Here is a 186,499-nt window from a genome sequence, read left to right on the forward strand (position 1 = left end):
CCTTCCCATCGCCTTGGGACTTTAATTCGCGATCGGAGCGTTCGTCGAGGCAAAGTGCAAGCAACCGAAAAAACACCGCAGGCGGAACGTCGGGCACTGGCTCGGCGCCTCCGAAAGTCCTGATGCACTCTCAATTGCGGAAGACCGCATTCGCATCAGGCCCAAGGGTGCAACGGGCACCCGGCGTTCCGCACGCCCTCTCACAAGGGGGCGGGAATGCAAAGGACGACGGCGCCCCCGCGCCGCAAACAATGGGGGCGATGACGCATGTCTGAAGGGGAGTGGCTGTTTGACAGTTGAATCAGCGATGACGCACAGGCGCCGGAGGAATCCCTCCCTCAAGCATTGCGCAGCAATGCGCAGTGGGGAGGGTCGGCCGAGCGAAGCGGAGGCCGGGGTGGGGTCTCTCCGCGAACTCAACGCGTGCGGCACCACCCCCACCCGACCGGCCAAGCGGCCGGCCACCCATGGCGGACGAACCGTCCGCCAGACCCCACGCAAGCGCGGGGGAGGGATAAGAAAGCCAGCTACTCGAACTTCATATCGATGCAGCGCGACACGTCCGAGCCGAGTCCTGACGGAATCGTGACGCAGCCACGAATTTTCTGCTGGGTGTTGTCGCTGACCCACATGGCAAAACCACCATTGCCGAAGAACGAATTGGTGTTCGGCGGCTCGGTCTCCGTGGCATCGAAGGAATAGCTGGAGTCGGTGTCGAACACGCGCGGCTTCTTCACGCAAGCGCCATCGCTCTGGACGTTGATGACTTCCTTGGCATCACGCGTCATCGATAGCGACACCGAGCAACGGAAATATTCCGAGGTCTTCGCATTGAACAGATAGGCATAAGAGCGGCAGGTCGCCGTACTCAGCTTGCCTGCGGCAAGCCCACGCCCGCAGGAGATGCGCTGGTTGTTGCTGAGCTTGAAATCATCCGCCGCAGCAAGACCGGGCGCCAATACCACCGCGCCAACAACCAAAAGACTTTTCACGATCGCTCGCATTGTCGAATCATCCCCATCGCCGCATTCATCGTGGACCGGCTTAGCCCGAAAGCGAAAGATAGTCGCCAGACCGCGCTTGCGAAATAACAAACTCTGTCGCGACTGCATGTCGTATTGACGGGCTGTCACCGTTCGTGATTTGTTCAAGACAACCGCGCAGCCGCGATGTACTTTCAAAAACACGTTTCGGAGAATTTGGGATGACCGCTCGAGCCTTTACGATGCTGTGCGCCGCCGCACTGATGACATCGGCCCTTGCCGACCCTGCTCTGGCTCAGGCGCCGACGCCCTGGGTGCTCTCGCCCGACATGGGCTATGGCTACGACGCGTCAGGCAAGACCTTCGCGTACAAGATGGGCACCAACAATGCCAAATTCCTGCTGAAGGGCGCCAAGAAAGTGCCGAAGAACACGCTCTTCTTTATCGGCGAGAACGGCCAGCTCTATATGCGCAGCGGCCCGTTCCTCGAAGACGACGGCAAGTTCAAATTCGGCCCCGGCTAGTCCTGGTTTTCGGACAGGATCATGCGCGACCGGACGGGTGCGCATGACGGAGCCATGACATTGCTCCCTTCTCCATGAAGCCCTCTCCCACCACGGTGGCAGAGGTGATACAGAGCGCTTCATCTTTTTACGAAAGCTGAAAGCACTCATGGCCAAGCCGTCCCCCGTCTCCCCCCTCGCCCCGACCGACGTTCCCGAGATGCCCGCCATTGCAGGCGTGCGCCTCGCCACCGCCGCCGCCGGCATCCGCTACAAGGGCCGCACCGACGTGCTGCTCGCGGTGATGGACAAGGGCACGACGGCAGCCGGCGTGTTCACCAAGTCGAAGTGCCCGTCGGCTCCCGTGGAGTGGTGCCGCGCGGTGCTGAAAAACGGCAAAGCGCAGGCGCTGGTGGTCAATTCCGGCAATGCCAATGCCTTCACCGGCAAGACCGGCAAGGCCTCGACCAAACTCACCGGCGACATCGCATCCAAGGCCGTCGGCTGCAAGCCGAACGAGATCTTCCTGGCCTCGACCGGCGTGATCGGCGAGCCGCTCGACGCCACAAAGTTCAACGGTGTGCTCGCCACACTCGCTGAAAGCGCCGGACCGGACGGCTGGATGGATGCAGCCAAGGCGATCATGACCACCGACACCTTCCCGAAGGTCGCGACGGCCACGGTGAAACTCGGCAAGGCCAAGGTCACCATCAACGGCATGGCCAAGGGCGCGGGCATGATCGCACCGGACATGGCGACGATGCTGTCCTTCATCTTCACGGATGCACCGATCAGCGCGCCCGCATTGCAGGCACTCCTGAAGGCCGGCGTGGAAGATTCGTTCAATGCCGTGACCATCGACGGCGACACCTCGACCTCGGACACGCTGCTGATGTTCGCCACCGGCGCAGCAGCCGCACAGGGCGCGCCGAAGATCACCAAGGCCAGCGACATCAGGCTGAAGCCTTTCGTGAAGGCCCTGAACGTCATTCTCAATGACCTCGCCGAACAGGTCGCACGCGATGGCGAAGGCGCGCGCAAGCTGGTGGAAGTCGTCGTCGAAGGCGCGACGACCAAGGCCTCGGCGCGCAAGATCGCCATGTCGATCGCCAATTCGCCGCTGGTGAAAACGGCGATTGCCGGCGAAGACGCCAATTGGGGCCGCGTGGTGATGGCTGTCGGCAAGGCCGGCGAGCCCGCCAACCGCGACAAGCTCTCGATTGCGTTCAATGGCATCCGTGTCGCCAAACTGGGCGCACGCGACCCGTCCTATGACGAGACCGAAGTGTCCAACGCGATGAAGAACCCCAAAGTGCAGATCAAGGTCACCCTCGGCCTCGGCAAGGGCCGCGACCGCGTGCTGACCTGCGACCTCACCAAGGAATATGTCGCCATCAACGGCGACTATCGGTCTTAGCTTGCTACTGCGCCTGCGGACGACGTCGATGAAGATATGTGCGATGGCCGGCACGACAGGGGGTCTGATCCTTGCCTGTGCCGTCGCAATGCCAATCGGCACCGCCGAAGCGCAGGATCAGTCATCGAGCAGGACACGCACGCTCACCCGCAGCGTCAAGGCCGGTCAGGAGGTCGGCCTTGGCTTCGCGGTGCGATGGAACGCGAAATGTGAGCCGGTGCTGCCCAAGCTCACTATCGCCAAACCTCCGTCGCATGGCAGTCTGTGCGGACGGACGATCATGGTCACCCCACAAAAGAATGTGACCGGGGACGACCAGACCTGTGTCGGGAAACGCATGCGCGCACTGCAACTGGTTTACATGCCCAGCAGCGACTATTCGGGAGCGGACACGGTCGACTACATCATCGAACTGCCGCGCGTGCAGCTCACGACCCATGTCGACATTCAGGTAATCCCGAACGATGCTGCAACCAAAACTCTCATACCGAACAATGAGAGCGCGCCCGGAAAAGCTGGCGATGCGATCGTTCCCTGTGCCCCACACATGTCCTAGACAACCAACAACCGCGTAATAACCCTATGAAACTCGTCCTCGTCGTCGCCTGCGCATTGATTGATCCCGACGGCCGCGTGCTGATCGCACAGCGGCCGGAAGGCAAGGCGCTGGCCGGCCTGTGGGAATTTCCCGGCGGCAAGCTGGAGCCCGGCGAACGGCCGGAAGCGGCGCTGATCCGCGAGCTCGACGAGGAGCTCGGGATCACGGTGAAGGAAGCCTGCCTCGCGCCACTGACCTTCGCCAGCCACGCCTATGAGGACTTCCACCTGTTGATGCCGCTCTATATCTGCCGGCGCTGGGAAGGCCTCGCTATCTCCAGGGAAGGCCAGAATCTTGCCTGGGTGCGGCCGAACAAGCTGCGCGACTATCCGATGCCGGCTGCGGATATCCCGCTGATCCCGCATCTGATCGATCTGCTTTAGCGCTTCAGCCCCCTCACAGCATCCGCGAGGCTCGCTTTTGCCGAGCCCGGCTTCAGCGGCTTCTGCTGGCTCTCATGCGGCGCCCAGCCGGACAACCAGATGACGTCGAAGGTCGCGCGGATGCGGCCGTCGGGGTCGGCGAAACGCTCGCTGTAGATCTGCGCCATGCGCAGCAGCGTCGCGCGGCGCAGCGGTGCGCGACGGCGCTCGACCAGCACATTGGTCGCGCCCATCCTGCGCAGATCCTGCATCAGACCGAAGGCACTGTCGTAGCGCACCACGACGCGATCCACATCGGTCACCGGCAGCGCAAATCCCGCGCGCTGCAGCAAGGCGCCGACATCGCGCAGATCGGCCATTGGTGCGACGCGCGGCGAGATGCCGCCTTCGCGTTCGGCTTCCGCCGCGGCGAAGGACTGCCGCAGCTCGGTCAGCGTGTCGCCGCCGAGCATTGCGGCCAGCAGCAGACCGTCAGGCTTCAGCGCGCGGCGGATCTGCGCCATGACGCCTGGCAGATCGTTAACGAAGTGCAGCCCGAGCGCGGAAATGACGAGATCGAGCGACGCCGGCGCGAGATTGAGACCATTGCTTTCGACATCGGGCACGTCGGCATGTGTGAGATGGCCGACACGCCCGGCCACGACGTCATGCAGACGGTTACCCGGCGTCGCGACGTCAGCCGCATTGTCGAACTGGCGCAGCACCGCCTGCAATCGCTCATCCATGTCGGCGATGACACGGTCCAGCAGGAAATTCTCGGCGCCCAGCCGCGACGCACGAGCCTGCCGTGCCCGCAGCAGAGCGCGGTCGAACAGAATAGGTGCGGCATTCGGGGTCTGAGCCATGCGGCTTGGTACGCCGAAGACCGGGGATCTGGCAATCGCGCTTGAGATCAACTCAGGAGAGCTCTAGCCTTCAACCTATGGACGCAGAGGCGACAGTGTCACGGTCCCTCCCCGCGCAATTGCGCGGCGCGCTGAAGCTTTGCCGGTCTGCATGGACGCAAACCGCCCGCCTTGCGCTCGACATCGCGCTGCCGACGCTCTGCGTCGCCTGCCGGGAACCCGTCGCCGGCGAAGGCGTCTGCGCAGCCTGCTGGGGCCAGCTCTCCTTCATCGCGCCGCCCTTCTGCAGCCGGCTCGGCATCCCCTTCGTCTACGATCCCGGCCCGGGCATCCTGTCGATGCAGGCGATTGCTGATCCGCCGGCCTATCAGCGCGCCCGCGCAGCTGTGCGCTACGATGATGTCGCCCGCGCGCTGGTGCATCAGTTGAAATATCATGACCGGACAGACCTCGCGCCAACCATGGGTCGCTGGATGGCGCGAGCGGGGAAGGAATTGCTCGCGGATGCCGATATTCTGGTGCCGGTGCCGCTGCATTGGCGGCGCGGCTTCAGCCGGCGCTTCAACCAGTCCGGCGCGCTGGCCCGGGCAATCGGCCGGCAGAGCGGCGTTGCGATATCCCGCGACGCCTTGCGGCGAATACGCCCGACCGAACACCAGATCGGCCTGTCGCGCAGCGAGCGCGCCAGCAATGTCCAGGGCGCCTTCAAGGTCCCACCTGAACGCCGGGCTGAAATCCAGGGCCGCCGCGTCATTTTGGTCGACGACGTGCTGACCTCGGGTGCCACGACGGACGCATGCGCACGGGCGCTGCTGCGCGCCAAAGCCGCCCAGGTCGATGTGCTGGTCTTTGCGCGGGTTGTGGAGGCCCACAAGGTCCCCATATAATCAGGCACTTCCCTGCAACTGGAGCGCCCGATGGCCGCCGCGATTGAAATCTACACCCGCCCCGGCTGCGGCTATTGCAGCGCCGCGATCTCGCTGCTCCAGCGCAAGAAAGCTGCATTCACCCATTTCGACACCGCGACCGATCCGAAGCTGCGCCAGGAAATGTTCGACCGTACCTATCCCGGCGCCACCTTCCCGCAGATCTTCATCGATGGCACCCTGATCGGCGGCTGTGACGATCTCTATGCATTGGACCGCGAAGGCAAATTTGACGCCATGATCGCAGGCGAGAAGGCCACCTCATGAGCCAGACATCCCCAACGTCCGAGCCCCAGACCTTCACCGCCGCCATGGTGCAGATGCGCACCGGCCTGCTGCCGGAGCCGAGCCTCGAACAGGGCCGTCATCTGATCCGCGAAGCCGTGCTCGCCGGCGCTGACTATGTGCTCACGCCGGAAGTGAGCAACATGATGCAGCTCAATCGCACGGCGCTGTTCGAACATCTGCGCCCGGAGGAAGACGACCTCTCGCTGAAGGCCTATCGCGCGCTCGCCGCGGAGCTGAAGATCTACCTGCATATCGGATCGCTGGCCGTGCTGGCCAACCCCGAACGCGCCGCCAATCGCTCGTTCCTGATCGGACCGGACGGCAATGTCCTGGCGAGCTATGACAAGATCCATATGTTCGACATCGATCTGCCGAACGGCGAGAGCTATCGCGAATCCGCGAATTATCAGCCGGGCGAGACCGCCGTCATCTCGGATCTCCCCTGGGGCCGCATCGGTCTGACCATCTGCTACGACGTCCGCTTCCCGGCGCTTTATCGCGCATTGGCCGAAAGCGGTGCGTCTTTCCTCACCGTGCCCTCGGCGTTCACCCAGAAGACCGGCGAAGCTCATTGGCACACGCTGCTGCGCGCCCGCGCCATCGAGACTGGCTGCTTCGTCTTTGCGGCAGCCCAGGGCGGCGTGCATGAGAACAAGCGTGCGACATATGGACACTCGCTGATTATCGACCCGTGGGGCGTGGTTCTGGCCGAAGCGACGGGCGTCGAGCCGGGCTTCATTCTGGCCAAGATCGATCCTGCGAAGGTGACGGAAGCGCGCAAGACCGTACCGTCCCTGCAGCACGGCCGCCGTTTCAGCGTCAGCGATCCCAAATCGGGCCCAGACTATCTGCACCTTGTCCGGCAAGCGACATGATCCGTTACGACCTACGCTGCGAGAAGGGCCATGCTTTCGAAAGCTGGTTCCAGAGTTCCGGCGCCTATGACTCCCAAGTGAAGCGCAAGCTGGTGAATTGCCCGAATTGCGGATCGGTGAAGGTCGAAAAGGCCATTATGGCCCCGCGTATCGTGGGCAAGAGCAAGAATCGCCCGGCACCCGCCCCTGACGCCGGTTCCGAGACCACAGCCCCGCTGATGATGGCGCCGCAGGAAGCCGAACTGCGCGCCAAGCTGAAAGAACTGCGCGATCACGTTACCAAAAACGCGGACAATGTCGGTGAAAGCTTCCCGACCGAAGCTCGCAAGATGCATTATGGCGACATCGAACATCGTCCGATCTACGGCGAAGCGACGCCGGATGAAGCACGGTCGCTGATCGATGAAGGTATCGAGGTGACTCCGCTGCCTGTCCTGCCCAGCGATCGGAACTGAGCGCAACCTCCGCTCACCAGCATTCTTGTGCGCGTTTCGACTCATCCAAACTGCGCCGTCGGTACATGATTCCGAAAGCTTCCCACATACGGCAACTTTGTGGCGTTCGAGTCACAGGCGTGCACAATCGCTTTGTTAGCCCTTGAGACATGGCAAAACTCGCCTAACTTATAAGCAAGTGCCTGAATATGAGTCGCGCGATGCACTCAGATCGCATTGCGCGATTTCGGACCTGGATGTGTCCTGAAGGCTATAGTGCTGATGTTGAGTCGCGATCGGAAAGACGCGTTCCGTTACCACCTTAGGAGCATCGCGACCAACAGGACGGCCGACCAGCAAGGAGAGAGGGATCATGTACAACGATTCTCTGTTCAATGCGTTCGCTAGAAGTTACGAAGCCCGAAGTGAGACGGACATGTCGATGTCCGAGTATCTGGAATCCTGCAGAGGGGACCCGATGCGATATGCGAACGCGGCGGAACGCCTACTGGCGGCGATCGGCGAGCCTCAAATGATAGACACGGCCAAGGATCCACGCCTTGGCCGTATTTTTTTGAATCGTACCATCCGTAGCTATCCAGCCTTTGCCGGCTTTCACGGCATGGAAGATACGATCGAACGCATCGTCGCCTTCTTCCGCCATGCGGCGCAGGGCCTCGAAGAGCGCAAGCAGATTCTCTATCTGCTCGGCCCGGTCGGTGGCGGCAAATCATCGCTTGCCGAGCGCCTCAAGGCCTTGATGGAAGTCCATCCCATTTATGTATTGAAAGCCGGCGACGAACTCTCTCCGGTTTATGAAAGCCCGCTCAGCCTGTTCGATCCCGACACGCTCGGCCCGATGATCGAAGAGAAATACGGCATTCCGCGCCGGCGGCTTACGGGTCTCATGAGTCCGTGGTGTTACAAGCGGCTCGAAGCTTTCGGCGGCGACATCTCGCAATTCCGCGTCGCCCGCATCCAGCCGTCGCGATTGCGCCAGATCGCCATCGCCAAGACCGAACCCGGTGACGAGAACAACCAGGACATCTCCTCGCTGGTCGGCAAGGTGGATATCCGCAAGCTCGAAATCTTCGCCCAGAACGATCCCGACGCCTACAGCTATTCCGGTGGCCTCAACCGCGCCAATCAGGGCGTGCTTGAATTCGTCGAAATGTTCAAGGCGCCGATCAAGATGCTGCATCCGCTTCTGACGGCGACGCAGGAAGGCAACTATATCGGCACCGAAAATATCGGCGCAATTCCGTTCACTGGCGTGATTCTCGCCCACTCCAACGAGTCCGAGTGGCAGAGTTTCAAGGCCAACAAGAATAATGAAGCCTTCATCGATCGTATCTGCGTCATCAAGGTGCCGTACTGCCTGCGCGTCACCGAAGAACAGAAGATCTATGAGAAGCTCATTCAGGGTTCCGAACTCGCCACCGCACCTTGCGCACCGGCGACGTTGGAAACTCTGGCGCGCTTCTCCGTGATGTCGCGGCTGCGCAAGCACGAGAACTCGACGACCTTCGCCAAGATGCGGGTCTATGACGGCGAAAGCCTGAAAGAGTCGGATCCGAAGGCCCGCAGCGTTCAGGAATACAAGGACGCCGCCGGTGTTGATGAAGGCATGGACGGTGCCTCGACGCGCTTCGCGTTCAAAGTTCTGGCCGCGACCTACAATCACGACACGTCGGAGATTGGGGCGGATCCCGTGCACCTGATGTATACGCTGGAGCAGGCGATCCGCAGGGAGCAGATGCCTGATGAAGTTGAAAAACGTTATCTCGAATTCATCAAGGCCGAGCTGGTGCCGCGTTATGCGGAGTTCATCGGTCACGAAATCCAGAAAGCCTATCTGGAATCCTATTCGGACTACGGCCAGAACCTGTTCGATCGCTACGTCGACTATGCCGATGCCTGGATCGAGGATCAGGACTTCAAGGATCCTGACACCGGACAATTGCTCGATCGCGAATTGCTCAATCAGGAACTGAGCAAGATCGAAAAACCGGCCGGAATCGCCAACCCCAAGGACTTCCGCAACGAAGTCGTGAAGTTCTCGCTTCGCTCGCGAGCACAGAACGGTGGAAAGAATCCGACCTGGACGAGTTATGAGAAGATCAGGGAAGTCATCGAAAAGCGCATCTTCTCTCAAGTTGAAGATCTGCTTCCGGTGATCTCCTTCGGATCTAAGAAGGACGGCGAGACCGAGAAAAAGCATGACGACTTCGTCGCGCGGATGATCGTTCGCGGTTACACCGAGCGCCAGGTTCGCCGTCTCGTCGAATGGTATATGCGCGTGAAACAGGCCGGCTGACGCAAGGAGCCAACATAACGTGGCCATGCATATCGTCGATAGACGCCTGAACCCGAGCAGCAAGAGTCTTGAGAACCGCCAGCGGTTCTTGCGACGCGCGAAAGCTCTGGTTCAGGGAGCCGTCAAGAAAGCCTCCCAGGACCGCGACATCAAAGACGTCCTGGAAGGCGGCGAGGTGTCCATCCCGCTCGACGGGATGAACGAGCCCCGCTTCTATCGCGAAGGCGGCATTCGCGACCGGGTGTTGCCCGGCAACGTAAAATTTGTGGAAGGTGATTACCTTCAACGGCCGCAATCGAAGAGCGGCAGATCGAACGATGCCGGCGAAGGCGACGGCGAGGATGCATTCCGGTTTGTGCTCAGCCGGGAGGAGTTCGTCGACATTTTCCTCGACGACCTGGAACTGCCGGATCTTTCCAAGCGCAAGCTGGCCGAAGTCGAAAACGAAGGCCTGCGCCGCGCTGGATATACGACGTCCGGTTCGCCTGCCAATATCTCGGTCAGCCGCACCGTACGCTTGGCCATGGCACGACGGGTTGCACTGCAGCGACCGCGACCCGAGGCCATTGCACAGCTGGAAGCTGAACTGGAGCATTGCAGTGACGAGCGCCGCCCCGAATTGCTGGCAGAGATCACGCGGCTGAAATCCAAGATGCGGCGGATTCCGTTCATCGATCCCATCGACATCCGCTATCGCCGCTTCGAGAACGTGCCGAAGCCGGTGGCGCAGGCGGTGATGTTCTGCCTGATGGACGTCTCCGGCTCGATGTCCGAGCACATGAAGGATCTCGCCAAGCGGTTCTACATGCTGCTCTACGTCTTCCTGACGCGTCGCTATCGCAAGGTCGAGATCGTCTTCATCCGTCACACCGACCGTGCCGAGGAAGTCGACGAGCAAACCTTCTTCCACGGCCCCGCGTCGGGCGGCACGCTGGTTTCCAGCGCACTGCAGACCATGCATGAGATCGTGCAGTCACGCTATCGCCCCGCCGACTGGAATATCTATGCCGCACAGGCCTCGGACGGCGACAACTCTTATGCCGACGGCGATCTCTCCGGCCGCCTGCTCAAGGACATGATCCTGCCGGTGACGCAGTTCTTCGCCTATCTGGAAGTGGGCGAATCCGGCAGCCATCCGTTCGAAATGTCGGAATCCTCACTGTGGACGCTGTATCAGCGGCTGCGCGCGGAAGGTGCACCGCTGTCGATGCGCAAGGTCAACGACCGCAGCGAGATCTTTCCGGTGTTCCACGACCTGTTTCAACGTCGCCAGGCCAAGGAGAGGGTGGCTCCATGACAGACCGTCTCTACGAAGGCGCGGACTGGGACTTCACCACATTGCAGCGCATCCACGATGCCTGCGAGGAGATTGCCGAAAAGGAGCTCGGACTCAACGTCTACCCGAACCAGATCGAGGTCATCACCGCCGAGCAGATGCTGGACGCTTACTCGTCCGTAGGCATGCCGCTGTATTACAAGCACTGGTCGTTCGGCAAACAATTCGCCCATCAGGAAGCGTCCTATCGCAAGGGCCTGATGGGTTTGGCCTATGAGATCGTTATTAACTCGTCGCCATGCATTTCCTACCTGATGGAGGAAAACACGGCGACGATGCAGACGCTGGTAATTGCCCACGCCGCTTTCGGCCATAATCACTTCTTCAAGAACAATTATTTGTTCAAGCAGTGGACCGACGCCGACGGCATTCTCGACTATCTCGATTTTGCCAAGGGCTATGTGGCGCAGTGCGAGGAAAAGCATGGCCGCGCAGCGGTGGAGCAGACACTCGACGCCGCGCACGCGCTGATGTCGCACGGCGTCGATCGCTATCCCGGTAAAAAATCGCTGGATTTGCGGGCCGAGGAAAAACGCGCCAAAGAGCGCCGCAATCACGAAGAAACTTCGTTCAACGATCTATGGCGCACGGTGCCGACGGGGCGGACAAAGAGTGCCTCACTGCTCAGCGCGGAGCGTCGCCGTGCACTGCTCGGCCTGCCGCAGGAGAACCTGCTATATTTTCTGGAGAAATCCGCACCGCGCCTGAAGACCTGGCAGCGCGAACTCATCCGCATCGTTCGGCACATCTCGCAATACTTCTACCCGCAAGGTCAGACCAAGGTGATGAACGAAGGCACGGCCACTTACGTGCACTATCGCATCATGAGCCGACTGCATCAGACCGGACAGATCTCGGACGGCAACTTCCTGGAATTCCTGCAGTCGCACACCAATGTCGTGTTCCAGCCGAATTACGACGACCGGCGCTTCTCGGGCTTCAACCCCTATGCGCTCGGCTTCGCAATGATGCAGGACATCGAAAAAATCGTCACCGATCCGACCGACGAAGACCGCGCGTGGTTTCCCGATATCGCCGGCAAAGGCGATGCAATGGCGGTGCTGCGCGATATCTGGGCCAACTACCGCGACGAGAGCTTCGTCAGCCAGTTCCTGAGCCCACGACTGATGCGCCACATGCGGATGTTCCACCTGCATGACGACCCGGCCGTGTCGGAAGGCATCCGCGTCGACGCCATCCATGACGAGCGTGGCTATCGCCGCGTCCGACGTGTGCTGGCGCGTCAGTACGACGTCGGCCTGATCGATGCGAATATCGAAGTGGTGGACGTCGACCTCGCCGGCGATCGCCGGTTGATGCTGAAGCATTCGGTGCTCAATGGCGCCCTGCTTAATGAGCCCGATGCGAAGCGGGTGCTGCAGCATCTCGCCGATCTCTGGAGCTACGACGTCTCGCTTGCCGAGGTCGATGCCTCCGGCCTGGTGCTCAAGGAACATGTCGCCCATCCTCGCGTGATGGCTGCGGCCGCCTGATCGATCCCTCTCCGTTTCCTCCCGCAAACTCCCCTGCCCGGCTTGTCGCCGGGCGGGGACTTTCGCTCGGACGAAGTATAGGGTAGGGGACTATCCTATGTCGCATCTCGCCGCTAACAAGACCAAGCTGCTCGCCCGGGTCCGTCGGCTCGCCGGCCAAATGGCCGCCATCGAGAAGGCCATCACCAAAGACGCCGGCTGCGCCACGATTCTGCATCAGGTCGCAGGCGTGCGCGGCGCCGTGAGCGGGCTGATGGATGAACTGATCGAGGACCATGTCCGCGAGCATGTCGCCCATCCCGGTCTCAGCACCGACGACCGTGCGGCCGGCGCCGAAGAACTCATCGCCGCCATCCGGCGCTACGCGAAATAAGGACGGGCAGCATGCGCACCCACTCCGACATCGACCACCTGTCCCACGAGCACATGTTTCTGGGCGACAATCATGACGAGAACACCCGCCGCACGCTGTGGGTGGTCGTCCTTACGGCGCTGATGATGGTCGGCGAGATCATTGCCGGCACAGTCTTCAACTCGATGGCGCTGCTGGCTGACGGCTTCCACATGGCGACACATGCCGTGGCGCTCGCCATTGCTGCGGGCGCCTATGCCTACGCACGCCGCAACGCGCATAACCGCCGCTTCACTTTCGGCACGGGCAAGGTCGGCGATCTCGCTGGCTTTGCCTCCGCATTGGTGCTGGCGATCATCGCCATCGGCATCGCCGTCGAATCCGTGCAGCGGCTATTCAATCCGTCCACAGTCGCCTTCGGCGAAGCCACGGTGATCGCCGTCATCGGCTTGATCGTGAATATCGCCAGTGCGTTTCTGCTGAGCGGCGGGCATCATCACGACGGTCATGACCACGACCATCACCACGACGCACATCATCGCGACAACAACATGCGCTCCGCCTTCATGCATGTGCTGGCCGATGCGCTGACCTCGGTGCTCGCCATCGCCGCGCTGCTAGCCGGCCGCTATCTGAACTGGGTTTGGCTCGATCCTGTGATGGGCATCGTCGGCGGCATTCTCATTGCCGCCTGGGCGTGGAATCTGCTGCGCGACACGGCGGCCGTGTTGCTCGACACGTCAGATCCGCATCTGGAACAGGAAATCCGCGATGAGGTCGAGCGCCCCGGCGACGCCCGCATCTTCGACCTCCACGTCTGGCGCGTCGGCCCCGGTGCGCACGCTGCGATCGTCGGCTTTGCCGGCGGAGCGAGCACAGAGACGGTGCGGCAGCGCCTCACAGCCGTACATGAATTGCAGCACGTGACTGTGGAAGCGCGCTAGCCCCGGACGCGCATCTCCCACGTTACGAGCCATGCGGCGAAGCGGGTTGGCATTCTCCGCATGGCTGATTAACCTGACGTCATCATCGCCAGCCAAATGGCGGGACGTGCCGATTGCGGCGCGCAAAAAACGTCTGGGACGGACATGCAAGGACAGATCCCGCCGGGAACCTCAACGCCGGCCACCCGCCATGAAGTTCTCTACAGCGACCGCGTCGTCACCTGTTTCTCCGATCGTCCGCCGACCCTCGACGCCATGCTGCGCGCTGCTGTCGCGCGGAAGCCGGAGGGCGTCGCGCTGGTGCTCGGCGAGGAACGAGTCGCCTATGCGGAGCTCGACCGCGTCGCGGAGAATGTCGCCCGCAATCTGATCGCCTGCGGCTTCAAGAGGGGCGAGCGCATCGCGATGCTGCTCGGCAACTGCCTGGAATTCATCTTCTGCGCGCTCGGCGCCGTCCGCGCCGGCATGATTATCGTCCCGCTCAATACGCGGCAACGCGCACCCGAGATCGACTATGTGTTGCAGCAGTGTGGGGCTTCAGCGCTCGTCTATGACGCCGACTGCGAGGCCAACCTGCCCGCACCACATGCGGGCTTGCGTAATCAGTGGGTGGTCGGCAGCGGCCGTGCGCCATCGTTTGCGGAGCTGACGAAAGATGCGCCTGCCGCTGCGCTTCCCGAACTCCATCAGGAAGACACCGCTTTTCTGCTCTATACGTCAGGCACCACTGGCAACCCGAAAGGCGCGATGCTCACCCACGCGAGCATCATCCATTCGCTGCTCAACTTCCAGCACGGCTATGGCCTGCACGACGGTGACGTCACCATGCTGGCGGTGCCAGCATCACATGTCACCGGGCTTGTGGCATTGATCCTTGCGACCATCAATGTCGCCGGAACGACGGTCATCCTGCCGACTTTCAAGGCACCGGAGTTTCTCGCTGTCGCGGCACGCGAGCGCATGACCTACACACTAATGGTGCCCGCGATGTACAATCTCTGCCTGCTGCAGCCGGACTTCGAGACCCACGACCTCACGGCTTGGCGCATCGCCGGCTTCGGCGGGGCGCCGATGCCGGAAGCGACCATCACGCGCCTCGCGCAGGTGCTGCCTAAGCTTAATCTCTGCAATGCCTATGGCTCGACCGAAACCACCTCACCCGCGACGATGTTTCCGCCCGGCTCGCCCGTCAGCAAGATCAATTCGGTCGGACGCCCGGTAACCGGCGCGCATATCGTGGTTGCTGATGATGACGGCCGCGAGGTGCCGGTCGGTCAGGACGGCGAATTGCTGATTGCCGGCGCGATGATCGTGCCGGGCTATTGGGACAACCCGGATGCGACGCGCACCGGCTTCGTCGGTGGCTATTGGCGCTCCGGCGATATCGGCCGCATGGATGCGGACGGCTATGTCTATGTGGTCGACCGCAAGAAGGACATGATCAATCGCGCCGGCTTCAAGATCTACTGCACCGAGGTCGAAAACGTGATGTCACATCATCCCGCCATCGTCGAAAGCGCAGTGGTGGGCAAGCCCGATCCGGTGCTCGGCGAACGCGTACACGCCTTCGTCTATAGCCCCGATGGCGGCAACGAGGCCGACATCCGCAAATACTGTGCGGAGCGGCTGTCCGATTACAAGGTGCCGGACACCATCACCTTCCTGAAGGAGCCGCTGCCGCGCAACGCTAACGGCAAGATCCTCAAGACCGAACTACGCAAAATGATGGCGAACTGATCACCAAGCGGCGACAGCACCATCCGAGCGCGGGTCCGTCGCGCCTTCGAGCACACCATTGGCGTGCAGCACGATGGCGCCGGCATGGCCCATGGTACCGGTATAGCTACCGAGCACCTCGACCACGTGACCGGCATCCCGAAGCTGCAGGATCAACGCGGGATCGAAGCGATCCTCGACCTTCAGCGTGATGCTCTCGTCGCCCCAGGTCTTGCCGAGCAGCCAGCGCGGCGCCGTCACCGCCTGCTGCAGCGGCATGCCGAACATGCCGTAGCGCGAGAACACCGCCGACTGCGTCTGCGGCTGACCTTCGCCGCCCATATTGCCATAAACCATACGACGGCCGTCATCGAAGATCGCCATCGCCGGATTGAGCGTGTGGAATGGCTTGCGGTTCGGCTTCAGCGCATTCCAGCCGCTCTCCTGCAGACGGAACGAGGCGCCGCGATTTTGCCAGCAGATGCCGGTTTCCGGCAGCACGACGCCGGAGCCGAACTCGAAATAGACCGACTGGATGAAGGACACCGATCGGCCCTGTCCGTCGATGACGCCGAGCCAGATGGTGTCGCCGGGCTTGCGGATATGCGGCCAAGGCAGCGCGATCTTGCGATCGATGTGGCGCGCCAACTCGTCCAGCTTGGCGTCGTCGAGGAAAGCCGCAGGATCCACCGTCATGTGATCGGGATCGCCGACATGCTCGTCGCGGACGATGAAGGCCTGCTTGGTGGCCTCGATCAAGCCGTGAATGTGATCGAAACCTTCGGCCTGGGTGACACCAAGGCGATCGAACATCGCGAGGATCATCAGCGACGACAGACCCTGCGTCGGCGGCGCCATGTTGAACAGCTGCGCGCCGCGCACGGTGGTCGATAGCGGCGGGCGCTCGGTGGCTTGATGGTTCTGCAGATCGGCCGCGGTGACGGGCGATGCGACCCTGGCGAGGTCAGCGGCGATCGTATCGGCAAGCTTGCCGTTGTAGAAGCTCTCGAAGCCCTCGGCGGCCAGACGCTTCAGCGTCGCACCGAGCGCCGGCAGTTTCATGATATCGCCTTCGGCCGGCGCCTGCCCGTTCGGCATAAAAGTCCCGGCAAAATTCGGCTGGTCCTTCAGCTCCGCGAATTTCTCAGACGTCAGTTCGGATTGGCTGCGCGTGACGACGATGCCATTTTCGGCATAATAGATCGCACTTTCCAGCAGCCGCTCGCGCGCCATCGGCTTCTGCCAATGCTGCGAGATATCCAGTGCTTTCTGCCAGCCGGACACGGTCCCGGCGACGGTGTTGGCAGCGAGCGGTCCGCGGAACGGAATCGCCGATGCGCCCTTCGCCGCATAGTAAGCGAGATCGACGGCAGCGCCGGCGCGGCCGCAGGCATCCACCGTGACGGGCGCGTTGCCGGGCTCGGCGATCAGCCAGAAGCCGTCGCCGCCGATGCCGGTCATATGCGGATAGACCACTGCCAGCGCCGCGGCTACGGCGATCGCCGCTTCCACGGCGGTCCCGCCGTCCTTGAGCACATCGAGGCCGGCCTGCGACGCCAAATGATGCGGCGAGGTCACCATGCCCCGTCGCGCGCGCGGTGTTTCAAGCATTCGTCGTCTCCAGAACTCGTGGCATGCCAGCTTTGTTTGGCGCAGTCGTAACGCGTCCAGCCGATGATTCAAGCCTTTCGGGCGACGATCTCGCCGTCCCGCGCAACCAGCCGGCCGTTCTTGTAGACCGCGCGGCGCTTTGGCAGATCGACCACGGCCTGCGGCACGTGCGGTGCATCGATGGCGACGAAGTCGGCCTTGGCGCCGACGCGGAGGCCGTGATCTTCCAGCCGCAGCGCTTTCGCACCACCGGCCGTGACGATGTCGAAGGCCAGCATCAGATCTTCGTCGGTGTTGAAGCCGGAGCGATAGCCGATCATCATGGCGCGGCCGAGCATGTCACCGTCGCCATAGGGCCACCAGGAGTCCCGGATGTTATCGCAGCCACCGAACACGGTGACGCCGGCCGCGCGCAGCAGCTTCACCGGTGGAAACGGCCGCGCACCCGGCGCATTGGTCATGATGGCGACGCCGCTCGCTGCCAGCAACTCGGCTGTTCGCTGCACGACATCAGGAGCGACATCGCCGAGCGAATAAGCGTGGCTGACGGCAACGTGGCCCCGCATGCCCAGCGCCTGCGTGCGCGAGCAAATCTGTTCTATCTCGAAAATGCCGAGCATCGAGGGATCGTGCAGATGGACGTCGACATCGACCCCGCGGCGCTCGGCGATGCCGAACACCACGTCGAGATGCTTCTCGACATCGCGATCGAATCCGCCGGGATCGAGACCGCCGATCACGTTCGCGCCGAGATCGAAAGCAGCATCGAGCAGATCCGGCGTGCCCGGGCTGCGCAGGATGCCGCTTTGCGGGAAGGCGACAAGCTGGATATCGATGAGGTCGTGATGCGCCTCGCGCACGGCGAGGATGGTCTCCAGCGATGTCAGGCCGACCGAGCCATCGACCATCACATGGCTGCGCATGCGCGTGCTGCCGTGACCGAGGCAAAGCTCAAGCTGGCTCCGCGCTCGCTCAGCCATCGGCGCGGCATTAGCCATGTTGTCGGCCTGGATGGCGACGCGTTCTTGCACGTTGAAGCCGTTCGAATAGGGCACATGCGGCCGCCAGACGTCGCCGTAGAAACTGGTGTCGAGATGGATGTGACCTTCGACGAAGGACGGGATCACAAGCGTGCCGCCGAGATCGACGGTCTCTGCGGTTGTCGGTGCGGGATTACTACCGGATGTGACCGAGGTGATATGGCCGCCGCTGACGGCAATCGTGTTGAAGCTACCGTCGGCGAATTTCGCCTGCGTAAAAATCGTGTCGATGTCGCTCACGCCAACCTCTCGGACTGATCTGCTGCCGCGAGGTTACAGGAGGACGACACAGCATGCACCCGCACGCCGGCTACTGCATGGCCGATACGCGGGTCAGCTCTCGCGCGCAGCCTTGATCAGGTTATCGCGCAGCGTGGCAACGCCCTGCTGCATTTTCTTGAATTCGTCGGGCTCAAGACCGGATGCCTTCACGAGATTCATGGTCAGCCCCTTCTCGCGCAGCCGCCGGCCTTCGTCGGTCAGGCTGATCACCACCTGCCGCTCATCCCCGGGATCGCGTTGCCGGCGCAGATAGCCCATGACCTCCAGCTTCTTCAGGATCGGCGTTAGCGTGTTCGACTCCAGAAACAGCTTTTCGCCGAGGCTGCCCACGGTCTGCCCGTCCTCCTCCCACAGCGCCACGATGGCGATGTACTGGGTGTAAGTCAGACCGAGCTTTTCGAGGATCGGCTTGTAGGCCCGGCCATAGGCCAGATTCGCCGAGTAGATCGAAAAGCAAAGGAAATCCGACAGTTTCGGCCCGGCTTGCGCGGAATCGGCGGAGGTTTGTTCAATCGATTTGGGCTTGGTGGATGGCATGTTTGCACTCCGTCAGGGACACGAGAACGTGACCTGTCGGATCCATATATATCGGATGCGATTAAATCGGAAGAGTTGACAAGGGCGTCTACGTCGCTATTTATAGCGCACTCGATTACATCGTATACGATATAAAAGGAGAGACGATCGTGACCTCGACCACCATCGAAAAGGTTCTCTACACCGCCCAGACCCACACCACCGGTGGCCGCGATGGCGCCTCGCGCAGCTCTGACGGCCGGCTCGAGGTCAAGCTGTCGCCTCCCGGCTCGGCCGGCGCCGGCACCAATCCCGAGCAAATGTTCGCGGCCGGCTGGTCCGCCTGCTTCATCGGCGCCATGGGGCGCGCCGCCGGCAATCTGAAGGTCAAGATGCCGGCCGACGTTGCCGTCGACACCGAAGTCGACCTTGGCACCACCGGCGGCGACTTCTTCCTGCAGGCTCGCCTCAATGTCAGCCTGCCCGGCCTCGCGCCGGACATCGCGCGCCAGGTGGTCGATGCCGCGCATCAGATCTGCCCTTACTCGAAGGCAACGCGCGGCAACATCAATGTCGCGATCAATCTGATCTGACCCTCACCTTCTTCCGCGGACCGTCAACCGGTCCGCGGATCGCGGCGCTCCCCCGAACGGTCGCCGGCTTCACTCGTGTATTTTTGGAGATCACCGTGACGCTCTTCATCCTCGCTTATGCGGCCGGCCTGCTCACCATCGCATCGCCCTGCATCTTCCCGATCCTGCCGATCATTCTCGCCCGCGCGGACCAGCCGTTTCGCCGCAGCGGATTGCCCTTGCTGATTGGCCTCACACTGACTTTCGCGGTGGCCGCCAGCCTCGCCTCTGTCGCCGGCAACTGGGCGATCGAGGCAAATCGTTATGGCAGAACCATCGCCCTCATCGCGATGACGCTGTTCGGCCTAGCACTGCTGTTGCCGACTCTCGCCACGCGACTGATGGCGCCGCTGGTGCTACTCGGCGTGAAGCTGTCCGGCTGGGCCGGCCAGAATGATGCAAACGCCAACCGCACACCGGTCGGTTCGCTGCTGCTCGGCATCGCGACGGGCCTCGTCTGGGCACCCTGTGCCGGACCGGTGCTGGGCCTGATCCTCACCGGCGCGGCACTGCACGGGCCGGGAATCGACACCGTGCTGCTGTTGCTCGCCTATGGTCTTGGTGCGGCCACATCACTTGCCGCCGGCATGCTGCTGGGCCGACGTTTGCTCGTCAAGGCGCGCGAGCTGATGCCATGGAGCGATGGCGTGCGTCGCGCGCTGGGTGGCGCGGTAGTGCTCGGCGCCATCGCGATCTGGGCCGGGCTGGATACGCGCCTGCTGACGCAACTATCACTGCCGTCAACGACGGCGTTTGAAAGCAAGCTGATCGACACGCTCCAGCCCGCACCATCCGCACAGGCCGGAACGTCCATCGGCAATGCCACACCCCATGCATCACTGTCTGGTCCGCTCGCATCGATCGTGGGCAGCAGGCAATGGCTCAACACGTCGCCGCTGAAGGCTGAAGACCTGCAGGGCAAGGTCGTGCTGGTGAATTTCTGGACCTATTCCTGCATCAACTGCCTACGCGTGCTGCCGCATGTCCGCGCCTGGGCCGACAAGTATCGCGATCAGGGCCTCGTCGTGATCGGCGTACACACACCGGAATTCGCCTTCGAGAAGAACGTCGGCAATGTCAGCACCGCAACAGCGAAGCTTGGTGTGAGCTATCCGGTGGCGATCGACAACGACTTCCGGATCTGGCGCGCCTTCAGCAACAATGCATGGCCCGCCCTCTATTTCGTCGGTGCCGATGGTCGCATCCGTCATCAAGCGATCGGCGAAGGCAACTACGCGACGTCCGAAAAGGTGATCCAGCAACTGCTCGCAGAAGCCGGCCGCAAGCCGACTGTTGAGGCTGCGACGGTCCGTGCGGAAGGCTCGCAAGTCGCCGCGGATGAGGAGCAACTTCGTTCTTCGGAGACCTATCTCGGCTATGCGCAGGCCACCGGCTTCACCTCGCCCGGCGGCGCACGGGAAGACGTGCCGAGTCTCTATCGCGGCATCGACATGCTACCGCTGAACCGCTGGACGCTGGGCGGCACATGGACCATCGGCCGCGAATATGCACAGCTCGACGATGCGTCAGGACGCATCGCCTATCGTTTCCACGCCCGCGACCTGCATCTGGTTCTTGGCCCAACACGGGACGGCAAGCCGGTGCGTTTCCGCGTGATCATCGACGGCGTGCCGCCCGGCGCCAGCCACGGCACCGATACCGATGCCGAGGGATATGGCACCGTGACGGATGCGAAGCTGTATCAATTGGTGCGGCAAGTTGGCGGCATCACCGACCGCACATTCGGAATCGAATTCCTCGATCCCGGCGTACGGGCCTATGCCTTCACCTTCGGTTGATGGCGACGACTATTGATAGGTCGCCACGATATCGGCGACGGCGCGCTCGAGTTGCTGCGCCGTCGCGCATTGGCGCACGACATTACAGAAGGTCGCGTAGCGCGGCATTTCGGAATCGCCGAAGCCCCAGCCCATCCGTCCTTCCGGATTGAGCCAGACCAGCCGCTTCGAACGCTCGCCGATGCGGCGCAAGATGTCGGCGCGCGGATCGAGATTGTTGCTGCGGGCATCGCCGAGCACAATGACCGTGGTCTGCGCCGTGATCGCGCTCATGAAACCCCTCTCGAAATCGACGAAGGAGCGACCATAGTCGGACGAGCCGTAGCCAACCGACGACATGATCTGCTTCATCGCCTCTTCAGGTTTGTTTTTCTCCAGGACTTCACTGACTTCGATCAGGTTGCCGGAAAAAGCGAAGGAGCGCACATCGGACACCACTTCATGCAGGCTGTGGATCAGCAACAGGAAGAAGTCGGAGACCTGCGCAACCGAGCCCGAGACATCGCAAATAGCGACGATCTTCGGTTTGTCACGATGACGGCGCTTCCATGCCGTCATGAACGGCACGCCGCCCCATGCAGCATTGCGACGAATGGTGCGGCGGACATCGAGATGGCCACGGCGCTGGCGTTTGCGCGGCTTGCTGAAGCGCTCGCGCAGCCGCCGCGCGATCTGCCGGATCAGAACACGCATCTGCGCGATCTGGCGCTGCTCCAGCCGCGCCATCGGCGCATTGCGCAGGATCTCATTGCGCAGCGCCTCTTTCTCCTCGCGGCCATAGAGCAGCAGCGCCTGCGCGACCATTTCGCTGACGGTCTCGCGCAGGCTGCGGAGCGCCGTTGCAAGCCGTTCTGCATCTGCTGGATTGCGGGTCGTGAGCGCATCGATGTCGTCGCGCAGTTGCGCGATCCCGAGCTGCTCGAGCACCCGGCTGGCAAACAGCCCCCGCTGGGTGAAGACACGGATGTCGGTCAGGCCGGCGGCATTCGATGCGTTTGAAAGCGCCGCGGCAATGGCGGCGCGGTCCTGCGCCAGCAGCATCTGCGCGAGCGAACCGAGTTCGGTCGAAGCCTGTACCGACGCGGTGCCTGCCGCGGCGTCGGTCCCGCTCTCGCTTGCCCCCTCGCCAGTCTCGTCGTCGTCATTTGCCGCGGACGGCGCGTCGAAATCAGGATGGGTGAAGAACGTATCGAAACAGGCAGCAAGCGCCGCTTTCTCTTCGCCGGACTTCGCCATGGTCAGCAGCAGCGCATCGCGCAGGATCGCGCGATCGGCGGGGCCCACTTCAGCGGCGGCACGCATCGCATCGATACTTTCGGCAGGCGAAATCCTGACACCGGCGCCCCGCGCCGCCCGAAAGAAGCGATGCAGCGTGTCGCGCATGGCTAACCGAACACGCCCTGCCGGTCGGCCTTGGCAACGAAGCCCGAGACCTGCGGCAGTGTCGCTTCGATATCGCCTTCGTATTTCAGCAGCACATTGAGCGTGTCTTTCACCATCTCGTGGCCGAGTTCGGACGCCCCGAGCAGCACCAGCACCTTGGCCCAGTCGATAGTCTCGCTGACCGACGGCAGCTTCTTCAGGTCCAGCGTGCGGACCTGATTGACGAAACCGACAAGCTGCTTGCGCAGCGTCGCGGACACGCCGGGCACGCGGGTTTCGACGATGCGCTCTTCGAGCTTGGGCTCGGGAAAGCCGATATGCAGATGCAGACAGCGGCGCTTCAGCGCGTCGCCAAGATCGCGCTCGCCGTTCGAGGTCAGGATCACGGTCGGTGGTACGATGGCTACGACAGTGCCAAGCTCGGGGATCGTGACCTGGAAGTCGGACAGGATTTCGAGCAATAGCGATTCGAATTCGGCGTCGGACTTGTCGATCTCGTCGATCAGAAGCACGCAGCCCATCGGCTGTTCCAGAGCGCGCAGCAACGGACGCGGCTCGACGAACTCCTTGGAGAAGAACACGTCGCCGAAATCGTGCAACTGGTCGAGCGCCTTGGCGAGCGTATCGGCCCCGCCCAGCACTTCGCCGAGCTTGTCCTTCAGGATCTGGGTGTAGAGTAGCTGTTTGGCATATTTCCACTCGTACAGCGCCTTGGCCTCGTCGAGGCCCTCATAGCACTGCATGCGGATCATCTCGAGGCCGCGCGACGCAGCGATCGCCTTGGCGAGTTCGGTCTTGCCGACGCCGGCCGGACCTTCGACGAGGATCGGCTTCTCGATCTTCTCGGCGAGATAGACGGCGGTGGCGATCTGCCGGCTGGCGATATAGCCGGCGGAGGCCAGGCTGCGCTCAACGGCTTCGATCGATGCTGACGAACTGGTGTTCTCGGCCACGCGCTTCACTCCGGATTTCGCATACTGGAATAAGCCCCTTAAACAGGTTTTGGGCGCGCGCGCCCGGCTCATTCCCGCGTCCTGATTTGCTACGTGGTTCAGCCGGCGGCGTCCAGCGCCTCCGGCTCATCGCTCAGTTGCGGCGGCTGGGGGCCTGACAGTTGAGCGCCTTGCGGTACCCCGCGGCGCGGGCGTCGTCCTCGCTGCAAAACCAGCGATCCGGCTTCGGCTGGGTCGCGTAATTCTGGCATTGGGGAATGAGATAGACGCCAACATGGCCGGTAAACTTGGCCCGCCGGACCTGTTTCGCCCGGATATTGCAGCCCACCGGCATCGCGAGATCGGTGGGAAACAGCGCCGCGCGCAGCTCCTTGTCCTTGTCGCTCCGACAGGCCGAGCCGAGCAATGGGCTGTCGCTCGCCTTGCGGCGGAACTCCGCGGGCGTCACGAAGCACCCGCGCCACAGCCCTCGGCGCTTGTCCTTGGCAGCCGTCTCATCGGGTTTGAAGCTGGTCTTGGCGCTTGCCTTGTCCGACGGTTCGATACTCACCGCATAGCCCGATTGGATCACCGCCTGATTGAGGCTACCCGTCTCGCCAACGACACTGCAGATACCGGCGCGACGGTTCTTGTAGATCTTGTCCTCGCCAAGGTCCTCACAGCGAACCTCGCGCTTGCCGATCAGCTTCACCAGTTGGTCCCTTGCTTCGACGCCGCAGCCCCAGTTGTCGGCATGTTCGTCGACACAGGGCTGATCCACCTCCGGCGCGTCCAGGCCGGCAAGCTTGTAGGCGACATTGCCGATCTGGATGGTGTCGCCGTCCTTGACGATGGCTTCGACCGCCGAGGCCGGGTTGGCGACAAGCAGCAGGAAGAACAGGGACAGGATGCGCATCAATCTGGTCTCGGGATCGGCACGGGGAGGGCTGCGATCAGTCCTATCGCAGCAGACGCGCCCACGAAAGAGACATCACGCGCAATGCGCCGTCACACCGCAACCAGCATCGCCACGCCGACGACAATCAGCGCGATCCCCGACAATTCGCGTGCCGAAAGGGGCTGCTTGAACGAATAATAGGCGACAGCCTGCGCGAACAGCACCTCGACCAGCGCCAGCGTCCGCACGTTGGCGGCGGCTGTAAGTGCAAAGGCCAGGAACCAGAATTGCGAGGCTACCGCACCCATGAAGCCGGCCAGCATCGATGGCTTCCACAAGCCGAGGATGTCGCTCAGAACCTTGGGTGCACGGGCCAGCAGATAGATGGTCAGGATCAAGGTCTGCACGAATAGTGCCCAGACCAGCGCATAGGACGCCGCCGTGACGAAACTGACACCGGGCACCGTGATGATGGCGCCGCGAAAGCCGACGGCCGACAGCGCAAAAGCCGCCGCCGCGACCAGCCCGAGGACGGTCGGCCGGATGCTGGCGATGTTGCGCGTAGCACCGGGCTGCAGCGCCGTGACGACGACTCCGATGGTCGCAATCAGGATCGCCGCGACCTTCAGCACCGTCAGATGATCGCCGAGAAAGACGAAACCGAAAATCGCGGTCTGGATCGCCTCGGTCTTGAGATAGGCCGTGGTCACCACAAAGGAGCGATCATTCATCGCTGCCAGCATGAGCCCTGTGGCAAAGATCTGGCTCAGCGCGCCGAGTAGCAGCCATGGCCAGAATTCGGCTGATGGCCACGGCACCTTGTCGCCCGTCGCCAGGATGATCACCACGAAAAAGACGATCGAAAACGGGAAGCCGAACAGGAAACGGATGTTGGTCGCGCCCCAGGTCCCGAGCGGCCCGGTGAGCGAGCGCTGCATGGCATTGCGCGCCACCTGCCCCAGCGAGGCGATGATAGTGAAGGGGATCCAGAGCGAGGCGATGGTGAACATGAGGCAGGATGGGTCCGCGAGCGATGGCGCGGAACCTGACTGCGTCACGCCGCAGGGTCAAGCGGCCTGCGCCCATGCCTGCGATGCGATCGCGACCGCCTCGGACGTGGCTTACCAGACGAAGCGCACGACGCCCTTGCCAGCATGGCTGCGGGTGAGGTTGGAAAACTCGCCCTCATACGTCGCTGCGACCGACAGCCCGCTGCCGAGCATCACCTCCGCACTCGCGCTGGTCAGTGCCGCATCGGGCGCCATCGCCGCGCCGTTGACGACGAAGCTCGCGCCAGGCAGCGACTGGAACGAGGCCTGCGCGATGCGGTCGCGGTTGAAATCATGCGCCCATGCGGCGCGCCCGCGCAACGTGAGCAACGCGGCGTCGAGAGCGAAGGATTTGTCGGTGCGCAAGCCGAGCTCGCTACGCGTGGCAGTGACGTTGCGTCCGGTGTAACTAAGCGCGAAATCATTGCCGCCGGAGACAAGCGTCTCAGCATAGGCTGGCAGGTCGATATTCGTGACCTGGCCCGCGGCATAAGGCGTCAAACCCACGCCGCCAAGCCACGGCAGCACGCTCCGATGGCCAGCTTCGGCGCGCGCCGAGAAAGCGTGCGCGGTGAAGTTCGCGCGCAGCCGGTCGGCATCGACGATGGTCACCAGCCGCTCGGTGGTGATGTTCTGCCACCCGTAAGCGAGCGCAGCTGTGATATAAGCGGGGCCTTGGTGATGGCGGATGAAGCCACCGATCTGGAACAGGTCCGAATGACCTGAACCGAGATTATCCGACAAGCCGAAGCTGGTGCCACCGCCAGCCACGGCGAAGCCGGCAAGCATCTGCGGCGACAGCCAGGTATCGGCACCGACGGCAATGCCCCCGATCCGGCTGCTGCTATTATGCGAACCGACGACCGTATTGCCGTCGGTCGCCTGACCACCACCGAAGCCCGCGGCCCAGACGTTCCAGCGCGCTTCGAAGCTCACCGCCACAGGTGGCGCTTTGGTGATCGCACCGTAGGCGTCGCGCCAGTGCGTCGGTGAACGATCGGCCGTCGCGAAGGCATTCGAAGCTGTGTTCACGGTTGCGAGGCCGCGATTGGCAGCGAAGGGATCGGTCAGCACGCCCACGAACTGCGTCATGGCCTGCACGGTGTTCTGTTGCACGCCGGTCGAGAGTTCGCCCGACGATTGCGTCAGATCTTCCGGCGCCATCGCGCCGAGCGCATAGGGGATGCCGCCATGGCTGCCAAAATAGGCATTCAGCGACGAGGCGATGTTGTTCTGATTGATGTTGAGACCAGTCAGCTTCAGATCGACATTGAGATAGGCGTTTTGAGCATCGTAGCTCAGCGTCGTGATGAACGAGGGTGGTTCGTCGCTGACGATATTCGGGCTGAACGTGCCCGTCATGCCGCCTGCGGCGTTCAAAATGGTATAGCGTTCACGCACATAGGCCGCGGGATCGAAGCTGACGCGAACGCCTGCATTGTTGAGCGACGCGGTGCCTGTGACATTGGTCCGATCCGCCGCCGAGCCAGATACTTCGACCATATAGCTCGAAGCCGCGGCAAATGTCAGATTGCCTTGTACTGACAGCGGCCCGACCGAATTGCCCGGCGACAGCATGCCGCCATCCTGGATCTGCGTGGTGCTGACGATGCCGTTGCCGCCGAGCGTCGCGCCGCGTTCGACACTCACCATCGACGACGCGGCGATCGAGCCGTTGACGCTGAGCGTTCCGGCCTTGACGTCGGTGGCGCCCGTATAGCTATTGAGTCCGTCGAGGCGCGTAATGCCCAAGCCGCTCTGCGTGAATGAACCGCTGCCGGAGATGGCACCCGCCAATGTCAGCAGACCGTCGCGCTTCGCGACAAGTTCGCCATTGTTTATGACATTGCCGATGATCGATCCTGTGAAACCACCATCACCGATCTGCAGAATGCCCTGCGTGATCTCCGTACCACCGCTGTAAGTATTGTCTGCCGTCAGGACCGTCGTGCCGGTGCCGACATGCCGGAACATGCCGATTCCCGTGATCGTGCCACCGAATGTGTAGACATCGGAACGGAAAATCTGGAACGTGCCATTATTGATGACATCGCCAATGATAGAGCCCGCTGTGCTGCCAGTGCCGAGCTGCAGCATACCGGCAGAGATCAACGTGCCACCGCGGTAGGTGTTATCATTGCTAAACACTGTAAGGCCCGCCCCGACCTGGATGAAAGCGCCGGGACCGGAGATGACGTCATTATAGGAGAAATTATCGGATCGGTTGAATGCCAGAATACCATTGTTCGTGACGTTGCCGGACAGTGTGCCGGTGGTGCCGCCATTGCCGATCTGCAGCGTGCCGGCATTGATCGTCGTGCCGCCGCTGAAAGAGCTGATGCCTGCCAGAACCAACGTGCCCCAGCCATCCTTGGTCAAGGCGCCGGCGCCCGAGACGCTTCCTGTAGTCGTGAATGTCGTACCGAACAGCGTCTCGATTGTGCCGCTGCCGGAAAGCACAATACTTCGCACGGACGTGATATCGGCCAGCGTCAGCAGCGTGCCACCCGAGAGCGTCAGCGTGCCCGTGCCGAGATTGGCGTCCGCGAGAACTGCAACGGCGCCGCCGGAAACTGTCGTGCCGCCCGTGTAAGTATTCGCTCCAGACAACAGCAGCGTGCCGCTGCCGGATTTCACGAGGCTGCCGCCCACGCCCGTGATTGTACTTGCGATGACCGTATCGCTCGCCTGATCGAGCGTCAGTTGCGCACTGGCGAGCGCAATCTCGCCACCGAAGCCGATCAGCGAATGCGTCGTGGTGTTGTAACCGTTGAGATCGAGCTTGCCGCTATAGACGATCACGTCACTGCCGTTGGGCAGTGCACCGGAAGCGCCAAGCTGCAGCGTGCCAGCTTCGAGTAGCATGCCGCCAGTCCAGCTGTTGGTATTGGCCAACAACAGAGTGCCGTCGCCGGCCTTGATCAAGCTGCCGGTGCCGGACACCGTACCGGTGAGCACCAGCGCCGTTGCGGCGTCGGCATCGATCTCGCCGATCCCGAGCAGCGAGACGTTCCGCGCTGAGGCAATGTTTGCAGTCGTATGCAAGATGCCGTTGTCGAAGGTGAGACCGCCGGTTGCAGCGCCGAGATTCGCATTCGACGAAATCTGCAGCGTGCCTCCGCTGATGATCGTGCCGCCAGTATAGGTGCCGGTGCCGGCGAGCACGAGCGTGCCGCCACCCGTCTTGTTCACACCACCGGCGCCTACAATCGGAGCCGAAATCGTCGCCGTCTCGCCCGACAGAACACGCAGTTCACCAATGCCGTCCGAACCGGACAACGCGGTTGGCCGCAGTTCGCCAGTGCCTTGAACAAGGTTGTAGAGACCGCCGACGAATTGCAGTCCATAGAATTTCTGCGATCCATCTATCGTGACCGTGCCGCCCGGGCCGTTGAAGACGCCATAAATGGATCCCCACTGGGTATTGGCAACACCGCCCAAATCAAACCAGTTGTTATTAAGCGCATTCCAGGTTCCGCTGCCACCCGCAGTACCGCTCGACGCATCGTCCCAACGTTGGAGGATGTCGGTGCCGTTGGGCGAAGCAATGAGATCGACCACATGGAGCCGCGAGCTGTCGATCGAATAGGTGACGGGGAACAGCCCCGAGATCGGGGGCGTCGTGCCGATGGTCAATCCGGAGATTGACGAACCGCCGGTGTAGTTGATCATACGATAGTAACCGACCGCAGGTTCGCCCGTACCACTGATATTAAAGGTTACATCGTGGAGCGAAACATCGCCATTGACGAAGACACTCGCTGATGTTGTCGAGGCTGCTCCGTTCGAGAAATGACCCAGATTGAAATCAAAGGCGCTGCCGGCAAGCATTGACAGGTTGCCGTTCACCGTCAGACGACCCGTGCCATCAGGCGCGAGGGTGCCACCATTGAGCACCGTGGCGGCTCCGACGGAGCCATTGCCGGTGAGGCGTCCACCCGCATCGATATTGACCGTGCCACCGAGTTGTCCGGTCACGCCAAGTGTTGCGCTCAGGATTTCCGTGGTGCCCGTAAAAGCAGCACTGCGACCGGATAGGATCGTGGTGCCTGACAGCACATTGATCGCGCCATTGCCGGTGATCAGACTGTTGAAGAAATAGTCGCCGCTCGTATGGTTGAAATTGAGCGTGCCGCTTTGTGCAAGTTCAACCGGGCCTGTCACAACACCAGGCGCCAGAGCCGCTGCCCCCGGCTCGGATCCGATATTCAACGCACCGCTGACACCGGAGGCACCTACTTGAATCGTACGCGCTTTCGCAACGCCCCCATTACTCACCGTCAGCGCGCCGACGGACGCTGCGCCGATCTTCAGGGTCTGGGCATCGAGCGTCGACCGGATGCCATCGACCTTCACCGTGCCATGCGCGACATAAGACGCATCGTTGCCAATTGAAGCGGTAGCTGCAGTCACATGCATGCCGTCGGCAATCAGGAGCGAGCCGTTGCCGCGATAGCCGACGAACAGATTGGTATTGAGCCACGATGCGCTTGGGCCAGAGACGGTGACATTGGCATCGGTGCTGCTGTCATAGCCGACATAGCCATTGGCCGTCGTCAGTCTGGCGCCGCCAGCAAAGGCCAGGCTGCCGGCATTGGCGTGCAAATCGCCGGCGAAGGATGCCGATATCCCCGAAAGCGTCCAGACGGCGTCGCCATTTTTTTCCAGCACCGAGAAACCCCGATACTTCGTGCCCAATCCGGAGAGATCGAAAGTCGCGTCCTGATTGCCACCCAACGCAAAGACATTGGGATTGCTCGCATCCGAGCCGGCGACGACATCGCCTGTAATGTTCGCGCCGGACCATAACTCCAGCCTGTTGCCGCCGCCGGAGAACAGAATCGCCGCAGCGCGCGATCCGTCGACGTTTCGCCCACCCTCGATCGTCCCGGCCGCAACGACCGTTATGCCGGCGCTTTGCCCAAGGATGGCGACTCCCGCCGCTCCATTCGCACCGGCGTGACCGTTGCTTCCATTGCCGAGCTCCCAGCCGCCGCCGCCCGGGCCGGCTGTCCCGCCCGCTCCGGCATCGCCGCCCTGCACCAGTCCACCATTGTCGACGCGCACAGTGCCCGGGCTCGCCAACACGACGCCGGTGCCGCCGGCACCGCCGTTGCCGCCATTGCCTCCATTGCCGCCGGAAACGCCTTGGCCACCCGATCCACCCGCCCCGCCGGTCCCGCCGGTCCCGCCGAACACCGAGGCGCCGCTTCTAATGACGGTCATACGAGCGCTTTCGACGACGATGCCGGCGCCGCCATTGCCACCATTGCCTCCACTGCCGCCATCGCCGCCGACGCCGCCGTCGGTCGCGGTGGTGATGCAGGGCGGCTGTCCGCCCGGGCAATAGTTACCGATACTATCCGGCGCGCCCGTGCCTCCATTGCCGCCGGCGCCACCCCAACCGCCCGAACCACCTTTGATAGCGGGAGCGAGCGTTTCCAGGGTTTGTCCGGATGCGTAGAGGCCTATTCCGCCGCCGCCGCCCCCACCCCCACCTCCACCGCCGCCGCCGTAGCCGGGGGCCATGAAGGTTCCGTAATACGCCACAACACCATCGCCACCATCGGCGGCGGCTCCGCCACTGCCACCTGCGCCGCCCGCAATGAACTGGTTGCCCGGAACGAACGACCCGCTGAATATCGCGCCGGTGCCGCCACCGCCGCCACCGCCGCCACTGCCGCCGTCATGGCCCATTCCGTGAAACCAGTTGCTGCCATCTCCACCCTTGAGCCGCTGGGGACGCTTCCCGGGCGATCCCGCGCCTCCCTGGATTTGACCGCCTGGGAGTTGCGAGCCGTTGAAGCCCAGATTTCCACCCTGGCCGCCGTCTCCCCCTCCACTGGCATGTGCACCACTGCCACCCTTGCCGCCATTGCCGATATAAGCGTTCTTCAGCGACTCGTTCTTGGCATTCCTGCCGCCACCGCCGCCGCCGCCGCCTCCATTGGCGGGGTCGATCACACCGCCTATTCCGCCCGCTTTCGGATTGCTGGATGCATGCGCTCCGCCATTTCCGCCGACGCCCGAAGCCTGCGCATGAACCGCTTGCGACGAGGCAATCGCCGCGACCATCAGCACCGGACCCGCAAGCGACAACAGCGACAGCATCATGGCTGTCGACGACATCAATGTGTTAGCACGGCGCGCGCCGGTGCCACTGCTCGTACTCGAGCCGCTGCGGCACGCTGCGCTGACGACTGAAAATACCGGGAGCTTCACGATCCAACTCCAGCTCGCAGATCCACGCGAGCGAAGTTCCATGAGACACGCGATCGCATGACGAGTCGCAATCAAAGATCGACGAATCGACCTATAGGTTCGACGAACGCCCTGCAGGTTTTTCGCGTGTTGAAACGTAGCAACACACAACGCGAAAAATACTCAACACACTGACGTCGCTAACGATTTGTTAAGTCGTGATCAGCACGCGATTGATAGCAATCGGCACGTGGAATGTGAGTCGCTAACGTGCTCGCATTCATCTCGCTTGGTGTCGTTCAAACGCCAAGATGCGCACGTAGCTCAGCTCGGCCGGCGCGCGACACCGGCCAATGGTCTTCATAATCATGCAAGCGCAATTGCCATGCCCCGCTCGACCGGCGCACGACCTCGCGCACGAACTGATGATTGACGACGGCCGTGCGATGAATACGAACGAACCAGCCCGGCGGGATCAGGCCCAGCCACTGTGTCAGCGGCCTTGGATCGAGCACCATCGCGCCATCTACCAGCCACACCTCGGTATAGTCTTTGGACGAGCGCAGGCCGACGATTTCGGTCAATGGCGTGCCGAGAATGCCATGCGCGCGGCGTAGGTAGATCAGTGCGGGATACGCAGCCTGCGAATCTTCCCCACCAGAGGTGATCGGCGACCGGCCATAGCGCGCCGCCGCGATGAGGTCGGCACAACGAAACAGATCAGCGATTTCATCCGACCACCGGCGCGACGCTGCGACCGCATCGAAACCGATACAGGCGGCGAGCCTGCCGTCATGAAACACCGGCACACTGAGTACACTCTTGTTGTTCTGCCGAATAAACTCAGCGCGCAACGCACCGGCGCTGCGCGGCAGTGCCTCGATGTCATTGACCATCACAGCCTGCCCCAGGATTAGCCGTTGATGCAGCCAGCCGATCATTGTGACCGGCACATGCTGTAAATCCTGCACAAAGGATCCGACTCCGCCGCGACTCCACTCATGGGTGTTGCGAAAGCGCAGATGGTCGGCATCGTATTCGAACATCCATGCGCGATCTGCTTCGGCCTCCACGCCTATGACTTGGAGTATCTCGGCAATCGCCGCATCAAGTGGCCGCGTCAGCAGCAGCATCGCAGTGTCAAACACCCAGCCCGATTGCGACGCCGCAACACGATCATCGCGGCTGACGAATTCCCAGGGCTGGGCTGAATTGAATGACAACTGCAATGCTCACGGTAGTGATCACAAGATCTACCCAACCATATTACCTTAGACAACGTGTCAATCCCTGCAGCGTGGCGACTATTCCATCGCGGCACCCGGGCATCCACATCGTGCGATGCGCCGCGATCTTGGGCAGTCTCCGGCGCCACAACCAGCATTGCAGCGTCCGCTTTTGGCGATACATTGAAGCAAAGCGCATTCGGAGACTGCCGGATCATGCTGCGATTTCTGCCTGTTGTCCTCGGCACCCTGACTTGTTGGGCAATGAGTTGGGTTGTTACCCCAGCACTCGCGCAAAATGCCCCGCGTGGCAGTGAGTGTCTGGCAATGGCCACACGGCCACCACTCGCAATTCCGGTCAGCTTGCAACGGACTGCGGCGAAGGCCGATGAAGTCTCCATCACCTATGCCGGGCACTCCACCTATTACATCGACACACCCGGCGGCGTGACTATCGCCACCGACTATAACGGCATCTACAAGCTCGATCGCATCCCGGACGTGGTGACGATGAACCGGGCGCACAGCACCCACTACACGCTGTACCCCGACCCGCGCATCAAGACGGTATTGCATGGGTGGGGCGAGATTGGACAGCCGGCGCAGATCCATGAACGCATCGGCGACGTGCTGATCCGCAACGTCACGACGGACATCCGCCGTTACTATGGCGATGACGCAGGCGGCGAGATGGTGAAGGACGGCAATTCGATCTTCATCTTCGAAGTTGCCGGCCTGTGCATCGGCCATCTCGGCCATCTGCATCACAAGCTCGACGAAAGCCACTTCGCCGCGATCGGCCGCCTCGACATCGTGATGGTACCGATCGATGGCAGCTACACAATGTCCCTCGACGGCGTATCCGAGATCACCAAGCGGCTGCGCGCCTCGGTGGTGCTGCCCATGCATCGCTTCATGACACCGCTCAGCGACTTCATGACAAAGATCGGAAAAGATTTCGAAATCGACCAGCGCAGCGCCCAAACGCTGACAATATCACTCAATGCGCTGCCCAAGGCACCGACGGTGATTATTCTCAACGGGGTTTGACGCGCCGGCGAGGCTGAAGCAGGCAGAAGCTGAAACGCTACACCTCTTCCGCGACCACCATATAGTTCACGTCCATATCGGACGACAGCGTCCAGCGGTCACCGAGTGGGTTGTAGACCACGCCTGACTGTTCGGTGATTTCCAGCTTGTTGCGCGACAGGTGATGCGCGAGTTCGTCCGGGGTGACGAACTTGTCCCACTGATGGGTGCCACGGGGCAGCCAGCGCAGCACGTATTCGGCGGCGACGATGCCGAGCGCAAAGCTCTTCCAGTTTCGATTTAGCGTCGAGACCACCATCAGGCCACCGGGCTTCAGCATCGACGCGCAGCGATCGAGGAAAGCACCAACATCGACTACATGCTCGATCACTTCCATCGCCAGCACGATGTCGAAGCGCTCACGCACGTCCATCTCCTCGACGGTGGTGCAACGATAATCGATCGACAGATGCCCTTTGTCGGCGTGCAACTTGGCCGCGGCGATATTGGTGGCAGAGGGATCGATGCCGATCACCTGTGCGCCGAGCCGCGTGAACGGCTCACACAGCAGACCAGCCCCGCATCCGATATCGAGCATGCGCAAGCCACTCAGGCAATTGAGACTGCGAACATTGCGATCGAACTTGCGGCAGGCGGCGTCGCGAATATAAGTCAGGCGCAGCGGGTTGATCTTGTGCAGCGGCGCCATCTTGCCGCGCGGATCCCACCATTCCTCCGACAACTTCGAGAATTTCGCGACTTCGCTGGCATCGACGGAGGATGCAGAAGCATCGGAATAGCTGGATTGCATGGCCATTGTGGAGCCGTTGTCCTATCGCGCTGTGATGTGGCTGCGAAATGCGAGTGGCGACGCGATCATCTTGATGACCTCTTCATCATCACCCATGTTCTCAATGGCGATGTCACCATAATTCAAGATGCGTCCCAGAATGCTCTGATTGACGCTGACGCTCGCAACCTTGTCGATACTGATCTCGAAAGTCTTGCGCGTAATGAAACCTTCCTTGTGCACGACCCGCAGCGTGGTGACATCCGTCTCGGTCGTCCAGCGCTGGAACCAGCCCTTCATCGACCAGTACAGCGCCGCGAAGGCCACTACGGCCGAGGATGCCAGGCAGAGCAGAACAAGGGTTTCGTTGATCGCGTAACGCGTCAGGACCAGCAAAGCCGCGGAGACAATCCAGGCTGCGATGGCCGGGGCATAGACCACCCAGTGCAAGTTGCTGGAATACAGCACCTTCTCGCCCGGCTGCAGGATATCGTCGATATAGCGCCCCATAAACCGTCCAAAATGCCCTGTCTCGGTGCGTTCTAAGGGAACAGGAACCCGGGTTGCTTGCCCCCACCCTCGCCGCTATGTATACGCGCGTTTTCGCCCGCGTGCGTAGTGCGCGGTATCTTTACCCACTGTCGTCAGGGAATGCACCACTCGTCATGGGCCGGCTCGTAATGAAATTCGGCGGTACGTCCGTCGCCAACATCGACCGCATCCGCAACGTCGCGCAGCACGTCAAACGCGAGGTCGATGCCGGTCATGAGGTCGCGGTCGTGGTGTCGGCGATGTCGGGCAAAACCAACGAACTGGTGGCCTGGTGCACCGAAGTGTCGCCGATGCATGACGCCCGGGAATACGACGCCATCGTCGCGTCCGGTGAGCTCGTGACCGCCGGCCTGCTGGCGATCGCGCTGCAGACCATCGGCATCCAGGCGCGCTCCTGGCAGGGCTGGCAGATCCCGATCAAGACGTCGGACGCTCATGCCTCGGCCCGAATCGACGAGATCGACGGTGACAAGCTCATCAAGCGCTTCAAGGAGCGCAAGGAAGTGGCCGTCATCGCCGGATTCCAGGGCATCCATGCCGAGACCGGCCGCGTCACCACGCTCGGCCGCGGTGGGTCCGATACCTCGGCAGTGGCAATTGCCGCCGCCGTCAAGGCCGACCGCTGCGACATCTATACCGACGTGGACGGCGTCTACACCACCGATCCGCGCGTCGTGCCAAAGGCACAACGCATGAACAAGGTGGCGTTTGAGGAAATGCTGGAACTGGCGTCGCAGGGCGCCAAGGTCCTGCAGGTCCGCTCCGTGGAACTCGGCATGACCCACAATATGCCGATTTTCGTGCGCTCAAGTTTCGACAAACCCGAAGACATCGACCCGCACGGCACCCCGCCGGGCACGCTGATCTGCAGCGAGGAGGAAATCATGGAAAGCCACGTCGTTACCGGAATCGCCTTTTCCAAGGACGAGGCCCAGATTTCCGTCCGCCAGATCGAGGACAAGCCGGGCGTCGCCGCCTCGATCTTCGTGCCGCTGGCCGAAGCCAACATCAATGTGGACATGATCGTCCAGAACGTCTCCGAAGACGGCAAGACCACGGACCTGACCTTTACCGTTCCGGCCACCGACTATGCCCGTGCCAAAGAGACTATCACGGCGGCCAAGGCCAAAATCGGCTATGCCCGCATCGACAGCGCGACCGATGTCGCCAAGGTCTCGGTGATCGGATCTGGCATGCGCAGCCATGCCGGCGTCGCCGCGCAAGCCTTTGCCGCCCTTTCCGAGCGCCAGATCAATATCCGGGCAATCACCACGTCCGAGATCAAGTTCTCGGTCCTGATCGATACAGCCTATACGGAACTGGCGGTTCGCACCCTGCACACGCTGTATGGTCTCGACAAAGCGTAGAAAATTTTTCCTGAAACATCCGTTATTTTGATGTGAACGGTGTGTTTCTTGTCTGGCAGGTGTTTTGCTTGGCAAAACAAGCCTCAATTCGCTATACGGCCTGCATGGGCAGCCGTTGCGGCTGAGGGCGCCGTTTCGGACAATCTGATACGGTTCTGTCACTGCGCCTCTTGTTGCGCGGCGGTGCAAATTCTATTGTTTTCTGAGGCTTAGCGTCGGCGCACGGCTTTTGTCAGGTGTCGGCCTCGTGGGGAGGATGTCGGCACATGCGGAGCGCGTCGGGTGGCCCCCGAGTCTTGCTGAGACGGCTCCGCGAAGTGATGGCGGAGCAGGTCAGCGCTCAGGAACGCCTCGACAAGATCGTGGTGCTGATCGCCGCCAATATGGTGGCGGAAGTTTGCTCGACATACGTGCTGCGCGTCGACAATACACTCGAGCTCTACGCCACCGAAGGCCTCAACCGCGACGCCGTCCACCAGACCGTGCTGAGCTCCCATGAGGGCCTGGTCGGCCTGGTCGCCTCCGAAGCCACACCGCTGAATCTCAACGACGCCCAGAGCCACCCGGCGTTCTCGTTCCGCCCGGAGACCGGCGAAGAAATCTATCACTCGTTCCTCGGCGTGCCGATCCTGCGCGCCGGCAATACGCTCGGCGTGCTGGTAGTGCAGAACCGCGCCAAGCGCACTTATGTCGAGGAGGAAGTCGAGGCGCTGCAGACAACGGCGATGGTGCTCGCCGAGATGATCGCCTCCGGCGAGCTATCGGCGCTGGCGCAGCCGGGCGCCGAGCCCGCTGCGCGGCATTCCCTGCACAAGACCGGTGCCATCCTCTCCGATGGCATTGCGCTCGGACATGTAGTGCTGCACGAGCCGCGCGTCGTCATCACCAATTACATCGCCGAAGACCTGCCGAAGGAAATCAAACGGCTGGACACCGCGCTGACCAAGCTGCGGTCGGACCTCGACCGCATGCTGGAACGCGGCGACGTCGCCGACGGCGGCGAGCATCGCGATGTCCTCGAAGCCTATCGCATGTTCGCCAATGACCACGGCTGGTCGCACAAGCTGCACGAAGCCGTCGCCACCGGCCTCACCGCCGAAGCCGCCGTCGAACGCGTGCAGTCGGATACCCGTGCGCGCATGCTGCGTTCCACCGATCCCTATCTGCGCGACCGCCTGCACGATCTTGAAGATCTCGGCCACCGCCTGATGCGGCAGCTGGTCGGCCAGGATCACGCGCCGTCGCGCGAACAGATGCCGGACAATGCGATCCTGATCGCACGCGCGATGGGCCCGGCCGCCCTCCTCGACTACGATCGCAAGAAGCTGCGTGGCCTGGTGCTGGAGGAAGGCACGGCTAATTCGCATGTCTCGATCGTGGCGCGCGCGCTCGGCATTCCCGCGATCGGCGAAGTCGCAAATGCGCCGGGCATTGCTGATCCAGGCGACGCCGTCATCGTCGATGGCACCTCGGGCTCGATCTATATTCGGCCCTCCGCCGAGATCGAATCCGCTTATGCCGAACGCGTGCGTTTCCGCGCGCGGAGACAGGCGCAGTATTCAGCGTTGCGCGACCTTCCCTGCGTAACCAAGGACGGCCAGAAGGTTGACCTGCTGATCAATGCCGGCCTGATCATCGACCTGCCGCATATCGACGATACCGGCTCCGCCGGCATCGGCCTGTTCCGCACCGAACTGCAATTCATGGTCGGGGAAAGCCTGCCCCGCTCCAGCGATCAGCTGGCGCTGTATCGTGCGGTGCTCGATGCTGCCGGCCCCAAGCCGGTGACGTTCCGCACCCTCGATATCGGCGGCGACAAGGCGCTCCCCTACATGGAGACCATCGTCGAGGAGAACCCGGCGCTGGGCTGGCGCGCGATCCGTCTTGGCCTCGATCGGCCGGGCCTGCTGCGCGGCCAGATCCGCGCATTGCTGCGCGCCGGCGGCGGGCGGGCGCTGCGCATCATGTTCCCGATGATTTCGGAAGTGGCCGAATTCGATCAGGCCAAGGCGATCATCGAACGCGAGCTGACTTATTTGCGCCAGCATGGTCATGCGCTGCCCGAGCGAATCGATGTTGGCACCATGATCGAGGTGCCTGCGCTGGTCTATCAGCTCGACGAACTCCTGAAGAAGGTCGACTTCGTCTCGGTCGGCTCCAACGACCTGTTCCAGTTCCTGTTCGCTGTCGACCGCGGCAATGCCAAGGTGTCGGAACGCTTCGATACGCTGTCGGCGCCGATTCTGCGCGTACTGCGTGAGATCGTGCAAAAGGGCGACGCCGCCAAACGTCACGTCTCGCTGTGCGGCGAGATGGCCTCGCAGCCGATCGGCGCGCTGGCGCTGATTGGCATGGGCTATCGCTCGCTGTCGCTGTCGGCCACCGCACACGGTCCCGTAAAGGCAATGATTCTCGACCTCGATGCCAAAAAGGCCGAGGCGCTGATGACACAACTGCTCGACGCTCCCTCGGGCAGCGTTTCGATCCGGCAGAAGCTCACCGAATTCGCTGAGGCCGAGGGACTGTCGTTGTAGCGAGGCTCTGCCCGTACGACGCGCTTCCCCTTTCCGCGATCTCCGAGATTCCACGATGTCCCTGCTGCCCGAAACCAAACTCGACGTACTCCTCGCACATCACGCCTCGCTCGAGGCACAACTGATGGGTCAGGTCAGCGCCGAGAATTATGTGAAGATGACGCGCGAGCTGTCCGAGCTCAATCCGCTGATCGACGCGGTGAAGACCTATCGCGGTGCGCTTGCAGAGATCAAAGACATCGATGCGATGATCGCCGATACTTCGACCGATGCGGAGATGCGCGAGATGGCGCAGGCCGAGCGCCCGGCGCTGGAAGAACGCATCGAGGCGCTGGCGCAGGAAATCCGCGTGGCGCTGTTGCCGAAGGATGCGATGGACGAGCGCAACGTGGTGCTGGAAATCCGTGCCGGCACCGGCGGCGACGAGGCTTCACTCTTCGCCGGCGACCTGTACCGGATGTATGAGCGTTTTGCGGCACTGGCCGGCTGGAAGGTCGAGGTGATTTCGGCGTCCGAAGGCACCATGGGTGGCTACAAGGAAATCATCGCCGAGGTGAAGGGCCGCGGTGCTTTCGCCAAGTTGAAATTCGAATCCGGTGTACACCGCGTACAGCGCGTGCCCGATACGGAAACTCAGGGGCGCATTCACACGTCGGCGGCAACGGTCGCTGTCATGCCCGAAGTCGAAGAAGTGGATATCGACATCAAGCAGGACGACCTGCGCATCGACACGATGCGCGCCCAGGGCGCCGGCGGCCAGCACGTCAACAAGACCGAATCAGCGATCCGCATCACGCATATCCCGACCGGCATCGTGGTGATGATGCAGGACAGCCGCTCGCAACATAAGAACCGCGCTTCGGCGATGAACATCCTGCGCTCGCGCATCTATGACGCCGAGCAGCAGCGTATCGATTCCGCCCGCTCGGCCGAGCGCAAGGAGAAGGTCGGCTCCGGTGACCGCTCGGAGCGCATCCGCACCTATAATTTCCCGCAGGGCCGCGTCACCGACCACCGCATCAATCTCACGCTCTACAAGCTGCCGCAGGTGATTGCCGGCGAAGCGTTGGGCGAACTGGTCGATGCGCTGACGACAGAGCATCAGGCTGCACAACTCGCTGCCCAGGGCGACGCGGCGTGAGCGCCGGCGACATGTTCGCCGGACAGAGCGTCGAGAACGCACGACGCTCATTGACCAATCTGCTCCGCACCCACAGCATCGATTCCGCTGAACTCGACGCACGCTTGCTGACAGGCGACGCGCTCGGACTCGATCTGACCGGGTTGATCTCGGCTGCGAATCGCATTTTGACGTCTAATGAAGCGGCCCAACTTGCCCGCTTCGCACAGCGCCGCATCGATGGCGAACCCGTGGCCCGTGTCCTAGGCATGAAAGAATTCTGGGGTCTGCCGCTGCAGCTATCGCCCGACACGCTGGTGCCCCGTCCCGATACCGAAACCCTCGTCGAGGCGGCGCTCGAACTTCTCGATGCGACAGGTCCGCGTGACCGTCCGCTTGTGATCGCCGATCTCGGCACAGGCTCCGGCGCAATCCTGCTGGCGCTGCTTTCGGAGTTAACCAACGCCACCGGCATTGCGACCGATATCAATCTCGACGCCCTGCGAACGGCTCGCTCCAACGCTGCGCAACTTGGCTTGATCGAGCGCGCCCATTTCGCTGTCTGCGACTATGCCTCAGCCCTGGCCGGCGGCTTCGACCTGATCGTCTCCAATCCGCCCTATATTCCCTCGGCCGACATTGCCGACCTCGACATCGAGGTGCGCGACCACGACCCGCTCCGCGCCTTGGATGGTGGAAAAGACGGACTAAATGCCTATCGAACCATCGCCCCCGAAGCCGCCCGGTTGCTGGTGCCCGGCGGCCTCCTGGTGGTCGAGGTGGGCCACGACCAAAGCGACGATGTCGCCGGTCTGATGACGGTGTCCGGGTTAACCCTGCCGGGGCCGGCCAAAGCCGATCTGGGTGGCATTCGCAGGGCGGTATCGGGACAAAAAAAGCCCCGATAAAGCCTTCTTGCGACAGAAAAAACCACTTGGAATATCCCCGGGGAGCGACTACCTTCCTGTCACAACATCGGTTCAGGGTTGGCTCGCCCCGTAGATTTACGGCAGGAAGCCAGAATTCTCGCTAGAGAGCCCGTCCGGGTGAAAGGTTCCAACAGGCAGGTTTGGTTGAGCGCGATGGCTGAGAGAGCTGCGCTGCTCGCGACCGCAAAGCGAACGAAAGCCTGATATTGCGCTTTAAACTTCACGCACAGAAGCCTGACCTTGTTTCGGCAGGTGGGTGATTTGGTCCGGCTGGCATGGTCAGCGGGCGGTTGGGGAACGCGTCTTTGTTGAACGCGAATGACGGCAAGATCAATGCAGCAAAGGTCTGCACGACGATTCGGGCGCTTCACGCGTCCGCATCCCGCAATGTGCTGCGGCAATCATCTCTTTGAAACATAGCTCTGTGACACTCTGGATCGATAACTGAAGGCGACACATGCGAAACGGTCAGAACAACAACAACAAGCGGATGCGGAACAACAACCGCAACAACAATAATAATAACAACAATAACAATCGGCGCGGCCAGAACCCGATGACCCGGGTCTTCGAATCGAATGGCCCCGACATCAAGATCCGCGGTACCGCCTCCCACGTCGCAGAGAAATACGTCCAGCTCGCCCGCGATGCACGCAGCTCCGGCGATCCCGTTGCTGCCGAGAACTACTATCAGCACGCCGAGCACTATTTCCGCCTGATCGCCGCCGCGCAGGAGCAGTTCCGGCAGAATCAGCCGCAACCGCGCACCGAAAACGAGATGCCGCCTGAGGACAACGATGACGAGAGCGAGAGCTACTCGAACTTCGGTGCCGAGCCCGGTTTCGTGCCGGTACAACAGCAGCCCTTTGCGCAGCGCGAGCAGCCTCCGCAGCGTGAGGGTGGTCAGCCCTATCAGCAGCGCGGCGAACAGCCCTATCAGCCCCGCGAGAACAATAATCGCGAACACCGTCAGCAGAATCAGCCGCAGGGCCAGCCGCAATATCAGCCGCAACCGCAGCCGATGATGCCGGTCGGCGATGGTGTCGATCGTCTGCCTTCTTTCATCACGGGTGGTGCGCAGCCTCAGCCGGGTGCTGCTCCAGGCGGCTTCGAACAGAATGCTGGTGGAGAGCGCTTCCCGCCGCGTCGTCGCCGCCGTCCGCACGGTCCTCGCCCCGACGTTGCCGCAGCTGGCGCGCCGGCAGAAGCACCAAGCGACGATTTCAATCCGGGCAACTCATAAGCCCAGCCGTTCTCCGGCGAGAGAGCGCACATTACGAGGCTTAGATTGGCCGTGGCTCAAAAAGCCGCGGCCAATTCTTTTGCGCCTGGCAGATTGCTGTTGCTGTCCATTCGCGCATTGGTAACTGCGAGTAGCTTGGCCACGGTATTGTGGCGGATCGCCACCGGATTGCGCTCATACCCGCCACGCTGGAAGAAGTTCGCCGTCGGCACCTGTTCACGCATCGCCAGCGGCATGGTCACCATATCGAAGCCGTTGCCATCGCCAGTGAGATTCATCATCTCAAGCTCGGCTGCGCTGAGCGGGCGATCAAACCCGCGGGCGCGGGCAAAATTCACTGACGTCAGTAGTTTGTGGACCTGCAATTGCGGGCCAATATCCATGTCCAGCACCAGCGCATGCATGGCCCAGCCCTGCGGCGTCGTGCCGAGCTTCTCAAGCGCGCTCCAGTTTTGCGGGACAGTGCGCACAGTCGCCTGCATGCGCTTGAAGACCGCAATCTTGTGATCCATCGCCTTGCGCTGCGAGCCCGAGAGCGTAGATGCCTTCTCCGTCAGCACCTTCAGAATCTGAGGCCCCTGTTCCGCAACGAGCGTCGTCGTATTGGCTGTGAGCAGCTGATTGTAGCCGATAGCGGTGGAGATCGCGCGCGACCCTGGACGTGACGGATTCAGGCCCGACTGCATGTCATGGCCGCCATTGCCACCGGTCTCGAAGGAATAGACGCGTACCGCAATGTCGCGTGTCAGCCCGGCCTGCAGGGCGGCACGAGCATAAGCGCGCTTGAACTCCATCTCATTGGCAGGCCGCTGCGGCACGAACTGAAATTGCTCCCTCGCCGCCGCGAGGAAATCCGCCACCACCGGAAGATCCTTGCGGACGCGCGGATCGCTATCCTCGGGCTCCGGATTCACCGGACGTTTTGGTCCTTCATAAAGCGGCGCCTGTTCCAGCACGTAGTCATTCAGCGTGATCTGCTGGCGGTCGCGGCGCTTGGCATTGCGGATTTTTCGCTTCTCAGAGATTGCATCCCAATAGGCACCGGCCTCCTGATCGAAGGCCGCGCGCGCTTCCTGATATTCCGCAAGCTTGTGTCGGTATTCTGCAACGGCCTGCGGCGAGGCGCCCTGCGCCATCGCATTGGCAACGCCTGCCGGTAATTGGGCGGAATCCAGCGCATAACCGACCGGCATGAACAAAAATACCGCGAGCGGGACAGTGGCAGTAAAGGTGCGAATCAAATGAGACATGGGACCTGTCGAGATGTCAGCCGGCATAGCCGGCCATGCAGAGGAATGAGGCGGGACGCCGCCCCGCGCCCGTCCCAGGCGGGTCAAGCATACCCCGCTTAAAATGACGTTGGATGAGTTTGGTGAACAATGTCTTTCCAAGGCCGGACGCTGCCTGCGCTGACACGTCGCGCCGGGGAGCAGAATCACTTCCAGGCGAAGACCGGCTGCTCCAGCTCAGCCACACGGGTGATGCGACCCGCAAGAACTTCGCTGAACTGATAGATCAGCGCGGCGGTCGGCGCGTGAATAAAGTGGCCGAAATGGCTGTAGCGGATCAGGCGCCGGTCGCTCTCGGGAATGGCAACGAAATCGAACGCCTGCGGCCGCGCGATCTGCGACAGCGCAATGCGATGAACCGAGGCGACCTCATCGGGGTTCGGCATCAATTGAACGCTGTCGTGCGCCCACATGACGACAGGCGTGATCAGATAGCCGGAGCGGGTCGGGTAATCGTCGAGGACACCGACGACATCGTCCGGCGTAAGCTGCAGACCGAGCTCCTCATGCAACTCGCGGATTGCCGCCTGCACGGGCGTCTCGCCGGGATCGCAGCGACCGCCAGGAGGTGCCCATTGATTACTGTGAGCGCGCAGACCGGACGCGCGTAACGTCAGCAACAGCGAGGTCTCCAATTCGGTCGCCGCTTCAACCATCACCAGGGCCACCGCCGCACGCTTCAGCCCCGAAGCGTACTGGCCCTCGTCGATCCGCGTGAATGCGGCTAGGCGATTCTCGATCATTGTTCGGGTGGCGGCATTGAACGGCAGGATCATCCGCGATTGATAGCACAGTCACGGACGATCCAACAAAGCCGATAAATTCAGCGCATCAGGCCAGTTCAGATGCCGCGCGCTGCATGTTGTCAGACATATCACTGGTCACAGTGCTCTGCTCTTCGACGGCCGCTGCCGTCGAGGTCACGAACTCGTTAACATGTTCGATCGCCTGCTTGATCGAGACCAGTGCGCCAACCACGTCACCGGAGATACCGTTCAGGGCCTCGATTTCGCTGCTTATCTTGTCGGTCGCCTGCTTGGCCTGGTTGGCCAAATTCTTGACCTCCGCGGCCACCACCGCAAAGCCCCGCCCCGCCTCACCGGCGCGAGCCGATTCGATGGTCGCATTGAGGGCGAGCAGATTGATCTGGCCGGTGATGTCGCCGATGAGCCCAACGATGCCTCCCATGGCATGTGCAGCCGAGGTGAGCCGCTGCGCCTGGATGTCCGCCGTCTCCACCTGTTGCACCGCGGATTCTGCCGTCTGCCGGGACTTCACCATCGTCTCGGAGATCTCGCGGATCGATGCATTCATCTCTTCGCTGCCGGCTGCGACCGACTCGATCAAGGAACGAGCGCGCTCCGCTTTCAAGCGGGCCTTGGCCTGCGCCGTAATATCGGCAGCGTATTTGACCACCTTAAACGGCTTGCCATTCAGATCGAAAATCGGATTGTAGGATGCCTGGATCCAAATCTCCCGCCCCCCCTTTCCGAGGCGTCTGTATTCCGCGGCCTGATAGGTCCCGCGATTAAGGCTCGCCCAGAATTCCACATAGGCCGCGCCAGATCGCTCTATCGGATCGACAAACATGCTGTGATGCCGGTCCCGGATTTCGTCGATCGTGTAACCGACCGTATCAAGGAAATTCTGGTTTGCCGTCAGGATGGTGCCATCCATGCGAAACTCGATGACCGCCTGCGACTTGCGAATAGCCGCCATCTGGCCGTTGCTATCAGCGGCAAGCAACTTTTGTTGGGTCACGTCAGTCGCGAATTTCACAACCTTGAACGGCTTGCCGGCATCATTGAGAATCGGATTATAGGTCGCGAGAATCCAGATTTCCTTGCCACCCTTGCCGACGCGCTTGTATTCGGCCGCCTGATACTCACCCCGGCCGAGCCGCGCCCAGAAGTCCCGGTAGGCTGCGCCATCGCGTTCACCGGCTTCCACGAACATGCTGTGATGCCGCCCCTGTATTTCGGACAGCGCGTAACCAAGCGTGTTCAGGAAATTCTCGTTTGCGGTAATGATAGTTCCGTCAAGATTGAATTCGATGACCGCCTGCGCACGGCTGATCGCGATCACTTTTCCGGAGGCTTCGAGGCTTTCGAGTTTCTGCGCCGTGATATCTGTAGCGAATTTGATGACTTTGAACGGCTTACCACTCTTGTCCATGATCGGGTTATAGGAGGCCTCGATCCAGATCTCCCTGCCGCCTTTGGCGACCCGCTTGAACTGCCCTGCCTGAAATTCACCCCTGTTAAGGTTACCCCAGAACTCCCGATAAGCGACACTCTCGTGTACGGCAGGCTCCACAAATATACTGTGGTGCTTGCCCTTGATCTCATCGAGCGTGTAGCCGAGCGCCTTGAGAAAATTCTCATTCGCTTTGATGATCGTGCCATCGAGATTGAATTCTATGATGGCCTGGGAGCGACTGATGGCGGTCGCTTGCGCCAACGCATTCTGCAAATCGGTCTTGCTCTGTCGGTTAAACATCTGTCGCTCCGTGGCCAAAACGGCCGTTGTCGTAAAATAGTCGACGAACGACGTCGCGCGGCACTGCGCGTCGTTTCCTCAAATCAAATAAACTGAAAGGTTCGAGCAGCTGACCTAGTCGACCAGCTGCTGATTCTGTGATCCCTCACGCCCCCAATAGGCCGCTACCTTTTCAGCCAGCTGGTTGTGGTTGTCATGCAGCTTGGCATTGCTGCTCGCCGCCGGTTGATCGGCCGTACCGGCTGTCAAGCTGCGTGCAGCAATCTGCTGAAAATACTCGAGCACAGCGATACGCAGGTTAGATGATAAATTTGGTGTTTCGCGCTTGCGCTCAATCTTCTCGATATAGTGCTCGATAGTGGTATTCTCCATGCGAACGATCGCTTGCAGGCTGGCCCAGAAGCTATCTTCCAGGCTGACGCTAGTGCGTTTTTTCGAGACGACAACCGAGCGCTTGCGGTTAACGTTGGGGCGGTTCATTGCGGCTTCGTATCCCATTTTATCAGTCCTCTTCTGTTAAAGCTGGCATTGAAGTTCACGCGTTACTGATTCAGTTCACCAACACTGCACCGTCACAGCGAATGCCGGATACCCACACATCGGCCTGTCCAATTCCGACGCCGAGACTTGCCAACGTTGCCGCCAGCAATTGATCGATTGAACTGGTTGCCCCGCTGATGATGCTGGTGACGAGTCCACCAAGACCCGGGATCGCCAAACCCAGTCCAAGAACACTGATGTTGAGGTCGCCAAGCAGACTGCCCGTCAGGGACGACGTGAAGTTTGTCGTGTTTACGGTCTTCTTCGTCTGCGACGTGATATCCGAATAGCTGAAATTGACGCTGACCGGCGTGGTGTTGCCCATGCCCGCATGGGCCTTTGCCGTCACAATTGGAATACCCAGGAGATTCACAAGCGGTGCCGGCCCTGGATTCGGCTTGGTCGCAACATTGTTGAGGTCGGCTACAGTGACGTTACCTATCCATGCATCGACAATGCCCGGCGTAACGCCAAGCGTGACGCTCGATGTATTGACGTTGGGATAGCCGCAACTGACCTTGTTCAGCGTCGCTGTGCCCGACGCGACCTCTACATAAACCGGTAGATTGACCAACGACGCCGAACCACTTCCGATCAACTGGATGGATAGCAGCACACGTGTCTGAGCTGTATGAACACTGACGCCCTGCGTGCCCACGGCAATCCAGCCGGATCCCTGTGGCCGTGCGCCAATAGTCGCCGTCAGTGACGCGCTGGCAATGCCCGGCAGACCTAAATTGACGGATGTGGCGATCTGGTTGGTGCCGTTAGCGATTCCAGCTGTTGCCTGTAGCAAATCGTAAAGCGAGATGCTCACACCGTCTTTCGGCTTGACGCCCACAATCAGGTTCGCGTAGGGGCCCGCATCGATCAGCTTGCCAGGCGCAATCTTGGTCGTCACGGATGCCGAAGCCTGCGATATCGTCGAGAGTGCGGTGGTCGCGGTGCCGCTGCCATTGGTAGCCTGCTGCGCGCTCAGCGCTGCGGCAAGAACGTCCCCGATCTTGATGTTCGAATTCAGCAGCGTGTCATAAGTCACACCGGTCAGACCGACGCGCGTCGCCAGCGCTGAGAGGAAGGTGAAAGCATCGATGCGCGCGCCAAGAAGCGCATTGTAGTCCATGACTGACAGCGACAGGGTCGTTCCCAGCATTGATCCGAGAACACTATTCAACAAGCCGCCATTTAACGATGCCAATCGCGAACCGATCGAGAACGACGCGATGGCCGTCGTTGTTGCGGTCGCCGTTGTCTTGATGGTGAAATTGTTGCTGCCGGTAAAGAAATGGCTGAAGTAGAGCGGCGTCGCCGTCTGAAGACTGACCCGCGCCGCATTGGCTGTTCCAGTCGCTGGCGTGACAAAGCGGCTTTGCGCAGCGACGGCGGAATTGGTTGTGTAAGTTCCGAGTTCTACACCGACCAGAGCGCTTGCTGGATAGTTATTGCTGGTGACCGCCGCCTTTGCTGCGTTTGTCGCATTGCTTAAGTTGCTGGCCGCAACGATCGCGGCGAGATCCGTGGCAGCCTGCGTCTTGCGACGATCGGCGGCAATGGTCCCGATATCGACACCCAGTGCAGCACAACAAACGGCCAGGATCATGCCGCCCGCAGACATGATGGCAATATTTCCGCGCTGGTCGGTGCGAAACCTCTTGAGAAGTGCGCGCATCGGTTCCATCGCTCAAAACCCTCCGTAGGGAATGGCGGCAGATCGCGAGACTTGCGATGGAGGCATCGGCACGAAAGGAAGTGAATAGATGAACATGGTCGACGCGTCGTAGTTGACCGTGACCACGAAGACGTTCGCGTTCGACGACGATGTCGCCGCATTGACGCTCAGCTTTGACGCATTGATCAGCGGATAAGTCGCGGCATTCGACGTGACATAGGTCGATGCGATCGAGCCACGTTCGGTCTCGGTCAGCCCGGCGACAGAGGAACGTGCTGCCTCGGCAGCAAGCTGCTGAACACCGTGAACGACTGCAAAATATGACCCGAAGACGACGATGCCGAAAACGATCGACAGAAAGACGGGAAGCAGCATCGCGAATTCGACTGCGGAAGAACCGCGTCGACACGATAGGAGTTTTTTCATGCTGGCATCGAATCTCAACATGCGCTGAGCTTCGCAAGACCGCGTGAAAACTACCTATACAACTTCTGCTACCACTTGGTGGGATCGATCATCTCCAATGCCTGCATTGTGTTGGATGATGGCATTGGATTTGATGAGGTGATCATGTTTTCTGATACGCGCTGATGAGAGAACTATATACCGAAGAATTTAACGTGTAGTTCCTCTATTAGAATGCTGTGTTTCTTGCGAATACCCTCGCGCGCGCATAGCACGAGTTTGGGTATCGCCAGCTTTGGAAGATAATACTCATTGGCCGCCAAGAGCGACGCCGGGATCAGAGCCGTTGGCAGCAGGGTCAAACCGATGCCCGCCTTCGCAGCCTCGATCCGTGCATGATAGTCCGGGCTGGAAAATGCGATACGATAGATCATTCCCTTGCGCTCAAGCGCCTGAATCATGACGTTATGCACGATCTGCCCCGGCCAGGTCAGCAACGGAATGGGCGCGCCAGGGCTTAACGTAAAATCCCTGGATCGAACCCAAGTCAATTCATCGTCGCGCTGCGCGATGACATCGATGGCCGCATCCCCGGGCATTTCGGAGATACTGAGGAACACGCCGACATCGACGTAGCCGTCGAGCATGCTTTTCGCGATCTCGGCCGAATTATCTGAATAGATGCAGACATTGCTCATCGCCGCCTTGCTCATCCCTTCCATTGCGCGTTGCGAATAGAAATTGGTCAGACCAAGCCGGATGGTCTGATCTTCGGGCGAAGCGCCACGCAGCAAGAGCAACTGGTCGTTCGCCTCCAAAATCTTCCTGGCCTGGATCAGAACGAGCTTTCCGAGTTCTGTCGTCGATGAGCCGTTGGCAGACTTCTGGAAGATACTGCCGCCGACCGCGTGCTCAATGCGCTTGATCTGCGAGCTGATGGCCGGCTGGCTCAGGCCGAGCAGCTTCGCGGCCTTGGTGATGCTGCCGGCTTCGGAGATACCGACAACCGATCGCATGATTTCGGTCGGGATGCTCGAATGCTGGTACCGCCGATGCATAATACGTTGTCCTTTGAGATCGACGTCTTCTCCACGCAACGGAATTGTCCGCTTCGAGACGTCACACCAAAGTCATCGGCCATACATCAATCTGGCCGAAACGTTTCTTAGGCTCGTCCAAATTGTAGACGCCACGGCATACACCTTCCTTCAAGTTGTACCGGTGTCTTTTTACACATGCCAAGTACTTTCATGTGGAGACATGTGTGATTTCTGCCATTAGCAGTCTCAAAGAGGGGGCGCGGGTAGAGCGCTACCGTGATTTTTTTTAAAGCGGGCGAGATGTAAAGCATCGGGATATCGCTTCACAGGCTGGAACTCACCAAACGCGATTCGCGGAAAAAACTGACGTACCTCAGTGAGGTAGTTCAGCTGATTCTCAACCTAAGGTGATAAATCGCTTTAAGGTCTGATGGAGCGCGAGCGATATCCCGATGCCGGTGACGCCACCTGCAAGTTTGACCAGCGCATCCCGCACCTCGCCGTGCCGGTCCGGCGTCAGATGTTGCAGCACCTCCAGCCCGACTGCCGCCCCCCCAACGAGCGTCAGAACAAGCCAGAGATGGCGGGGATAGGCGAGACCGAACAAAAGGCCCACGAGTGCGAATGCGCCGAAGCGCTCAAGGCTGACGCCGCCAAAATGCGGCCGCAGCCCGATCGGTGATAGAGTCGCAAAAGCAATCAATGCAAGTGTAGTCCACGCGACAACAATGACGGTTTTCCGATACATCCAGCAGTCATATCCCATGCAACCGCAGGAGCGGCAATTTCTCACCTCTGACGGTTAATCGAACGCGCAGAGAACTACCACCGGCATTCCGACGCACTCCGCGGACAAAACCTCCCTCAGCGGGGGTTGCGGAGTTGCCAAGTGTCTAAACTGTCAGGTTTGATCTCGAACCGATCTTGCATCCGTGCATACATGGTTCCCGCGATGCGTGCGACCGGAAGATAGTGATCATAGTCCGTACGCAAGGTGACGGGGTCGACAACACCATCGCGAACCTGAATGCCCAGGACCTCTCCGACCAGTAGGTCGCGTTCTGCGCCAAAGTTCATCATTGTCACTTTTCGGCATTCCAGTGCCGCAGGCGCCTTCGCCAAATGCGGGACCGGCACATTGATGCCAGCCGTCATTGGGAGCTGCAGGGCATCCAGTTCACCGATGTCAGATGGAAAGCTGATCGAACAATCGACCATATCGTTGGCGAGGGCCTCATCCACCATATTGATAACAAACAACCCATTGGCGCGCACATTGCGGGTCGTGTCCTTGACCGACAGGTCGGGCCTGGCCTGCAGGCCGACCACCACCAGCGGCGGCTTCTCGGAGAACACATTGAAGAACGAAAACGGCGCGGCATTGACCACACCAGCCTCGGAAATGGTTGTGATCAACGCAATCGGTCGTGGGACAACGAGACCACAAAGCAACTTGTAGCGCTCCGGCGCGCTAAGCTTGGCGAAATCAAAGTGGATCGTCATCGCAGGTTTTGCCTCTTGTGCCGCACCTTGCCGCAACGAGGCAGGAGCTTATCCGATCTTGAGCAGCCGGCTCGCATTGCCGAACAGGACTTTCTGACGATCAGTGTCCGATAGCTTGGCCTTGTTGACCAGCCCCACCGGGTCGGGGTCCCCCATGTCAAACGGGTAGTCCGAGCCCATCATGACGCGATCCACGCCCACCGTCTTGACGAGATTGTCGATCAGCTCCGCAGAGAACACGCAGGTGTCAAACCAGAGCCGCTTGAGATAGGTCGACGGCGCATCTGCCGTGAGCCGGCGTACTTCCGGACGCACCTTCCAGGCGTGATCCAGTCGGGCTGCGTAGAATGGGTAGAAACCACCGCCATGAGCGATAACCACGTCGAGATCCGGATGCCGGTCTAAAATGCCACCCATGATGAAGTGGGCGATCGCAATCGTCTCTTCGATGGGCTGGCCGACGCTGTTGACCATGAAGAAATCGCCGAGCCGCTGGCCATGGGAGAAGCCCAGGGGATGCACGAACAGCGGTACGCGCAGATTGGTAAGCCGCGCATAGAGTGGATCGAAGGCGGCATGGGACAGTTCGAGGTTTTCGACGCGGGTATCGATCTGGAATCCGCGCAGGCCGAGCTGCTCGACTGCATGAACCGCCTCCTCCACCGCACGCCCGGGAAACCGCATCGGCAGTGTACCCATCCCGGCGAAATGTGCAGGATCCTGCGCCACAAGCGCGGCAATGTCTTCGTTCTGCACGCGCGACAGCGCACATTGCAAATCTTCGTCGGCCCAGTAGTTCTGTTGCGCCGGTGCCGGCGCGATCACCTGAAAGTCGACGCCCATCTTCGCCATCATCTCGCGGCGCTTGGCGATGTCGAGCATCAAGCCCGGCAGCAGCTTGCCCTGCTCTGCATCAGTTTCGCGGCTCGCGGGCGACATGTCGCGGCGATAGGGATTGTCCATCGGATCGTAGTGCCCGGCCACCAGCGGCTCGACGCGCTTGCTGAGGGCATGGGTGTGCATATCGATGATGGGCATTCGGAATCTCTTTTTCCTAGTTCAGTTCGGCAGCGTCGGGGACGCGATGATGCCAGTCGGTCGCGCCCTGATAGGCGTGAGCGGCGCGCAGGATATCGGCCTCGGCATAGGGGCGGCCGACCAGCTGGAACGCGATCGGCAGACCTGCCGCATCGAAGCCGCACGGCACTGACGCTCCGGGTAGGCCGAGATAATTGATGCCGCGGGTGCAATGTGTGAGCTGGCCGATCACAGCAGCGACGTCGGCGGGGTTGCCTTCCGTGGTCGCCGCGATGGTCGGTACCGGAATCGAGATCGCCGGCAGAAGCGCGAGATCGGTGGATCCGATGCAGGATGCGATCCATTGCTGGGTGATCTGCGCTCGCAGCGACAGCGCTTCCACATAACGTGTCGCCGGATAGAACAGGCCGGGCTCGATGCGCGAGCGCACCTGATCGGCATAATCCTGCGGTCGCTCGATCAGCCAGCGGCGATGGATCGTCGCAGCCTCAACGCTCATGACGATCTGCATCAGCGCGTTGATCAAGGCCATGTCCGGCGGCGAGGTCTCGACGACGGTGGCGCCGAGCAACCGCAACACCTTCACAGCTTCGTCCAGCGCAGTCGCCACATCCGAATGCATGAGCTCGCGGTAGTATCCACCGGGAATTGCGATGCGCATCCCGGTCACACCCGTATCGAGCGTCGTTTCATAGTCGCGATCCGCGATCACCGACAGCAGTCGCGCGGCATCTCGTGCGGTGCGGGCCAGAGGTCCCGTGCAATCTAGTGAGGCAGATAGCGGCATCACACCATCAGTCGGAACCAGTCCCCAGGTCGGCTTCAACCCGATCAGGCCGCACATCGCGCCGGGATGGCGTAGTGAACCGCCAGTATCCGTCCCGAGCGAGCCGGTCACGAGGCGCGCGGCGACGGCAACGCCGGAACCGGAGGACGAGCCGCCCGGCACATGCGCCGGATTCCACGGGTTGCTCGCATGCCCCAACGATTCGTTATAGCCCGTCGGACTCATGGCGAATTCAGCCAGTTGCAGCCGGCCGAGATCGAGCGCGCCGGCGGCATCGAGCCGGGCAATCACCGTGGCTGTCACGTCAGCGCGAAAGTCAGCCCGGATTTTCGAGCCGCCACCGGACAGATCACCGACACGGTAGAAGAGGTCTTTATGTGCAAGGGGCACGCCATGCAGTACCGGCAATGCCCCCCCCGATGCGCGCAACTTGTCGGCGGCTTCGGCCGCATCCAGCGCCCGTTCGTCGTCAAGCCGCACCACCGCATTCAATTTGCGGCCGATCAGATCGAGCCGTTCCAGCGCCACCGTTGTCGCCTTCACGGACGTGACTTCGCCTTTAGCAACAGCATCCGCGAGAGCGCAGAGATCAAGGGCTGCGATTGCGCTCTGCATCAGCGCTTGTCCATGCCAGCGAGCCACGCCTGATAGGCGTAGGGCGTCGAATCGAACGCCATGTCTTGTACAGCCGCAGTTGCGACGCGCGTGTTGTTTTCCACGACCAGCCCCGTCATGCGCGGTGTGCGTTCAGCGGCGCCGGGCGCCTTGTTCAATTCGGCGGCTACTTGGCGCAGCAAATTTTCGCTCATGATCACCTCAATGCACGCCGAGGCGCTGGAACAGCACATCAGTCTGCTGGTTCATTTCCTGCGACGTGCCGTGATGCACGATCTGCCCGGTTTCCATAATGTAGACGCGATCGGCGACGGCCAGCGCGCTATAGAGATTCTGCTCGACCAGCAGGATCGACAACCCTTCCTTTTTAAGATCGAGAATGATGCTTTCGAGGTGCTGCACCATCACCGGCGCGAGGCCTTCGGACGGCTCGTCCATTAGAATCAGTTCGGGGTCGATCATCAGCGCACGGCCCACAGCCAGCATGCCGCGCTCACCACCAGACAATTGGCCACCGCGGTGATAGCGGCGCTCAGCAAGCCGCGGGAAAATGCCGAATACGCGATCGAGCGTCCAGCCGTCCTTGGCGCGCGCGCTCTTCAGCATGGTCAGATGCTCGGTCACCGTCAGCGACGGAAACAGCCGCCGCCCCTGCGGCACGATCGCAATCTTGCGATTGGCGATATCATGGGGACGCAGACCAATAAGGCTATCGCTGCGCCAGGTAATCGTGCCCGAGCGCACCTGCGGCGGCGTCAGGCCCATGATCGAGCGAATGAAGGTGGTCTTGCCCATGCCATTGCGGCCGAGCAGCGCCACGATCTCGCCAGGGCGCACCTCAAGCGACGCACCGCGCACCACGACCGCGTCGCCGTAACCGCTGTGCAGATCCTTGACCTCAAGCATGACGCGGCTTCCCGAGATAGACTTCCTGAACCTGCTTGTTGCGGCGGATGCCTTCCGGCGGCTCCTCCACCAGCACGCGGCCTTCGAACATGCAGGTGACGTAGTCGACCAGACCGAGTGCCAGATCCATGTCGTGTTCGATCAGGATCACGGTGATCGCCGGATCGAGCGAACGGATCACCTCGGCAATCATCGAGCGCTCCGACGGCGACAGGCCGGCCGCGGGCTCATCCAGTAGCAACATGGTCGGCGTCGTCACCAGCGCAATCGCGATTTCGAGCTGACGCTGCTCGCCATAGGACATTTCCTTGACGATGATGTCCGCGCGTTCGGCAATCCGTGCGGCATTCAGCGCGGCCGCGATACGTGTAACCTCGCTATCGTCCGGATCGGGCGAACCGAACAGCGAAAACTTCTTCGGCTTCAATCCACGCAGCGCCAGCATCATGTTGTCCTGTACGCTCAGCGTTGGGAACAGGTTGGTGATCTGGAAGGTACGCGAGATGCCGAGCTGCGCACGCCGGTGTGGCGGCAGCCTGGACACGTCGTGCCCATTGAACCTGATCTTGCCCAATGTCGGCGGATGCGCGCCGGCGATGGCATTGAATAATGTGGTCTTGCCGGCGCCATTGGGGCCTATGATGGCGCGGCGCTGGCCCCGTGGCACAATCAGGCTGACGCCATCGACGGCCCGCAAGGCATCGAAGGCCACCACCACATCTGTCAGCGTCAGGATCGGTTCGGACACGAATAATTCCCAGTGAACGAGAGACGCGGCGACACGGCCGCGCCTCGATGTCAGCAATATTGAATCAGGTCTTCTTGATGCCCTGGAAGGTCCGCGAGTAAGGCGGCTGCTTCAGATAGGTCGCCGGATCGTACTTCCAGAATTGCGAGACATTCGGATAGGTCTCGATCGGCACGTTCCAGTATTTGCCATCGGCGCGCTTGACGACCTTGCGAATGTAGACGTCGTAGATCGGGTTGCCGTAGTCGTCGAACTTCACGGTCTTGCCGAGCGGCGAATTGTCGAGCTCGGTCTTCAGTACCGTATCGATAAAGGTTTCGCGGTCCTCGACCTTGCCGCCCATCTTCTTCAGTGCGGCATCGATCCACATCATGCCGGAATACATCGAGAAACCGTAGAGCGACGGGATCTTGCCGTACTTCGCCTCATAATCCTTCTCGAACTTTGCCGTGGTCGGGACGTCCGAACCTTCGGCGAAATGTGCCGCTGCGATGATGCCTTCGCATTCGGGGCCCATGGTGCGGATCACCGACTGGTCGGTGCCATTCATCGCCATCAACAGCGGCGTCTTTTCCTTCAGGCCGAAGGACGCGTATTGCTGGATCAGACGCGTCGAATCAGCACCGGTTTCCATCGCGAAGATGGCATCGACCTTGAGATCGGCGAGCTGGCCGAGATAGGGGCTGAAGTCGGCGGTGTTCAGCGGATGCCAGAACTGCTGCACGATCTGCCCGCCCCCTTCGGTGAACACCTGGGCGAGACCGCCGCACTGTTCGTGGCCGAAGGTGTAATCCTGGCTGATGGTGGCGATCTTCTTGTAGCCCTGCTTCAGGGCCCAATCACCGAACGGATGGGTGAAGGCGCTGGCAGAATAGCCGGCGACGCGGATTACGTTCTTGATGCGGGCGCGCTGGGTGAGATCGTCAGCCGCGATAATCGGAATGAAGTAGGGCGTGCCGGTGCCCTTAACGTAGTTGGCGACAGCAAGGCCGGTATTGGCGAGCAGATTGCCGATCAACATGTGGCAATTGCCCTGCTCGACCAGGCGGCGCGCTTTCTGCAGAGCGGTGTCGGGATTCGACGCATCGTCCTCAATCACCAGCTCGACCTTACGGCCGCCCATCTCGTTCTTCACCTGATCGAGATAGAACTGCACGCCCTCGACCATTTCCTTGCCGCCCGACGCGACAACGCCGGTCAGCGGCGCCAGCAGACCGATCTTGATCGGGCTTGCCTGAGCCTGAGCCGAGCGCCACGGAGCGGCGCCAACGCCCGCGGCAGCGACGGCCGCCGTAGTGTTCTTGAGAAATTGCCTGCGATCCATCTCGAAGTCCTTTCGTGAGCAACCCGATTGAAACGTGAAACCGACTTATCGCACCTTGCGCGAGGTGATCGCGCGCAGCTTGCCTATGATGCCCTCGGGGGCGAAGATCATGATGAGAACGAATGTGATGCCGAGAACCATCAGCCAGCGTTCGGTGTAGGAACTGACGATGTTCTCCAGCACGATGATCGCAGCTGCGCCGACAAAGGCGCCGAACAGTGTGCCGACACCGCCCGCGATCATCATCAACACACCCTCCACCGATTGCGCGAGCGCGACGGTCGAAGGGCTGACGAAATTGTTGAACATCGCGTAGAGGCCCCCGGCGATACCGGCGAAGATGCCGGACACCGTAAAACCGATGAACAGATGCAGCGGCACATTGTAACCGAGGCTGCGCATGCGACTTTCGCTATCGCGGATACCGCGCAGCGTCAGGCCGAACGGCGATCGCACGAACCGCCACATGGCAAAAGATACAATGACGGCGCCAGCGAGCACCGCCCAATAGAACGCGCTGTGGCTCATCAGGGCCGCCGGCCGCACATCGGCGCGCATGCCATTCTCGCCGCCGGTGACCTGCGTCCAGCGCAGGCAGACGCCCCACACGATCATGCCGAGCGCAAGCGTCAGCAGCAGGAAATAGACGCCGGAGGTGCGCACGGCGAGCAGCGCAAATATCGAGGCCACCGCGGTCGCCGCCAGCACACCGAGCGCGAAGCCCGCCCAGGGCGACAGACCGGCCTGGCCGGTCGCATAAACGACGACATAGGTCGAGACACCGAAGATGGCACCATGCCCGAGGGAAGTCCGGCCGGCAAAGCCGGCGAGAATGTCGATCGACATGGCAAGGACTCCGAAGATCAACACTTCGGTGGCGAGGCCGACCTGATAGCTCGACAGCACCATCGGCAGGCAGGCAGCGACGATCACCACCAGCCCGGTAATGACGAGCGCACGGCTGGTCATGCCGGCGAGAACTGACGTTTTGGACACGGGCTGCGTCATGTGGCACGTCCGAACAGGCCGAGCGGACGGAATGCGAGCAACACCGCCATCGGGCCGAAGATCACGAAATAAGCGAGTTCGGGGAACATCACCTGGCCGAGCGTATTCAGAAGCCCGACCAGCAGGCTACCGACACCGACGCCGACGAGGCTGCCACGCCCACCGATGATGACGACGGCGAGACTGAAGGTGAGGATTTCCGCGTCCGCCGACGGATAGAGCGACAGGAACGCACCTCCCATCAGGCCGCCAAGGCCGGCCAATGCCGAGCCGAACAGGAAGGTGAAGAGGAAGACGCGGCGGATATTGACGCCGGACGCTTCGACCATCTCTGCATCGTCCACGCCAGCGCGGATCAGCGCGCCGAGCCTTGTATGATTGAGCAGCACCCACAGGCCGATGAAGACGAAGATGCCCATCCCCAGCACAAACAACCGGTAGATCGGATAGAAGGTGCCGAACACCCGCGTGCCGCCGCGCAACATCTCCGGAATCGGCACCGTGAAACTGTCGCCGCCCCAGATCACCAGCGCGAGATCGTTGAGGAAAAAGGCAACGCCGAGCGTCAGCAGCACCTGCCGCAGCTCATTGCCGCGTACGAAGCGGAGCAATCCCTGATCAAGCACGAAGCCGATGGCCGCGATCGCCGCCATGGCGCCGATACCACCGACGACAAAGCTGCCGGTCTTCACCGCAACGCTATAGCCGATATAGCCGCCGAACAGATACAGCGCGCCATGCGCGAGATTGACGATACGCAGCAGACCGAAGATCAGCGTGAAGCCGCTCGCCACCACGAACAGCAGCGCGGCGAAGGTCAGGCCGTTGAGGAGTTGAAAGAGACTCATGCCCTTCTGCTTGCCTGATCTATGCTGCTGGCGCTTTCGGTCCGACCGAAAGATACCAATCGAGAATCTGTTCGCCGGTCATGAAGGCCACGTCGGATTTCTTCTGGATGGTCTCGAAGATTCGGCGGAAATACTTCAGGCGATGCGGCGCGCCCATGATGTAGGGATGCACAACCAATGCCATGACCCGGGCCGAATTCTCGGAATCCTCGTAAATCTGCTCGAACTGGTCGATGGCCCGGTCGTAATATTCCGACGCCTTGTGATGCTGGATCAGCATCATCGCGACGTCATTGCATTCCTGCGTATAGGGCACGTTGACGATCGGTGTCGTCGTGGTCTTGAGCCACACCGGCTGATCGTCGAGTACCCAGTCGGCGACGTAGTCATAGCCTTCCTGTTTCAGCAGGTCCGGCGTTTCCCAGGTCTCGGTCAGACCCGGCCCGAGCCAACCGCGCGGCCGCTTGCCAGTGGCCTTCTCGATTACGTCGGCAGTCTTGCGGATATCCTCGCGTTCGTTCTCAACCTTCTGCATATTGCGCTGGGTGAAACCGTGACCCATGAATTCCCAGTTGCGCGCCTTGGCTGCCTCGACGATGGGCGGGTAAGCGGCGATTGCCGAGCCATTGATCGCCAGCGCGGCGGGGAGCTTGTAGTCGTCGAACACTTTCAGCATGCGCCAGAAGCCGACACGATTGCCGTATTCGTGCCAGGCCCAGTTCGGAACGTCCGGCGACGGCGAGCCGCCGGCCGGCGGTGTCAGCACCGTGCGCGGCATCGGCTGCTTGGCGTCCCATTCCTCGACATTGACGATGATCCACACTGCCATGCGCTTGCCATTCGGCAGCTTCAGTGGTGGACGAGCGTCAATCGGCGAGTAGGAAATGCGTTCGGTCGGCAACATGATCAGGTCTCCGGCTCAACGATGGTAATGCCGAGCGACGGCAGGCCTTCGATCCGCGCGTCGATAACGTCGCCCGGAACGACGGGACCCACGCCGGCAGGCGTGCCCGTATAGATGAGATCGCCCGGCTCGAGCTTCATCTGCTTCGACAGCTGCGCCACGATCTCCGGCACGCTCCAGATCATCTGGCCGATATCGCCGCGCTGCTTCTCGACGCCGTTCACCGACAGCGTGATCGCGCAATTGTTGAAATGCCGGGCATCGCGTGCCGGCGCAATTTCGCCACAAGGCGCGGACGCGTCGAAGCTTTTGCCCATTTCCCAAGGCAGTCGCATATCGCGGGCATCGCGCTGGCGGTCGCGACGGGTGAGATCGATGCCGACGGCATAACCCCAGATATAATCGAGCGCATCCTCCACCGCGATATCGCGGCCGCCGCGTCCGATCGCCAGCACCAGCTCAACCTCGAACTGGAAGTCCTCGGTGAAAGCCGGATAAGGCACGCGCGCGCCGTCCGGCACCACGCTGTCGCGCGGCTTCTGGAAGAAGAACGGCGGATCGCGCTCGTCGGCTTCCTTCATCTCGCGGATGTGGTCGAGATAGTTGCGCCCCACGCAATAGACGCGGCGTACAGGGAAAAAACCGCCCCCCACGACCGGCACGCCGGTGACGGGAATTGCTGGCAGCATCTGCTGGGACGTCACACTCACTTCGCCACCTGGGTATTGTGCCAATCGAGGATCTGGGCGCCATTCCAATGCACCACGCCTTCGAACTGGTTCACGTAGTCATAGATCGCTTCGAGATATTTGATGCGGAACGGCTGACCCGAAATATAAGGGTGGATCGCAATCGACATGATCTTCGGCCGCTCGGCGCTTTCAGCATAGAGGCGATCAAACTGATCCTTGGCACGGTTCAGGAGCTGCGTGCTCTCATGATGTTGCACCATCATCATCGGGATGTCGTTCATCTCCACCGTGTAAGGCAGCGTTGTGAGCGGCCCCTTCTCGGTACGGATCACGGTTGGTTCGTCGTCATAGACCCAGTCACCGATATATTTCACGCCGGCTTCGGCGAGGAATTCCGGGGTCTCCAGCGTCTGCGTAAGACCCGGCCCGAGCCAGCCCACCGGGCGCTTGCCGGTGAAGTTCTCGATCACATCCATCGAGCGGTTGATCATCGCTTTCTGGTCGGCCTCCTTGTGGATGGGCCCCTGCTCATAGGCATGGCCCATGAACTCCCAGCCGGCGTCCTTCGCCTGCTGAGCCACGCGTGGATAATCCTCGCAGACGCGCGCATTGATCGACAGCGTCGGCTTGATGCCGAGCTTCTTGTAGAGATCGAAGAAACGCCAGACACCGACACGCATGCCGTATTCGTGCCAGCCCCAATTGGCGACATCGGGCAGCAGCGGAATGCCGGTCGGCGCCGGCAGCACCTGACGCGCCATCGGCTTGGCAATGTCCCAGACCTCTAGATTGACGATGGTCCAGATGATCATGCGGGCATTGCCCGGCAGCTTCAGCTTGGGACGATCGACGATGGCGGAATAGTCGCAACGCTCGCGCGGCTGCATGGGACCGGTCATGGCTGGATGCCCTTCGAAAGTGGGAAGTTGTATGGGATCATGCGGCGCGTCCTGCACCCTTGAGGCCATCGAGCTGCATCACGGCATCGGTATCCATCACGAAACCGAAGGCGGTGCGGATGCAGGCGAGGCCGGCGGCATGCAACTCCGGCCCGTCCATGCTGTCGACGCAATCCTCGACGACGATCACCGAGTAGTCCCGCACATTGGCAGCCGTCGTCGTCGCCAGCACACAGGAATTGGTGTTTACGCCGGTGACGAGCAGCGTGTTGATGCCGTGCGAACGCAACACGAAATCGAGATCGGTGCCCAAGAAGCAATCGTAGCGCTTCTTGGTGTTGACGATGAAGTCGCTGGGGTCCAGCAGCTCCGGCATCACGGTGCAGCCGGGGCCGCCCATGATATTGTGCCGCATCACATTCTTGCGCGTTGCTTTTGGATCCTCGGCGCGGGTCCGCCAGAACGGATTGGCGCGGATCTCGGCCTCGTCGCGATAGGACGTGACCTGGTGGATCACGGGAATGCCGACACTACGGCACCAGTCGAACAGCCGCTTATTGGCAGCGATCACCGTCTTCGCGACATCCGGCGTGGTCGGCATGGTCGCCACCGACATGTCCAGATGACCGCGATGCAGGTCGATCGCGACAACGGCAGCCTTGATCTGATCGACACCAAAATTCATGATCACACCAGCGGGTTGAACGAAGTTTTCAGCAGAGTGCGCTGATCGATCTTGAATTTGTCGGCGAGCCAGTCGGCCAACACTTCCTGTCCAATGGTGGGATTGTCGTGCTGGCAATGTTCGGCGCCGGTCTCGTCCGGCTCAAGCACGCGCAATGTCGCATCAACACCATTGGCAATCGCATGGTCATAGGTCGAGCGCGCCGCGGTCACCGTGAGCACGTCGTGGCCGCCATGCAGCACGAGATACGGACACTTCATGTGTTCGAGATGGCCCTTCAGCGTAAAGGGCTTCATCAGCTCATGAGCTTCCTTCATGGTCTTGGCGCCAAATACCCAGCGGATATGCATCGCCAGACCGAAGTCGTCGCCCTTCTGGCCCCACATGTCATGCACCGACCAGACAGCCCCGTGCGAGATCACCGCCGCGAGGCGATGCTCGTAACAGCCGGCGCGCGCGGCGTAGTAACCGCCCATGCTGGAGCCGCAGACCGCGATGCGCGAGCTATCGACATCGGCGCGCTTTTCGAGCCAGTCGACACATTTGCCGACCGGCACTTCCGTATCGGCGCGGGTTGCAAGTCCGTGGCGGCGCAAGGTACCGCCCTGCCCGGGCAGATCGACCATCAGCACCGAGATGCCGCGCTGCAGGCAACCATGGGCCTGCATGAACCACATCTCGTCCTTGATGGAGTCGAGACCGCCCATGCAGATCAGCACCGGCAGCTTGTCTCCAGGAAATGGCGCACGGATGAAGTAGCCGCAGATCGGCTTGCCCGGCTCATAAGGGATTTCGACCACTTCGCCGGGCGGATTGAGATAGGAAATGAACTTATGCGAGCAGGCTTCCATCTTCTCGAAGGTCGGCAGCCGTCGCGGATCGGTCGGCTCGAGATGAAATTCGGCTTGGCGGTAATAATCGGCAGCCCGCAGGAAACAGTTCATCGCCGTGCGGATGTGGCCGAGCTTTTCTTCGGAAAGGCCGCGCTGCCAGTTGGCATCCGCGATCACCATCCACTCTTTATGCCAGCTTTCGAGGTCGCCCGGGATCATCCGCGAACCGGCCAGCATCACCTCGGACACGCTGCCGCCGCCCTCCTGGGTCTCACCGAGACCGCGGCGGAATTGATAGGCAAGCCAGGGATGCTCCGGCCAGTGATGCCAGCCAAACGGCTCATAGTGCGGGGTGCGATCCGCCGTGATCTCCTCGATGGCGTTTTCGCCGATCGACTTCCCTGCCGCCATGAGACGCGTACCGCCTGCTTCTTGTGAACGTGACCGCATCATTGCGGGTTCGGGTCACGAGTCAATCGGAATTACATACACTTTTTCAGATGCTCATCATTTCCGCGAATTGCCTCCCCTTTATGCGCGATATTTATGCAGTAAAATTGCGCTTTCCTGTATGCTGAGTAGCAAAGACGGATCACACTCGGATTGAATTGTATTCACTTTGCTGCGGAGCACCACCGATGCCCGACCCATCCCCCTTGCCGCCGCCTGAAGCTGGCGGCCCCGGCCGCGCCGCTAACCGGTCGCTATCGGTGACGGATCAGATCCGCGACGCCATTCTGGATGGCACGGTCAGCGCAGGCGAACGGATCAACGAAGTTCGTTTCAGCAAGACGCTGGAGGTCTCGCGGACCCCCGTCCGGGCCGCCTTGCAGGCACTGGCCGGCGAAGGGCTGCTCGACTACGCCCCCAATCGCGGCTTCACCGTCCGTGAATTCCCGCTCTCGGCCATCGTCGATGCTTATGAAATTCGCGCATCGCTGGAAGGCGTGGCCGCACGCTTCGCCGCCGAACGTGGACTGAGCGCCGAGGAGCGCGCCATCATCGAGGAAAGCCTTGTCGCCGGCGATAAACTGCTGGCGCGCGGTGAGTTTGCGGAAGGCGATCTCACCATCTATCGCGGCATCAATGGCGACTTCCACGACACCCTGCTGGGCGCCGCCCGTAACCGCATGCTGGCGGAGATGATCCGGATTTGCCACCACGTGCCGATGTCATCGAGCCGCAATATCGTCGCCTTCGAGCATCGCGACGTACGCCGGCGTCATGATGATCATCACCGGATCTACGACGCCATTTTGGCCCGCGAGCCCTGGCGCGCGGAGGTACTGATGCGCGAACACGTCTCCGGCGTGAAATCCTCGCTGGTCAAATCGCTGATCGAGCGCGGCGAGCAGGCCGATATCGTCCATGGTTCGGCGGCGGGATAGGCCGCCGGCGTCGTGTCGACATCGTCGTGATGGCGCAGCGTCTTAACCTATCATTCACCGAAGTTCGTAACGGCGTGTTGGCGGTCCCCCGGTACAAAACTACGCATGGGGCAAAACGACGCAAAGTCGGGGAAACGGTCTGATGGCGCTGGCGGCCTTGCTGGCTTCGCCGCGCTGCGCCGTTTCCGATTTCAAGGCGGGCCGATCCAAGGCCTCATCCTGTGCGGCTGCCTGCTGATTACCGCCATCGCCATCGGCACGGCCTACATCACCGTCCATTTCAGAGACCGCGCCATCGAGAGCAAGAAGCGCGAACTGGACAACACGGTTCTGCTGGTCGCACGACACTTCGACCAGCAGTTCGGAGACCTGCAGGGCATCCAGAACGACGTCATCACCTATATGAAGTCGGCCAACATCCAGAACAGCGCCGCCTATCAACATCTGATGTCGGGGATCGACGTCCACCGCATGCTACGCACCAAGCTCAGCAGCCTGCCCTATGTCGGCGGCATCAACCTGTTCGATTCCGAAGGCAAGCTGCTCAACTCGTCGGAAACCTGGCCGGTGCCTGCCATCGACATTGCCGACCGTCAGCATTTCCAGACGCTGCAGGCCGACAACGGGCCTGCGGTCGTATTGGCCGAACCCGTCATCAGCAGGGTGACTGGTGCATGGACCGCCGTGTTTTCGCGCAAGCTGATCGGACGTCATGGCGAATTCATGGGCATCATCAGCCGCGGCGTCGAGCCGGTTCACTTCGAGAGCTTCTTCGCATCCCTCGCGCTCGAAAAAGACGCCAAGATCTTGATGATCCACCGCAACGGCACCGTGCTTGCTCGCTATCCGCAGAACGAGACCGTTATCGGCCAGAACCTCAGCAACAGCTCAGTCTTCAAGGACCTCTGGTCGACGGGCGGAACCTCGACGGGGCACTATATCAGCCCCATCGACGGGGAAGACGAATTGGGCTCCGCAAGGCGCCTCGCGGCGGCTCCCGTGATGATCGTCGCGACCACCAGCATGCCCGCGGCCCTGCATGACTGGCGCGAGCAGACCAAATATCAAATCATCGGTGCGACACTTGCCGCATTGGTGATCCTGGCGACGCTGTTCCTGATCGTCCGGCAGTTGAACCGCCAGCACCGCTCGGCCGAACGGATGCTGGCGCAAAAATCGACACATCTCGATACTGCAATCAACAATATGACGCAGGGCTTGCTGTTGTTCGATGCCTATGGCCGGCTGGTCGTCTGCAATCAGCGCTTCATCGACATGTTCGGACTATCCGACAAGATCGTGAAGCCAGGCTGCTATTTCCGCGACCTCATCCAGCATCGCAAGGACAACGGAACCTTCATCGGCGATGTCGACGAATACTGCACGTCGTTCTTGCGAAGCGTTGCTGAAGGCCCTGTCCACGATACGCTACTGACCACGCCGGATGGTCGTTCGATCCAGATCCTCGTTCAGAGATCGGGGGACGGCGGCTGGGCCTCGACGCTCGAGGACATCACCGATCGCAAACGTTCGGAAGAGCGCATCGCCCATCTTGCGCATTACGATGCTCTGACAGATCTCCCCAATCGGGTGATGTTCCGTGAGCGCCTCGAAGCTGAAATCGCAACGCTGCATGACGGCGCGCGATTTGCGATTCTCTATATCGATATCGATGAGTTCAAGAGCGTCAATGACACGCTCGGTCATGCGATCGGCGACGAGCTGCTGAAAATCGTGGCCACGCGGCTGCGCAGCTGTGTCGGTAATGCGGGCTTTGTCGCGCGACTTGGCGGCGACGAATTCGCCATCGTGCATACGGGAATTGCCCGCCGCAGCGATGTCACCCATCTGGTGGTGCCGCTCTATGACGCCATCCGGCAGCCCTATGAATGCCTTGGTCACCAAATCACGACCGATGCCAGCATCGGAATCGCTGTAGCCCCCGATGACGGCTCCGATCTCGACGAATTGCTGAGACATGCCGACCTCGCAATGTATAGCGCCAAGGCCGCTGGACGGCGCACCTTTCGCTTCTTCGAGCCTGCCATGGATGAAGGCGCAAGGGCGCGGCGCGCGCTGGAGCAGGATCTGCGGAAGGCGCTCGCGGAAGACGGACTTGAGGTTCACTATCAACCCGTCGTCGATATCGCCAGCAACGAGATTACTGGTTGCGAAGCGTTGCTCCGCTGGCGGCATCCGGTTCGCGGCATGGTTTCACCGGCAGAGTTCATTCCGATCGCCGAAGAAACCGGCCTGATTACCGAACTCGGCAATTGGGTATTGCGAACGGCATGCGCTGAGGCGGCCTCCTGGCCGGCGCCGATCAAGCTCGCTGTCAATGTATCGCCGATTCAATTCACGACGCAGACCCTGGCCTTGAATGTCACTCGAGCCCTCGTGGCAGCCAACTTGCCGGCTCACCGACTCGAACTTGAGGTCACCGAAACAGTGCTGATCCGCGATGATGAGATGGCGCTCGCGATCCTCCATCAGCTCCGCGGCATCGGTGTCGGGATTGCGCTGGACGATTTCGGGACCGGCTATTCGTCGCTCAGCTATCTGCAGCGATTCCCGTTCGACAAGGTCAAGATCGACCGCAGTTTCATCCGGGACATCGTGGCGCCCGGCGGATCGTCGTCGATCGTACAGGCGGTTGTAACCATCGCGGCCGCCCGCAACATGATCACCACGGCGGAGGGCGTTGAGACAGCCGATCAACTCGACGCACTGCGTATGCTCGGTTGTACCCAGATGCAGGGTTTTCTTTTCAGTGCCGCCAAGCCGTCACGAGAGATTCGCGCCATGCTCCAGAAGCGCGAGATCGCCGTCGCCTGACACTAGCAGGCCCGAAATCGTCGCGAAAATGGCCTGTTTTGGATTAAACAGAAGGAAAGCTGGCGATCCCGGCATGACTCGAACATGCGACCTACGGTTTAGGAAACCGTCGCTCTATCCGGCTGAGCTACGGGACCGCGATCCCGGTCAGGAACACCGGGCATGGACAGTTCCATACCAGAGCCGTTCGATCATCGCTACCCGTTGGCAATTCAAATAGGACGGGGCCGGAACCGGCGTCACATGCCCTTAAAAGATCGGGACATCTATCGCGGAACGTCTCGGACCGCCCATCGTTGGCTGGTTGTCATAATAACGATGGAGAATCCCGCATGACAAAGATGAAACTTCTTGCTGCTGCTGCCGTGGTCTCTGGCTTGATCGCTACGCCAGTGATGGCAAAGGACCCGATGAATCGCCGGGCGCAGGCCACGCAGGACTATCGCGCCAGTACAGTCGATAGCGGCTATCGTGATTCGGGCTTCTGGCCGGGTGACGTTGCGGCAGGCGTGGTTGGCGGCGCGGTCGGTGTAGCGGGTGCTGTGGGCACCGCCGGGGCCATCGCAACTGCGCCGTTCCGGAACAGCTACAATTCCTATGATGGCTACAATGGCGTCCCTCGCGATTCCTACGCACAGCGCATGGGCTTCGTGTGTCAGCCGGGAACTTGGTTCCGCGGCGAGGACGGCCGACGACATATCTGCCAGTAAGACAACTGACATCTGAGAAAAAGGGCGGCCCAAAGGACCGCCCTTTTTCGTGTCTGTCATCGGATAGAGTCCCAGGCACACGAAACGAAACGACAACACCGCTCCATCGGACGTGAGCCCGTCGCTTCGCAAACTACGTGTGGTCCCGTGTAGGTGATTGCGCGTCGAGTAGCAGCGCGATCCGAAAACTACTGTCAAGAATGACTCAAAACTCTGAAGTCATCAATTTCCGTGATATGAGAGCAGCCACAGATCTCTGCCTGAAAACACTTCCACATCAGCGTTGTATCGCGAAATAACGCCGGTCTGCGTACCACATGACCGCACTGATGCAGTCATGCTGCACTTGCTCCAAAAGCGGGGAGAAGTAACACATCCGAGGTTGAAAAATGGCCCACAAATGGCGAGAATTGGGTTTGTTATCTACATCGGAACCCACGTGGCTCATTTGTCCGCATACAAGTCACTCATATTTGCGCTACTGACGACCGCATCACTCTCCGGTCTCGCGTTGATGTCTTCGCCTGCTCGTGCGCAATGGTGGACTGCCGCGCCTGCGGATTATGAAGATTGCGCCGAGCGCATCGAAAAATCGACGGCTTCGAAAGACGCCAAGGCTGTGGCGCTGTCGGATTGCGAAAGCAAATTCGCGGGACGGCGCAAGCGCGGTGGCGGCTATACGTATCACGACTTCATGCAGAACCGCAGCTTTGATATCGCTGGCCCGAACCCAACCACGGCTGAACAGAAGGCGATCGACGAGCAGTACAAGATCTATCTGGACAATCAGCGTCGCAGCGTCATCGTCGCGGCCTTCGCTGAAAAGCAGCGCGAAGCGCAAACCCAGGCTGCGCTCGAAACGGACTTTCGGCAGACCGCGGAAACCCCAAGCGATGCGAAGCCTGTCGTGCTACCTAGGCCTCGGCCCAAAGTGCGCGCCAAGGAGCCGGATTGCGCGATCGAGCCCCTTACCTGTGGGTGGTCCAAATTGTCATCGGGGCTGAAAGACATCAAGGACGCGCTGTTCGGCACGCCCGCGCCGGCCAAGACCAAGCGCACTTGAGCCATAGCAACCCGTCAAGTATCAATCCGTGATCACCATCGCCCAGAACATCCGGTAGGGCGACTTGGGATTGGCGACGTAAGCGACGCCGACCTTGCGTGCGCCGGACATGAGCAGGTTCTCGCGATGACCTGGGCTCTCTTCCCATTGCTTCAACGTTTCGGGAAATGTCAGGAAGCCCGCCGCGATGTTCTCTGCTGCTTTGGATTTGCGGAGCTTCCCCACACGCGCGGAGAAAACACCGCCGACCTCGTGACTGACCTTGCCACTGGATGACATCGCCTGCGCCTGAGCAAGCGCGACCGCGTTCAGTTTACTGTCCAGCGTGACAGAGGAAAGCTTGTGCGCTCGGCGAAAGGCACTGATCTGGCTCGCATAATCCGCCGCTCTGGTCTCGACAATGGTTGCCGCGATCAACGCACCACAGAGCACAAACAACCTCAGGGGGCGGTAGGTCATGACAATCGCTTCACGGATCAGATTCAATGACTATACCGATGACGTTGCGCAGAAGGTCGCGGCAGCGGCTTGCGGGCATGGGCAGGCGCCTGCACTTCAGCCGCGCGTCGTTGCTCGGCGAGCCGGGCATCATACCCCGGCGACGGGGTGACCGTTGGAGGGACCGCAAATGCAGGTGCGATGGCACCGATGCTTAATATAGCCATGGCTACAGCAATAGCGGCGAAGGATTTCCGCTCCAAGACCTTCAAAAGCAGGGTTCGCATCGATCGCTCCATCCAAGAAAACGGCCTGAAGTGCTAACGCGCTTCAGGCCGGCTTCGTTCAGAACGGAGGCTTACTTCTTGGCCTTCTTGGCCTTTGCGGTCTTGCTCACCTTGGCGGCCTTCGTGGCAACCTTCTTCGCCTTGCGGCGGCGATGACCGAGCGGAATGCCGAGCTTGATGGCTTTCTGACGCAGCGAACCACCGGTGCGCTTCATCTCCTTGGAAATCTTCTCGAGCGGGGTCTGGGCCTTCGAATGCGCCTTCAGGATCTTCACGTCTTCCTTGGTGTACTCGCGACGGACGAGTTTCTTTTTCGCTTTCTTGGCCATTGTAGCTCCGATTGTTAGTTGAATAATTCGACCGGCACACGCTTTGCCGATGATATGAAAGGATCAAACGCCCAGCCCGGCGCGCGAAGCGCGAACCACCGTCAAATCACGCGGCCTTCTATACTAAAGATGTCGCGAATGACATAGCCCCTGATGTCACATCATGATGTTCAGTATTGAACCAGCTGTACTCCTGCGAGCCTTCTTCACGACGCGAACTGCTACTCGTCTGCGAATAACGGGCTAAAAGACTCTTTACATCTCATTTACTGAGAATTCACCGACGCGTATCCGCAATTGATATTTAACGGATAATCATCGGCTTGATGCGAATGCAACGGATAATGGTACCATCGCATTGACCGGCAGACGCAATTGGAGCATTCGGATAGTTGAGTCCGCCGATAGTAGCCGAAACGAATAGTAACATTCTCGTAATGATAGCGCCGAAGCCGGTCCAACAGTCCCTTCGGCTCAATCAATGTCACGTTCACTGCGAATCTGATCTGGCGTGAGTGCGGGCGATCCCCTGCCTGACGTCTCTGCGTGCTTGATCAGTGTCATCACGCGCAGCGATAGCGGAGCCGTGATCTGATATTTCGCCGCCAGCTCAACGACGACACCCTGCAAATAGTCAATCTCGGTGCGTCGATCGCGCTGCAGATCCTCCCACATGGACGAGCGCGCATTTGCGTCGATCTTCATCGTCCGCCCGAGCAGCATATTGAACAGGCCGTCAGGTAGCCGCAGCAAATGCGGCGTTAGTCGCGCAGGGATCGGCGTCGCCGAGATGGGCTTGATACCGGCGACTTTCAGAACGGCCAGGCCTTCCGCCATTTGATCGGCGAATAACGAGCGCCACGCGCGCTGTGCAAGCTGCGACCGCAGCGGTATATCCGACAGCGCATTGAGCGCGTTGTTCAAATTGACCAGCAGCTTACCCCACTGGACACCGACGATATCGTCGCTCGCAAGGACGGCAAGATGCGGCACGGATAGCTTCGAAGCGGTATCGGCCCCATCGCGTTCGACGACGATGTTTCCGGACGTTGCGCGGTGAACATGACCATCGTCCTTTGCGATGACATTAAATGGCACCATTCCGCCGAGGATGCGGCGCCCGGGCAGAGCTGCGCGGAGGACCGCAACATTGCCGACGCCGTTCTGCAGGCTGACGACGATCGCGTCTTGCGCTGCATGATCCGCGATCAGCCCCGCCATCTCCGCCGTATCGCCGCTCTTGACCGCGACCAGAATGATCTTCGCCTCGCTCATGATGGCGGGGTCATCGGACAGCCGCAGCTGGCCGGGGGCGAGACGTTGATCAAGTCCCTCGAAGCTCGTCAGCCTCAGACCGTGCCCCTCGATGCTGTCCACGATGCGCCGCCGCGCCAGTATGGCGACGTCGCGGCCGGCTGCCGCCAGGATGCCACCCACGAAACAGCCGATACTGCCGGCACCGGCGATACAAATGGGCCGCGTTTCGATCACGTCATCTCCCGTTCATCCAGCATCCGTTACTAGCAAAATGCCGCAGCGCTGCCTATCGGCGGAACCGACACGCCTTGTAGGCGTCATACCGCGCAGCTATGCTTTCGCCGGGCTGGCAGAACAGGAGATGATCATGGGTTTGCTCGACATTCTGAATGGCATGGCCAACGGGCCGCGTGGCCCCAGCGATCCCGACGACAAGAGCGGCGGCATGTCGCCGATGACGATGGCGATCCTCGCGCTGCTCGCCTACAAAGGATACAAGCACTTCACTGGTAGCCAACCGGCGGCACAGGGGCACTCGCAAGAAATCCCGCCGCCGAATACGACGCAGGCCAGCGCGCAAGATAGCGGCCTTGGTGGTATGCTTGGCGGCCTCCTCGGCGGAAATTCTGGCACTGCAGCAGGCGGTGGCGGCCTCGGCGACCTTCTGAAGGGCCCGCTCGGAGGTCTGTTGGCGGGCGGAGCCGCCGGCAGCGTGCTCAGCGGTGGCCTCGGCGACCTGCTTAAGCAGTTCCAGCAGAACGGCCATGGCGACGCCGCGGATTCCTGGGTCAGCTCCGGCCCGAACAAGCAGATCTCGCCTAATGATCTCGGCGCCGCACTTGGCGCGGATCAGATCGCGCAACTGACGTCGCGCACCGGCATGTCCCGCGAGCGGCTTCTCGCGGAGCTGAGCAACGAACTACCCGATGCCGTTAATCAGTTCACACCGCATGGCCGGCTACCCACGGAAGACGAAGTTAAGTCCAGCTGGGTTTAACGCGCACTTAGAAGAGGGGATATTGCTATGATCTGGATTCTCGTTGTGGGCTTTGTCGCAGGCATTATCGCCCGCCTTCTGTCACCGGGGCCAAACAACCCCAGCGGCTTCATTCTGACCACTATCCTGGGTATTGCCGGCGCATTCCTGGCGACGTTCATCGGCCAGCAGATCGGCCATTACGGCCCGAACCAGGGTGCCGGTTTCATCACCGCCACGATCGGCGCGCTGGTGGTGCTGTTCATCTGGAACAGACTGGTTGCCCGCCGGATGATTTCCGATCCGGGCAATCGCTGACGTGCCTGCAGTCGAGAATGAAAAAAGCCTCGGGCATCACCCGAGGCTTTTTGCTGTTTGACGCAGGTTTCCGATCAGGCCAGCAGATGCATGCCGGCATCCATCCGCACCAACTCGCCGGTCATATTGCTCGATGGCGACGTGGCGAGGAAGCAGATCAAGGCGGCGACGTCCTCCGCGGTCGAGGCCACCTTCAGCGGAACCCGCGCGATCACGGCATCGCGAACTTTGGCAGCGCCGTCCGCACCGCGTCCCTTGGTGAACCATGGCGTATCGATATAGCCAGGGCAGACCGTATTGACGCGGATCAGCGGAGCCAATGCACGGCCGAGCGACAGCGTCATCGAATTCAGCGCGCCCTTGCTGGCGGCATAGGCGACTGACGAACCGCCGCCTGTGATACCGGCCATCGACGAGACATTGACGACGGCCGAAGCACGACCCGACGCCTTGGCGCCGGCTTCGAGCAAGGCACGCGCCGCACGCACCATCTGATAGGGCCCGATCGTGTTGACCGCATAGATGCGCTGGAAATCTTCCGCGGACAGGCCATCGAGATCGTGATGCGGCACATGCTTGGTCATGCCGGCATTGTTGATCAGCGCATCGATCCGCCCCCAGTGCTGGGCGGCCGCGACGATGTTCCTGCAATCATCGTCCTTCGATACATCGCCTTGAACCACGATGACTTCGGTTGCACCAGCATCGCGGCACAGCTCGGCAGTGGCTTCGGCTTCCTTCTGACTCGACGAATAGTTGATGACAATACGGGCGCCGTCCTTGGCGAGAATTGCGGCGGTCGCAGCACCAAGCCCCGATGCCGACCCTGTAATCACGACGCACAAACCGTCACTTGCCATCTGCATTTCCTCTGCTTGTTCTGACGCTGATGCGATCTACCATAATGCGGTCGCGCTGGTATACAACGCGGCACAAATTCGCTTTGCGGAATTAAATTGCGCTGCACCAACACATCATGCCGCCACCGCAGGCCCCTCTGCGGCCAGCCCGCTTGTCTTCCTTCCGCCTTTTCCGCATCATGAATGCAAGAAAAGTGGCAGCGTCCATGCCCGGCATTCCCTGCCGAATGAGATGCGCTAGCACACGAGGAACGCCTTGACGGACGCAGACAATATCGTTGCGGAAACCGCGGAACGTATTTTCGCCGATCTCGCTGACGCACAGACCATCAATCACGACAAGAACGGCAGCTGGAAAGCGCCGCTCTGGCAGGCACTAACAGATGCTGGCCTGCCGCTCTCATGGGTGCCTGAGGAGTGCGACGGCTCCGGCATCAGCATGGCCGAAGGTTTCAGCGTCCTCAGCGTCGCCGGTCGCGCCGGCGTTGCGGTGCCGCTCGCCGAGACCATGCTGGCGGGCTGGCTGCTCGCGCAGGCCCAGATCAAATCGCCCGAAGGCATGATGACCGTCGCGCCGGCAAGCCCGCGCGATCACCTCATGCGCAACGCGGATGGTACAATCACCGGCCGCGCACGTGGCGTGCCGTTCGCGAAGGATGCGAAATACATCGCCGTCGTCGCCTCCGGCATCGGCGGCGCCTCCATTGCGCTGGTGGACGCCAGCACCTGCCGCATCGAAACCGGGCTCGGTCTGGCCGATGACCCATCCGACACGGTGCATTTCGACACTGTGAAACCGGTCACCCTTCAATCTGCGCCATCGGGCTTCGATCAGAATGCGCTGTTGCTGATGGGCGCGCTCGTGCGCAGCCAGCAGATTGCCGGTGCACTGGAAACCATGCTTGGCATCGGCGTGAACTATTCCGGCGAGCGCGTGGCGTTCGAGAAGAAGATCTCGAAATTCCAGGCAGTGCAGCACAATCTGGCGAAACTCGCAGGCGAAACCTCAGCAGCCCTCGCCGCTGCCAGCTCCGCGGCTGACGCCTTCTCCAGCGGCGCGCCGCTCGATGACGCACTCTTCCTCGAGGCCGCCGCCGCAAAGATCCGTTGCTCCGAGGCCGCCGAAAAGGGCGCCGCCATCGCGCATCAGGTTCTTGGCGCCATCGGCTTCACGCAGGAACACATCCTGCATCGCTACACGCTGCGCGCATTGGCATGGCGCGATGATTTCGGCAGCGAGAGCTACTGGGCGGTCGAGCTCGGCAAACTGGTCGCTGCGCGCGGCGCCGACGAGCTATGGCCACTGGTTGCGTCGCGCTGATCGAACACAAGAAACGAGATCCTTTCACATGACTGCAGCCCTTCGTTTCGATCCGATCCGCCTGCCGCCCGAATGCGAGCAGTTGCGCAAGGAAGTCCGCGCGTTCCTCGCCGAGGAAATCGCCGCTGGCACTTTCGATCCGCACAAGCCCCAGCGCGAGGACTCGGACAATCCTGAATTCAGCAAGCGCGTCGGCGAGCGCGGCTGGCTCGGCATGACCTGGCCCAAGAAGTATGGCGGCCACGAGCGCTCGTTCCTTGAACGCTACGTTGTTACCGAAGAGATGCGCGTGGCCAACGCGCCGGTGCGCCGCTTTTTCGTCGCCGACCGCCAGAGCGGCCCGGTGCTGCTGAAATACGCGCCCGAGCATATCAAGATGGACATCCTGCCGCGCATCTGCCGCGGCGAGGTCTGTTTCTCCATCGGCATGAGCGAACCGAATTCCGGCTCCGACCTGTTCGCCGCCAAGACCAAGGCCACCAAGACCGACGGCGGCTGGCTGATCAATGGCAGCAAGATCTGGACGACCTCGGCGCATATGGCCGACTACATGATCGCGATCTTCCGCACATCGGCCCCGACCAAGGAAAATCGCCGCCACGGATTGACGCAGTTTCTGGTCAATATGAAGACGCCGGGCATCACGGTGAACCCGATCGCGCAGATCACCGGCCAGTATGAATTCAACGAAGTGGTGTTCACCGATCACTTCGTGCCCGACGACCACATGCTGGGCGAGATCGACAGCGCCTGGAAACAAGCCACCAGCGAGCTCGCTTATGAGCGATCCGGCCCCGAACGTTTCCTTGAAACCTATTACGTGCTGACCGAACTGGTCCGTGCTGTCGGACCGAAGCCGGACACTCGCAGCGCCGAAGGCATCGGCCGCCTCGTCGCACAGCTGCACACGATGCGCCGCATGTCGGTGTCGGTGGCCGGCATGCTGCAGGCCGGCAAGGAGCCGGTGGTGGAAGCGTCCATCGTCAAGGATATCGGTACGATCTGGGAGCAGCAGCTGCCGCATCGCGTGCGCGAACTCGCAGCCTTCGTCGACGACAACGCCTCGAACCACGCCACGCTGGACGAAATGCTCGGCTTCGCCATCAAGACAGCACCGAAACTCACCATTCAGGGCGGCACCACCGAAGTCCTGCGCGGCATCATCGCGCGCGGACTTGGTCTGCGCTGATCCATCCATTCAACAGAGAGCCATCATGACCATCTACAAAGACATCGGCGTCGAGACCCGCGGCCACATTGCGATTATCGAGATTCGCAAGCCGCCTCTGAACTTCTTCGACATCCTGCTGATCCAGCAGATCGCCAACGCGCTGGACGAGATCGATGCCAATCCCGAAATCCGGGCGACGGTTCTGTGCGCGCAAGGCAAGGCGTTCTGCGCCGGCGCCGATTTCAGCGATCCCAACCGCAAGGAAACCGAAGCGGCCGCCAAAAGCGGCGACCCCGCCGACAATCTCGGTTCCATCGGCCATCTCTATATGGAAGCCGTGCGTATCTTCCGCGCCAAGAAGCCAATCGTTGCGGCCGTCCAGGGCGCAGCCATCGGCGGTGGCCTCGGCCTCGCGGTGTCGGCCGATTTCCGCGTAGCTTGCCCGGAAACCCGCTTCGCCGCCAACTTCACCAAGCTCGGCTTCCATCCCGGCTTCGGCCTGACGGTCGCGCTCACCGAAGTGGTCGGCAAGAACAATGCGGAGTTGATGTTCTACACCAGCCGCCGTGTGGGCGGAGAGGAAGCCCTGAAGATGGGCCTCGCCAATGTGCTGGTGCCGCAGGCCGAGGTCCGCAACGCCGCCATCAAGCTCGCCGAGGAGATCGCCGAATGCTCGCCGCTCGGCCTGCTCTCGACCCGCGCCACCATGCGCAACGGCCTCGCCGACCGCGTCGCCAAGGCGACGGAGCACGAACTCGCCGAACAGACGCGCCTGCGTAAGACAGAAGATTTCAAGGAAGGCGTTGCGGCGACTGCCGAACGCCGGGTGCCGAACTTCAAGGGGCGCTAAGTCCCCGTCGGGTTTGTTTTTCAAACCTCACTTGGAAATGGCCGGGCAGCGCGAAGCGAGCTTCGCTAGACGCCCCGGCCATTTTTATGTCATGGGCATTCTAGTCTTTCCGCACCACCAACGCATCGACGATGGTGGTGCCCTCGCCCGCCGGATGCACCAGTACCGGATTGAGTTCGATCTCGGCAATCTCGCCCTTGAACTGAGCTGCGAGCTGCGAGAGCTGCGCAATCAGCTCCGCCGCCGCCGACACGTCGGCCTTCAGCGCGCCGCGAAAGCCGTTCAGCAACGGCGCGGCCTTGAGTGCGCCTAGCATGGAAGCAGCCTCAGCGGCACTCACGGGCGCCGGGCGATAGACCACGTCCTTGAACAATTCCGCCGTCACTCCACCAAGACCGACCATCACCATTGGCCCAAAGGTCTCGTCCAGTAGTGTGCCCACGATGATCTCGACACCCTTCCTGGCCATCGGCGAAACGAGCACGCCCTGCAACGCGGCCTGCGGTCGGTGCTGCCGGGCGCTGGCGGTCAGAGCATCATAGGCAGCTGCGGCTTCATTCTTCGTGGTGATACTGACCCTGACGCCGCCAACCTCGCTCTTGTGCGGAATGTCGCGCGACTGGATTTTCATCACCAGCGGGAAGCCTATCTTGGCAATCGCTGCATCCAGCGCCGATCTGTCGGCAACAAGAACCTCGCCTGGCAGCGCGACACCGGCAATCTGCAGCAGCGTCTTGCTGTCATACTCGGAGAGCGTCGGCGCGGTCAGACGCTCAACTAAATCGTTCGGCGCAACGATGGCTGTTGCGACCGGATCTGCCAGCCTGAACCTAGCGTGATCGACCAGCCGCCGCAGTGCGACACTCACGTGAGTCAGCCCGGATAACACGACCACGCCGGATTCGGCGAGACCGGTGCGCGCGAAGTTCGACGGTAGCGTGTAGGACCAGAACACGATCGGTTTGTTCTGCGCAGCAATGACGGGCTTCAGCTCCGGCGTCTTAAACGGCATCCGCGTCTCGCTCGACAGCGAGATGACCACCAAGATTGCATCGACCTCGTCAGACCTGTCGAGCAGTTCAATGGTCTTTTGCAGCCCGCCGCTGTGCACTGCCTGGGCCGTGATATCGATCGGATTGCACGGCGATCCGTAGGACGGGATCAGCCCGCGAATCGTCGCCTGAACGCCGTCCGACAATTCGGGCACCTGCAGCCCCTGCACCGACACGGCATCAGCGCCCCAGATGCCTGCGCCGCCCGAGACGGTGACGACAGCGACGCGATCGCCCTTCGGCAGCGGCGACGTGGTCAGCACGGCGGCGATGGTCACCGCTTCGTCGAGATCGTTGGAGACGATGAAGCCATAACGCGCGAACACCGCATCATAGGCAGCCGTCCAGCCCGCCATGCTGGCTGTATGCGAGGCTGCTGCGCGCCCGCCAGCACCGGAGCGGCCGACCTTTACGACGATGACCGGCTTGTCGAGCTCCGCTGCCTTGCGAGCCGCGGCGAGAAATTTGTCGACGTCGCGAATGCCCTCGATGAACAGCAGGATCACGTCGGTTGCCGTATCCTGCACCATGTAGTCGAAGAATTCGCCGGCGCCGAGATCGGACTCGTTGCCGGTCGAGATCACGGTGCTCAGAGCAATGCCGAGCGACTTGGCGCGGTTATAGATCGCAAAGCCGATGCCGCCGGATTGTGCGACGATGCCGATCCGCTTCATGGTTGCGGCCAGCGGTAGCTGATCCGGCCTTACATCAACGGTTGGGCTGAAGGTCGCGGCAATGCCGGCGATCTGGTTGTAGTACCCCTCGGCGTTCGGTCCGGAGATCCGCATCCCCGTGCGCTTCGCCAGCGTCGCAATAGCATCCTGCATGGCGATGGAATCGCCGCCTTCCTCGGCAAAGCCGGAGGAGATGATGATCGCGTGCCTGACGCCGAGCGTCGCGCAGTCCTCAAGCGCGCCAAGCACGACGCGCGCAGGAATGATCACGATGGCGAGATCGATCGGCTGCCCGATGGCTGCGATGGTCGGATGGCACGTCAGCCCATCGATATCCGGATAGTTCGGATTGACCGGATAGATCGCGCCGGAGAACTGGTTTTTGCGCAGAAAGGAGAGGAGCAGGCCCGGGATCTTCGTGACATCGCGGGAGGCGCCAATAATGGCGATGCTGGATGGATTGAAGAACGAGTCCAGCGGATGCGGGCGTGTCACAGTCATGGCGTTTCCCGTTTATCGTTATAGCCATAGCGTTTTCGAGCGAGTGGATACCGGTTCGCATGAAGAAAACGCGTCAAACAGGGACTGATCGTGCGGCGATTGTCCCGATCACGCAACGACGCGAAACGTGACCCCGGCCAGCAGAAATGCATCCCCGGCGCAAGGACAGCCGCGCGCCCGTGCACTGCCGAGCACTTGTGCGACGTCGTTGACGCGAAAAGTGATCCCGGTCATCGCTTCGCTCTTACCCTTGGCGAAGCGCAAACAGCCGTTCGTGAACGCGATCTGCGGATCGTCGTTGCGGGCGGAGGTCAGCGGCACGCCGATGATATTGCTCCAGTGCTGCGCCAGATCGTAATGGTCCGGACTCTGCAGCTCGACCTCGGTCAGCGCGCGCGTGATGTCGTGGCGGATCGCCTCCTGCCAGTCCGGACCGGCCGGCGGATACGGCCCGAAATCGTCGTCGCTGTCTTTGGTGTGATTGAACTCGATGAAGGCGGCCCGGCAATCGCGTGGATGCAATTGCACGCCGTGATAGGGAGGATGATTGATCACGTTGGCGGTGCGCACGCCAATGCTGGCGGCGAAGCGACCGCGCTCATCGGGATCCTCGCAGGAAAGGATCACCATATAACCGCCGCGGCCACCGGACTTCTCCAGGAAGCGCCCCGCCGCCGTGCCCGGCTGCGTCGGCGCTACCACTTCAAGCAGCGTCACATCGACCGGCATCAGCGCATTTTCGAGACCGTATTTGCCGACATGAGGATCGCGGTAACAGACATTGAGGCCAAGAATGGCAGCGATATCAGTCACCACCGGCTCCAGATGCGGAGCGACCAGACAAACTTGCCGCAACCGCATCTGGCTCATGGTCATTGCCCCTTGAAGACCGGCTTGCGCTTCTCGACGAAGGCCTTCGCGGCCTCCTTGTGATCGTCGGTGTCGCTGCAGCGGGTGTGATGGATCGATTCGCCATCGAAGCAGGCTTCCAGCGTCATCGTCTCGGCATTGTTGATGTTGGTCTTGATGTAGCCATAGGTGATACTCGGACCTTGCGCGAGCGACATCGCTAGGTCACGCGCCGCTTTCTCCACCTCGGCGTCATCGACAACCTTGGTCACCACGCCGAGCGCCAGCGCTTCCTGCGCAGAGAGCACCGGCGACATCAGGTAAAGCTCGCGCGCCTTGGCGCTGCCGAGCATCTTGGTCAGGAAATAGGTGCCGCCATAATCGCCGGAAAAACCGACCTTGGCGAAAGCCGTGGTGATCTTCACCGAGCTTGCGGCGACCCGCAGATCGCAGGACAGCGCGATGGAGAGGCCAGCACCTGCGGCAGCGCCGTCGAGCTGCGCCACCACCGGCTTCGCCATCTGGTGCAAGATCCGCGACACTTCCATGCCGCGGCGCAAGTTGGTGCGCTTGGCCTCGAACGGCAGCGGCGCGCGGCCAGCCGCCATCGACTTGACGTCACCGCCGACGCAAAAGGTGCCGCCCGCGCCCTTGATGAGTACGGCGCGGACGTCGTGATCTTCCTGCGCGCGGCGGGCCGCTGCGACCAGGCCCTGTGTCATCTCCGGATTGAGCGCATTGCGCCGATCCGGACGATTCATGGTGATGGTCAGAAGACCGTTATCGAGGTCCTGCAGGACGATGTCGCTCATGATTGCGCTCCTTGTTGTTCTTGATCATCCGGCAAGCTTCAGGCCCTGACGATTACTTCTTCACCAGCGGGCAGCGCGAGGCTTCCAGCGGTTGGAATGCCTGCTCTGCGGGAACGGTCGCGAGCAGCTTATAGTCGTCCCAGCGGCCCTTGGATTCCGACGGCTTCTTCACCTCGAACAGGTACATGTCATGCACCATGCGGCCATCCTCGCGAATCCGGCCATTCTTGGCAAACATGTCATTGATCGGCGTCTCCTTCATGAGCTTCATGACCGGTGCCGAGTCCGTGCTGCCGGCCGCCTTCACAGCCTTGAGATAATGCAGAACCGATGAATAGACACCGGCCTGGGCCGAGGTCGGTACGCGCTTGGTGCGCTCCTGAAAGCGCTTGGTGAAAGCGCGCGTCTCGTCATTGAGGTCCCAGTAGAACGCTTCCGCCAGGATCAGGCCCTGCGCGGTATCGAGACCGACACTGTCGATGTCGGAGATAAAGGCCAGCAGCGGCGACAGCTTCTGGCCACCGCTACGCGTCAGGCCGAATTCAGCCGCCTGCTTGATCGCCGTGATGGTGTCACCGCCGGCATTGGCGAGGCCGACGACCTTGGCCTTGGAGCTCTGCGCCTGCAGCAGGAAAGACGAGAAGTCGGACGTATTCAGCGGATGCTTGACCGAGCCCACCACCTTGCCGCCAGCCTTGGTGACGACAGCCGTGGTGTCCTTTTCGAGATCCTGACCGAATGCATAGTCCGCCGACAGGAAGAACCAGGTATCGAGGCCGTTCTTCACGGTGGCGAGGCCGGTCACATTCGCCTGCGCATAGGTGTCGAACACGTAATGCACCGTATAGGGGCCGCAGGCCTCGTTGCTGAGGCGGATTGAGCCCGGGCCGTTGAAGATGATGATCTTGTTGCGCGCGCGCGCGATTTCGCTCGCGGCCAGTGCGGTCGCCGATGCCGCAACGTCGATGATCGCCTCGACGCCCTGATTGTCGAGCATATCGCGCGCGATGTTGGCGGACAGATCAGCCTTGTTGAGATGGTCGGCGGCAATAATCTCGATCTTGCGGCCCAGCACTTCACCGCCAAAATCTTCTGCAGCCATCTTCGCAGCGGTCTCGCTGCCCGGGCCGGTGATATCGGCATACAGGCCCGACATATCGAGAATGGCGCCGAGCTTTAGTGGCTTGGTCTGCGCCATGGCACTTGTGGCCGCGAATGCCATTGCTGACACCAGCAGACCTGAAATGATGTTCTTCAAAAGTCCCTCCCTCAGACGCGCCGTTATTGTTCGTGCGCGGTGTTTGTTGTTCTCGCGATCATGCCGCAATGAAACAACAGCGGCAAGCGGCGGTGCTGCCAAGAATAGCTGCAAAGACATCAAGGTTTTCCGCAAAACGGAATGGATTGCTTGCTATGATCGACGAGAGGTTGACTGAAGCTCGCAAGGTGGCGTGATGCGTGCCGCATCTGCAAAATGTGACGTGTCGCATGCTACAACGCTGTTGCTGGCAGTGATCGGCATTTCAACATCCATGCAGTCTGCGTCCGCCGCCTGCATGTTCGCCGCGCAGGGCGAAGGTCGTGTCGCCGACGTGATCGATGTCAGGACATTGCGTTTGAGCGACGGCAACGTGATCCGTCTGGCGGGGATCGAGCCGATAGCCGGCTCATCGAAGTCGACGAGCGAACTTGTCGCATTGGTCTCCGGCCGCGATGTCACCTTGTACGGCGAAAGCGACATGCCGGATCGCTATGGCCGGCAGCCGGCTTTTGTCTTCGTCGATCCCGCTGCACCGTCGCTGCAGGCGCAGCTTCTGGCGCAGGGCGCTGCCCTCGCCTCCGGTGCGATTTCGGATAAAACCTGCGCGGCGGAACTCGCCGCTGCAGAAGGCTCGGCCCGCCGGCTGAAGCGCGGAATCTGGGCTCAAACCAACGTCATAAAAAACGCGGAAAGTCCCGGCGATATCTTGGCCGATGTGGGGCGTTTCGGGGTGGTCGAGGGGCGGGTTTTGTCGGTTCGCCAGGCCGGAATGATGACCTACGTCAATTTCGGACGTCGCTGGACTGAGGACTTTGCGGTGACTGTTTCAAGGCGCATGATGGCCGCCTTCGAGACGGCAGGAGTTACGCTTAAGTCCCTAGAAAGACGACATATTCGCGTTCGGGGATGGATCGAGAGGCGCGGCGGGCCGCGGATCGAGGCGCTCGGGGTGCAGCAGATCGAAGTGGTCGGGGACAATTAGGCCACTTGGGCAGCAAGATCGCTTGAGCGAAGATGATTTGGGCGAATGGGCTGTTTGGGCAGAAAGTGGACGACGTGACGGGTGTGGGACGGCAAACCAGCTTGAGCCGCTGCCTTTGGGCTGCGCCGGCCCTGCTGTGCGCTGCGCTCGCTCTATCGGCCTGCGGCGATGCCAGCCGGTTCGAGGCCGCCTCGTCGGTCAAGCCAACGGTAGCGGCCAAGCCGCCGAAGCCAGCCGTGGTGCAGACCCCGGCCGCCGAGAAAGAACACGAGCGCATCCTCGCATCCTATGGCGGCGCCTATGACGACCCGCGGCTGGAAGCACTGATCACCAAGACCGTCGATCGGCTGGTCGCAGCCTCCGAACGACCGGACCTAGCCTATAAGGTCACGATCCTCAATTCGGGCGCCGTCAACGCCTTTGCCCTGCCGACTGGACAACTCTATGTCACGCGCGGCCTGATCGCGTTGGCCAGCGATACATCCGAGATTTCGTCGGTGCTGTCGCACGAGATGGCGCATGTGCTCGCCAAGCACGCGTCCATCCGCGAGGAGCAGGCACGGCAGGCATCGATCGTCACCCGCGTCGTTACTGATATGGGCAGCGATCCCGATCTCACTGCGCTCGCGCTCGCCAAATCCAAACTGACGATGGCGAGCTTCTCGCGCGCGCAGGAATTCGAAGCCGACGGCATCGGCGTAGGCATCTCGGCCCGTGCAAAGTTCGATCCCTATGGGGCGTCGCGCTTTCTCGCGGCGATGGAGCGTAACGCGGCGCTGAAGGCCAGCCGCACGCCGCTCGATCCCCGCGCGCAGGACTTCCTGTCGTCCCATCCGGCGACGCCCGAGCGCGTGCAGAATGCGCAAGCCAATGCGCGGCAATATTCCTCGCCCGACGGCGGCGAGCGCGATCGCGAGACCTATCTCTCGGCCATCGACGGCATCGTCTATGGCGAGGACCCGAGCGAGGGTTTCGTGCGCGGCCGCCGCTTCCTGCATCCCAAGCTCGGCTTCACCTTCCAGGCGCCAGAGGCGTTCACCCTCGACAATACGGCGCAGGCGGTGATCGGCGTGCGCGAAGGCGGCAATCAGGCCATGCGCTTCGATGTGGTCCGCGTACCATCCGAACAGACGCTGAGCGACTACCTCAATTCCGGATGGATGGAGAATGTCGACAAAGCCACCACGGAAGAGCTGACCATCAACGGCTTCCCGGCAGCGTCCGCCATCGCGCGCGGCGACCAGTGGCAATTCCGCGTTTACGCGTTGCGCTTCGGCAGCGACGTCTACCGCTTCATCTTCGCTGCCAAGCAGAAGAGCACCGAGAGCGAACGCAACGCCCGCGACACCGTTAACTCGTTCCGCCGCCTGACCCTGGCCGAGATTCAGGCCGCCCGTCCGCTGCGCATCAAGGTGATCACCGTGCAGCCCGGAGACACCGTGGAGTCACTGTCGCATCGCATGAGCGGCGTCGATCGTCCACTGGAGCGCTTCCGCGTATTGAACGGGCTCGAGAACAATGCCAGCGTGAAAGCCCGCGACCGCGTCAAGGTCGTGGTGGATTGAGATCCACCCAAGTACTTGCTCATGGACAACAAAAAAGCCCGGCCTCTCGGCCGGGCTTTTCGTATTCAACTTGCGAGACGCTGCTTATGCAGCCTCGTCCGCGGCGGCGACATCATCGTCACCATCGCTGTCGGCCTCGTCAGCACCGGCTTCGGCGCCTGCCTCGGCCTTGGCGCCACGGCGCGGGCTCTTGGCGAGCTGGCCTTCGATCTCCTTGACCGCTTCGGTCTCGGTGACGTGCTGAACCACAGCGATTTCGCGCGACAGACGATCGAGAGCTGCTTCATACAGCTGACGTTCGCTGTAGGACTGCTCGGGCTGCGAGTCGGAGCGGAACAGATCGCGGACCACTTCGGCGATGGCAACGATATCGCCCGAGTTGATCTTCGCTTCGTATTCCTGTGCGCGGCGCGACCACATGGTGCGCTTGATGCGGGCACGGCCCTTCAGTGTCTCCAGCGCGCGCTTGACCAGCGCCGGCTCGGACAGCTTGCGCATGCCGACATTCGCGACCTTCGCGGTCGGAACGCGCAGGGTCATCTTGTCCTTCATGAAATTGATCACGAAGAGTTCAAGCCTGGCGCCTGCAATTTCCTGCTCTTCGATGGCGAGGATCTGGCCAACACCATGCGCTGGATAGACAACGAATTCGTTGGTCTTGAAGCCCTGACGCTGGGTCAGTGGCTTCTTCGGCTCTTCGACGCGCGGAGCCGCAGCGGGCGCCGGCTTGGCGGCCACGGGCTTTGCAGCAACCTTGGCAGCTTCCTTCGGCGCAGCAGCCTTCACAGCGGGCGCAGCAACCGGAGCCTTGGCCACAGGAGCCTTCGCAGCCGTCTTCGGCGCAGCAGGCTTAGCGGCAGTGGTCTTCGAAGCAGCAGCCTTCGGGGCAGGTTTGGCAGTCTTGTTGGGCATTGCACTTCTTTTATTTTTGGAGGACTTTTCAGCCGCAGCCTTCGCGGCGGTCCGGGTGTCCTTGACAGGAGCCCGGGCACGGCCTTTGGTGACAGAATTCTTCGCAGCAGGACCCTTCACAACGCGGCTCGCCGCAGTTGTTTTCTTGGAAGCCTTCGGATCCAAAACCTTCGAAGCAGTAGCCTTCTTCGAAACAGCAGCCTTGGAAACACTCTTTTTACGCGTTTTCTGTGACACAGCCTGCGCGTGGAAACCGCCACGCCCCTGTTTGATGTTTAAACGGGAACCCGGCAGGGCCAAATCGAGCGGCACCACATGGTCCAGCTTCTTGAATTGTGCCTATTATAGCACATTTCCCGCAAAAATCAATGATTTATGCCCTGTCGCGGCCGCTTGGCGGCCGCTTCCGGGGCATAATCGGGGCTAGGGTAAATTTCGTGTGGCTTGGGGTATCGGGGTCACCCAATCAATTGCTTGATCGCTGTGACCGGGGAACTCAGTCGCCCTTGCCAGGCGCCGCCGAGAAATACTTCTCGTACTTGCCTTCCTGACCATCGAATTCCTTGGCTTCGGGCAGTTCGTCGATTTTCTGGGTGATGTTCGGCCACGTCTTGGCGTGTTCCAGATTGATCTGCAGCCACTTCTCGATATTGCCTTCGGTATCAGGCTTGATCGCGTCCGCCGGGCATTCGGGCTCGCAGACACCGCAATCGATGCATTCGTCCGGATGGATGACCAGCATGTTTTCACCCTCGTAGAAGCAGTCCACGGGACACACTTCGACGCAGTCGGTGTATTTACATTTGATGCAATTGTCGGTGACGACGTAAGTCATCCAGAACTCCGGAAACGATCGATATTCAATGTTTGCGTAGCGCACCAACCCCGCTGCCGCAAGGGACGCGGCCGGCATGGGTCAGGGCATTTCGACCAAGGAAAAAGCCTGCCACGAAACCATCATTGGACGCGGCATCTAGCCTAGATAGTTACTCCGGAAGGTGTTGCAAATCGGTATAGAGCACGCGCGCCGCAGTGGCATCGCCACGTCGTTCCGAGAAGCCCTCGACCTTCATCACCCGCACGGTGCGATCCAGCGCCACCGTGAGCACGTCGCCGATCTTCACACCATGGCCCGGCGATTTCTCGCGCTCGCCATTGATGCGGACCTTGCCGCCTTCCACCAACGCAACGGCACTGGTGCGGGCTTTGACGACCCGCGCGTGCCACAGCCATTTATCAAGACGCTGGCGCTCCAATCAGCACACCACCAAATGGCGGCTCGGTGCCGCCTTACATGACCTGCATCAATCCTTGCGGCCGCTGAGCTGTTCCTTGAGCGCGGCGAGTTTCGCGAAGGGGGAGTTCGGATCGATCGGACGGTCCCGTTCGCGCGGTGCGGCCGATGTGGCGAATGGACGGGTCGCCCCGCCGCGATCGTTGCCACGGCCCTCACGGCCCTTGTCGCCGCCCTTGAAGGGCCCTTTGCCCTTGCCCTGGAAGCGCTCGCGCTCACGCGGCGGACGGCCACCCTCGCCCGGCTTACTGTCGCGGGGCCCGCGATTGCCACGGTTGTCGCGATTCGGCGCACCTTCGGCAGAGACCGCGGCGGCGGGCGCATCGCTGCGCGGACGGCGGAACTCGTTGTTATTGTTGCGATCGCGGCGGCCCTGGCCACCCCGATCGTTACCGTTGCGATCATGCCGCTCGCGCTGCGCGCCATCGGCCACGGCGCCTTCGGCGGGAGCCGACTGCGCAGCGCCCTGCGGGGCGTTGGTATTGCGATGGTGGCGGTTGCGGTCATGGCGCGGCGGACGGCGTTCTTCCGAACGGCCACCCGGGCGCCAGACTTCGACCAGTTCGGGCTCGGCAGCGACGGCAGGAACCGCAGTGGCGTCGCCCTCGGCAGGCGCAGCAGCATCGGCCACGGCAGCAGGTGCGGTCTCAGCAGCAGTCCCGGTTTCGGCAACGGCCGCAGCGGGCTCTGGTTGCGCTTCGACGGAAGCCGTCTCTTCAACAGGCGCCGCTTCGGGCGCGGCGCTGGGCACCAGCGCGACTTCGGGCAACAGCGATGCCGACGGTACAGCCGCGGCTTCTTCAACCGGAGCTGCATCAGCAGTTGCATCGGCGGCTGCCTCGGCCGTCGCGATCTCAACCGTCTCGGCTGCCTCAGCGGCAGCCTCGACCGCAATGACATTGTCCTCACCGGGCTTGTCAGCCTCGGCAAGTCCCACCAGGGCGTCGGGCTGATCGCCGGTGTTGTCGTCTGCCTTGACCTCGATCGGCGTCGTCGCAGCGACCGGCTTCGGCGGTGCCGGCGGCAGCGGCGCCTTCTTCTCCATGCGATAGCCGAGGGCACGCAGGATCGAGGCGAAATCTTCGCCGGCCGAACCGGTGAGCGAGGTCATCGCCTGCGTCACCACGAAGTGGCGGCCATCGAAGGCGCCGGCGGGCTTCTCGCCCGGTGACGCTTCGCGCCAAGCGAGAGCTGGACGGATCAGATCGGCAAGACGTTCGAGAATATCGACGCGCACGGCGCGCTCGCCGCACTGGCGATAGCCGAGCACGCGATAGGCATCGCGATCGAGCAGCTTGTCGACCGGGAAGGATGTACGGCCCGACCCTGCGAGATGCTGCGCGCTCGACAGCGCCGACATGTCGACATTGTCCTGCTTCAGCGCCCAGAGCAGCGCCGCGAGCGAACGCCCCGCAGGCTTCAGCAGACCGGGAATATAGATGTGATAGGCGCCGAACCGCACGCCGTATTTGCGCAAGGTCGCGCGCGACGGCTGATCGAGATCCTTCATCTCGGTCGCGATCTTCTGCCGCTCCAGCACGCCCAGCGCTTCAGTGAGCTGGAACGCAATGCCGCGCGCGATACCGGTGATGTCTTCGGCCTTGGTGAGATCGAACAGCGGTCCGAGCAGCTTCTCGATATGCGTCTTCAGCCAGAGATCGAGGCGGGCCTGCACCGCATCGCGCGGCGCGCCGGAAAGGCGCTCATCGGCGATGATGCGGAGACGGGGATGCAGCACATCGTCGGCTGCGACCAGACGGGCTACAGCATCGCCGGTCCAGCGCATGGTGCCGTCGGAGGCGAGCACAAACTGATCGTCCGGTGCATTGCCGAGTTTCTCGGCGCGCGCGTCGATCTCGCCGGCCAGCGCCTTCAGCGCCGTGGCCTGCAAGGCCTTCGCATCCGAGCCAGCCTCGGCCGCATCGGGCAAAAATGTAAATCCGTCGAGACGGCCAATTACATGGCCCTCTACGATCACTTCGCCCGTCTTACCAATTTCAGTATTCAGCATCGTGTTTTCCCGCAAGCGGCGCATCAATACACTGGTACGACGATCAACGAAACGCTCAGTGAGCCTCTCATGAAGGGCATCTGACAGTTTATTTTCCAATTCGCGCGAAATTCCCTGCCAATGATCAGGATCTGAGAGCCAATCGGGACGATTTGCCACGAATGTCCAGGTCCGGATTTGCGCGATTCGGCCCGATAACGTGTCGATATCGCCATCGGTTCGGTCCGCTTGCGCGATTTGAGCGCCAAACCAGGCATCGGGGATGCGCCCACGCTGCATCAGGAAGTTGAAGATAGTGACTACCAGCTCTGCGTGTGCAGCGGGCGCGATGCGACGGTAATCTGGAATCTGGCAGGCGTCCCACAGTTTCTCGACGGCGACCTTGCCCTGCGTCATTTCGCGCACGTCGACGTCACGGACGGCATGATCGAGCACGCGCAGGTCCTCGGCGATCGGCGCACGGGTCAGCGCCTCATGGCGCGGCACCTCCGCCAGCGACACCTGCAGCGACGCGATCGATGAGAAATCCAGCTTCGAATTGCGCCATTGCAGCACCTTCACCGGCTCGAAGATGTGGTTCTGCAACTGATTGACGAGTTCGGGCTCGAACGGCTCGCAGCGGCCTGTGGTGCCGAAGGTACCGTTGCGCGTGGCGCGGCCGGCGCGGCCGGCGATCTGCGCGAATTCCGACGGCGTGAGGCGGCGGAATTGGTAGCCGTCATATTTGCGATCGCTGGCGAAGGCGACGTGATCGACGTCGAGATTGAGGCCCATTCCGACCGCGTCGGTTGCCACTAGGTAGTCAACGTCACCGTTCTGGAACATCGCGACCTGCGCGTTGCGGGTGCGCGGCGACAGCGAGCCCAGCACCACTGCAGCGCCGCCGTGCTGGCGCTTGATGAGTTCGGCGATGGCGTAAACTTCGTCCGCGGAAAACGCGACAATCGCTGTCCTGCGCGGCTGCCGCGTGATCTTACGATCGCCGGCGAATTCCAGATGCGACAGGCGCGGCCGCGTCACGATGCTGGCGCCGGGCAGCAAACGCTCGATGATCGGGCGCATGGTGGCGGCGCCCAAAAGCAGCGTTTCGTCGCGGCCGCGGCGATGCAGGATGCGATCCGTAAAGACGTGGCCGCGTTCGAGATCTGCCGCGATCTGGATTTCATCGACGGCCAGAAACGACACGTCGAGATCCCGCGGCATGGCCTCGACAGTCGACACCCAGTAGCGCGGCTTGGCGGGCTTGATCTTCTCCTCGCCGGTGATCAGCGCCACGGCTTCGGGGCCGACGCGGTCCAAAATTTTATTATAGACCTCGCGCGCCAGCAGCCGCAGCGGCAGGCCGATGATGCCCGACGAATGCGCGAGCATGCGCTCGATGGCGAGGTGGGTCTTGCCGGTATTGGTGGGGCCGAGCACTGCGGTGACGCCGGCGCCGGGGGCCCTGCCGTTGGACAGCGTGGGCGGAGAAGACAAAAAGGCCATGTTTTTCAGATATTTCCGCGTCGCCGACTGTCAAGACCGAGACAGGTTACGACGCTTCAGAGCCGCGCTTTTTGATGGTTTGGAACGAGTCCGGAACGAAAGCGGCCCGAATCGGTGACTCGGCACCTCCCTGGCCGCATCACCCCAACATCTCGCGCTGACATTCTCCGAGACTGACTAGATCAAGTTTGTGACAGCGCAACAAGGGCCGACAAATCCCCGAAGTTATGAACAGCGCACGGACTCCGAACCGGCTTTGAGTCAAGCCGGGATCCTGCGCAAATCCTGCGGCGCGTTTGCGACGATGCTGCGATGGCGCACTTTGTCTTGCGGCATCATTGCGGCAGCGTCCCGTCTCGGTCCCTCATGGTGAGGAGCGCGGCTTCGCGCGTCTCGAACCATGAGCTGGCGGGGCCAAGACCTGTCACCATCCTTCGAGACGCCGCGCAAGGGCGCGGCTCCTCAGGATGAGGCCGGTGTGTGGAGCCGCCTCCTTTAGAACTTGCCTCGTTCTCTCAGTTCGTCTTCGCCACGGCCTTAGCCGGCGCGGGGGTGGTGACGAATTCGGTGGCTTCCAGCATGGCGACGCCAAGCGGGGTCGGCACCACCATGCGATACGGCACCAGCACGCGGGTGCCGGCGATCGGCACCAGGGTCACTTCGATATTGCGCTGGGCGGCAAGATATTTGATGGCGGCGCGGTCGGGCACATAGCCGGCGATCGGCGTGAAATAGACGGCGCAGACGATGGCAGGCCCGCGATAGCCCTTCTCGGCCTTCACGCTTTCCATGCGCTTGTAGTCGAGCTTGAGATCGTAGCGCATGCGGCCGTCGAAGATCGACGCGCCGGTGCGGCACGAATCCGGCGTCAGCAACTCGCCGGTGCCGCCGACGCGCATCAGCGAGCCGGTCATCGGATCGATCACGTTGCGGCGATGCGCATCGGTGATCGGAATCTTCTCGGGATCGAGCGGCGGCTCCGGCTCGATGGAGAACTCCTTCACATAGCCCGGCGTGATCAGCATCTTGATCGTCTCGGACTTCTTCGCGGAGGTGGTGACGGCCTGATAATTCGACGGCACCAGCGCGCCCGCGACCACGCGGCCGGTGGACTGGCCGGAGCCCGAGCCGCCGGCAAATGCCTTCAGCAGACCGGCGGTGCCGCCACTGGCGGTCGCGGAATACTGGTCTTCATTGATGTCGATGGCCCACTGGCCCTTGCCCACCGCGATGCCGGCGAGGCTGGCTTCGTATTTGGCCTCGAGCTTGCCGCCGGCCAACACCGCCGGCGCAGGGGCCTGAACCGGCACGGCGGCCGGGGCCTGGCCTTGAGTTTGGCTTTGGATCTGGCCTTGTGCCTGCGCCGAGGCGTCCACCGGCAAAACCGGCAGCATCAGGCCCGCGGCGACGGCGAAACGCGCGCCAAAGCCCGCAAATCGCACTCTTGCAAGCGCGGCGCTCCGCGGGGTGGTCACCGGTCGGGTCACAAAGCGGGGCGTGCGAGGGCTCACTTGCTGATATCACCTGGTCGGCGATCCCCGGCCAAAGGCCCAGGGCCGCATCGCTCAATTGGGCTGGAGCGACCTGTTTCCGGCCCGAATACGTCGTTTATATGATGGGAACCGCGCCAGATTCCATGTGGTTTCCGCTCGTAGGACGGGATATACAGCCCCCGAAAGCGCAGGCTTTTGCCGGTTTTGCCGCGACTTTCGCGGGCCGGATATCTTGACGATCGCGGCCAAGCCCCCTATACGTCCGCCACTCCTGAAATGGACGTGATTTTTGACCCCCTGCCCGGCTTTGGGCTCTTCGCCTTTTAGCTGCGGGGATGACAGAGGATTTTCGCCATGTCTCGGCGCTGTGAACTGACACTGAAGGGCCCCCAGGTGGGCCACAAGGTGAGCCACTCGAACATCAAGACCAAGCGCCGGTTTCTGCCGAACCTGGTCAACGTGACCTTCCTGTCCGACGTGCTCGGCCGCGGCGTGCGCCTGCGCGTGTCGGCCAATGCCGTGAAGTCGGTCGACCACCGCGGCGGCTTCGATGCCTATCTGATCAAGGCCCGCGAGAGCGAGCTGTCGCAGAAGGCCGTGCTGCTCAAGCGCGCCATCGAAAAGAAGAAGGCCGAGACCGCAGCGGTTGCAGCCTGAGGCTGACCCGCCGCTCAGCTAGAGCGGACTGAAATTTGAAGACGGCCGGATCGCAAGATCCGGCCGTTTTGCGTTATGGAAAACCCCTGACAGCACAACCTCTTATATGCTACCCAAGGATGCATAGGGAGTAACTAATTAATGGGTACGCTTTCCGATCACGGGATACAGGACGTCCGGCATTACGCCCCCTTACATTACCTTCCATTTATCGGTCGTTCGAACTCATTGATGCGCAAGCCCTCGCTTGCCGCCGCAGGCTTCAAGAAAAGCCACTACCGATCAATGTCGAACGAACAGGACGTAGTCCGAGGTTTCGGTGACTACGCTCATCTTACGCTAGATCATGAACCTCGAATATTAAAAGCCAAGTTGGCTGCTGGCTTCCCTCACGTAGCAATCAGCGTGCCCGTTGCTGCGGTCGATGCGGTCGATAGCAGTCTATGCCGCTTTAACGTCGCCATGACCCGTAAGCTTCGTCGAGGCGAAAAGACCGGCCATGCCGAGAGCAGTAGAAACGGAAAGTATTACGCCAAGCACGAAATTCCCATTGCGAGGACCGCTGACGAAAAGCAAACGATGCTGAGCCACCCGCTAAATGCTCAGACCATGATCGAAGTGCTGATCCATGGTGACTTGCTATTACCTCCTGACACAAAAGTCCTTTGCTACTCCGAAGAAGACGCCATAGCCGCCAAGAATGTGCTGGCTTCGCTCAAAAGACCGTGGGCCATTGAGAGAATACAGCCACCGAGCCATTATCCAAGAAGCGCACTGCATAGCCAGTCTGTCACCGATTTTATCGCCAAAGCCCTGAACGATCCGTCCTGGCGGGGCAATGGGCTAGAGTTTGATAAGCTCAAATGAAGCGCTTGTTGCTACTCAGCGGCCCTATCGCGGCTGGAAAATCCACCGTCGCAACTGCGCTAGTCGAACACCATCAGTTCGAGAGAATCCGATCAGGGGACTACCTCAGAGAGATATCTAGAACAAAGGGGCTCGGCTCGAGCCGAGCGGACCTTCAATCCTTAGGCGACTCACTAGACGCCGCGACCAACTATCGTTGGATTATTGACGATGTGGCGGCAAAGATAATCGAAACTAGGCCTGAGCAAGATTCGTGGCTTTTCGACAGTGTCAGAAAGAATCAGCAAGTTACTCACTTCAAGAAGACATTCCCCAATGAGACGCTTCACATTCATTTCACTGCGTCAGATTCGATTCTCAGAGAACGTTACGAAAGCCGCATCACCCTAGGTGACGAGTACTTCGGCAACACGCCCTACGACATAGCCAGACTTCACCCCAATGAAGTTCATGCTCAGAAACTTATTGAAGTTGCCGATATCATTTTTGATCTCAGCCAAACGTCTCCCGAGAAGACGGCCGCTGAAATTCTAAAAAACTGGAATACGGGGGAAAGAAATGCGTCAAGTCGTCTTGATTAGTGGGCATATCTGCACAGGAAAATCAGATCTGGCTCGCCGCCTTAAAGAGGAATTCGGATTCCATCGAGTCCGGACTAGCGACATTCTTAGGGAAATCGCTGATCAACGCCGCCTGCCAAATGATCGCGCTTCTCTACAGGAGCTAGGCGATACTCTCGACATTGAAACAAACCACAGATGGCTCTTCGAAGCCGTCACTACTCAAGCCAGCACACTAATAAATGGGCAACCGATAATCGTAGATAGCATACGAACGAGCAGTCAGCTGGAATGCTTTCGGCACCAACATGACCTTGCTGTAGTTCACGCTCACCTTTACGCCCCAAAGGAAGAGCTTGAGAAAAGATTCGAGCTCAAGAACCAGAGGCGCCCGCAAGGTTCCCCAGAGAACTACTCAAGCGCGGACTTAATCAAGAATGAGACAGACATTTCGCAATTCAAGAGAGACGCTGACGTCAGAATAAATACTTCAAGAACTGACGGGAAAGATACGCTAGTACGCGTGGCGGCGAGGCTAGGACTCTACGCTCCATCAGACACACGATGCGTGGACGTAATCGTAGGCGGAATGTACGGAAGCGAGGGAAAAGGCCATGTAGCGGCCTATCTCGCCCGCAATTACGACTACCTTGTTCGGGTCGGCGGCCCCAACGCTGGCCACACAGTTTCAAGCGAATCTGGAATTTACACATATCATCAACTGCCGTCTGGCAGCCGTGATACCAACGCGATTCTTTTGCTCGGACCAGGAATGACCCTTCGCGTTCCAGACCTCCTCGAAGAAATAAGAGACTGCAACATCACTCCAGATCGACTGTTCATCGACCCACAGGCAATGATCATCGAAGATGAGGACATTAAAACCGAGGCTGCACTTATACAAAAGATTGCTTCAACCGGACGGGGTAGCGGCGCCGCAATGGCAAGAAGAATTTTAGGGCGCAAGCCTGGTGCTATTCGACTCGCAAAAGATGTTCCCGAGCTAGAACAATACGTTGGTGCTACAGAGCCTTATAGAGGCGCAATTGTCGCAAACCTTGAGCGAGCGTACCAAGCCGGAAGTTCTATTTTGCTTGAGGGAACACAAGGAAGCGGACTAAGTATTTATCATGGCGAACACCCGTACGTCACATCACGCGATACCAATGTTGCAGGCTGCTTAGCGGAGGCAGGCATTTCGCCTGCACGCGTCCGTCGCATCTTAATGGTGGTCAGACCGCAGCCCATCCGGGTTGGAAATCCAGATACACCAGGTGAGACATCCGGGGGCCTGAAGCACGAGATAACATTCACAGAGGTCGCCCAGCAAGCAGGGCTCGACCCGGAAACAGTAACGAAGCAAGAGCTCACATCGACAACAAAACGACCGCGTCGAGTGGGTTGGTTTGAGTGGGATCAATTTCGTAAGGCGTGCGTCCTGAACGCACCAACAGATATCATCCTAACTTTCGCTGACTACATCGACGTTGATAATCAACAAGCAAGACGCTTTGAGCAACTCAGCGAAGATACGATAAAGTTCATCGAGGAATTAGAGCGTATCTCGCAATCGCCCGTTTCGTTAATAAACACACGCTTTTCACGGGACGACGATCGAATGGTCGATTTGCGAAGTATAATTGATCGACGAAACTGGAAAACTTCGAAAAGTCTTCGTCAAATCTAGTAACGCTTATGAAAAGGAAAAATGGATCAGCTAAGGACCTCTGGTCGCAACTATATGCAAATCTTGCAAGGAGCGAGAATGCAGCGCTAGTTGATCCGGACCACAACGACTCCGATGAAATAGCAAAATTACAGAAGGCACTGAACGACGCCGGTTGGCCGGACAGCTTTGTTCAAGAAGTCATCAGCAAACAAAGGCCAATACTGGCTCATGTATCTGAGACAAACCCCGGCATAAATCCAACGATCGAACCAATTTTTGACCGCCTTTGCGACGACGTCGAAGCGGCTATGGATAGATTGAAACTCGAATCTCATGCGAGAGTTGCGCGGGGTATAGAGCCTAGAGCATGGGCATACGCCTCTAAGACCAATGTGATATTGACGGACGAAAGCATCATTACCGTCAGCGCATTCCTATTTCGGTTTTGCGGTTTAGTTGCCCGCGCATTTACTCGGACATTATTACTTGAGCCTGACTGCTGGGATGGAAAAGCATTCGACGATCGACAGATCAAAATGCACCTATCCGAGCGGGTCGATCTAATTCAGTACTGGATGAGTATATATACTTCATTCAGTCTGACCGGTACGCATGTGTTTACTGCGTTCAAACCATCACGCCCACATGAGCTAATTCTGTTTGAACAAATTGCGCGCTCCATGGAAATTTTCGTGATCGCACATGAATATGGGCACCACCACTATGCCCATGGAAAATCACTCGGTGACGATCCTCACACAGAAGAGTTTCAAGCAGATCAGTTTGCTCTTCGCATCTGCTACGAGGTAGAAAGAAACTCAACTGAATATCCCAATCCATATTTGTCATCCGGTGCGGGCGGCATCATTATGTTGATGGCGCTGGAGACTTTACGAGAGGTGGAGATTATTTTTGGAGCTGTACAATCGGGCAATATTGACACCCATCCACCGATCAACTCACGTCTCACAAAATTTAATACTGTTGCCGTACTGAAGCCTCAAGAATTTCGGTGGCTTATGAGCTACAGGATGGCGGCAAGTCGCGTGATGCGAACAGTTCATTCCGTCATAATGCCGCTTTTCAAGCAGATGCCCGAGCAGTTTGTAAAACAAGTGTCTGAATTGCGGGTACATCGCGAGTAATCTGCAAGCTTCAGAACTTACTGTTTTAGTGTTGCCCTACTCCCACAACATAGCCTCATTTCCTCCGGGAACGCAGCGCACGTGCATCGTTCTTAACCCGGTTGCGCCGCATGCGGCGCTGGCAACTCACGGCTCTTATCGCAATCTAAAGAATCGCCTCAAAGCCCTTGCGGCGGATGACATCGAGCAGGACGAGCGTCGGTCCTTTCGGGCTTTCCGTGCTGCGCTCGAACCTGGAGACATAGCCGACAGTCAGCTTCAGTTCACCCGATCTGCAGGAGTGGCGGCACCACCGAGGTGACGCATCGTGATCTTGTCGCGGGCAACGTCTGTCAGAGCACCGCCGGCGTGCATGTCGCGCGCCGTTTCCAGCAGCTCCAGGGCAGGCGGGTGTTGCGCTTTGTCGCACGTGTTGTCCCGGCTTTTTTGCCGGCCGTCATCGCACGCTTTTTCGCGCCCTTTGTTAGTCGGGTTTTTTAGCTGTCGAGGTCATCGCGAACCTCTCGTCTGATAGAGATATCACGGGATTGGTAACATTGAGCAGATGGATCGCCCGTCTGTCATGAGCCCCCTCACCGCCGCGAAGACGCGGCGACCTCTCCCCGGCGGGGAGAGGTGCGGCACCGCCCTGATGTGCACGCGAAGCCCTTTCGAAAATGAAAGACGCGGCGATATCGGTACGAGGTGGCGGTCAACGAAGTGAGCGAGCGGTTTCGGTTCGGGTTGGTGCCGTCGCGGTCGTCATTTCCGTCCGCGGTGCCAGAACTCTCAGCTGATGCAGAGACGCCGTGGAGGTTGGCGCCGCCGACTGTTCCTGGACGTTCGCAGCTCCCAGCACGCGAACCTGCACCGCCGATATCGGCAAACCCGCCGATCCATAGGTCGGCAACTCCGCAGCGAAGCCGGCGCAGCCACCCGCAATCGTGATCACGGCCGCGACGGCGATCGATAAGGTCATCTTCACTATTAATCTCCTCGTAGGATTGAACGAGGGAGCCTAGACTTCTTTTGCTGCATTGCAACAGTTCAATACCGCAATGCAACATTGCAGTTTCCGCACATCGCGCCAGCCAGCCCCGGCCTCCCGAGGCTGCCCCGGCGCGACCTGAGGTGCTTTACGAATAACGAATATTCCGATCACAGACTGCGACGAAACGCTCATCATCGATCTGGTGGTCTCGGCACTCCCCTACGCCAAACGGACCATCGGTTCCTCATGTCGTGGATCGCGCCGTTACCGAACGCCTTCGGCAGTTCGACGACATGGCATTCTGGGATCGGTTTCTGGCGCAGTTTCTCATCGCGGTGTGTGCTTTCGAGCGAATGTCATGTGTGCGACCCCGCCCGGAGAGGATGTCGTCTCGATCTCGTAGTCCTTCTCAAGACCCTCCACGCCATCCCACAGGCGCACGCCTCGGCCGAGCAGGATCGGAACCACCACGATGTGCATGTGATCGACGAGCCCGGCGGCAAGGAAGTCGCGGATCGTGGTGGGACCGCCGCCGATGCGCACGTCCTTGCCGGCCGCAGCCTCGCGGGCCGTCTCAAGGGCCTCGGCAGGCGAAGCGTCGATGAAGTGGAACACCGTGCCGCCCTCCATTTCAATCGATGCGCGCGGATGATGGGTGAGGACGAAGACCGGCGTATGGAACGGCGGGTTGGGACCCCACCAGCCTTTCCAGTCCGGATCCTCATGCCATGTGGGCGGACCGAACTTCCTGGCGCCCATGATCTCGGCGCCGATCCCGGGCGCGAACAACCGCAGGAACGCGTCGTCGATGCCCGCCGTGCCGCCGGGCTGGCCGAGCATCTGGCGACCCCATCGGGTCGCGAACATCCATTGGTGCAGCCGCTCGCCGGCGTGGCCGAACGGCGCGTCAAGGCTCTGGCCTTCGCCGGTGGCAAAACCGTCGAGCGAGACGGAGACATGTTGGACACGGGCGAGTGCCATGGCTGGCGCTCCTTCCTGCTGTTGATTGAATTTCCCCAAGCCGTTCCGGAAGCGACGGCGCTACTGGTTGATCTCGGGCTCGACGAGTTTCGTGAGCTTGCGCAGGGATTCCTGCCAGCCGAGATAGCAGGCCTCGGCCGGGATCACGTCGGGCACGCCCTGCTGCTCGATGTTCACCTCCGTGCCGACAGACACGGCCTTCAACGTCACCGTGACCTTCATCTCGCCCGGCAGGTTGGGATCATCGAAGCGGTCGGTGTAGACGAGACGCTCACCGGGAACGAGCTCCAGATAGGTCCCGCCAAAGGCGTGACTGCCGCCCGTGGTGAAGTTCCGGAATGACATCCTGTGATGGCCACCGACCTTCGCATCCAGCTCATGGACGGTGCATGTGAATCCGTAGGGTGGGAGCCAGCTCGCAATCGCGTCAGGTTCGAGGAACGCGCGATAGAGCTTCTGCGGCCTGGCGGCAATGACGCGATGCAAACGGATCGTGCTGGGCATGGGCTTCTTCCTGTGGCTCGGTTACTTCGGTTGTCGTCCGGCGGGCAGCTTCCGCCGCCCGATACATCCATGACGAACGGGCCCGCCAGGCCCCGACATCTCAGCGGAATAAAAATCCTGACAGTCTCTATATCGCGCTGAAGGATGCGCCGGGCGCCGGGAGCGGGGAAATCGTCGCAGGGCTGGTGGTCGATCTCGACGCCAACGGCGATGTGGTGGGCTTCGATATCGATCAGGCATCCGGCAAGCTCGACCTCACGCGAATCGAGACGTTCGCGCTGCCAGCGGTGAGCGCAGCAGAGTAAGCGCAAGGCCCCTCACCCGCGCGCGCGAGCGCGCGACCTCTCCCCGGCGGGGAGAGGTGAAGGAAGCCAGACCTAGAGGATCGCCTCAAAGCCCTTGCGGCGGATGACGTCGAGCAGGACGAGCGTCGGTCCTTTCGGACTTTCCGTGCCGCGCTCAAGCTTGGAGACATAGCCGACTGTCAGCTTCAGGTAGCTTGCAAACACCGCCTGGCTGAGATTGGCCTGCTCACGAAGTGCCTTGATGTTCTCGCCCGTCAATTCAGCCGGATCTGCAGGAGTGGCGGCACCACCGAGGTGACGCATCGTGATCTTGTCGCGGACAACATCCGTCAGAAGACCGCTGGTGTGCATGTCACGCGCCGTTTCCAGCAGCTCCAGGGTCAGGCGGGTGTTGCCCTTTGTCACGCGTGTTGTCCCGGCCTTTTTGCCGGCCGTCATCGCCCGCTTTTTCGCTCCCTTTGGTACTCTGTTTGTTATTTGGGTTTTCCTAGCTGTCTTTGTCATCATGCACCTCGATCAGAATTCCATCCTTGAGCGCTTGAGCGATTTTCGCATCGTCGGCGGCCAACCAGATTGCGACGATCTCGCGCAAGGTCCTGAGCTGATCGGCATCGATATTTTCCCGCTCGTTCTTGGCGAAGCCGAACAGAAAGACCGCGCGATCGGAACGGAAGCCGATCAGCATGCGAAAGCCGCTCCGTTTGCCCTGACCCGGCCTCGCGACACGCTGCTTGATGACCTGACCGCCAAGGTCAGCGTCGATCAGGCCCCGAGCTGCGCGTGCGATTGCTTCGACCAGACTGGCATCGCCGATGTTGTTTTGCCTGGTGAACTTCGCGAGCGTCTTCGTCTTGAAGATCCGCACTGTCCTGGCTCCATAAACTATAGTTTATATGACCATATTTCAAGACAAAGATTCATGACGCGCCTGAACGCCACGCATGCTACCAGAGCGTGTCTTCCCACAACATCGCCTCATTTCCCCCGGGAACGCAGTGCAGCGTGCACCGTTCTTAACCCGGTTGCGCCGCATGCGGCGCGTGGGACAGATGAGGAGATTTCGATGCAACAGATTTTGAAGAAGGCCGTGTTTTCGAAGGCCTTGCTTCCGCTGGCACTGGCGGGCGCGCTCGGTTCGGCTGCGCCGGCGTTCGCCGCCGACGTCTATATGCGGCAGCCCGCCCCGCGGGCCGCCGTGGTGGTGCCATCGGGCCCGCTGACGCTGCAGGATGCGCTGGCGATCGCGTCGGGGATCGGCGTGGTGACGGTGCAGAACACCCATTTCGACGACAACGAATGGGAGATCGAGGGCCGCGATCAATACGGCAAGTGGATTCAGGTCGACATCGATGCGCGCACCGGCGAAGTGCGCCATGTGGACCGTTCGATTATCTGATCGGGTGGGAAGTGAGCAAGCGGCGCGCGATGAGCGCGCCGTTTTGTTTTTTGTGTGTAGTGCGAGGTTGCGATTGAAGCGCGGCTGCGCGTGTTCATCGTCCCCTCTCCCCTTGCGGGAGAGGGTGGCGCGAAGCGCCGGGAGAGGGGTGCCACGGGCGACAGAGCTTGTGGCACCCCCTCTCCCTGACCCTCTCCCGCCTAGCGAAGCTTCGCTTCGCCTGGGGGAGAGGGGACACTACTGTCCGCGCGTCGCTTCGCGGCTTACCTCAGCTTCAATCCCGTCGCGGCTTCCAGCTCTGCGATCGCCTGCGCGGCTGATGTCACCTTGATCGTGGTCATGCCGAGGTCGCGCGCGGGCTTGAGGTTGACGCCGAGGTCGTCGAGATAGACGCAAGTCTTCGGATCGACCGCGAGTTTGTCGGTCATCATCGTGTAGATGCGCGGATCGGGCTTGCGCAGGCCGATCTTGGCGCTTTCGATGACGTGATCGAACAGCACCATCACCTCGGCCACATAGAGCGCGCGGCCGTCGGTGGAGCCCATCGCATTGGCCGGCAGGTTGTTGGTGATGCAGCCGGTCTTGAATGCCGCCTTGATGCGGCGGAGCGCCTCGACCATGTCGGGGCGGATCTCGCCTTTCAGCAGCTTGACCACATCGCGGCCCGGCACTTCGGCGCCGAGCGCTTTGGACTCGGCGGCGAACAGCGCGTCGAAGGTTGGGAGATCGATTTCGGCGCGCTCGAATTTCGCCCAGGCATTCTCGAAATGGTTGTCCGCATTGGTGCGGCGGATGATGTCCTTCGGCAGGCCATGGCTCTGCTCGTAATGCGCAAAGGCCTCGAAGGGCGAGGAGGTGATCACCCCGCCGAAATCAAAGATCACCGCAGAGATCATGGATGTTCCTCGGTCATGCGCCCTGTTTTGCACGGACGATGTGCCCCCTCTCCCCCGTGCGAAGCGAATCTTCGCTAGGTGGGAGAGGGCCGGGGAGAGGGGTTACGCGAACTCCGAGCGTGCGGCTACCCCTCTCCCTACGCGCCACCCTCTCCCGCCTAGCGAAGCTTCGCTTCGCCTGGGGGAGAGGGAAGAAAGAGCTACCCCGCGACGCGGGCCTCGCCTCCGAGCACCGGGCCGCGCGCACTGCCGACATCGCGGATCGGGGGCTGGCCGTAGAGCCGGGCATATTCGCGGGAGAATTGCGACGGGCTCTGATAGCCGACCGCATAGCCGGCGCTGCCGACATCAAGACGCTCCACCAGCATCAGGCGGCGCGCCTCGTGCAGGCGGAGTTGCTTCTGATACTGCATCGGCGTCATCGCGGTGACGGTCTTGAAATTGTGATGCAGCGAGGACTCGCTCATGCCAACGCGGTCGGCGAGATCCTCGATGCGGAGCGGGCTGGCATAATTGCTGCGCAGCCAGGAAATGGCCTTGGCGACCTTATTGCTCGGGCTCTCGGCCAGCGCGATCTGCCGCAGACGCGCGCCGTAAGGACCGACCAGCAGGCGATACAGCACTTCCTGTTCCAGGAGCGGCGCCATCACCGGAATGTCCTGCGGCCGGTCGAGCAGACGCAGCAGCCGCAGCGTGGCGTCGAGCAGATCGGCGGAGGACTTGGCGACGACGACGCCGCGCTCGGGGAGCTGCGGATGGGCGGGCGCATCGGCATGACCGTTGCCGAACCGGCCGAGCACCTCCTTCAACAGTTGCGGATCGATCGCAAAGCCCATGCCGAGATGCGGCTGCGCTTCCGAGGCCTCGACGATGCAGGACGACATCGGCAGATCGAGCGACACCAGCACATAATCGCCGGCGGCATAGGTGTAGGTCTCGGTGCCCAGTTGCAGCCGCTTGGCGCCCTGCGCCACGAGGCCGAAACACGGCCACTGCGCGGTATGCACGAGCTGCGTCGGCTCGGTCTGCCGCTTCAGATAGAGGCTGGCGAGGCCGGTCGGATGGTCGCTGCCATTGGCGGCGTAACGGGCAATGATGTCGGCAATCTCACGAATCGTCTCGGTCACACGCAAACCCCTCAAGCGGCAGGCCTTTTATGCCGAGGTGTATCTAGGTGCAGTGCCGTGGCGGGGAAATGGCTGCGGGATCACTTTTGCAGGATCGTGCAAAACAGATGCAGGATCGCGCTAACGCCGACGCGGCTGCATTTGCGATAACAGCACCAGCCACAGAGCAGATCGGCGAGCCGCCCGCGGGCCTCGGATCTGCCAGGCCATACGGGTATCGGGTCGAACTCCCCGCCTTGCGCGTCCAGACTGTTGTCGGGGCGCGATCACGCCCGGATCGATTCCGCCTCAAAATCTACGCACACGACTGACGATCAAGACAGACATCATCCAGATCTAAGGACATGCCATGACAAGACTGGCAGGAAAAGTTGCGCTCGTGACCGGCGCCGCGGACGGCATCGGCGCGGGCATTGCGCGGCGCTTCGGCGCGGAAGGCGCGGCAGTGATCGTGCATCACGCGGACGATCCCCGCGGCGCGGCGCGCGTGGTCGCCGAAATCGTGTGGCGCGGCGGCCGCGCCATCGCCGTGCAGGGCGACATCGCGCGCTGGCCGGACGTGCGGCGGCTCTATGAGGAAATCGCGGCGACCTTCGGCCGGCTCGATATTCTCGTCAATAACGGCGCCTTCGCGCGCAGCGAGGTGGCGGACGTGGTGTCCGAGGACGAGTTGCACCGGCAGCGCGAGCTGAAGGTGTTCGGCGCCATGCTGCTGTGCCAGGAGGCGGTGCGAATGTTCGGCGTCGCCGGCGGCAGCATCGTCAATCTCACCGCGCTCGACGGGATTCCGACAGCGCCCGCCTCAACGCCGGACCCCGGCGCGGACGCCGCCATCGATGCCATGACCCGCGGGCTGTCGCGCGCCTATGGCACGCGCAACGTCCGCGTCAGCACCATCGCGCCCGGCATGCTCGGCCCGGAGGAACCCGCCGCCATCGACGTGCTCGACGGCAGCGTGCGGAACCGGCAGTTCATCGCTTTGCCCGCTGCGCGCAACCATACAACCGAAGGCATCGCCGACATCGCCGTGGCGCTGACCTGCGACGACAGTGCTGATCGTTCCGGCCGCGACATCATGGTGGCCGGCGCCATGCGGTGATGCGGGAACCCCGCTTTCCAGGTTCCCACCGACGTTGTGGGCGTGCCTGCGCGGCACGCCCATATTTCTTTTTGCGCATTCGCCGACCAAAGCGTCTCGATTTCTTTCACATCCTATTAACCGCCCGTCACAAAACGGCGAAACGAAACTGTTGATCACCGCGTAGCTGTCAAAGAATTACCGGTTCTGATGCTATGCGTCGGTGATTGTAACGCAGTCCTTTTTGATCGACGAAAGCCAATGCTGGCCCGTAATACATCCGAGACGACCCGCCGGATCTCCCCGCGCTGGCTGCTGGCCGCTGCGGCGATCGTCGTTATCGGATTCACAGTCATCTGCGGCAGCGTGCTGATGAGTATGCGGCGCGGCGACGAGAAGCTGGCGCACCAGACGCTCGGCAACCTCGCCTCCAGCATCGATGCCGATGTCGCCCGCAATGTGGAACTCTACGACCTCTCGCTGCGCAATGTGGTCGGCAACATGACCGAGCCGGAACTGGTCGAGATCTCACGGCCGATGCGGCAACTGATCCTGTTCGACCACGCCGCCACCGCGCGCCACTTCGGCGCCATCCAGGTCACGGACGTCGCCGGCAACGTGACGCTGGATTCGTCGACGCTGGATCCGAAGCCGCAGAATTTCGCCGATGAGGAATTCTTCAAGGTCCACAAGCGCGATCCGCTGTTCGGCCTCTATATCTCCAAGCCGATGCTGCATCAGGGCAGTTACGGCATCGTGCTGAGCCGCCGCATCGCGGCGCGCGACGGAACTTTTCTAGGCATCGTCGCCGGCTTCATCCGCTACACGTATTTCCACGAGATGGTCGATCGGCTGCAGCTCGAACCCAACGACGTCATCACGGTGCTGCGGCAGGATGGCGTCATCGTCATGCGCGCGCCGTTCGACATGGACGTGATCGGCCGTGACGTCAGCAAAATGCGCGGCGTGCAGAAGGCCCTGGCCTATTTCTCCGGCTCTTATGTGGGGCGCGCCTCCAATGACGATATCGAGCGGCTATTCGTCTGGCGTGAAGGCGCGCATCCGCTGATCGTGATGGTGGGGCGGTCCACCGACGTGATCTTCGGCCAATGGCGCAAGGAAGCACTGCAGATCGGCGGCGCCATGGCCGCGCTCGGCCTGATCGCCTGCGCGCTGATGCTGATCCTGGCGCGCGAGATGGGCAAGCGCGGCGAGATGGAAGACAGGATGGCGCGCCTCGCCATGACCGACGGCCTCACCGGCCTCGCCAACCGACGTCATTTCGATGTGGTGCTGGAAAAGGAATGGCAGCGCGCCCAGCGCGCCCGCGCACCGATCTCGCTGCTGATGATCGACGCCGACCACTTCAAGGTGTTCAACGACAGTTTCGGCCATCAGGCCGGTGACCTCGTTCTGTGCGGGATCGCCTGGAGCATCGCCCGGCATGCCAAACGCGCGAGCGACTGCGCCGCGCGCTATGGCGGCGAGGAATTCGCACTGATCCTGCCGGGCCTCTCTCTGGTCGACGCCATCGAGCTCGGCGAACGAATCCGCGTCGAGGTGGGCCATCTCGAGCGCGACGGCATGACCACGACGACGATCAGCGTCGGTGCAGCGTGTCTCGTGCCGTCATCGCTGACCACGTCGAACGACCTGATCAGCAATGCCGACAGTGCGCTCTATGCCGCAAAAGCGCACGGTCGCAACCAGACATGGCCGGTCGCACCGCTGCAGAAAAGCCTTGCGGCGTAAGCAGATACCATTTGTACGGTTGTAATTAACCCGCGGTTCACCTGACTTCCTAACGCGTCTTCCACCCTTGCTCGGGTATTCCTATGCACGAGGGGTAGGGATCCATGCGGCTGCTGGGGAGGCGAATGACGAACGACGTGCGCGTTTCAGCGCCGGGCGCCGCCGAACATGGCGATGGACGCTCGACGACACGTCGTGCGCCAGTGCGCTGGCTCGTGCTCGTTGGCGCCGTGCTGATCGTCACCATTGCCGCAGGCACGGCGATGACCGTGAACAATTTCCGTCAGCGCACGATCGACAATTCCAACCGCGAACTTGAAAACACCGTGCTGCTGCTCAGCCGGCATTTCGATCAGCAGTTCCAGGATCTGCAGCGCATCCAGAAGAGCCTCACGGCTCATCTTCTCGCCAATGGCGTGATGTCGGTCCACAGCTTTGCCAGCAGTATGTCGAGCTACGAATCCCACATGATGCTGAAGTCGAAGGTGGATGATGAATTCGTCAACGACATCACCGTTCTCGATGCCGAAGGCCGTTTGGTCAACTGGACAGGAGCCTGGCCCGGACCGGATCTGGTGCTGGCCGACCGTGAATATTTCCAGAAACTCAAATCGCAGACCTTCACCCAGGACGAAGAGATCGTGCAGCCCGTCCTGAGCCGCATCACCGGCCGGTGGAAGACGCTGTTCGCACGTCGCATTACGGGACCCAAGGGCGAATTCTTCGGCATCGTGACGCGCAGCGTCGAACCGCAGCAATTCGAAAAATTCTTTGCCTCCGTCTCGCTCGGCGAAAACGGGACCATCGCAATGTTCCACCGCAATGGCACGTTGCTGGCGCGCTACCCGCAGACGCCCTCTTCGATCGGCAAGGTTTTCAATAGCGGCCCGCTGCTGCAGCATCTGCGCTTCAGCGACGCGCCCGCAACCATCCGCACCGTCAGCCCCATCGACAATATCGATCGCCTTGGCTCGATCCGCCTGCTGCAAAACTTTCCGGTCGCGCTGGTCGCAACCACGACGGTCGAGGGCACACTGGCCAACTGGCGCGACCAGACCAAATTTCTCGTGACCCTCGCGACGCTGTCGGCCCTCATCCTGGCAGGCCTGCTATATCTGATGATCCGTCACATCCAGCGGCAGAACCGTGCAGCACAGTTGCAGATGACGCTGGAGAAGAACCGCCTCGACACCGCCATCAACAACATGACACAGGGCCTGCTGCTGTTCGATGCGCAGGCGCGCGTAGTGGTTTGCAATCAGCGCTATCTTGATATGTACGGACTGTCGCGCGAGGTCATCACACCCGGCCGTACGTTCCGCGACGTGATCGCACATCGCAAGGAAACGGGCTCCTTCGCTGGCAGCGTTGACGCCTATGTGGCGGAAGTGTTGCCCGACGTCGGGCGGTCGCACATCCAGATCATGCAGACCGCCGATGGCCGCACCATCCAGATTTCGTCGCGACCGGTGGCCGATGGCGGCTGGGTCGCGACCCATGAAGACATCACCGAGCGGCGCAATGCCGAGGAGAAGATCGCGCATCTGGCGCATTACGATGCGCTGACCGACCTGCCGAACCGCACGCTGTTCCGCAACGAACTCGAACGCGAATTGAAGCGCGTCGCGCGCGGCGCGCAATGTGCGGTGCTCTATATCGACATCGACGAATTCAAGGGTATCAACGACTCGCTCGGCCATCCCGTCGGCGACGAACTGCTCAAGGGCATCGCGCTGCGGCTGCGCGGCTGCGTGCGCGGCTCCGACGTGGTGGCGCGGCTCGGCGGCGACGAATTCGCCATCGTGCAGACTGGTGTGGAGAGCCATTCCGATATCACGGATCTTGTCGGCCGCATCTATGATGCGATCCGCCAGCCATTCGATTGTCTCGGCCACAGCCTGCTCACCGACGCGTCGATCGGCATCGCGCTGGCGCCGCGCGACGGCGCAGACCTCGATACGCTGCTGAAGAACGCCGACCTTGCGATGTATGGCGCCAAGGCCGACGGCCGCCGCACTTTCCGCTTCTTCGAGCCCGAAATGGATGCGCGGGTGCAGGCCCGCCGCTCGCTGGAGCTTGAACTGCGTCACGCCGCCGGTGATGGCGGCTTCGCCAAAGGCGGCTTCGAAGTCTATTATCAACCGCTGCTGACGCTGCGCGACGACGCCATCGTCGGCTGCGAGGCTTTGTTGCGCTGGCGTCATCCCGAACGCGGCATGATCTCCCCGGCCGAGTTCATTCCGGTCGCCGAAGATATCGGCATCATCAATGAGCTCGGCGAATGGGTGATGAACACCGCCTGCGCCGAGGCTGCCAGCTGGCCCGACGACGTCCGGGTGGCGGTCAATGTCTCCCCGGTCCAGTTCCGCTGCGCGTCGCTCGCCCTGAAGGTGACCTCCGCCCTCGCCGCGTCCGGACTGCCGGCGCGGCGACTGGAGCTCGAAATTACCGAGGCCGTGCTGATCCGCGACGACGAGATCGCACTGGAAATCCTGCACGGGCTGCGCGAGATCGGCGTGCGCATTGCACTGGACGATTTTGGCACCGGCTATTCCAGCCTGAGCTATCTGCAGCGCTTCCCGTTCGACAAGATCAAGATCGACCGCTGTTTCGTGACCGATATCGCCGATGCACAGGGGTCGTCCTCGATCGTGCAGGCCGTGGTCAATATCGCGAGTTCGCGCAACATGACGACGACGGCCGAAGGTGTCGAGACGCCCCGGCAGAAGGAGCTGCTGCGCGCGCTCGGCTGCACCGAGATGCAGGGCTATCTGTTCAGCCCCGCCAAGCCCGCAGCAGAATTGCGGGATCTGTTGATCGCGCATCAGGCCAACAAGGCCGAGGCTGCGGCCTGACCGTTTATTCCACGAGCGTGAACTGCATCAGCAGGGTTCGCTGCAGCATCGAGAAATTGTCGTCCGAGATCAGCGTCAGCACCGTGTCGCCCTCCGGGGTGACATGCACATCGAGCCCTTCGAAATTGTCGATCTCGTAGCCGAGGTCCGCATCGAAGATGGTGGGACCGTCGATGACGGCGTCCGGTACGATCGATGCGAGGGGAATGCGGCGGATGCGGACGCCGGTGTCGCCGAACAGCGAGAACTTGCGTTCCAGCAGCAGCAGATCGCCGGATGGCAGCAGCGCCGCATCGCTGATGTCGTAGTTTTTGGTGCGGCGAACCGAGAAGCTCGCCGGCGCCTTGCCGCCGATGATCCAGGCCGCAATATTGCCGGCGCTGTCGAGCCCGCGCTCCGAGATCGCCAGCAGCATGCCGGCCAGCGGCGAAGACTTGAACCTGTCCTTGCGCACCATCACCAGGGCTTCGAGACTGCCATTGCTGGGCAGCTTGCGCATACCCGGCGGCTGCGGGATCGGCTCGCCCCGGGCGCGCACGCCATCGCGGCCGAAGTCGAATTTCAGGATCTGATGCACGCGTTCGAGGCCGATATAGACCGTCGGTCCGTCCACCGCGATCGACTCGGTATCGTACCAGCCGCGCGCGGTGATCGGCCTGCCGTCGGCGCCCAGCATCGGCGCCGCCTCGACATCGACAATGCCGACCATGGTATCGCCGCTATAGGCGATCTTGCCGGTGAACCAGTTGCCCTTATCGCTGATGGCGATGAAACCCTCGCCCTTGTCGTCCAGGCGAAGACCGGAGATGCCGCCGAAGTCCTTGTAGCGCGACGTCAGGACCAATCCGCTGCGATATTGCAGCGACCCGAACCGTGTATGCGTGCGATCACGCGTATCGAAAGCCGGGATCGGCCGCGCTTCGATCTCGATCGACACCGGCGCACGGGCCGATGGCGTTGCCGGCACCGGCACGGGCTGCGCACGGGCAAGCGACGGCAGCGCGGCTACTGAAGCTGCGGCAGCAAGAAAGTGACGACGTGTGAGATCAGCGGTCAAGCGATGGCCCTGGAGGATGGGTAGAGCAAAGCAAAACCCATCCTGTAAGCCTAATGCGTTCTGCGTCGCCGACCATGGGTCGGTGCCGGCCCTGCCGTTTCGCTGAACAATTCCGCCAGCTTCTCGGTGATGGCGCCGCCGAGTTCTTCGGCGTCGACGATGGTCACGGCGCGGCGATAGTAGCGCGTCACGTCATGGCCGATGCCGATGGCGATCAGTTCGACCGGCGAGCGGGTCTCGATCTCTTCGATGATGTGGCGCAGATGCCGCTCCAGATAGTTGCCGGGATTGACCGACAACGTGCTGTCATCCACCGGCGCGCCGTCGGAGATCATCATCAGGATCTTGCGCTGCTCGGGACGGCCGAGCAGCCGCTTGTGCGCCCAGTCGAGCGCCTCGCCGTCGATATTCTCCTTGAGCAGACCTTCGCGCATCATCAGGCCGAGATTCTTGCGCGCGCGGCGCCACGGCGCGTCCGCCGACTTGTAGATGATGTGACGGAGATCGTTGAGGCGGCCGGGATTGGCCGGCTTGCCGGCGCCGAGCCACGCTTCACGCGACTGCCCGCCCTTCCAGGCGCGCGTCGTGAAGCCGAGGATTTCCACCTTGACGCCGCAACGCTCCAGCGTGCGCGCGAGAATGTCGGCGCAGGTCGCAGCGACCGTGATCGGCCGGCCGCGCATCGAACCGGAATTGTCCAGCAGCAGCGTCACCACCGTATCGCGGAAGGTCGCTTCCTTCTCATGCATGAAGGATAGCGGATGATGCGGGTCGGTCACCACGCGCGACAGGCGCGCGGGGTCGAGGATGCCTTCTTCGAGGTCGAAATCCCAGGCGCGGTTCTGCTGCGCCATGAGCTTACGTTGAAGCCGATTGGCCAGACGCGCGACGACGCCCTGCAGATGCGCGAGCTGTTTGTCGAGATAGGAGCGCAGCCGCTCGAGTTCGTCGTGATCGCAGAGGTCTTCGGCTGCGATGACCTCGTCGAATTTCGGCGCGAAGGCATGATATTCCGGGCCGCGCGGCTCGTTCGCGCCGCGCGAATTCGGACGCGTGGCTTCGCCGGGCGTCTCGTCGTCGCCCATCTCACCGTCTTCGTCGAACGTGTCCGATGCAGACGCCTGCGCGCTCTCCATCGAACTGTCAGACATTTCGTCGGACGACTGCTGCGCCTGATCGGCGCTCATTTCCTGGGAGGCGTCGCTCTCCGGCGAGCCTTCGGCGCCGGCCTGATCGTTCTCGCCCTGGCGCTCGTCGTCCTCGCTCTCCTCGTCATCCGGCTCGGCATTGCGATCGTCGCCGAGCTCCAGCGCCGACAGCAGGTCATGCACGGCATCGCCGAACTTGGCCTGGTTCTCCGCGAACCGATCGAGCTGGTCGAGGCGATCGCTGATCTTGTCTTCGAGGACCGGCCGCCAGAGGTCGACCATCTTCTTCGCGGCGGCTGGCGGCGCCATGCCGGTCAGGCGCTCGCGCACCAGCATCGCCAACGCATCGGCCAGCGGCGCATCGGCGCGGTCGGTGATTTCGTCGAACTTGCCGCGATGGAAATGATCGTCGAGCATCGCCGTGAGGTTCTTGGCAACGCCGGCCATGCGGCGCGACCCGAGCGCTTCCACGCGGGCCTGCTCGACGGCTTCGAACACGCCGCGCGCCTGTGGATTGCCCGGCATCAGCTTACGATGAACCTTGGGATCGTGACAGGCGAGTTTGAGCGCGATCGAATCCGCGTGGCCGCGCACGATGGCGGCGTCGCGCTTGCTCATTTTTCGCGCGGGTTCAGGAAGACGGGCTTTGCCCGGTGAGAGACCCGGCCGCTCGGCCGCGAAGGTCACTTCAAGCTCCGGCGCTTTGGCGATGGCGCGCAAACACGACGTCACCGCGCGCTTGAACGGCTCGGTCGGCGCTTCCTTGGAGCCGGGGCGGAATTTGTTGGTGGTCGTCGTGCTCATCGCAGCCTTTGCGCGGGTCGTCACCGCGCATGCGGGAGCAACCGATTGAATGCGGAGGTGCATTCCCCTCTCTTGGAAGAGAGGGGAAGAAGACGTCTTAGCTCAGCGCCACATTCACCGAGCTTTCCGCCAGCTCTGCATTGAAGCAGCGCTGATAGAATTCGGCGACCAGCGGACGCTCGAGTTCGTCGCACTTGTTCAGGAAGGTCACGCGGAACGCGAAGCCGATATCGTTGAAGATGTCGGCATTCTCGGCCCAGGTGATCACCGTACGCGGGCTCATCACCGTCGACAGATCGCCATTGGCGAAGGCGTTACGCGTGAGATCCGCGAGGCGCACCATCTTGTTGACGATGTCGCGGCCCTCGGGGTTCTGATAGTGCTTGGCTTTTGCCAGCACGATCTCGACTTCCTCGTCATGCGCCAGATAGTTCAGCGTGGTGACGATCGACCAGCGGTCCATCTGACCCTGGTTGATCTGCTGCGTGCCGTGATAGAGGCCCGACGTATCACCGAGACCGATGGTGTTCGCGGTCGCAAACAGACGGAACGCCGGATGCGGCTTGATCACCTTGTTCTGGTCGAGCAGCGTCAGGCGGCCGGACACTTCCAGCACGCGCTGAATGACGAACATCACGTCCGGACGGCCGGCGTCGTATTCGTCGAACACCAGCGCCACATTGTGCTGCAACGCCCAGGGCAGAATGCCGTCACGGAATTCGGTGACCTGCTTGCCGTCGCGGACCACGATGGAGTCCTTGCCGACGAGGTCGATACGGCTGATGTGGCTGTCGAGATTGACGCGCACACAGGGCCAGTTGAGGCGGGCAGCGACCTGCTCGATATGGGTCGATTTGCCGGTGCCGTGGAAGCCCGTGACCATCACGCGGCGATTGCGCGAGAAGCCGGCGAGAATGGCAAGCGTGGTGGCGCGATCGAACCGGTAATCGGGATCGGTGTCCGGCACATGCGGATCGGATTCGGAGAAGGCAGGCACTTCGAGGTCGGAATCGATGCCGAACAACTTGCGCACCGACACCATCTTGTCGGGAATGCCAATCAACGCGTCGGTCTTTTCTTGCAGTTTGGTCGAGGCGGCGGTCATCAATCCTCCGTGGTCCCGGATATCCCGAAACCAGTCTAGTAATGGCTGCGGATGGGGTGCTTTGTGGAACGTATCAGAGAGCCGCGGCTGGACAAAGCCCAGCTCTTCATCAAAGTTCCCGAATGTTATCATCGAGATAGGTTCTAACGGCAATTTTTGGAAGTCTGCCCTGCGAATCAGCCGATGCTCCGGGTCGATCAATTTGCAGCGGTATTTGGGGATCGAACGGCGCGGCCGGCCATTTCAATCATATATGCTGTCAGTTGGCTGAGGCACCCCGCGCTGGATCGGAATTTCGTGACGTCCTTCATCGATTCCCTGACCCATTTTGTCGCCGCGCATGCCTGGCTGGGCTACCTCACTATTTTCCTCGCTGCCCTGCTGGAAGCCGTGCCGGTGCTCGGAACATTCATCCCAGGCACCACGGTCATTCTGGCGCTGAGCGCCCTGATTCCGGCAGGCGACCTCGATCTCGTGGCGGTGCTGGCGGCCGCCGTGGCGGGCGCCGTGCTCGGCGACGGGAGCGCATTCTGGATCGGGCATGTCCGGCAACGACAACTGCTCGACGCGTGGCCGCTTTCGAATTATCCGGGCGTGGTGGCGCAGAGCGAGGCCTTCTTCCATCGCTTCGGCACGCTGGCCGTGTTCCTCGGCCGCTTCGTTCCGCCCATCCGCGCTTTCGTGCCGGTCACGGCCGGAGCATTGGGGACCGCACCGGCGAAATTCTATGCCGTAAACATCCCCGCAGCATTGCTCTGGGCGCCGGCGCACGTGTTACCCGGCGTGCTCGCAGTGTCGGTGCTGGACCGCTATGGCGGCATTGCCGGCCTCGAAGGCCAAGCCAAACACTACTGGATTCAGGCCGTGATCGTGGCGGCCGTGCTGGCCGGTGCCACCATCTGGTGGTGGCATCGCCGCAAGCGCAACACAGCAATGGAAACGTCATAAAAAGGCGCTTGAACGTTGAAATATCTCTTTGATTTTTCAAAGTAAATGACACCTTCGCGGCTTGACTTGCAGCCCCGATTGACTTGAAAAGCCTGCACCGGCAGTTTCGCCCGCCGTCCGTCCTTCCCATATCCAGTGAATGTCCGAACCCATGCGCAGCTATCTCGACTTTGAAAAGCCCGTCGCCGAACTGGATTCCAAGATCGATGAATTGCGCACGCTGGCCGCCAGCGGCAGCGACATCGGCGAAGAGATCGTGCGCATCGAGGACAAGGCCGTCGCCGCTCTGCACGAGCTCTATGCGAACCTGACGCCGTGGCAGAAGACCCAGGTCGCGCGGCATCCACAGCGCCCGCATTGCATGAATTACGTGGAAGCGTTGATCACCGAATTCACGCCGCTCGCCGGCGACCGCAAGTTCGGCGAAGATGAAGCGCTGGTGGCCGGCTTCGGCCGTTTCCGCGGCGAGAGCGTCTGCGTACTCGGCCAGGAAAAGGGCAACACCACCGAGAGCCGCCTCAAGCATAATTTCGGCATGGCCCGCCCCGAAGGCTACCGCAAGGCGGTTCGCCTGATGGAGATGGCCGACCGTTTCAACATTCCCGTGCTGTCGCTGGTCGACACCGCCGGCGCCTATCCCGGCATCGGTGCGGAAGAGCGCGGCCAGGCTGAAGCCATCGCACGCTCGACCGATGCCTGCCTCGGCCTCGGCGTTGCCAATGTCGCCGTGATCATCGGCGAAGGCGGCTCGGGCGGCGCCATCGCCATTGCCACCGCCAACAAGGTGCTGATGCTGGAACACGCCATCTACAGCGTGATCTCGCCGGAAGCGGCATCGTCGATCCTGTGGCGCGACTCATCCAAGGCGCAGGAAGCCGCGACCAATATGAAGATCACCGCGCAGGATTTGCTGCGTTTCGGCGTGATCGATTCCATCCTGAAAGAGCCGCCGGGCGGCGCACACCGCGACCCCGCCGCCATGATTGCTATCACCGGCGACGCCATCGCCCAGGCTTTCAACGACATGCGCGGCATGGACGCGGCGACTATTCGTCAGCAGCGCCGGCAGAAGTTTCTGGATATCGGCCGCAAGATCGGCTGATCTGACGTTCTCTCACGCGTCCATCTGAGACCGCGCATTTCGGCGGATCACCTGCGGCGGCTGGCCATAGGCGCGCAGAAATGCGCGGCGCATGCGGTCACGATCGGCAAACCCCGTCTGCTGCGCGACGGTGTCGATGGGATGCCGGCTCTGCTCCATCATCAACCGCGCGGCCTCTAGCCGCAGATGCTCGACGGCCTTGGCAGGCGATTGGCCTGTCTCGGCGTGAAAGGCGCGGCTGAACTGCCGCGGGCTGAGATTTGCGGCATCGGCGAGATCATTCACCGTCAGCGGCTTCTGCAGGTTGTCGCGCGCGAAAGCGAGCGCCTTCTGGATACGGTCCGACTTCGGCGCCAATTCCAGCAGCGCGGAAAACTGCGACTGACCGCCGGCACGGCGGTGATACACGACCATCTTTTTCGCGATGTTGCGTGCGACGTCCTCGCCGAGATCAGCCTCGACCATCGCCAGTGCGAGATCGATGCCCGCGGTCATGCCTGCCGAGGTCCAGACCGGACCGTCATTCACGAAGATGCGGTCTTCATCGACCCTCACTTTCGGAAATTGCTTCTGCATGTCGCGCGCATAGAACCAGTGCGTGGTCGCGCGCCGTTGATCGAGAATGCCGGCTTCGGCGAGCACGAAGGCGCCGATACAGATAGACGCAACACGCCGCGCATGTTTGGGCGCCTGTCGTACGAAATCGATCAGGCCGGGCGTCGCAGATTCGACCGTCAGACCGCCGGCAATGATCAGCGTGTCATAGGCATCAGCCGCATTGAACGGTTCGGTGGTCAAACTCATGCCCAGCGAGGTGCCGACCTGACCGCCCCGCTCCGACAACACATGCAGATCGTAGGTGGGCGGATCGGTCAGCAGATTGGCCAGTTCAAAGACCGACATCGCTGCAAGGCTGATGGGCGAGCACCCCGGGGAAACAACAAGGCCGATGCGCTGCATATGCACACTCCCGTAGGAAAAGACGTCCTAAAACGCCGTTTATATGACATTTGAGACATGACCGCGCAAGACTAGGTTTCCTGACACGGCCGCTGCGGCCGAGAGCATTCAGGAGAACGACAATGACGATTTCACATCAGGGTACGGCACTGATTACGGGCGCCTCGACGGGTATTGGCGCCGTCTATGCGGACCGGCTGGCCAGGCGCGGCTATGATCTCATTCTGGTGGCGCGGAACCAGGACCGCCTGGCGGCCCTCGCCAAGCGACTGACCAGCGAAAACGGACGATCGGTCCGCACGCTGGCCGCCGATCTCGGCGACAAGGCCGATCTCGCCAAGGTCGAAGCCGCGCTGCGCGACGACGCGAGCATTACGATGCTGGTCAACAATGCCGGAGTCGGCGCGGTGGCGCCGTTGCTCAATGCCGATGTCGACAAAATGGAAGACATGATCACGCTGAACATCACCGCACTGACACGGCTGACCTATGCCGCCGTGCCCGGCTTCGTCGCGCACAACAAAGGCACGATCATCAACATCTCGTCGATCGTTGGTATCGGTGCAGAAATCCTCAACGGCGTCTACGGAGCCAGCAAGGCCTATGTGCTCAGCTTCAGCCATTCGCTGGCGCATGAACTCGCCGACAAGGGCATCCGCGTGCAGGCGGTGTTGCCGGGCGCAACGGCCACCGAATTCTGGGACATCGCGGGCTACCCGCACCAGAACATGGATCAGGCCACAGTGATGCGCGCCGACGACATGGTCGATGCTGCATTGGCCGGCCTCGACCAGGGCGAGCTCGTCACCATTCCGGGCCTGCAGGACGGCGCGAACTGGACCCGCTTCGAAGCAGATCGCCGCGCCCTCTCGACCAAATTCGGTCATGCGACGCCAGCGCCGCGCTATCGGGTGACCGTGCCGGCATAGACGTTGTCGGCTCGGCCGGGATTATCTACCAAGCCCGGCAACTAAAACTCCGTCATGCCCGGGCTTGTCCCGGGCATGACAGCGTATGTGTTACAGGCAGCAAAAAGCCCGCCCTCTCGACAGAGGGCGGGCTTTTCGAGTCCAGAATTACTTCTTCGCCGGAGCCATCTTGCTGTCGGCCGGCTTCGGCGCGTCCTTGGCAGCAGGCGCGGCGGGTGCCGCCGGAGCAGGCGTTGCGGCGGCCTGATCGATACGCTCAACCTTCGCACCTTCACGCAGCTTGGTAACGTAGTCGGCCTGCGCCTTGCGCACGACATACTGTTCGATCTGCGGCTTCACCTGGTCGAATTCCGGCGCCTTGCGGTTGCGCTTTTCCTCGACCTTGATGATGTGCCAGCCGAACTGCGACTTCACGGGGTCCGAGATCTTGCCCGGCTCCAGCGCGAAGGCAACGGCGGAGAATTCTGGCACCATCTGGTCTTTGGTGAAGAAACCCAGATCGCCGCCATCGGCCGCGCCCGGATCCTTCGACTTCTTCTTGGCGAGTTCGGCGAAATCAGCGCCCTTCTTCAGCTCGTCGGCGACCGTCTTGGCCTCGGCCTCACTCTCCACCAGGATGTGGCGGGCATGGACTTCGGCTTCGCCGGTGATCTGCTTGGCCGCGTCCTCATAGACCTTCTTCATGTTGTCGTCGGTCAGGGCTTCCTTGCCTTCGACGGCCAACAGGTTGTCCATGAGCAGGCGGTTACGGGCGAAGGCCAGCTTGGACTTGAAATCCTCACGATCGGCGATCTTCTTGTCCTCGGCAGCCTTGGCGACGATCTTCATGTCGATCAGGAACGACAGCACATTGTCCTTCCGGGTCGCGGGATCCATCTGGGCGAGGCTCGGGCCGAGCTCTTCCTCAGCAATGGTGACGTCGCTCTGGCGGATTTCCTGGCCGTTGACCTTGGCGAGGACCGGATTGGCATCCTGCGCGTAAACCGGGAAACTGGTGAGAAAGGCCACCGCAACGGCGCCGGTCAGGGCAGCCAGGGTGCGGCCCGGGCGCAGGCCCGGCGTCAGGGCGAGCGATACGAAGGTCATGGAAAATCCTTATCTCGGATAAGAGCCTGTTGGGGACGGCGGACACTCTCCCAAACGTACCGTCTTGGCAACGCGAAAACTCTGTCAAAATGATGAAATCCTTGAGAGGTTCGCGCCGTTGACAACCCCCCACACGGGCCATATCTCTCCCCGACCGGGCCGGTGGCGAAGGCGCGATTTCGGCCGCGCCGTGGTCATTGAACCCCTGATTGCCCTGCTCCCACTCATCTCCCGGGGTCTTGCTTTTTTGGCGCTCCGCACCGGGGTCCAGACAGCAATCCGCCACAGACTTTGGATATGACGAGGCTGGGCGACCGCTGCACCATTCCACGGCCTTCGGGCCGCATTGCTAAAGACAGGATTTCGTGATGATCGGCGCGCTCGCCCGCAAGTTCTTCGGCTCTGCCAACGACCGCCGCGTCAAGGGATATCAATCGCGTGTTGCCGCGATCAACGCGCTGGAACCTGAGGTCGCAGCGCTGTCGGACGATGCGCTCAAAGCGCGCACCGCCGAGTTCAAGGCGCAACTCGAAGCCGGCAAGACTCTCGACGATCTCCTCGTTCCCGCTTTCGCCACCGTCCGCGAAGCCGCCAAGCGCACCCTCGGCCAGCGTCACTTCGACGTGCAGCTGATCGGCGGCATGGTGCTGCATGAGGGCGACATCGCCGAGATGAAGACCGGCGAAGGTAAGACGCTGGTCGCCACCCTCGCCGTCTATCTGAACGCGCTCGCCGGCCAGGGCGTGCATGTCGTGACCGTCAACGACTACCTGGCCAAGCGCGACAGCGGCTGGATGGGCCAGATCTACAGCTTCCTGGGCCTCACCACCGGCGTGATCGTTCACGGCCTCGACGATGCCGAGCGCCAGGCGGCCTATGCCTGCGACATCACCTACGGCACCAACAACGAATACGGCTTCGACTATCTGCGCGACAACATGAAGTACCGGCTGGAGGACATGGTCCAGCGCAAGCACTTCTACGCCATCGTCGACGAAGTCGACTCGATCCTCATCGACGAAGCGCGTACGCCGCTGATCATCTCCGGCCCGCTCGACGACCGCTCGGAATTCTACAACACCATCGACACCTTCCTGCCCAAGCTCGAAAAGGTCATCGACTTCGAAGTCGACGAGAAGCAGCGCACCGTGACGCTGACCGAAGCCGGCATGGAGAAGATCGAAACCCTGCTGCGCGATGCCGGCCAGCTCAAGGGCGAGACGCTGTATGACGTCGAGAACGTCTCCGTCGTGCATCACATCAATCAGGCGCTGCGCGCCCACTCGCTGTTCAACCGCGACAAGGACTACATCGTCCGCGACGACGAAGTGATCATCATCGACGAGTTCACCGGCCGCATGATGCAGGGTCGCCGTTATTCGGAAGGCCTGCACCAGGCGCTGGAGGCCAAGGAACATGTGACGGTCCAGCCGGAAAACCAGACGCTGGCCTCGATCACGTTCCAGAACTACTTCCGCATGTACAAGAAACTGGCCGGCATGACCGGTACGGCTCTGACCGAAGCGGATGAGCTGTTCGACATCTACAAGCTCGAAGTCGTCGAAGTGCCCACCAATGTCGGCATCGGCCGCATGGACGAGGACGACGAGGTCTATCGCACCCAGGACGAGAAGCACGCCGCCATCCTCGCCGAGATCGAGCGCGCCAATGCGCGGATGCAGCCGGTGCTGGTCGGCACCGCGTCGATCGAAAAATCGGAAGTGCTTGGCGAGTATCTGCTCAAGAACGGCTACAAGCTGATCGACTTCACCAAGCCGAAGGCGATGGACAAGCTCTATGCGGCCGCGCGTTCCGGCAAGCCGGCGAAACTGTTCGCGGTCCTGAATGCGCGCTTCCATGAGCAGGAAGCCTATATCGTCGCCGAAGCCGGCGTCCCCGGCGCCATCACCATCGCCACCAACATGGCCGGCCGCGGCACCGACATCAAACTCGGCGGCTCGGTCGAGATGCGCGCGCAGATCGAGACGGCCGAGATCGCCGACGAGGCCGAGAAGGTTGCCAAGATCGCCGAGATCAAGGCCGAGATCGAGCGCTTCCGCGAAATCGTGCTGAATGCCAAGGAAGTGGTCGAGATCGAGCCCGCCAAGGGCAGCAAGCCGGCCAAGACCGTCGAGAAGCCCGGCGGCCTCTACATCATGGGCTCCGAGCGCCACGAGTCACGCCGCATCGACAACCAGCTCCGCGGCCGCTCCGGCCGTCAGGGCGACCCTGGCCGGTCCAAGTTCTTCCTGTCGCTGGAAGACGACCTGATGCGCATCTTCGGCTCGGATCGTCTGGATACGATGCTGACGCGCCTCGGCCTGAAGGAAGGCGAAGCGATCATCCATCCGTGGATCAACAAGGCGCTCGAGAAAGCCCAGCAGAAGGTCGAGGCGCGCAACTTCGACATCCGCAAGAACCTGCTGAAATACGACGACGTGCAGAACGACCAGCGCAAGGTGATCTTCGAACAGCGCGTCGATCTGATGCAGAACGACTCGGTCGCCGAGACCGTCAACGACATGCGCCGCGCTTTCGTCGAGGACCTCGTCACCAAGCACGTGCCGGAAAACCAGTATGCCGAGCAGTGGGATGTGGCCGGCCTGAAGGAAGAGCTCAAGCGCGTACTCGATCTCGATCTTCCGGTCGACGAATGGGCCAAGGAAGAAGGCATCGCCGACGAAGAGCTGCTCAACCGTATCGAGCAGAAGGCCGACGAGCACATGGCCGCGAAGGTCGCCCAGTGGGGCCCCGACGTGATGCGTTACGTCGAGAAGACGATCCTGCTGCAGACGCTGGATCATCTGTGGCGCGAGCATCTGGTGATGCTGGATCACCTGCGTCAGGTCATCGGTCTGCGCGGCTACGGCCAGCGCGATCCGCTGCAGGAATACAAGGCGGAAGCTTTCAACCTGTTCGAGGCCATGATTTCCAATCTGCGCGAAGCCGTCACCGCGCAATTGATGCGCGTCGAAATCGTGCCGCCGGACGTGCAGCCCGAACTGCCTGTCATGGAAGCCCACAAGCTCGACTACAACACTGGCGAAGACGAAATGGCTTTCGCCAATGCGGCGCTCGCGCCGATGGGCCAGCAGCAGCCCGCCGTCGCCCGCGACCCGAACAACCAGGACACCTGGGGCAAGGTCGGCCGCAACGAAGATTGTCCCTGCGGCTCCGGCAAGAAGTTCAAGCACTGCCACGGGCGGTATGCATAAGCCGACCACCGGGTAAATCGCGAAGCCATCTGAAATCCCTCCCCGTTCGGGAGGGATTTTTCTTTGGGCTGTTGGTTCCACGCATTCACGCAGCCAAGCACTGCGCTGGACGACGCTGACGACGATTGGACAACGCGTCGCAGAGGACTAGCCTGTTTCATCGCGCCGACAAGAGCGGCCGCAGGAATGAGGGGGCGTGCCGATGATGTCCAATTCCGAAATGCTGATCCGCCTGATCTCCGCCGCGGCGCTCGGCAGTCTGATCGGTTTCGAGCGGGAGCGGCTGCTCTGGGCCGCGGGGATCCGCACGCATATGCTGGTCTGCGTCGGCTCCTGCCTGATCATGCTGGTCTCGCAATACGGCTTCTCCAACATCCTGCTCACGCAATCCAATGTCGTGCTCGATCCATCGCGCATCGCGGCGCAGGTGGTGTCCGGCATCGGCTTTCTCGGTGCGGGATCTATCCTGGCGCGCGGCGAGATCGTGAAAGGGCTCACGACAGCAGCAAGTATCTGGACGGTGGCAGCGATCGGGCTTGCGGTCGGCGGAGGATTGTATCTCGCGGCCGGCGCATCGACGGTGATCATCCTGATCATCCTCGTCGGTATCAAGCCGCTCGAGGAAGCCTATCGCTCGCGCAACCAGACGTGCATGCTGAAGGTGGAAGTCGAGAACAACGGCCTGACGCCGGAATTGCTGCGCGAGACATTGTCGCTGCGCGCCGGTCAGGTGAAGCGCTTCCTCGTGGAAAGCCGCGATCCCCAAGGCACCGACCAGCTCTCGATCCTGCTCAGCAAGGTGTCGTCACAGGATATCGCGAGCTATCCTTCGAAGCTGCAGGAGCTCGATGGCGTGCGTCAGGTGAGTATCGTCAAACGCGTCAGCGACAGCGGTGCCAATCACACGTGAGCGATATGTCTGCAGGGAGAGCGACGCGCGCCTCAGCGCATCGCGGAGAAGCGATCCGTGAACGAATTCGCGGACACGACCGGGGCTGCGCCTGACAGCGCGGCTGTGCCGGCGCCGCCGCCGGAGGCTGGCGTGGATGGTTCGGCCGACAGCGTCGGCTTGAGCGGCGGCCGCGCGGTGGCGACGAGCGGCGCAGGTGCGGCAGCCGGCTTCGCTGCAGCTACAGAAGCAGGCGTCGCAGGAGCAGCCGACGGGGCGGCCTTGCTGGCGACGGCCTTCGGCTTTGCGGCCGGTGTCGGCACGGGAGCGGCTGGCGCCGTAGTTGCGGTGGCGGTCGTTTCCGAGCCGCCGATGCCGACCTTCTTGGCGAGATTGCTGAAGAAGCCGCCGTCCGACGAGGCCGACGCGACACGCGTGGAGGGCGCGGCGACGACGGGTTCTTCCGATGCTGCGAACAGCGACGCCGAATAGGAGGTTGTCGCCGCAGCGGTCGCCTTCGGCGGATTGACGTGCGGCGGGATGGTGCCCGGTGCGCGCGAATAGGCGGCGGTCTGCACACCCGGCGGCTCCGGATCCGACAGGCCGGTGGCGCCATCGGGCAGTTTGGAGGCGAAGACGCGATTCATGCCGCCGTCGATATCGGGACGGCGCTGCGCGACTGGCGTGCCCTTGGCAACCAGTTCGGCAATCTTCGCATCATCCTGCGCCTGCTTGGCGCTGACGGCATCGGCGATCTCGGACGGGATCTGGTAGACTGGGCACTTGGCCGAGGCATTGAACACCAGCGGCTTGGTCGATCCTGCAGGTGCGGCCGGATCGAACACATACTTGTTCTCGCAGAACTCGACCTTCGGCTCCTGCCGCGTCACTTCGAAATGATCATAGCCCTGCTTGATCATCTTCCAGAACGGCATGTTCGGGTTATTGCGATGCTTGGCCATGTTGACCGGCGTCATCTTGAACGGAAACGCCGCGAACTGGAACGAGCGCTGTCCGCCGAAGAAGGATTCACGGCCCAGCGAATAGATCTCGGCGATCTGTTCGTCGGTCATGGCGAAACAGCCCCGCGACGAGCAATCGCCGTGCACCATCAGCTGCGAACCGGTGCGTCCCAGCGACTTGTCAAAGGCGTTGGGGAAACCGGTATTGAACGAGAGATAATAGGACGAGCGCGGATTCATCTGCGCCGGCGTGATCGAATAGAAACCTTCCGGTGCCTGGCGATCGCCTTCTTTGACCTTCGGACCGAGGTCGCCGGACCAGCGGCAGATCGGATAGGTCTTCAGCAGTGCAAACTGGCCGGAGCGGTTCTGCTTCCAGACTTCGAGTTCGGCTTCCTGCTTGAACACACGAACCAGCATCGGCGACTGCAGGTCCATGTCCTTTTCAGTCATCTCGGCGACGAGCTTAGGAGGAACGGGCTGGTTGGCCTTCGCGTTGCTGGCGAGCGACATGTCTTCGCCGTTGCAGCCGGCCAGCACCACGCCTGTCGCAAGTACGACCGACGTCAGCAGCGCGCGAACAAGCGAGCGATGTTTCAAAGCCAAGCTCCGCAGCCGACGGGACGTCGACACCCCAAGGAATAAAGACAAATGAGCCCTTATTCGTACGCAAATATTAGCCTTAAGGCCCCTTGCTCGCAAGGCAACTGGCCGTGAGCAACAGGTTCCGTTCCGGCGATGGTCAACAGAGATTGAAGATCTCAGGCCGGGCGGAATTGCGGCGGTATCTGGCGGGAAGGCGAATTAAGCAGGCGGCGATGGGTTATGCTTAATAGTTTGGCAGCGCTCTCGACCCTCATGGCCGGCTTGTCCCAGCCACCTACGTCTTTGTTCACTCGCCGCCAAAGACGTGGATGCCCCGGCACATCCAGCGAAGCTCGCTTCGCGCTGGCCGGGCACGACGAACATTGGCAAGGGCGTGGACAACCTCGGAGCGCCTCAGGAGCCCCGGACCACGGTCTTCAAGTAGTTGTAAGCCTTGATGATTTCGATCAACCGGTCCTCGGTGGAGCGGTCGCCGCCATTGGCGTCGGGGTGGTGCTGCTTCACCAGCGCTTTGTACTGCGCCTTGACGTCGTCCAGCGTCGCGCTGGGGCCGAGACCCATGACTTGCAGCGCCTTGCGCTCGGCATTGAAGATCTTGCGGGTTTCTTCCTTGATCGGCTGCTGCGGCTTGCGGGCCCGGCCGCGCCCCATACCCATGCCGTTCATCTCATTGAACATGGCAAACGGATCGATCGCGCCGTCGAGGTCGGGCTGCCCGGCCTTGGTTTTGTCCGCAGAGCCATTGGCGCCCATCTTCCAGGTCGGACGATGGCCGGTCAGCGCATCCTTCTGGTACTTGGCGACCGCGTCTGGGGCCATACCCTGGAAGAAGTTGTAGCCCTGATTGTATTCGCGGACATGGTTCAGGCAGAAGTGCCAGTATTCCTTGTCCTGCGCGCGGCCCTTGGGCGCGCGGTGCGGACCCTTGTTCTTGCACTCGGGCCACTCGCACATAATAGCTTCTTCGCGCGCAGCGGCCTGCTGCTTCGCGCTCAGCTTGTTCGGCTTGATACGGATGCTGTCGAAGAATTTGGATGAGTCGATGGGCATGGCTGACTATGACAACGCAATGCAAAAAGCTTCAAGTCTTGACATTCCGATTACCTCATTCGGCGCCCTGCGCCGCACCAATATGGTCGCCACATCGTGATTGACCATGAGTGGGGCGAACCGCTAAGCCGGCCATCATGACCATGAAAGATAACATCACAAAGAAGCTGACAGAGGCTTTCGCGCCCCTCAGCCTCGACGTTTCAGATGAATCGCATCTGCATGCCGGTCACATGGGCCACCGCCCGGAGGGTGAAACCCACTTCAGGGTCAATATTGTGTCGGAGGCCTTCGAAGGGAAGAGCCGGATCGACCGCCATCGCATGATCAACGAACTGCTGGCGGCGGAACTCGCGGGAACGGTACATGCGCTGGCGCTGAAACCGCAGACGCCGAAGGAAGCGGGCTAGGTTTCGTCGCGGCACCCTACACCGTCATTCCGGGGCGCGAGCGCCACTCGGCGATCGCGAACCCGGAATCTCAGCATGGGAGTCTCCAACAGCGCCAAGCCATGTCCAGCTTCCGGGTTCGCGCGCACGAAGACGCGCCCCCGCCCCGGAATGACGAGTGTGGGCTGGTCCTACTTCTTCAGCGACGCGATCGCCTCGAGGACGTTCGGCTTCAGCCCGGCGCCGCCCGCATCCAGATGTTCGAAGATCTTCTTCCGCATGCGCGGATCCCAGAACTTCTTGATGTGCTCGGCAATGCCGGCCACGGCGTGATCGTGGCCCTGGCTGTTGAAGAAGTCGCCGATCTGGTTGGCCATATAGATCAGCCGGTCAGGCGACGTCGATGTGTGGGTGTCCATGCTCTTGCCCTGATGCATCCGCGGTGGCGCCGTGCTGACGCACGCGGTGCTGATGTGTGAAAACTTCGAACCCGTCGCTGCGCGCGATCGCGGCCAACGTAATGCCTGCAGCCTCCGCCATGCGAATGGCAAGCGCGGTGGGTGCCGAAACCGACACCATGAGCGGCGCGCCGATGGCGGCGGTCTTCTGCACCATCTCGACAGAGACGCGGCTGGTCAGCAGCACCATGCCCCGCCCTGCATCGACCTTGGCCTGCGCCAGCGCGCCGGCCAGCTTGTCGAGCGCATTATGACGGCCGACATCCTCACGCAACGCGACGATGTCGTCGGCCGGCGTCCAGAACGCCGCGGCGTGCACGGCGCGGGTCTGGATGTTGACCTTCTGCAGCGGCGACAGCGTCTCCATCGCCGCCATGATCTGCTCGAAGGAGAACGCGCCGCCGGGCGCGACGATGGCCGCCGGCTTAACGGCTTCAGAAATCGAGTCGATGCCGCACAGACCGCAGCCCGTCGGCCCGGCGATCTGCCGGCGCCGTGCGCTGATGCTCTCGGCCTTCTCGCCTGCGAGCCACATGCGCAGCTCAACGCCATCGTCGAATTCAACGGCCTCGAAACTCTCGATCTCGTTGATCGAGGTGACCACGCCTTCGCTCAGGCTGAAGCCATAGGCGAAGTCGCGATAGTCCTGCGGCGTCCCCATCATGACGGCATAGGTGCCGCCATTATAGGTGATCGCCAGCGCGGTCTCTTCCGGCACCGCGCGCAACCCCTCGCTGACGCCGGACTGGTGCCAGATCTTGCGGGGGACTGAGCGAACCGGCTCGTGCATGTCTGGTCTCCAGACCTACTCCGCGGCTTCCACGACGGGCATGGCGATCCGGCGCGACTGGCGGGCCTGCTCGTCATATTCCTTCTGCCACTCGGACGGACCGTTCGAGGGCGAGATCTGCACCGCGGTCACCTTGTATTCCGGGCAGTTGGTGGCCCAGTCCGAGAACTCGGTGGTGATGACGTTGGCCTGCGTGGTCGGGTGATGGAAGGTCGTATAGACCACGCCCGGCGCCATACGCTCGGTTAGCAGCGCACGCAACGTCGTCTCGCCGGCGCGGCTCTGCAGCTTCACCCAGTCGCCGTCGCGGATGCCACGCAGTTCGGCGTCATGCGGATGCAGCTCCAGACGATCCTCTTCATGCCAGACCACATTCTCGGTGCGCCGTGTCTGCGCGCCGACATTGTACTGGCTGAGAATACGGCCGGTGGTGAGCAGCAGCGGGAAGCGCGGCCCGGTACGCTCGTCGGTGGCAATGTATTCGGTGAGCATAAACTTGCCCTTGCCGCGCACGAAGCCGTCCATATGCATAATCGGCGTGCCCAGAGGCTGCTTCTCGTTACACGGCCACTGCACCGAACCAACCTCCTCCAGCTTCGCATAGGAGACGCCGGCGAAAGTCGGCGTCAGCGCCGCGATTTCGTCCATGATCTCCGAGGGGTGGTTATATTTCATCTCATAGCCGAGTGCCTTGGCGAATCCCAAGGTCACTTCCCAATCCTCAAGACCATTCTTCGGCGACATCACCTTGCGGACGCGCTGAATGCGACGTTCGGCATTGGTGAAAGTGCCGTTCTTCTCCAGGAAGGTGGAGCCCGGGAAGAACACGTGGGCGTAGTTGGCGGTCTCGTTCAGGAACAGGTCGTGGACGATGACGCATTCCATCGCCGACAGCGCCGCGACCACATGCTTGGTGTTGGGGTCGGACTGCAGGATGTCTTCGCCCTGGACGTAGAGGCCCATGAAAGTGCCTTCGGTGGCGGCATCGAACATGTTGGGAATGCGCAGGCCCGGCTCACTGTTGAGCTTGACGTTCCACATTGCTTCGAACTGCTCGCGCACCGCATCGCCCGAGATGTGGCGATAGCCTGGCAGTTCGTGCGGGAACGAGCCCATGTCGCAGGAGCCCTGCACGTTGTTCTGGCCACGCAGCGGATTCACGCCGACGCCGGGACGGCCGATATTGCCGGTCGCCATCGCGAGGTTCGCGATCGCGATCACGGTGGTCGAACCCTGGCTGTGCTCGGTGACGCCAAGACCGTAATAGATCGCACCGTTGCCACCGGTGGCGAACAAACGGGCCGCGGCGCGCAGCTCTTTCGGATCTACGCCGGTCATGATGGCGGTGGCTTCGGGGCTGTGGTTCGGCTGCGCGACGAAGGCCGCCCAGTCCTCGAACTCGCTCCAGTCACAGCGCTCGCGGATGAAGGTCTCGTCGGCGAGGCCTTCGGTGACGATGACATGGGCCAGCGCGGTGAGCACGGCGACATTAGTGCCGGGCATCAGGGGCAGATGGTGCTGCGCCTCGATATGGGCCGAGCGCACGATATCGGTTTGGCGCGGATCGACCACGATCAGCTTGGCGCCGGCGCGCAAACGCTTCTTCAGGCGCGATGCAAACACCGGATGGCCATCGGTCGGGTTGGCGCCGATGATCATCACGACATCGGTATCTTCCACCGAGTCGAAATCCTGCGTGCCGGCCGAGGTACCAAAGGTCGAGGACAGGCCGTAGCCCGTCGGCGAATGGCAGACACGCGCGCAGGTATCGACGTTGTTGTTGCCGAAGCCGGCGCGGATCAGCTTCTGCACCACGAATACTTCTTCATTGGTGCAGCGCGACGAGGTGATGCCGCCGATGGAGTCTTTGCCGTGTTTGGCCTGGATGCCCTTGAACTTCTTGGCCGCGAAATTGAAGGCCTCATCCCATGACACTTCCTGCCATGGATCGGTGATTTTCTCGCGAATCATCGGATTGAGGATGCGCTCCTTGTGGTTCGCATAGCCCCAGGCGAAACGGCCCTTGACGCAGGAATGGCCGCGATTGGCCTTGCCGTCCTTGTACGGCACCATGCGCACCAGCTCCTCGCCGCGCATTTCCGCCTTGAAGGTACAGCCGACGCCGCAATAGGCGCAGGTAGTCACAGCCGAGTGCTCGGGCTGGCCGATCTCGATCACGGCCTTCTCGGTCAGCGTCGCGGTCGGGCAGGCCTGCACGCAGGCGCCGCAGGACACGCATTCCGAACCCAGGAAGCTCTCGCTCATGCCCGGCGAGACCCGGCTCTCGAAACCGCGGCCGGAGATCGTCAGCGCGAAAGTGCCCTGAACTTCTTCACAGGCGCGAACGCAGCGCGAGCAGACGATGCACTTGGAGGGATCGTATGTGAAGTACGGATTCGACTCGTCCTTCGCCATCCAGTGATCGTTTTCGCAGGCTTCCGGCGAATTGTGATTGTGCTTCGGGCCAGACTTGGCGAACACATGGTTCTCGCCGTCATAACCGTAACGCACGTCGCGCAGGCCGACGGCGCCGGCCATATCCTGCAATTCGCAATCGCCATTGGCGGCGCAGGTGAGACAGTCGAGCGGATGGTCGGAGATATAGAGCTCCATCACGCCCTTGCGCAGCGCCGCGAGCCGCGCATTCTGAGTATGAACCACGAGGCCTTCCATGGCCGGCGTGGTGCAGGAGGCAGGCGTGCCCGCGCGGCCTTCGATCTCGACGAGACAGAGACGACAGGAGCCGAAGGCATCCACCATGTCGGTGGCGCAGAGTTTCGGAATCTGCGTACCCATCTCCATGGCGGCGCGCATGATGGAGGTGCCCTCGGGCACCGAGACGCTCTGCCCGTCGATGGTCAGCGTGACCATCTTTTCGGACTTCGAACGCGGCGTACCAAAATCGATTTCGTGAACGAGCGACATGTGTTGCTCCTTTACTCTGCGGCCTGAAGGCGCGATGGCGCCGGACCGAAATCTCCAGGGAAATGTTTCAGCGCACTCATCACCGGATACGGCGTGAAGCCGCCCAGCGCACAGAGCGAACCGAACTTCATGGTGTTGCTGAGGTCCTGCAGCACGGCGATGTTCTCGGCGACGCGTTCACCACGGCGGATTTTGTCGATGGTCTCGACGCCGCGGGTGGAGCCGATGCGGCACGGCGTGCACTTGCCGCAGGATTCGATGGCGCAGAATTCCATCGCGAAACGCGCCTGCTTAGACATATCGACGGTGTCGTCGAACACCACGATGCCGCCATGGCCGATCAGGCCGTCGCGCTTGGCGAAAGCCTCGTAGTCGAACGGCGTGTCGAACAATTCGCGCGGGAAGTAGGCACCGAGCGGGCCGCCGACCTGCACTGCGCGAACCGGCTTGCCGGTAAACGTGCCGCCGCCGATATCGTCGATCAACTCACCCAGCGTGATGCCGAAAGCGACTTCGAAGAGGCCGCCGAACTTGACGTTACCCGCGAGCTGGATCGGCATCGTGCCGCGCGAGCGGCCCATGCCGTAATCCGCATAGGCCTTTGCGCCGTTGTCGAGAATGAACGGTATCGCCGCAAACGAGAGCACGTTGTTGATGACCGTCGGCTTACCGAACAGGCCTTTATGGGCCGGCAGCGGCGGCTTGGCGCGGACGATGCCACGGCGACCTTCGAGACTCTCCAGCAGCGAAGTCTCCTCGCCGCAGACATAAGCGCCGGCGCCGACGCGGACTTCGAGATCGAATGTATGCGCCGAGCCGCGAATCTTGTCGCCGAGATAACCGGCGCGCTTGGCGGCAGCGATACCCTCATTCATCGCCTCGACGGCATGCGGATATTCCGAACGGATATAGATGTAGCCCTTGGTGGCGCCCACCGCGATGCCGGCAATGGTCATGCCTTCGATCACCACGAAGGGATCGCCTTCCATGATCATGCGGTCGGCGAAGGTGCCGCTGTCGCCCTCGTCCGCATTGCAGACGATGAATTTACGATCGGCTTTGGTATCGGCAACGGTCTTCCACTTGATACCGGTCGGGAAGCCAGCGCCACCGCGGCCACGCAGGCCGGATGTGGTGACGTCGGCAATGATGCCGGCGCTATCCAGCGTCAGCGCGCGCGCGAGGCCCCTGTAGCCATCATGCGCGATGTAATCCTCGACCGACCGGGGATCGACGACGCCGCAGCGCACAAAGGTCAGACGCGTCTGCTTCTTGAGCCACGGAATCTCCTCCGCGACACCAAGACGCAGCGCGTGAGAGCCGTTTGCGACCATCGCATCGAGCACCGACGCAACGTCTTTCTCTTCGACCGGCCCGAAGGCGACACGGCCTTCCGGCGTCGCGACTTCGATCATCGGCTCCAGCCACAGCAATCCGCGCGAACCGGGGCGAATGATCTCGATTGCAAGCTTGCGCTTTTGAGCCTCCGCTTCGAAGGCACTGACGAGTTCATCGGCGCCGACTGAAACGGCGGCCGCATCGCGCGGAATGTAGATCTTGAGAGCCTTGTCAGACGATGTCATCGCTGTGCCTCCGCGACCAGCGCATCGATGCGCTTCTCATCGAGGCGGCCAACCAGACGGCCATCGAGCATCGCCGATGGCGCCGTGGCGCAGAGCCCGAGGCAATAGATCGGCTCCAACGTAACACGCTGATCCGCCGTCGTGTTTCCAAACTTTACACCCAATTTCGCTTCCGCGCGCGCCGCAAGTGCATCGCCGCCAGCCGCTTGGCAAGCCTCCGCGCGGCAGATCTTCAGCACATGCTTGCCGGCCGGCTCGTGGCGGAAGTCATGGTAGAAAGTGAACACGCCATGGACCTCGGCGCGCGACAGGTTACGCGCCAGCGCGATCATCGGGATTGCCGCCTCTGGCACATAACCAAAGGCTTCCTGCATCGCATGCAGAATCACGATCACGCCACCTTCCACATGGGACAGGCTCTCGATGATCTCGGTGCCTCGGTCGGCACTCCAAGGCTCATAAGCATTCGGCTCGTAGGCTGCGTTCATCCCGGTACTCAATTGATCTTATGACTGGAGAACCAATCAAAATTGGAATCGATCCAAAGATCAATAAAGCTGTCTCATGCTGCGATACGGAAACGGTATCGACACCCGGCGAAATCGATGAATTTGAAATGGTTAGCTTGGTTGCAGCGCAGCAATTGCAGCACCCGAAAAGAAGGTCTTACGCCTCCAGCGACGGCGCAACCTCCCGGGCGATCTGCACCAGAGTCGCCACCAGCGGGGTCATGGGATCGCGCTGGGGCACCACAAGGCCGACGCCATAATTCACCACAGGATCGACGATCGGGATCATACGGACCGAGTCATTGGCGGTCAGACCCAGCGTCTCCGCCAACTTGGCCGGCATCACGCTGGCCCAGCGGCCGGTCTTCACATGGGTATAGAGCACGATAATCGAGTTCGACGTCAGCATCGGCATCGCCTCGGCGCCGACCGACTTCAGGGCACGATCAATGATGCGCCGGTTCTGCATGTCGGGGGTCAGCAGGCATAGCGGCACCTGGCCGACTTCGGACCAGGTGACACTCTTGCGATCGCCGAACATGCTGTCCGGCGAGGTCAGCAGCCGGTAGCTTTCTTTATAAAGCGGGATCGAACGCACTTTGCCGAGCGGTTCGTTCTCGATGTAGGTCAGGCCCGCATCGACTTCGAGATTTTCAAGCAGACCGAGCACGGCCGTGGAGGTGCAGGACACGATGCGAAACCGCACATCGGGATGCCGCGCACGAAACGGCGTCGTCAGTGAGGCGACCATGCCGAGCACCGTAGGAATTGCGGCAATGCGGATCTCGCCGGACAGACTGTCCTTGAGGCCGTTGATTTCCTGCTTCATCGCGCGAGCATCACCGACGATGCGGCGTGCCCAGTCGAGTGCGCGTTCGCCTTCCGGCGTAAACCCCTGGAAGCGCGAGCCGCGCTGCACCAGCATCACGCCGAGCATGTCCTCGAGCTGCTTGAGGCTGGTGGACATGGTGGGCTGCGTCACGCCGCAAGCTTCCGCGGCGCGGCCGAAATGCCGTTCCTTCGCCAGCGACAACAGCAGTTCAAGTTTTTCGATCAAGGGGCGCCCCGCTCCGACCACATCATTTTTGCCGAGGTGCGGCGCGACGATCGCGTGTGTGGCCTTCGGTACCCGCCCTCGGGGCAAAGCATATGGTGCGAAGCCGCTTTGCCGCAACCATCGCAGTAGGACGAGTAGAGATCAGCCCCGGCCAAGCTTCCCGCTTCAAGATAGAATCTGGTTGGGGTCTTTGGGGCGGTCTGCTTCGTCGCGGGGTCCAAGGCCCCGGCGACGACAGCAAACGGCAAGTACGATCAGCAAGAAGGCTGATCCGAGATCAACCCAGGCGGCTGATCTGCTCTTCGGTCACGACACGCTCGATGTTCTCGGACTTGCTCTTGATCCGGTAACGCGGGCGACCATCGGCTTCGATCGGAAGGCGAGAGGTGATGGTGTAGATGCTGCGTTCCTTGATGGTGGAACGGCCCTGCGGCCCCTGCAGCTGGTGGTGAACGTCCTCATTAATTGCGTAGTTATGCGCCATTATTCATACTCTCCACGATGAGCGGCTTTTAGCCACAACTTGCTCAAAAAGCAAGAAATCTCTAGCAATTTCGGTCAGATAGCTCGTCAGTCCTGATATGCAACGATGGGCAACAGGTCATAATTTGGACGCCTCTGCGACAGATTCCATCTCATGCTGCCGATCTGGTCGGCAGCAATTCTGTCGTTTTCAGAGGGGGTTGGACTGATTCAAGGGCGTGCCGCCATGACACAGTTCCCGCGCCCTTTCCGCGTTAGCAATAATCATGGAATACCAGCCGGGCCACTCGAAATTGGCCCAAAAAAGCCGAAAAACCACCGGCAGGGCATTGCCGGTGGTTTCGGAGATTTACAGCAGAGTGCGCGAGTCTCCTTGAAGACCTAGGGCCGTCAAAAAATTTGCCGGCTGCGCACGAAAATATTACATGAGCCAGAATGTTGAGCGCAATACCTGATTTGCTCAATCAAATATATTATTGGCCGCTATCGTGAACGGGGACTGTTATATGGCCCGGCGCGAGGCCTGCCCGGGCACGTTCGGACATCCTGTGAAATGCGGTTTCGATATCACGCGCCAGACGCCGGGTGTCGAAGGCCGGCATGTTCAGACGATTGGCCGATAACTTCTGCCGGATCGACGACAACCGCTCGGGATTTTCCGCCAGTTCGATCGCCATGCACTCATAGTCGTCTCGCTTCGCCGTAATCAGCTCCGGCACACCCAGATTCTGCAGAAGACTCGCGGCGACGCGCCCTGCAAAGGTTTCTCCATGACACGTCAGCAACGGCAATCCAGCCCATAATGCGTCGCTCGCTGTGGTATGCGCGTTGTACGGCAACGTATCGAGAAACAGATCCGCACAACGATGTCGCGCCAGGTGCTCGGCCGGCGACATGCGCGCGGCAAAGACCAGACGCGCGGGGTCGATGCCCCGCAATTCCGCTTCGCGGCGCAGATTCGCCACAGCCGCAGCGCTGTCCTCCAGCAGCCAGAGAACGCTACCGTCAACGGCTGAGAGAATCCGCGTCCAGCTATCGAAGACATCGGGCGTGATCTTGTAGGCATTGTTGAAGCAACAGAACACGAAGCCCTGCGCGGGCAAGCCGATCTCGGCACGTGTGAATGCACGCGTCGATATCTCCCGGCGATCGTCATTGGCCTGATAGCAATTCGGCAGCCAAGCCACCTTCTCGCTATAGAATTGCCGGTGCTCGGGCGGCAGAACGTGCTGATCGGCGAGGATGTAATCCATGAAACCCGCGCCGAGCGTACCGGGAAAGCCGAGATAATTGACCTGCACCGACGCGGCCCTGCGCGCGAATACGCCGGTGCGCTGCTCGCCGAAATAGCCATTGAGATTGACGAGGATGTCGATGCGCTGCGCACGAATGGCGTCCACCGCCTGCGGATCGTTCAGTGTGGAGATATCGACGATCCCATCCACGGCGCCAGCGATGCGTCGCCTGATGTCGCTGCCGTCGTCATACCCGTTGTCGATGGCGAAAATCTCGAACGCGCATTTGTCGTGCTGCTCCAGCACGCCGACCAGCAGCAGCGAGGTCGCCTGCTGTCGAAATTCACCGGACAGATATCCGATGCGGATTTTTGCATTCGGCCCGGTCGGGGACGCGCGCAGCAACGGGGCTTGCAGAGGAAAACGCGAGGCGTTGGTCAGTTCGGCGCAGCGCTGCAGGCTGCGTTCCGAGGTCGCCACGCCCTGCCAACCGAACGGCTCGGCGGCCAGTTTGCCGGCTATGAGATCAGCCTCGATCTCGGCAATCAGCGCATTCGCGTCATGCCAGTCGCAGACCAGCATCTTCTGATGCAGCAGGTTGCCTTTCAGCAGCGGCATGTCCGGATTGAACTGGCGTGCGCGGCCATAGGCCTCCACCGCTTCTGCCGGCATCCGCATCTGGCCAAAGATGTAGCCGCGACCAAACCAAGCTTCTGCCAGATCGGGCTGCAAGGCGAGCGCCGACTCGCAAGCCGCGAGGGCCTCGTCATAGCGCTTCAACTCCGCCAGCGACTTGCTCTTGTTGAAGAAGGCCGCGGCGTAGCGCGGATTGAGCGCCAGCGCGCGATCGAAATCCGCCAGCGCGGCGGGGTAGTCGCGCAGATCGTTCAGAACCGTGCCACGATTATTCAGCGTTTCGGCATTGCCGGGATTGATCGCGAGCGATTCGGTGAAACGCTGCAATGCCTCGTCCGGCCGATTCAGCGCCTTCAGCACCAGTCCGTAATTGTAGAAGGTGGCATCCGACGTCGCATCGATGCGCAGGGCCGCCTTCAGATGCGGCTCGGCCTCCGCATGGCGCTTCAGCGCCACCAGCACGATGGCGAGAATATTCAGCGCCGGGAAATGCTTCGGATCCTTGCGCAAGAACTTGCTGAACCCGCGCTCGGCCTCCTGGAGGCGGCCCTGCTGGAAGGCGGCGAATGCGCTTTGAAACAGTTCAGCTGGAGACGCCATGATCCTGCGGACTTCGGGCTTTACGGCTTGCGCGGCCGGAGGCCACGCCGCCCGGTATAGACGCCCGTCTCCGCGGCGTCGAGAACGCCTAGTCGAGCGGACGAAGTCGGACGCGGCTCTATAAAGCAAAAACCCCCGGCAGTTTCCTGCCGGGGGTCTTTGTTTCAAAGACTAGTCGTCGTGAGACGATCAGAATTAGAAGGAGCGCAGGATCTGCACAGCGCCGTTGTAAACGTTCTGGTTGCCGAGCGCGTAGTCTTGAGCAGGCTTGCCGGTCACAGCAGCGCCGGTAAGGGTGCCACCGAGGTTCTGCTCGAGACGGCTATAGGTGAACTGAGCCGACAGCGTCAGATTCTGGACCGGGGTCCAGGCAGTACGGGTGCCGATCTGGGCTAGGCCGAGATCGAAGTTGCCGGATGAACCAACGAGGGTACCGTTGTTCGAGCCGCCCACCCTGCCCGGAGCGAAAGCAGCGGCGAGGAGCGCGTTGCCACCAGCGCCATACGAAATATGGCTGTAGTTACCGAACAGCGATGTACGCCAGGCCGGGGTCCAGTAGTGCTCATAGAACGCGCTGACTTCCCAGGCGTCGCTCTGAATGATCTGGCCACCGTTGGTGTAGACGCCGTCAAGCACGTAGCCGAAGCCCATGGTGTTACCGGTGATCTTGGCATAACGACCGCCGCCGTTGGTGTCGGTCGTGCCACCGAAGACATACTTGGCAGCGCCCTTGCCGTAGCTGGCTTCGAGCTTCAAGCTGTCGCCTGCGCCGGTGGGCAGGTTCTTGAACTCGACAGCGCCGGTCACCGCGAAGCCGTACTTGTCGTCGGGGTGGCCGAGCGACTCGTTACCAGCAGCACCAAGAGCAGTAGAGTAGAAGGTCGGGGTAATGGTGTGCATCGCGGCACCGAAGTGCAGCGTGCCCCAAGCCTGATCGAGGCGGATGTTGCCGACGATATCAGGAATGTGGTTACCACCGTACGAGTTGCCGGTGAAGGTATTCGACGCGACACCGTAGGCGCCGGCGGTGTTGGCGCCGAACGGACCAACGAACGGTGTGATGTTGTTGATGACACCAGCGTTGCGGTAGGGCGAAGCGTTCTCGATCGAGATCGTGCCCGACACACCGTTACCGAACGAAGCGGTGTAAGCGAGCTGCGGGATACCGGTCGCGTTGTTCGAACCGGCGTTGAAGCCCGACGAAATGTACGGCTTGGCGAGCGCCCACTGGGGATCGAACTGCGAGACGGCCTTACCGAAGGTGAAGCCGGCGAACTGGATGAATGCGTAGTCGACTTCGGTGTAACCACCAGCGATCGATTCACGATCCTGGAGGAAGTCGAACTGGATGTTCGCGTAGGTACGAACCACACCGTATTCGGTCGCGGTACGGGTGTCCGTCGTCAAGTTGACGCGTTCACGGGTCGAGTAATAGTTCTTCGCGAACGTACCAGCGCCGCCAGCGCCGCCCTGCCAGAACGGCACGTCGTAGGTGCCACCGTTGAAGGCAACGTCCAAACGGATCGCGCCGCCGATCTTGATGCAGGTATCGGTGCCCGGGATGTAGTAGAAGCCTGCGCCGTAGAGCGAGCAGATCTTCACGTATTCCACTGCCTTGGCCTTCACCGGAAGATCGGCTGCCTGAGCTCCGCCGATGGCGATCAGACCCGCCGCCGAGCCGAGGATAAGGCTCTTAATCATCGTCATGTTAAACCTCCAAGTTGTCCAAAAGGGAAGGTTCCGGATCTGCCAGGCGCGTGCGCCCGAAGATTTAGTCCCCCAAGTCCCCAAACTAACCGCTAGAGCACTTCGCGCTTTCGGAAACACCCGCATAACGCGAGGCACTCAAGCGAACTACTTCAACGGGACGATCGAGGGTTTCCCCATCGCCGGAACTGAGAATGCCTGCGCAATTCTTAGAAGCAAAATACTTTATGAACTCAGGTAACTTTATCGCGATGCAGTGTGGTTTCCCGGCAACACACGAAATCGTGGTTTGCGCGTCACAATTCACTGATACAATTATAGAATTCTGAGAAGTGTGGGACGATGGAATGGCCGGCGGGGCAGTGGTGACTATGCGTGGGGGATCTGCGGGCTGGAACGAAAATGAGCTTTCGATTTGGGTGACCGGCCAGAATCAGGAGATCATCCGACAGTTCATCTGGGACATCGCCTCGATCAACGTCCATCTTGAGGGAATCCGACAGTTCTGGGCCAAGGAGCTCGGCATCAGCGGACCGCAATGGATGATCCTGATGGCCGTCAGCGACCTCGATCGCGGCAACGGCGTGCCGGTCAAGGATGTGTCCGCCATGCTCCACGTCGACCCCTCCTTCGTCACCACCCAATCCAAGATGCTCGAGAAGAATGGCTTCATGCGGCGCGTCGCGTCCCGCGAGGATGCCCGCGTTGTACTGATGTCGCTGTCCGACAAGGCCAGCAAGAAGATCTCCGCGCTATCAACCCGCAGGGAGTCGCTCGGGGATTTCATTCTCAGCGATTTCGACGAGCAGGCCTTGAAGGAGATCGGACAGCACATGTCCCGGCTCAAGAGTCGCCTCGAAAAAGCGACACTGATGCTGGAAGTCGAGAGCTGAACGTCGCCGGGTGAGCGGCGGTCAATCGACCGAGCCGCGCCCTACTTCGTCCCTGCGCGCAGGCGATCGACAATCCAGTCGAAGATGAACTCGTTGCCCACGGTCGGAATATCGATCTGGGCGGGCGGGGCCACCGTTTCCGACGCGCGAAAGATCTTCAGTTCGATGTCGAGGCCGTTTTGTTTCATGACGCGGCAACATTCCGTGACGTGATCGACATCGAGCCAGTCGCGCTCGCCCATCGCAACCAGGACCGGGCATTTGATATTGGCGGCGACACTGCTGCTGTTGAAGCCCTCGATTTCACTCGGACAGCCCAGACCAGCCCGGCCTGAAATGCGGCTGGCAATAAACGCGCGCTCGTGAAGCTCCCAGATTCCGGCATCGCAAACAGCTGCTGCAAAGCGGTCGTCGAGATTGGCGCCGCGCGTCGCAAAGGCAGCTCCCAGGCCGTCTCCGAAGATCGCAATTCGCTCCTGATCGATATCGCTGCGGTCGGCCAGGAAATCGACCCAGCCGCTGATCGCCGTTTCGACCTCATACCGACAAGGCGACCCGATCATCTCCTGGCTATAGGATTGACCGGGCAAATCGACGAGCAACAGCGAGAGACCGCGGTCCAGCGCGTAGCTGGGCACCCTGTGCAGATGCTCTTCCTTGTAGTGGCCCTGCCCGACGACGCAGAGAACGACCGGCAGCGGCCGCGTCGCGCGCGGCGCAGGAACGAAGTATCCCTGCAACACACCGTCCCGCCACGGGATCTCGACGACCTCGCCGGCAGGCGTTGCATGCTGCACGTAAAGTCGGGCGCAATCCTGCATCAGTGCGATGGCGGCGCCTTGCCGCGGATCGCTGCAAGCGAGCATGACCTGAGCAGTGCGATAGTAGTTGGCTGCGCGCAGCCAGTTGCTCAGCGCCGTCGGGATTCGGCCGCTGGCCAGCGCCTCCGCGGCGCGCTCACGGTTGATATCAGCCGCGCTATGCCATTCGCGATACCAGCTCTCGTCATCGCGCGGATTGATGCGCTCCGCCGCCAGGAAACATTCCGAAACGGTACTTCCGCCTTCCTGCGCCGCGCGCAGCACGCGCAGGAACTGCAGCGAAAAGTCTTCATGGCCGGGCCATTGCTGCCAGCCGCGCCCCTGCGACGATGGGATGGCCCTGCCGAAATCGATAATGGTCACATCCCTGGCCCTTGACGGAGATCGCTTGGAAGATCGACGAGAAGCATGGGTCTTGCCGCCCATTTGTGTACTGCCAGACACACTCAGGAGTCTGACTTTTCAGCAGTATTATCCGCGCTTTACGAGGGGGCAAGCATGATTATTATACCGCAACTGCACCAATTGAATGCTGCAGCGCCAACGAATTCTGCATCCAGACCCGATGCCGCGTAACTTTCGCGAAGGCTCGTTACTTCGGAACGACGGCCTGTGCATCGACCCAGATTTGTGCACCCCTTTCGCGCACCGGATAGCGTCGCAAACCCCTGCTGGGCCAGCCCGGCGACATGCTGCCGTCTGCCAGATCGAACCAGGCCAGATGACGCGGACAGTGCAGCCGGCGATCGGCGACGCGGCCAAGGCTGAGATCGGCCTGCTCATGCGGACAGGCGCGCTCGCAGGCATAGATCGTCTCGCCATCCTGCACGATGAGAACACCGAGGCCAGCCACGTTGACGCAGACGATTGTCTGTTCGGTCAGGCGCTCACGCGAACAGACCGCGACCCATCGGGCGGGATTGTCGTCATCCGCCAAGATAGGCCCGTCGGACATGCTCGTTCTCGATCAGCTCCGCTCCCGCACCCGACAGCACGACACGGCCGGACTCCAGCAGATAGGCATGATCGCACATCTCGAGCGCGGCGAAGGCATTCTGCTCAACGAGCAAAACAGTCGTGCCGGCGTCACGGATCGCGCGAATGATCGCAAAGGTACGCTCGACAATGTTGGGCGCGAGACCAAGCGATGGTTCATCGAACATCACCAGGCGCGGGCGCGACATCAATGCACGGCCGATGGCCAGCATCTGCTGCTCGCCGCCGGACAGCGTACCTGCAGCCTGCTTGCGTCGCTCGGCGAGGCGCGGGAACTCGCCATAAATGCGGTCGCGGTCCACTGCGACTTCGGACATGTCGGAGCGCAGATAGGCGCCCATGTCGAGATTTTCGGCCACCGTCATATGCGGAAAAACGCGACGTCCTTCCGGACAATGTGCGATGCCCTTTGAGAGCACCCGCTGCGCGCCAATGCCGGTGATGTCTTCGCCGTCGAAATGCAGACTGCCGGAGCGCGATGGCACGAGGCCCGAGATCGCCCGCAACGTCGTGCTTTTGCCGGCGCCATTGGCGCCAATCAGCGCCACGAGCTGACCGGCCTTGACCGAAAGCGAAATGCCCTTGAGGGCTGAGATCTGGCCATAGGCGCAGACCATGTCACGGATCTCAAGCATGGACTGCGACCTCCTTGACCACATCCTTCGCGCTCTGACCGAGATAGGCTTCGATCACTGCGGGATTCTTGCGGATTTCGTCGGGCGGTCCTTCGGCGATGATGCGGCCGTAATTCAGCACCACGATCCGATCCGATACGCTCATCACCATCGGCATGTCGTGCTCGACCAAGAGGATCGTGACGCCGCGATCCCGGATATTGCGGATCAGCTGTACGAAAGTATGCGTCTCCGACGCGTTCATGCCGGACACAGGCTCGTCCAGCAGCAGCATCTTCGGCTGCGCGGCGAGCGCCAGCGCGACACCAACGAGACGCTGCTCGCCGTAGGACAGCGAGCCCGCAAGATCGTTGGCACGGGCTTCGAGGCCGATCCAGCGCACCAGTTCGGCCGCCCGCGCGCGCTGCGCCTTCTCGGATGCGCGCGCGCGCGGCAGGCCGAGAATGGCTTCGGCGAGACCAACTTTACCCTGACGATGTAGACCCATCAGCACATTGTCGTAGACGGTGTCGTTCGGAAATACGCTGGTGCGCTGAAAGGTGCGGATCAGGCCGAGATCCGCGATTTCATGCGGCTTCTTGCCCTTGAGGTCCGCGCCGCAATAGTTCACCGCGCCCTTGGTCGGCGTGAGGAAGCCGGTCATGACGTTGAAGGCCGTGGTCTTGCCGGCGCCGTTCGGCCCGATCAGGCTGACGATCTCGCCTTTGTCGACATGGAAATTCATGTCTGAGATCGCGACGAGGCCACCGAAATGAACCGCGACGTGTTCAATGCTGAGGACTGTCTCGGCCATCACGCGTGCTCCTCGGCGGTGCGTTCGGAGACGGCGACGGACGCCCGTCTGGTTCCGCCGGCCCGGGCTAAACCGAGTTTCGCTGCAAGCGACGGCACGATGCCGCGCGGCATGACGAACAGGATGACGATCAGCACCACGCCATAGGTGATCCACTGTGCCTCCGGCGGCATGATCGGCCGCAGGAACACAGGCAGCAGGCCAAAGATGACGCCGCCGACCACAGGCCCGGCCAGCGATCCCTTACCGCCCGACACCACCATGATCACCATGGTCACCGTCGAGATGAAAGCGAAGACGTCGGGATCGATGATGCGGATGTAATGCGCGTAAAGGCTTCCCGCCGCGCCGGCGATACCGGCAGAGATCACGGCGGCCAGTGTCAGCGTCTTGGTGACGTCGATGCCGACGGCGACAGCCAGCGTCTCGTTCTCCATCAGCCCGCGCATGGCGCGGCCGTAATGCGAATGAACGAGGCGCGAGATCAGGAAATACGAAATCGCAGCGACTGCGAGCACAAGATAGTAATTGTGAAACTTGGTCTTCAGCACGAGATAGCCAAGCCCTGGCAGCCCGATGGTGATCGACGGAATATTGGTCAACGCCAGCGGACCTTGCGTCAGCTCGACCCAGTTCAGCGCCACCAGCCGCACAACTTCGGCGAACGAAATCGTTACGATGACGAAGTAAGCGCCGCGCACGCTGAAGGACAGGCGTCCAACCAGATAGCCGCAGAATCCAGAGATGACGATTGCCAGAAAGAAGCCTGCAATCGGCGGCCACGGCACGTGAACGATATGGAAATCACCATAGATCGGCACATCGAAGCCCAGCGAGGTCAGCGCGCTGACATAGGCGCCGATACCGAAGAAGGCGATATGGCCGAGACTGAGCTGCCCGGTGAAGCCGAGCAGCAAATTGAGGCTCATGGCGCCGATGATGAAGATGCCGGTCGTGATCAGCGCATTGAGCAGATACGGATCCGTCAGCCAAATCGGCACGGACGCGAAGAAGGCAAGACAGAGGAGCGTAACTATCTGCTTCATCCGACGCGCTCCGCCCGTGCAAACAATCCTGTCGGCTTGAAGATCAGCACCATGATGATGATCAGGAAACCCATGGCGTCGCGATAACCCGACGAGACATAGCCGGCGCCAAGCTCTTCAGCCAAAGCGAGAATGAAGCCGCCGATCACGGCGCCGGTGATATTGCCGAGGCCGCCAAGAATGACGATGGCGAAGGCCTTCACCGCGGCGAGATCGCCCATCTGCGGGAACACGACATAGACCGGACCGAGCAAGGCACCGGCGGCGGCGGCAAGGCTCGATCCGATGGCAAAGGTCGAGGTGTAGATCAGGCTGACATTGACACCCATCAGTGCGGCGGTATCGGAATCCTGGAAGGTCGCGCGCATCGCCTTGCCGAGTTTCGTGAGGTTAATCAGCGAGTAGGCCAGCACGATCAGCAGCGCGGCGGCGAACAGCACGAACAGGCGAAGCCAGGACACGGACACAGGTCCGATCACCAACGGCGCGTCAGGAAACGGATTGTCGATCGACTTGGCAACGCCGCCCCAGATCCACAGCGCGCCGGACTGCATCGCGATCCAGGCGCCGATCATCACCAACATGGTGGTGTCGATGTCCGCGCCGCGCAGCGGCCGCAGCAGCGTGATCTCGATGACAGCGCCCAGCAGCCAGCCGGCGACGATCGCCACCGGCAGCGCGACGAAGAAATTCAGGCCTAGCTGATGCACGACAATGAACATCATATAGGCGCCGAACGTATACAGGATGCCGTGGGTGAAGTTCACGACGTTCATGATGCCGAAGATCAGCGTCAGCCCGATGCCGAGCAGCGCATAGGTGCCGCCGAGCACGAGCATATTGACGAGGTGTTGCAGGAGCTGGTCCACGATCTATCCTTCTTGGTCATTCCGGGATTCGTGCGGGCGGCGCTTGCCGACCGTGACGAAGACCCGGAATCCCGCAGTGTTCATCCATGTCGAGGTTCCCCGCCACTCCGGTTGGAGTGGCTGAGGTTCGCCCGCAGCTTGCGCTGCGGACGCCCCGGAACGACGAGTTTCGATCAGAGATCCTTCATCACGATCTTGCCGCCCGAAATCTCGACCAGATAGACGTTCGGGAAGCTCTGGCCGCTCTCCTGACCTGCAGGGCCCGACTTCTTGAAGATGATGTCGCCGTTGAGACCTTTGACGTCGATCTTCCAGAGTGCGTCCTTGATCGCTGCCGGCTCGGCCTTGCCGGCCTTCTCGATGGCTGCCGCGATGGTGCGGATGCCGTCATAGCCACGGAAGCTCTCGGTGCAGCCGGCGAAATCGAAGCCGCGCTTCTTCCACTCATTAATGAAGTAGGTCGTGGCTTCCGGGTTAGGCGTCTTTTCGGGCATCCACGGCAGGAACGTCGTCAGATGCATGGTGTCGTTCGCGGCGGCACCGGCCTGCGCGATGATCTGGTCGGGGTTCTGCGAACCACCCGTGGTGATGATGCGCTTCTTCAGGCCGAGTGCTGCGGCCTGCTTGAAGATCAGCGTGAGCTGGTCGACCGCGGCGGTGATGATCACGGTCTCGGAGTCCGTTGCCTTGATCTTGGCGAGCTGCGCGCTCATGTCCTGCGCTGACTGATCCATGGTCTCGATCAGACCGATGGTGATGCCCTTCTCCTTCATCATCTTGCTAAAGTCCTCGGCGGTGCCGCGGCCCCAGTCATTGTTGATGACGAGGAAGTCGACTTTCTTCAGTGCCAGCTTGTCGACGATGTTCTTGAACGCAGCGGCCTCGACAAAGGACGGCGGCGAGATACGGAATACGTAAGGATTGCCCGAGGTGGTGATCTTGCTCGCCGACGAGGTCTCGACCACCATCGCGGTTTCGTACTCGACCAGCTTCGGCATCACGGCAAGCGTGAGGCTGGAGCCCCAGGCGCCGAGCATCACAGGCGTCTTGTCGCGGGTGATCAGCTTTTCGGCGACGGCAGCGGCTTCGGTCGGATTGCTCTTGTTGTCCTCGATGACAAGTTCGATCTTCTTGCCGAGCAGGCCACCCTTGGCGTTGATTTCGTCGGCGGCGATCTTGGCGCCGTTGACGACATAGGTACCCGACGCGGCGAAGGCGCCGGTCAAGGGCTCGTTGACGCCGATCTTGATGGTTTGCGCAGTGGCGGCGCTGCTCAGGAAAGCAATGGCCAGGGCGGTCGCCGAGGCGGCTTTGATGGTCCGTATCATGTGGTCCTCCAGTGTTACGCTGATGAAACTTGCGCAGTCCAAACCCCGCCGCTCGCATGTCCGCGCGAACGTCGATCTCTCACGCCGATCCTCCGCGCCCGGTGAGGCGGCGAACGACATTCGTCGCGCGCTCACGCAGGAGACCAAGGATCAGCGAAACACCATTCAGATCGGCTGCCGCTGACGGCGCCGATGTCACATCGCCCGACAGGCGGCGATCGAGATTGCCGGCAAATTCCGCAACCAGCCGGCCCGCGAGATCACGCACCAACCCGCTGCGACCGACCTGTGCCAGCATGCCGGTGAGGCTGTAGCCGATGGAAAGCTCCACACGCGTCGCCGCGCCGTCATCCTGCGGCACCAGCCGGTAACGGATTTCGCCTTGCGTGGTGGAGCGGCTGCGCTGGTCGCTGCCTATGCCGAGAATGCGGCCGGAGAGATTGGCCTCGTCGCGCTCGACGCGGGCGGCGCCGTTAAAATTGGCGGAGATCGGCCCGATCTTGACGCGGATCGCGCCTTCGACCCGCTCGGGTCTGGGCGTGCCCACCAGCGTGGCGCCCGGCAGGCACGAGGCGACGGCCGCGATGTCATCGAACAGTGCAAAGACTTTTGCAGGTGCATGCGCGACAGTGAATTTCTGCTCGAGCGTGGTCGATGGCGTGAAGTCTGGAATGTCCAGCGGTGCGACGGCGGCAGCCGGTTCGGATACAGCAGGCTGCGCGGGCATCAGCTTCTGGGAGCTGACACAGGCTTTGTGCCCTGACCCTGCCGGTCCCAGCACCTTGCGCCCGCCATCCGGCTCCGGCGCGATATCGCGCGCGCGGCGCTCTGTGATGACCGACTGCACGGCGCGGACGATGCCGACATAGCCGGTGCAGCGGCAGAGATTGCCTGACATGCCGATGCGGATCTGCTTCTCGTCAGCATCCGGCAGACGCTTCACCAGATCGCGAGCGGAGACCAGCATACCCGGGGTGCAGTAACCGCATTGCAAGGCATGTTCGCGCGTGAAGGCCGCACGCAACTCCGTGGCGATCTCGTCGTCATCGAGCCCTTCGATGGTGGTGACGTCAGCGCCGTCGCAGGCCACCGCATAGGTGATGCAGGAGCGCGTCGGTACGCCATCGACCAGGATGGTGCAGGCGCCGCAGACGCCATGCTCGCAGCCGAGATGCGTCCCCGTGAGATCCAGCGTATCGCGCATCAGGTCGGCGAGACTCGTACGTGGCTCAACGTCCCTCTTCACGGCGCGAGTGTTGACGGTGAGTTCGACCGAGTTCATGCCGCGGCCTCCGCAACAGCGCGGCGCAGAATGGTGACGTGAATATGCCGGTCGGCGGCATCGCTCATGCCGGCCTTCGACAGCAGGGTGTCGGCGACGCGCGCGTCGAAGCGCGATTTGAAATCGTTGGTGATACGCCCGCCGAACAGTTCTTCGGCATTGTCGACAATGATAGGCGCGGCCTCGACTGCGCCAATGACGACACGCGCGCGGCCCGCCTCGGGGTCGATCAGCACCGCACCGATGGCATGAGCAAACTCGCCGGTCTTGCGGCAGCTCTTCACATAACCCCAGCGCGCCGAAGGGGACATGACCGGCACACGTACGGCTTCCAGCATTTCGCCGGGCTGCAGCACACTTTCCAGTGCACCCAGCATGAAATCCTTCATCGCTACCAGGCGCGCGCCTTTGGCGCTGCGCAGCGAGAGCGTTGCGCAGAGCGCCGCGAAGGTGGAGACCCAATCGGCCGATGGATCGGCATGGCTGAGCGAACCGCCGATCGTGCCGCGATTACGCACCGCGCGATAGGCGATCGCGCTGGCCACGCGCTGCATCGCACCGCGCGTCACGTCGGGAATGCGGCCATCCTCGATATCGGCATGGGTGACGCAGGCGCCGATCACCAGCTCTTCCCCGGCGACTTCCACATGCTTCAGCTCGGCGAGGCCGGTGATATCGACGATGGTGTCAGGAGCCACCAGACGCAGGTTCAGCATCGGTCCGAGCGACTGGCCTCCGGCCATGACCTTGACCACGCCGTCGCCAGCCATTGCGGCTAAGGCCGAGGCGACATCGCGCGGACGCTCATAGGCGAAAGGTGCCGGCTTCATGCGGCGGTCCTCTTCGCATCGCGGGCGGCCAGAATGCCTTCCAGCACGCGGCGCGGCGTGATTGGCGACTGCAGCATCTCGACGCCGAGACCGCGCAACGCATCGTTCACCGCATTGCCGATCGCCGCCGGCGGCGCGATGGCCCCGCCTTCGCCGATGCCCTTGACCCCGAACTTGGTGTAAGGCGACGGCGTTTCCATGTGATCGAGCCACGGCATCGGCACTTCGGTCGGACCGGGCAGCAGATAATCGGCCAATGTCGTATTGAGCGGCTGACCGGCGCGATCGAACGGCATCTCCTCATACAGCGCTGTGCCGATGCCCTGCGCGAGACCGCCATAGATCTGGCCATCGACGATCATCGGATTGACCAGCACGCCGCCGTCTTCGACGATGACGTAATCGAGAATTTCCACATCGCCCAGATCGGGATCGACGGCGACGGTGACCGCATGGGCGGCATAGCTGAACGTGCCGCTGTCACGCTGCGGCTTGTAGCCGGAGGTCGCCTCCAATCCGCCCGGGTCGACATCGCCGGGCAGATCCTGCGGACGGCGATACCAGGTGTGCGCGATTTCCTTCAGCGTCACGCTGCCATTGGGCCCGCGGATTTCGCCGTCGACCAGCACGACATTGGCTTCATCGACCTGCAGCAGCTTGGCGCCGATCTTCTTGGCGCGCTCGCCGAGCTCGTGACACGCCGTCGCCACAGCGCCACCGGCCATCACCATGCAGCGCGAGCCCCAGGTGCCGGTCGAATAGGGCGTCATCGCCGTGTCGCCATGGACGACACGGATTTTTGCGACATCGACACCGAGCATTTCGAAGGCAACCTGCGACAGCGTGGTTTCGAGGCCCTGACCATGCGAATGCACCCCGACCTTCAGTTCGAGTCCACCATCCGGCGTCAGTCGCGCGGTGGCCTGTTCATGGCCGGGCACCATGGGAATGCCCCAGCCGGAATAGACCGAGGTGCCATGTGCGGCTTGCTCGCAATAAATCGAGAGACCGACACCGATCAGCCGTCCGTCATCCTCGCCCTTGCGCTGCCGCGCACGGATGCCATCGATATCGATCTGCGCCACCGCGCGGCGCAGCGCCTCGGGATAATCGCCACTGTCGAAATGCTTCTTGGTGATGTTGTCGAACGGCATCTGCTCCGGCCGCACCAGATTGCGCAGCCGGACGTTGCCGGGCTCAAGCCCTGCTTCCGCCGCGACAAGATCGAGCATCAGCTCCAGCGCGAAACACACGCCGGTGCGGGCGACGCCGCGATAGGGCAGGATCGGACATTTGTTGGTCGCGACCGAATAGGTGCGGCAGCGATAGGCCGGCATCTGATAGGGGCCGGGCAAAATGCTGACCACCTGCGCCGCTTCGAGGCAGGCCGAGAATGGATAGGACGAATAGGCACCGGAATCGACCGTTGCTTCGCAGTCGATGCCGCGCAGCGTGCCGTCGCGATCGGCATAGACGGTGATCTTGTAGTGATGCTCGCGGCAGTTGGAACTCGCGACCAAATGCTCGCGGCGATCCTCGATCCAGCGCACCGGGAAGCCGCGCTTCATGGTGAGCCATGACAGACAGACTTCTTCCGGCAGCAAGATGCCCTTGTGACCGAAGCCGCCCCCGACATCCGGCGAGACGATTCTGATCTGTCCTTGATCCATCTCAAGGCAATCGGACAAACCGTTGCGCACAATGTGCGGCATCTGGCTGCCCGTATAGAGCGTGAGCTGATCGAGACGATGATCGAACGTGGCGATGACACCCCGACCTTCGAGCGGCGACATGCATTGTCGCGCGGTCGAGATCTCGCGCGTCACCTTGATCGGCGCGTCGAGAGCCTGGGTAATATCGAGTTCGAAGAAGCTTTCGAGAAAGACGTTGTCGCCCCAGTGCTCGTGCACCAAGGGCGAGCCGGGTTCGCGCGCCTTGAGCATATCGTAGACGGCGGGAAGCTCTTCGAGATCGAGCGTGACGGAGGCCGCGATATCCTCAGCCTCGGCGCGCGTGGGCGCAACGCACATGGCAACGAGCTCGCCGACCTGACGAATTTTATCGGTGGCCAGAATGGGTTGGTCGGACGGCTTGAAGCCGGCCAATCCCGTGATCGCGCGGATCGGCTTGATACCGACAAGATCGGCGGACGTGAACACCACATCGCGATAGCGTTCCGGAATATGGATCGCCCGGATTCGCGCATGCGCCAGCGGACTGCGGACGAAAGCGACGTCCTGCAATCCCGCCAGCCTGATATCGCCGACGAATTGCCCGCGCCCGCGCATGAGGCGATCGTCCTCCTTGCGCGGTACGCGCGCGCCGACGCCCTGCTTTGAAGCAGGGGCGGCGGGCGAGATATCTCGCTCATTGCGCATCGACGAACTCCCGGCGTCTTCCGGATTGACTAGCGAACTGGCTTGCAAAGCTCAGGCCGCAACGGCCTGAGGAAGGATCGGAGCGATCGGATCGAAGCGGGTGCCCGCGCGCAGGCAGAAGGCCGGCTGCAGCAGGCCGTTCGCAATCACGTCGGTATTCTCGTTGTCGCGCAGGATGTAACGACCGGGCTTTTCGACGAGCACCGAAACGTCGGCATCCATGCCGACCTTGAGCGAGCCGATCTTGTCGGACAGGCCGATCATCTTGGCCGGGTTCGACGTCACCATCGGCACCACCTGTTCCAGCGTGAGGCCGAGCGAAATCATCGAGCTCATCGCCTGCACCAGGCTGAACTTGGCCTGGCCCTTGAACGGATGGTTCTCGTCATCCTCGTGCTCATCCGGCGTGCCGGCAGGCGCAGGCACCTCGGTGTTGTAACCGTGGATGTCGGCGCCGAGTGTGTTCGGCACGATGCCAGCGGCAATCGCCTTCTTGGCGAGGCGATAGGAGAAGTGGCTGCCATGGCCGACATCGATCTTGAGGCCGCGGTCGATCGCCGCCTGGATCACCGGATGCACCTCGCCTTCGCGATTGACGAAGCCACCGGGATGCCGCGTGAACGGGTGCGCGAGCACGTCACCTTCCTTCAGCAGCGGAATCACGCGCTCCAGAATCGTATCGACGTCTTCGCCGTTGTTGCCCGATTCCGGCAGGCCCCAGAGCTGGCCGAAATGCACATACACTGGCAATTCCGCGCGCTTGCCGATTTCGGCCGCCATTTCCATCACGCGAATGCCCCAGCGCGCGAAGCCGCCGATTTCCGCATGGGCCTTGATGCCGCGAACGAGATCGCGATTGGCCACCGCCGATTTCACGGTCGCGTCGATATCGACGCCATCGGGGCTGTAGAGGTTGGGATAGAAATGCCCTTCGAGACCGCCGACGAGATAGGCCGACAGAAACGCATAGACGCGCGATTTTGCGGGCTCGGCGATGAAGTGACGAAAGCCGGGCAGCGTCATGCAGGACGGGCCGCCCTGGTCGATCAGCGTGGTGACGCCGGACTGCACGCCGACCATATCCGGCTGCATGCCGAAACGACCGCTGACGTATTGAAAGACGTGCGCGTGGGTATCGATCAAGCCCGGCAGTACCAGCTTGCCGGTCACATCCACCACTTCCTTCGCGCTGGTCGGCAAAATATCGGACTGCACGGCGGCGATCTTGCCGTTGCGAATGGCAACATCCTTAATGCCGTCAACACCGGCGGCGGGATCGATAACACGACCACCGCGCAGCAGCAGGTCGAATGAGGCGGTAACGGACATGGCGGTCTCCTTGCGTTCCGGCGGACATTAGAGGTCCACCAAAATACGAAGCATACTTCGTATTTTACAAAAGCAAAGTCCGTGCCATAAACATTGCGATGCGGTAGTTTTTCAACGCGCTCGCACCATACGAGCCGTAGCCGACACAAGGAGAGACTGCGTTGCCCCAGGCCAAGCCGCGCCGTGACAAGCCCGTCCATAAGCCCTGGCCGCTGGCCGAGCGACCGGGATTTTTGATCAGACGGCTACACCAGATCCATGTCGCGCTGTTCCAGGAAGCCTGCAGTGCCTTCGAGATGACGCCACTCCAGTACAGCCTGCTGTCTGCATTGGCGGCGCGTGGAACCGCCGATCAAACCAGCTTAGCCGCTGATATTGCTCTGGATCGCACGACGACGACGGGCGCGCTGAAGCGACTCGAAGCACGCAGGCTGGTCGAGCGTCCGGTCAGCGACGACGACCGCCGCGCCCGCGTCTGCCGGCTCACACCGGCCGGTGCAGCCCTGCTCGACAAGATCGAAACCGCCGCACGCGAGGCGCACCGCGCCACGCTCGGCAACCTCACCAAAACGGAACAGACTGCGTTTATTGCCATGATGCAGCGCATTGTCGCAGCGAACAGCAGCCGCGACGGAGCCGCTGATCTATCGGATTGAAGGTCGCCGAGACGGCTCTTCCCAGATTAGAACGGCTATAAATTAATCAGCCTGATCGCCACGCAGGCAGACAATTATTCAGGACCGCAGCATCAGCCGTTCATCAGGCGGTGCGATTTCAGTGACGAGATCGCGGATCAGCGCCTTTTTCGGCAGCGGCGCCAGCGTCGTCATTCCCTCTTTGAGCCGAACCGTGCAGGCGTAATCGACCTTGCCATCGATCAGCATCATGCATTCCTTGCACGCATTCGCATTGATGCAGGAGAAGCGAAACGCCAGCGAAGGATCCATGCTGCGCCTGATGGCACGCAAGCCATCGAGAATGGACTGGCCGTGTTCGAAGGGAATGTCGAACATGTCCTGATGCGGTGCTTCGCCGAGTGCGCCGCGCTGAATGCTGAGCGTCGCCTTCATGCGGCGGCCTTTCCGGTGGTGGGCATCACTTTGCGCAGGGTCATGTCGCCATCCGACATCGACACGATCTGGTTGACGCTCCACGCATCGTTCAGACCGAGATGATCATCACGCTGATGCGCGCCGCGGCTTTCGGTACGTGCGAGTGCGGGGACAGCGATGGATTGCGCGACGGCGAGCATGTTGCGCAGATCGAGCCAGTCGGCCAGCACAGGATCGAAGCTTTCCGCTGACGCGAACGGCGTATCGCCGATATCGGCCTTCAATTGCGCGATGGCTGATATCGCCGAGCGCAATTTCGTATCGGCGCGGAACGGACCGACATCATCGGCCATCACGGCCTGGAGTTTCACAATCACCGCTGCGGGATTTGGCGCATCACGTTTGCTGGCACTACGCAGCAGATCGATTACCGGCTTCGCCGCATCGGCTGACCACATCGACGCATTCTGCTTTGCACGCTCTGCAGCACTGCGGCCTGCGCGCGCGCCGAATACAAAGGCTTCGGTGATCGCATTGCCCGACAGCCTATTGGCGCCATTGGCACCGCCGACCGCTTCACCACAAGCGAACAGCCCGGGCACGCCGGTCGCCATCATCTCGTCCACGCGGATGCCGCCCATATGATAATGCGCGATCGGGGCAACCTCGACCGGGCGCTGCGCGAGATCGATGCCGTTCTCGGCGAGGCGATCCACCACCGGCCCGAATGCCTTGCGTATCTCGGCTTCAGGCACATGCTGGAAGCTCAAGTAGGCGCCGCCCGCGGGACTGCCACGACCAGCCTCGACTTCCTTGGTGATCGCATAGGTCGCAAGATCGCGCGTCAGCCTGTAGGTGCCGTCGCTGCGCGCGTCCTTGGTCGCGTAATCCGTCTCGAATTCACGCATTTCGGAATTCAACAGCTTGCCGCCGAGCTTGTAGCGGAACGGGTCCCACATGATCGGATCCATCCCGACGAGACGCGGGGCGAGATGACCGATCGGGAAGAACTGCACGAATTCCATGTCGATCAGTTCGGCGCCGGCGCGGAGTGCCAGCGCATAGCCATCGCCACCCATATTCGATGAGGCGCTGTTGCGACGATAAAGCCCGGTGAGACCACCGGTAGCAATGACAACAGCCTTCGCGGCCAGCGTCACCGCCTGCCCGGTCGGCAGATGCAGCCCCGTGGCACCGCAGGCTTCGCCGTCACGCAGCGCGATATCGACAATGGTGAGATCGCCGATACGGCGAATGCCGCTGGCGTTGTTGAGCTGCGTGCGCAGCGTCTTCGACACCGCCGGACCGGTGGAAAGAAAATCCACATAGGCACAGCGCGGCCGGTCATGGCCCGGCGCCTGCGCCTGTTTGATATGGCCGTCCTCGCGTGCCCAGCCGACCTTCCAGGCATCCATCTCGCGCAATCGCTGCGGGCCGTCTTCGCAGAGCAGTGCAGCGAGCCGCTCGTCGCAGAGCCCGCGGCCCGCCGCGAGCGTATCGGCGAAGTGATGTTCCCAGTGATCCGGCGTCTGCTCGCCCAGCGCCGCTGCCACCGTCATCTGCGCCATCACCGTGGCGCCACCGCGCCCGATCAGGCTCCGATCGGCGAGAACGACCGACGCGCCGCCCTTCGCTGCTTCCAGCGCCGCATACATGCCGGCGCCGCCAGCGCCGATCACGAGAACATCGGCTTCGAGATGGGTGGGAACCGAAGTATTGGGAGAAGGTGATGTCATGGTCAGGCGAGTGTCTCTTCAAACAAAGGCGTTGTCAGCAACCGTCGCCGGGCCAGAACCATGCCACGCGGCGTCTCCCGTCGTCAGATCTCCGTGCGCAGGATCGCCCGCGCCAGTGTCTGTGCACGCGGAACGATGCTCTCGATGTCCAGCCACTCCAGGTCGGTATGGACATTGCCGCCGACCGGGCCAAGACCGCAGAGCGTCGGCGTGCCGACGCTGGCGGTGAAACCGGAATCTGCACAGCCGCCGGCAAATTCGCCGGTCAACGTGGTGAGGCCCGAGTCGACAGCGGCCGCCTGATAGGCTTCGAACATCGCCTTCGCCGCAGCGTCCTGCACCAGCGGCAGGAATTCGCCGTTGATATGCAGCTTTGCCGTCGTGCCCGGCACGGTCGACGTCGCAATAATCTTCTCGATGGCGCCCATGATGGTCGCGCGGTCCGCCGGATCGATGTAACGGAAATCGATCTCGCCTTCGGCATGCGGCGCCGTGGTGTTGACCGACTGTCCGCCGGACACCAGGCCGACATTCAGCGTGATGCCCTTGTCCATATCGGTCAGCGCATGAATCTGCACGATCTTGTGCGCGAGTTCGCCGATGGCACTGATGCCCACCGAGAAATTGTTGCCGGAATGCGCGGCCTTGCCGAATACCTCGAAGCGCATGAACACGCCGCCCTTGCGGCCCGTGGTGATATTGCCGGTCGGACGTCCCGGTTCCGAATTATAGACGGCGCGCGCCGCACGGCCCTCGCGCTCGATGATCGGCCGCGACGAGCGCGACGCGATCTCCTCATCGCCGGTGATCAGCAGCTTGATGGGGCACGGCGCAGCATCGAACTTCTTTAGCGCGGCGGCCACGAATACGTTGATGACGACGCCGGCCTTCATGTCGGCAACACCAGGCCCATGGGCCAGATTGCCTTTAATAGTGAAGGGGCGCTTGGCGACTTCGCCCTTGGGAAACACGGTATCGCGATGGCCCATCAGCAGGATCGGCTTTTCGTTGCTGCCGGGTTTGGTGATCAGCCCATGCACGGCATCGCCATAGACATCATGAGGCTCGCGCCAGGTTTCGATGCCGTATTCGGCGAAGTGCTGTTCGAAACGAGCGCCGACGGCATCGACACCTTCCTTGTCGAAGGAGCCGGAATCGATGTTCACGACGTCGCGCAGCAGGTCGATCATCGGCTGCTTCTGGGACGCGAGCCAGTCGATGATCTGGGTTTCGGTAGTGTTCAACATGAATTGTCCTTCGGTCACTCTTGAGCGCTTGCGTTGCGCGTTCTTACTTCGCCATCGCCACGACGGGCGACGCTACATTCGACCTGCGCATCATCATGCGCGCAATGGCTTCGCCGATCACCACCGTGGTGAAATGAGTGTTGGCGCGGCAATCCGACGGCATGATCGACGCATCGGCAATGCGCAGACCCTTGAGGCCCTTCACGGTGCCATCCGGATTGACCACGCCACCCGTATCCTTGAAGCCGGTCATGCGGCAGGTGCCGGCGGCGTGCTGGATATCGCCGGTGTCACGGCGCAGCACGGCTTCAAGCTCGCGCGTCGGCAACGCCGCCGCCTGCGGCAGCGTCATGTCGGTATCGGTGAGGCGGATCCAGTCCGCGATGCCGGCCAGCGCCGGCTGCGTGGTGATCACGGCAAGCCGCTTCACGGCATCGACCATCCGCAGCATGTCGCGGGGGTCTGCCAGCATGTTCTCCTCGACGATCGGGTCGATCGACGCATCGGTCGATGCGAGCTTCAGCGTGCCGCGTGAGAACGCATTGAACAGGCCGGCGCCGATGGCACCGGGATTGCCGATGCCACGGTGATTGAACGCGATCAGGATCATGTCGCGCTTGCCGCCCCCGGCCAAGCCCGACGAATAGGTGACGCAGCAATTGGTGTGGCGGGTGTCCCGATCCTTTGGCGCGACGGCATCCTGCAGCTTGAGGGTGGTGCGAAACAGCGGATGGTCGAAGAAATTCTGACCCACGGGCAGATCGCATTCCACGGCGATGCCCATGTCCTTCAGCTCGTCCGCCGGACCAACGCCCGAGCGCAGCAGGATCGCCGGGCTGTGGATCGAGCCACCGCACAGCACGATCTCGCGCGCGCTGATTTCCTGCGTGCCCTGCCCCTCGAAGTGCACGATCACACCGGTCGCCTGACCGTCCTTGATCACAACGCGGTCGACCAGCGCGTGACCGCGGATTTCGAGATTGGCGCGACCACGCGCCGGCTCCAGATAGCCCTCATTGGTGGAAATACGGCGCAGATCGCGGCTGTTGATCGGATAGCAGGCGACGCCTTCGCCATCCGGCCCGTTGACGTCGTCGCACCACGCATAGCCCGAGGCCAGCGCTGCATCGCGCAGGCCCTTGTCGATCGGCCCCCATGTCTCCGGCGGCGCGCGATAGACCGGCAGCGGACCGCCGCGGCCATGGCCGGGCTTGTCGCCGAAGTCCAGATCGTCCTCGATCACCGAGAACAGTGGCATGATCTCCTTCGCCGACCAGCCGATGCATCCCAACGACGCCCATTCATCGAACGCATCGGCGACGCCGCGAATCGCAATCTGGCCGTTCATCATCGACGAGCCGCCAAGACCCTTGCCGCGCCAGTAGAAGCGCTGGTCCTGCCCGGCAACGCGACGCGAATGCAGCTGCGGCCACTGCCACTTTTCCTGGAATTCGCGCTGGTGAATGATCGGGATCGGGTTCGCCGTGGTCACTTCCCACGGCGCCTCCGCCGCACGCCAGTCGAGCCCGGCTTCAAGCAGCAGCACACGTGTAGCGGGATTTTCGGAGAGCCTGGCAGCCACGGCAGCGCCGGCAGATCCACCGCCGACGACGATCACATCATACATAGTGCTTCATTTCTTTCTGCTGCGGCGCATCGCGCCGGTCTCGACCGGGCGAACGCGTGCAAGATCCGTTCCCGCCATTATGCGCCCGGTGCACAGCAGACGCCAGCACGCGCGCTGCAGAGGCAACGCGCGGCAAAGGCATGGCGGTTGGAAAAATATGGCCACAAGTTGTGGCGGTGATGGATTGAACGGAAAGAACCGCCTCAGAGGGGATCGCCGGGCTTCTTCGCAGGCGGATCGTCGTCGAGAATGGCGCGCCAGCCAGCACCGTCGAGATCATCGAACTGGGCTGATCTCAGCGACCACATGAAGGCCCACAGGCCAAGCAACCCAAGCGCAAGCGCCAGCGGCACGAGGACGACGAGGGACTGCATGGTTGGACCTATTTCAGCACGAGGCGGTTCTTAGACAGGAACATGCGCTGTCCACCGGCCTCGCCTTCAAGCACCAGATCCCACAGTCCCGGCGCAAGTTCGGCGACCTTGCCGCGATACAGCACTCCGCCAGCCCCGACGAGCTCAACCGGCCGGTCCGCGCGACGATCCGCCGGCCGCTCCAGCCGACCGGTGAAGGTCAATCCCGCGATCGGGTTGCCGTTACGATCGCGCGCTTCGACGCGGACGGCAGCATCACCTGCAGCATCGCGCTCGACATGCGCGCTGACCTTCCAGCCGCGACTGCTCTGGCCGCGCGCAGCCTCGATCTCGTTGCCGTAAGCGAGGCTCGCTGTATAGGGACTATCCACCTCGACACCCGGCAGCGTCTCCAGCGCGAATTTCATCATGACGACATTGACGCCGATGATCACGCCGAAAAACGAAACCAGGCAGATCAGGACGAACCGACCGGTGATTGGGCGAGATGCGGCAACGGCGGTGCTCATGCTGTTCTCCTTCACGGTGCAACGAAATGATCGGTCGCCGATGCCATGTCGCCATGGGCGGCATCGGTGACGCGCATCACAAGCGGGATCGACTTCTCGGAATTGCCCGCCGCAGGCGCCGTCACCAGCACACGCAGTTCGGTGGTCTGGTCGCGGCCCAGCACAATCTCCGGGCGGCCCGATGACACCGCATCCATACCCACCACATGCACCGTGGCATTGACCGGCCCGTTGACGTCGAGCGTGACCACGCGACCGGCGCCGCGCTTGTTCAAGAGGCGCACCGTATAGGCATTGCGGATCGAACCGTCGCTGAGGCGCACGGCGACCGGATTGCGATCGTGCAGCACGTTGATGTCGAGCAGCGAGCGGTTCAACAGCGCGTAGAGCATCACCGCACCGACAGCGACAATCATGCCGGCATAGGCCACGGTGCGCGGGCGAATGATGCGATAGATTTCGGACTTGTCTGCCTTGCGCCTGGCAATGTTGATGTCGGTGTCGTAGCCGATCAGCCGGGTCGGCCGACCGATCTTGCTCATCACGCCGTCGCAGGCGTCGATGCACAACCCGCACTGGATACAATCCATCTGCAGGCCGTTGCGGATATCGATGCCGACCGGGCAGACGTTGACGCATTGATAGCAGTCGATGCAGTCGCCTGCAGGCTGGCCGAGCGCGCGCAGCTCGGCCGCCTTCTTCAGCGAGGTGCGCTGCTCGCCGCGATCGGTCTTGTAGGTGACATTGAGCGCCCACTCGTCGGTCAGCGCCGCCTGGATGCGCGGCCACGGGCACATATAGAGACAGACCTGCTCGCGCATCCAGCCGGCCAGTGTGTAGGTCGTTGCCGTCAGGATCGCGATCCAGATATAAGCCAGCGCCGGCGCCTGGAACGTCACGAGTTCCCTCACCAGCGTCGGCGCATCGTTGAAATAGAGCACCCAGGCGCCGCCGGTCCACCATGCGATCAGGAGCCAGATCGAATGCTTCATCGTCAGTTCGACGACACGCTGCAGCGTGAGCCCTTCGGCCTCCTTCTTCATCCGCTCGCGGCGGTCGCCTTCGATCAGGCGTTCGACGGCGAAAAACAAGTCGGTCCAGACTGTCTGCGGACAGAGATAACCGCACCAGACGCGACCACCGATGGCATTCATCAGGAACAGCGTGAGGGCGGCAAGGATCAGCAGGCCGGTGAAGAAATAAACTTCCTGCGGCCACAGCTCGATGAAAAAGAAATAGAAGCGACTGTTCGGCAGATCGACCAGCACCGCCTGATCGGGGGCACCGGGACCGCGGTTCCAACGCACGAAGGGCAGCAGATAATAGATGCCAAGGCAGACCGCCATCAGCGCCCATTTGACGTTGCGATACCTGCCGGAGACCTTCTGCGGATAGACTTTTTTCTGCGCCGCATAGAGCGGGCCGTAGTCGAATTCCTGGGGCGTAACAGGCTTGTTCATGAAGGTCACTCTCGTCCTTGGAATGACCCTAGACTTCGCCGGTGCGATGCAATTGATGTACGTCAAAGGCACGCGCGGGATTGGCCGCGCGCGCTATGACTTATTGTCCACCCCCCAGCGAATGGACATAGATCGTCAGTGCCTTGATGGTCGCCGGATCGAGACGGCCAATCCAGGCTGGCATCACGCCGTTGCGGCCATTGGTGATGGTCTCGACGATGGTCGCCTCGTCCGAACCGTAGAGCCAGATGTTGTCGGTCAGGTTCGGCGCCCCCATGTCGGGATTGCCCTTGCCGGCGTCGCCGTGACACGAAGCGCAATTGTCAGCGAACAGTTTCTGGCCGGCATTCGCGTCGTAACCCTTGGCCGTCGGCAATCCGGACAGTGAGCGCACGTAGTTCGCAACCGTCTCGATCTCCGGCTTCTTCAACATGCCGTCGCGGCCAAAGGCCAGCATCGATCCTTCATGCGATTCCGCATGGGCGGAACGCGCGCCGAACTGGATTGTCTTCTCGATCTGCTCCAGCGTACCGCCCCACAGCCAGTCGTCATCGTTCAGGTTGGGGAAGCCCTTGGCACCGGCCGCACCAGTGCCGTGACACGGCGCGCAATTGTCACCGAACACCACACGGCCTCTGGCGCGCCCCAGTGCCAGCAGCGCCGGATCCTTCTCGATTTCCGCGAGCGGTGCAGCGCCGAGCACCGCCATCTTGCCTCCGCGGATCTTCTCAAGATTTGCAAGATCGACGGCGACATCCGCGCGTGACGAATAGCCTATGACGCCCGTCGCGTAGCTCTGCACCAGCGGCCATGACGGATACACGACCCAATAGCCGATCGCCCACACGATGGTGAGATAGAAGGTCATCACCCACCAGCGCGGCAGTGGCGTGTTGAGTTCCTTGATACCATCCCAGGAGTGACCTGTGGTGGTCTTGCCGGTGGCCTTGTCGAATTCACCTTCGTGATCGCTCATGATCTGATCAATCCTCTCGCAACGGCTGACGCGCAGCTGCGTCAAACATCGCCTTGTTGCGGGGCCACAATGCGTAGGTCAGAATTGCGATGAAGATTCCGACAAAGACCGGCGTCCAGAATGTGAGGACGAGGTTCGACGCGAAGTTCTCGACGGTCAGGATTGCGCGCATGCTTCCATCTCCTCAGCGGAGGTTTGCTTTTTCGTTGTAGAGTTTGAAATCGACCAGCGTGCCCAGCATCTGCAGATAGGCGACCAGTGCGTCCATCTCGGTGGGCAGCCCCGGCTTGCCATCGAAGTTACGTGCCACCGATTTCGGATAGCGCTTGAGCAGCGCGTCGGTATCGCCATTGTCGGGATCGGCCTGGATCTTCAGGTCCGCCACCGCATTGGTGATCTGATCGTCCGTATAGGGCACACCCACCGCGCGGTTGGTGCGCAGATGATCGGCGACGTTCTCGGTGCTGACAGGCGTCTCGGCCAGGAACTTGTAGGACGGCATCACCGATTGCGGCACGATGGCGCGCGGATTGCTCAGATGCGTGACGTGCCATTCATCGGAATATTTCGCGCCGACACGCGCGAGATCCGGACCGGTGCGCTTCGAGCCCCACTGGAACGGATGGTCATACATGCTCTCCGCCGCGAGCGAATAGTGCCCATAGCGTTCGACCTCGTCACGCAGCGGCCGCACCATCTGCGAATGACAGAGATAGCAGCCCTCACGGACATAGACGTTGCGCCCGGCGAGTTCGAGCGGTGTATAGGGCCGCATGCCCTCGACGGCTTCGATGGTGCTCTTGAGATAGAACAAAGGCGCAATCTCGACGATGCCACCGATGGCGATGACGGGGATGATACCCACGATCAAGACGATCGAGTTCTTCTCGAAGATTTGGTGCCGACTCCAGAACGACATGATTGATCCTCACTCAGCCGGCTGCAACGTGGCGCCAGGGCTCGACAGCGCGCCCTCTTCCGCTTCGCCGACGCGCACGGTCATCCACAAATTCCAGGCCATGATCAGCGCACCGATCAGGAACAGCCCGCCGCCCGCTGCACGGATGATGTAGAACGGGTGCATCGCTTCGACGCTTTCGATGAAGGAATATTCGAGGAAGCCCAGCGACGTGTAGGCACGCCACATCAGCCCCTGCAGGATGCCCGACACCCACATCGCCGAGATGTAGAGAACGATGCCGAGCGTCGCGATCCAGAAGTGCCACTCGACCAGCTTCAGGCTGTAGAGCTGCTTGCGATTCCACAGCCACGGCACCAGGCAGTACAGCGCGCCAAAGGAGACGAAGCCGACCCAGCCGAGCGCGCCGGAATGCACGTGACCGATGGTCCAGTCGGTATAGTGGCTGAGCGAATTGACCACCTTGATGGACATCAGCGGACCCTCGAAGGTCGCCATGCCGTAGAACGCCACCGACACCACCAGCATGCGCAGCACTGGATCGGTGCGCAGCTTGTCCCATGCGCCGGACAGCGTCATAAGGCCGTTGATCATGCCGCCCCAAGAGGGCATCCACAGCATGATCGAGAAGGTCATGCCGAGCGTCTGCGTCCAGTCGGGCAGCGCCGAATAATGCAGGTGATGCGGACCGGCCCAGATATAGAGGAAGATGATCGCCCAGAAGTGCACGATCGACAGCCGATAGGAATAGACCGGCCGCTCGGCGCGCTTCGGAATGAAGTAATACATGATAGCGAGGAAGCCGGCGGTGAGGAAGAAGCCTACCGCGTTGTGGCCGTACCACCACTGGAACATGGCATCCTGCACGCCGGCCCAGGCGACATAGGACTTGGAGCCGAAGACCGAGACGGGCAGCGCCGGGTTATTGCCGAGATGCAGCACCGCGATGGTGATAATGAAGGCGAGATAGAACCAGTTGGCGACGAAGATATGCGGTTCCTTGCGCTTCACGAGCGTCATCAGGAACACCAGCAGATAAGTCACCCAGACGATGGTCAGCCAGAGATCGGCATACCATTCCGGTTCGGCGTATTCCTTGGATTGCGTGACGCCGAGCAGATAACCGGTGCCGGCAATGACGATGAAGAAGTTGTAGCCCAGCACCACGAACCATGGCGCGAGATCGCCGGCGAGCCGCGTGCGGCAGGTCTTCTGCACCACGAAGAAGGACGTCGCGATCAGCACGTTGCCGCCGAAGGCGAACACCACCGCCGACGTATGCAACGGCCGCAGCCGGCCGAAGCTCGTCCAGGGCAGATTGAAGTTCAGGTCCGGCCACGCCAACTGCATGGCGATCAGAAGACCCACCGTGAAGCCGGCGATGCCCCAGAATACCGAGGCCACAGCGGCAAACTTGATCGGCCCGAAATTGTAATTCGGCCGCCCGTCGATCTCCTGCGGTGGCAATGCGCCGCGCTCGAAATAGCGATTGAGGATGACGAACACGGAGGCCAGGCTGGCGAAGCCGGCCAGCGTCACGTGAAAGGCATAGGCCGCATCTTCCGCCTTGGCCGCTGCGATGATGGAGAGAAATACGGTGGCCGCGAGGATCACGGTCAGACCGGACTCGCCGATCGTCATCCACTTCACGCTGTCAGTCTGTTTCGTCATGATGATTCTTTCCCGAGCACGCACCCATCAATCACGGCGGTGCGCTCAGTGAATTGATTGAAATCAAAGTTCGGGGAAAGCTCGCTTGCTCGCTGCGCGAGTCGTCAGGCGAGAACGGAAGCCGCGACGGTTTCGGTGTCCAGCAGCCGGATCCGGCCCGGCAGAATCTCGATCGCGCCGCGGCGTTCGAGCTTGGCCAGCGTCCGGCAGACGGTCTCGACGGTGAGGCCGAGATGATCGGCGATATCGCGTCGGCTCATCGGCACCGGAAGCGGATCGACAGCGCGGCCGAGCCGTACCAGCCGATCACGCCAGCATGTCAGAAACACAATCAGTTTCTCTTCAGCCACGCGGCGGCCCAGCGAGAACATCTTGTCATGTGCATCGGCGATCTCGGCCGCCATCAGCGCGACGATCTCGTTCAACACATAGGGCCGGTGACTGGCGAATTGCGCGAATTTCTCACGCGGGATTTCCCAGACCACTGCAGGACCGATTGCAGCGGCGGACACTTCATGATGCCCCTGCGTTGCGATCTCGAGGATGTCGCCCGGCAGCGCAAAACTTGTGATCTGGCGACGATTATCGCATTCGGTCCTGTAGATACCGACCACACCCTCGACCACGCTCAAGCACTTGCCGGCCGGCGCTCCCTGCGTGAACAGGACATCCTGCGAAGTGTAGGGCACCCGCTCGCCCAGGGCCATCAACTGACGCAGATCGGCGGCGCCCAGATGAGACAGGAAGCCGCCCGGCTGCGCAGCCGCATTCGCACAAGGCGCAGCGAACGACGATGCAGCCATCAGCTTTGTCATGCGCTCCCCGGGTTTCGTTGGCCTCGCGGAAGTGCGGGGCACTTTTGGATAACCGGATCAGCGCGGCACACATTGATACACATCAATCGCCTCTTACCTCTCCCCGCATCTTGCGCGGGGAGAGGTCGGGTCGCGCGCATCGCGCGTGATCCGGGTGAGGGGCGGCGCACTGCAGTTGCAGCCTAGCAAGACCTATCGAATCGAAGAAACAGAGATGGCAGTGGCTGAGGTGCCACGCCCCTCTCCCCGCGCAGAGCGGGGAGAGGGAGCCGGCCGCGTCTGCCGCAACTATTCAACTCTAACGCGGCCGGATGAAACTAAAACCTCTCGCTTTCGATGGCTGCAACCGTCCCGGCATCGAGCAGATGCTGGCCCCAACCGCGTTTCGCCAGCGCATGCGACAGCCCCGGAGACATCAACAGCAACAGCGCGGTCATGACCAATGGCACGGCGCTGAGCCAGTCGATGCGCACCGGCGTGAGCTCCTCCGTGCTGCCGGCATAGTCGCCGCGACGACGCCAGATATCGCGGCAAATGCGTAGCAGATCGCGCCTGTTGCCGCCGCGCTGCGCACTGCCGAGGAGCACCTGCATGGCCTGATGCGTGACGACGTCCTTGCACGTCGCCGGTGCGACATCCAGCGTCTCGCCCAGGGAAACGCGCAGCAGCAGATCGACCAGATCGACGCCGGCGAGCCAGGCGGCCATCGGCTCCACCAGCCGCGGATTGCAGTCGATATAGAATGGCCCGCTGTCATCGTCCGGCATCATGAAGTCGATCGACAGCGCGCCGTGCCAGGCGAGATGCCGGCCGATGGCCGCGAGATCGTCACGCACGCGGTCACGTCGCACGCCGCGCTTGATGGCATCGCCGCCCCCGGCACCCTCCATGATCTGGCGAGTGACGTGAAAGCCGACCAGTTCGCCGCGGCAGAACACGCCCTGCGCCTTCTCGGTCGCGCCCGTGACACGGGCCTGCACCAGTACTTCGCTGGCAAGGCCGTTTCCGGCCTCAAGCTCTTTCATTGCGAGCGCAAGGTCGGCATCATTGCGCACCATCCAGACGCCACGGCTGGCGGTGCCGATGGTGGTCTTGATAACGCAGGGGAAGCGGACTGCAGCACGAAGCGTATCGGCGCTTGCGACGATCTGCGTCTCGGGTTGCGGCAATCCAAGCTCGCTCAGCATACGGCTGAAACCGGCCTTGCTATGCGCCGCCCGGTAGCTCGCGAAGGACGGCAAGGCCAGGCCGGCCAGCGGCCTCAGCCGCTCCTGCACTTTCGCGAACAGGAAGCCCTGTTCGTGGATCGGCAGCAGCACGTCATAGTCGCCAGTCGCCAGCAGGCCTTCGATGAACCGCAGGAAGCCCAGGGGATTTTCCCGCATTCCCGGGCAGCGGTGATATGTGCGGATAAATCGCGAGAACCGCGCCAGCCCGGCAGCGGCGGGATCGCAGACATCTACCACATGGCCGGCGAGGCCGAGCACGGTGACAGCCTCCCGCGCGGAGGTGCTGGTGCCTTCCGACAGCAGTATCCGCAGCGGCTTAAAATTCGGGCTGCTCGTCATCATGCTCAATCATGTCGCATTCCCGGGCCGTGGTCGCGTTTCCCGATGCCGCCCTGCACGGGCCGCAACACCTGCATGTCGCAGCGCTGATAGACATTAACCTGCTGAGAACGTAGGCATAGCGCACCTTTTCGAGGCTGCAAAAAGCGGCCGTCAGCCGCCTTGGGTGGAAACGCATATGGTCGATATTCCGGCCTCGACCTCGCATCTCGCTGCGCGTGACCATGTCCCTTCGGCGACGCGCACGCTGACGGCGATTTCCACTGCGCATTGGGTCAGCCACTTCCACATCTTCGTACTGCCAATGCTGTTCCCGTTCCTGAAGGATCGGCTCGGCGTCGGCTATATCGAACTCGGCTTCGCGCTGACCACCTTTGCCGTCGTCTCCGGCCTCACGCAGGCGCCGATCGGCTATCTCGTCGACCGCATCGGCGCGCGCAAGATCCTGATCCTCGGCGTCACGCTCGGCGGCTGCGCGCTGATCGCGCTCGGCCTGTTGCTGAGCTATCCCGCCCTGATCGTCTGCGCCGCGCTGCTCGGCCTCGCCAACAGCGTCTATCACCCGGCCGACTACGCCATCCTCGCCGCGCATATGGACGAGTCGAAGATGGGTCGCGCATTTTCGATCCATACATTCGCAGGCTTCGTCGGCGGCGCAGTCGCGCCTCCCCTGATGGCGGCACTGCTGGTTGGTATCGGCGGCCAGGGCGCGCTGATCGTCGCGGGCGCCATCGGCGTGGCAATTGCACTGATGCTGATCGTGGTCGGCATTCCCGATGCCGGCGCGATGGCTGATGGCGATGACGCCAAGGGCGCCGAGTCGCCCAAGGTCAGCATGATGACCCCGGCGATCCTGATGCTGACGCTGTTCTTCACGCTGCTGTCGCTGTCGCAGAACGGCATCAACAGCTTCGGCATCGTCGCGCTGATGAACGGCTACGGCACATCGCTGTCATCGGCGAATATCGCGCTCACCGCTTTCCTCGCGGCCAGCGCCGTCGGCGTGCTTGCCGGCGGGTGGCTGGCCGATCGGACCAGACACCACAGCCGCGTCGCCGCCGTGTGTTTCACGATCAATGCCGCCATCATCTGTGCCATCGCCGTGTTCACGCTGCCGACGCCGGTGATCGTCGCGGCCATGACCACCGCGGGCTTCCTCGGCGGCGTGCTGACGCCGTCGCGCGACATGCTGGTGCGCGAGGCCGCCCCTCCCGGCGCTGCCGGCCGCGCCTTCGGCATCGTCTCGACCGGCTTCAATTTCGGCGGCATCATCAGCCCCATCCTGTTCGGCTGGTTCATGGACCACGCCTTGCCGCATTGGGTGTTCGGCGCATCCGCCTGCTTCATGGCGGCGACAGTGCTGCTCGCGTTGGTGTCGGAACGCAAGCGGTAACGGGTTGTCGTCCCGCCTGCGTGGGGGACGACGGGCAGCGGTTCTGTTATGGTCTCCGCCGCATGCTCACGGTTCGCCATCTCACCAAATCCTATCGTTCAGCCCAGGAACAGATCGCCGTTCTGCGCGGCGTCGATCTCAGCGTTGCCGCAGGCGAGAGCGTGGCGCTGACCGGCGAATCCGGCAGCGGCAAGAGCACGCTGCTGCATCTGATCGCCGGCCTCGATGAAGCCGACAGCGGCGAGATCCAACTCGGCGATATCATCGTCACCGGGCTCCATGATTCCGCCCGCGCCGCGCTGCGCCGCGACCGGCTCGGCCTCGTGTTCCAGCAGTTCAACCTGATCCCGTCGCTGTCGGTCGCCGACAATCTGGCGTTCCAGTCGCGCATCGCCGGTAAGCATGACGCAGCCTGGCAGCGCGAACTGACCGAGCGCCTCGGCCTCGGCGCGCTGCTCAGGCGCTATCCCGAACAACTCTCCGGCGGCCAGCAACAGCGCGTCGCCATCGGCCGCGCATTGGCATCGAAGCCGCCGCTGCTGCTCGCCGATGAACCCACCGGCAATCTCGACGAGGATACGGCTGACGAAGTCTTGAGGCTGGCGCGCGATCTGGTCGCCCGCACCGGCTGCGGTTTCCTGATGGTGACCCATAGCGAGCGTCTCGCGGCCACGCTGGATCGCCGCATCCATCTTCATGCCGGGCTGATCGCGTGAGACGCGCGCTCTGGATCCTTGCGGTACTGCTCAGCCACTGGCGCCGGCATCCGATGCAGTTCGCCACGCTCCTGATCGGCCTGATCGCCGCGACCGCATTATGGAGCGGTGTGCAGGCGCTCAACCAGCAGGCCCGCACCAGCTATGACCGCGCCGCCGCGGCCTTCGGCGGAACGCGCACGCCGATGCTGGTCGCAACCAATGGCGGCGCGTTTTCGCAACAGCTCTTTGTCGATCTCCGCCGCGCGGGCTGGCCGGTGTCCCCTGTGGTCGAAGGCCGCATCTCCATTGGCGGCCGCTCGGTGCGCCTGCTCGGCATCGAGCCGGTGACCATGCCTGTCGAAGCCAGCGCTGCGACGGAGATCGGCAGGACCGGCGCGCAGGCGTTTCTGACGCCGCCCGGTCAGGCGCTGATTGCGCCGGAAACACTGGCGAGCCTCGGTCTCGCCGAGGGCGCGACGCCCGCGCTCAATGACGGAGCGCTGCTGCCGCCCCTGAAACTGCAGCCGCAGCTCGCACCCGGCGTGCTGGTGGTCGATATCGGCATTGCGCAGAAACTGCTGAAGATGCCGGATCAGATCTCGCGCCTGCTGATCGGCAGCGCCAAGGGTCCCCGCGCTTCGCTTGAAAGCGTCGCCGGCGATCGGTTGCGGCTGGTGCAGCCCGATGCAGAGACCGACCTCGAACGTCTCACCGACAGTTTCCATCTCAATCTCACCGCCTTCGGCCTGCTATCCTTCTTCGTCGGGCTGTTCATCGTCAATTCGGCCATCGGCCTCGGCTTCGAACAGCGCCTGCCGATGCTGCGCACCTTGCGTGCCTGCGGCGTCTCGGCGCGGCAGCTCAACAGTGTGCTGATCCTCGAACTCGTCAGCATCGCACTGATCGCCGGCGCCATCGGTCTCGTCTGCGGCTATTTCATCGCCGCATCGCTGCTGCCCGATGTTGCGGCCAGCCTGCGCGGGCTCTATGGCGCGCAAATCCCTGGGCAATTGACGCTGAAGCCGGAATGGTGGTTCGCTGGTCTCGCGATTTCCATCATCGGTGCGCTGCTGGCGGCGACATCGAGCCTGCTGAAAGCTGTCCATCTCCCCTTGCTCGCCACCGCACAGCCCTATGCCTGGCAACAGGCACAGCATCGCTGGCTGCGACTGCAAGGCACGGGCGCATTGCTCGTGTTCATCGCTGCCGGGCTCGCGCTCTGGCTTGGCGATTCACTGATTGCTGGCTTCTTCGTGCTTGCTGCATTGCTGCTCGGCGCAGCGCTCGCATTGCCGGTTATCCTCGGCATCGTCCTTGCCTGCGGTGAACGCAGCACGCGACGGCCGCTCGTCACATGGTTCTGGGCCGACAGCCGACTGCAGCTTTCCGGCCTGTCGCTGGCGCTGATGGCGTTGCTGCTGGCGCTCGCCGTCAATGTCGGCGTCGGCACCATGGTGGAGAGTTTCAGCCGGACCTTTACGGGCTGGCTCGACGGGCGGCTGGCGTCCGAGATCTATCTGAACGCGGCGAGCGAGAAGCAGGCGATCGAGATCAAGACCTGGCTGAAGACGCGCCCCGACGTGCAGGCCGTTCTGCCGGGCAGCCGCACCGACCTGCAGTTCAACGGTGCGCCGATCGAGCTTCTCGGCTTCGCCGATCACGCCACCTATCGCGATCAATGGCCGCTGCTGGATTCCACCAGCGACGCATGGGATCGCGTGCGCAGCGGCGACGGCGCGCTCGTCAGCGAACAACTCTCGCTGCGCATGAAGCTCAAACTCGGCGATCGTCTGGACGTGCCGACGCCGACCGGCACATGGCCGATGGACGTCGTTGCCGTGTATGCGGATTACGGCAATCCCAAAGGCCAGATCGGCGTGAATATCGATGCGCTGGTCAAACATTTCCCTGACATTTCGCAGACGCGCATGGGCCTGCGCGTGGCCCCCGCGGCCGTGCCCGCGCTGATCGACGCCATCCGCACGCGCTTCGGTCTCGACGGCCGCAACCTCGCCGACCAGACGACAGTGAAAACGGAGTCACGGGCGATCTTTAATCGCACTTTCGCGGTGACGGCGGCGCTCAACGCCTTCACGCTTGGCGTCGCCGGCGTCGCGCTCCTCACCAGCCTGCTCACGCTGAGCAATTCGCGCCTGCCCCAACTGGCGCCGCTCTGGGCCATTGGCATCACACGTCGCCGCCTTGCCGGTATCGAGCTGTTGAAGACGCTGTCGGTTGCCTTGATTACCTCACTGCTAGCGCTGCCGCTCGGGCTGCTGGTGGCGTGGTGCCTCATCGCTATCGTCAATGTAAAGGCCTTTGGCTGGCGCCTACCGTTCCATGTGTTTCCACTGCAACTGGTCCAGTTGCTCGGCGTTGCCATGTTGGCCTCGCTGCTCGCAGCTCTGCTACCGATCCTGAAGCTGCTGCGCATGCAACCGGCCACGCTGGTGAAAGTGTTCGCCAATGAGCGATAGCTTGCTCACACGTCGCAGCTTGATCGGCGGCATCGCGCTGCTCGGGCTCGGCGGTTCACGCGCATTCGCCCAGGGCTTTGCCGGCCTCGGCCGCGACGCCGAAGGCTTTGCGGCTGTCGTTCCGGGCCGCCCCCTCACCTTTCCGGCCGATCACGGCCCGCATCCGGATTATCGCATCGAATGGTGGTACCTCACCGCCAACCTCACGGACGCATCGGGCAATGCCTATGGCGCGCAGTGGACGCTGTTTCGTCAGGCGATGGCGGCCGGCGCGCAGGGCGACGGCTGGGCGACGCCGCAGATCTGGATGGGTCATGCGGCGGTGACATCTGCAAAGTCACATCATGCGACAGAAACCTTTGCCCGCGGCGGCATCGGTCAGGCTGGCGTGACGGCGACGCCGTTCCGGGCATGGATCGATGCGTGGGAGATCCGTGGGCTTGAGAACTTCGACGACGTGTCGATTGCGCCGCTCGACGTGTCCGCTTCGTCAGCGGATTTCAGCTACCGGCTCCGGCTCCCTGCGCAGCAGCCGCTGGTGCTGCAGGGCGACAACGGCTTCAGCCGCAAGTCGGAACGTGGGCAAGCGTCGTATTACTACAGCCAGCCCTATTTCACCGCATCGGGCGTGCTGACCATCGACGGCAAGGAGATTGCCGTCACCGGCCGCGCCTGGATGGACAGGGAATATTCCAGCCAGCCGCTGGCTTCCGACCAGACCGGCTGGGATTGGTTCTCGCTGCATCTGCCTGATAATGCAAAACTGATGTTGTTTCGCCTCAGGCAGAAGGACGGCGCGCATTATTTTGCCGGCAACTGGATCACCGCGGACGGAAAATCCGAACAGCTTGCCCCAGGCGCTATAGATATGACGCCGACCGTCATGACGGAGATCGCCAGCCGCAGGATCCCGACGTCATGGAAGGTATCGATCGCATCGCGCGGATTGCAGATCACGACCTCGCCGCTGAATGCCAGGAGCTGGATGACGACGAGCTTCCCCTATTGGGAAGGGCCGGTGAGCTTCACCGGGAGCCACAGCGGTACGGGCTATCTGGAAATGACGGGATATTAGGGGGTTATCTTCTTAACCTCTCCCCGCTCTGCGCGGGGAGAGGTCGAAATGCGAGCGGAGCGAGTATTTCGGGTGAGGGGCATGGCATTGAGCTTGCCCCACTTACCACACCCTCGGATCGCACCATCCGACCCGCGAATAAGAGCTTGTATTTTCCGCCATACCTCGCCCCTCACCCGGGGCCGTCGCTTCGCGCCGGCCCCGACCTCTCCCCGCAATGCGGGGAGAGGTTAAGGAAGATCAGCGCTTCGATTTTACTTCGTCAGCGGGCAGCCGCTCTCGGCTGCGGTCGGATAGGCCTTGTCGCCGGGCACCACGGCGAGCTGCTTGTAGTAGTCCCACGGCTTCTTGGATTCCGACGGCTTCTTGACCTCGAACAGATAGAGGTCCTTCACCATGCGGCCATTGGCCAGCACCTTGCCGCCCTGGGCGAAGGCGTCATCGACCGGAAGTTCCTTCAGCTTCTTCGCGACAGCTTCGGAGTCCTTGGTGCCTGCCGCCTTGACTGCCTTCAGATAAGACAGCGTCGACGAATAGGTGCCGGCCTGGATCATGTTCGGCATGCGCTGGGTGCGCTTGAAGAAGCGATCGGCAAACTCACGCGACTTGTCGTCGCGATCCCAATAGAAAGATTCCGTCAGCACCAGACCCTGCGCCGCCTGCAGCCCGAGGCCATTCACTTCGGCCAGCGTGAGGAGGAGACCCGCAAGCTTCTGGCCGCCGGCGACGATGCCGAATTCAGCCGCCTGCTTCACGGCGTTGGTGGTGTCGAGGCCGGCATTGGCAAGGCCGATGACCTTGGCCTTGGACGCCTGAGCCTGCAGCAGGAACGACGAGAAGTCAGACGAGTTCAGCGGATGGCGAACGGCGCCGAGCACCTTGCCGCCCTTTGCCTTCACGATGTCGCCGGTGTCCTTCTCCAGCGAATAACCGAAGGCATAGTCCGCCGTGAGAAAGAACCAAGTATCGCCGCCAGCTTCGGTCAGCGCGCCGCCGGTGCCAACACCCAAGGCGCGTGTATCGAACGACCAGTGGAAGCCATAGGGCGTGCAGGCATCGCCGGTGACGCGCGACGAGGCCGCGCCGACCACGATGTCGATCTTCTTCTCTTGATTGGACAGTTCCTGAACCGCGAGCGCCACCGACGAGGTGGTCAATTCAGTGATCATGTCGACGCCTTCGACGTCATACCAGCGCCGCGCGATCGAGACGGCGAGATCAGGCTTGTTCTGGTGATCCGCGGTGACCAGTTCGATCTTCTTGCCGAGCACCTCGCCGCCGAAATCCTCGATCGCCATCTTGGCGGCTTCGACCGAATACTTGCCGCCGTAATCGGCATAGACACCGGACTGATCGTTGAGAATGCCGATCTTGACGCCTTGCGCCGAGGCCGGAGCGGCCAGGAAAAGACCGCACAGCGCAGCCGTCGACAACAGTCCGAACTTCATCAATGCCTCCCAAGTTTTTAATTTGGGCGCACGCTATGTGAGAAGCTCGGGACGAACCAGATAATCTTTCGACTTAGCCGAAATGTGCAGATCAGCTTTGCGTTAGTTCAAGATCACTCCCAACGACGATTGCTGCAACGCACGCGCGCGGTCACTGCATCCGCTTTTTCAACGCGGCGTCGATACAGGCGAGTTCCCGCTCGATCTCCGCGACCATCGAGACAGGATCGGTGTCGGAGATCAGGTGCATCTTCTCGTATGTCCCATCCTGAATGCTCTTCAGGATGGCCAGACGATCGTCCCGATAACCCTGCAGGCGCTCGAAATCGCCGCGCTCGGCATATTTCGCGATGAGTTTCTCGAAGACAGTGCTCATGGGTGGAGTTCCTTGGCATCAAAAGCGCGGGGACGAATGCCCCGCGCCGTGAATGGTCGGCGATCACAAACCGCGCAGCACCAACCGGTTGAGACGGCTCGCAAACGCGGCCGGATCTTCTGGCAATTCGCCGTCGAGGATCTGCGCCTGCTCGAGCAGCAGGAACGCGATGTCGGACGCTTCGCCGCCCGCCGCCTTGTCGGCACCGGCGATCTTCGCCACCAGCGGATGGCGCAGATTGATCTCGAGGATCGGCTTGGTGACGCTGCCGCGATTCTGCATCGCCAGCATGCGCTCGAGCTCGCGATCCGGACCGGCGCCGCCGGCGACGAGACACGACGCCGACGTGGTCAGACGCGTCGAGACCTTCACGTCCGAAACGCGCTCGCCGAGCGCATCCTTGATGACGGCGATGGTCGCGGCCTCGTCGGTCTCGGTCTTCGGCTCGTCCTTGGTCGCGTCTTCATCAATGCGCGGGATCAGATCGAGATTGACCTCGCCCTGGCTCAGCGACTTCAGCGGCTTGCCGTCGAAATCCAGCGGCGCCGACGACCAGAACGCATCGACAGCGTCGGTCAGCAGCAGCACCTCGATTCCGCGCGACTTGGCGGCTTCCAGCTTCGGATTCGACTTCAGGCGATCAAGGCTGTCGCCGGCAAGATAATAGATCTCGGTCTGGTTCGGCTTCAGGTCGGCGACATAGTCCTTCAGCGAACGCTTCTCTCCGGAGGTCGTCGTGAAGCGCGACAGCGCCAGCAGCTTCTCGCGACGCTCGAAATCCTCATAGATGCCTTCCTTGATCACCGGGCCGAAGGCGTCCCAGATCTTGGTGAACGTCTCGGCATCCTTCTCGCTCAGCGTCTCCAGCTCGCCGATCACACGGGTCGCCACGGCCTTCCTGATTTGCGCGAGCTGCGGATTGTTTTGCAGCATCTCCCGGGAGAGGTTCAGCGGCAGATCCTCGGCATCGATGACGCCGCGGATGAAGCGCAGATAGGACGGCAACAGGTCCGCATCGTTGGTGATGAAGACGCGACGCACATAGAGCTTCACATGGCCCTTGCGGTTCGGCTCAAACAGGTCGAACGGCTTCTGCGACGGCGCGAACAGCAGCACCGCATAGGAATAGCGGCCCTCGGCACGGTAATGCAGCGTCATCGCCGGTTCGTCATAGGCATGCGCGATAGACTTGTAAGCCGCGCTGTAATCCTCCGGCGTCAGTTCGGACTTGGAGCGCTGCCACAGCGCGCTGGCCGAATTGATCTGGCGCGGCTCGGCATCGCCGTCCTTGAGCATGATCGGAAACTGGATGTTGTCCGAATAGGCGCCGACAATGCGCTCGATCTCGTAAGTTTCGAGATATTTCTTCGCGTCTTCTTTCAGATGCAGCACAATGGAGGTGCCGGTCGGCACGCTCATGCCGTCACTGACCTGGCCGATCTCGAAACCCGCACCGCCGGTCGAGGTCCAGGTGAAGGCGTCATGGGTGCCGGCGCGGTGGCTGGTGACGACGATCTTCTCGGCCACCATGAAGGCCGCATAGAAGCCGACGCCGAACTGGCCGATCAGATTCGAGCCGTCCTTGGCCTCGGTCAGCCGCGACAGAAACGACTTGGTCCCAGATCTCGCGATGGTCCCTAGGTTGTCGATCAGTTCCTGGCGATCCATGCCGATGCCGGTATCGACGATCGACAGCGTACCGGCCGCCTTGTCCGGAATGATGGTGATGTTGGGCGACTGGCCGTCGGGGATCAGCTGCGGATTGGCGATCGCCTCATAGCGCAGCTTGTCGCAAGCGTCGGACGCATTGGAGACCAGTTCGCGCAGAAAAATGTCGGTCTCGGAATAGACCGAGTGAACCATCAGGTTCAGCAATTCGGCGACTTCGGCCTGGAACGGCTGGGAAACGGGTGCAGCGGTGTCAGTGGTCGTCATGAAAAGTGCCCGATACTGGTAAGGGAGAGATCACGCATATAGCGACGCGGATTTGCCGAGTCCATGGTGCGAACCGATGGTTTCCGCGCGAAAAGGCTGATCGGGAACTGAAACTCGCGACGCTACTTTGAAGCAGCGACCTGCGATGCGAGCAGAGCCGTGGTCGCATCGAGATCGACCAGCGGATAGACCTCGAACTGAGCCGGGATGATATCGGCCCATTCGTTCAGGATGCGATGCAGCACTTCATTGCCATCGACCTTGAACACCGCGACCACGCCGCGGCCGACGCGCGGATAGATGTGCTGGCAGACACCCGACGCCTGATACCCAGCCATCCACGGCCAGAAGCTCTGACGCGCGGCCGCCATGTCGGACGGACGATCTGCGCGCGGATTCGAGATCACCAGAAACAGCATCGCTGATCTCCTGTCGGCGTACTCAGAACGCGTCAGCCCTGCAGCGCACCGTGATAGGCGCTTTCCAGCATGGCCAGGCATTCACGCGCACGCGCCTGCGCGATGTCGTTCGCGGTCTGGGAGATTTCGCGGAGATCGCGGATCGCCAGATCGACGGCGCTCAGCAGATCGATTTCACACTCATCGGCCTGGGGGGCCGCTACACGCATGGGGAAAGGGATAACTACACTCACTGGCACGCCCGCTCTTCACGATTGCAACGCTCGAATCACTCGCGACTCATTTGGCCTGCGAATGGTTAAGCCAATCGGTAGGAAGCAACGGATCTGACGTAAAACTGTCGCGCCGCCGTCAATCCTGCCAGCTCACCGGCGGGATCAGACCGACGGACGGGTCATCGCCAGGGTCATCCGACGGCTGGATCGTGGGCGCTTCGTCCTGTTCGGGCGTCGCGTCGATAATCATGGCCGGCGACGGAAGCTGTGGAACGGCCATGCTCTGCTGCCCGCGCCGATAAGATTCGAATTCGAGCTGTTTGGCGAAATACCGGAACAGGTCAGCCGCGTATTTGCGCTGCTCGGGGCTGGACGCCGAGGCGATCTGGAAGATCAATTCGTCGGACAGTTCCGACGTGGTCGCACCGGTTAGGTCTTCGAGAACGCTCATCACAATGGCTCGGCCTATGAAGCCTTGAGCCTGCACGAGTGTGGTTGATATCGCGTTGTTCGTCAGAGCAATCGGGAGCGCGTGCATAAGCATCACTAATGACGCCCTAATTTGTACCGCTAGGGGGCACCGAACGTCCTGCGGATGCGGCCGCGCATGACCAGACGCAATGAGATAGTGCCTGTTGCGCACTCCTGCCGCTTATTCGTGCAAGTCGGCGGAACCCGGCACACGGAAAATTAAGCCACGATTAACCATGATCGGGCGATAACCGGGAGGTAACTGATTGCTGTCAACGGGGATACGACGATGGTCTTGGCAATGAACCGCAGCAGTCATTCTGCGCATGCCAATGCAACCGAAGAGAACGACGATAGCTCCGATATCTCCGCGCTGATTGGGCGGTTGACCGCCGAGGTCAACGAGATCGCCTGCGAGAAGACCAGGTCGATCCAGCACATCACCAACCAGATGAAGATGCTGGCGCTGAACGCGCTGATCGAAAGCTCGCGCGCCGGCGCGCAGGGCGCGGGCTTCGCCGTCGTCGCGCAGGAAGTGCGCAATGTCGGCCAGCAGGTCGAGACCATCGCGCGCGATCTGGAATCCCAGCTCACCGCCCGCACGGGCAGCCTGATGGCGTCGATCGAGAAGATGACCGAGCGCTCGCGCGGCGAACGCATGGTCGACCTGTCGCTGAATGCCATCGAACTGATCGACCGCAATCTCTATGAGCGCACCTGCGACGTCCGCTGGTGGGCGACCGACTCGGCCGTCGTCGATTGCGCAGCCGCACCGAGCGATGCCACCGTCGCTCATGTCTCCGAGCGACTTGCCGTGATCCTCGGCGCCTACACCGTCTATCTCGATCTCTGGCTGTGCGACATGCAAGGCAATGTCATCGCCAGCGGCCGTGGCGATCGTTTCAATGTCACGGGCCAGAATATCGCCGGCACTGCCTGGTTTCGCGATGCCCGTACGCTGCGCTCCGGCGACGACTACACCGCGGGCGACGTCGAGCGCCAGCCGCTCCTGAACAATGCGCAGGTCGCGACCTATTGCGCCAGCGTGCGCGAAGGCGGCAAGGCCAATGGCCGCGCCATCGGCGTGCTCGCGATTCATTTCGACTGGGAAGCCCAGGCGCGCGCCATCGTCGAGGGCGTTCGCGTCGACGACGACAAGACGCGCGTACTGCTGGTGGATTCGAACCTGCGCGTCATCGCCTCGTCCGACGGCCAGGGCCTGCTCACCGAACGCATCCCGCTGGCCTTGAACGGCCGCCGCAGCGGCTTCTATCACGACCGTTCGGGCGGCCTCGTCGCCTTCCATGCCACACCGGGCTATGAGACTTACAAAGGTCTCGGCTGGTACGGCGTGATCATGCGCGGCGCCTAGCCGCACGATCTAGTCAATGACGACTTCGCTGCGATAATCTCCCCTACGCCACGAGCGGGAGACAGCGATGACCGACGTCACTTTCGAACCGGCAATTCCGGTTCTGCGCATCTATGACATTGCTAAAGCGAAGGAGTTCTATGTCGACTTCCTCGGCTTTGCGATCGACTGGGAACATCGTTACGAGCCGGACTCCCCGCTCTACATGCAGGTGTCGCGCGGCGGCGTGAAGCTGCATCTCAGCGAACACTATGGCGACGGCACGCCGGGCAACGTGGTCTATATCCGCGGCAGCAATATCGCGGCTTTCGCAAAGGAGCTGCATGACAAGCGGGCCCGTTTCGCGCGCCCGAGTCCGACCGATACGGCCCCAAAGATCACCGACCCGTTCGGCAATGTGCTGCGCTTCGATGACGCGACCAACACGCACTGAGCCCGCCGCTTCAGCCATCGCTGCAACGAGAGAACTTACCCGTTCAACCAGTTCCGGATCTTCGCGAAGAACCCCGTGTCACGTCGCACGCTGACAGGCCCCACGGCAATTGGCCGCACGGGCTCGCCATCCACGACCGGCGCTGCCCTTGCTGCCGCCAGCGCCATGGGCCCGACCTGCGCGAGGAACGCATGTTCATGGCTGCGCGTCAGCCGCGCCAGCGCGGCGTCAAATGGCAGCCACGCGACTTCGCTGATATCCTTCATCAACTTGCGTGACGGCGCGGCCGCGGCCTCCATGTGCCAGAAATGCACGACCTTGGTCCGTTCACCGAGCGGATAGGCCAGGGCACCGAGATAGTCATGCACCGACGCGGCATGGCCGGTCTCTTCCAGCACCTCGCGCTCGGCTGCGTCGCGCGGCGTCTCGCCATTGTCGAGCTTGCCCTTCGGCAACACCCAGTCGCCGCGCTTGCGCAGGCAGACCACGGCGAACAGCGGCGTCTCGCCCCGCTGCACGACAATGCCTCCCGCCGCCATGATGATATCGCGCGCCATGATTGTCCTTAACCGCTAACGCACAAAGACGCCATCGAGGTCATCCTCGATATGAGCATGAATGATGGAATCGAAACTCTGTTCCGCCTGAAAGCCTAGCGCCAGCGCACGTTTGGTATCGAACATCGTGGGCCATCCGGCAACCATCGCCATCGTGGCGGGATCTGGCACATGCTTGATGCGTGTCACAACACTGTCACCTCCCACACGGCGGAGCGCCGCGATCATGTCCGCGACCGATGCCCGCACGCCGGGCATCATCACCGTGCGGCGTGCGCCGAGCTTGGCGCTGTCGAGCGTCGCGCCATGAAGCAGGAATTCCGTTGTCGCGCGCGGACTGGCATGTGTCTGCCCGACGTCGTCGGTTACCGGCAGCACCGCCTCACGCCCGGCCAGCGGCTCGCGAATGATATTGGAGAAGAAACCCGACGCTGCCGCATTGGGCTTGCCCGGCCGCACGCAGATATTCGGCAGGCGAATGCCGATGCCGTCGAAGAAGCCGCGCCGCGTATAGTCCGCCAGCAGCAATTCGCAGATCGCCTTCTGCGTCCCATAGCTCGACAGCGGCGTGTGAAAGAAATCGTCGGCGATAGGACCGTTATAGGGCGCACCGAAGGTCGCGATGGACGAGGTGTAGACGATGCGAGGGCGATAACCACCCCCCATCGCGCGGATCGCCTCAAACAGATTGCGCGTGCCGTCGAGATTGACTGCGTAGCCTTTGTCGAAATTCTGCTCGGCTTCGCCGGAGACGACCGCAGCAAGATGGAAGATCAGGTCAGGTTTTGACGCCAGCAGTGCTGCGGGCGCATCCGGTTTTGCGAGATCGACCATGATGCTGCGCGCGCCGACCAGATCGCTGGGGACCGCATCGGCCATCGCCAGATCGCCGATTTCCCCACCGCCGACATGACCGTCCTTCAGCAGCCGCTCACACAGCTTGCGGCCGATCATGCCGGCCGCGCCAATCACCAGAACCTTCATTCCTTGATCTTCACTCTTTGGGTGCCGACAGCTTGTAGATCTCCAGCGCGTCGGCATCGGCGCCGCGCACCGCCTTGCCCATGCGGAAGATCTGCGCCGCGAGCGCAGCCATCGGCACCGGCGTCGATGTGTCCTGCGCCACGGCGACGACCGTATCGAGGTCCTTGAGCATCGTGTGGATGTGGCCGAGCGGCGGCGAGTGAATGCCCTGGGCCATGCGCGGCACGAACAATTGCAACGGGATCGAATCCGCAAAACCGCCGGCAAGCGCTTCCGGCAGACGCTTGGCGTCGATACCGGCATTCACCGCGAGGCGTGTCGCTTCGGCCAGCACCGCCATGGCGCAGCCGACAATCACCTGGTTGCAGAGTTTGGTCATCTGCCCGGCGCCGGTCGGCCCCATATGCGTGAAGTTACGCGCCATCGCCAGAATATAGGGCCTGATACGTTCGACATCGGCGGCCTTGCCGCCCGCCATGATCGCGAGCGTGGCTTCCTCCGCGCCCTTGGTGCCGCCCGACACCGGCGCATCGACCCAGCCCATACCGTTCGCCGCCTTCAGCCGCGCCGCGATGGACTTGGTCTTGTCCGGATGGATCGAGGAGAAATCGACGACCAGCTTGCCCTTGCCATCGCTGCCGGACAGGCCGTTGTCGCCGAACACGACCTCCTCCACCGCCGATGCATCGGTGAGGCACATGAAGACGATGCTGGCATGCGCGACGACATCGCGCGGACTGGCGGCTGCTTTCGCACCGGCCTCCACCAGAGCATTGGCCTTGCCGGGCGAGCGATTCCAGACGGCCACATCGTAACCGGCACTCAGCAACCGTTTGGTCATCGGCAGTCCCATCAGGCCGAGACCGAGGTAACCGAGCTTCTCTTTGCCGCCCGCTGAATCCACCATTTTGACGCCGTTGTCCTTCTGCCGCCGAGCCACGCTGCTCGCATCTGCGAGCTATCTACGCTGCGCCCGCAGCCGCAGCAACGATGATATCAACGCCTGCGTAACTGCCAATTGTTGCGCCACAGCACGAATGAATGTTGGGCACGCACCTCGCTTGCCAGAATATTTGAAGCATGAAAGGCTTCAAGACAGTGGGGCTTTTCTTTTGGCCGGGTCTGGCCATCATCAAACGGAGTGAGCGGGCATGAAGCTGGGTTCTTCGAAGTGGCTGGTGGCTGCGGCTCTCGCGGCGGGAGCGGTGTCGGGTGCGGCGCACGCGCAGACGATTCCGACCATCAAGGTCGGCTGGACCATTCCAGCCGAAGAATCCAAATACTGGATGATGAAGCGCCCGACCGAATTCACCAATCTCGGCAAGACCTACAATATCGAATGGACGCAGTTTCAGGGCACCTCGCCGATGACGCAGGCGCTCGCCGCCGGCGCACTGGACTGCGCCACCCAGGGCGTGCTGTCGCTCGCCAACGGCGTCAACGGCGGCAACCTCAAGGCCTATATCGTCGCGCAGCACGTGTCGGAAAAGCCCGGCAGCTTCTCGGTCTACTGGGCCGTGAAGGATGACTCGCCGATCAAGACCATCACCGATCTCAAGGGCAAGAATGTCGGCATTTCCGTCATTGGCGGCGGCACCTACGGGCCGTTCAAGATGCTGCTGAAGGGCGCCGGCGTCGATCCCGAGAAGGACGTCAAGCTGATCGAGATCGGCTTCGCAGCTTCCGAGGATGCGCTGCGCCAGGGTCGCGTCGACGCGATCAACATGAACCAGCCATTTGCCGCGCGCATGGAAGCCAAGGGCGGCACGCGCAAGCTGTTCTCGCTGAACGAGGCGATGCCGAACATCGTGCACATCCTTGAAGCCTGCCGCGCCGATTTCGTCGACAAGAACCCCGAACTCGCGAAGGCCTATGTCGCCGACATCACCCTCGGCATGAAAAAGGCGCTGGCCAACCGCGAGGAAACGCTGAAGGTCGTCAACGAAGTCATGAAGGCGCCGATCCCGGTGCTGGAGACCTATCTGCTGAAGGAGAACGACTTCGCCCGCGACCCGGGCGCAGCACCGAACTTCCCGGCCATGCAGAAGATGCTCGATATCTACACCGAGGCCGGCATGCTGCCGAAGATGGACGCGATGCAGTTCAAGCACCCGACCATCGTCGCGCCGATCCAGTAGAGCAAGACACGACATCTCACTATATGATGTCCTGAGGCCACGCCCCACGGCGTGGCCTCAATGCATTGGACGACAAGACCAAGAAACGGACAGATTCCCATGAAGAAATTGCGATCCCGCGTCACCACCGACAGCCTCGACCGTGCCCCGCACCGCGCTTTCATGCGCGCCATGGGCCTTGATGACGAGGCGATCGCAAAACCCATGATCGGCGTGGTGTCGATGAAGGGTGAGCAGACGCCCTGCAACATGACCCATGACTTTCAGGTCGACGCCGCCAAGACTGGCATTTCCGAAGCAGGCGGCACGCCGCGCGAATTCTCGACCATCTCGGTGTCCGATGCCATCAGCATGAACCATGAGGGCATGAAGTTCTCGCTGCTGTCGCGCGAAATCATCGCCGACTCCATCGAAGCCGTGATGCACGGCCTCGCTTACGACGCGCTGATCGGCTTCGGCGGCTGCGACAAGACGTTGCCCGGCGTCATCATGGGCATGGTCCGCTGCAACGTGCCGTCGATCTTCATCTATGGCGGCAGTTCGCTGCCGGGACTGCACAAGGGCAAGACGCTGACCGCCCTGGACTCCTATGAAGCCGTCGGCGCCTTCATGACCGGCGACATCGACAAGCAGGAACTGGACGCCATCGAACGCGCGTGTCTGCCGACCATCGGCGCCTGCGCCGGCCAGTTCACCGCCAATACGATGGCGATGGTGTCCGAGGCGCTGGGGATCACCATGCCCAATGTCTCGATGATCCCCGGCGTCTATGCCGAACGCGCGCAGTTCGCCCGGCGCGCCGGACGTCTGGTCATGGACATGCTGCGCAACGATGGCCCGCTGCCGCGCGACATCGTCACCCGCAAATCGCTAGAGAACGGCGCCGCCATCGTGGCCGCCACGGGCGGCTCCACCAATGCCGCGCTGCATCTGCCGGCCATCGCCAACGAGGCCGGTATCAAATTTACCATCGACGATGTCGGTGAAGTCTTCGCGCGCACGCCGCTGATCGGAAATTTGCGGCCGGGCGGCAAATATGTCGCCAAGGATGTCTACGACATCGGCGGCACGGCGGTCGTGATCCGTGCCTTGCTTGAGAGCGGCCATATCGACGGCTCCTGCATCACCATCACCGGCCGCACGATTGCGGAAGAATACAGCCACGCCAACAAGGCCGATGGCGAAATCATCTACAGTTCAGCAAAGCCGATCATGCCCGATGGCGGCGTCGCGGTGCTGAAGGGCAATCTCTCGCCCGATGGCGCGGTGATCAAGGTCGCCGGCCTGAAGAAGACGGTATTCGAGGGCACGGCGCGTGTGTTCGAGGACGAGGAGAGCTGCGTCGCCGCGGTGAAGGATCGCAGCTACAAGGAAGGCGACGTGCTGATCATCCGCAATGAAGGTCCGGTCGGCGGCCCCGGCATGCGCGAGATGCTCGGGGTCACCGCGCTCATCTACGGCCAGGGCATGGGCGAAAAGGTCGCGCTGATCACCGACGGCCGCTTCTCCGGCGCGACGCGCGGCATGTGTATCGGCTATGTCTCGCCGGAAGCCTATATCGGCGGCCCACTCGCGCTGGTGCGCGACGGTGACAAGATCCGCATCGACGCGCCTGCGCGGCGACTGGATCTGATGATCGACGAGACGGAATTTGCGGCGCGCAGAGCGGCATGGACGCAGCGCCCGCCGCGTCACCGCGCCGGTGCGCTGGCGAAATATGCCAAGCTGGTCGGACAGGCCCCCGGCGGCGCCGTCACGCATGATGGCGGCGCCGAATGGCCGTGGTTTGAGTGAGTAGTCCTGGCGCCGGCAGTGCGCTCCTTCTCCCCGCACTGCGCGGGGAGAGGTTAGGGAAGCTCCGCGGTCGCAGCCCTGAGCTCATCCGCCGTCGCCGCCTTCAGCCCAACCGCCTCGATCGCGCGTCGCGCGGCTGCAACCAGATCCTGATTGCCTTTGGCGCGGCAGCCATCCGGCAGCAATTCGTTGTTCTCGAAGCCGACACGGATATGACCGCCGAGCAATGCGCCCGCGGTGACGCAGGCCGTCTCCTGCGCACCGAAGGCGCAGACACTCCAGTGTTCGAATGTTGGCGCGCCGGATACGACGAACGGCAGCAGATCGGCCGGGTGTGACGTCTGCCCCGCCGTATAACGGCCGAGCACGAACAACACTGGCAGCTTCTCGAACGGCACTAGCCCGCGCTTGCGAAACTCGGCCAGCCGCGCAGCATCCTGCGCATCGTAGAGAATGATTTGCGGTGTCACGCGCTCGCGCTTCATCCAGCCGAGCAGATCGGCGAAGGCCTGCTCCTCGCTGGCATCGGGCACCAGTTCGCGCAGCGCCAGCGACGCCGCTTCCGGCTTCACCGCCTGCACCACCGCGCACTGCTGCGCTGGTGTGTATTTGCCGAGCGCCTCGGAGGTGATCTGGATGACAAGCCTGTCGCCGACCGCGCTGCGGATCGCCGCGATGGCGTCCCGATAGGCCGCCGCATCGAGCAGGTGACTGCCGTCGGGATGACGCACATGGGCATGGATCATCGCCGCGCCTGCCTCAAGGCAATGCGCAGCCGTCACCGCCAACTCCGCCGGCGTCAGCGGCACGGCGGGATGGTCGGCCTTGACCTTGCGGCCGCCGTTGGGGGCGACCGCAATGGCAACGGGAGGCATGATTTACGGAATCGCTGCGATGACGGCGATCTCGACCTTGATGGCGGGGTCGGCGAGCTTCGACTCGACACAGGCGCGTGCCGGGCCAACTTCGGGCACCCAGGCATCCCACACCGTGTTCATGGCATCGCGGTCATTGATATTCGGCAGCCAGACGGTGGCGCTGAGGATGTTGTTCTTGTCGGTGCCGGCTTCCTTGAGGAGCGCGTCGATCTTGTCGAGCACCTGCTTGGTCTGCGTCTTGACGTCGCCCGAATATTCATCGGGCACCTGGCCGGCCAGATAGACGGTGTTGCCATGGATGGAAGCCTGGCTGAGACGCTTGCCGGGACCGAGACGCTTGATCATGCAGAAGTCTTTCATTGAGTGTGGAACGGAGTGACCCGGGCGCGACCATCCCCGCTCGGAACTGGCCCGTCAAGCCCATGACGTCACACGGCACAAATGGCCCCGCGTGGACCACGTCCACTATTCCGCGGCGCGGGCCCGCTTCACGGCATCGTCCATCAACGCCTTTGGCGCTGGCAGCCGCAACCGGCGGCCATGCTGCAGATAGAGCAGCGCGACACGCTTCGGATCTGACAGGTTCCAGATTTCGACCGCGGGCAGCCGCCCCACCAGCGTCACGGACGGCCGATGCGCGATGACATGGGACAGGATCGCGGACTTTGGCCCCTTTTTGAATTTCCGGCGCACTTTTCGCGCGGCATTCTCATTGGCCGCGTGCCAGCGGATCTTGGGTCCGCGGCGACGGTTCAGAAGCCAAGAAAAGATTCGCAAAATGAATGGCATACGGCTTTTCTTTTTGCCCGGTTGCAGCGACGCTGGCGCGGTCGCGCACTCATTCTCTTAGAACGGATCATCGACAGGGGTAAAGCGGCGCGATCAAGGCGAAAGGTCGCGATGTCAAGAGAATGAAGCATTCTCTCGGGAATGACGCGTTCTCCTGGGGGAACGACGCGTTTCCCGGGATATACGCGACCCTCGAATCAGGAATAGACCTGCGCCATGTCCGTTCCCGCTGGCGCCTCGCGTCAATCGAAAAATCAGCCAGACGTGTTCCAGACCTCGGACGCATTGTCCGTGCTGCATTCGGTGTTCGGCCTGCCGGGTTTTCGCGGTGCACAGGAAGATATCGTTCGCCACGTGACCGATGGCGGCAATTGCCTGGTGCTGATGCCGACCGGCGGCGGCAAGTCCCTGTGTTACCAGTTGCCATCCTTGCTACGCCCGGGCTGCGGTATCGTCGTCTCGCCCTTGATCGCACTGATGCGCGACCAGGTCGCGGGCCTGCTTGAGGCGGGCGTCAAGGCGGCGGTGCTGAATTCCACCCTGTCTTGGGACGAAGCCAACGAGGTCGAGCGGCAGCTGCTCGCCGGAGAACTCGACCTTCTCTACGTCGCACCGGAACGTCTGGTCACGCCGCGGTGCCTGTCGATGCTCGGCCGCGCCAGGATCGCCCTGTTCGCCATCGATGAAGCGCATTGCGTCGCGCAATGGGGCCACGATTTCCGGCCCGAATATATCGGCCTCTCGGTCATCGCCGAACGGTTCCCGAACATTCCGCGCATTGCGCTCACGGCAACCGCCGACGATCTGACCCGGCAGGAGATCGTGCAACGCCTCCGCCTGGAAGACGCACCAAATTTCGTGGCGAGCTTCGACCGGCCCAACATCAAATACGAGATCGTCGACAAGACCAACGCGCAGAAGCAGTTGCAGGCTTTCATCAGCGACCGTCATTCCGGCGAGGCCGGCGTGGTCTATTGCCTGTCGCGCGCCAAGGTCGAGGACACCGCAGCCGCATTGAACAAGGCCGGAATCCTCGCGCTGCCCTATCACGCCGGGCTCGACGCGCGCCTGCGTGAGACCAACCAGGATCGCTTCATCAATGAAGACGGCGTGGTGATCGTCGCCACCGTCGCCTTCGGCATGGGCATCGACAAGCCCGATGTGCGCTTCGTGTGCCATCTCGATCTGCCGAAGAGCATCGAGGCCTATTATCAGGAGACCGGCCGCGCCGGCCGCGACGGCAAGCCGTCGAATGCGTGGATGGCCTATGGTCTTTCCGACATCGTGCAGCAGCGCCGCATGATCGACGAGTCCACGGGATCGGAGACCTTCAAGCGCGTCTCCATCGGCAAGCTCGATGCGCTGGTCGGCCTCGCCGAAACCGTCGATTGCCGGCGCACCCGACTGCTGGGTTATTTCGGCGAAGAGGCGACCGGCACGCGCTGCGGCAATTGCGATAATTGCCTCTCGCCGCCGAAAGTCTGGAACGGCAGCGTCGCCGCGCAGAAGCTGTTGTCCTGCGCCTATCGCACCGGGCAGAAATTCGGCGCCATGCATCTGGTGGACGTGCTGATCGGCCGCCTCACCGACAAGGTCAAGCAATTCGGCCATGACAAGCTGTCGGTATTCGGCATCGGCGGCGAACTCACCGAGAAACAATGGCGCGCCGTGATGCGGCAACTGGTGGCGCGCGGCTTTCTCTATGCGGACGCGGACGCGTTCAATGCGCTGAAGCTCACCGAAGAAGCGCGCGGCGTGCTGAAGGGCGAGATCGAGCTGATGTTCCGCGAGGAAACCGGCGGCACCGGCCGCGCCCCGCGCAGCAAATCCCGCCGCGGCGATCTCGCTGCACCGCGCAGCGACAACGCCAATCCCGATCTGCTCGCCGTGCTGCGCGCCTGGCGTTCCGAAGTCGCGAAGAAGCGCAACGTCCCGGCCTATGTCGTGCTACACGATGCCACCATCGATGGCATCGCCAGCGAACATCCCACCACGCTCGACCAGCTCCGCGAAATCCCGGGGATCGGCGACAAGAAGCTGGAGCATTACGGCGCGGAGATCCTCGCTTTGGTGAATGCGACGCCGGGACGATAGCGGGCGATCGACGCCACCGATGTCTATCGCGCGGGCCTGTAACCCTTGATGACGGACTCCGACTTCTTCAGAGCCGCCACAAGTTCCGCCCCGGTCATCAATGCAGTCGTCTGGCTGGACTTGATAGCGCCGCCCGCCGCAATCGCGACGGCGATAGCCGCCATGCTCTCGATATCCGGCACATCGGCGATCAGCATCACGTCATATTCGCCCAGGCAATACCAACCACCGATCAATTGTCCTCCGACAGCCTCCGTCGTCTGCCGTCCAACGGATTCAACGCGGTTCTGCGGATTCTTCATTTGCGCGGCCCATGATTCCGGCGTGTAGGCAGCCTGATACATATAGAGCGGCATGTTCGACCTCCGTCAGCCGGGATTGTCCTGACCTTTCACCGGGAGAACAGCGCGAGCTTCGCCATTTTCACGGCACGGCCTAACTCTATTCGCGCGATGATACCGGCAGCGATCTGCATGGTGGCGCCGATTGCCCAGCTCAAACAGATGATGCCAGCCGTCCTGGGGCGCACGGTTTCGCCCAGAATGATACTGGAGACTGACGTGATCGCCGTCACCGATGTTATGAAGGTACCGGCCGCAGTGAGCAGCTCCACCATATCCGCACTGTTGCCCAGCCCGCGCCATAGCGGCAGATGCATGCGGTAATCGGCAGGAACCTGGGGCAGATCGATCCCGAGATAGAAGCCGGTAGCCCCGTAAATGATCATGGCGAACACGACTTCACCCGAACCAATGACCTCGATGAAGCGGCCGACCTCGGCAACGAACAGCCCGCAGGCAGCCCCAACCAAAGCGAGTCCGGTCCGTTCGAGAATGTGCGCCAACCTGCTGAGGGTCGAGCGGGTATGCCACGATGCGCTGGGCTTGATGATCATGTGATCCTCGTCTGCCCATGAGCCTGTCGAGTGGGAGTTTTGAGGTCCGTCCTCCGCAATAACAAGCAGGAGTGCTTACCTAAATCGAGTGGGGTAGCGGTACCTGCTTCGGTGACATGTAAACACACGCTCGCATTCTCGCGGCGCTTGCGCGTCCGAGGTGTAAGCATTCCTTCCCGCCCCCTTGTGAGAGGGCGTGCGGAACGCCGGGTGCCCGTTACACCCTTGGGCCTGATGCGATGCGGTCTTCCGCATGGGGTAATGCATCAGGACTTTCGGAGGCGCCGAGCGATTGCCCAGCGTTCCGCCTGCGGCGTTTTTTCGGTTGCTTGCACTTTGCCTCGACGAACGCTCCGATCGCGAATTAAAGTCCCAAGGCGATGGGAAGGGAGCCTCAAGCGAGTAAGCCGAACGCGTTTTGACTTGGTCGTCCGTCACAC

Annotated in this window: 168 protein-coding genes, 1 tRNA gene and 1 pseudogene; 61 read left to right on the top strand and 109 right to left on the bottom strand. The window is 61.7% G+C overall.

All coding sequences use genetic code 11. The annotated features are described in order from the left end of the window. Positions 1 to 527: 527 nt before the first annotated feature. Positions 528 to 1,004 carry a hypothetical protein gene (locus tag HP556_RS18325; RefSeq protein ID WP_089267692.1) on the bottom strand — a complete coding sequence of 159 codons (477 nt, stop codon included), beginning with the start codon at positions 1,002 to 1,004 and terminating at the stop codon, positions 528 to 530. A 200-nt stretch (positions 1,005 to 1,204) separates the two neighbouring features. On the opposite strand from HP556_RS18325, the gene HP556_RS18330 reads away from it, so the two are divergent. From HP556_RS18330 to HP556_RS18345, 4 genes are all read left to right on the top strand, one after another. Continuing rightward, positions 1,205 to 1,507: a hypothetical protein gene (locus HP556_RS18330; protein WP_175368044.1), complete on the top strand. Its 303-nt coding sequence runs from the start codon at positions 1,205 to 1,207 to the stop codon at positions 1,505 to 1,507. A 148-nt stretch (positions 1,508 to 1,655) separates the two neighbouring features. Next, positions 1,656 to 2,903 (top strand): bifunctional glutamate N-acetyltransferase/amino-acid acetyltransferase ArgJ, encoded by a 1,248-nt coding sequence (gene argJ / locus HP556_RS18335; RefSeq protein WP_175368045.1) that lies wholly within the window; start codon positions 1,656 to 1,658, stop codon positions 2,901 to 2,903. A 43-nt stretch (positions 2,904 to 2,946) separates the two neighbouring features. Then, positions 2,947 to 3,459 (top strand): hypothetical protein, encoded by a 513-nt coding sequence (locus HP556_RS18340; protein ID WP_175368046.1) that lies wholly within the window; start codon positions 2,947 to 2,949, stop codon positions 3,457 to 3,459. Between the two features lie 26 nt (positions 3,460 to 3,485). Next, complete coding sequence (locus tag HP556_RS18345) at positions 3,486 to 3,884, top strand: (deoxy)nucleoside triphosphate pyrophosphohydrolase (RefSeq protein WP_120287336.1); 399 nt, start codon at positions 3,486 to 3,488, stop codon at positions 3,882 to 3,884. On the opposite strand, the gene HP556_RS18350 is transcribed toward HP556_RS18345, so the two are convergent. Beyond that, positions 3,881 to 4,729, bottom strand: a complete 849-nt coding sequence (locus tag HP556_RS18350) for a methyltransferase domain-containing protein (RefSeq protein ID WP_175368047.1) — start codon at positions 4,727 to 4,729, stop codon at positions 3,881 to 3,883. The two genes, HP556_RS18345 and HP556_RS18350, sit on opposite strands and share 4 nt — an antisense overlap. 77 nt (positions 4,730 to 4,806) lie before the next feature. On the opposite strand from HP556_RS18350, the gene HP556_RS18355 reads away from it, so the two are divergent. From HP556_RS18355 to HP556_RS18400, 10 genes are all read left to right on the top strand, one after another. After that, positions 4,807 to 5,616: a ComF family protein gene (locus HP556_RS18355; protein WP_175368048.1), complete on the top strand. Its 810-nt coding sequence runs from the start codon at positions 4,807 to 4,809 to the stop codon at positions 5,614 to 5,616. A 30-nt stretch (positions 5,617 to 5,646) separates the two neighbouring features. Further along, the gene (grxC, locus tag HP556_RS18360; protein ID WP_068729362.1) at positions 5,647 to 5,922 is read left to right on the top strand and encodes a glutaredoxin 3; all 276 of its coding nucleotides are present in this window, start codon (positions 5,647 to 5,649) and stop codon (positions 5,920 to 5,922) included. Next, on the top strand, positions 5,919 to 6,818 hold the full coding sequence (locus tag HP556_RS18365) for a carbon-nitrogen hydrolase family protein (protein ID WP_175368049.1): 900 nt from the start codon (positions 5,919 to 5,921) through the stop codon (positions 6,816 to 6,818). Before grxC ends, HP556_RS18365 begins: the two co-directional genes overlap by 4 nt. After that, complete coding sequence (locus HP556_RS18370) at positions 6,815 to 7,273, top strand: DUF1178 family protein (RefSeq protein ID WP_089267700.1); 459 nt, start codon at positions 6,815 to 6,817, stop codon at positions 7,271 to 7,273. The genes HP556_RS18365 and HP556_RS18370 overlap by 4 nt, the downstream gene beginning before the upstream one ends. A 352-nt stretch (positions 7,274 to 7,625) precedes the next feature. Beyond that, positions 7,626 to 9,569: a PrkA family serine protein kinase gene (locus tag HP556_RS18375; protein ID WP_089267701.1), complete on the top strand. Its 1,944-nt coding sequence runs from the start codon at positions 7,626 to 7,628 to the stop codon at positions 9,567 to 9,569. 25 nt (positions 9,570 to 9,594) lie between these two features. Continuing rightward, positions 9,595 to 10,866: a YeaH/YhbH family protein gene (locus HP556_RS18380; protein ID WP_175368143.1), complete on the top strand. Its 1,272-nt coding sequence runs from the start codon at positions 9,595 to 9,597 to the stop codon at positions 10,864 to 10,866. Beyond that, positions 10,863 to 12,398, top strand: a complete 1,536-nt coding sequence (locus HP556_RS18385; protein WP_175368050.1) for a SpoVR family protein — start codon at positions 10,863 to 10,865, stop codon at positions 12,396 to 12,398. The genes HP556_RS18380 and HP556_RS18385 overlap by 4 nt, the downstream gene beginning before the upstream one ends. 97 nt (positions 12,399 to 12,495) lie before the next feature. After that, positions 12,496 to 12,771: a metal/formaldehyde-sensitive transcriptional repressor gene (locus HP556_RS18390; protein WP_175368051.1), complete on the top strand. Its 276-nt coding sequence runs from the start codon at positions 12,496 to 12,498 to the stop codon at positions 12,769 to 12,771. Between the two features lie 11 nt (positions 12,772 to 12,782). Beyond that, complete coding sequence (dmeF, locus tag HP556_RS18395; protein WP_175368052.1) at positions 12,783 to 13,694, top strand: CDF family Co(II)/Ni(II) efflux transporter DmeF; 912 nt, start codon at positions 12,783 to 12,785, stop codon at positions 13,692 to 13,694. Positions 13,695 to 13,838: 144 nt separating this feature from the next. Then, positions 13,839 to 15,431 carry a class I adenylate-forming enzyme family protein gene (locus tag HP556_RS18400; RefSeq protein ID WP_175368053.1) on the top strand — a complete coding sequence of 531 codons (1,593 nt, stop codon included), beginning with the start codon at positions 13,839 to 13,841 and terminating at the stop codon, positions 15,429 to 15,431. Here the strand turns inward: HP556_RS18400 and HP556_RS18405 are convergent, their stop codons facing one another. The 3 genes from HP556_RS18405 to HP556_RS18415 all read right to left on the bottom strand — a co-directional run bounded on the left by HP556_RS18405 (position 15,432) and on the right by HP556_RS18415 (position 18,880). Continuing rightward, positions 15,432 to 17,021, bottom strand: a complete 1,590-nt coding sequence (locus tag HP556_RS18405; protein ID WP_175368054.1) for a gamma-glutamyltransferase family protein — start codon at positions 17,019 to 17,021, stop codon at positions 15,432 to 15,434. A 68-nt stretch (positions 17,022 to 17,089) separates the two neighbouring features. Next, on the bottom strand, positions 17,090 to 18,301 hold the full coding sequence (locus tag HP556_RS18410; protein ID WP_175368055.1) for an amidohydrolase: 1,212 nt from the start codon (positions 18,299 to 18,301) through the stop codon (positions 17,090 to 17,092). Positions 18,302 to 18,394: 93 nt separating this feature from the next. Beyond that, positions 18,395 to 18,880: a MarR family winged helix-turn-helix transcriptional regulator gene (locus HP556_RS18415; RefSeq protein ID WP_175368056.1), complete on the bottom strand. Its 486-nt coding sequence runs from the start codon at positions 18,878 to 18,880 to the stop codon at positions 18,395 to 18,397. Positions 18,881 to 19,029: 149 nt separating this feature from the next. Between HP556_RS18415 and HP556_RS18420 the strand changes: the two genes are divergently transcribed. Continuing rightward, complete coding sequence (locus HP556_RS18420) at positions 19,030 to 19,452, top strand: Ohr family peroxiredoxin (RefSeq protein ID WP_175368057.1); 423 nt, start codon at positions 19,030 to 19,032, stop codon at positions 19,450 to 19,452. Between the two features lie 95 nt (positions 19,453 to 19,547). Continuing rightward, positions 19,548 to 21,290 (top strand): redoxin domain-containing protein, encoded by a 1,743-nt coding sequence (locus HP556_RS18425; protein ID WP_175368058.1) that lies wholly within the window; start codon positions 19,548 to 19,550, stop codon positions 21,288 to 21,290. 9 nt (positions 21,291 to 21,299) lie between these two features. Here HP556_RS18425 and HP556_RS18430 read toward each other — a convergent pair whose 3' ends face one another. From HP556_RS18430 to HP556_RS18455, 6 genes are all read right to left on the bottom strand, one after another. Continuing rightward, positions 21,300 to 22,673, bottom strand: a complete 1,374-nt coding sequence (locus tag HP556_RS18430; RefSeq protein WP_175368059.1) for a VWA domain-containing protein — start codon at positions 22,671 to 22,673, stop codon at positions 21,300 to 21,302. A gap of 2 nt (positions 22,674 to 22,675) precedes the next feature. Next, positions 22,676 to 23,626 (bottom strand): AAA family ATPase, encoded by a 951-nt coding sequence (locus tag HP556_RS18435; RefSeq protein WP_244628323.1) that lies wholly within the window; start codon positions 23,624 to 23,626, stop codon positions 22,676 to 22,678. Between the two features lie 133 nt (positions 23,627 to 23,759). Beyond that, a complete protein-coding gene (locus HP556_RS18440) occupies positions 23,760 to 24,521 on the bottom strand; it encodes a thermonuclease family protein (protein WP_175368061.1) in 762 nt (253 codons plus the stop codon). Positions 24,522 to 24,613: 92 nt separating this feature from the next. Beyond that, positions 24,614 to 25,513 (bottom strand): EamA family transporter, encoded by a 900-nt coding sequence (locus HP556_RS18445; protein ID WP_175368062.1) that lies wholly within the window; start codon positions 25,511 to 25,513, stop codon positions 24,614 to 24,616. A gap of 111 nt (positions 25,514 to 25,624) precedes the next feature. Next, positions 25,625 to 31,774 (bottom strand): autotransporter-associated beta strand repeat-containing protein, encoded by a 6,150-nt coding sequence (locus HP556_RS30495; protein WP_175368063.1) that lies wholly within the window; start codon positions 31,772 to 31,774, stop codon positions 25,625 to 25,627. A gap of 278 nt (positions 31,775 to 32,052) precedes the next feature. Then, positions 32,053 to 32,886, bottom strand: a complete 834-nt coding sequence (locus HP556_RS18455; RefSeq protein ID WP_175368064.1) for a LytTR family transcriptional regulator DNA-binding domain-containing protein — start codon at positions 32,884 to 32,886, stop codon at positions 32,053 to 32,055. A gap of 309 nt (positions 32,887 to 33,195) precedes the next feature. Between HP556_RS18455 and HP556_RS18460 the strand changes: the two genes are divergently transcribed. Beyond that, positions 33,196 to 34,029: an MBL fold metallo-hydrolase gene (locus HP556_RS18460; RefSeq protein WP_175368065.1), complete on the top strand. Its 834-nt coding sequence runs from the start codon at positions 33,196 to 33,198 to the stop codon at positions 34,027 to 34,029. 37 nt (positions 34,030 to 34,066) lie between these two features. On the opposite strand, the gene ubiG is transcribed toward HP556_RS18460, so the two are convergent. Together ubiG and HP556_RS18470 are read right to left on the bottom strand one after the other, a co-directional pair. Further along, positions 34,067 to 34,825 (bottom strand): bifunctional 2-polyprenyl-6-hydroxyphenol methylase/3-demethylubiquinol 3-O-methyltransferase UbiG, encoded by a 759-nt coding sequence (ubiG, locus tag HP556_RS18465; protein ID WP_175368066.1) that lies wholly within the window; start codon positions 34,823 to 34,825, stop codon positions 34,067 to 34,069. Positions 34,826 to 34,840: 15 nt separating this feature from the next. After that, positions 34,841 to 35,308, bottom strand: coding sequence for a PH domain-containing protein (locus HP556_RS18470; protein WP_175368067.1), 468 nt, complete (start codon positions 35,306 to 35,308; stop codon positions 34,841 to 34,843). A 155-nt stretch (positions 35,309 to 35,463) separates the two neighbouring features. Between HP556_RS18470 and HP556_RS18475 the strand changes: the two genes are divergently transcribed. The 5 genes from HP556_RS18475 (at position 35,464) to HP556_RS18495 (ending at position 42,543) form a co-directional block, all read left to right on the top strand. Beyond that, entirely contained in the window at positions 35,464 to 36,717 is a 1,254-nt protein-coding gene (locus tag HP556_RS18475; RefSeq protein WP_089267720.1) for an aspartate kinase, read from the top strand. 266 nt (positions 36,718 to 36,983) lie between these two features. After that, on the top strand, positions 36,984 to 39,251 hold the full coding sequence (gene ptsP / locus HP556_RS18480; RefSeq protein WP_089267721.1) for a phosphoenolpyruvate--protein phosphotransferase: 2,268 nt from the start codon (positions 36,984 to 36,986) through the stop codon (positions 39,249 to 39,251). A gap of 55 nt (positions 39,252 to 39,306) precedes the next feature. Beyond that, positions 39,307 to 40,392: a peptide chain release factor 1 gene (gene prfA, locus HP556_RS18485; RefSeq protein WP_068729404.1), complete on the top strand. Its 1,086-nt coding sequence runs from the start codon at positions 39,307 to 39,309 to the stop codon at positions 40,390 to 40,392. An 11-nt stretch (positions 40,393 to 40,403) separates the two neighbouring features. Then, positions 40,404 to 41,279, top strand: coding sequence for a peptide chain release factor N(5)-glutamine methyltransferase (gene prmC, locus HP556_RS18490; RefSeq protein WP_175368144.1), 876 nt, complete (start codon positions 40,404 to 40,406; stop codon positions 41,277 to 41,279). Positions 41,280 to 41,757: 478 nt separating this feature from the next. After that, complete coding sequence (locus tag HP556_RS18495) at positions 41,758 to 42,543, top strand: DUF4167 domain-containing protein (RefSeq protein WP_175368068.1); 786 nt, start codon at positions 41,758 to 41,760, stop codon at positions 42,541 to 42,543. 56 nt (positions 42,544 to 42,599) lie between these two features. Here the strand turns inward: HP556_RS18495 and HP556_RS18500 are convergent, their stop codons facing one another. The 22 genes from HP556_RS18500 to HP556_RS18605 form a co-directional block, all read right to left on the bottom strand. Further along, the gene (locus HP556_RS18500; RefSeq protein ID WP_246297815.1) at positions 42,600 to 43,736 is read right to left on the bottom strand and encodes a D-(-)-3-hydroxybutyrate oligomer hydrolase; all 1,137 of its coding nucleotides are present in this window, start codon (positions 43,734 to 43,736) and stop codon (positions 42,600 to 42,602) included. Positions 43,737 to 43,978: 242 nt separating this feature from the next. Beyond that, positions 43,979 to 44,608 carry an NUDIX hydrolase gene (locus tag HP556_RS18505; protein ID WP_175368070.1) on the bottom strand — a complete coding sequence of 210 codons (630 nt, stop codon included), beginning with the start codon at positions 44,606 to 44,608 and terminating at the stop codon, positions 43,979 to 43,981. Positions 44,609 to 44,663: 55 nt separating this feature from the next. Beyond that, on the bottom strand, positions 44,664 to 46,331 hold the full coding sequence (locus tag HP556_RS18510) for a methyl-accepting chemotaxis protein (RefSeq protein WP_175368071.1): 1,668 nt from the start codon (positions 46,329 to 46,331) through the stop codon (positions 44,664 to 44,666). A 114-nt stretch (positions 46,332 to 46,445) separates the two neighbouring features. Beyond that, positions 46,446 to 46,829, bottom strand: a complete 384-nt coding sequence (locus tag HP556_RS18515) for a ribbon-helix-helix domain-containing protein (RefSeq protein WP_093757490.1) — start codon at positions 46,827 to 46,829, stop codon at positions 46,446 to 46,448. 52 nt (positions 46,830 to 46,881) lie between these two features. Next, positions 46,882 to 48,540, bottom strand: a complete 1,659-nt coding sequence (locus HP556_RS18520; protein WP_175368072.1) for a TadG family pilus assembly protein — start codon at positions 48,538 to 48,540, stop codon at positions 46,882 to 46,884. 12 nt (positions 48,541 to 48,552) lie between these two features. Next, positions 48,553 to 48,987 (bottom strand): TadE/TadG family type IV pilus assembly protein, encoded by a 435-nt coding sequence (locus HP556_RS18525; RefSeq protein ID WP_089267729.1) that lies wholly within the window; start codon positions 48,985 to 48,987, stop codon positions 48,553 to 48,555. A 152-nt stretch (positions 48,988 to 49,139) separates the two neighbouring features. Continuing rightward, positions 49,140 to 50,042 (bottom strand): LysR family transcriptional regulator, encoded by a 903-nt coding sequence (locus HP556_RS18530; RefSeq protein ID WP_175368073.1) that lies wholly within the window; start codon positions 50,040 to 50,042, stop codon positions 49,140 to 49,142. A 340-nt stretch (positions 50,043 to 50,382) separates the two neighbouring features. Beyond that, a complete protein-coding gene (locus HP556_RS18535) occupies positions 50,383 to 50,733 on the bottom strand; it encodes a VanZ family protein (RefSeq protein WP_093758154.1) in 351 nt (116 codons plus the stop codon). A 116-nt stretch (positions 50,734 to 50,849) separates the two neighbouring features. Next, the gene (locus HP556_RS18540; protein ID WP_120287366.1) at positions 50,850 to 51,488 is read right to left on the bottom strand and encodes a flavin reductase family protein; all 639 of its coding nucleotides are present in this window, start codon (positions 51,486 to 51,488) and stop codon (positions 50,850 to 50,852) included. A 48-nt stretch (positions 51,489 to 51,536) separates the two neighbouring features. Continuing rightward, positions 51,537 to 52,526 (bottom strand): amidohydrolase family protein, encoded by a 990-nt coding sequence (locus HP556_RS18545; protein ID WP_175368074.1) that lies wholly within the window; start codon positions 52,524 to 52,526, stop codon positions 51,537 to 51,539. 16 nt (positions 52,527 to 52,542) lie between these two features. After that, complete coding sequence (locus tag HP556_RS18550) at positions 52,543 to 53,928, bottom strand: amidase (RefSeq protein WP_175368075.1); 1,386 nt, start codon at positions 53,926 to 53,928, stop codon at positions 52,543 to 52,545. After that, positions 53,928 to 54,122, bottom strand: coding sequence for a hypothetical protein (locus HP556_RS18555; protein WP_175368076.1), 195 nt, complete (start codon positions 54,120 to 54,122; stop codon positions 53,928 to 53,930). The genes HP556_RS18550 and HP556_RS18555 overlap by 1 nt, the downstream gene beginning before the upstream one ends. Before the next feature lie 7 nt (positions 54,123 to 54,129). Next, complete coding sequence (locus HP556_RS18560; RefSeq protein ID WP_175368077.1) at positions 54,130 to 54,834, bottom strand: ABC transporter ATP-binding protein; 705 nt, start codon at positions 54,832 to 54,834, stop codon at positions 54,130 to 54,132. Continuing rightward, positions 54,827 to 55,582 (bottom strand): ATP-binding cassette domain-containing protein, encoded by a 756-nt coding sequence (locus HP556_RS18565; RefSeq protein WP_175368078.1) that lies wholly within the window; start codon positions 55,580 to 55,582, stop codon positions 54,827 to 54,829. Before HP556_RS18565 ends, HP556_RS18560 begins: the two co-directional genes overlap by 8 nt. 64 nt (positions 55,583 to 55,646) lie before the next feature. Further along, the gene (locus HP556_RS18570) at positions 55,647 to 56,906 is read right to left on the bottom strand and encodes an ABC transporter substrate-binding protein (protein ID WP_175368145.1); all 1,260 of its coding nucleotides are present in this window, start codon (positions 56,904 to 56,906) and stop codon (positions 55,647 to 55,649) included. Positions 56,907 to 56,951: 45 nt separating this feature from the next. Further along, a complete protein-coding gene (locus tag HP556_RS18575; protein WP_120287373.1) occupies positions 56,952 to 57,914 on the bottom strand; it encodes a branched-chain amino acid ABC transporter permease in 963 nt (320 codons plus the stop codon). Next, on the bottom strand, positions 57,911 to 58,762 hold the full coding sequence (locus HP556_RS18580) for a branched-chain amino acid ABC transporter permease (RefSeq protein ID WP_149530020.1): 852 nt from the start codon (positions 58,760 to 58,762) through the stop codon (positions 57,911 to 57,913). The genes HP556_RS18575 and HP556_RS18580 overlap by 4 nt, the downstream gene beginning before the upstream one ends. A gap of 19 nt (positions 58,763 to 58,781) precedes the next feature. After that, on the bottom strand, positions 58,782 to 59,666 hold the full coding sequence (locus HP556_RS18585; RefSeq protein ID WP_175368079.1) for a polysaccharide deacetylase family protein: 885 nt from the start codon (positions 59,664 to 59,666) through the stop codon (positions 58,782 to 58,784). A gap of 2 nt (positions 59,667 to 59,668) precedes the next feature. Then, the gene (locus HP556_RS18590; protein ID WP_338117588.1) at positions 59,669 to 60,376 is read right to left on the bottom strand and encodes a fumarylacetoacetate hydrolase family protein; all 708 of its coding nucleotides are present in this window, start codon (positions 60,374 to 60,376) and stop codon (positions 59,669 to 59,671) included. Continuing rightward, positions 60,373 to 61,257 (bottom strand): polysaccharide deacetylase family protein, encoded by an 885-nt coding sequence (locus tag HP556_RS18595; protein ID WP_246297808.1) that lies wholly within the window; start codon positions 61,255 to 61,257, stop codon positions 60,373 to 60,375. Before HP556_RS18595 ends, HP556_RS18590 begins: the two co-directional genes overlap by 4 nt. A 37-nt stretch (positions 61,258 to 61,294) precedes the next feature. Further along, on the bottom strand, positions 61,295 to 61,942 hold the full coding sequence (locus HP556_RS18600) for a cysteine hydrolase family protein (RefSeq protein WP_089267740.1): 648 nt from the start codon (positions 61,940 to 61,942) through the stop codon (positions 61,295 to 61,297). Between the two features lie 2 nt (positions 61,943 to 61,944). Next, a complete protein-coding gene (locus tag HP556_RS18605; RefSeq protein WP_170849607.1) occupies positions 61,945 to 63,186 on the bottom strand; it encodes an alpha/beta hydrolase family protein in 1,242 nt (413 codons plus the stop codon). Between the two features lie 227 nt (positions 63,187 to 63,413). Here HP556_RS18605 and HP556_RS18610 point away from each other — a divergent pair, with 227 nt between their 5' ends. Next, positions 63,414 to 64,163 (top strand): GntR family transcriptional regulator, encoded by a 750-nt coding sequence (locus tag HP556_RS18610; protein ID WP_175368080.1) that lies wholly within the window; start codon positions 63,414 to 63,416, stop codon positions 64,161 to 64,163. A gap of 105 nt (positions 64,164 to 64,268) precedes the next feature. After that, positions 64,269 to 66,998: a bifunctional diguanylate cyclase/phosphodiesterase gene (locus HP556_RS18615; RefSeq protein ID WP_175368081.1), complete on the top strand. Its 2,730-nt coding sequence runs from the start codon at positions 64,269 to 64,271 to the stop codon at positions 66,996 to 66,998. 60 nt (positions 66,999 to 67,058) lie between these two features. On the opposite strand, the gene HP556_RS18620 is transcribed toward HP556_RS18615, so the two are convergent. After that, positions 67,059 to 67,135 (bottom strand) — tRNA-Arg (locus HP556_RS18620). A gap of 195 nt (positions 67,136 to 67,330) precedes the next feature. Between HP556_RS18620 and HP556_RS18625 the strand changes: the two genes are divergently transcribed. Next, positions 67,331 to 67,708, top strand: a complete 378-nt coding sequence (locus HP556_RS18625; protein ID WP_175368082.1) for a hypothetical protein — start codon at positions 67,331 to 67,333, stop codon at positions 67,706 to 67,708. 337 nt (positions 67,709 to 68,045) lie between these two features. Further along, positions 68,046 to 68,771, top strand: coding sequence for a hypothetical protein (locus tag HP556_RS18630; protein WP_246297809.1), 726 nt, complete (start codon positions 68,046 to 68,048; stop codon positions 68,769 to 68,771). A 21-nt stretch (positions 68,772 to 68,792) separates the two neighbouring features. Here the strand turns inward: HP556_RS18630 and HP556_RS18635 are convergent, their stop codons facing one another. From HP556_RS18635 to HP556_RS18645, 3 genes are all read right to left on the bottom strand, one after another. After that, positions 68,793 to 69,230 (bottom strand): CAP domain-containing protein, encoded by a 438-nt coding sequence (locus tag HP556_RS18635; protein ID WP_175368148.1) that lies wholly within the window; start codon positions 69,228 to 69,230, stop codon positions 68,793 to 68,795. A gap of 337 nt (positions 69,231 to 69,567) precedes the next feature. Next, complete coding sequence (locus HP556_RS18640) at positions 69,568 to 69,825, bottom strand: hypothetical protein (RefSeq protein WP_244628328.1); 258 nt, start codon at positions 69,823 to 69,825, stop codon at positions 69,568 to 69,570. 474 nt (positions 69,826 to 70,299) lie between these two features. Continuing rightward, the gene (locus tag HP556_RS18645; RefSeq protein ID WP_175368083.1) at positions 70,300 to 71,316 is read right to left on the bottom strand and encodes a 2-dehydropantoate 2-reductase; all 1,017 of its coding nucleotides are present in this window, start codon (positions 71,314 to 71,316) and stop codon (positions 70,300 to 70,302) included. Positions 71,317 to 71,449: 133 nt separating this feature from the next. Here HP556_RS18645 and HP556_RS18650 point away from each other — a divergent pair, with 133 nt between their 5' ends. Both HP556_RS18650 and HP556_RS18655 read left to right on the top strand, forming a co-directional pair. After that, positions 71,450 to 72,079, top strand: a complete 630-nt coding sequence (locus HP556_RS18650; RefSeq protein WP_175368084.1) for a YidB family protein — start codon at positions 71,450 to 71,452, stop codon at positions 72,077 to 72,079. A gap of 27 nt (positions 72,080 to 72,106) precedes the next feature. Beyond that, on the top strand, positions 72,107 to 72,376 hold the full coding sequence (locus HP556_RS18655; RefSeq protein ID WP_089267746.1) for a GlsB/YeaQ/YmgE family stress response membrane protein: 270 nt from the start codon (positions 72,107 to 72,109) through the stop codon (positions 72,374 to 72,376). 74 nt (positions 72,377 to 72,450) lie between these two features. Here the strand turns inward: HP556_RS18655 and HP556_RS18660 are convergent, their stop codons facing one another. Continuing rightward, the gene (locus HP556_RS18660; protein WP_175368085.1) at positions 72,451 to 73,236 is read right to left on the bottom strand and encodes an SDR family NAD(P)-dependent oxidoreductase; all 786 of its coding nucleotides are present in this window, start codon (positions 73,234 to 73,236) and stop codon (positions 72,451 to 72,453) included. A gap of 256 nt (positions 73,237 to 73,492) precedes the next feature. Between HP556_RS18660 and HP556_RS18665 the strand changes: the two genes are divergently transcribed. Genes HP556_RS18665 through HP556_RS18675 form a run of 3 tightly spaced genes read left to right on the top strand, consistent with a single transcriptional unit; the run spans position 73,493 to position 76,578 of the window. Beyond that, positions 73,493 to 74,557, top strand: coding sequence for an acyl-CoA dehydrogenase family protein (locus HP556_RS18665; RefSeq protein ID WP_175368086.1), 1,065 nt, complete (start codon positions 73,493 to 73,495; stop codon positions 74,555 to 74,557). Positions 74,558 to 74,585: 28 nt separating this feature from the next. Next, positions 74,586 to 75,746: an acyl-CoA dehydrogenase family protein gene (locus HP556_RS18670; protein ID WP_175368087.1), complete on the top strand. Its 1,161-nt coding sequence runs from the start codon at positions 74,586 to 74,588 to the stop codon at positions 75,744 to 75,746. Between the two features lie 25 nt (positions 75,747 to 75,771). Further along, positions 75,772 to 76,578 carry an enoyl-CoA hydratase/isomerase family protein gene (locus HP556_RS18675; protein WP_115032669.1) on the top strand — a complete coding sequence of 269 codons (807 nt, stop codon included), beginning with the start codon at positions 75,772 to 75,774 and terminating at the stop codon, positions 76,576 to 76,578. 100 nt (positions 76,579 to 76,678) lie between these two features. On the opposite strand, the gene HP556_RS18680 is transcribed toward HP556_RS18675, so the two are convergent. From HP556_RS18680 to HP556_RS18695, 4 genes are all read right to left on the bottom strand, one after another. Next, entirely contained in the window at positions 76,679 to 78,805 is a 2,127-nt protein-coding gene (locus tag HP556_RS18680; RefSeq protein ID WP_115032667.1) for an acetate--CoA ligase family protein, read from the bottom strand. Positions 78,806 to 78,913: 108 nt separating this feature from the next. After that, on the bottom strand, positions 78,914 to 79,681 hold the full coding sequence (locus HP556_RS18685) for a VOC family protein (RefSeq protein WP_115032666.1): 768 nt from the start codon (positions 79,679 to 79,681) through the stop codon (positions 78,914 to 78,916). Next, positions 79,678 to 80,466: an enoyl-CoA hydratase gene (locus HP556_RS18690; RefSeq protein WP_175368088.1), complete on the bottom strand. Its 789-nt coding sequence runs from the start codon at positions 80,464 to 80,466 to the stop codon at positions 79,678 to 79,680. Before HP556_RS18690 ends, HP556_RS18685 begins: the two co-directional genes overlap by 4 nt. A gap of 52 nt (positions 80,467 to 80,518) precedes the next feature. Continuing rightward, a complete protein-coding gene (locus HP556_RS18695) occupies positions 80,519 to 81,724 on the bottom strand; it encodes an ABC transporter substrate-binding protein (protein WP_115032661.1) in 1,206 nt (401 codons plus the stop codon). Positions 81,725 to 81,977: 253 nt separating this feature from the next. Between HP556_RS18695 and HP556_RS18700 the strand changes: the two genes are divergently transcribed. Both HP556_RS18700 and HP556_RS18705 read left to right on the top strand, forming a co-directional pair. Then, a complete protein-coding gene (locus HP556_RS18700; RefSeq protein ID WP_338117593.1) occupies positions 81,978 to 82,709 on the top strand; it encodes a thermonuclease family protein in 732 nt (243 codons plus the stop codon). 101 nt (positions 82,710 to 82,810) lie between these two features. Beyond that, positions 82,811 to 84,274, top strand: coding sequence for a M48 family metalloprotease (locus tag HP556_RS18705; RefSeq protein ID WP_246297811.1), 1,464 nt, complete (start codon positions 82,811 to 82,813; stop codon positions 84,272 to 84,274). Between the two features lie 84 nt (positions 84,275 to 84,358). Here HP556_RS18705 and HP556_RS18710 read toward each other — a convergent pair whose 3' ends face one another. The 5 genes from HP556_RS18710 to HP556_RS18730 all read right to left on the bottom strand — a co-directional run bounded on the left by HP556_RS18710 (position 84,359) and on the right by HP556_RS18730 (position 91,451). Then, positions 84,359 to 85,423: a CarD family transcriptional regulator gene (locus tag HP556_RS18710; RefSeq protein ID WP_414717033.1), complete on the bottom strand. Its 1,065-nt coding sequence runs from the start codon at positions 85,421 to 85,423 to the stop codon at positions 84,359 to 84,361. A 259-nt stretch (positions 85,424 to 85,682) separates the two neighbouring features. Next, entirely contained in the window at positions 85,683 to 86,021 is a 339-nt protein-coding gene (fdxA, locus tag HP556_RS18715) for a ferredoxin FdxA (protein ID WP_068730400.1), read from the bottom strand. Between the two features lie 151 nt (positions 86,022 to 86,172). Beyond that, complete coding sequence (locus tag HP556_RS18720) at positions 86,173 to 86,442, bottom strand: RNA-binding S4 domain-containing protein (protein WP_093757514.1); 270 nt, start codon at positions 86,440 to 86,442, stop codon at positions 86,173 to 86,175. A gap of 48 nt (positions 86,443 to 86,490) precedes the next feature. Further along, entirely contained in the window at positions 86,491 to 89,976 is a 3,486-nt protein-coding gene (locus HP556_RS18725) for a helicase-related protein (protein ID WP_175368090.1), read from the bottom strand. A gap of 515 nt (positions 89,977 to 90,491) precedes the next feature. Then, positions 90,492 to 91,451, bottom strand: a complete 960-nt coding sequence (locus HP556_RS18730; RefSeq protein WP_338117589.1) for a DUF3108 domain-containing protein — start codon at positions 91,449 to 91,451, stop codon at positions 90,492 to 90,494. Between the two features lie 372 nt (positions 91,452 to 91,823). Between HP556_RS18730 and rpmB the strand changes: the two genes are divergently transcribed. From rpmB to HP556_RS18755, 6 genes and pseudogenes are all read left to right on the top strand, one after another. Next, positions 91,824 to 92,126, top strand: coding sequence for a 50S ribosomal protein L28 (gene rpmB / locus HP556_RS18735; RefSeq protein ID WP_089267758.1), 303 nt, complete (start codon positions 91,824 to 91,826; stop codon positions 92,124 to 92,126). A 141-nt stretch (positions 92,127 to 92,267) separates the two neighbouring features. After that, positions 92,268 to 92,993, top strand: a complete 726-nt coding sequence (locus HP556_RS18740) for a hypothetical protein (protein ID WP_175368091.1) — start codon at positions 92,268 to 92,270, stop codon at positions 92,991 to 92,993. Continuing rightward, entirely contained in the window at positions 92,990 to 93,574 is a 585-nt protein-coding gene (locus HP556_RS18745) for a nucleoside monophosphate kinase (RefSeq protein WP_175368092.1), read from the top strand. The genes HP556_RS18740 and HP556_RS18745 overlap by 4 nt, the downstream gene beginning before the upstream one ends. Then, positions 93,552 to 93,950 (top strand): annotated as a pseudogene (locus HP556_RS30595) (P-loop nucleotide/nucleoside kinase family protein); the annotation flags it as partial. The gene HP556_RS18745 and the pseudogene HP556_RS30595, both read left to right, overlap by 23 nt. A gap of 171 nt (positions 93,951 to 94,121) precedes the next feature. Continuing rightward, positions 94,122 to 95,240, top strand: coding sequence for an adenylosuccinate synthetase (locus tag HP556_RS18750; protein WP_338117590.1), 1,119 nt, complete (start codon positions 94,122 to 94,124; stop codon positions 95,238 to 95,240). An 8-nt stretch (positions 95,241 to 95,248) separates the two neighbouring features. Then, on the top strand, positions 95,249 to 96,367 hold the full coding sequence (locus HP556_RS18755; RefSeq protein WP_175368094.1) for a M48 family metalloprotease: 1,119 nt from the start codon (positions 95,249 to 95,251) through the stop codon (positions 96,365 to 96,367). 691 nt (positions 96,368 to 97,058) lie between these two features. On the opposite strand, the gene HP556_RS18760 is transcribed toward HP556_RS18755, so the two are convergent. The 3 genes from HP556_RS18760 to HP556_RS18770 all read right to left on the bottom strand — a co-directional run bounded on the left by HP556_RS18760 (position 97,059) and on the right by HP556_RS18770 (position 98,822). After that, on the bottom strand, positions 97,059 to 97,325 hold the full coding sequence (locus HP556_RS18760) for a hypothetical protein (protein ID WP_210269245.1): 267 nt from the start codon (positions 97,323 to 97,325) through the stop codon (positions 97,059 to 97,061). A 339-nt stretch (positions 97,326 to 97,664) separates the two neighbouring features. Beyond that, positions 97,665 to 98,318 (bottom strand): dihydrofolate reductase family protein, encoded by a 654-nt coding sequence (locus tag HP556_RS18765; protein WP_175368095.1) that lies wholly within the window; start codon positions 98,316 to 98,318, stop codon positions 97,665 to 97,667. A gap of 60 nt (positions 98,319 to 98,378) precedes the next feature. Beyond that, positions 98,379 to 98,822 (bottom strand): SRPBCC family protein, encoded by a 444-nt coding sequence (locus HP556_RS18770; RefSeq protein WP_120287396.1) that lies wholly within the window; start codon positions 98,820 to 98,822, stop codon positions 98,379 to 98,381. A gap of 131 nt (positions 98,823 to 98,953) precedes the next feature. Here HP556_RS18770 and HP556_RS18775 point away from each other — a divergent pair, with 131 nt between their 5' ends. Continuing rightward, complete coding sequence (locus HP556_RS18775; protein ID WP_338117594.1) at positions 98,954 to 99,127, top strand: DUF2283 domain-containing protein; 174 nt, start codon at positions 98,954 to 98,956, stop codon at positions 99,125 to 99,127. 72 nt (positions 99,128 to 99,199) lie between these two features. Here the strand turns inward: HP556_RS18775 and HP556_RS18780 are convergent, their stop codons facing one another. Then, positions 99,200 to 99,532, bottom strand: coding sequence for a helix-turn-helix domain-containing protein (locus HP556_RS18780; protein ID WP_338117591.1), 333 nt, complete (start codon positions 99,530 to 99,532; stop codon positions 99,200 to 99,202). Here HP556_RS18780 and HP556_RS30625 point away from each other — a divergent pair. Next, a complete protein-coding gene (locus HP556_RS30625) occupies positions 99,516 to 100,523 on the top strand; it encodes a PepSY domain-containing protein (protein WP_439075535.1) in 1,008 nt (335 codons plus the stop codon). The two genes, HP556_RS18780 and HP556_RS30625, sit on opposite strands and share 17 nt — an antisense overlap. 263 nt (positions 100,524 to 100,786) lie before the next feature. On the opposite strand, the gene HP556_RS18795 is transcribed toward HP556_RS30625, so the two are convergent. Both HP556_RS18795 and HP556_RS18800 read right to left on the bottom strand, forming a co-directional pair. Beyond that, positions 100,787 to 101,419 (bottom strand): HAD-IA family hydrolase, encoded by a 633-nt coding sequence (locus HP556_RS18795; protein WP_175368098.1) that lies wholly within the window; start codon positions 101,417 to 101,419, stop codon positions 100,787 to 100,789. A gap of 200 nt (positions 101,420 to 101,619) precedes the next feature. Continuing rightward, the gene (locus HP556_RS18800; protein WP_338117592.1) at positions 101,620 to 102,546 is read right to left on the bottom strand and encodes an AraC family transcriptional regulator; all 927 of its coding nucleotides are present in this window, start codon (positions 102,544 to 102,546) and stop codon (positions 101,620 to 101,622) included. A gap of 349 nt (positions 102,547 to 102,895) precedes the next feature. On the opposite strand from HP556_RS18800, the gene HP556_RS18805 reads away from it, so the two are divergent. The 3 genes from HP556_RS18805 to HP556_RS18815 all read left to right on the top strand — a co-directional run bounded on the left by HP556_RS18805 (position 102,896) and on the right by HP556_RS18815 (position 108,231). Then, positions 102,896 to 103,645 (top strand): SDR family NAD(P)-dependent oxidoreductase, encoded by a 750-nt coding sequence (locus tag HP556_RS18805; RefSeq protein WP_175368099.1) that lies wholly within the window; start codon positions 102,896 to 102,898, stop codon positions 103,643 to 103,645. A gap of 240 nt (positions 103,646 to 103,885) precedes the next feature. Then, complete coding sequence (locus HP556_RS18810) at positions 103,886 to 105,376, top strand: sensor domain-containing diguanylate cyclase (RefSeq protein ID WP_175368100.1); 1,491 nt, start codon at positions 103,886 to 103,888, stop codon at positions 105,374 to 105,376. Positions 105,377 to 105,501: 125 nt separating this feature from the next. Further along, positions 105,502 to 108,231 (top strand): bifunctional diguanylate cyclase/phosphodiesterase, encoded by a 2,730-nt coding sequence (locus HP556_RS18815; protein WP_175368101.1) that lies wholly within the window; start codon positions 105,502 to 105,504, stop codon positions 108,229 to 108,231. A gap of 4 nt (positions 108,232 to 108,235) precedes the next feature. Here HP556_RS18815 and HP556_RS18820 read toward each other — a convergent pair whose 3' ends face one another. The 3 genes from HP556_RS18820 to cobS form a co-directional block, all read right to left on the bottom strand. After that, positions 108,236 to 109,288, bottom strand: coding sequence for an esterase-like activity of phytase family protein (locus HP556_RS18820; protein WP_175368102.1), 1,053 nt, complete (start codon positions 109,286 to 109,288; stop codon positions 108,236 to 108,238). A gap of 50 nt (positions 109,289 to 109,338) precedes the next feature. Then, entirely contained in the window at positions 109,339 to 111,240 is a 1,902-nt protein-coding gene (gene cobT, locus HP556_RS18825) for a cobaltochelatase subunit CobT (protein ID WP_093758161.1), read from the bottom strand. 97 nt (positions 111,241 to 111,337) lie between these two features. Then, positions 111,338 to 112,345, bottom strand: a complete 1,008-nt coding sequence (gene cobS, locus HP556_RS18830) for a cobaltochelatase subunit CobS (protein WP_068729504.1) — start codon at positions 112,343 to 112,345, stop codon at positions 111,338 to 111,340. A 297-nt stretch (positions 112,346 to 112,642) separates the two neighbouring features. On the opposite strand from cobS, the gene HP556_RS18835 reads away from it, so the two are divergent. Together HP556_RS18835 and HP556_RS18840 are read left to right on the top strand one after the other, a co-directional pair. Then, a complete protein-coding gene (locus HP556_RS18835; protein ID WP_089267860.1) occupies positions 112,643 to 113,293 on the top strand; it encodes a DedA family protein in 651 nt (216 codons plus the stop codon). 139 nt (positions 113,294 to 113,432) lie between these two features. Then, on the top strand, positions 113,433 to 114,395 hold the full coding sequence (locus HP556_RS18840) for an acetyl-CoA carboxylase carboxyltransferase subunit alpha (protein WP_093757526.1): 963 nt from the start codon (positions 113,433 to 113,435) through the stop codon (positions 114,393 to 114,395). Between the two features lie 12 nt (positions 114,396 to 114,407). Here the strand turns inward: HP556_RS18840 and HP556_RS18845 are convergent, their stop codons facing one another. Further along, the gene (locus HP556_RS18845) at positions 114,408 to 115,355 is read right to left on the bottom strand and encodes a GlxA family transcriptional regulator (RefSeq protein ID WP_175368103.1); all 948 of its coding nucleotides are present in this window, start codon (positions 115,353 to 115,355) and stop codon (positions 114,408 to 114,410) included. Between the two features lie 122 nt (positions 115,356 to 115,477). Between HP556_RS18845 and HP556_RS18850 the strand changes: the two genes are divergently transcribed. Next, positions 115,478 to 116,284 (top strand): SDR family NAD(P)-dependent oxidoreductase, encoded by an 807-nt coding sequence (locus HP556_RS18850; RefSeq protein WP_175368104.1) that lies wholly within the window; start codon positions 115,478 to 115,480, stop codon positions 116,282 to 116,284. 147 nt (positions 116,285 to 116,431) lie between these two features. Here the strand turns inward: HP556_RS18850 and HP556_RS18855 are convergent, their stop codons facing one another. Beyond that, entirely contained in the window at positions 116,432 to 117,370 is a 939-nt protein-coding gene (locus tag HP556_RS18855) for a peptidylprolyl isomerase (RefSeq protein WP_089267776.1), read from the bottom strand. A 368-nt stretch (positions 117,371 to 117,738) separates the two neighbouring features. Here HP556_RS18855 and secA point away from each other — a divergent pair, with 368 nt between their 5' ends. Continuing rightward, a complete protein-coding gene (secA, locus tag HP556_RS18860) occupies positions 117,739 to 120,585 on the top strand; it encodes a preprotein translocase subunit SecA (RefSeq protein WP_175368105.1) in 2,847 nt (948 codons plus the stop codon). A 202-nt stretch (positions 120,586 to 120,787) separates the two neighbouring features. Further along, on the top strand, positions 120,788 to 121,495 hold the full coding sequence (locus tag HP556_RS18865) for an MgtC/SapB family protein (RefSeq protein WP_175368106.1): 708 nt from the start codon (positions 120,788 to 120,790) through the stop codon (positions 121,493 to 121,495). Between the two features lie 32 nt (positions 121,496 to 121,527). Here the strand turns inward: HP556_RS18865 and HP556_RS18870 are convergent, their stop codons facing one another. Together HP556_RS18870 and HP556_RS18875 are read right to left on the bottom strand one after the other, a co-directional pair. Further along, positions 121,528 to 123,036 carry a L,D-transpeptidase family protein gene (locus tag HP556_RS18870; RefSeq protein ID WP_175368107.1) on the bottom strand — a complete coding sequence of 503 codons (1,509 nt, stop codon included), beginning with the start codon at positions 123,034 to 123,036 and terminating at the stop codon, positions 121,528 to 121,530. 399 nt (positions 123,037 to 123,435) lie between these two features. After that, on the bottom strand, positions 123,436 to 124,092 hold the full coding sequence (locus tag HP556_RS18875; protein ID WP_089267780.1) for a J domain-containing protein: 657 nt from the start codon (positions 124,090 to 124,092) through the stop codon (positions 123,436 to 123,438). Between the two features lie 137 nt (positions 124,093 to 124,229). On the opposite strand from HP556_RS18875, the gene HP556_RS18880 reads away from it, so the two are divergent. Beyond that, complete coding sequence (locus HP556_RS18880) at positions 124,230 to 124,502, top strand: BolA family protein (protein WP_089267781.1); 273 nt, start codon at positions 124,230 to 124,232, stop codon at positions 124,500 to 124,502. Between the two features lie 170 nt (positions 124,503 to 124,672). Here the strand turns inward: HP556_RS18880 and HP556_RS18885 are convergent, their stop codons facing one another. The 9 genes from HP556_RS18885 to HP556_RS18925 form a co-directional block, all read right to left on the bottom strand. Continuing rightward, on the bottom strand, positions 124,673 to 124,900 hold the full coding sequence (locus HP556_RS18885; protein ID WP_068729526.1) for a formate dehydrogenase subunit delta: 228 nt from the start codon (positions 124,898 to 124,900) through the stop codon (positions 124,673 to 124,675). Continuing rightward, positions 124,872 to 125,729, bottom strand: coding sequence for a formate dehydrogenase accessory sulfurtransferase FdhD (gene fdhD, locus HP556_RS18890; RefSeq protein WP_175368108.1), 858 nt, complete (start codon positions 125,727 to 125,729; stop codon positions 124,872 to 124,874). Before fdhD ends, HP556_RS18885 begins: the two co-directional genes overlap by 29 nt. Positions 125,730 to 125,744: 15 nt before the next feature. Continuing rightward, complete coding sequence (gene fdhF, locus HP556_RS18895; protein WP_175368109.1) at positions 125,745 to 128,654, bottom strand: formate dehydrogenase subunit alpha; 2,910 nt, start codon at positions 128,652 to 128,654, stop codon at positions 125,745 to 125,747. A gap of 11 nt (positions 128,655 to 128,665) precedes the next feature. Further along, the gene (locus tag HP556_RS18900) at positions 128,666 to 130,237 is read right to left on the bottom strand and encodes a formate dehydrogenase beta subunit (protein WP_175368110.1); all 1,572 of its coding nucleotides are present in this window, start codon (positions 130,235 to 130,237) and stop codon (positions 128,666 to 128,668) included. Continuing rightward, complete coding sequence (locus HP556_RS18905) at positions 130,234 to 130,725, bottom strand: formate dehydrogenase subunit gamma (RefSeq protein WP_089267785.1); 492 nt, start codon at positions 130,723 to 130,725, stop codon at positions 130,234 to 130,236. The genes HP556_RS18900 and HP556_RS18905 overlap by 4 nt, the downstream gene beginning before the upstream one ends. A 178-nt stretch (positions 130,726 to 130,903) precedes the next feature. Next, a complete protein-coding gene (locus tag HP556_RS18910; protein ID WP_068729536.1) occupies positions 130,904 to 131,803 on the bottom strand; it encodes a LysR family transcriptional regulator in 900 nt (299 codons plus the stop codon). Between the two features lie 277 nt (positions 131,804 to 132,080). Further along, on the bottom strand, positions 132,081 to 132,287 hold the full coding sequence (locus HP556_RS18915) for a hypothetical protein (protein WP_068729538.1): 207 nt from the start codon (positions 132,285 to 132,287) through the stop codon (positions 132,081 to 132,083). Between the two features lie 472 nt (positions 132,288 to 132,759). Further along, positions 132,760 to 134,757: an O-linked N-acetylglucosamine transferase, SPINDLY family protein gene (locus HP556_RS18920; protein ID WP_175368111.1), complete on the bottom strand. Its 1,998-nt coding sequence runs from the start codon at positions 134,755 to 134,757 to the stop codon at positions 132,760 to 132,762. Between the two features lie 195 nt (positions 134,758 to 134,952). Then, positions 134,953 to 136,464, bottom strand: a complete 1,512-nt coding sequence (locus HP556_RS18925) for a porin (RefSeq protein WP_175368112.1) — start codon at positions 136,462 to 136,464, stop codon at positions 134,953 to 134,955. Positions 136,465 to 136,883: 419 nt separating this feature from the next. Between HP556_RS18925 and HP556_RS18930 the strand changes: the two genes are divergently transcribed. Beyond that, entirely contained in the window at positions 136,884 to 137,357 is a 474-nt protein-coding gene (locus HP556_RS18930) for a MarR family winged helix-turn-helix transcriptional regulator (RefSeq protein ID WP_309942281.1), read from the top strand. Between the two features lie 41 nt (positions 137,358 to 137,398). On the opposite strand, the gene HP556_RS18935 is transcribed toward HP556_RS18930, so the two are convergent. The 11 genes from HP556_RS18935 to HP556_RS18985 form a co-directional block, all read right to left on the bottom strand. Further along, complete coding sequence (locus tag HP556_RS18935) at positions 137,399 to 138,541, bottom strand: alpha/beta hydrolase family protein (protein ID WP_309942280.1); 1,143 nt, start codon at positions 138,539 to 138,541, stop codon at positions 137,399 to 137,401. A gap of 229 nt (positions 138,542 to 138,770) precedes the next feature. Beyond that, positions 138,771 to 139,133: a Rieske (2Fe-2S) protein gene (locus HP556_RS18940; RefSeq protein ID WP_175368114.1), complete on the bottom strand. Its 363-nt coding sequence runs from the start codon at positions 139,131 to 139,133 to the stop codon at positions 138,771 to 138,773. Next, the gene (locus tag HP556_RS18945) at positions 139,105 to 139,809 is read right to left on the bottom strand and encodes an ABC transporter ATP-binding protein (protein WP_175368115.1); all 705 of its coding nucleotides are present in this window, start codon (positions 139,807 to 139,809) and stop codon (positions 139,105 to 139,107) included. The genes HP556_RS18940 and HP556_RS18945 overlap by 29 nt, the downstream gene beginning before the upstream one ends. Further along, the gene (locus HP556_RS18950) at positions 139,802 to 140,602 is read right to left on the bottom strand and encodes an ABC transporter ATP-binding protein (RefSeq protein ID WP_175368116.1); all 801 of its coding nucleotides are present in this window, start codon (positions 140,600 to 140,602) and stop codon (positions 139,802 to 139,804) included. The genes HP556_RS18945 and HP556_RS18950 overlap by 8 nt, the downstream gene beginning before the upstream one ends. Beyond that, positions 140,602 to 141,648 (bottom strand): branched-chain amino acid ABC transporter permease, encoded by a 1,047-nt coding sequence (locus HP556_RS18955; protein WP_175368117.1) that lies wholly within the window; start codon positions 141,646 to 141,648, stop codon positions 140,602 to 140,604. The genes HP556_RS18950 and HP556_RS18955 overlap by 1 nt, the downstream gene beginning before the upstream one ends. Next, the gene (locus tag HP556_RS18960; RefSeq protein ID WP_170849610.1) at positions 141,645 to 142,517 is read right to left on the bottom strand and encodes a branched-chain amino acid ABC transporter permease; all 873 of its coding nucleotides are present in this window, start codon (positions 142,515 to 142,517) and stop codon (positions 141,645 to 141,647) included. Before HP556_RS18960 ends, HP556_RS18955 begins: the two co-directional genes overlap by 4 nt. Before the next feature lie 173 nt (positions 142,518 to 142,690). Continuing rightward, complete coding sequence (locus HP556_RS18965; protein ID WP_175368118.1) at positions 142,691 to 143,845, bottom strand: ABC transporter substrate-binding protein; 1,155 nt, start codon at positions 143,843 to 143,845, stop codon at positions 142,691 to 142,693. 79 nt (positions 143,846 to 143,924) lie between these two features. Next, positions 143,925 to 145,127, bottom strand: coding sequence for a xanthine dehydrogenase family Fe-S subunit (locus HP556_RS18970; protein ID WP_175368119.1), 1,203 nt, complete (start codon positions 145,125 to 145,127; stop codon positions 143,925 to 143,927). After that, positions 145,124 to 145,957 carry an FAD binding domain-containing protein gene (locus HP556_RS18975; RefSeq protein WP_175368120.1) on the bottom strand — a complete coding sequence of 278 codons (834 nt, stop codon included), beginning with the start codon at positions 145,955 to 145,957 and terminating at the stop codon, positions 145,124 to 145,126. Before HP556_RS18975 ends, HP556_RS18970 begins: the two co-directional genes overlap by 4 nt. Beyond that, on the bottom strand, positions 145,954 to 148,335 hold the full coding sequence (locus HP556_RS18980; protein ID WP_175368121.1) for a xanthine dehydrogenase family protein molybdopterin-binding subunit: 2,382 nt from the start codon (positions 148,333 to 148,335) through the stop codon (positions 145,954 to 145,956). The genes HP556_RS18975 and HP556_RS18980 overlap by 4 nt, the downstream gene beginning before the upstream one ends. 51 nt (positions 148,336 to 148,386) lie before the next feature. Continuing rightward, positions 148,387 to 149,664, bottom strand: coding sequence for an amidohydrolase/deacetylase family metallohydrolase (locus HP556_RS18985; protein ID WP_120287426.1), 1,278 nt, complete (start codon positions 149,662 to 149,664; stop codon positions 148,387 to 148,389). Between the two features lie 161 nt (positions 149,665 to 149,825). Here HP556_RS18985 and HP556_RS18990 point away from each other — a divergent pair, with 161 nt between their 5' ends. After that, a complete protein-coding gene (locus tag HP556_RS18990; protein WP_246297812.1) occupies positions 149,826 to 150,320 on the top strand; it encodes a MarR family winged helix-turn-helix transcriptional regulator in 495 nt (164 codons plus the stop codon). 78 nt (positions 150,321 to 150,398) lie between these two features. On the opposite strand, the gene HP556_RS18995 is transcribed toward HP556_RS18990, so the two are convergent. The 13 genes from HP556_RS18995 to HP556_RS19055 all read right to left on the bottom strand — a co-directional run bounded on the left by HP556_RS18995 (position 150,399) and on the right by HP556_RS19055 (position 163,621). Beyond that, complete coding sequence (locus HP556_RS18995; RefSeq protein ID WP_175368122.1) at positions 150,399 to 150,734, bottom strand: 2Fe-2S iron-sulfur cluster-binding protein; 336 nt, start codon at positions 150,732 to 150,734, stop codon at positions 150,399 to 150,401. Further along, a complete protein-coding gene (locus tag HP556_RS19000; protein ID WP_175368123.1) occupies positions 150,731 to 152,452 on the bottom strand; it encodes an FAD-binding protein in 1,722 nt (573 codons plus the stop codon). The genes HP556_RS18995 and HP556_RS19000 overlap by 4 nt, the downstream gene beginning before the upstream one ends. Positions 152,453 to 152,535: 83 nt before the next feature. Continuing rightward, positions 152,536 to 153,699: a M20 family metallopeptidase gene (locus HP556_RS19005; protein ID WP_244528046.1), complete on the bottom strand. Its 1,164-nt coding sequence runs from the start codon at positions 153,697 to 153,699 to the stop codon at positions 152,536 to 152,538. A gap of 43 nt (positions 153,700 to 153,742) precedes the next feature. Then, the gene (locus HP556_RS19010) at positions 153,743 to 155,326 is read right to left on the bottom strand and encodes a GMC family oxidoreductase (RefSeq protein ID WP_175368124.1); all 1,584 of its coding nucleotides are present in this window, start codon (positions 155,324 to 155,326) and stop codon (positions 153,743 to 153,745) included. Positions 155,327 to 155,529: 203 nt separating this feature from the next. Then, entirely contained in the window at positions 155,530 to 155,700 is a 171-nt protein-coding gene (gene ccoS, locus HP556_RS19015) for a cbb3-type cytochrome oxidase assembly protein CcoS (protein WP_175368125.1), read from the bottom strand. 8 nt (positions 155,701 to 155,708) lie between these two features. Further along, positions 155,709 to 156,209 (bottom strand): FixH family protein, encoded by a 501-nt coding sequence (locus HP556_RS19020; RefSeq protein ID WP_175368126.1) that lies wholly within the window; start codon positions 156,207 to 156,209, stop codon positions 155,709 to 155,711. 11 nt (positions 156,210 to 156,220) lie between these two features. Next, positions 156,221 to 157,669 carry a cytochrome c oxidase accessory protein CcoG gene (gene ccoG, locus HP556_RS19025; protein WP_175368127.1) on the bottom strand — a complete coding sequence of 483 codons (1,449 nt, stop codon included), beginning with the start codon at positions 157,667 to 157,669 and terminating at the stop codon, positions 156,221 to 156,223. 100 nt (positions 157,670 to 157,769) lie between these two features. Continuing rightward, positions 157,770 to 158,645, bottom strand: a complete 876-nt coding sequence (ccoP, locus tag HP556_RS19030) for a cytochrome-c oxidase, cbb3-type subunit III (protein WP_175368128.1) — start codon at positions 158,643 to 158,645, stop codon at positions 157,770 to 157,772. 7 nt (positions 158,646 to 158,652) lie between these two features. Then, complete coding sequence (locus tag HP556_RS19035) at positions 158,653 to 158,817, bottom strand: cbb3-type cytochrome oxidase subunit 3 (RefSeq protein WP_068729582.1); 165 nt, start codon at positions 158,815 to 158,817, stop codon at positions 158,653 to 158,655. Positions 158,818 to 158,829: 12 nt separating this feature from the next. Beyond that, the gene (gene ccoO / locus HP556_RS19040) at positions 158,830 to 159,564 is read right to left on the bottom strand and encodes a cytochrome-c oxidase, cbb3-type subunit II (RefSeq protein WP_175368129.1); all 735 of its coding nucleotides are present in this window, start codon (positions 159,562 to 159,564) and stop codon (positions 158,830 to 158,832) included. Between the two features lie 9 nt (positions 159,565 to 159,573). Continuing rightward, positions 159,574 to 161,205, bottom strand: coding sequence for a cytochrome-c oxidase, cbb3-type subunit I (gene ccoN / locus HP556_RS19045; RefSeq protein WP_175368156.1), 1,632 nt, complete (start codon positions 161,203 to 161,205; stop codon positions 159,574 to 159,576). Between the two features lie 134 nt (positions 161,206 to 161,339). Further along, entirely contained in the window at positions 161,340 to 162,050 is a 711-nt protein-coding gene (locus HP556_RS19050) for a Crp/Fnr family transcriptional regulator (protein ID WP_175368130.1), read from the bottom strand. A 317-nt stretch (positions 162,051 to 162,367) separates the two neighbouring features. Next, a complete protein-coding gene (locus HP556_RS19055) occupies positions 162,368 to 163,621 on the bottom strand; it encodes an ATP-grasp domain-containing protein (protein WP_175368131.1) in 1,254 nt (417 codons plus the stop codon). A 175-nt stretch (positions 163,622 to 163,796) separates the two neighbouring features. Between HP556_RS19055 and HP556_RS19060 the strand changes: the two genes are divergently transcribed. The 4 genes from HP556_RS19060 (at position 163,797) to HP556_RS19075 (ending at position 169,261) form a co-directional block, all read left to right on the top strand. After that, positions 163,797 to 165,011, top strand: a complete 1,215-nt coding sequence (locus HP556_RS19060; RefSeq protein WP_175368132.1) for an MFS transporter — start codon at positions 163,797 to 163,799, stop codon at positions 165,009 to 165,011. A 62-nt stretch (positions 165,012 to 165,073) separates the two neighbouring features. Next, a complete protein-coding gene (locus HP556_RS19065; protein WP_120287437.1) occupies positions 165,074 to 165,727 on the top strand; it encodes an ABC transporter ATP-binding protein in 654 nt (217 codons plus the stop codon). After that, positions 165,724 to 168,186 (top strand): FtsX-like permease family protein, encoded by a 2,463-nt coding sequence (locus HP556_RS19070; protein WP_175368133.1) that lies wholly within the window; start codon positions 165,724 to 165,726, stop codon positions 168,184 to 168,186. The genes HP556_RS19065 and HP556_RS19070 overlap by 4 nt, the downstream gene beginning before the upstream one ends. Further along, a complete protein-coding gene (locus HP556_RS19075; RefSeq protein WP_175368134.1) occupies positions 168,176 to 169,261 on the top strand; it encodes a lipocalin-like domain-containing protein in 1,086 nt (361 codons plus the stop codon). Before HP556_RS19070 ends, HP556_RS19075 begins: the two co-directional genes overlap by 11 nt. Positions 169,262 to 169,515: 254 nt before the next feature. On the opposite strand, the gene HP556_RS19080 is transcribed toward HP556_RS19075, so the two are convergent. The 6 genes from HP556_RS19080 to HP556_RS19105 all read right to left on the bottom strand — a co-directional run bounded on the left by HP556_RS19080 (position 169,516) and on the right by HP556_RS19105 (position 174,105). Beyond that, positions 169,516 to 170,709 carry an ABC transporter substrate-binding protein gene (locus HP556_RS19080; RefSeq protein WP_089267812.1) on the bottom strand — a complete coding sequence of 398 codons (1,194 nt, stop codon included), beginning with the start codon at positions 170,707 to 170,709 and terminating at the stop codon, positions 169,516 to 169,518. A 151-nt stretch (positions 170,710 to 170,860) separates the two neighbouring features. Beyond that, a complete protein-coding gene (locus HP556_RS19085) occupies positions 170,861 to 171,085 on the bottom strand; it encodes a hypothetical protein (RefSeq protein WP_089267813.1) in 225 nt (74 codons plus the stop codon). Positions 171,086 to 171,148: 63 nt separating this feature from the next. Next, positions 171,149 to 173,020 (bottom strand): molecular chaperone HtpG, encoded by a 1,872-nt coding sequence (htpG, locus tag HP556_RS19090; protein ID WP_175368135.1) that lies wholly within the window; start codon positions 173,018 to 173,020, stop codon positions 171,149 to 171,151. 122 nt (positions 173,021 to 173,142) lie between these two features. Beyond that, positions 173,143 to 173,439 (bottom strand): DUF3303 family protein, encoded by a 297-nt coding sequence (locus tag HP556_RS19095; protein ID WP_093757559.1) that lies wholly within the window; start codon positions 173,437 to 173,439, stop codon positions 173,143 to 173,145. A 32-nt stretch (positions 173,440 to 173,471) separates the two neighbouring features. Beyond that, positions 173,472 to 173,648 carry a hypothetical protein gene (locus tag HP556_RS19100; protein WP_210269243.1) on the bottom strand — a complete coding sequence of 59 codons (177 nt, stop codon included), beginning with the start codon at positions 173,646 to 173,648 and terminating at the stop codon, positions 173,472 to 173,474. Between the two features lie 142 nt (positions 173,649 to 173,790). Further along, entirely contained in the window at positions 173,791 to 174,105 is a 315-nt protein-coding gene (locus HP556_RS19105; RefSeq protein ID WP_089267817.1) for a hypothetical protein, read from the bottom strand. 321 nt (positions 174,106 to 174,426) lie between these two features. Between HP556_RS19105 and HP556_RS19110 the strand changes: the two genes are divergently transcribed. Both HP556_RS19110 and HP556_RS19115 read left to right on the top strand, forming a co-directional pair. Then, on the top strand, positions 174,427 to 175,497 hold the full coding sequence (locus HP556_RS19110; protein ID WP_244528141.1) for a methyl-accepting chemotaxis protein: 1,071 nt from the start codon (positions 174,427 to 174,429) through the stop codon (positions 175,495 to 175,497). Between the two features lie 67 nt (positions 175,498 to 175,564). Beyond that, complete coding sequence (locus HP556_RS19115; protein ID WP_175368136.1) at positions 175,565 to 175,930, top strand: glyoxalase superfamily protein; 366 nt, start codon at positions 175,565 to 175,567, stop codon at positions 175,928 to 175,930. A 35-nt stretch (positions 175,931 to 175,965) separates the two neighbouring features. On the opposite strand, the gene HP556_RS19120 is transcribed toward HP556_RS19115, so the two are convergent. Genes HP556_RS19120 through HP556_RS19130 form a run of 3 tightly spaced genes read right to left on the bottom strand, consistent with a single transcriptional unit; the run spans position 175,966 to position 178,378 of the window. Next, complete coding sequence (locus tag HP556_RS19120; protein ID WP_089267820.1) at positions 175,966 to 176,487, bottom strand: NUDIX hydrolase; 522 nt, start codon at positions 176,485 to 176,487, stop codon at positions 175,966 to 175,968. Positions 176,488 to 176,502: 15 nt separating this feature from the next. Then, complete coding sequence (gene denD, locus HP556_RS19125; protein WP_175368137.1) at positions 176,503 to 177,471, bottom strand: D-erythronate dehydrogenase; 969 nt, start codon at positions 177,469 to 177,471, stop codon at positions 176,503 to 176,505. Between the two features lie 10 nt (positions 177,472 to 177,481). Next, positions 177,482 to 178,378, bottom strand: coding sequence for an NAD(P)-dependent oxidoreductase (locus HP556_RS19130; RefSeq protein WP_175368138.1), 897 nt, complete (start codon positions 178,376 to 178,378; stop codon positions 177,482 to 177,484). 244 nt (positions 178,379 to 178,622) lie between these two features. Between HP556_RS19130 and HP556_RS19135 the strand changes: the two genes are divergently transcribed. After that, entirely contained in the window at positions 178,623 to 179,609 is a 987-nt protein-coding gene (locus HP556_RS19135; RefSeq protein WP_175368139.1) for an ABC transporter substrate-binding protein, read from the top strand. Positions 179,610 to 179,708: 99 nt separating this feature from the next. Then, entirely contained in the window at positions 179,709 to 181,403 is a 1,695-nt protein-coding gene (gene ilvD / locus HP556_RS19140; protein WP_175368140.1) for a dihydroxy-acid dehydratase, read from the top strand. A gap of 53 nt (positions 181,404 to 181,456) precedes the next feature. Here the strand turns inward: ilvD and HP556_RS19145 are convergent, their stop codons facing one another. From HP556_RS19145 to HP556_RS19155, 3 genes are all read right to left on the bottom strand, one after another. Next, entirely contained in the window at positions 181,457 to 182,278 is an 822-nt protein-coding gene (locus HP556_RS19145) for a beta-keto acid cleavage family enzyme (RefSeq protein WP_175368141.1), read from the bottom strand. A gap of 3 nt (positions 182,279 to 182,281) precedes the next feature. After that, complete coding sequence (locus HP556_RS19150; protein ID WP_120288051.1) at positions 182,282 to 182,626, bottom strand: RidA family protein; 345 nt, start codon at positions 182,624 to 182,626, stop codon at positions 182,282 to 182,284. 120 nt (positions 182,627 to 182,746) lie between these two features. Next, positions 182,747 to 182,974, bottom strand: coding sequence for a hypothetical protein (locus tag HP556_RS19155; RefSeq protein WP_147421582.1), 228 nt, complete (start codon positions 182,972 to 182,974; stop codon positions 182,747 to 182,749). Positions 182,975 to 183,286: 312 nt separating this feature from the next. Here HP556_RS19155 and recQ point away from each other — a divergent pair, with 312 nt between their 5' ends. Then, on the top strand, positions 183,287 to 185,164 hold the full coding sequence (gene recQ / locus HP556_RS19160) for a DNA helicase RecQ (protein WP_089267826.1): 1,878 nt from the start codon (positions 183,287 to 183,289) through the stop codon (positions 185,162 to 185,164). Between the two features lie 23 nt (positions 185,165 to 185,187). Here recQ and HP556_RS19165 read toward each other — a convergent pair whose 3' ends face one another. Together HP556_RS19165 and HP556_RS19170 are read right to left on the bottom strand one after the other, a co-directional pair. After that, positions 185,188 to 185,520: a GYD domain-containing protein gene (locus HP556_RS19165; protein ID WP_175368142.1), complete on the bottom strand. Its 333-nt coding sequence runs from the start codon at positions 185,518 to 185,520 to the stop codon at positions 185,188 to 185,190. Between the two features lie 35 nt (positions 185,521 to 185,555). Further along, positions 185,556 to 186,059 carry a hypothetical protein gene (locus HP556_RS19170; protein ID WP_210269244.1) on the bottom strand — a complete coding sequence of 168 codons (504 nt, stop codon included), beginning with the start codon at positions 186,057 to 186,059 and terminating at the stop codon, positions 185,556 to 185,558. Positions 186,060 to 186,499 lie beyond the last annotated feature (440 nt).

It is taken from the genome of Tardiphaga robiniae, from assembly GCF_013359755.1.
Classification (GTDB): Bacteria; Pseudomonadota; Alphaproteobacteria; order Rhizobiales; family Xanthobacteraceae; genus Tardiphaga; species Tardiphaga robiniae.

What these genes read in the sequence shown, in the direction of transcription:
- HP556_RS19080 (WP_089267812.1), bottom strand. Translation starts at nt 170,709, where the DNA reads ATGAAGTTCGGACTGTTGTCGACGGCTGCGCTGTGCGGTCTTTTCCTG.
- HP556_RS18915 (WP_068729538.1), bottom strand. Translation starts at nt 132,287, where the DNA reads ATGGCGCATAACTACGCAATTAATGAGGACGTTCACCACCAGCTGCAG.
- HP556_RS19020 (WP_175368126.1), bottom strand. Translation starts at nt 156,209, where the DNA reads ATGAGCACCGCCGTTGCCGCATCTCGCCCAATCACCGGTCGGTTCGTC.
- HP556_RS18475 (WP_089267720.1), top strand. Translation starts at nt 35,464, where the DNA reads ATGGGCCGGCTCGTAATGAAATTCGGCGGTACGTCCGTCGCCAACATC.
- recQ (WP_089267826.1), top strand. Translation starts at nt 183,287, where the DNA reads ATGTCCGTTCCCGCTGGCGCCTCGCGTCAATCGAAAAATCAGCCAGAC.
- HP556_RS19065 (WP_120287437.1), top strand. Translation starts at nt 165,074, where the DNA reads ATGCTCACGGTTCGCCATCTCACCAAATCCTATCGTTCAGCCCAGGAA.
- HP556_RS18505 (WP_175368070.1), bottom strand. Translation starts at nt 44,608, where the DNA reads ATGATCCTGCCGTTCAATGCCGCCACCCGAACAATGATCGAGAATCGC.
- cobS (WP_068729504.1), bottom strand. Translation starts at nt 112,345, where the DNA reads ATGACCGCCGCCTCGACCAAACTGCAAGAAAAGACCGACGCGTTGATT.
- HP556_RS18545 (WP_175368074.1), bottom strand. Translation starts at nt 52,526, where the DNA reads ATGCCCATCATCGATATGCACACCCATGCCCTCAGCAAGCGCGTCGAG.
- HP556_RS18340 (WP_175368046.1), top strand. Translation starts at nt 2,947, where the DNA reads ATGGCCGGCACGACAGGGGGTCTGATCCTTGCCTGTGCCGTCGCAATG.
- denD (WP_175368137.1), bottom strand. Translation starts at nt 177,471, where the DNA reads ATGAAGGTTCTGGTGATTGGCGCGGCCGGCATGATCGGCCGCAAGCTG.
- HP556_RS18875 (WP_089267780.1), bottom strand. Translation starts at nt 124,092, where the DNA reads ATGCCCATCGACTCATCCAAATTCTTCGACAGCATCCGTATCAAGCCG.
- HP556_RS18740 (WP_175368091.1), top strand. Translation starts at nt 92,268, where the DNA reads ATGGGTACGCTTTCCGATCACGGGATACAGGACGTCCGGCATTACGCC.
- HP556_RS18495 (WP_175368068.1), top strand. Translation starts at nt 41,758, where the DNA reads ATGCGAAACGGTCAGAACAACAACAACAAGCGGATGCGGAACAACAAC.
- HP556_RS19130 (WP_175368138.1), bottom strand. Translation starts at nt 178,378, where the DNA reads ATGGTGGATTCAGCGGGCGGCAAAGAGAAGCTCGGTTACCTCGGTCTC.
- HP556_RS18325 (WP_089267692.1), bottom strand. Translation starts at nt 1,004, where the DNA reads ATGCGAGCGATCGTGAAAAGTCTTTTGGTTGTTGGCGCGGTGGTATTG.
- HP556_RS18985 (WP_120287426.1), bottom strand. Translation starts at nt 149,664, where the DNA reads ATGTCCGTTACCGCCTCATTCGACCTGCTGCTGCGCGGTGGTCGTGTT.
- HP556_RS18760 (WP_210269245.1), bottom strand. Translation starts at nt 97,325, where the DNA reads ATGACCTTATCGATCGCCGTCGCGGCCGTGATCACGATTGCGGGTGGC.
- HP556_RS18355 (WP_175368048.1), top strand. Translation starts at nt 4,807, where the DNA reads ATGGACGCAGAGGCGACAGTGTCACGGTCCCTCCCCGCGCAATTGCGC.
- HP556_RS18690 (WP_175368088.1), bottom strand. Translation starts at nt 80,466, where the DNA reads ATGAGCGACATCGTCCTGCAGGACCTCGATAACGGTCTTCTGACCATC.
- HP556_RS18845 (WP_175368103.1), bottom strand. Translation starts at nt 115,355, where the DNA reads ATGCAGCGCATCGGCCTTGTTGTTTCCCCGGGGTGCTCGCCCATCAGC.
- HP556_RS18555 (WP_175368076.1), bottom strand. Translation starts at nt 54,122, where the DNA reads ATGAGCGAAAATTTGCTGCGCCAAGTAGCCGCCGAATTGAACAAGGCG.
- HP556_RS18600 (WP_089267740.1), bottom strand. Translation starts at nt 61,942, where the DNA reads ATGAATTTTGGTGTCGATCAGATCAAGGCTGCCGTTGTCGCGATCGAC.
- HP556_RS18610 (WP_175368080.1), top strand. Translation starts at nt 63,414, where the DNA reads ATGCCCGACCCATCCCCCTTGCCGCCGCCTGAAGCTGGCGGCCCCGGC.
- HP556_RS18625 (WP_175368082.1), top strand. Translation starts at nt 67,331, where the DNA reads ATGACAAAGATGAAACTTCTTGCTGCTGCTGCCGTGGTCTCTGGCTTG.
- HP556_RS19150 (WP_120288051.1), bottom strand. Translation starts at nt 182,626, where the DNA reads ATGATCAAGCGTCTCGGTCCCGGCAAGCGTCTCAGCCAGGCTTCCATC.
- HP556_RS19095 (WP_093757559.1), bottom strand. Translation starts at nt 173,439, where the DNA reads ATGCTGTTTCTGGTGATCTCGAATCCGCGCGCAGATCGTCCGTCCGAC.
- HP556_RS19055 (WP_175368131.1), bottom strand. Translation starts at nt 163,621, where the DNA reads ATGATGACGAGCAGCCCGAATTTTAAGCCGCTGCGGATACTGCTGTCG.
- HP556_RS18975 (WP_175368120.1), bottom strand. Translation starts at nt 145,957, where the DNA reads ATGAAGCCGGCACCTTTCGCCTATGAGCGTCCGCGCGATGTCGCCTCG.
- HP556_RS18460 (WP_175368065.1), top strand. Translation starts at nt 33,196, where the DNA reads ATGCTGCGATTTCTGCCTGTTGTCCTCGGCACCCTGACTTGTTGGGCA.
- HP556_RS18885 (WP_068729526.1), bottom strand. Translation starts at nt 124,900, where the DNA reads ATGGACACCCACACATCGACGTCGCCTGACCGGCTGATCTATATGGCC.
- HP556_RS18660 (WP_175368085.1), bottom strand. Translation starts at nt 73,236, where the DNA reads ATGGCAAGTGACGGTTTGTGCGTCGTGATTACAGGGTCGGCATCGGGG.
- HP556_RS19010 (WP_175368124.1), bottom strand. Translation starts at nt 155,326, where the DNA reads ATGTATGATGTGATCGTCGTCGGCGGTGGATCTGCCGGCGCTGCCGTG.
- HP556_RS18575 (WP_120287373.1), bottom strand. Translation starts at nt 57,914, where the DNA reads ATGACGCAGCCCGTGTCCAAAACGTCAGTTCTCGCCGGCATGACCAGC.
- fdhF (WP_175368109.1), bottom strand. Translation starts at nt 128,654, where the DNA reads ATGTCGCTCGTTCACGAAATCGATTTTGGTACGCCGCGTTCGAAGTCC.
- prmC (WP_175368144.1), top strand. Translation starts at nt 40,404, where the DNA reads ATGTTCGCCGGACAGAGCGTCGAGAACGCACGACGCTCATTGACCAAT.
- HP556_RS18535 (WP_093758154.1), bottom strand. Translation starts at nt 50,733, where the DNA reads ATGTATCGGAAAACCGTCATTGTTGTCGCGTGGACTACACTTGCATTG.
- ptsP (WP_089267721.1), top strand. Translation starts at nt 36,984, where the DNA reads ATGCGGAGCGCGTCGGGTGGCCCCCGAGTCTTGCTGAGACGGCTCCGC.
- HP556_RS19170 (WP_210269244.1), bottom strand. Translation starts at nt 186,059, where the DNA reads ATGATCATCAAGCCCAGCGCATCGTGGCATACCCGCTCGACCCTCAGC.
- HP556_RS18380 (WP_175368143.1), top strand. Translation starts at nt 9,595, where the DNA reads ATGCATATCGTCGATAGACGCCTGAACCCGAGCAGCAAGAGTCTTGAG.
- HP556_RS18390 (WP_175368051.1), top strand. Translation starts at nt 12,496, where the DNA reads ATGTCGCATCTCGCCGCTAACAAGACCAAGCTGCTCGCCCGGGTCCGT.
- argJ (WP_175368045.1), top strand. Translation starts at nt 1,656, where the DNA reads ATGGCCAAGCCGTCCCCCGTCTCCCCCCTCGCCCCGACCGACGTTCCC.
- cobT (WP_093758161.1), bottom strand. Translation starts at nt 111,240, where the DNA reads ATGAGCACGACGACCACCAACAAATTCCGCCCCGGCTCCAAGGAAGCG.
- HP556_RS18865 (WP_175368106.1), top strand. Translation starts at nt 120,788, where the DNA reads ATGATGTCCAATTCCGAAATGCTGATCCGCCTGATCTCCGCCGCGGCG.
- HP556_RS18365 (WP_175368049.1), top strand. Translation starts at nt 5,919, where the DNA reads ATGAGCCAGACATCCCCAACGTCCGAGCCCCAGACCTTCACCGCCGCC.
- HP556_RS18470 (WP_175368067.1), bottom strand. Translation starts at nt 35,308, where the DNA reads ATGGGGCGCTATATCGACGATATCCTGCAGCCGGGCGAGAAGGTGCTG.
- HP556_RS18850 (WP_175368104.1), top strand. Translation starts at nt 115,478, where the DNA reads ATGACGATTTCACATCAGGGTACGGCACTGATTACGGGCGCCTCGACG.
- HP556_RS18445 (WP_175368062.1), bottom strand. Translation starts at nt 25,513, where the DNA reads ATGTTCACCATCGCCTCGCTCTGGATCCCCTTCACTATCATCGCCTCG.
- HP556_RS18500 (WP_246297815.1), bottom strand. Translation starts at nt 43,736, where the DNA reads ATGCCGGTCGGTTATGCGCTGGATTCCGCCCAATTACCGGCAGGCGTT.
- HP556_RS18670 (WP_175368087.1), top strand. Translation starts at nt 74,586, where the DNA reads ATGACTGCAGCCCTTCGTTTCGATCCGATCCGCCTGCCGCCCGAATGC.
- HP556_RS19145 (WP_175368141.1), bottom strand. Translation starts at nt 182,278, where the DNA reads ATGCCTCCCGTTGCCATTGCGGTCGCCCCCAACGGCGGCCGCAAGGTC.
- HP556_RS18540 (WP_120287366.1), bottom strand. Translation starts at nt 51,488, where the DNA reads ATGACGATCCACTTTGATTTCGCCAAGCTTAGCGCGCCGGAGCGCTAC.
- HP556_RS19115 (WP_175368136.1), top strand. Translation starts at nt 175,565, where the DNA reads ATGACCGACGTCACTTTCGAACCGGCAATTCCGGTTCTGCGCATCTAT.
- HP556_RS18330 (WP_175368044.1), top strand. Translation starts at nt 1,205, where the DNA reads ATGACCGCTCGAGCCTTTACGATGCTGTGCGCCGCCGCACTGATGACA.
- HP556_RS18570 (WP_175368145.1), bottom strand. Translation starts at nt 56,906, where the DNA reads ATGGATCGCAGGCAATTTCTCAAGAACACTACGGCGGCCGTCGCTGCC.
- HP556_RS19105 (WP_089267817.1), bottom strand. Translation starts at nt 174,105, where the DNA reads ATGAGCGTTCTCGAAGACCTAACCGGTGCGACCACGTCGGAACTGTCC.
- HP556_RS18615 (WP_175368081.1), top strand. Translation starts at nt 64,269, where the DNA reads ATGGGGCAAAACGACGCAAAGTCGGGGAAACGGTCTGATGGCGCTGGC.
- fdxA (WP_068730400.1), bottom strand. Translation starts at nt 86,021, where the DNA reads ATGACTTACGTCGTCACCGACAATTGCATCAAATGTAAATACACCGAC.
- HP556_RS18580 (WP_149530020.1), bottom strand. Translation starts at nt 58,762, where the DNA reads ATGAGTCTCTTTCAACTCCTCAACGGCCTGACCTTCGCCGCGCTGCTG.
- HP556_RS18755 (WP_175368094.1), top strand. Translation starts at nt 95,249, where the DNA reads ATGAAAAGGAAAAATGGATCAGCTAAGGACCTCTGGTCGCAACTATAT.
- HP556_RS19000 (WP_175368123.1), bottom strand. Translation starts at nt 152,452, where the DNA reads ATGACATCACCTTCTCCCAATACTTCGGTTCCCACCCATCTCGAAGCC.
- HP556_RS18685 (WP_115032666.1), bottom strand. Translation starts at nt 79,681, where the DNA reads ATGACCATGAGCCAGATGCGGTTGCGGCAAGTTTGTCTGGTCGCTCCG.
- HP556_RS18595 (WP_246297808.1), bottom strand. Translation starts at nt 61,257, where the DNA reads ATGACCGGTCCCATGCAGCCGCGCGAGCGTTGCGACTATTCCGCCATC.
- HP556_RS18980 (WP_175368121.1), bottom strand. Translation starts at nt 148,335, where the DNA reads ATGCGCAATGAGCGAGATATCTCGCCCGCCGCCCCTGCTTCAAAGCAG.
- HP556_RS19110 (WP_244528141.1), top strand. Translation starts at nt 174,427, where the DNA reads ATGAACCGCAGCAGTCATTCTGCGCATGCCAATGCAACCGAAGAGAAC.
- HP556_RS18955 (WP_175368117.1), bottom strand. Translation starts at nt 141,648, where the DNA reads ATGAAGCAGATAGTTACGCTCCTCTGTCTTGCCTTCTTCGCGTCCGTG.
- HP556_RS18675 (WP_115032669.1), top strand. Translation starts at nt 75,772, where the DNA reads ATGACCATCTACAAAGACATCGGCGTCGAGACCCGCGGCCACATTGCG.
- HP556_RS18795 (WP_175368098.1), bottom strand. Translation starts at nt 101,419, where the DNA reads ATGATCTCTGCGGTGATCTTTGATTTCGGCGGGGTGATCACCTCCTCG.
- HP556_RS18440 (WP_175368061.1), bottom strand. Translation starts at nt 24,521, where the DNA reads ATGCGCATCCTGTCCCTGTTCTTCCTGCTGCTTGTCGCCAACCCGGCC.
- HP556_RS18385 (WP_175368050.1), top strand. Translation starts at nt 10,863, where the DNA reads ATGACAGACCGTCTCTACGAAGGCGCGGACTGGGACTTCACCACATTG.
- HP556_RS18925 (WP_175368112.1), bottom strand. Translation starts at nt 136,464, where the DNA reads ATGACGATGATTAAGAGCCTTATCCTCGGCTCGGCGGCGGGTCTGATC.
- HP556_RS18950 (WP_175368116.1), bottom strand. Translation starts at nt 140,602, where the DNA reads ATGGCCGAGACAGTCCTCAGCATTGAACACGTCGCGGTTCATTTCGGT.
- HP556_RS18405 (WP_175368054.1), bottom strand. Translation starts at nt 17,021, where the DNA reads ATGCTTGAAACACCGCGCGCGCGACGGGGCATGGTGACCTCGCCGCAT.
- HP556_RS18520 (WP_175368072.1), bottom strand. Translation starts at nt 48,540, where the DNA reads ATGCGCGCACTTCTCAAGAGGTTTCGCACCGACCAGCGCGGAAATATT.
- ccoS (WP_175368125.1), bottom strand. Translation starts at nt 155,700, where the DNA reads ATGCAGTCCCTCGTCGTCCTCGTGCCGCTGGCGCTTGCGCTTGGGTTG.
- HP556_RS18375 (WP_089267701.1), top strand. Translation starts at nt 7,626, where the DNA reads ATGTACAACGATTCTCTGTTCAATGCGTTCGCTAGAAGTTACGAAGCC.
- HP556_RS18970 (WP_175368119.1), bottom strand. Translation starts at nt 145,127, where the DNA reads ATGAACTCGGTCGAACTCACCGTCAACACTCGCGCCGTGAAGAGGGAC.
- HP556_RS19085 (WP_089267813.1), bottom strand. Translation starts at nt 171,085, where the DNA reads ATGAGCACTGTCTTCGAGAAACTCATCGCGAAATATGCCGAGCGCGGC.
- ccoP (WP_175368128.1), bottom strand. Translation starts at nt 158,645, where the DNA reads ATGAGCGATCACGAAGGTGAATTCGACAAGGCCACCGGCAAGACCACC.
- HP556_RS18940 (WP_175368114.1), bottom strand. Translation starts at nt 139,133, where the DNA reads ATGTCCGACGGGCCTATCTTGGCGGATGACGACAATCCCGCCCGATGG.
- HP556_RS18655 (WP_089267746.1), top strand. Translation starts at nt 72,107, where the DNA reads ATGATCTGGATTCTCGTTGTGGGCTTTGTCGCAGGCATTATCGCCCGC.
- HP556_RS18345 (WP_120287336.1), top strand. Translation starts at nt 3,486, where the DNA reads ATGAAACTCGTCCTCGTCGTCGCCTGCGCATTGATTGATCCCGACGGC.
- HP556_RS18415 (WP_175368056.1), bottom strand. Translation starts at nt 18,880, where the DNA reads ATGCCATCCACCAAGCCCAAATCGATTGAACAAACCTCCGCCGATTCC.
- HP556_RS18560 (WP_175368077.1), bottom strand. Translation starts at nt 54,834, where the DNA reads ATGCTTGAGGTCAAGGATCTGCACAGCGGTTACGGCGACGCGGTCGTG.
- fdhD (WP_175368108.1), bottom strand. Translation starts at nt 125,729, where the DNA reads ATGCACGAGCCGGTTCGCTCAGTCCCCCGCAAGATCTGGCACCAGTCC.
- ubiG (WP_175368066.1), bottom strand. Translation starts at nt 34,825, where the DNA reads ATGGCCATGCAATCCAGCTATTCCGATGCTTCTGCATCCTCCGTCGAT.
- HP556_RS18650 (WP_175368084.1), top strand. Translation starts at nt 71,450, where the DNA reads ATGGGTTTGCTCGACATTCTGAATGGCATGGCCAACGGGCCGCGTGGC.
- HP556_RS19135 (WP_175368139.1), top strand. Translation starts at nt 178,623, where the DNA reads ATGAAGCTGGGTTCTTCGAAGTGGCTGGTGGCTGCGGCTCTCGCGGCG.
- HP556_RS18680 (WP_115032667.1), bottom strand. Translation starts at nt 78,805, where the DNA reads ATGACTGTGACACGCCCGCATCCGCTGGACTCGTTCTTCAATCCATCC.
- HP556_RS18455 (WP_175368064.1), bottom strand. Translation starts at nt 32,886, where the DNA reads ATGCTGCTGCTGACGCGGCCACTTGATGCGGCGATTGCCGAGATACTC.
- HP556_RS18745 (WP_175368092.1), top strand. Translation starts at nt 92,990, where the DNA reads ATGAAGCGCTTGTTGCTACTCAGCGGCCCTATCGCGGCTGGAAAATCC.
- HP556_RS18965 (WP_175368118.1), bottom strand. Translation starts at nt 143,845, where the DNA reads ATGATACGGACCATCAAAGCCGCCTCGGCGACCGCCCTGGCCATTGCT.
- HP556_RS18995 (WP_175368122.1), bottom strand. Translation starts at nt 150,734, where the DNA reads ATGAAGGCGACGCTCAGCATTCAGCGCGGCGCACTCGGCGAAGCACCG.
- HP556_RS18430 (WP_175368059.1), bottom strand. Translation starts at nt 22,673, where the DNA reads ATGCGCGACACGCTGCATCGCTTCTTTCGGGCGGCGCGGGGCGCCGGT.
- HP556_RS18550 (WP_175368075.1), bottom strand. Translation starts at nt 53,928, where the DNA reads ATGCAGAGCGCAATCGCAGCCCTTGATCTCTGCGCTCTCGCGGATGCT.
- HP556_RS18765 (WP_175368095.1), bottom strand. Translation starts at nt 98,318, where the DNA reads ATGGCACTCGCCCGTGTCCAACATGTCTCCGTCTCGCTCGACGGTTTT.
- rpmB (WP_089267758.1), top strand. Translation starts at nt 91,824, where the DNA reads ATGTCTCGGCGCTGTGAACTGACACTGAAGGGCCCCCAGGTGGGCCAC.
- ccoG (WP_175368127.1), bottom strand. Translation starts at nt 157,669, where the DNA reads ATGAACAAGCCTGTTACGCCCCAGGAATTCGACTACGGCCCGCTCTAT.
- HP556_RS18900 (WP_175368110.1), bottom strand. Translation starts at nt 130,237, where the DNA reads ATGACATCGTCTGACAAGGCTCTCAAGATCTACATTCCGCGCGATGCG.
- HP556_RS18920 (WP_175368111.1), bottom strand. Translation starts at nt 134,757, where the DNA reads ATGGCGTCTCCAGCTGAACTGTTTCAAAGCGCATTCGCCGCCTTCCAG.
- HP556_RS18400 (WP_175368053.1), top strand. Translation starts at nt 13,839, where the DNA reads ATGCAAGGACAGATCCCGCCGGGAACCTCAACGCCGGCCACCCGCCAT.
- dmeF (WP_175368052.1), top strand. Translation starts at nt 12,783, where the DNA reads ATGCGCACCCACTCCGACATCGACCACCTGTCCCACGAGCACATGTTT.
- HP556_RS19075 (WP_175368134.1), top strand. Translation starts at nt 168,176, where the DNA reads ATGAGCGATAGCTTGCTCACACGTCGCAGCTTGATCGGCGGCATCGCG.
- HP556_RS18840 (WP_093757526.1), top strand. Translation starts at nt 113,433, where the DNA reads ATGTCCGAACCCATGCGCAGCTATCTCGACTTTGAAAAGCCCGTCGCC.
- ilvD (WP_175368140.1), top strand. Translation starts at nt 179,709, where the DNA reads ATGAAGAAATTGCGATCCCGCGTCACCACCGACAGCCTCGACCGTGCC.
- HP556_RS19005 (WP_244528046.1), bottom strand. Translation starts at nt 153,699, where the DNA reads ATGTTGAACACTACCGAAACCCAGATCATCGACTGGCTCGCGTCCCAG.
- HP556_RS18630 (WP_246297809.1), top strand. Translation starts at nt 68,046, where the DNA reads ATGCTGCACTTGCTCCAAAAGCGGGGAGAAGTAACACATCCGAGGTTG.
- ccoO (WP_175368129.1), bottom strand. Translation starts at nt 159,564, where the DNA reads ATGTCGTTCTGGAGTCGGCACCAAATCTTCGAGAAGAACTCGATCGTC.
- HP556_RS18880 (WP_089267781.1), top strand. Translation starts at nt 124,230, where the DNA reads ATGACCATGAAAGATAACATCACAAAGAAGCTGACAGAGGCTTTCGCG.
- HP556_RS18510 (WP_175368071.1), bottom strand. Translation starts at nt 46,331, where the DNA reads ATGTTTAACCGACAGAGCAAGACCGATTTGCAGAATGCGTTGGCGCAA.
- HP556_RS18945 (WP_175368115.1), bottom strand. Translation starts at nt 139,809, where the DNA reads ATGCTTGAGATCCGTGACATGGTCTGCGCCTATGGCCAGATCTCAGCC.
- HP556_RS19050 (WP_175368130.1), bottom strand. Translation starts at nt 162,050, where the DNA reads ATGACAAAGCTGATGGCTGCATCGTCGTTCGCTGCGCCTTGTGCGAAT.
- HP556_RS18810 (WP_175368100.1), top strand. Translation starts at nt 103,886, where the DNA reads ATGCTGGCCCGTAATACATCCGAGACGACCCGCCGGATCTCCCCGCGC.
- HP556_RS19035 (WP_068729582.1), bottom strand. Translation starts at nt 158,817, where the DNA reads ATGCGCGCAATCCTGACCGTCGAGAACTTCGCGTCGAACCTCGTCCTC.
- secA (WP_175368105.1), top strand. Translation starts at nt 117,739, where the DNA reads ATGATCGGCGCGCTCGCCCGCAAGTTCTTCGGCTCTGCCAACGACCGC.
- HP556_RS19120 (WP_089267820.1), bottom strand. Translation starts at nt 176,487, where the DNA reads ATGGCGCGCGATATCATCATGGCGGCGGGAGGCATTGTCGTGCAGCGG.
- HP556_RS18725 (WP_175368090.1), bottom strand. Translation starts at nt 89,976, where the DNA reads ATGGCCTTTTTGTCTTCTCCGCCCACGCTGTCCAACGGCAGGGCCCCC.
- grxC (WP_068729362.1), top strand. Translation starts at nt 5,647, where the DNA reads ATGGCCGCCGCGATTGAAATCTACACCCGCCCCGGCTGCGGCTATTGC.
- prfA (WP_068729404.1), top strand. Translation starts at nt 39,307, where the DNA reads ATGTCCCTGCTGCCCGAAACCAAACTCGACGTACTCCTCGCACATCAC.
- HP556_RS18350 (WP_175368047.1), bottom strand. Translation starts at nt 4,729, where the DNA reads ATGGCTCAGACCCCGAATGCCGCACCTATTCTGTTCGACCGCGCTCTG.
- HP556_RS18525 (WP_089267729.1), bottom strand. Translation starts at nt 48,987, where the DNA reads ATGTTGAGATTCGATGCCAGCATGAAAAAACTCCTATCGTGTCGACGC.
- HP556_RS19165 (WP_175368142.1), bottom strand. Translation starts at nt 185,520, where the DNA reads ATGCCGCTCTATATGTATCAGGCTGCCTACACGCCGGAATCATGGGCC.
- HP556_RS18905 (WP_089267785.1), bottom strand. Translation starts at nt 130,725, where the DNA reads ATGAACGCAGCCTACGAGCCGAATGCTTATGAGCCTTGGAGTGCCGAC.
- HP556_RS18635 (WP_175368148.1), bottom strand. Translation starts at nt 69,230, where the DNA reads ATGACCTACCGCCCCCTGAGGTTGTTTGTGCTCTGTGGTGCGTTGATC.
- htpG (WP_175368135.1), bottom strand. Translation starts at nt 173,020, where the DNA reads ATGACGACCACTGACACCGCTGCACCCGTTTCCCAGCCGTTCCAGGCC.
- ccoN (WP_175368156.1), bottom strand. Translation starts at nt 161,205, where the DNA reads ATGACGATCGGCGAGTCCGGTCTGACCGTGATCCTCGCGGCCACCGTA.
- HP556_RS18640 (WP_244628328.1), bottom strand. Translation starts at nt 69,825, where the DNA reads ATGGCCAAGAAAGCGAAAAAGAAACTCGTCCGTCGCGAGTACACCAAG.
- HP556_RS18815 (WP_175368101.1), top strand. Translation starts at nt 105,502, where the DNA reads ATGACGAACGACGTGCGCGTTTCAGCGCCGGGCGCCGCCGAACATGGC.
- HP556_RS19060 (WP_175368132.1), top strand. Translation starts at nt 163,797, where the DNA reads ATGGTCGATATTCCGGCCTCGACCTCGCATCTCGCTGCGCGTGACCAT.
- HP556_RS18805 (WP_175368099.1), top strand. Translation starts at nt 102,896, where the DNA reads ATGACAAGACTGGCAGGAAAAGTTGCGCTCGTGACCGGCGCCGCGGAC.
- HP556_RS18585 (WP_175368079.1), bottom strand. Translation starts at nt 59,666, where the DNA reads ATGTTGCCGACCGAACGCATTTCCTACTCGCCGATTGACGCTCGTCCA.
- HP556_RS18605 (WP_170849607.1), bottom strand. Translation starts at nt 63,186, where the DNA reads ATGGCGGCAGGGAAGTCGATCGGCGAAAACGCCATCGAGGAGATCACG.
- HP556_RS18770 (WP_120287396.1), bottom strand. Translation starts at nt 98,822, where the DNA reads ATGCCCAGCACGATCCGTTTGCATCGCGTCATTGCCGCCAGGCCGCAG.
- HP556_RS18515 (WP_093757490.1), bottom strand. Translation starts at nt 46,829, where the DNA reads ATGGGATACGAAGCCGCAATGAACCGCCCCAACGTTAACCGCAAGCGC.
- HP556_RS19100 (WP_210269243.1), bottom strand. Translation starts at nt 173,648, where the DNA reads ATGCGTGTAGCGGCCCCCCAGGCCGATGAGTGTGAAATCGATCTGCTG.
- HP556_RS18855 (WP_089267776.1), bottom strand. Translation starts at nt 117,370, where the DNA reads ATGACCTTCGTATCGCTCGCCCTGACGCCGGGCCTGCGCCCGGGCCGC.
- HP556_RS18370 (WP_089267700.1), top strand. Translation starts at nt 6,815, where the DNA reads ATGATCCGTTACGACCTACGCTGCGAGAAGGGCCATGCTTTCGAAAGC.